This window comes from Microvirga sp. CF3016 (genome assembly GCF_036314085.1).
Lineage (GTDB): Bacteria > Pseudomonadota > Alphaproteobacteria > Rhizobiales > Beijerinckiaceae > Microvirga.
The window spans coordinates 57,672-288,357 of record NZ_JAYGGM010000007.1 but is presented as its reverse complement, the minus strand read 5'-3'; the positions used below and the strand labels follow the sequence as shown (position 1 = coordinate 288,357).

The 230,686-nt window shown below is 61.8% G+C and carries 204 protein-coding genes, 5 tRNA genes and 1 pseudogene (1 of these 210 running past the window's edge); 90 read left to right on the top strand and 120 right to left on the bottom strand.

Annotated features, from left to right (window positions below):
• Positions 1-61: 61 nt before the first annotated feature.
• The 4 genes from VB672_RS13065 to VB672_RS13050 all read right to left on the bottom strand — a co-directional run bounded on the left by VB672_RS13065 (position 62) and on the right by VB672_RS13050 (position 4,232).
• Positions 62-1,576: a tripartite tricarboxylate transporter permease gene (locus tag VB672_RS13065; RefSeq protein WP_329784622.1), complete on the bottom strand. Its 1,515-nt coding sequence runs from the start codon at positions 1,574-1,576 to the stop codon at positions 62-64.
• A 25-nt stretch (positions 1,577-1,601) separates the two neighbouring features.
• Complete coding sequence (locus VB672_RS13060; RefSeq protein WP_329784621.1) at positions 1,602-2,081, bottom strand: tripartite tricarboxylate transporter TctB family protein; 480 nt, start codon at positions 2,079-2,081, stop codon at positions 1,602-1,604.
• Positions 2,082-2,161: 80 nt separating this feature from the next.
• Positions 2,162-3,157, bottom strand: coding sequence for a Bug family tripartite tricarboxylate transporter substrate binding protein (locus tag VB672_RS13055; RefSeq protein WP_329784620.1), 996 nt, complete (start codon positions 3,155-3,157; stop codon positions 2,162-2,164).
• 58 nt (positions 3,158-3,215) lie between these two features.
• Entirely contained in the window at positions 3,216-4,232 is a 1,017-nt protein-coding gene (locus VB672_RS13050) for a 4-hydroxythreonine-4-phosphate dehydrogenase PdxA (protein WP_329784638.1), read from the bottom strand.
• Positions 4,233-4,449: 217 nt separating this feature from the next.
• On the opposite strand from VB672_RS13050, the gene VB672_RS13045 reads away from it, so the two are divergent.
• From VB672_RS13045 to VB672_RS13020, 6 genes are all read left to right on the top strand, one after another.
• Positions 4,450-5,139: a GntR family transcriptional regulator gene (locus VB672_RS13045; protein ID WP_329784619.1), complete on the top strand. Its 690-nt coding sequence runs from the start codon at positions 4,450-4,452 to the stop codon at positions 5,137-5,139.
• Between the two features lie 41 nt (positions 5,140-5,180).
• Complete coding sequence (gene otnC / locus VB672_RS13040; protein ID WP_329784618.1) at positions 5,181-5,900, top strand: 3-oxo-tetronate 4-phosphate decarboxylase; 720 nt, start codon at positions 5,181-5,183, stop codon at positions 5,898-5,900.
• Between the two features lie 4 nt (positions 5,901-5,904).
• A complete protein-coding gene (locus tag VB672_RS13035; RefSeq protein WP_329784617.1) occupies positions 5,905-6,714 on the top strand; it encodes a hydroxypyruvate isomerase family protein in 810 nt (269 codons plus the stop codon).
• On the top strand, positions 6,711-7,976 hold the full coding sequence (gene otnK, locus VB672_RS13030) for a 3-oxo-tetronate kinase (protein WP_329784616.1): 1,266 nt from the start codon (positions 6,711-6,713) through the stop codon (positions 7,974-7,976). The genes VB672_RS13035 and otnK overlap by 4 nt, the downstream gene beginning before the upstream one ends.
• Before the next feature lie 79 nt (positions 7,977-8,055).
• Positions 8,056-9,453 (top strand): NAD(P)H-dependent oxidoreductase, encoded by a 1,398-nt coding sequence (locus VB672_RS13025; protein ID WP_329784615.1) that lies wholly within the window; start codon positions 8,056-8,058, stop codon positions 9,451-9,453.
• Positions 9,454-9,476: 23 nt separating this feature from the next.
• Positions 9,477-10,469 carry a bile acid:sodium symporter family protein gene (locus tag VB672_RS13020; RefSeq protein WP_329784614.1) on the top strand — a complete coding sequence of 331 codons (993 nt, stop codon included), beginning with the start codon at positions 9,477-9,479 and terminating at the stop codon, positions 10,467-10,469.
• Positions 10,470-10,500: 31 nt separating this feature from the next.
• On the opposite strand, the gene VB672_RS13015 is transcribed toward VB672_RS13020, so the two are convergent.
• From VB672_RS13015 to VB672_RS12990, 6 genes are all read right to left on the bottom strand, one after another.
• A complete protein-coding gene (locus VB672_RS13015; RefSeq protein ID WP_329784613.1) occupies positions 10,501-11,364 on the bottom strand; it encodes a PCC domain-containing protein in 864 nt (287 codons plus the stop codon).
• Positions 11,365-11,385: 21 nt separating this feature from the next.
• The gene (locus VB672_RS13010) at positions 11,386-12,189 is read right to left on the bottom strand and encodes an SDR family NAD(P)-dependent oxidoreductase (protein WP_329784612.1); all 804 of its coding nucleotides are present in this window, start codon (positions 12,187-12,189) and stop codon (positions 11,386-11,388) included.
• A 7-nt stretch (positions 12,190-12,196) separates the two neighbouring features.
• Positions 12,197-12,997: an SDR family NAD(P)-dependent oxidoreductase gene (locus tag VB672_RS13005; protein ID WP_329784611.1), complete on the bottom strand. Its 801-nt coding sequence runs from the start codon at positions 12,995-12,997 to the stop codon at positions 12,197-12,199.
• Between the two features lie 46 nt (positions 12,998-13,043).
• Entirely contained in the window at positions 13,044-14,681 is a 1,638-nt protein-coding gene (locus tag VB672_RS13000) for an acyl-CoA synthetase (protein ID WP_329784610.1), read from the bottom strand.
• 102 nt (positions 14,682-14,783) lie between these two features.
• A complete protein-coding gene (locus VB672_RS12995) occupies positions 14,784-16,658 on the bottom strand; it encodes a TRAP transporter large permease (RefSeq protein ID WP_329784609.1) in 1,875 nt (624 codons plus the stop codon).
• Positions 16,659-16,770: 112 nt separating this feature from the next.
• On the bottom strand, positions 16,771-17,790 hold the full coding sequence (locus VB672_RS12990; RefSeq protein WP_329784608.1) for a TRAP transporter substrate-binding protein: 1,020 nt from the start codon (positions 17,788-17,790) through the stop codon (positions 16,771-16,773).
• A gap of 199 nt (positions 17,791-17,989) precedes the next feature.
• Here VB672_RS12990 and VB672_RS12985 point away from each other — a divergent pair, with 199 nt between their 5' ends.
• The 5 genes from VB672_RS12985 (at position 17,990) to VB672_RS12965 (ending at position 25,905) form a co-directional block, all read left to right on the top strand.
• Positions 17,990-18,856, top strand: coding sequence for an IclR family transcriptional regulator (locus VB672_RS12985; RefSeq protein ID WP_329784607.1), 867 nt, complete (start codon positions 17,990-17,992; stop codon positions 18,854-18,856).
• 1,103 nt (positions 18,857-19,959) lie between these two features.
• A complete protein-coding gene (locus VB672_RS12980) occupies positions 19,960-20,604 on the top strand; it encodes a 4'-phosphopantetheinyl transferase family protein (protein ID WP_329784606.1) in 645 nt (214 codons plus the stop codon).
• Between the two features lie 13 nt (positions 20,605-20,617).
• Entirely contained in the window at positions 20,618-21,676 is a 1,059-nt protein-coding gene (locus tag VB672_RS12975; protein WP_329784605.1) for a thioesterase domain-containing protein, read from the top strand.
• Positions 21,673-24,648: an amino acid adenylation domain-containing protein gene (locus VB672_RS12970; protein ID WP_329784604.1), complete on the top strand. Its 2,976-nt coding sequence runs from the start codon at positions 21,673-21,675 to the stop codon at positions 24,646-24,648. Before VB672_RS12975 ends, VB672_RS12970 begins: the two co-directional genes overlap by 4 nt.
• A gap of 87 nt (positions 24,649-24,735) precedes the next feature.
• Positions 24,736-25,905 carry an acyl-CoA dehydrogenase family protein gene (locus VB672_RS12965; RefSeq protein WP_329784603.1) on the top strand — a complete coding sequence of 390 codons (1,170 nt, stop codon included), beginning with the start codon at positions 24,736-24,738 and terminating at the stop codon, positions 25,903-25,905.
• 155 nt (positions 25,906-26,060) lie between these two features.
• On the opposite strand, the gene VB672_RS12960 is transcribed toward VB672_RS12965, so the two are convergent.
• The 4 genes from VB672_RS12960 to asnB all read right to left on the bottom strand — a co-directional run bounded on the left by VB672_RS12960 (position 26,061) and on the right by asnB (position 31,322).
• Positions 26,061-26,747 carry a class I SAM-dependent methyltransferase gene (locus VB672_RS12960; RefSeq protein WP_329784602.1) on the bottom strand — a complete coding sequence of 229 codons (687 nt, stop codon included), beginning with the start codon at positions 26,745-26,747 and terminating at the stop codon, positions 26,061-26,063.
• A gap of 122 nt (positions 26,748-26,869) precedes the next feature.
• Positions 26,870-28,147 (bottom strand): O-antigen ligase family protein, encoded by a 1,278-nt coding sequence (locus tag VB672_RS12955; protein WP_329784601.1) that lies wholly within the window; start codon positions 28,145-28,147, stop codon positions 26,870-26,872.
• A gap of 27 nt (positions 28,148-28,174) precedes the next feature.
• Positions 28,175-29,368, bottom strand: coding sequence for a glycosyltransferase (locus VB672_RS12950; RefSeq protein WP_329784600.1), 1,194 nt, complete (start codon positions 29,366-29,368; stop codon positions 28,175-28,177).
• The gene (asnB, locus tag VB672_RS12945) at positions 29,358-31,322 is read right to left on the bottom strand and encodes an asparagine synthase (glutamine-hydrolyzing) (protein WP_329784599.1); all 1,965 of its coding nucleotides are present in this window, start codon (positions 31,320-31,322) and stop codon (positions 29,358-29,360) included. Before asnB ends, VB672_RS12950 begins: the two co-directional genes overlap by 11 nt.
• Positions 31,323-31,842: 520 nt before the next feature.
• On the opposite strand from asnB, the gene VB672_RS12940 reads away from it, so the two are divergent.
• From VB672_RS12940 to VB672_RS12905, 8 genes are all read left to right on the top strand, one after another.
• Positions 31,843-32,862, top strand: a complete 1,020-nt coding sequence (locus VB672_RS12940) for a GNAT family protein (protein WP_329784598.1) — start codon at positions 31,843-31,845, stop codon at positions 32,860-32,862.
• Between the two features lie 708 nt (positions 32,863-33,570).
• Positions 33,571-34,287, top strand: a complete 717-nt coding sequence (locus tag VB672_RS12935; RefSeq protein WP_329784597.1) for a nucleotidyltransferase family protein — start codon at positions 33,571-33,573, stop codon at positions 34,285-34,287.
• A 49-nt stretch (positions 34,288-34,336) separates the two neighbouring features.
• Complete coding sequence (locus VB672_RS12930; RefSeq protein ID WP_329784596.1) at positions 34,337-35,524, top strand: DegT/DnrJ/EryC1/StrS family aminotransferase; 1,188 nt, start codon at positions 34,337-34,339, stop codon at positions 35,522-35,524.
• An 11-nt stretch (positions 35,525-35,535) separates the two neighbouring features.
• A complete protein-coding gene (locus tag VB672_RS12925) occupies positions 35,536-36,309 on the top strand; it encodes a sugar transferase (protein ID WP_329784595.1) in 774 nt (257 codons plus the stop codon).
• A complete protein-coding gene (locus tag VB672_RS12920; RefSeq protein WP_329784594.1) occupies positions 36,306-37,313 on the top strand; it encodes an SDR family NAD(P)-dependent oxidoreductase in 1,008 nt (335 codons plus the stop codon). Before VB672_RS12925 ends, VB672_RS12920 begins: the two co-directional genes overlap by 4 nt.
• A 298-nt stretch (positions 37,314-37,611) precedes the next feature.
• The gene (locus VB672_RS12915; RefSeq protein WP_329784593.1) at positions 37,612-38,928 is read left to right on the top strand and encodes a lipopolysaccharide biosynthesis protein; all 1,317 of its coding nucleotides are present in this window, start codon (positions 37,612-37,614) and stop codon (positions 38,926-38,928) included.
• A gap of 276 nt (positions 38,929-39,204) precedes the next feature.
• On the top strand, positions 39,205-40,290 hold the full coding sequence (locus VB672_RS12910; RefSeq protein ID WP_329784592.1) for a glycosyltransferase family 2 protein: 1,086 nt from the start codon (positions 39,205-39,207) through the stop codon (positions 40,288-40,290).
• A 112-nt stretch (positions 40,291-40,402) separates the two neighbouring features.
• Positions 40,403-41,203: a polysaccharide deacetylase family protein gene (locus VB672_RS12905; RefSeq protein WP_329784591.1), complete on the top strand. Its 801-nt coding sequence runs from the start codon at positions 40,403-40,405 to the stop codon at positions 41,201-41,203.
• A gap of 11 nt (positions 41,204-41,214) precedes the next feature.
• Here the strand turns inward: VB672_RS12905 and VB672_RS12900 are convergent, their stop codons facing one another.
• Together VB672_RS12900 and VB672_RS12895 are read right to left on the bottom strand one after the other, a co-directional pair.
• Positions 41,215-41,649: a hypothetical protein gene (locus VB672_RS12900; RefSeq protein ID WP_329784590.1), complete on the bottom strand. Its 435-nt coding sequence runs from the start codon at positions 41,647-41,649 to the stop codon at positions 41,215-41,217.
• 69 nt (positions 41,650-41,718) lie between these two features.
• Positions 41,719-42,918: a polysaccharide biosynthesis/export family protein gene (locus tag VB672_RS12895; RefSeq protein WP_329784589.1), complete on the bottom strand. Its 1,200-nt coding sequence runs from the start codon at positions 42,916-42,918 to the stop codon at positions 41,719-41,721.
• A gap of 599 nt (positions 42,919-43,517) precedes the next feature.
• Between VB672_RS12895 and VB672_RS12890 the strand changes: the two genes are divergently transcribed.
• Positions 43,518-44,429 (top strand): heparin lyase I family protein, encoded by a 912-nt coding sequence (locus VB672_RS12890; RefSeq protein WP_329784588.1) that lies wholly within the window; start codon positions 43,518-43,520, stop codon positions 44,427-44,429.
• A 315-nt stretch (positions 44,430-44,744) separates the two neighbouring features.
• Positions 44,745-46,004: a glycosyltransferase gene (locus VB672_RS12885; protein ID WP_329784587.1), complete on the top strand. Its 1,260-nt coding sequence runs from the start codon at positions 44,745-44,747 to the stop codon at positions 46,002-46,004.
• Between the two features lie 4 nt (positions 46,005-46,008).
• Here the strand turns inward: VB672_RS12885 and VB672_RS12880 are convergent, their stop codons facing one another.
• The gene (locus tag VB672_RS12880; RefSeq protein ID WP_329784586.1) at positions 46,009-47,091 is read right to left on the bottom strand and encodes an AraC family transcriptional regulator; all 1,083 of its coding nucleotides are present in this window, start codon (positions 47,089-47,091) and stop codon (positions 46,009-46,011) included.
• 842 nt (positions 47,092-47,933) lie between these two features.
• On the opposite strand from VB672_RS12880, the gene VB672_RS12875 reads away from it, so the two are divergent.
• On the top strand, positions 47,934-49,169 hold the full coding sequence (locus tag VB672_RS12875) for a heparin lyase I family protein (protein ID WP_329784585.1): 1,236 nt from the start codon (positions 47,934-47,936) through the stop codon (positions 49,167-49,169).
• A gap of 79 nt (positions 49,170-49,248) precedes the next feature.
• Here VB672_RS12875 and VB672_RS12870 read toward each other — a convergent pair whose 3' ends face one another.
• Positions 49,249-51,606, bottom strand: a complete 2,358-nt coding sequence (locus VB672_RS12870; protein WP_329784584.1) for a GumC family protein — start codon at positions 51,604-51,606, stop codon at positions 49,249-49,251.
• A 381-nt stretch (positions 51,607-51,987) separates the two neighbouring features.
• Positions 51,988-55,098 (bottom strand): tetratricopeptide repeat protein, encoded by a 3,111-nt coding sequence (locus tag VB672_RS12865; protein ID WP_329784583.1) that lies wholly within the window; start codon positions 55,096-55,098, stop codon positions 51,988-51,990.
• Positions 55,099-55,343: 245 nt separating this feature from the next.
• On the opposite strand from VB672_RS12865, the gene VB672_RS12860 reads away from it, so the two are divergent.
• Positions 55,344-57,194, top strand: a complete 1,851-nt coding sequence (locus VB672_RS12860) for a glycosyltransferase family 2 protein (protein WP_329784582.1) — start codon at positions 55,344-55,346, stop codon at positions 57,192-57,194.
• Positions 57,195-57,334: 140 nt separating this feature from the next.
• On the opposite strand, the gene VB672_RS12855 is transcribed toward VB672_RS12860, so the two are convergent.
• From VB672_RS12855 to VB672_RS12845, 3 genes are all read right to left on the bottom strand, one after another.
• Positions 57,335-58,174: an O-methyltransferase gene (locus VB672_RS12855; RefSeq protein WP_329784581.1), complete on the bottom strand. Its 840-nt coding sequence runs from the start codon at positions 58,172-58,174 to the stop codon at positions 57,335-57,337.
• 314 nt (positions 58,175-58,488) lie between these two features.
• On the bottom strand, positions 58,489-58,806 hold the full coding sequence (locus tag VB672_RS12850) for an STAS domain-containing protein (RefSeq protein ID WP_329784580.1): 318 nt from the start codon (positions 58,804-58,806) through the stop codon (positions 58,489-58,491).
• Positions 58,803-59,597, bottom strand: a complete 795-nt coding sequence (locus VB672_RS12845) for a PIG-L deacetylase family protein (protein WP_329784579.1) — start codon at positions 59,595-59,597, stop codon at positions 58,803-58,805. The genes VB672_RS12850 and VB672_RS12845 overlap by 4 nt, the downstream gene beginning before the upstream one ends.
• Before the next feature lie 342 nt (positions 59,598-59,939).
• Between VB672_RS12845 and VB672_RS12840 the strand changes: the two genes are divergently transcribed.
• Complete coding sequence (locus tag VB672_RS12840; RefSeq protein WP_329784578.1) at positions 59,940-60,410, top strand: hypothetical protein; 471 nt, start codon at positions 59,940-59,942, stop codon at positions 60,408-60,410.
• 3 nt (positions 60,411-60,413) lie between these two features.
• On the opposite strand, the gene VB672_RS12835 is transcribed toward VB672_RS12840, so the two are convergent.
• Genes VB672_RS12835 through VB672_RS12825 form a run of 3 tightly spaced genes read right to left on the bottom strand, consistent with a single transcriptional unit; the run spans position 60,414 to position 63,206 of the window.
• Positions 60,414-60,857, bottom strand: a complete 444-nt coding sequence (locus VB672_RS12835; protein ID WP_329784577.1) for an ATP-binding protein — start codon at positions 60,855-60,857, stop codon at positions 60,414-60,416.
• 32 nt (positions 60,858-60,889) lie between these two features.
• Entirely contained in the window at positions 60,890-61,225 is a 336-nt protein-coding gene (locus VB672_RS12830; protein ID WP_329784576.1) for an STAS domain-containing protein, read from the bottom strand.
• Positions 61,212-63,206, bottom strand: a complete 1,995-nt coding sequence (locus tag VB672_RS12825; RefSeq protein WP_329784575.1) for a PP2C family protein-serine/threonine phosphatase — start codon at positions 63,204-63,206, stop codon at positions 61,212-61,214. The genes VB672_RS12830 and VB672_RS12825 overlap by 14 nt, the downstream gene beginning before the upstream one ends.
• Positions 63,207-63,275: 69 nt before the next feature.
• On the opposite strand from VB672_RS12825, the gene VB672_RS12820 reads away from it, so the two are divergent.
• The 3 genes from VB672_RS12820 (at position 63,276) to rimO (ending at position 66,586) form a co-directional block, all read left to right on the top strand.
• Entirely contained in the window at positions 63,276-64,343 is a 1,068-nt protein-coding gene (locus VB672_RS12820) for an endo-1,4-beta-xylanase (protein WP_329784574.1), read from the top strand.
• A 141-nt stretch (positions 64,344-64,484) separates the two neighbouring features.
• The gene (locus VB672_RS12815; protein ID WP_329784573.1) at positions 64,485-64,991 is read left to right on the top strand and encodes a GAF domain-containing protein; all 507 of its coding nucleotides are present in this window, start codon (positions 64,485-64,487) and stop codon (positions 64,989-64,991) included.
• A 278-nt stretch (positions 64,992-65,269) separates the two neighbouring features.
• Positions 65,270-66,586: a 30S ribosomal protein S12 methylthiotransferase RimO gene (gene rimO / locus VB672_RS12810; protein ID WP_329784572.1), complete on the top strand. Its 1,317-nt coding sequence runs from the start codon at positions 65,270-65,272 to the stop codon at positions 66,584-66,586.
• A gap of 121 nt (positions 66,587-66,707) precedes the next feature.
• On the opposite strand, the gene VB672_RS12805 is transcribed toward rimO, so the two are convergent.
• The 5 genes from VB672_RS12805 to VB672_RS12785 all read right to left on the bottom strand — a co-directional run bounded on the left by VB672_RS12805 (position 66,708) and on the right by VB672_RS12785 (position 72,182).
• Positions 66,708-67,358 (bottom strand): nicotinamidase, encoded by a 651-nt coding sequence (locus tag VB672_RS12805; RefSeq protein ID WP_329784571.1) that lies wholly within the window; start codon positions 67,356-67,358, stop codon positions 66,708-66,710.
• Between the two features lie 107 nt (positions 67,359-67,465).
• Entirely contained in the window at positions 67,466-68,551 is a 1,086-nt protein-coding gene (locus VB672_RS12800) for a BMP family ABC transporter substrate-binding protein (RefSeq protein WP_329784570.1), read from the bottom strand.
• A 103-nt stretch (positions 68,552-68,654) separates the two neighbouring features.
• A complete protein-coding gene (locus VB672_RS12795; protein WP_329784569.1) occupies positions 68,655-69,572 on the bottom strand; it encodes an ABC transporter permease in 918 nt (305 codons plus the stop codon).
• Complete coding sequence (locus VB672_RS12790) at positions 69,569-70,645, bottom strand: ABC transporter permease (protein WP_329784568.1); 1,077 nt, start codon at positions 70,643-70,645, stop codon at positions 69,569-69,571. The genes VB672_RS12795 and VB672_RS12790 overlap by 4 nt, the downstream gene beginning before the upstream one ends.
• A complete protein-coding gene (locus tag VB672_RS12785) occupies positions 70,635-72,182 on the bottom strand; it encodes an ABC transporter ATP-binding protein (RefSeq protein ID WP_329784567.1) in 1,548 nt (515 codons plus the stop codon). The genes VB672_RS12790 and VB672_RS12785 overlap by 11 nt, the downstream gene beginning before the upstream one ends.
• Positions 72,183-72,376: 194 nt before the next feature.
• Here VB672_RS12785 and VB672_RS12780 point away from each other — a divergent pair, with 194 nt between their 5' ends.
• Positions 72,377-73,606, top strand: a complete 1,230-nt coding sequence (locus VB672_RS12780; protein WP_442932025.1) for a UbiH/UbiF family hydroxylase — start codon at positions 72,377-72,379, stop codon at positions 73,604-73,606.
• 131 nt (positions 73,607-73,737) lie between these two features.
• Here VB672_RS12780 and VB672_RS12775 read toward each other — a convergent pair whose 3' ends face one another.
• Positions 73,738-74,709, bottom strand: coding sequence for an AEC family transporter (locus VB672_RS12775; RefSeq protein ID WP_329784565.1), 972 nt, complete (start codon positions 74,707-74,709; stop codon positions 73,738-73,740).
• A 220-nt stretch (positions 74,710-74,929) separates the two neighbouring features.
• Here VB672_RS12775 and hspQ point away from each other — a divergent pair, with 220 nt between their 5' ends.
• Positions 74,930-75,259, top strand: coding sequence for a heat shock protein HspQ (hspQ, locus tag VB672_RS12770; protein WP_329784564.1), 330 nt, complete (start codon positions 74,930-74,932; stop codon positions 75,257-75,259).
• A 76-nt stretch (positions 75,260-75,335) separates the two neighbouring features.
• Here the strand turns inward: hspQ and VB672_RS12765 are convergent, their stop codons facing one another.
• Positions 75,336-76,148: an invasion associated locus B family protein gene (locus VB672_RS12765; RefSeq protein WP_329784563.1), complete on the bottom strand. Its 813-nt coding sequence runs from the start codon at positions 76,146-76,148 to the stop codon at positions 75,336-75,338.
• A gap of 218 nt (positions 76,149-76,366) precedes the next feature.
• Between VB672_RS12765 and VB672_RS12760 the strand changes: the two genes are divergently transcribed.
• Entirely contained in the window at positions 76,367-78,181 is a 1,815-nt protein-coding gene (locus VB672_RS12760) for an extracellular solute-binding protein (protein WP_329784562.1), read from the top strand.
• 129 nt (positions 78,182-78,310) lie between these two features.
• A complete protein-coding gene (locus VB672_RS12755) occupies positions 78,311-78,655 on the top strand; it encodes a hypothetical protein (protein ID WP_329784561.1) in 345 nt (114 codons plus the stop codon).
• Here the strand turns inward: VB672_RS12755 and VB672_RS12750 are convergent.
• The 3 genes from VB672_RS12750 to VB672_RS12740 all read right to left on the bottom strand — a co-directional run bounded on the left by VB672_RS12750 (position 78,652) and on the right by VB672_RS12740 (position 83,627).
• Entirely contained in the window at positions 78,652-79,530 is an 879-nt protein-coding gene (locus VB672_RS12750) for a serine hydrolase domain-containing protein (protein ID WP_329784560.1), read from the bottom strand. The two genes, VB672_RS12755 and VB672_RS12750, sit on opposite strands and share 4 nt — an antisense overlap.
• On the bottom strand, positions 79,527-83,048 hold the full coding sequence (mfd, locus tag VB672_RS12745) for a transcription-repair coupling factor (protein ID WP_329784559.1): 3,522 nt from the start codon (positions 83,046-83,048) through the stop codon (positions 79,527-79,529). The genes VB672_RS12750 and mfd overlap by 4 nt, the downstream gene beginning before the upstream one ends.
• Positions 83,049-83,330: 282 nt before the next feature.
• Complete coding sequence (locus tag VB672_RS12740; RefSeq protein WP_329784558.1) at positions 83,331-83,627, bottom strand: FAD assembly factor SdhE; 297 nt, start codon at positions 83,625-83,627, stop codon at positions 83,331-83,333.
• A gap of 219 nt (positions 83,628-83,846) precedes the next feature.
• Here VB672_RS12740 and recG point away from each other — a divergent pair, with 219 nt between their 5' ends.
• Positions 83,847-85,964: an ATP-dependent DNA helicase RecG gene (recG, locus tag VB672_RS12735; protein ID WP_329784557.1), complete on the top strand. Its 2,118-nt coding sequence runs from the start codon at positions 83,847-83,849 to the stop codon at positions 85,962-85,964.
• On the opposite strand, the gene VB672_RS12730 is transcribed toward recG, so the two are convergent.
• From VB672_RS12730 to glmU, 3 genes are all read right to left on the bottom strand, one after another.
• Positions 85,961-86,404, bottom strand: coding sequence for a GNAT family N-acetyltransferase (locus VB672_RS12730; RefSeq protein WP_329784556.1), 444 nt, complete (start codon positions 86,402-86,404; stop codon positions 85,961-85,963). The genes recG and VB672_RS12730 overlap by 4 nt on opposite strands.
• Positions 86,405-86,484: 80 nt before the next feature.
• A complete protein-coding gene (gene glmS / locus VB672_RS12725) occupies positions 86,485-88,311 on the bottom strand; it encodes a glutamine--fructose-6-phosphate transaminase (isomerizing) (RefSeq protein ID WP_329784555.1) in 1,827 nt (608 codons plus the stop codon).
• 109 nt (positions 88,312-88,420) lie between these two features.
• The gene (gene glmU, locus VB672_RS12720; RefSeq protein ID WP_329784554.1) at positions 88,421-89,797 is read right to left on the bottom strand and encodes a bifunctional UDP-N-acetylglucosamine diphosphorylase/glucosamine-1-phosphate N-acetyltransferase GlmU; all 1,377 of its coding nucleotides are present in this window, start codon (positions 89,795-89,797) and stop codon (positions 88,421-88,423) included.
• Between the two features lie 185 nt (positions 89,798-89,982).
• Between glmU and VB672_RS12715 the strand changes: the two genes are divergently transcribed.
• Together VB672_RS12715 and mdoH are read left to right on the top strand one after the other, a co-directional pair.
• The gene (locus VB672_RS12715) at positions 89,983-91,554 is read left to right on the top strand and encodes a glucan biosynthesis protein (RefSeq protein ID WP_329784553.1); all 1,572 of its coding nucleotides are present in this window, start codon (positions 89,983-89,985) and stop codon (positions 91,552-91,554) included.
• Positions 91,530-93,725 carry a glucans biosynthesis glucosyltransferase MdoH gene (gene mdoH / locus VB672_RS12710; RefSeq protein WP_329784552.1) on the top strand — a complete coding sequence of 732 codons (2,196 nt, stop codon included), beginning with the start codon at positions 91,530-91,532 and terminating at the stop codon, positions 93,723-93,725. Before VB672_RS12715 ends, mdoH begins: the two co-directional genes overlap by 25 nt.
• A gap of 18 nt (positions 93,726-93,743) precedes the next feature.
• Here mdoH and gcvA read toward each other — a convergent pair whose 3' ends face one another.
• Positions 93,744-94,679 (bottom strand): transcriptional regulator GcvA, encoded by a 936-nt coding sequence (gene gcvA / locus VB672_RS12705; protein WP_329784551.1) that lies wholly within the window; start codon positions 94,677-94,679, stop codon positions 93,744-93,746.
• Between the two features lie 333 nt (positions 94,680-95,012).
• Positions 95,013-96,656: a Na/Pi cotransporter family protein gene (locus VB672_RS12700; protein ID WP_329784550.1), complete on the bottom strand. Its 1,644-nt coding sequence runs from the start codon at positions 96,654-96,656 to the stop codon at positions 95,013-95,015.
• 418 nt (positions 96,657-97,074) lie between these two features.
• Here VB672_RS12700 and VB672_RS12695 point away from each other — a divergent pair, with 418 nt between their 5' ends.
• Positions 97,075-97,416, top strand: a complete 342-nt coding sequence (locus tag VB672_RS12695) for a hypothetical protein (protein ID WP_329784549.1) — start codon at positions 97,075-97,077, stop codon at positions 97,414-97,416.
• 94 nt (positions 97,417-97,510) lie between these two features.
• Here VB672_RS12695 and VB672_RS12690 read toward each other — a convergent pair whose 3' ends face one another.
• From VB672_RS12690 to purT, 4 genes are all read right to left on the bottom strand, one after another.
• Entirely contained in the window at positions 97,511-98,563 is a 1,053-nt protein-coding gene (locus tag VB672_RS12690; protein ID WP_329784548.1) for a histidine kinase dimerization/phosphoacceptor domain -containing protein, read from the bottom strand.
• On the bottom strand, positions 98,560-98,991 hold the full coding sequence (locus VB672_RS12685; RefSeq protein WP_329784547.1) for a response regulator: 432 nt from the start codon (positions 98,989-98,991) through the stop codon (positions 98,560-98,562). Before VB672_RS12685 ends, VB672_RS12690 begins: the two co-directional genes overlap by 4 nt.
• A complete protein-coding gene (locus tag VB672_RS12680) occupies positions 98,991-101,681 on the bottom strand; it encodes a PAS domain-containing protein (RefSeq protein WP_329784546.1) in 2,691 nt (896 codons plus the stop codon). Before VB672_RS12680 ends, VB672_RS12685 begins: the two co-directional genes overlap by 1 nt.
• A 171-nt stretch (positions 101,682-101,852) precedes the next feature.
• Complete coding sequence (gene purT, locus VB672_RS12675; RefSeq protein WP_329784545.1) at positions 101,853-103,025, bottom strand: formate-dependent phosphoribosylglycinamide formyltransferase; 1,173 nt, start codon at positions 103,023-103,025, stop codon at positions 101,853-101,855.
• A 390-nt stretch (positions 103,026-103,415) separates the two neighbouring features.
• Here purT and VB672_RS12670 point away from each other — a divergent pair, with 390 nt between their 5' ends.
• The 6 genes from VB672_RS12670 (at position 103,416) to VB672_RS12645 (ending at position 108,656) form a co-directional block, all read left to right on the top strand.
• Positions 103,416-103,721 carry a hypothetical protein gene (locus VB672_RS12670; protein WP_329784544.1) on the top strand — a complete coding sequence of 102 codons (306 nt, stop codon included), beginning with the start codon at positions 103,416-103,418 and terminating at the stop codon, positions 103,719-103,721.
• A gap of 85 nt (positions 103,722-103,806) precedes the next feature.
• Positions 103,807-104,721, top strand: coding sequence for a DMT family transporter (locus VB672_RS12665; RefSeq protein WP_329784543.1), 915 nt, complete (start codon positions 103,807-103,809; stop codon positions 104,719-104,721).
• Positions 104,722-104,838: 117 nt separating this feature from the next.
• Positions 104,839-105,930, top strand: a complete 1,092-nt coding sequence (locus tag VB672_RS12660) for a type III polyketide synthase (protein WP_329784542.1) — start codon at positions 104,839-104,841, stop codon at positions 105,928-105,930.
• 7 nt (positions 105,931-105,937) lie between these two features.
• Positions 105,938-106,651, top strand: a complete 714-nt coding sequence (locus VB672_RS12655) for a methyltransferase domain-containing protein (protein ID WP_329784541.1) — start codon at positions 105,938-105,940, stop codon at positions 106,649-106,651.
• A complete protein-coding gene (locus VB672_RS12650; RefSeq protein WP_329784540.1) occupies positions 106,648-107,802 on the top strand; it encodes an NAD(P)/FAD-dependent oxidoreductase in 1,155 nt (384 codons plus the stop codon). Before VB672_RS12655 ends, VB672_RS12650 begins: the two co-directional genes overlap by 4 nt.
• On the top strand, positions 107,799-108,656 hold the full coding sequence (locus VB672_RS12645) for an SAM-dependent methyltransferase (RefSeq protein ID WP_329784539.1): 858 nt from the start codon (positions 107,799-107,801) through the stop codon (positions 108,654-108,656). Before VB672_RS12650 ends, VB672_RS12645 begins: the two co-directional genes overlap by 4 nt.
• Positions 108,657-108,658: 2 nt before the next feature.
• On the opposite strand, the gene VB672_RS12640 is transcribed toward VB672_RS12645, so the two are convergent.
• On the bottom strand, positions 108,659-109,186 hold the full coding sequence (locus VB672_RS12640; protein WP_329784538.1) for an ankyrin repeat domain-containing protein: 528 nt from the start codon (positions 109,184-109,186) through the stop codon (positions 108,659-108,661).
• A 36-nt stretch (positions 109,187-109,222) separates the two neighbouring features.
• Positions 109,223-110,146 carry a nucleoside hydrolase gene (locus tag VB672_RS12635; RefSeq protein ID WP_329784537.1) on the bottom strand — a complete coding sequence of 308 codons (924 nt, stop codon included), beginning with the start codon at positions 110,144-110,146 and terminating at the stop codon, positions 109,223-109,225.
• Positions 110,147-110,229: 83 nt separating this feature from the next.
• On the opposite strand from VB672_RS12635, the gene VB672_RS12630 reads away from it, so the two are divergent.
• A complete protein-coding gene (locus VB672_RS12630; RefSeq protein WP_329784536.1) occupies positions 110,230-112,104 on the top strand; it encodes an adenine deaminase in 1,875 nt (624 codons plus the stop codon).
• A 3-nt stretch (positions 112,105-112,107) separates the two neighbouring features.
• On the opposite strand, the gene VB672_RS12625 is transcribed toward VB672_RS12630, so the two are convergent.
• The 6 genes from VB672_RS12625 to VB672_RS12600 form a co-directional block, all read right to left on the bottom strand.
• The gene (locus VB672_RS12625; protein ID WP_329784535.1) at positions 112,108-113,433 is read right to left on the bottom strand and encodes an amidohydrolase family protein; all 1,326 of its coding nucleotides are present in this window, start codon (positions 113,431-113,433) and stop codon (positions 112,108-112,110) included.
• A complete protein-coding gene (locus VB672_RS12620; RefSeq protein WP_329784534.1) occupies positions 113,433-114,500 on the bottom strand; it encodes an ABC transporter ATP-binding protein in 1,068 nt (355 codons plus the stop codon). The genes VB672_RS12625 and VB672_RS12620 overlap by 1 nt, the downstream gene beginning before the upstream one ends.
• Before the next feature lie 6 nt (positions 114,501-114,506).
• On the bottom strand, positions 114,507-115,298 hold the full coding sequence (locus VB672_RS12615) for an ABC transporter permease (protein ID WP_329784533.1): 792 nt from the start codon (positions 115,296-115,298) through the stop codon (positions 114,507-114,509).
• Positions 115,295-116,143: an ABC transporter permease gene (locus tag VB672_RS12610; RefSeq protein WP_329784532.1), complete on the bottom strand. Its 849-nt coding sequence runs from the start codon at positions 116,141-116,143 to the stop codon at positions 115,295-115,297. The genes VB672_RS12615 and VB672_RS12610 overlap by 4 nt, the downstream gene beginning before the upstream one ends.
• A 10-nt stretch (positions 116,144-116,153) precedes the next feature.
• Entirely contained in the window at positions 116,154-117,194 is a 1,041-nt protein-coding gene (locus VB672_RS12605) for an ABC transporter substrate-binding protein (RefSeq protein ID WP_442932018.1), read from the bottom strand.
• Positions 117,195-117,381: 187 nt separating this feature from the next.
• Complete coding sequence (locus VB672_RS12600) at positions 117,382-118,068, bottom strand: phosphoribosyltransferase (protein ID WP_329784530.1); 687 nt, start codon at positions 118,066-118,068, stop codon at positions 117,382-117,384.
• A gap of 96 nt (positions 118,069-118,164) precedes the next feature.
• Here VB672_RS12600 and VB672_RS12595 point away from each other — a divergent pair, with 96 nt between their 5' ends.
• Positions 118,165-119,334 carry a M20 aminoacylase family protein gene (locus VB672_RS12595; protein WP_329784529.1) on the top strand — a complete coding sequence of 390 codons (1,170 nt, stop codon included), beginning with the start codon at positions 118,165-118,167 and terminating at the stop codon, positions 119,332-119,334.
• Positions 119,335-119,337: 3 nt separating this feature from the next.
• On the opposite strand, the gene VB672_RS12590 is transcribed toward VB672_RS12595, so the two are convergent.
• Positions 119,338-121,776: a helicase-related protein gene (locus VB672_RS12590; protein ID WP_329784528.1), complete on the bottom strand. Its 2,439-nt coding sequence runs from the start codon at positions 121,774-121,776 to the stop codon at positions 119,338-119,340.
• A 284-nt stretch (positions 121,777-122,060) separates the two neighbouring features.
• Positions 122,061-124,127 carry a prolyl oligopeptidase family serine peptidase gene (locus VB672_RS12585; RefSeq protein WP_442932024.1) on the bottom strand — a complete coding sequence of 689 codons (2,067 nt, stop codon included), beginning with the start codon at positions 124,125-124,127 and terminating at the stop codon, positions 122,061-122,063.
• 128 nt (positions 124,128-124,255) lie between these two features.
• Here VB672_RS12585 and VB672_RS12580 point away from each other — a divergent pair, with 128 nt between their 5' ends.
• Positions 124,256-124,630, top strand: coding sequence for a hypothetical protein (locus tag VB672_RS12580; RefSeq protein ID WP_329784527.1), 375 nt, complete (start codon positions 124,256-124,258; stop codon positions 124,628-124,630).
• Positions 124,631-124,659: 29 nt separating this feature from the next.
• Here VB672_RS12580 and VB672_RS12575 read toward each other — a convergent pair whose 3' ends face one another.
• Together VB672_RS12575 and VB672_RS12570 are read right to left on the bottom strand one after the other, a co-directional pair.
• Entirely contained in the window at positions 124,660-127,806 is a 3,147-nt protein-coding gene (locus VB672_RS12575; RefSeq protein ID WP_329784636.1) for an efflux RND transporter permease subunit, read from the bottom strand.
• On the bottom strand, positions 127,806-129,014 hold the full coding sequence (locus VB672_RS12570; protein WP_329784526.1) for an efflux RND transporter periplasmic adaptor subunit: 1,209 nt from the start codon (positions 129,012-129,014) through the stop codon (positions 127,806-127,808). Before VB672_RS12570 ends, VB672_RS12575 begins: the two co-directional genes overlap by 1 nt.
• On the opposite strand from VB672_RS12570, the gene VB672_RS12565 reads away from it, so the two are divergent.
• Complete coding sequence (locus VB672_RS12565; protein ID WP_329784525.1) at positions 129,001-129,171, top strand: hypothetical protein; 171 nt, start codon at positions 129,001-129,003, stop codon at positions 129,169-129,171. The two genes, VB672_RS12570 and VB672_RS12565, sit on opposite strands and share 14 nt — an antisense overlap.
• Before the next feature lie 477 nt (positions 129,172-129,648).
• Positions 129,649-130,641 carry a phasin family protein gene (locus VB672_RS12560; protein ID WP_329784524.1) on the top strand — a complete coding sequence of 331 codons (993 nt, stop codon included), beginning with the start codon at positions 129,649-129,651 and terminating at the stop codon, positions 130,639-130,641.
• Positions 130,642-130,706: 65 nt separating this feature from the next.
• On the opposite strand, the gene VB672_RS12555 is transcribed toward VB672_RS12560, so the two are convergent.
• Complete coding sequence (locus tag VB672_RS12555) at positions 130,707-130,904, bottom strand: hypothetical protein (protein WP_329784523.1); 198 nt, start codon at positions 130,902-130,904, stop codon at positions 130,707-130,709.
• A 270-nt stretch (positions 130,905-131,174) separates the two neighbouring features.
• On the opposite strand from VB672_RS12555, the gene VB672_RS12550 reads away from it, so the two are divergent.
• Complete coding sequence (locus tag VB672_RS12550; protein WP_329784522.1) at positions 131,175-131,456, top strand: hypothetical protein; 282 nt, start codon at positions 131,175-131,177, stop codon at positions 131,454-131,456.
• Positions 131,457-131,691: 235 nt separating this feature from the next.
• On the opposite strand, the gene VB672_RS12545 is transcribed toward VB672_RS12550, so the two are convergent.
• Positions 131,692-133,545 carry a sigma-54-dependent Fis family transcriptional regulator gene (locus tag VB672_RS12545; protein ID WP_329784521.1) on the bottom strand — a complete coding sequence of 618 codons (1,854 nt, stop codon included), beginning with the start codon at positions 133,543-133,545 and terminating at the stop codon, positions 131,692-131,694.
• A 247-nt stretch (positions 133,546-133,792) separates the two neighbouring features.
• Here VB672_RS12545 and adh point away from each other — a divergent pair, with 247 nt between their 5' ends.
• The 4 genes from adh (at position 133,793) to VB672_RS12525 (ending at position 138,355) form a co-directional block, all read left to right on the top strand.
• Positions 133,793-135,310: an aldehyde dehydrogenase gene (adh, locus tag VB672_RS12540; protein ID WP_329784520.1), complete on the top strand. Its 1,518-nt coding sequence runs from the start codon at positions 133,793-133,795 to the stop codon at positions 135,308-135,310.
• Positions 135,311-135,370: 60 nt separating this feature from the next.
• Positions 135,371-135,766 carry a DUF779 domain-containing protein gene (locus tag VB672_RS12535; RefSeq protein WP_329784519.1) on the top strand — a complete coding sequence of 132 codons (396 nt, stop codon included), beginning with the start codon at positions 135,371-135,373 and terminating at the stop codon, positions 135,764-135,766.
• A gap of 567 nt (positions 135,767-136,333) precedes the next feature.
• A complete protein-coding gene (locus VB672_RS12530) occupies positions 136,334-137,314 on the top strand; it encodes an aldo/keto reductase (RefSeq protein ID WP_329784518.1) in 981 nt (326 codons plus the stop codon).
• A 759-nt stretch (positions 137,315-138,073) separates the two neighbouring features.
• The gene (locus tag VB672_RS12525) at positions 138,074-138,355 is read left to right on the top strand and encodes a CRISPR-associated protein Cas2 (RefSeq protein ID WP_329784517.1); all 282 of its coding nucleotides are present in this window, start codon (positions 138,074-138,076) and stop codon (positions 138,353-138,355) included.
• 160 nt (positions 138,356-138,515) lie between these two features.
• On the opposite strand, the gene VB672_RS12520 is transcribed toward VB672_RS12525, so the two are convergent.
• Positions 138,516-139,808 carry a hypothetical protein gene (locus VB672_RS12520; RefSeq protein ID WP_329784516.1) on the bottom strand — a complete coding sequence of 431 codons (1,293 nt, stop codon included), beginning with the start codon at positions 139,806-139,808 and terminating at the stop codon, positions 138,516-138,518.
• A 499-nt stretch (positions 139,809-140,307) separates the two neighbouring features.
• Between VB672_RS12520 and VB672_RS12515 the strand changes: the two genes are divergently transcribed.
• Both VB672_RS12515 and VB672_RS12510 read left to right on the top strand, forming a co-directional pair.
• Positions 140,308-140,643, top strand: coding sequence for a BrnT family toxin (locus VB672_RS12515; RefSeq protein ID WP_329784515.1), 336 nt, complete (start codon positions 140,308-140,310; stop codon positions 140,641-140,643).
• Positions 140,631-140,900 (top strand): BrnA antitoxin family protein, encoded by a 270-nt coding sequence (locus tag VB672_RS12510; RefSeq protein ID WP_329784514.1) that lies wholly within the window; start codon positions 140,631-140,633, stop codon positions 140,898-140,900. The genes VB672_RS12515 and VB672_RS12510 overlap by 13 nt, the downstream gene beginning before the upstream one ends.
• Positions 140,901-140,992: 92 nt before the next feature.
• Here the strand turns inward: VB672_RS12510 and VB672_RS12505 are convergent, their stop codons facing one another.
• Positions 140,993-141,613: a cell envelope integrity protein TolA gene (locus tag VB672_RS12505; RefSeq protein WP_329784513.1), complete on the bottom strand. Its 621-nt coding sequence runs from the start codon at positions 141,611-141,613 to the stop codon at positions 140,993-140,995.
• 454 nt (positions 141,614-142,067) lie between these two features.
• Here VB672_RS12505 and VB672_RS12500 point away from each other — a divergent pair, with 454 nt between their 5' ends.
• Complete coding sequence (locus tag VB672_RS12500) at positions 142,068-142,424, top strand: thermonuclease family protein (RefSeq protein WP_329784512.1); 357 nt, start codon at positions 142,068-142,070, stop codon at positions 142,422-142,424.
• A gap of 79 nt (positions 142,425-142,503) precedes the next feature.
• Here the strand turns inward: VB672_RS12500 and VB672_RS12495 are convergent, their stop codons facing one another.
• Positions 142,504-142,902, bottom strand: coding sequence for a helix-turn-helix domain-containing protein (locus VB672_RS12495; RefSeq protein WP_329784511.1), 399 nt, complete (start codon positions 142,900-142,902; stop codon positions 142,504-142,506).
• Between the two features lie 347 nt (positions 142,903-143,249).
• Between VB672_RS12495 and VB672_RS12490 the strand changes: the two genes are divergently transcribed.
• Positions 143,250-143,831: a hypothetical protein gene (locus VB672_RS12490; protein ID WP_329784510.1), complete on the top strand. Its 582-nt coding sequence runs from the start codon at positions 143,250-143,252 to the stop codon at positions 143,829-143,831.
• Between the two features lie 236 nt (positions 143,832-144,067).
• Here the strand turns inward: VB672_RS12490 and VB672_RS12485 are convergent, their stop codons facing one another.
• Complete coding sequence (locus VB672_RS12485; RefSeq protein ID WP_329784509.1) at positions 144,068-145,081, bottom strand: LysR family transcriptional regulator; 1,014 nt, start codon at positions 145,079-145,081, stop codon at positions 144,068-144,070.
• A 293-nt stretch (positions 145,082-145,374) separates the two neighbouring features.
• Between VB672_RS12485 and VB672_RS12480 the strand changes: the two genes are divergently transcribed.
• Genes VB672_RS12480 through VB672_RS12465 form a run of 4 tightly spaced genes read left to right on the top strand, consistent with a single transcriptional unit; the run spans position 145,375 to position 151,039 of the window.
• Positions 145,375-146,130, top strand: coding sequence for an ImuA family protein (locus tag VB672_RS12480; protein WP_329784508.1), 756 nt, complete (start codon positions 145,375-145,377; stop codon positions 146,128-146,130).
• The gene (locus tag VB672_RS12475) at positions 146,048-147,550 is read left to right on the top strand and encodes a Y-family DNA polymerase (RefSeq protein ID WP_329784507.1); all 1,503 of its coding nucleotides are present in this window, start codon (positions 146,048-146,050) and stop codon (positions 147,548-147,550) included. Before VB672_RS12480 ends, VB672_RS12475 begins: the two co-directional genes overlap by 83 nt.
• A 20-nt stretch (positions 147,551-147,570) precedes the next feature.
• The gene (locus VB672_RS12470; RefSeq protein WP_329784506.1) at positions 147,571-150,825 is read left to right on the top strand and encodes an error-prone DNA polymerase; all 3,255 of its coding nucleotides are present in this window, start codon (positions 147,571-147,573) and stop codon (positions 150,823-150,825) included.
• Between the two features lie 25 nt (positions 150,826-150,850).
• On the top strand, positions 150,851-151,039 hold the full coding sequence (locus VB672_RS12465) for a hypothetical protein (RefSeq protein ID WP_329784639.1): 189 nt from the start codon (positions 150,851-150,853) through the stop codon (positions 151,037-151,039).
• 33 nt (positions 151,040-151,072) lie between these two features.
• Here the strand turns inward: VB672_RS12465 and VB672_RS12460 are convergent.
• A pseudogene (locus VB672_RS12460) lies at positions 151,073-151,153 on the bottom strand (hypothetical protein); the annotation flags it as partial.
• A gap of 125 nt (positions 151,154-151,278) precedes the next feature.
• Here VB672_RS12460 and VB672_RS12455 point away from each other — a divergent pair.
• A complete protein-coding gene (locus tag VB672_RS12455; RefSeq protein WP_329784505.1) occupies positions 151,279-152,304 on the top strand; it encodes a hypothetical protein in 1,026 nt (341 codons plus the stop codon).
• Between the two features lie 618 nt (positions 152,305-152,922).
• Complete coding sequence (locus tag VB672_RS12450; protein ID WP_329784504.1) at positions 152,923-153,150, top strand: hypothetical protein; 228 nt, start codon at positions 152,923-152,925, stop codon at positions 153,148-153,150.
• A gap of 97 nt (positions 153,151-153,247) precedes the next feature.
• Here the strand turns inward: VB672_RS12450 and VB672_RS12445 are convergent, their stop codons facing one another.
• The 10 genes from VB672_RS12445 to VB672_RS12400 all read right to left on the bottom strand — a co-directional run bounded on the left by VB672_RS12445 (position 153,248) and on the right by VB672_RS12400 (position 162,616).
• Positions 153,248-153,832: a recombinase family protein gene (locus VB672_RS12445; protein WP_329784503.1), complete on the bottom strand. Its 585-nt coding sequence runs from the start codon at positions 153,830-153,832 to the stop codon at positions 153,248-153,250.
• 203 nt (positions 153,833-154,035) lie between these two features.
• Complete coding sequence (locus tag VB672_RS12440) at positions 154,036-154,263, bottom strand: hypothetical protein (protein WP_329784502.1); 228 nt, start codon at positions 154,261-154,263, stop codon at positions 154,036-154,038.
• Positions 154,264-154,274: 11 nt separating this feature from the next.
• A complete protein-coding gene (locus VB672_RS12435; protein WP_329784501.1) occupies positions 154,275-156,305 on the bottom strand; it encodes a phage tail tape measure protein in 2,031 nt (676 codons plus the stop codon).
• A 94-nt stretch (positions 156,306-156,399) separates the two neighbouring features.
• Positions 156,400-156,819, bottom strand: coding sequence for a hypothetical protein (locus VB672_RS12430; protein WP_329784500.1), 420 nt, complete (start codon positions 156,817-156,819; stop codon positions 156,400-156,402).
• 942 nt (positions 156,820-157,761) lie between these two features.
• Positions 157,762-159,969 (bottom strand): hypothetical protein, encoded by a 2,208-nt coding sequence (locus VB672_RS12425; RefSeq protein WP_329784499.1) that lies wholly within the window; start codon positions 159,967-159,969, stop codon positions 157,762-157,764.
• Entirely contained in the window at positions 159,962-160,273 is a 312-nt protein-coding gene (locus VB672_RS12420; protein WP_329784498.1) for a hypothetical protein, read from the bottom strand. The genes VB672_RS12425 and VB672_RS12420 overlap by 8 nt, the downstream gene beginning before the upstream one ends.
• On the bottom strand, positions 160,270-160,884 hold the full coding sequence (locus VB672_RS12415; protein ID WP_329784497.1) for a hypothetical protein: 615 nt from the start codon (positions 160,882-160,884) through the stop codon (positions 160,270-160,272). The genes VB672_RS12420 and VB672_RS12415 overlap by 4 nt, the downstream gene beginning before the upstream one ends.
• Positions 160,881-161,105: a helix-turn-helix transcriptional regulator gene (locus VB672_RS12410; protein WP_329784496.1), complete on the bottom strand. Its 225-nt coding sequence runs from the start codon at positions 161,103-161,105 to the stop codon at positions 160,881-160,883. Before VB672_RS12410 ends, VB672_RS12415 begins: the two co-directional genes overlap by 4 nt.
• A gap of 177 nt (positions 161,106-161,282) precedes the next feature.
• Positions 161,283-162,056, bottom strand: coding sequence for a hypothetical protein (locus VB672_RS12405; RefSeq protein WP_329784495.1), 774 nt, complete (start codon positions 162,054-162,056; stop codon positions 161,283-161,285).
• A gap of 296 nt (positions 162,057-162,352) precedes the next feature.
• Entirely contained in the window at positions 162,353-162,616 is a 264-nt protein-coding gene (locus tag VB672_RS12400) for a helix-turn-helix domain-containing protein (RefSeq protein WP_329784494.1), read from the bottom strand.
• Positions 162,617-162,689: 73 nt separating this feature from the next.
• On the opposite strand from VB672_RS12400, the gene VB672_RS12395 reads away from it, so the two are divergent.
• From VB672_RS12395 to VB672_RS12385, 3 genes are all read left to right on the top strand, one after another.
• The gene (locus VB672_RS12395) at positions 162,690-162,950 is read left to right on the top strand and encodes a hypothetical protein (RefSeq protein WP_329784493.1); all 261 of its coding nucleotides are present in this window, start codon (positions 162,690-162,692) and stop codon (positions 162,948-162,950) included.
• A 315-nt stretch (positions 162,951-163,265) separates the two neighbouring features.
• On the top strand, positions 163,266-163,529 hold the full coding sequence (locus VB672_RS12390; RefSeq protein ID WP_329784492.1) for a hypothetical protein: 264 nt from the start codon (positions 163,266-163,268) through the stop codon (positions 163,527-163,529).
• Positions 163,529-164,815: a hypothetical protein gene (locus tag VB672_RS12385; RefSeq protein WP_329784491.1), complete on the top strand. Its 1,287-nt coding sequence runs from the start codon at positions 163,529-163,531 to the stop codon at positions 164,813-164,815. Before VB672_RS12390 ends, VB672_RS12385 begins: the two co-directional genes overlap by 1 nt.
• A 57-nt stretch (positions 164,816-164,872) precedes the next feature.
• Here VB672_RS12385 and VB672_RS12380 read toward each other — a convergent pair.
• From VB672_RS12380 to VB672_RS12365, 4 genes are all read right to left on the bottom strand, one after another.
• Positions 164,873-164,949 (bottom strand) — tRNA-Arg (locus VB672_RS12380).
• A gap of 20 nt (positions 164,950-164,969) precedes the next feature.
• Positions 164,970-165,275, bottom strand: coding sequence for an ETC complex I subunit (locus VB672_RS12375; protein ID WP_329784490.1), 306 nt, complete (start codon positions 165,273-165,275; stop codon positions 164,970-164,972).
• 37 nt (positions 165,276-165,312) lie between these two features.
• A tRNA-Pro gene (locus VB672_RS12370) sits at positions 165,313-165,389 on the bottom strand.
• 186 nt (positions 165,390-165,575) lie between these two features.
• The gene (locus VB672_RS12365; protein ID WP_329784489.1) at positions 165,576-165,833 is read right to left on the bottom strand and encodes a DUF6894 family protein; all 258 of its coding nucleotides are present in this window, start codon (positions 165,831-165,833) and stop codon (positions 165,576-165,578) included.
• A gap of 223 nt (positions 165,834-166,056) precedes the next feature.
• Between VB672_RS12365 and VB672_RS12360 the strand changes: the two genes are divergently transcribed.
• From VB672_RS12360 to VB672_RS12355, 3 genes are all read left to right on the top strand, one after another.
• On the top strand, positions 166,057-167,238 hold the full coding sequence (locus VB672_RS12360) for a calcium-binding protein (protein ID WP_329784488.1): 1,182 nt from the start codon (positions 166,057-166,059) through the stop codon (positions 167,236-167,238).
• A gap of 388 nt (positions 167,239-167,626) precedes the next feature.
• Positions 167,627-167,887, top strand: a complete 261-nt coding sequence (locus VB672_RS22620) for a PilZ domain-containing protein (protein ID WP_442932016.1) — start codon at positions 167,627-167,629, stop codon at positions 167,885-167,887.
• Between the two features lie 231 nt (positions 167,888-168,118).
• Positions 168,119-169,003, top strand: coding sequence for a GGDEF domain-containing protein (locus tag VB672_RS12355; protein WP_329784487.1), 885 nt, complete (start codon positions 168,119-168,121; stop codon positions 169,001-169,003).
• Between the two features lie 12 nt (positions 169,004-169,015).
• Here VB672_RS12355 and VB672_RS12350 read toward each other — a convergent pair whose 3' ends face one another.
• The 4 genes from VB672_RS12350 to VB672_RS12335 all read right to left on the bottom strand — a co-directional run bounded on the left by VB672_RS12350 (position 169,016) and on the right by VB672_RS12335 (position 171,413).
• Positions 169,016-169,411, bottom strand: coding sequence for a hypothetical protein (locus VB672_RS12350; RefSeq protein ID WP_329784486.1), 396 nt, complete (start codon positions 169,409-169,411; stop codon positions 169,016-169,018).
• Positions 169,412-169,442: 31 nt separating this feature from the next.
• Positions 169,443-169,910, bottom strand: coding sequence for a DUF192 domain-containing protein (locus VB672_RS12345; protein ID WP_329784485.1), 468 nt, complete (start codon positions 169,908-169,910; stop codon positions 169,443-169,445).
• The gene (locus VB672_RS12340; protein ID WP_329784484.1) at positions 169,910-170,530 is read right to left on the bottom strand and encodes a cold-shock protein; all 621 of its coding nucleotides are present in this window, start codon (positions 170,528-170,530) and stop codon (positions 169,910-169,912) included. The genes VB672_RS12345 and VB672_RS12340 overlap by 1 nt, the downstream gene beginning before the upstream one ends.
• Before the next feature lie 127 nt (positions 170,531-170,657).
• Positions 170,658-171,413 carry an SIR2 family NAD-dependent protein deacylase gene (locus VB672_RS12335; RefSeq protein WP_329784483.1) on the bottom strand — a complete coding sequence of 252 codons (756 nt, stop codon included), beginning with the start codon at positions 171,411-171,413 and terminating at the stop codon, positions 170,658-170,660.
• A 44-nt stretch (positions 171,414-171,457) separates the two neighbouring features.
• On the opposite strand from VB672_RS12335, the gene VB672_RS12330 reads away from it, so the two are divergent.
• On the top strand, positions 171,458-172,432 hold the full coding sequence (locus VB672_RS12330) for a DUF1624 domain-containing protein (protein ID WP_329784482.1): 975 nt from the start codon (positions 171,458-171,460) through the stop codon (positions 172,430-172,432).
• Between the two features lie 135 nt (positions 172,433-172,567).
• Here VB672_RS12330 and speB read toward each other — a convergent pair whose 3' ends face one another.
• From speB to VB672_RS12315, 3 genes are all read right to left on the bottom strand, one after another.
• A complete protein-coding gene (speB, locus tag VB672_RS12325) occupies positions 172,568-173,608 on the bottom strand; it encodes an agmatinase (RefSeq protein WP_329784481.1) in 1,041 nt (346 codons plus the stop codon).
• Positions 173,609-173,627: 19 nt separating this feature from the next.
• Positions 173,628-174,827, bottom strand: a complete 1,200-nt coding sequence (rocD, locus tag VB672_RS12320; RefSeq protein ID WP_329784480.1) for an ornithine--oxo-acid transaminase — start codon at positions 174,825-174,827, stop codon at positions 173,628-173,630.
• Between the two features lie 101 nt (positions 174,828-174,928).
• Positions 174,929-175,444, bottom strand: coding sequence for an Lrp/AsnC family transcriptional regulator (locus VB672_RS12315; protein ID WP_329784479.1), 516 nt, complete (start codon positions 175,442-175,444; stop codon positions 174,929-174,931).
• Between the two features lie 316 nt (positions 175,445-175,760).
• Between VB672_RS12315 and VB672_RS12310 the strand changes: the two genes are divergently transcribed.
• From VB672_RS12310 to VB672_RS12300, 3 genes are all read left to right on the top strand, one after another.
• Positions 175,761-176,045: a hypothetical protein gene (locus VB672_RS12310; RefSeq protein WP_329784478.1), complete on the top strand. Its 285-nt coding sequence runs from the start codon at positions 175,761-175,763 to the stop codon at positions 176,043-176,045.
• Positions 176,046-176,123: 78 nt separating this feature from the next.
• Positions 176,124-176,750, top strand: a complete 627-nt coding sequence (locus VB672_RS12305; protein ID WP_329784477.1) for a 2-dehydro-3-deoxy-6-phosphogalactonate aldolase — start codon at positions 176,124-176,126, stop codon at positions 176,748-176,750.
• A gap of 86 nt (positions 176,751-176,836) precedes the next feature.
• Positions 176,837-177,091, top strand: a complete 255-nt coding sequence (locus VB672_RS12300) for a hypothetical protein (protein WP_329784476.1) — start codon at positions 176,837-176,839, stop codon at positions 177,089-177,091.
• Between the two features lie 60 nt (positions 177,092-177,151).
• On the opposite strand, the gene VB672_RS12295 is transcribed toward VB672_RS12300, so the two are convergent.
• Positions 177,152-177,385 (bottom strand): DUF6894 family protein, encoded by a 234-nt coding sequence (locus tag VB672_RS12295; protein WP_099508000.1) that lies wholly within the window; start codon positions 177,383-177,385, stop codon positions 177,152-177,154.
• Positions 177,386-177,601: 216 nt separating this feature from the next.
• Here VB672_RS12295 and VB672_RS12290 point away from each other — a divergent pair, with 216 nt between their 5' ends.
• A complete protein-coding gene (locus tag VB672_RS12290; RefSeq protein ID WP_329784475.1) occupies positions 177,602-177,904 on the top strand; it encodes a hypothetical protein in 303 nt (100 codons plus the stop codon).
• Positions 177,905-178,013: 109 nt separating this feature from the next.
• Here the strand turns inward: VB672_RS12290 and VB672_RS12285 are convergent.
• The 7 genes from VB672_RS12285 to VB672_RS12255 all read right to left on the bottom strand — a co-directional run bounded on the left by VB672_RS12285 (position 178,014) and on the right by VB672_RS12255 (position 184,791).
• A tRNA-Glu gene (locus VB672_RS12285) sits at positions 178,014-178,088 on the bottom strand.
• 81 nt (positions 178,089-178,169) lie between these two features.
• On the bottom strand, positions 178,170-179,981 hold the full coding sequence (gene recJ / locus VB672_RS12280) for a single-stranded-DNA-specific exonuclease RecJ (RefSeq protein WP_329784474.1): 1,812 nt from the start codon (positions 179,979-179,981) through the stop codon (positions 178,170-178,172).
• Between the two features lie 71 nt (positions 179,982-180,052).
• Entirely contained in the window at positions 180,053-180,496 is a 444-nt protein-coding gene (locus VB672_RS12275) for a GNAT family N-acetyltransferase (RefSeq protein ID WP_329784473.1), read from the bottom strand.
• A gap of 138 nt (positions 180,497-180,634) precedes the next feature.
• Entirely contained in the window at positions 180,635-181,633 is a 999-nt protein-coding gene (gene glpX / locus VB672_RS12270; RefSeq protein ID WP_329784472.1) for a class II fructose-bisphosphatase, read from the bottom strand.
• 57 nt (positions 181,634-181,690) lie between these two features.
• Positions 181,691-183,013, bottom strand: coding sequence for a homoserine dehydrogenase (locus VB672_RS12265; protein WP_329784471.1), 1,323 nt, complete (start codon positions 183,011-183,013; stop codon positions 181,691-181,693).
• Between the two features lie 103 nt (positions 183,014-183,116).
• Positions 183,117-184,337, bottom strand: a complete 1,221-nt coding sequence (locus VB672_RS12260; RefSeq protein ID WP_329784470.1) for an LL-diaminopimelate aminotransferase — start codon at positions 184,335-184,337, stop codon at positions 183,117-183,119.
• 43 nt (positions 184,338-184,380) lie between these two features.
• Entirely contained in the window at positions 184,381-184,791 is a 411-nt protein-coding gene (locus tag VB672_RS12255) for a hypothetical protein (protein WP_329784469.1), read from the bottom strand.
• 111 nt (positions 184,792-184,902) lie between these two features.
• Here VB672_RS12255 and phaC point away from each other — a divergent pair, with 111 nt between their 5' ends.
• Positions 184,903-186,702 carry a class I poly(R)-hydroxyalkanoic acid synthase gene (gene phaC, locus VB672_RS12250; protein ID WP_329784468.1) on the top strand — a complete coding sequence of 600 codons (1,800 nt, stop codon included), beginning with the start codon at positions 184,903-184,905 and terminating at the stop codon, positions 186,700-186,702.
• Positions 186,703-186,889: 187 nt separating this feature from the next.
• Here phaC and VB672_RS12245 read toward each other — a convergent pair whose 3' ends face one another.
• A complete protein-coding gene (locus VB672_RS12245) occupies positions 186,890-188,227 on the bottom strand; it encodes an OmpP1/FadL family transporter (protein ID WP_329784467.1) in 1,338 nt (445 codons plus the stop codon).
• A gap of 383 nt (positions 188,228-188,610) precedes the next feature.
• Here VB672_RS12245 and VB672_RS12240 point away from each other — a divergent pair, with 383 nt between their 5' ends.
• Positions 188,611-189,495, top strand: a complete 885-nt coding sequence (locus VB672_RS12240; RefSeq protein ID WP_329784466.1) for a fumarylacetoacetate hydrolase family protein — start codon at positions 188,611-188,613, stop codon at positions 189,493-189,495.
• Between the two features lie 31 nt (positions 189,496-189,526).
• On the opposite strand, the gene VB672_RS12235 is transcribed toward VB672_RS12240, so the two are convergent.
• The 4 genes from VB672_RS12235 to rplM all read right to left on the bottom strand — a co-directional run bounded on the left by VB672_RS12235 (position 189,527) and on the right by rplM (position 192,373).
• A complete protein-coding gene (locus tag VB672_RS12235; RefSeq protein ID WP_329784465.1) occupies positions 189,527-190,153 on the bottom strand; it encodes a nucleotidyltransferase domain-containing protein in 627 nt (208 codons plus the stop codon).
• A gap of 21 nt (positions 190,154-190,174) precedes the next feature.
• The gene (gene argC / locus VB672_RS12230) at positions 190,175-191,143 is read right to left on the bottom strand and encodes an N-acetyl-gamma-glutamyl-phosphate reductase (protein ID WP_329784464.1); all 969 of its coding nucleotides are present in this window, start codon (positions 191,141-191,143) and stop codon (positions 190,175-190,177) included.
• A 286-nt stretch (positions 191,144-191,429) separates the two neighbouring features.
• Entirely contained in the window at positions 191,430-191,906 is a 477-nt protein-coding gene (gene rpsI, locus VB672_RS12225; RefSeq protein WP_173947246.1) for a 30S ribosomal protein S9, read from the bottom strand.
• 2 nt (positions 191,907-191,908) lie between these two features.
• Complete coding sequence (gene rplM / locus VB672_RS12220; RefSeq protein ID WP_329784463.1) at positions 191,909-192,373, bottom strand: 50S ribosomal protein L13; 465 nt, start codon at positions 192,371-192,373, stop codon at positions 191,909-191,911.
• A gap of 284 nt (positions 192,374-192,657) precedes the next feature.
• Between rplM and VB672_RS12215 the strand changes: the two genes are divergently transcribed.
• On the top strand, positions 192,658-193,278 hold the full coding sequence (locus VB672_RS12215; RefSeq protein ID WP_329784462.1) for a glutathione S-transferase family protein: 621 nt from the start codon (positions 192,658-192,660) through the stop codon (positions 193,276-193,278).
• Positions 193,279-193,290: 12 nt separating this feature from the next.
• Here the strand turns inward: VB672_RS12215 and VB672_RS12210 are convergent, their stop codons facing one another.
• On the bottom strand, positions 193,291-193,728 hold the full coding sequence (locus VB672_RS12210; RefSeq protein WP_329784461.1) for a PaaI family thioesterase: 438 nt from the start codon (positions 193,726-193,728) through the stop codon (positions 193,291-193,293).
• Positions 193,729-193,777: 49 nt separating this feature from the next.
• Between VB672_RS12210 and VB672_RS12205 the strand changes: the two genes are divergently transcribed.
• Positions 193,778-194,302 (top strand): CoA-binding protein, encoded by a 525-nt coding sequence (locus VB672_RS12205; protein WP_329784460.1) that lies wholly within the window; start codon positions 193,778-193,780, stop codon positions 194,300-194,302.
• Positions 194,303-194,514: 212 nt separating this feature from the next.
• Here the strand turns inward: VB672_RS12205 and VB672_RS12200 are convergent, their stop codons facing one another.
• Positions 194,515-196,287, bottom strand: coding sequence for a hypothetical protein (locus VB672_RS12200; RefSeq protein WP_329784459.1), 1,773 nt, complete (start codon positions 196,285-196,287; stop codon positions 194,515-194,517).
• 1,152 nt (positions 196,288-197,439) lie between these two features.
• On the opposite strand from VB672_RS12200, the gene VB672_RS12195 reads away from it, so the two are divergent.
• On the top strand, positions 197,440-198,723 hold the full coding sequence (locus VB672_RS12195) for an O-acetylhomoserine aminocarboxypropyltransferase (protein ID WP_329784458.1): 1,284 nt from the start codon (positions 197,440-197,442) through the stop codon (positions 198,721-198,723).
• 194 nt (positions 198,724-198,917) lie between these two features.
• On the opposite strand, the gene VB672_RS12190 is transcribed toward VB672_RS12195, so the two are convergent.
• Positions 198,918-199,592 carry a ParA family protein gene (locus VB672_RS12190; RefSeq protein ID WP_329784457.1) on the bottom strand — a complete coding sequence of 225 codons (675 nt, stop codon included), beginning with the start codon at positions 199,590-199,592 and terminating at the stop codon, positions 198,918-198,920.
• 468 nt (positions 199,593-200,060) lie between these two features.
• Between VB672_RS12190 and VB672_RS12185 the strand changes: the two genes are divergently transcribed.
• Positions 200,061-200,468, top strand: coding sequence for a DUF1236 domain-containing protein (locus VB672_RS12185; protein WP_329784456.1), 408 nt, complete (start codon positions 200,061-200,063; stop codon positions 200,466-200,468).
• 49 nt (positions 200,469-200,517) lie between these two features.
• Here VB672_RS12185 and VB672_RS12180 read toward each other — a convergent pair whose 3' ends face one another.
• A complete protein-coding gene (locus VB672_RS12180) occupies positions 200,518-201,594 on the bottom strand; it encodes a COX15/CtaA family protein (protein WP_442932013.1) in 1,077 nt (358 codons plus the stop codon).
• 131 nt (positions 201,595-201,725) lie between these two features.
• On the opposite strand from VB672_RS12180, the gene VB672_RS12175 reads away from it, so the two are divergent.
• Entirely contained in the window at positions 201,726-201,935 is a 210-nt protein-coding gene (locus VB672_RS12175) for a DUF2842 domain-containing protein (RefSeq protein ID WP_329784455.1), read from the top strand.
• Here VB672_RS12175 and VB672_RS12170 read toward each other — a convergent pair.
• From VB672_RS12170 to VB672_RS12155, 4 genes are all read right to left on the bottom strand, one after another.
• Positions 201,932-202,126, bottom strand: coding sequence for a hypothetical protein (locus VB672_RS12170; RefSeq protein WP_329784454.1), 195 nt, complete (start codon positions 202,124-202,126; stop codon positions 201,932-201,934). The two genes, VB672_RS12175 and VB672_RS12170, sit on opposite strands and share 4 nt — an antisense overlap.
• Before the next feature lie 105 nt (positions 202,127-202,231).
• Positions 202,232-202,594 carry a hypothetical protein gene (locus VB672_RS12165; protein WP_329784453.1) on the bottom strand — a complete coding sequence of 121 codons (363 nt, stop codon included), beginning with the start codon at positions 202,592-202,594 and terminating at the stop codon, positions 202,232-202,234.
• A 180-nt stretch (positions 202,595-202,774) separates the two neighbouring features.
• Complete coding sequence (locus VB672_RS12160) at positions 202,775-203,818, bottom strand: response regulator (protein WP_329784452.1); 1,044 nt, start codon at positions 203,816-203,818, stop codon at positions 202,775-202,777.
• A gap of 13 nt (positions 203,819-203,831) precedes the next feature.
• Positions 203,832-205,976, bottom strand: coding sequence for a sensor histidine kinase (locus VB672_RS12155; protein WP_329784451.1), 2,145 nt, complete (start codon positions 205,974-205,976; stop codon positions 203,832-203,834).
• Between the two features lie 569 nt (positions 205,977-206,545).
• On the opposite strand from VB672_RS12155, the gene VB672_RS12150 reads away from it, so the two are divergent.
• Both VB672_RS12150 and VB672_RS12145 read left to right on the top strand, forming a co-directional pair.
• Positions 206,546-206,968: a BA14K family protein gene (locus VB672_RS12150; protein WP_329784450.1), complete on the top strand. Its 423-nt coding sequence runs from the start codon at positions 206,546-206,548 to the stop codon at positions 206,966-206,968.
• Between the two features lie 171 nt (positions 206,969-207,139).
• Positions 207,140-207,415: a hypothetical protein gene (locus tag VB672_RS12145; protein WP_329784449.1), complete on the top strand. Its 276-nt coding sequence runs from the start codon at positions 207,140-207,142 to the stop codon at positions 207,413-207,415.
• Between the two features lie 23 nt (positions 207,416-207,438).
• Here the strand turns inward: VB672_RS12145 and VB672_RS12140 are convergent, their stop codons facing one another.
• Both VB672_RS12140 and VB672_RS12135 read right to left on the bottom strand, forming a co-directional pair.
• Positions 207,439-208,425 carry a L,D-transpeptidase family protein gene (locus VB672_RS12140; protein ID WP_329784448.1) on the bottom strand — a complete coding sequence of 329 codons (987 nt, stop codon included), beginning with the start codon at positions 208,423-208,425 and terminating at the stop codon, positions 207,439-207,441.
• A 65-nt stretch (positions 208,426-208,490) separates the two neighbouring features.
• Entirely contained in the window at positions 208,491-209,261 is a 771-nt protein-coding gene (locus tag VB672_RS12135) for an extensin-like domain-containing protein (protein ID WP_329784447.1), read from the bottom strand.
• A 153-nt stretch (positions 209,262-209,414) separates the two neighbouring features.
• Here VB672_RS12135 and VB672_RS12130 point away from each other — a divergent pair, with 153 nt between their 5' ends.
• Together VB672_RS12130 and VB672_RS12125 are read left to right on the top strand one after the other, a co-directional pair.
• Positions 209,415-209,933 carry a hypothetical protein gene (locus VB672_RS12130; protein WP_329784446.1) on the top strand — a complete coding sequence of 173 codons (519 nt, stop codon included), beginning with the start codon at positions 209,415-209,417 and terminating at the stop codon, positions 209,931-209,933.
• Between the two features lie 186 nt (positions 209,934-210,119).
• Positions 210,120-212,396, top strand: a complete 2,277-nt coding sequence (locus VB672_RS12125; RefSeq protein ID WP_329784445.1) for a CDC48 family AAA ATPase — start codon at positions 210,120-210,122, stop codon at positions 212,394-212,396.
• Between the two features lie 124 nt (positions 212,397-212,520).
• On the opposite strand, the gene VB672_RS12120 is transcribed toward VB672_RS12125, so the two are convergent.
• The 9 genes from VB672_RS12120 to argE all read right to left on the bottom strand — a co-directional run bounded on the left by VB672_RS12120 (position 212,521) and on the right by argE (position 222,128).
• The gene (locus tag VB672_RS12120; protein WP_329784444.1) at positions 212,521-212,958 is read right to left on the bottom strand and encodes a hypothetical protein; all 438 of its coding nucleotides are present in this window, start codon (positions 212,956-212,958) and stop codon (positions 212,521-212,523) included.
• Between the two features lie 313 nt (positions 212,959-213,271).
• Positions 213,272-214,159, bottom strand: coding sequence for a DMT family transporter (locus VB672_RS12115; RefSeq protein WP_329784443.1), 888 nt, complete (start codon positions 214,157-214,159; stop codon positions 213,272-213,274).
• Positions 214,156-215,091 (bottom strand): bifunctional helix-turn-helix transcriptional regulator/GNAT family N-acetyltransferase, encoded by a 936-nt coding sequence (locus tag VB672_RS12110; protein ID WP_329784442.1) that lies wholly within the window; start codon positions 215,089-215,091, stop codon positions 214,156-214,158. The genes VB672_RS12115 and VB672_RS12110 overlap by 4 nt, the downstream gene beginning before the upstream one ends.
• 76 nt (positions 215,092-215,167) lie before the next feature.
• Positions 215,168-216,172 carry an ABC transporter ATP-binding protein gene (locus VB672_RS12105; RefSeq protein ID WP_329784441.1) on the bottom strand — a complete coding sequence of 335 codons (1,005 nt, stop codon included), beginning with the start codon at positions 216,170-216,172 and terminating at the stop codon, positions 215,168-215,170.
• Complete coding sequence (locus VB672_RS12100) at positions 216,169-217,161, bottom strand: ABC transporter ATP-binding protein (RefSeq protein ID WP_329784440.1); 993 nt, start codon at positions 217,159-217,161, stop codon at positions 216,169-216,171. Before VB672_RS12100 ends, VB672_RS12105 begins: the two co-directional genes overlap by 4 nt.
• 11 nt (positions 217,162-217,172) lie before the next feature.
• On the bottom strand, positions 217,173-218,129 hold the full coding sequence (locus VB672_RS12095; protein WP_329784439.1) for an ABC transporter permease: 957 nt from the start codon (positions 218,127-218,129) through the stop codon (positions 217,173-217,175).
• A gap of 10 nt (positions 218,130-218,139) precedes the next feature.
• Positions 218,140-219,120: an ABC transporter permease gene (locus VB672_RS12090; protein WP_329784438.1), complete on the bottom strand. Its 981-nt coding sequence runs from the start codon at positions 219,118-219,120 to the stop codon at positions 218,140-218,142.
• Between the two features lie 104 nt (positions 219,121-219,224).
• On the bottom strand, positions 219,225-220,775 hold the full coding sequence (locus VB672_RS12085; RefSeq protein WP_442932023.1) for an ABC transporter substrate-binding protein: 1,551 nt from the start codon (positions 220,773-220,775) through the stop codon (positions 219,225-219,227).
• A 198-nt stretch (positions 220,776-220,973) separates the two neighbouring features.
• Positions 220,974-222,128: an acetylornithine deacetylase gene (argE, locus tag VB672_RS12080; protein WP_329784436.1), complete on the bottom strand. Its 1,155-nt coding sequence runs from the start codon at positions 222,126-222,128 to the stop codon at positions 220,974-220,976.
• Positions 222,129-222,318: 190 nt separating this feature from the next.
• Between argE and VB672_RS12075 the strand changes: the two genes are divergently transcribed.
• From VB672_RS12075 to VB672_RS12045, 7 genes are all read left to right on the top strand, one after another.
• The gene (locus VB672_RS12075) at positions 222,319-223,284 is read left to right on the top strand and encodes a threonine ammonia-lyase (RefSeq protein ID WP_329784435.1); all 966 of its coding nucleotides are present in this window, start codon (positions 222,319-222,321) and stop codon (positions 223,282-223,284) included.
• Positions 223,285-223,318: 34 nt separating this feature from the next.
• The gene (locus VB672_RS12070; protein WP_329784434.1) at positions 223,319-223,975 is read left to right on the top strand and encodes a LysE family translocator; all 657 of its coding nucleotides are present in this window, start codon (positions 223,319-223,321) and stop codon (positions 223,973-223,975) included.
• Positions 223,976-224,091: 116 nt separating this feature from the next.
• Positions 224,092-224,445, top strand: coding sequence for a lysozyme inhibitor LprI family protein (locus tag VB672_RS12065; RefSeq protein WP_329784433.1), 354 nt, complete (start codon positions 224,092-224,094; stop codon positions 224,443-224,445).
• A gap of 297 nt (positions 224,446-224,742) precedes the next feature.
• Positions 224,743-224,955, top strand: coding sequence for a hypothetical protein (locus VB672_RS12060; protein ID WP_329784432.1), 213 nt, complete (start codon positions 224,743-224,745; stop codon positions 224,953-224,955).
• A gap of 148 nt (positions 224,956-225,103) precedes the next feature.
• Positions 225,104-225,181 (top strand) — tRNA-Pro (locus VB672_RS12055).
• Between the two features lie 215 nt (positions 225,182-225,396).
• Positions 225,397-226,023 carry a DUF4142 domain-containing protein gene (locus tag VB672_RS12050; RefSeq protein WP_329784431.1) on the top strand — a complete coding sequence of 209 codons (627 nt, stop codon included), beginning with the start codon at positions 225,397-225,399 and terminating at the stop codon, positions 226,021-226,023.
• A gap of 252 nt (positions 226,024-226,275) precedes the next feature.
• A complete protein-coding gene (locus tag VB672_RS12045) occupies positions 226,276-226,857 on the top strand; it encodes a DUF1003 domain-containing protein (protein ID WP_442932010.1) in 582 nt (193 codons plus the stop codon).
• A gap of 37 nt (positions 226,858-226,894) precedes the next feature.
• On the opposite strand, the gene VB672_RS12040 is transcribed toward VB672_RS12045, so the two are convergent.
• The 4 genes from VB672_RS12040 to clpX form a co-directional block, all read right to left on the bottom strand.
• A tRNA-Val gene (locus VB672_RS12040) sits at positions 226,895-226,970 on the bottom strand.
• An 83-nt stretch (positions 226,971-227,053) separates the two neighbouring features.
• Positions 227,054-227,332, bottom strand: a complete 279-nt coding sequence (locus tag VB672_RS12035) for an HU family DNA-binding protein (RefSeq protein ID WP_009490969.1) — start codon at positions 227,330-227,332, stop codon at positions 227,054-227,056.
• A 195-nt stretch (positions 227,333-227,527) separates the two neighbouring features.
• Positions 227,528-229,954 carry an endopeptidase La gene (gene lon, locus VB672_RS12030; RefSeq protein ID WP_329784430.1) on the bottom strand — a complete coding sequence of 809 codons (2,427 nt, stop codon included), beginning with the start codon at positions 229,952-229,954 and terminating at the stop codon, positions 227,528-227,530.
• Between the two features lie 231 nt (positions 229,955-230,185).
• Positions 230,186-230,686 carry the 3' portion of an ATP-dependent Clp protease ATP-binding subunit ClpX gene (gene clpX / locus VB672_RS12025; RefSeq protein WP_329784429.1) on the bottom strand. It continues 768 nt past the right edge of the window, so only the last 501 of its 1,269 coding nucleotides appear in the window; its start codon lies beyond the right edge, outside the window; the stop codon is at positions 230,186-230,188.

Genomic DNA, 230,686 nt, shown 5'->3' with positions numbered 1-230,686 from the left:
TGGAAACTCCTCCATGACGACCCGCTCTGGTGTCGAGCAGGCCTATTGAACATCATCAGGCTCAGGCAACTGCGGAAGACGCCTTGGGCTTCATCAGGCGACCGAGCATGGTGCTCAGGAGCGGTCCAAGGGCAAGCGCGATACCGATCAGCATGAGCGTCGCCACTAGCCCGTTCGACCAGAAGATCGACAGTGAGCCTCGCGACATGATCATGGACTGGCGGAAAGCGTCTTCCGCTTTGTCGCCGAGCACCATCGCCAGAACGAGCGGCGCGATCGGGTAATCCAGCTTCTTGAACAGATATCCCACCACGCCGAAGGCGAGCGCCAGCCAGAGGTCGAACGGACGGCCCGCAACCGTGTAGGCGCCGATGAAGCACACGACCACGATCACAGGGCCGATGATGGCGAAGGGGATCCGAAGGATCGAGGCGAAGAGCGGAATGGTGGCAAGCACCATGAGCACGGCCACGATGTTGCCGAGATACATGCTGGCGATCAGACCCCAGACGAAATCCGGCCGCTCGATGAACAGCATCGGTCCCGGATTGAGACCCCAGATCATCAGGCCACCCATCATGACGGCTGCGGTCGCAGAACCGGGAACGCCGAGGGCGAGCATGGGCAGGATAGCGCTGCTTCCGGCGGCGTGATCGGCCGTCTCAGGCGCCACGACGCCCTCCGGCTCGCCCTGACCGAATCCGCCCTTGCGGCGGGACAGGCGCTTGGCGAGACCATAGCTCATGAAGGAGGCCGCAGTGGGCCCGCCGGGCGTGATGCCCATCCAGCACCCGATGGCGCTGCTGCGCAGGAGCGTCACCCAGTAGCGCGGCAGGGTCGCGACCGTCTTGAGAACATCGCGTATCTTGACCCGCGCTCGGATGCCGTCGAAGCGCAGCCCCTCCTCCATAGTCAGCATGAGTTCGCCGATGCCGAAGAGGCCGATGACGGCGATGAGGAAGCTGATGCCGGACAAAAGCTCATTGAACCCGTAGGTGAGTCGCAGGCCTCCCGAGACCGTGTCCATGCCGACAGCCGCGAAAGCGAAGCCGAGGCCCATCGAGACGACAGTCTTGAACGGCGATGCGGCGCCAAGCCCGATGAAGCTGGCGAATGCCAGGAAATACACGGCGAAGTATTCCGGCGAGCTGAAACGAAGGGCGAACTTCGCCACCCAGCTCGACAGCACGGTGATCAGGATCACGCCCACCAGAGCGCCGAATCCAGCAGACAGGAAGGCCAGCGTCAGCGCCTGCGTCGCGTGTCCCTGCCGGGCCATGGGATATCCGTCGAACGTCGTTGCGACGGATGACGGCTCACCGGGGATGTTGAACAGAATCGAGGTGGTCGATCCGCCGAAGAGCGCTCCCCAATACATGCTGGTGAGCAGGATGATCGCCGCAACCGGATCCATGGTGAAGGTCAGCGGAAGCAGCAGGGAAACGCCGTTGGGGGCACCGAGGCCCGGCAGAACGCCGACGAGAATGCCCAAGAGAACGCCGACCATCATCAGCATGACGTGGTAGGTCGTCAGCGCGACGCCAAAACCATGAAGGAGTGATGCGAAATTTTCCACGACCTGTCTCCGTCAGGATTGGAGCTTAATAGAGGCCCAGAGCGGCTTCGAGCGGCCCCTTCAGGAGCGGAACCTGGAACGCGACTTCAAGAACGAAATAGAAGATTACGGCCGCGACAATGCCCGAAGCCATCGATATGACGAGGCGATACTTGCCCTGCGCCCACATAACGAATGCGAGATAAAGCGCGGTCGCCACGTAAAGGCCGAGAAGACGCGCCACCACCACGAAGGCGAGCATCGGCAGGAAGAACGATGCCACACGCTTGGCCTCTTCCTTGTGAAGGAAGATCGACTGCAATCCCTGTCGACCGACGGTCGCTTGGACCAGGACGCCAATGCTGGCTGCGATCACCAGAAGACCGATATAGAACGGAAATGCGCCCGGCTCAGGCCCGGCATCTCCCCATCCGATGCCGAACTCGAGAGCGCCAATCACCGCGGCAAGGCCTAGGCCTGCAGTGAGTGTCGCGGTCCCGATCTCAGCCGTGTAACGAGAAATCATGGCGTTCGTCCCGGTCTGATGATTCTTGCAATATTGAGGGCTGGCGGAGCTTTTCTCCGCCAGCCCTGAGGTTGTCACGATCAGCGGACGACCCAGCCTTCCTGCTCGAAGACCTTGCGGTTCTTGGCGTCATCCGAGGCGATGAAGGCCTTCAGATCCTGGCCAGCCAGGAACCGGTCGGTCTGAGATGTGCGCTCGATGTATTCCTTCCACTCGGGCGTCTCGCTCACCTTCTTGAGCACATCGGCGTAGAACGCCACGGCGTCGGGGGAAACTCCGCCCGGCAGCCATACGGTGCGCGGCATCTGGAACTGGTCGATCGGAATGCCCGCTTCCTTGCAGGTCGGAATGTCCGACCAGCCCATGGTGGCCGTCACCTTAACCCCACCCTGCAGGCGCGTCGGGCTGAACACGCAGAGCGGCGTGATCGCTCCGGCCTTCCACTGACCCGCATTCTCGTTCGGATTGTTGGTGTTCGAGTCGATGTGGCCGCCGGCAAGCTGCACACCGGCCGCGCCGCCGCCCTGGAACGGAACGTAGATGAACTTGGCGCCCGTTGCGTCCTGGATCAGGCTTGTAAGGGTCTGGTCCGTATCCTTGGACTGGCTACCGCCCATCTTGAACGTGTCAGGCTTCGCCTTGACTGCCTCGATGTAGCTCTTGGCGTCCTTGTAGGGAGCGTCGGCCTTGACCCAGAGCAGGAACTCGTCGAGGGCCATGGCTGCCACGGGAGTCAGCTCATCGGGCTTGTAGGCCAGTTTCGCGACGTACGGCAGAAGATAGGCGTTGTTCGTGCCGAAGGTGAGCTTGTGGCTGTCGCCGGCGGCGACCTTCGCGTAGATGAAGCCTTCCGCGCCGCTGCCGCCCCCCTTGTTGGTGACGACGATGGGCTGCTCCATCAGCTTGTGCTTCGAGACGATCGACTGCACGATGCGCGCGAAGTTGTCCGTGCCGCCGCCAGGGGCAGATGTCACAACGAACTCGACCGGCTTGGTTGGCTTCCAATCCGCCTGCGCCACGCCGCCGAATGTCATCGCGACGGCGGTAGCGACCAACCATGAAGTCTTCTTAAGCATCGTTCTTCCTCCCTGTGAGTATTGTCAACCGATGGCGTCGGTTCTTCGAACTGGCTGTTTAGGAGCTGGCGGCCGCCAATCTGGGCTGCTCGTCAGAGCGGCGGGCCCGCACCTCGGCGCCCATGCGGATACCAAGGGATAGCGCCTCGCGGCTGGCGCCGAGGTTCGCGATGCCGCGACCGGCGATTTCATAGGCCGTGCCATGGGCGGGCGTGCAGATCGGGAACTCGAAACCGCCGATCAACGTCACGCCGCGGTCGAAGCCCATCAGCTTCATCGCGATCTGACCCTGATCGTGGTACATGGTGAGAACCGCGTCGAAATCACCGTTCTTGGCACGCAGGAAGACTGTATCCGAGGGGAACGGTCCTTCCACGGTAAAGCCCCTGGACTGTGCCTGGCGGACGGCCGGCTCGATGATGTCGATTTCCTCGGTGCCGAAATTGCCGCCGTCGCCCGCATGCGGATTAAGGCCGGCGACTGCGATGCGTGGCGGATTGAAGCCTGCGGCGCGCATGCACTGATCGGCCAGCGTCAGCGACCGCAGGATCGATTTCTCGGAAATGGCCGAGGCCACCTGCGACAGCGGGATGTGCGATGTGACGCGCGCGTTCCAGGTCTGTCCCAGGACGTTGAACTCGCTCGCCGCCACCGATGTCTTGAGAACGTCGCGCACGAAGCGGATCTCGTCGTCGTAACCCTCATAGGCCAGGCGCATCGCCTTCTTGTTGAACGGCGTGAAGAACACGGCATCCGCGCGGCCCGCCTGGGCCAGCAGCAGGGCGCGCCGGAAATTCTCGGTCGCGAACAGGCCGCCCTCGAGCGTGGCCGTGGCAGGGACGACCTGATCGGGGCTGAGGTTCTTGAGATTGATGAAAACCGGGCGGGTCGGGCGATCCGGAATCGCGTCCTCGGACTCAACAAGCTCCACATCCACCCCAACACCAGCGACGTTGGCTCCCTGCTCCAGGATGCGAAGGTCGCCGAAGGTCACGAGGTCCGCGCCGGAGCGGAACTCATCGGATGCGATGAGTTTGGCAGCCAGTTCCGGGCTGATGCCTGCTGGATCGCCCATCGCAAACGCGACGGTCGGCTTTTCTGACGGGGTCGGCAACGATTGAGCGCTCACAGCAACCTCTTCTCCGGATAACGCAAGGACATTAGCAGCCACGTAGATCGTACACAAGTATGCTGCATACAGAATTTTGTTTGCGCAGACACAGGAAATGGCTGTATAGAATGATCAAGACCCGTCAGGATTTGTGAGACAACGGCAAAGGATGGAACGAGCCATGGCATCTGAGGGCGCTGCCCTGCTGGTTGACGATCTCGATTCGCGTGGTCCGATCGTCCGCCCCACTCTCCACGATGCCATCGTGGCGCGTGTGCGCGACATGATCATTGAGGGCGAACTCACTCCGGGCACCCGGCTTCATGAAGGCAACCTCGGTAAGATGCTCGGCGTTTCCCGCACACCCTTACGGGAAGCCCTCAAGTTTCTCGTGAGCGAGGGCTTGCTGGAACTGTCACCCGGACGAGGAGCGGTTGTCCGCCAGTTCAGTGCGAAGGATGTCCGCGATAGCCTGATCGTACTGGGCAATCTTGAGGGACTTGCAGGACGGCTGGCCTGTGAGCACGCCTCCGACGCCGAAATCCGGGAAGTTCGTCAGCTCCATGACCGCATGATGGACATGTATGAGAAGCGCGACCGCCTGCCGTATTTCAAGCTGAACCAGAGCATCCATTCGGCCATTCTCCGCCTCTCCAAGAACGAGGCCCTGGTCTCGGTTCACAGCGTTCTGCAGGCCCGTCTGAAGCGCATTCGCTACATCGGCAACGAGGGACCCGAAAAATGGGCCGGTGCCGTGGCCGATCACATTGAGATGATCGAAGCCCTAGAGGCGCGCGATGCCGATCGCCTGTCGAAGATCCTGACCGCCCATATGGAAAAAACCTGGGAGCGCGTCAGGAACGCGATCTGAAATCTGCTGCCATTTGGTTCCTTTTTCCCAAAGGCCTCGACATGAGCCATGAGAGCCGACTTCGTGAAGCGATCTGCCTTTTCGGGCGTTCCCTGTTCGAACGCGGCCTGACTGCCGGGTCTTCCGGCAACATCTCGGCTCGCTTGAGCGACGGGGGCTGGCTGACGACGCCGACGAACAGTTCCCTCGGGTTTCTCGATCCCGCTCGCTTGAGCAAGCTCGATGCCGAAGGCCTTCTCATCTCGGGCGATGCGCCGACGAAGGAATTGCCGCTCCACACAGCGTTGTATGCGACGCGCGGGGATGCGGGTGCGATCGTCCACCTGCATTCCACCCATTCCGTAGCGGTCTCGATGTTGCCGGATGTCGACCCGGCCAATGCTCTTCCGCCCATGACGGCTTATTACGTCATGCGGGTCGGGCGCACGGCTCTCGTTCCGTATTATCGGCCAGGGGACCCCGCCGTGGCGGACGCGATCCGTGGACTTGCAGGGCGATATAGCGCCGTTCTTCTGGCCAATCACGGCCCTGTGGTGGCTGGCAAGGATCTGGAAGCTGCCGTCTATGCCACCGAGGAACTGGAAGAGACTGCGAAGCTGCGCCTACTCCTCCATGGGCTCAACCCGCGCCTGCTGACTCGGGCGCAGGTTCGGGATCTCGTGACCCGTTTCCATCTGGACGAGGCGATCACAGAAGACGCGCCTGACAGCACTCGGGAATGCTGCTCGACACCTCATCACCCTTCACATAAGTGCGGATGAACCGATGCCCCCCTTCTCGGCCAATCTAGGCTTCTTGTTCACCGAGTTCTCTGAAATTGAACGGATCGAGGCTGCGGCCGCAGCAGGCTTCAGAGCCGTCGAGATGCACTGGCCTTATCAAGTGCCTGCCGCTGAGATGCGCAGCGCCCTAAGCCGCAGCCAGGTCACCATGCTGGGATTGAACACGCCGGTCGGGAACGCGGCAGCCGGCGATTTCGGGCTCGCAGCCTTGCCGGGACGCGAGGGCGAGTTCGAGCACGCCATAGGCCAAGCCGTTTCCTACGGACATGCCATCGGCGCAACGGCCGTTCACTGCATGTCCGGTCTGGTTTCGCCGCATGCCGCTTCAGCCGCCGAGCGCGCCTTCGTGGCGAACCTTAGGCTTGCCGCCGACATGGCCACTCAGGCCGGCATGACAGTCCTTATCGAGCCGATCAATCACAGGGACAGGCCGGGATATTTCCTTCACACCATAGAGCAGGCCGCATCGATCATCGACCAAGTCGGCCGCCGGAACGTGAAGATCATGTTCGACTGCTATCACACTCAGATCATGCAGGGAGATCTCACGCGGCGTCTCAAGGATCATCTCGATCTGATCGGTCATGTGCAGATTGCCGCCGTCCCGAGCCGTGCCGAGCCAGATGAAGGCGAGATCGACTACCGCTATATCTGCCGATCTCTCGACGGCCTGGGGTATGGCGGCTGGATCGGCGCCGAGTACAAGCCTCGCGGCCGCACGGAGGATGGCCTCGGCTGGCTTGCGGCCTGGTCAGAAGAGCGAACCTCGAACGCCAGTGGAGCGTCAGCATGAAGCTCGGATGCATCGCCGACGATTTGACCGGAGCGACCGACCTTGCCCTCATGCTGGCCCGCGAAGGGCTTCGGACCGTCCAGACGATCGGCGTGCCACGCGCGGATCTCGACCTGTCGGGCGCGGATGCCGTGGTTGTCGCGCTGAAATCCAGGACCATTCCAGCCCAGGATGCCGTCGATCAGTCCTTGACCGCAGCGGAGGCCCTGAAGAAAGCCGGGGCGCGGCATCTGTTCTTCAAGTATTGCTCCACCTTCGACTCCACCGACGAGGGCAATATCGGGCCGGTCACGGATGCCCTTCTGACCTTCACGGACAGCGCCTTCACCCTCGCCTGCCCGGCATTTCCGGCTAATGGGCGCACGGTCTACAAGGGCCACCTCTTCGTGAACGGCGTTCCGCTGCATGAAAGCAGCATGAAGGACCATCCGCTGACACCCATGCGCGATTCCAATCTCGTGCGGGTGCTGCAACGGCAGACGAAGCGCTCAATCGGGCTCGTTGCCTTTGAGGATGTAGAAGCAGGGCCGGAGGCCATTCGTTCCGCCTTCGACCGTGAAAAGGCAGCCGGGCATCAAATCGTGATCGTCGATGCGCTGAATGATGCGCATCTTCGCGCCATCGGCCTCGCGGCCGCCAACTTCCCTCTCATGACCGGTGGCTCAGGCGTCGCCATGGGATTGCCTGCGGCCTACCGGCAGGGCGATCCTTCGACCGTGCCCTCCCCATCGACGGGGTTCGATGCCCCCACCGGCCGCAGCATCATCCTGGCCGGATCGTGCTCAAGTGCAACGAGAGGTCAGGTCAAAGCAGCCATCGAGGCGGGAATGCCTGCTCTCCGGCTCGATGCCATGGAACTCGCCTCAGGAGCCATGACGGCGCAGACGGCTCTCGACTGGCTCAAGACGCAGCCTGCGAGCGGACCGGTCCTAATCTACTCCACGGCAGCCCCTGAGGAGGTTCAAGCGGTTCAAGGCAAGCTCGGTCGCATGAATGCGGGGGAGATCGTCGAGAAAACCCTTGCCGAGATTGCGAAAGCGCTGCCCGACCTGGGCTTCGCTCGCCTCATCGTGGCCGGCGGCGAGACCTCCGGGGCCGTCGTGAACGCCCTTGACGTCGATGCGCTTGCGATCGGGCCCGAGATCGACCCCGGCGTCCCGTGGACCCGATCGTTGGCGGGGATCGATCTCGCCCTTGCCCTTAAGTCAGGCAATTTCGGAACTCCCGACTTCTTCCTGAAGGCTTGGACCATGCTTCGGTAGGCCTGAGGCCCAAAAGAACGATCCATTTGGCGGCACAGTAACCGGTGGCGACCATCCACCGGATGGGGAGAGATGCGCGATGAACTATCACGATTACTACGCCAAGGCGGACCGCCCCGTGGAGACCTGCGTCGTCGGCACAGGCGGCTTCGGCCAGAGCTTTCTCGCCCAGGCCCAACGCGTCCCTTTGATAAATGCCCGGATTGCCGTCGATCTCACCGCCGAGGGCGCCGCATCGGGGCTGAAGTCGGCGGGCGTCGACCCTCGAAAAATCCAGGTGTGCGAGTCGGCCCGCGATGCCAGAACCGCGTGGGAGCGCGGCGACTATATCGCGACGAATGACCTCGCGCTCGTATCGGAGCTGCCCTTCGATGTGGTCGTCGAAGCGACCGGCCAGCCGCAAGCGGCCGCCCGCCACGCCCTGCTCGCGGTTGAAGCCGAGAAGCATCTTGCGCTTGTCACGAAGGAACTCGACTGCGTTGTCGGGCCCGGCCTCAAGGCTCTTGCCGCCGAACGTGGCCGCATCGTCACGACCGTAGACGGTGATCAGCCGAGCCTGCTTATCGGCCTCGCCACTTGGGCCGAAGTCATGGGCTTCCACATCATCATGGCCGGCAAGTCCAGCGAATACGACTTCGTCTTCGATCCCTCGTCCCGCCGCCTGACCAGCAGCGAGCGCTCCGCGGAGAACGTGGATCTGGAAGGCCATTGGTCTCTCGGCGAGCGGGACGTCGGCGAGATTCTGGGCGCCAGGGACAGGGCCATTGCCGGTTTCCCGCAGCGCGCCGTGCCGGATCTCTGCGAACTCATGGTCGTTGCCAACGCCACCGGACTGCAGCCCGACCGTTTCGATCTCCACGCGCCACTAGTGCGGATCAACGAGGTCCCGACCATCTTCTCCCAGCGGGACGATGGGGGCATCCTCTCGGGCGATCGTCGCCTTGATGTGTTCCACTGTCTGCGCAAGCCCGACGAGATCAGCTTCGCCGGCGGCGTCTTCGTGGTCATTCGCTGCGACGATCCGAAGAGCTGGGACATGCTGGCCCAGAAGGGGCATATCGTCAGCCGGACGGGTGCGAACGCCATGGTCTTCCTGCCGCGCCATCTACTCGGGCTCGAGGCCGCCACCAGCATTCTCGACGCCGCCATCCATCAGACCTCCGGCTACGGCTCGGACTACAAGCCGCGCTACGACCTGATTGCCGTAGCGACCGAGGACCTTCGGGCCGGCACGGTTCTTTCCATGGGCGGACATCATCATACCATTTCTGGGGTGACTGCCGAGTTCCGGCCTGCCGGGCCTCTCACGGCCACGTTGCCCGCCCCATTCTATCTTGCGGCCGATTGCCGGCTTGCGGCTCCGATCTCCAAGGGGCAGGAAATCCGAATGAGCGATCTCGAGCTGCCGACGACATCGGCGCTGATGAGGCTGCGTCGAGATCAGGATGCACGCTTCTTCGGGCATCGGTCCGAATGAGCCGCACCCGGAGCACGTGATCAATGGCCTTTCTCTCCCTTTTGCGCCCCGACCGATTCACCATCGCCCTCGTGGCGACGGCGATCCTGGCGACGGTTTTGCCTGCGACGGGTGGCGCAGCGCCCATCCTCAAGATGGTGATCGTCGGTTCAATCGCGCTCCTGTTCTTTCTTCAAGGAGCTCGGCTTTCAAGAAAGGCCATCATCCAAGGGGCAATCCACTGGCGTCTTCACCTTATGGTGTTCGCCGCAACCTTCATCCTGTTCCCGATCCTCGGGTTGCTCACCAAGACCTATCTGCAGTCGTATCTCGCGCCAGGGATTGCACTCGGCATACTCTACCTTTGCTTTCTCCCATCCACGATTCAATCTTCGATTACCTTCACGTCCATCGCTGGCGGGAATGTCGCGGCAGCGGTGTGCAGCGCATCGGCCTCAAATGTCCTAGGCGTCTTTCTCACGCCCCTCCTCATGGGGTTCTTCATGCAGACGCAGGGAGGGGTGTCGTTCGAGGCAATCGGCGAGATCGTGCTGCAGATCCTCGTCCCGTTCCTCTTGGGACATCTCATGCGCCCGTGGATCGGACAATGGGTGGAGAGACGCCGGATGCTCACAGGGATCGTGGATCGCGGCGCGATCCTTCTGATCGTCTACTACGCTTTCGGCGAAGCCGCCATAGAGGGCCTGTGGCATCAGCTGGAGCCGAGGGATATGATCCTCCTTGTTGTTCTCAGTTGCGTCCTCCTTGCTGTAGTTCTCTTCATCACGACTACGGCGAGCCGGCTGCTCGGGTTTTCAACCCGGGATGAGGTCGCCATCGTGTTCTGCGGCTCCAAGAAGAGCCTCGGCAGCGGCGTTCCGATCGCGAGCATTCTCTTTCCAGCCAGCATGATTGGGGCGATCATCCTGCCCCTGATGCTGTTTCATCAGATTCAGCTTCTGGTCTGCGCCGTCCTGGCAAGAGCCTATGCGGAACGGACAGGCCGAGAGCCGAAGTCCGCGGAGCCCGCCGGGTAGAGGCATCGATTAAGTCGAGCCGACGGGCGTATCAGGTCGATGTTGGCTCGATGACCAATTCGAAGGTGACACAGACCGGATTGTCGCCGCGCACGATCTCACCGTCGAAGATCCTGCCCTGCATGTCGACCACATCGATATCGAGACTTGCGCGCGGCAGGTCGCTGACGTTAGTCACCCTGCCCTTTCTAATGAGAACCTCGGTGGCATGAGATTCGACGCGGGTTCCATCGGTAAAGCGCACCTCGTTCAGGCTGCCGATTCCATAGACATGAGCGGTAATGATTCGGTGCTCTGCGCAGATGGCCTCGATGGCGAGGCTGATGTCCTCATTCGGCCGAACCCTCGCCAACAGGACATAAGGGCCTGAAGGTCTTTTCGTCTCTTCGGAGATCGATAGCGGCTCGAACAAGGTGAAGTTCGTCTCGGGATCGGGCAAAGCCTTGAACGCTGCGGTTCGCGATCCGATTCCCACGACGGTAATCGGTTCCGCGACGATCGAGTGCGGCCCGAGCATATGACCCATCCGGCGGCCTTCACGGGAGTTCCAGATCCCGTGGCAGTGAATGAACAGCCTGCCATCGCGCCAGCCGACGATCGCACAGGCGCGATCGATGTCGACGATGCCTGCGGGCACGAATGTTTCGCTGTACCAAGCCGCATGAAGAGCATCCGGTGAGGCCGCCGGCATGACAAACTCGAACGGCTCGCAGCGTCCGCCCTTGAATTCCACGAAACCGCCGACGCACCCGAACTCGGCGAACCCCTTCGCGATGGCTGCATCGACAGCCTGACCCGGCTCAAGGGTGAACTGCAACGGGATGACCTCACCGGCAACGACACTTGTACGCTCGGGAGAAATCGGACCCGGGTGCTGGATTATCCTAGATGCCATCATCAACCTCTGGGCAGATCGTCAGTGAAGTTCAGACACGGCGCAGCTTTGGCCGCCGTCCACCGGCAGGCATACACCGGTGATGAACCTGGCTTCGTCGGAGGCCAGGAAAACCGCCGCATTCGCGATGTCCCAGGCGGTGCCCATTGTCCCGAGCGGCACGGCCGCGCTGCGTGCGGCCACCATCTCCTCGACAGAGGCATACTGCCCGGAAATCTGCTTGTAGATCAGAGGCGTATCGATAAGCCCAGGCATGATGCAATTGGCCCGAATGCCCTGACGAGCATATTGCATAGCAATGGCGACGGTGGCCTGGTTGACCGCCGCCTTGGCGGCAGAATAGGCGAAGTAGGGATAACCGGTCCAGCGTATCGCCGCGAGTGACGATATGTTGACGATCGCCCCTCCGCCCTGGCGCAGCATGTACGGAATGACCGCCTTGGACGTCCGGTACACAGGCCCTATATTCAGGTCCAAGGCCGCAGTGAACTGTTCCTCGCTCAGTTCGACGGGCCCGCCCATATGGGTCATGCCGACATTGTTGTGAAGGATGTCGATCCTGCCGAATTCTGCAATCGTTCGCTCGACCGCATCGTTGATTGAGATCAACTCCGTGACGTCAGCGGACAATGCCACGGCGCTGCCCCCTTCCTTGCCGATGATGGCCGCGGTTTCCTCGGCTGCAGCCTGGACGAGATCGATGCAGGCGACCCTTGCTCCTTCCCGTGCATAGGCAACCGCCGCGGCCTTTCCGTTGCCCCAGCCAAGCCCGGAGGATCCGGCTCCGAACACGATGGCAACCTTGTCTTTGAGACGCGCCCCCATCTTGACCTCACCCCTGCCCGCTGTGGAGGGATGCTGATGGGTTCGGTGCGGGGTTGAGAATACCCGCGATCGAGAACCCACCATCGACGCAGATCGTCTGCCCGGTGATGTAGCTGGACTTTCGCGAATCCAGCAAGAAAACGGCTGTTCCGGCGATCTCGTCCGGCGATCCGTAGCGGCGCTGTGGCACCGTGATCATCCAGGCTGCACGCACATCCGGCGTATGGACCTCCTGAACCAAGGGGGTTTCGATCGGCCCGGGGGCGATGGCGTTCACGCGGATCCCAAAGGAAGCCAGTTCCACCGCCATGACTTTGGTCATGGTGATGACGGCGCCCTTCGAGGCGCCGTAGGCCACACGCCCCTTGTTGCCCATGACACCGGAGACGGACGCAATGTTGACGATGGAACCGCCTCCCCGCTCCCGCATCAGCTTCGCCGCATCGCGGGCCACTACGAAACTGCCGATCAAATTCACCTCCAGCATCTTCCGAAAGAGATCGACATCCGTGTCGAGGGCGGGCACATCCCGACCAATCCCAGCCGAATTGACGATTCCTGTGATCGGTCCAAACTCCGCCTCGCAGGTCGCGATGGTGCGGACGACGTCGTCCTCGTCGGCGACGTTCATCCGCTCGAAGCGCACCCGGTTGTTGGATGGTGAGAGGACTTCCCTGCAGCGATCAAGGTTCTTATGGTCGAGATCCGCCACGATAGCCCGCCAGCCTTCCGCGAGAATGGCTTCTACCACTGCTAGCCCTATACCGGAGGCTCCCCCGGTCACGAGCACAGTCTGCTGCTGAGCCATGGTTCTCTCTCCTCAGGCGCGACCCATCTGGGCCTGGTCCTTCATGTCAGGTCGCACCGCGAATCGGTTGGACCAGTGGCAGACAACCGCGCTTCTCGAGCTCCGACCGAATGTCCTTCTTGGTGATCTTGCCGTAGGCGGATCGCGGCAGGGCATCCCAGAAGAACACCTGCTTCGGGAGCTTGTAGCGGGCGACCTTGCCTTCCATCCAGGCCAGGAGTTCGCTCTCGCTCACATCCGCCTGCGGTCGCCGTACGCAGACGGCCACGCCCACCTCGCCCCATGTTCTGTCCGGCACTCCAAGGACGGCGACTTCGGCGATGGCAGGATGCGTGAGGATCTTCTCCTCGATCTCGCGCGGATAGACGTTCGAGCCGCCCGAGATATACATGTCGGAGGCACGGCCGGTAATGTAGAGATAGCCTTCCTCATCCACGTGCCCCAGATCGCCCGTTCGGAACCAGCCATCCCGGAATGCCTTCGCATTGGCCTCGGGGTTGTCGTAGTAGCCGGCGAATACAGCCGGTCCGCAGACACAGATCTCTCCTGTCTCGCCGGGGGCAAGCTCCCGTCCCAACTCGTCCTGAATCGAGACCTGCATGCCCGTCCGCTCGTAGCCGCAGGTTCCGATCTTTACATCAGGACCATCATCCGGTTCATGAAGGGCCGGCGGCAGCACGGTGATGTTTCCGGTCACCTCGCCCAGCCCGAAATACTGGACAAGCACCTTCCCGAGCTTCCTGAGCGCATGCTTCTGGTCCTCCCGGTACATGGGAGCACCAGCATAGATCACGTAGCGGAGGGATGAATGGTCGTACGCATCCACGGAAGGGTGCTCGGTCAGCAGCTTCACGATGGTGGGAACGGTGAAGAGATTCGTGATCCGCCACTGCTCCACGAGCCTCCAGGCCTCGTCGATGTCGAATCGCTCGCTCGAGAGCATCACGGTCTTGGCTCCCCGCGCCACTTGCGTGAGCTGGTGAACGCCGGCGCCGTGCGACAGCGGCGCGACCACGAGAGACGCGTCCTGATGCGTCGTCCCGGGCATCAGATCGCAGAGGTGGTTCGTCACCACGAAGGCCATCTGACCGTGGGTCAGGACGGCGGCTTTCGGGCGCCCGGTAGTGCCGGACGTGAAAAAGAACCAGCAGGGATCATCGTGCTCAACCGATGCCATTGGCGCGCTCACGCCCGAGTGCCGCGCGACGAGTGCATCATAATCCTCGCCAAACGCCGATTCTCCGATGGAAATCACGAAGCGAATTGCGGGAGCAGCCTCACGTACGACTGCTGCATGGTCCGAGAAGTCGCGATGGCATATCAGGGCCGAGGCGCCGCTCGACTGGGCGAGATAGGCAACCTCATCCGGGGTTTGACGAAAATTCGCCGGCACCCAGACGGCCCCGATCTGGAAGCAGGCAAACATGGACTCGAACATCTGGTTGCAGTTCTTGGACTGCACCAGCACGCGATTGCCCTTCCCTATTCCCTTTGCAGCCAATGCAGTTGCCATGGCATTGACACGCTGCTTAAGCTCTGCCCAGGTCCAAGTCGCCTCGCCCCAGACAAAACCGATTTCCCCGCCATGGCGCCGGGCCGCTTGGTGCAGGAAGTTGGCCAGGTTCATGACCCGTCGGGACACGGGAAGAACGCCCCCGGAGGACACCTGAATGGATGCAGTCATCTATGGTGTTTCCAAAGACAGATTGTGACAGGGTGTGCCATCGGGCGACTTTCCTTTTTGCCGAACGGCTTGAATGATCGCCTCGCGATGTTGAGGCTGTCATCAGAGGAAAGCCGTCGAAATCCACGGTACAGTGGCGATGATTACCAGACCGACGATGAGCGCCACGAGGTAGGGCCAGATTGCCCCGATGGCCTCGTCCGGCGAAACATTGCCGATCTTGCAGGCCAGATAGAAGCCGATGCCGATGGGTGGCGTCATCAGGCCGATGTTCATCGCCGTAACGATGACCATCGAATAGTGGATGTCGTTGATCCCGAGGCTCTTCGCGATGGGAAACATCAGCGGAGCCATCAGGACGATGGCGGGAAGCCCTTCGAGCACGCAGCCCAGAATCATGAAGACCACGATGGTCACGGCCATGAAGCCGATCCAGCCTCCAGGTAGGCCGGTCATAACAGACGCGAGACCCTGAGCGACCCCCGCCTGGGTGATCGCCCACGCCATGGCAAGAGCGGTGCCGAGGATCAGCAGGATCGACCCAGTGAGCGCCGCGGTCTCGACCAGCATCCCGTAGAGTTTGCGCCAGCCGATGCCCCCATAGAGAACAATACCCACGAACAGAGCGTAGATGACCGCGATGGTCGACACTTCGGTAGCGGTCGCGACACCTCCGGCGACGGTGCTGCGGATGAGGAACGGCAGGACCAGCGCAGGAGCCGCAACGAGAAGCGTGCGGCCGATCAGGGACGCCGGCGCGCGGCGAACACCCTCCATGCTCTCGTGGCGGCACTTCCACCGCGCTAAAATCGCCAGCACGGCAAGGAGAACCATGGCGACGACGAAGCCACTGGTGAAAAGACCCGCAATCGATACGCCCGCGACGGATCCCAGGACGATCAGGACGATGCTGGGCGGAACGGTGTCGGCCATGGCGGCACCGGTCGCGAGAAGCGCGATCATCTCACGCGGGCTGTGACCACGCCGCTTCATCTCGGGGAAGAGCGCCGGCGCGACGGTGGCCATGTCGGAGACCTTGGAGCCAGAGATGCCGGACACCACGAAGAGCGAGCCGAGCAGCACGTACGACATGCCCGCGCGCACATGGCCGAGGAGCGAGGCCAGAAAATCGACGATGGCCTTGCCCATCCCGGTCGCATCGAGAATGCACCCCAAGAGAACGAAGATCGGAACCGACAGAAGGATGATGCCGGACATGCCTTCGTCCATCCGCCCGATCATGACGAAGGTCGGAACCTGGGTGGCAAACGCCAGATAGCTCAATGTGCCGATGCCGAAGCAGAAGGCGATGGGCACCCCGGCGACTAGGCAGGCCGCCACGAACACAACCAGGAACAGCAGGATTTTGGCGTTGCCCATTCTCACAAAAGAAGGCGATAAGAACCAGAGCGCAGCGGCGACCCCAACGATCAGGAGAGCCGCGACGGCGAGGTCGCGCCATTCTGAGCCTTTCAGCGCATAGGCTGTCACGATGCCCAACATCGCGACCATGCCGAAGGGAATAGCCGCCACGCGGAAGGTGTTCGGGATGTTCAGCGCGGGGGACGTGATGTACCATTCCTCCAGCGCGTAATCGAAAGCCGGCACCATCAGGCAGAGAAGGAAGGTCGCGATCACCAGGAGAGCAAAGGCCTGCAGGAAGCCCTGAAGCCGTTCAGGCATCTTGTGCAGGAACAATGTCAGCCTGAGGTGCTCGTTGCGGTCGAGCGCGATGGCAGATCCCAGCATCGCGAGCCACAGAAAACAGATCGACGCAACTTCGTCGATCCATACGACGGAAAGCGAGAAGACATAGCGGGAGGTCACGCCCGCCAACAGAAGCGCGACGATGGCGACCAGCAGACCGGAGGCGACAATCTCCACAGGCTTCAGAAAGCGCGACCCTGAGCGAACCTCATCACTTTCCGCGATGATAAGAGGTTCCGATGCAGGAAGAGCCTGTGCGGAGGATGTCATGTCCAAACATTCCCTACGATTCTCCGGACGCCGCCCAACCGAGCTGGCTGTCCGTCACGGGAGCACCGGGTCTCTGCGCTACGCGCGGTGAGACCCGGCATCCAAGGTCCGATCAGGCCAAGGAGCCGACTGCCCGCTCAAGCAGAGCCCATGCCTCGTCGCCGTATTTGCCCTTCCATTCCGAGTAGAAGCCGGCCTTGCGCAACTTGTCGCGGAAGGGCCCCGGATCAGGCTGGTTGAAGATCATACCCTTTGCGGCGAGTTCCTGCTGAAGGGTTCCGTTCAGCTTGGCTACATCCTCACGCTCTTTTACGCCCGCAGCGTTGATGTGCTTGGCCACAATAGTACGCACATCCTCAGGCAGCCGCTCCCATGCGCGCCGGTTTGCCAGAAACCAGAACCCGTCCCACATATGGTTCGTCAAAGAGCAGTACTTCTGCACTTCGTTGAGCTTCGCCGTTGAGACGATGGCGAGCGGATTTTCCTGACCGTCAACGACCTTGGTCTGAAGAGCCGTATAGACCTCGTTGAAGTTGATCGATGTTGGCGCCGACTCGAACGCCTTGTACATCGACGTCCATAGCGGAGAGACCGGCACCCGGATCTTGAAGCCTTTCAAGTCGTCAGGCGTATTGATCGGCTTCGTGGAGGACGTCGTCTGCCGGAAACCATTGTCCCAGATTTTGTCCATGACCACTAGGTTCGCTTTGGCAATCTGCTGACGGACATAAGCTCCAAGGTCACCATCCATCGCCTTCCAGACCGTCGCATAGTCCGGGAAGGCGAAACCGATTCCATTGATGGATGCCGCCGGGACGAGGGTCGACAGGATCAGTCCTGAAAGCGTGAAGAATTCCACGCCGCCCGAGCGCACTTGGCTAAGGGTGTCAGTGTCGGATCCCAGCTGGCTGCTCGGGAAGATCTGAAGATCGAAGCGGCCATTCGTCTCCACCTTGATCGCCGCAGCCATCTCTCGCGCCCGTGCATTCATCGGATGGGAGTCAGGCAGGTTGTTTGCATATTTGTAGGTAAACTCGGCCTGCTGCGCCCGCGCGATGAACGGCGCCCCGACAAGGGCCCCGGCGAAAGCGGTCGAGCCTGCAGTGAGCAACCGACGGCGAGACAAGATCATGTAACCCTCCTGGTTGGAGTCCCATGGGATCTCCAGGCTTCCTCAAACCTTGGTCCATATGTCGGACCATACTTCTTTCTGACGCGCCACGTATCGGGCGTTTTCATTGGCCCTAAAGGAGGCACTCTGATACCCTACATTGTCAACGAAAAACTGCTCATCAAGAGAAAACCACAATCCAGTGTCATCAAAGGTCCATATGCTGGAACAGCACAAGACCCTGTCAGGCAAGATTGCTATCCAAGGTATCAGAAGTGCAGCCGCTAACGGAGCACAGGCGATCGACAGGGCTGCAACCCTGCTCCTGCTCGTCGGGCGAGCCGCATCTTCAGGTGCCCGCCTGTCCGATTTGGTCGAGCAATGCAATCTTCCGAAGCCGACCGTCCGGCGGATGCTTCTCGCCCTCGTGCGGGCAGGGCTGCTGGACCAGGATCTCGAGACGAGGCGCTACTATCTGGGCCCGGAGATCCACGTTCTCGGAGCCCTGGCGAGCACTCGTTTTGGCATCCACTCGATCTCGCTTCGGTCACTCGTGAAGTTAAGCCAGCAGACCGGTGACACTGCATTTCTTTCGGTGCCGCGGGACGTCTACTCCATCTGCGTGCATCGGGAAGAAGGTCCGTTTCCAATCCGGGTTCATGCCCTTCATGCGGGAGACCGTCACCCGCTTGGCGTGGGAGCAGGAGGCTTGGCTTTGCTCGCCGCTTTGCCTGACGAGGCAGTGGAGGAAGCGCTGGCTGCCAATGCCGACGTATTGGCAGAAAAGTATCCGCCCTTCTCTCCCTCGGTCCTGCGCAGTCTCGTTCAGGACACTCGAGCGAGGGGCTATGCTCTAAACCCCGGCATGCTTCTTTCGGATTCCTGGGCCATCGGCGTCCCGATCCGAGGCTCGGACGGCAAGCCGGTCGGCGCCCTATCCATTGCAGCAACCGAAAGTCGTTTGACTCCCGAGCGCCAACTTGAAATCGTCCCCCTTCTCAAGAAAGAAGCTTTTTGGATTGAGACTCGCTTGAACGAGGCTGACTCTGGCGAGAAACAGGTTCGCATTCGGCGAAACCAACCATGATGGAGTCCACCGTCTCTACTCCGGCATAATCATCGGAGCCCTCGGCGGCTGTGGAAGCCTATTCGAGCAGCACACGAGCGCCTATTGGAGCGCAACCGTCGGCCACTGGCACTGTGCGTTTCGTGGAGTTCGAGCCAAGCAGCCGAATATCCTATGGAGTCAAGTGTTTCTCATTATCGATTTTCGAGATCAGGACGATGCGGCTCTTGATTCCATAGAACCAAGCTTTTCGCGGGCGATGCAGCCATCGCACCGGATAGTGGTCTAACTCCAGAAGTTAAAGTCCGAGACCTTGACGCAGTCCGGTTCGGTCGCGATCGCAACGAGCACATATGAGGCGAATGCATCGGCTGCGCGCGAGACGGTGTCCGGACCGACCGCGGACCCAGCCTGAAGCGCGCCTGCACTCCTACCAGAACGACAGTTATGCCATGCGCTTTGGGCCTAAGCCGCAAAGCACAACGTTGCAGGAGTACAACCAACACAGATTGAAGTATGTTCAACTGCTCTGCAACTGAACACCCGAGGTACTCCGAAGAATGGAGATCGCCCGCTCCTAGACTCCTATCGATTCTTTACGATCCCCAGCAGCCTGCTCGTAGCCGTCATGATGACTGTTAGGTGAGGACCGTTAAGCCGGATAAACTTTCGCCAAACCGCTGTCCCAATGCAGTCGCCTAACTGTATTCCAAGCTTGAGTTGCATCTCAAACCGTGAGGGCTTTGCCCATTCACTGTGGTGTCCTTGTACCCTTGGCGAATGCGACGTTTAACTTCTCAGGCCTACCACGTTGAGCGAAAGACTCGATCACTTTGGCGAGGTATGATCGGCATGCTGATTTGAACTATTCAAAAGTTGGATAGTCAGAACTGCACCGATATTTGGCGGTATCAGACACTCAGCAAGCAATGCTGTATATGCTTTTATGTCTATTTCCCGACTTCCGACGTAGTCTTCCCATACACCCAAATATCCACCGCACGCCACTTGCTTCCGCACAACGTTGAATGTTTCATGAATTCACCCCGTGTGAACGGCAATCCCGTTCATTGGAGGGATCTGCACTTGCGCATGTTTGCGCCCCAAGCGATCGGGATCCACATATGACTCTGGCTGCTGACCTGAGGTCCGAGATCATCCCGGTCCTTGAGAATGACGGCTTGGAAATTCTGGCCTTCAGGCTCGATTCTGAGCCGGATCTCATGCAGGGCATCGACACTTGTTTGAGCGAAGACGAACGTCGGCGTGCTGAAGGTTTGGTGTGGGAACGTGACCGTCGCCGCTATGTCGTTACCCGAAGCCGGTTGCGTCATCTCCTCGCTTCGAGGCTAGGGATCCCGCCGTCCGACATCGAGCTGAAGTACGGTCCGCAAGGAAAGCCTCGACTCTCGCCCCGAATGTCTGTCCGCGATCTGCACTTCGGCGTATCGCGGTCTGACGATTTGGCTGTCATCGCTTTTTCACGCGCGGGGGAAGTCGGGATTGATATCGAAGCAGTTCGTCCCTTGGCCGAAGCCGACGATATCGCGTCGCTATGCTTTACAAAACCTGAGTACGAGTCCTATTGCGCCCTCGGACTGGAGAAGCGATTGGAAGGTTTCCTTCAGCGGTGGACCCGGTTGGAAGCCATCTCCAAAGCATTGGGGTGCGGCTTAGGGTGCTCGTTTCCTTCGGATGACAACGACTGGACGATTCATCCATTCGCACCGGAACCGGGATACATCGGGACTGTGGTCTTTCATAAGTGATTGGAGGGTCCCTATGAATACGGCTGCTATGAAAATACCGGACCTTCTGTCTGATCTCGCAGGCAAAGACATCAAAGTCTGGTTAGAGGGCAATCAACTGCGGTGCAGCGCACCTGCGGGCGCTCTGACGCCGGAGTTCCGCGATCAACTGCGCGACCGGAAGAGCGAGATCATCGGGTTTCTGAATATGGCTGCGGCAGCCACCCAGCAACAGCGGGCGATCGTGCCGCTCCAGCCCCGGGGGACACGCACGCCCATCTACGCCGTGCCCGGACACGCTGGAGCCGTCTTCTCGTTTTCCGATCTCTCGAAGCGCCTGGGCGAAGAGCAACCATTCTTCGCACTGGAGCCGCCCGGCCTTGACGGGCGGACTGAGCCTATGGAGCGCATCGAAGACATCGCCGAATATTTCGCCGAACAGATCCTGGAATATCAGCCGGTCGGCCCGTACGTTATCGCCGGCTACTGCTCCGGTGCCTCGACGGCATTCGAGTTGGCGAAGCTTCTCAGTCAGCGCGGAGCGGAGGTTCAGTGCTTGGCCCTCTTCGGTCCTGTTCACCCGAGTACGTATCAGACGTCCTCCCGACTGCTGTTCTTCGAATCCAAACGCCGAGCCGGCGCGGTTGTTCACCACATGCGGAAAGCGGCGGAGCAGCCTTCCTTAGAGGCAAGCCTTCGCTATGTCGGCGATCGTCTCGGGTATCTCGGCGGTCGTCTTCGCAATCGTAGCAATGGCCTGCGACCGCTCCTCGCCTATCTTGGTGCACGTGACGAGTCGGTCAAGGCTGATCCCGTACTGGTGCGCAGAGCCCGGCTTGCAGCCACGGCCACAAAGGCAGTGCGGCGGTACAATCCCACTCCATATTTGGGCCGTGTGTGCATTTTCCTTCCGAACAAGGCCTGGGTGCGATCCGGAGCTAGGCCGCTCCGATGGCTCGAGGCAGCGCCCCGGACTGAGGTCTATTACGGGCCGAAGAGCTGTTACGGCCCGCTTATGCTCCAGGAACCGGACGCGCCGGCCATTGCCGATCTGTACCGCCAGTCGGAGCGCGGAGTCGAGGAAACCCCATGAACCAGATCCTGCCTTCCATGTTGCAGAGCGTCACTCCTCCCCTCCTAAGCGACCATGATCGTCGAACGCTGGTCGTTGAGTACAACGCCACGGCCGCGCCCTATCCGTCGGACAGGACTATCGTCGATCTCTTTCGAGCACAGGTGGCGCGGGCCCCCGACACAGAAGCAATTCGCTTCGGCGACGAAAAGCTGACGTTCCGGGAGTTGAACGAGCGCTCGAACCAGATGGCCGCCCACCTAACCTCAACCGGTGTCGGGCCTGGACAGATCGTCGTCGTACTCATGGAACACTCCATCGAGGTTGTCGTCGCTATCCTTGGAATTCTGAAATCTGGCGCCGCCTACGTGCCGCTAGATGCAGCGACTCCGAAGGGGCGCCTTTCCACGATCCTGAAGGACATCGCTGAGGGAACCGGCGGAGTCGCCCCGGTCGCGATCACACAGGCGCACCTGCAATCTGCCTTTTCGCCCGACCTCGCAGAGGTCTTCGTACTCCACGCCGACTTCCGGTCCATTTCGTCCCACTCCGAAGCGGACCTTCCGTCTGCAGTCGCTTCGGACGGCACCGCCTACATCATCTTCACATCCGGTTCGACTGGCGTGCCCAAGGGCGTCATGATTAGTCACCGAAGCCTGGTGAACTACATCTGGTGGGCCTCCCAGGTCTACAGCCCCGGCGAACGCCTCGCTTGGCCCTTGTTTTCCTCGCTAGCTTTCGACTTGACCGTTACGACGCTCTTCACGCCTCTCGTCACGGGCGGCCGTATCGTTGTCTATTGCGGCGATCCCGGCGCGCAGGGCATGGTCGTGCTCAAAGTCATCGACGACAACGCCGTCGATATCGTGAAGCTGACACCAGCCCATCTTGCGATGATCCGCGATCGCGATTTGCGTGCCACGCGGATACGCAAGTTCATTGTGGGCGGCGAGGACTTCAAGACCGAACTGGCCCGGGACATAACGAAGGCCATTTCCCACCCGGTCGAGATCTACAACGAGTACGGACCCACCGAAGCCACAGTGGGCTGCATGATCCACCGGTTCGACATCGACCGGGATCTGTCCCCGTCGGTGCCGATCGGCACTCCAGCTGCCAATGCCGGGATCTACGTCCTCAACGATCTGCATCAGCCCGTTCCGCCCGGGAACATCGGTGAGATGTTCATCGCAGGAGACGGCCTCGCGCAAGGCTATTTCAATCGCTCCGACCTGACGAAGGAACGGTTCGTCACAACAACCGACCCTCGGAATGGCACTTCGATGCTGCGGCTGTACAAGACGGGCGACCTCGCCCGCTGGAATTCAGAAGGCCTCCTCGACTTTCTCGGCCGCGCCGATCACCAGGTGAAAGTCGGCGGTGCTCGTGTGGAACTGGGCGAAATCGAAGCCCGCCTCCTGAAGCACCCGGACATTCAGGAGTGCGCCGTCGCCGCCATCACCGCAATAGCCGCGAAGCCCGCGACGCAACTGCGTTATTGCGAGCGGTGCGGCCTCTCATCCGACCTGCCTGGCACGACGTACGACGAGGCCGGCGTCTGCAGCCTATGTCGGGCCTTCGACACCTATGTCGACAAGGCTCAAACCTATTTCAAAACACCGGACGACCTCCAGGCCCTTATTGCCGAGATGAAGGCCAACCGAAATGGACCCTATGACTGCATCGTGCTGCTGAGCGGCGGCAAGGATAGCAGCTTCATGTTGTGCAAGCTCGTTGCCATGGGCGTGAAACCGCTCACCTTCACTCTGGACAACGGCTTCATTTCCGAGGAGGCAAAGGCGAACATCAGGCGACTCGTGAACGGACTCGGCGTGGATCACCACTGGGGAAGCACGCCTTATATGAACGAGATCTTCGTGGATAGCTTGAAGCGGTTCGCGAATGTCTGCAACGGCTGCTTCAAGACGATTTACACTCTGGCCACGAACTTCGCCCGCGAGAAAGGGATCGGTTACATCGTGACCGGCCTGTCACGTGGCCAGTTCTTCGAAACTCGGCTGACGGAAGAAGTCTTCAAGCGGGACGACTACGATCCGGCCCGCTTAGATTCCCTCGTGACGGAAGCGCGCAAGGAGTACCATCGTCGCGAGGATGCGGTGTCGCGATATCTCGATGTGGATGTATTCCGCGGCGACTCCGTGTTCGAGGAGGTGAAGTTCATCGACTTTTACCGATATTGGAGCGTTCCGCTGGAGGATATGCTCGAATTCCTGAAGACGCAGGCGGGATGGAGTCGGCCTGCAGATACTGGGCGCTCGACGAACTGCCTCATCAACGATGTCGGCATTTACATACACAAGAAGCAGCGGGGATACCATAATTACGCCCTGCCCTACAGCTGGGACGTTCGACTTGGCCAGAAGACGCGCGACGAGGCCATCGACGAGCTGAACGATGAGCTCGACGTGACCCGCATCAAAGAGATCATGGCCAAGATCGGCTACATTGAACCGGCTGCGACCGACGATGGCATTGCCCGCCTCGTAGCCTACTATGTCTCTCAAAAAAGCGTGAGCGTCGCAGATCTGCGAACGCACCTCGCCGAAGTGTTGCCCGAATCAATGCTGCCGACGCACTTCATTCGCTTGGAACGGATGCCGCTCACGATTAACGGCAAAATCGACCGCGCCGCGCTTCCCGAGCCGACGGCAGAGAACATCCAGCCCACGCAGGAGTTCATCGCCCCGTCGACAGCAACGGAGAAGACTCTGGCTGCCCTGTGGTGCGATCTGCTGAAGATCGAGTCGATCGGTCGCAACGACAACTTCTTCAGCCTGGGGGGCCATTCACTCCTCGTGATGCGAGCGGTATCGCGTATACGGGAGGCCTTCGGCGTCGACATGCAGCTCCGTAATCTCTTCGAACGTCCGACAGTGGCGGGACTCGCAGAAGTGATCGACGGAATGCTCTGGATGGCCGAGACACGAACCGCCTCGACGTCTGAGGGACCTAGGGAGGAAATCGAGATTTAGCTCGCGGGGAGGTCTTCGAAGGGTGCCGTTCAGCCACTTGGGACGGACGGCATTATGCTGAACCGGTCAGTAAAGCGGGTGATGTGTATGGACAGAGCTGGGGGAATAACCCGGGGATCTGGACTGCCTTGGGCGACGGGAGAATACGAGCTTCTGCGCGATCAGGTGCGCCGGTTCGTGGAGAAGGAGATCAAGCCCCATGCGGACCGTTGGGAGGAGGAAGGATTCATCCCCCGACCCGTCCTGCGTCGGATGGGCGAACTCGGCTTCTTCGGCATTCGCTACCCTGTCGAATACGGGGGCTCCGGAATGGATGCAGTTGCGTCAACGGTGTTTGCCGAAGAACTCGGGCGCTCGACCTATGGCGGCGTTGCCATCGCGACGCTGGTGCATACCGATATGGCCTCCGTGCACGTCTTCCATGACGGAACCAAAGCGCAACGAGAACGCTGGATGCCAGGCATCGTCAGCGGCGAGGTGATTACGGCAGTCGCCATCACGGAACCGGATGCCGGCTCCGATGTAAAGGCTATCCGGACACGAGCCCGCCGAGACGGCGATTCCTACGTTCTTGATGGCGAAAAGCTCTATATCACGAACGGTGTCTATGCAGATCTCTATTGCGTCGCCGCCAAGACTGACCCATCGGCCGGAGGCCACGGGATCACCATGTTCCTCGTAGAGAAGGGAACGCCGGGTCTTAACGTCGCCCGGGCCCTCGACAAGCATGGCTGGCGTTCCTCCGATACCGCAGAGCTTGTCTTCGACAGCTGCCGCATCCCGGCCGAGAATGTCCTCGGCATGGAAGGCCAAGGCTTCTACTCGATCATGCGCAACTTTCAGAACGAGCGCCTCGTCCTCGCTGCCATGGCGATCGGAGCGGCTCAGGCGGCAATCGACATGACGCTTGCCTGGGTGCGAACCCGCAGAGCCTTTGGGGGTGTCCTGTGGGACATGCAGGCGATCCGCGAGCGCCTCGCCATGCTCGCCACGAAAGTGGAGGCAGGCCGCCAGTTCCTGTATGCCACCGCCTGGCGCATGGCGGCGGATGAGGACTGCATCCGCGAGGTTTCGATGGTAAAGGCCTTCTGCGGAGAGCTCGTCAATGAAGTCATGTATACTTGCGTGCAATTCCACGGCGCCATGGGCTTCATGCGCGAGAGCCCAATCGAGCGCATGGCGCGCGACGCTCGCGTTCTCTCGATCGGCGGCGGTGCGACCGAAGTCATGCTGGAGGTCGTCGCGTCGATTTCGTGAGTGAAATTGAGACAGCGAATGGCTGGCTCTACGACATCGTGGTTAGGACAATGCCGCGTCGAAGCTGACTTACTCGGCCTCCAACATCATCTCAGGTCTCCCAGGGACCAGTCCGCATTGGGACTGCTCTACCCAAGCAGCAGCCGTGGGTGACTTCACCTTTTGCTGAGAGTCCCGATATAGTGCGATCGAAGGACAGGCACTTTTTTGAACAATGGATAGAGCTGCTCCGTATGACGACCGAGCCTCTCGGCTATTGGAGGAAGGAGGGTCGTTGACCTGAGATTGAGAGTGAAGTCTGGAAAGAGCCGGCGAATGCGCGCCTTTGTCATGGCTTTCACATTAGGATTCTGAGGATTTGGATAACGAAGATCATACCAGATAATGGCGCCGTCCGGCTTGAGCAGTCGAGTGATGGTTCTGGCGATGTTGTCCGACATTGATTCGTCCAGAACAGAGGAAAAGACTGTAAAGGCTGAGATGAGATTGAAGGATTCATTGGGAAAGTTGAGCGCTTCCGCATTCGCCACTTCGAATGTAAATTCAGGATGTTTGTTACGTGCAGCAGCAATCCGATCAGCGACAAGATCGATCCCGAATAGATTATCGGCTTGAGCTCCCAACTCGGAAAATCGACTCAGGAGAGTTCCATTTCCACATCCTATGTCCAGGATCCTGGCTTCGGCGAGTGAGTGCCGGCGTTCCTGGTTGAGAATATTGCGCAGTTCTCGATAGCCTTCCGAGATCATATAATCTCGACCCGCATTCGGGCTATTCCACTTCCCGTGCTTCCTATAGTTTTCATAGGCTTGGCGTATTCGGTCAACCTCTGCATCACTCATTTTTCGCCTCGTCGTAGTTTAGGCGCAGCACTTTGAGATAATGGATCAGTTCGCGATACTGTTAGGTCGCCCCCAAAGCTCTTCGCTGCAGTAGCCGACTATGGACCCATAGAAGCGAACGCTCATGAGGTGCGCTCGCGGGCGGCCAATGTGGCAATGGCGAGTGTGATTGCGATGATCGAATCAGAAAACCGGAGCAGCAAAACGTCATGCGCGGACGACATCTGGATGATGAGAATCGTCGTAAATCCAAAGATGATCCCGCGATACTTTGAATTCCTCCCGGCAATCACAGGCCACGCCAAGAAGCACAGGAAAACCATAAAGGAAACAAGGCCGCTCTCTCCCAAGATCGTCAGAAAAGTGTTGTGGATGCCCAACCATCTGTTGGTTTCGAGGCCATTCAGGACTTTCCGAAGCCCGCCTTCCATGGCGTGAAATTCGCCCAATCCGGCGCCCCAGGGAAAAACATCCTTGATCTTGTGGAATCCGAACTCAATAAGAACTGTACGTCCCGTCGTCGTCCGCGCACTGACCTCACCTCCGGCCAGATTGAGCACATCCGCCAATCTCTCGCGCTGATCCCACGATAACCTAAATAGATCGTGTTCGTAGACGAACCATAGTGCGCCTCCTCCCATGGCGACCGCCACGGAGAACAGCAAGATGCTTCCCATCGATCGTCTCGTCAGCACGAACGCGGCCGTCAACACCAATCCTCCAAGCATAGCCGCTTTTGAGAATGTCATCACCAGCGCCAGGATGGCGATGCCGGATTGCACTACCTTCCAAACAAGGCTCCTTGCGGGAAGCACCACAATCAGAACAAGGCAGTATAAGGCAGCCGTGGCAGCTTGGTTCGGATTCTCGAACAGGCCCGATGCACGTTCTGCTTCTTCCATAGGTGCAGAGTATATGGCATCGGCGGCATTCACTGCCTGATACTGCTGCAGGGTGCTCGAGAATATTGTGCCGACACATGCTATAAGTGTGAGATATTTGAAAATGATCAGAACAGACAATACCTGTGGTTCATCAAGAGAGACAATCCAGAAATACAGCGCAGAGACCAGCAAAAATGTAGCGAAATAAAGCCGCACGTAAGATAGATCGATTGAAATTGTTTCAAATCGCGGCATCGAGCCCATTATGAGATATAGCGCTATGGTCGCTGCAAATAACAGGTAGATGAATGACAGATGCCGCAATCTAGCGTATTGGAGGGTCAAAATTATAGTCAAGGCGAGGACGAGCGGAGACAGCATCTCAGCCTCGCCCATGAACATTGCGGCGACAGCATTCAAATTCAGCCCAGTAAAGCACAACAATCCCAATCCGAATGGATTGAGTAGTAAGCTCGGCACGGAATGCGATCTGATTGTCTCTGTACCGGCCAGCACCTCCGCCTCCCCTATTTCAGCTTCTCATCATGGAAAAAAAGCTTTCACTCTGAGAAGGCGTCTTCGTAGCGCTTCTAGCATTCGCAACCGACTGCTTGAAGACATCCTGAATTTTGATGATCGTTGAGAGCTGATCTTTTCTAGCGCCATTTCATACTGTGTAACGATATGGCGCACGTCGAAGCTTCCGACGACTTCCGATGCAACCCGACATCGTCCCCCGTTTGTGAATTGATCGATTTCCTCGGCCAGAGCAGACGCGCTGTAATCCAGCGAGAGACGGCATTCCTGAATATCCTTCAATATATATTTCAAGCCTGCCACCGGTGTCGCAACCACAGGAGTGCCGCACGACAGAGCTTCTAGGACGACATTTGGGAATCCTTCGAAGCGTGACGACAGAAAAAATCCATCTGCCTGCGCAAAATAAGGATACGGATTTTGGATATACCCAAGCAACCTCACGCGATCCTGCAGCTTACGTTCTTCAATCAAGCGTCTGAGGGAGTGCCGTAAGGTGCCATCACCAAGAATGGTCAAAGTGACATTCTTGTTCTTTGAAAGGCCCACGGCTTCAATTGCAATATCAAAGCCTTTTTGATCCTCGAGGCGCCCGGCTGCCACAAAATTGAAGCAGCGGGAATCAAATCCCGTGTCAACAATCTGGTTAGCCCGTTTCCGAATGAGATTGAGGTCCAGCGGATTGTGTATCACGACTGCTCGCTCATCTCTCCAGTCGAGAGACTTACGGAAATCTTCTTCCATGGCATGGGACTGAAACACGAGAAGGTCGGCGCTGCAGACCGAAACCTTGTTAAGCAGTCGCCAAATGAACGGACGTTTTCGAGTTTGCAATTCGGCACTGAAGAGAATCGCCGGACGTGCGACAAAGGCGGTCCGTTTTGGCCAAAACAGCTTGGTACTTCCAAGCGCAACATTCATATAATCGATTGTCGAGAAGACCAGGTCCGGCTTTACCTCCCACAGAAGCCGTAAAGCACCCACGAGTCCGAACCGGAGACGCGAAGCTTTCAGGTCGTATATCCTGATATCCGATGGAAGATCGTCCGTGAGAGCAGCTCCTTTCTGATTGACGACCGCTAATGACACATCGAACCTGTCCCGCGACAGATTTCTCAGCAAAGTCAAGACGACCCGCTCAGCTCCTCCCGCAGCCAGGCTCGGAAGGAAAAACAGGGCACTGATCTTCTTAGCTGCCATAGCGTGCCTGCCATGCGCGAAACATCAATACACGCCACAGGTGGTCCGCGTAGTTCCATGTTCCGGATTGGTGGTCATCCCACATCCTCGTGATGTTCTCCTTGTTGAGAATGTCATCCTGAAGACTCTCCGAGAACAGTAGATCAGCCGCCCAAGTCTTCAACGGCCCTCTCAGCCATTCGCCAATCGGCACACCGAAGCCCATCTTGGGACGATCAACGATCGAACTCGGAACGTAGGAGTTCAGAATCTTGCGCAGGGGCCATTTCGTCTGACCGTGCCTAACTTTGTACGAAGACGGCAGAGAGAAGGCAAACTCGACGACCCTGTGGTCGAGCAAGGGTAGCCGGGTCTCAAGGCTTACCGCCATGGCAGCCCTATCTACCTTCGTGAGGATATCAGTTGGAAGATACGTCACGGTGTCCATCGCTGACACAAGTGAGAGCATGTCCCGCGCGCCAGAAACCGGGAAGTTCGAAGCTCCGATATCATATGCGGATGCTTCCTTTAACATTGAACTCCAATAGTCCGGGCGGAAGGAGAACGCCATGTAACGATGAGTCGGACTTCCCAGCGCAAACATCTCCGCTAGTGCCCCGAGACGGTTTGCGGCAGCCTTGGACGATCGGCCGACAGGAAGCGCTCGCAAGCGCATCATTGCGGAGGGCGAATTAAATGCGAACAGTAACGCGCCGAGAAGAGGCTTTCCCGGGATGCGCTCGATGGCTGCTGCGGTGCGCTGCCGTTTATAGCCGCAAAAGAGCTCGTCTCCTCCATCACCACTCAACGCGACTGTAACGTCCCGCCGGGTCAGCCGGGCAAGAGCTGCTGTGGGTATCTGAGAACTATCGCCAAAAGGCTCATCCCATATCTCAGCGAGATGAGGGACAACTGCGAGTGCTTCGGACGACGTGATCGTCATGTCTCGATGGTTCGTACCAAGGCACTGGGCAACAGCTTTGGCGTGATGAGCTTCGTTGAAGCCAGCCTCCTCGAAACCAATTGTATAGGTTTGGACCGTTTGGCTTGATACCGACTGCATGAGAGCGACAATGGTGCTGGAGTCGATACCTCCGGATAGAAAGGCACCCACGGGAACATCAGCAACCATTTGCATACGAACTGCCTGAACAAGGAGATGTCTGAGCTCCTCCACCGCATCATCGGGCGTTCCTCGAAAGACTTCGGTATTTAGCGCTGTTTGGAGGGACCAATAATACTCTGTCTTGATATCACTCGCAGAAAATGATCCTTTCATTTGCAACGTAAGCAACTGACCAGGCTCAAGCTTGAAGATTCCTTCATAGATCGAGTAAGGAGCCGGGATTGCTCTTTGGTAGAAATACTGCCACAGGGCAGTCGGGTTGATCGTCGGCGCGAAATCGGGAATTGCCTGTAAGGCTTTCAACTCAGACGCAAAGACAAACATTCCATTGACGTACCCATAATATAGCGGTTTCTCCCCGAGACGGTCACGAGCCAGTATCAGAGTACGATCCAGGCGATCCCATAGCGCGAATGCAAACATTCCGACACATCGGTCAAGAGCGCCGCGAACGCCCCATTTTTCAATAGCGGCCAGCAGAGTCTCCGTATCGGATCCACCCTTCCAGCATGCTTGCCGCATCAGAACATCGCTGCACTGATGAAGGACTGGACCTCCCGGCAAAGTCTCTTCCAAGGTTTTTCGTATGTCATTATGATTGTAAATTTCGCCGTTGAAGACGAGCACGTAGCGCCCGCTATGGGAAAACATCGGCTGGTGGCCAGCTGGCGACAAATCGATGACGCTGAGGCGGCGATGGCCCAGCGCGACTCCACCCGAGATATCTATCCACTGGCCATCATCATCCGGTCCCCTTGTAATTAAGGCTGTGGCCATTCGCTCCAGGAGTCGACCCGGCTCGCTTGGGCAATCCTGAGGTGAGAAAAGAAACCCTACGATGCCACACATGATCTTCCCTTAGGATGTCCCTAGACCCAAGGCGCATCATGAGCAGTTCGCGACTTGCCGAACCCCTATGCCGCCCAAACCTTCGACACACTATCATCATAGAGCTGGGGGAACGGCGGCTCATTCTAGCTAACCATTTTCCTGTTGAGGTACCTCCGTTGGACCAAGACCTACAGACGGATGCCAGTCTATCAACATCGTTCACACTGAGCCCTTACGCTCGACCGGCAGAGATGCCGAGCTTCATGCGCCGAGAGTTGATATAGATCCTGCAATCTGAGGGGCGTTCAAAGGCAGCCAACGGGCAGCTTCCTGTTTCGGCGCTAGCCTGACATTTCGACGAGCCCCGATGCGTCTGAGGCTCATGCCGCCTCATCAGCGGCAAGGGTCATTGGATGTAGACGCGGGAATTTGGTGTAGTTGCAGCTGACTGCAACTAGACCCAAACGGGAACTGCACGAATGATGAGCACATGCACCTATAAAGGGTATGGGAGCATCTTCATCTCCGACGGTATCCAATGAAATTCTCGAGAGTTCCTTACGACCTCGTTCCCTGGGAATGCCTCGACAGTTACGAGGATCGAACCTTCTCACAAAGAAAGGAATGGCTCGACTTCGTCTGCGAGACCCAAGGCGGGGAACCCGTCATTGCAAGACTTGAAGACGGTGGCTATACGCTTGGCTACTTTACAGGTGTCCTCATCAAAAGGATGGGCTTCACCATCCTGGGCAGTCCGTTTCCAGGCTGGACCACGCCCTATATGGGTTTCAATCTCTCTCCGGAAGTCTCACGGACCGCAGCCGTTTCAGCATTGATACCATTTGCCTTCCGCGACCTTAACTGTCACCACTTAGAGATCGCCGATCCGGCCCTAGCCAGTCACGATATGACCAAGCTTGGCTTTCAGATGCGAATGGGCCAGACATTTCGATCGGACCTGACCGTGTCTGAAGACGAGTTGTTCTCTCGCATGGATAGCGCATGCCGTCGCTGCATCCGGAAAGCATCCAAAAGTAACGTCACAGTGGAAGAAGCAGATTCCGAGGGGTTTGCACACGAGTATTACCAGCAATTGATCGACGTTTTTGCTAAGCAAAATCTGAGACCGACGTACCGGCGAGACAGAGTCGAGGCATTGATCAAACACTATCACTCGACAGGTAATCTCTTGCTTCTGCGAGCACGAAGTCCAGATGGACAATGCATCGCGACAGGCATCTACCCTGGCTTCAACAAAACTTCCTTCTTCTGGGGGAACGCCAGCTTTCGAGAGCAGCAACACTTGCGCCCCAACGAGGCTCTGCACTGGTACGCGATGAAATACTGGAAGACGCGTGGTATACAGTCCCATTTTTGGGGGAATGGTGGAGACTATAAGAGAAAGTATGGAGGTGAAGAGGTTCCGTTTATGGAGTTTCGCCTCTCCCGCGGAGCTGCCACGGCCATAGCCAGAGATACTGCTAAGGCCCTTTACTTTTATGGACGCAACGTGAGAAAACAGGTGTTGGCACTGACACGATCGTTCCTCACGACATAATGCGTCCAGGATAAATCGAGACTGATCTACACCAATTCCCCTCAACCGCGGGGCATCTTTTCACCGACACGTCAGTCTCGACCCGACACGCGTCAGAAGTGATAAATGCAACGTACTTCTTTCTATATTGGACACTCCGCCAGGCAGGCAGAATGTCGAACCACGCGGCTTATCAAATCTCACGTAATTTCCGCAACTAATCATATTTGACGTCAGTTGAAAGTCATGTTCCCAGTACCGGCGAGCTTCGGAATAACTAGAATTATTGATTTATAGTTGCATCGCGATCTAAATCTAAGCCTTGTAAGGCAACGTGATTTGGGCGCATTCTGATTGTTTTCTCAAAGTTGCAGTCTGTTTTCCTTGAACAGGCGACCAAGCATCCACTTTGCAACTTTCCGCGCATTCATCCCGCGGCCGTCTAATTATCTGAAAAATGCAGACCCGGGATACAACGTAAGAACAAGACCATCTCTAGGATTAACTCATAATATGGCCGGCACTCTGCTTTGCTCGTTCAACTTGCAATGCTATCGTTTGGCAAGCTTTTAGAGAATAAGCGCACTGAGACTGTACTGAAATATGCTCCTGAAACTTCAAGGTTTCAGAGGTTCATCCTCGCCATCTGGATTCGCGATGATCGCCCAAGCGCATGAAGCGGCTCATTCTGCCAAAAGCAACAACGTGGGCTTTAATTAGGAGGCGTGAATGAAGGCTGTCATTCAGTCGGGAGGAAGAGGAACGCGTCTGAGGCCGTATACATCTGTTCTGCCCAAGCCATTGATGCCCATTGGTGCGAAACCGGTCATCGAACTCCTTCTCAAATGGCTCAGACGAAACGGGATCGAGGACATTTATATCACGACAGGATACCTAGGACATCTTATCCGCAGCGTCTGTGGCGACGGCAAGCAATGGGGGATGAACATCACCTATACGCAAGAGACAGAACCACTCGGGACGATTGGTCCACTGACACTTCTGCGTGACCAGCTGGATTGCACGTTCCTCGTCCTGAACGGCGATGTGCTGACGGACCTGAGCCTCAATGCGTTCAGCTCATTCCACCGCAGTCACGGTCACCCTTTAACGATCGCCACTACGATCAGAACGACCAAAATGGATTTCGGCGTTGTTGATGATGTCGATGGTGTAGTTACGCGATTCCGTGAGAAGCCGACGCTTACTAATTGTGTCAGTATGGGTGCTTATTGCATGGAACCGGATGTCCTCCGTTATATTCCTTCCGGCATGCCCTTCGGTTTCGATGACCTGGTATTCTGCATGATGGAAAGGGGCGTGCCTGTCCACATCTACAAGCATCAAGGCCTATGGCTCGACATCGGACGTGTAGAAGATTTCCACAAAGCCCAGGAAATCGACTGGGATGAGCAAGTCCCATCGCTTGCGTCTATCGCGGTTTGAAGCCGAAGCATAACTTCGAACGCAACGGGATCGATAATCGGAGAGAATTATGCTTTCAGCCGCGCCTATCTCGAAGATCGAACACGATTCAGACCTGCCGGCGTCACTGACTGACGTCTCCTTCATCCCCGTAGCGGATCCGGTACTTGGTCACGATGAGAAAGCTGCTCTCTGCGAAGTGATAGACAGCGGCTGGATAACAATGGGCGAGCGAGTGCAACGCTTCGAACAAGATCTTGCAAGAGTACATTCTGTCGAGGACACCGTCGCAGTCAGCTCCTGTACCGCTGGCTTGCACCTCATTCTCCATGCGCTGGGCATCGGACCTGGTGACGAAGTCCTTGTACCCTCCTTGACATTCGTAGCCACCATCAACTGCATTCTATATGTCGGCGCCACGCCAGTGCTCGTTGATATTGAGTCCATCAGCAACCCATTGATGTCTCTCGACGACGCTGCGAGCAAGTGCACGAAGAATACGAAAGCAGTCATACTCGTCCACTATGCTGGCTACCTCGGCGAACTCTCTGCTTGGAAGGAGTTCGCAGACAAGAGAGGTCTTCTTCTCATCGAGGATGCTGCTCACGCGACGGGTCTCAAGGATGTCGGCACCTATGGAGTGGCTGCAGCTTTGAGCTTCTATGGCAATAAAAACATGACTACTGCTGAGGGAGGCGCCATCATCGCCTCCGATCAGGGTTTACGTGACAAGTTCCGAAAAATGCGGGGTCACGGCCTGACAAGCGGTACATTTCAGCGCCATTCTGGATCGAGCCCTGGATATGACATGATCATGCTCGGCTTCAACTACCGTATGGACGAGTTGAGGGCCGCTATAGGAATTGTCCAACTCAGACATCTTGAGGCATGGAACCGCAAGAGAGAAGATCTTACACGGGTATATCGATCACTGCTCGAACAACATGTTCCGGAGGTTGTTGTTCCTTTCAACGATAATTATGTATCTTCCTTCCATATCATGCCAGTTGTTCTGCCGGAGGGCGTCGACAGATCGCGCGTGATCAAGATGATGCGAGACTCAGGCATACAAACAACGATCCATTACCCTCCTGCGCATCTCTTTTCCTTCTATCGCGGACAACTGCCATCAGCCGAACTTCCAACGACAGAGGACTATGGCAAACGAGAGCTAACCATTCCGCTCTTTCCGCGTCTCGACCTCGTGCATCTGGAACGAATCACAGACGCGCTTGCGACATCAATTCGTTGCCAGTGAGGCTAAATAAAATGTTTAACCCGCGAGCAATCAGCCTCACATCAGACTTTCAACGGTTTATGTCCGAAGCATCCCGGCGAATTTTCGACATCGTGTTCTCCAGCATATGTCTCATTGTTCTATCCCCTGCCCTGCTTCTCATTGCGGTAGCGATCTGGCTTGAAGGTGGACGGCCAATCTTCTTCAAGCAGGCGCGCCTTGGAAGATATGGGAAGCCGTTCCATATGTATAAGTTTCGCAAATTTCACAAAGACTGCGGCACCAGCGGACCTCCACTCACATTACAGCAAGACCCGAGATTGACTAATGTTGGACGCTTCTTGGCATCATCGAAATTTGATGAATTGCCACAACTTTGGAATACTCTTCGGGGTGACATGTCCGTCATTGGTCCTCGCCCGGAGTCATTGGCCTTCGCAGACTGCTTCACAGGAACCTTCACGGAAGTACTCAACCATAAGCCTGGCATCCTTGGCCCAAGCCAAGTGGCCTTTCGAAACGAATGTTCTCTCTACCCTCGGGACTCTGATCCAAGCGAGTTCTATCGGGTCGAAATTTTCCCAGCCAAAGCCTCCATCGACCTTCAGTATTACTCTCAGCGAAGTCTCATCCAGGATATTCTATGGCTAGCATACGGGGTTCTCGCGGTTCTTAGGATTGGCCCACGGTTGCCGAAGGCGAAGATATTCAACGCAACTGACGAAACTCCACACGTCCTGATGTCTAGACCGACGATTCCCATGCCAATTCAAGGCCCAGCCACGACACGGGGTACGGAAGCGTGAGATACGAAGGCACAAAGGTACTTATCACCGGCGCTGACGGCTTCATCGGTTCACACCTGACAGAAGCTCTACTATCCCAATCAGCCCAAGTGACGGCATTAAGCCTCTACAACTCGTACGACAGCTACGGGTGGCTGGATGACATCCCAGATGAAGCACGATCGCGTGCGAAATTGGTACGTGGCGATCTGCGCGACTCAGCTTTCGTGCGCCGCATTGTCCGCGATCAGGAAGTGGTCTTCCATCTTGGAGCTCTGATAGCCATTCCCCAATCCTATGCGACGCCTCACTCATACGTCGAAACCAATATCATTGGAACTCTCAATGTCCTGGAGGCGGCGCGGGAGTTTGGCATCAAGCGAGTCGTACACACATCCACCAGCGAGGTATATGGTACGGCCGTCACAATGCCCATCAACGAGACTCACCCTCTGCAGGGCCAGTCTCCCTATTCGGCATCAAAGATCGGCGCTGACATGATGTCGGAGGCTTTTGCTCGTTCCTTTGATCTACCCGTTGCCATTCTTCGGCCGTTTAATACATTCGGGCCTCGACAAAGCGAGCGCGCCATAATCCCAACCATCATCCGTCAAGCCCTAGACCGGAGTTGTCTGGAAATACGGGTTGGCGATACGTCCCCCGTTCGCGACTTATCTTTCGTCGACGACACCGTTGCCGCGTTTCTGGCTTTAGGATCATCTTCGAAGATCGAATTCGGCAAAGCATACAATGCCGGAAGCGGAATGGCTGTTACTGTTTCCGATCTCATCAATATAATTGTGGAAGCGACAAACTGCAGTAAGCCCGTCGTTCAAGATCCTCAACGGCTCCGGCCCGCAAACTCTGAGGTACGCGCTCTGCTTGCCGATAGCACCCGTCTTTCTCAAGAGACTGGATGGCGCTCGCGCGTTCGCCTGTATGAAGGCCTAGAGCGAACAATAGGCTGGTGGCGCGATCGCATAGATCGTGGATTGGTTCGTCGTGATGCGGGCTTCAGTACGTAACCATCGCTTGGTTTCAACATGGCACGCTATTCTGCGAGCCATTCTTCAAGGCAGGCTCGTTACTGATGATGGAAGCGGCGGATCTATCAAGTGACGGTGGCGGATACTGCATTATGGAGGCGTCAAGATCACGGGTTCCCTGAACCTAAGTCCACGAGCCCGCACCAAACAATAAACGAATTGAGCGATCTACATGTGGCCCAGCAGCTCTCCTAGTGCAGACTTTTCTCATCCGGCGCAATCTGCCCAGGAAAGCGATCCATATGGCTCAAGTAACGTAAGCCGAACGTCACGAGGTATGTTTCTCCGCGTGTTCAAACGCTTTCACGAGCTAAGACGGCATCCATTTGTTCGCAGCGCAAGCGTGGCAGTGGGAGGAGCTGCTACAGCTCAATTCCTAACCATCGCGTTCTCCCCTCTGGTCACACGTCTTTATGGACCAGAAGCGTTCGGCGCAGTGGGTGTCTTCACGGCGGCCGTGCTCGTCGTCGGCTCCATTGCAGATCTTATGTACGGAGCCGCAATCGTTCTGCCTCGGTCTGAAACGGAAGCCCGGTCTCTCCTCAAGCTATCTGCAATCGTTTGCCTCGCGATATCATTCATATCTGTTCCTGCATTCGTTATCTTTCGAAGTGAGATAGCGGCCACCATCGGGTTTGATGCCTCGCCTGACCTGCTCTTGCTCGCTCCTCTTATGATCTTGCTTTCCGGCCTTTGTCAGCCGCTTCATCACTGGCTCTACAGGGAAGGCAAATTCAATGAAATTTCGCGCATCAATATCGTAGAAGCGTTGGCAAACAATATATCCAAGGTATCAATCGGACTTGTCTCAGCTACAGCGCCAGTACTCTTGGTTCTGGGCATTCTGTCGAAGTTTCTGCAGACTGTCCTACTATGGCAAAGGGCGCGCCCCTCTATAATGCGGACAGAAATTGCCGACTGCCTGACAGAAGGGACAACGGCCTCTGCTACATTACGATCGATGGCCTACCGGTACCGGGACTTTCCCCTCTTCCGCGCGCCTCAAAAATGGCTCCGAGACCTGGCTTACACGATTCCATCCCTAATGTTCGCGTCTCTGCTCGGCCCGGCGGCCGTCGGCTTCTACCTTCTTTCCACGCGCGTCATTCACCTTCCGAATACGGTCATAGCAGAGGCTGCGGGACCTGTTTTCCTGGCTCGGATTGCCAAAGCGAGTCATCAACGTCAGGATCTCCGTCCCATTTTGCTAAGAGGCAGCATGGCCCTTGCCGCTATAGGATTGCTTCCCTTCGGGTTGGTTGGCTTTGCAGGACCCTCGTTGTTTGGAGTTGTCTTCGGTGCGGATTGGGAGATCGCCGGAGAGTATGCGCGTTGGCTGACGCTGTCCTCATATTTCGCTTTTATCGCCGTCCCAACGCTGAGCGCCGTCCCCTTGATGGGACTTCAAGGCCAGCTTCTCGCCTATGAGGTGGGTACAACATTGATTCGAGCAGCGGCACTGGGATTTGGCGCTCTGTATCTCAAGAGTGATGTCGCCGCGATTGCCTTGTTCTCCATCGCAGGCGCCTGCGCAACGCTAGCGCAAATCGTCCTTTGCCTTGCATTGTGCAACAGTCGCGACCGCGTCGGATAATCCAGCATCAATCTGTGCAGACGCTCAGGAATTTGATTGCTCGACAGCGGCACAGCTCAGCACACACGATCTCACTCATACTTTGGAGCAATCCAATAGGGTCAAAGACAATGAGGCCCGATTGAGCTTACAATCGGATGGCACATCATCCGAGCGAAGTAGAAGCTTTGGCGCACCTTGTTCCATCACTCATCACTGTGCCGACTCAGATTCGAATAGCATCTGCCTATAACTTACGCAGCAGCATGTGACGCGCTTCAGAAATGAGAACAACCGATGAACTATGTAGATGGATACCTTGTCGGTCACTATCCGGACGAAAAGCGATCATCGTTAGATCGACCTTATGTCAGCGTCTTGATGCCGGTCCGGAACGAGTCGCGCTTCATCGCGGCAAGCCTTGAAGCAGTGCTTTCCCAGGATTATCCTCATAATCGAATGGAAGTTCTGATCGCCGACGGAATGTCGACTGATGACACACGAGAGATCATCTCTCGCGTCGCGGCGCTATATCCGGCAGTTTCGGTCCGAATTGTCGACAATCATGGCCGTATCGCGTCGAGCGGCCTTAATGCCGCCCTCCAGCAGGCCCGCGGCGATGTAATCATTCGCGTCGACGGCCACACCTTTCTGGATCCGGACCATGTCCAGCAATGCGTGGAGGTGCTTGAACGTTCGGGGGCGGACCATGTCGGAGGACGAATGGAGACTGTCAGTGAAGGACCATTCGGCGAGGCAGTATCTTGGGCCACCAGTACGAGTTTCGGAGTGGGTCACGGGCGCTTTCACTACTCTGACCATGAAGAATGGAGCGACACCGTTTCGATGGGCGCTTGGCCTCGACAGGTTTTTGAACGCATTGGCCTCTTCGATGAAGAGCAGGTCCGAAACCAGGATGACGAATTTAATTATCGACTTCTCGAGCAAGGTGGCAGGATCCTGTTGAGCCCAAGCATACGGTCAAAGTACTACAATCGTAGCACGCCCCGCTCGCTCTGGAGGCAATATTACCAGTACGGTTACTGGAAGGTCCGGGTGATGCAGAAGCATCCGTCGCAGATGCGACCCAGGCAATTTGCACCGCCGCTCCTTGCGGCATCTATATTGTTTTGCACCCTTTTGCTCCCGTTCTCCAGCGTTGCGGTCTGGGGAATCGGTCTGATTCTTGGCAGCTATGGCCTGGCGAACCTATGTGCATCCGTCCTAACAGCCCGACAGGCGGGCTGGCATCTCTTACCACGTCTTTCGCTTGCGTTCTCGGTCCTCCACCTCTCCTATGGCTTCGGCTTCCTGGTCGGGTTGGTGAAGTTTTGGAATCGCTGGCACGATCGGGGAGAATGGATCGTCCTCAGGCAAGGCTAGGTCCTCATCCGGAGGAGACGGAACCCTGTCTTACCAAGGTGTCGGGTGGGATCGCAAAGGATTGTTCGGGATGCATGCGGAAACGATGACAGAGTGGGAGGAGACAACCGTCATGCCGCGCGTGCTGACGTATCACGACGTGATCGAGGATCATCCTGATTCTAGCGGCTTTCCAGGTGGCGGCCCGGCATTGTACAAACTTTCGACTCATGAATTTGTGCGACATCTCAATGCGATCGCGGCCGGCTCAGCGTCCCCAATACTTCTTCCAGAACTCGGGCACGCCCAAGCAGACGATTCCAAGGCCTTGCTCATCACATTCGATGACGGTGGGGTGAGCGCAGCAAACATCATCGCCGATGCCCTCGAGAGAAATGGCTGGCGGGGTCATTTCTTCGTCACAACCGACTATATTGGCCGCACCGGATTCATGACGTCGTCGCAGATTCGCGACCTTGCTCATCGAGGGCATATCATCGGCACCCACTCCTGCAGCCATCCGCGCCGTATGTCCACATGCTCGCAGCAGACCCTCTTGGATGAATGGCAGAGAAGCAGAACGATTTTGTCTGAAATTTTAAGCACACAGGTAACAGCAGGTTCGGTTCCAGGCGGGTACTATTCCCAAAATATTGCGATTGCGGCTGCTGCGTCGGGACTGACGGACCTTTTCACCTCCGAGCCCACCACTCGTGTGACGATGGTGAACGGCCTGCGTGTGTACGGCCGATTTTCAGTCAATCGACGAACGCCGGCCTCCAAAGTGGCCGCGATAGTATCTGGGCGCCGGTTTACGATGTTGCGGGAAGCCGTCACGTGGGAACTGAAAAAGATCCTCAAGCGTGCCGGCGGAGAGACTTACCTGAAATTGCGCAAGCAGATTCTCGACCGTCAGCATAGGTACCTGTTATGACGTATCTGCTCTCAATTCAGCCACTGCGAGCGGTCACCCAGTTCCTCCAACGGACGCTTTGTTAGATCCTGTCTCTCGCCGGGGAAGCTCGGACCGGAGACCAGAAGTGAAATCGTGATCAGAATCGACAGAGCGACCGCAGCGCCCACTCCCAAGATACTTGCAGTTGCATCGACAACACTTGCAAATCTCCCGGGTGAGATAATCTGGCACAATTCAAGGATGCACGCATAGGCCATGAGCGAGACGGAAACGAGAACTCTCTTTCTTGGATATCCAAGCATGAAGAACATAGTAGTTCCGAAGTAGGCAATAAAATGCTCGAGCTGAGTAGGTGCTCCCGTTCGAACTTGAAGATCGCCAGGGATCAACGATAGGTAAGCCAGCAAAAAGATGCAAAACCATCCACATACACGCAGGCTGCTTCGTCCAAAGCCAGTCAGCAAGGAAAACTCCTCTCGATTTCGACGATTGTCGTAATATCAGCGATCGACGCCGCCCCTGCCTAGGATGGATCAGTCCGTTGCTCTGAAGATGTCGCGCGGAAGCATGATCTCTACGACATCCCCAGGCATCAGCTCTGTGTCGAATTCGGCATCAGAGCCTTCCCAAACGTTCCCATCCTTCCTGAAGACTTTGAGGCGAGGTTTGTCAGTCGAATTCTCCTGGATACGAGATTTCATCGTTCCGACGTGCAGGAGCTTGTCCCCTGCGGCCTGGATCCTGGTCCGTATTTCTGCAAGCCTGTTCTCAGCCTCCTCCCTCTCCCGTACCAGCCTCAAACGACGCTGGTCGCCAGCTCTCTGCAGTTGTCGTTTCTGCTCCTCTTCGCCTCTTTTTGCGATGGTGAGGTTCGCCTCCGTTTGGAGCAGTCTCTCCGACACGAAGGTTAGCGCCCTCTGCTCCTCGGATATCCGAGCGATGGAGGTCAGACCTTTCTCCAAATTCGATTTCAATCGCGCAACTTCGGTAGCCTGCTGCTGATAGCTTTGCAGCAATTCTTCACGCAATCGTCCAAGGGTTGCGATCTGCGACTGTGTCTGCTCGATGGATCGTCCAAGAGAGGCAACTTCCTTCTTGTAGTCGTCCAGCGCGATATCAAGCTGCTCCATCTGAGCCCGCTGCGCTTTCGTCAGGTCCTGCCTTCCGGAACTTGCGTCGGCTGCCCCCTTGCTCGGCGTTCCGTTCAGTTCTCCCGAGATTCGGGAGACGACCGCCTGCTGGCGAAGATACTCTGCCTGTAGAAGACGACCTTCCGTCTGCAAATCGACTTCCTGTATTGCTGGATCGATTCCGGACCGATAGCGCATGACATCCAGCCCTCCGGCAAGTGCGATCGCCTGCCGAACCGTCATCCTGGCCCTGTAGGGGAGCTCACCTGGCCTGGAGACATCTCCGTTCACATAGATGGGCCGGTGCTCGGCAATCGTGACGGTAATCTCCTCGGGATAGATGTAGACGGCCCGTTCGCTCCCGTCATTAGCCCTGCTGCGAACCGTCTTATTGGTCAGGTCGTTTCTCAGTTTAGTTTGGAGGTCGCTCAACGACAAACCAGCGACGTTCATCAATCCGATCAGAGGAAGAGATACCTGCCCCTCCATGTTGACCGTTGCTCTTTGCCGGAGTTCCGGCAAACCGACGACAGATAACTCGATGATGTCGCCGGGCGCCACGGCATAGGACGCCCAAGCTTCAGACGCGGCAAGCAGCATCATTGCTGGAACCGCTGCGATCAACCGGACACGCGATAGCAACCTGGAGCGAACTGACGGGTGAAGAAGTGGCATATGGTTTGCTCCGAGAAACCTCTTTGGTCATTCAGGTTCGAGAACTCCTCGTTTGCGAAGGATGCCCGCTCGAACCATCGGACAACATCCTCCTGCCGAACACCACATCCCCGACCGACGGGTGTCACCATAGCTGTTCCGAGCCTTGCCAGGCATTCGATTGCTTCGACACGATCGGCACCGTTCCCAGGATGGGAGACCACCATGTATAGAGGATAAGATCCTCGACCCATACTATACTGGGGCGGTAGTACTAAGTTGATGGGAGGGCAAATTCTTCTTGGAGCTCGGATTTATTATCAAGGATGCACATTCTCACCGACATCAGTCAGCTTCATCTAGCGGAAAGTATACCTCCCCCGTTTCGAGATGCATCATAGTCAAGTACAAGTTACTTGACTATGCCGCGATCGCCCTAAACCAATGTTTCTGCGGTGCGGCTATCGTGCATGACGGCTTGCTGACTTCTGACAGAGCGTGAAGAAGCGCACCGAAGCGAAATCAAAGCCTGTCGAGGGCAGCAGATCATGTTCAACCTATGGGTTCGAACATATAGGAGACCCAGGGGACTGATCAGAACCATGATGCGCACTGACAGAAGGCGGCTCGGGGCTGTCTTGATCTCTGCCGCGATGTTGACCTGCCTTTTCGGTCTCATCCTGATCCGGTATCAATCGCGCGCATTGGCGTCGATGGCGACGTCCAATCTCTCATTTCCGTTTTTACAATGGACGGCTTCCATTCTCGAGCACAAACTCATCGACTATCGCGGTACCGTCTACCGAATTGCCGCCTCCAGCTCGCACAACTTCCGGATTTTGGATAATGGCATCCTACGCTTCGAAGTCCGCCAAGGCGACCGATACAGGTCGGCATCCTGGACGGATTCGGTTGGAGTTGAGCGTTCGGAGATGGGCGAGACCTCCAACCATGCCCTGTCGGGAGAAGGCAGCCACTTCCACGCCACCTACAAGATGATGATCGAGCCCGGCGCCAAGAACACCGCCCAGTGGCTCGTCACCGGCCAGCTCTTCACCGGAGGCACCCCGCCCTTCGAGATCAAGTTCATGGGCAACGACAAGATGGCCGTGGTGATCAAGTACGGCACCTCGAGCTCGCCCGTCGAGAAGACCGTCTACCTCGACACCGCCGACATCCAGCGCGGCAAGTGGTACGACATGGAAATCGACGTCCAGCTCGACGCCAACGGCTCCAACGGCCACGCCTACGTCTGGCGCGACGGCACCAAGATCGCCAACTACACCGGCAAGATCGGCTACACCAACGCCACCCAGTCGCACTGGGAGATGGGCGCCTACCGCAAGTCGCCCTCCGGCGGCGAGAGCTTCGCCGTCAACTACAAAGACATCGATATCTCCTACGGCTCCGCCAGCCACAGCGACAGCCCGGACCCCAGCCCGACTGCCGGCAGCAGATAACTCTCCCGTCGAGTCAGCCTGACCACGCGGATCTTTGAGGAGTCTCAAGCACCTCAATCGGCACCAGCCGATTAAGACACATACCATCCAAATTACCCCGGATGTTCTACTGATAAGGCCTCGATCCCACCAACAAGGGGAATTCAATTATCAGAGCCCGCCTGCCATAATAGCATGAATGGAAGTTGCCTCGCATATTATGATGGCAAAATAAGACTGATGATCCTGGTCGTACATGTTCAATAATCGTATAAATTCTCTACTGATCAGGAACAACCTACAACTCGACAGTCGCCGTCAAAGAGGTCTTGAAACATGAAGCTTCTCTATGTGACAAGGGAGGCGCCTTATGGCGACAACGAGGGTTTCATTCTTCCGGAAATCGATAGTCACATTCAGGCAGGGTGGGATGTCGTCATATGCCCGCTCAACGGCCGCAGATTGGTACATCGCATAGAACAGGACGTTCTCGACCGCACATTGAACAGGCTCCTGATTAGTCCAAGCATATGCGCCGGCGCCCTCGCTCAGTTCGTCAGGACGCCCGGCCTGGCGCTTGATACCCTATGGACGTTGCTGACACGCAGCGGGATTGCCCTTTTGCCGCGCAACCTCGCAGCGTGGCCCAAAGGTCTGTGGCTGGGGCGCCAGGTTCGGCGTTTGAAAATTCAGCACGTTCATGCCCATTGGATCGCCGTTCCAGCAACAATGGGCTTCATCGCGGCTTCAGTCGCCGAGGTGCCGTTCAGCATCACCGCCCATCGGTATGATATCGCCCAGGGAAACCTCATCCCGACCAAGTTCGAAGCAGCATCGTTCATTCGCGCAATTGATGAGGGCGGGGCGTCGGAACTGGCGATGCAAGCCGGGAGCACCAAACGCCATGCGATGGTCTTGCGCATGGGAGTGAACATCCCGGAACAGGCTGCCCCCTCCCCGCTACAGGGAGAGTTCCGGGGTATCATTGGTGCGCGTCTCGCTGAGAAGAAGGGCTATGGATACCTTCTAGAAGCCGTAGGCCTTGCAAAGCAAAGGGGTCTCTTAGTCCATATCGATGCGTATGGGGATGGTCCCCTCGAGACCGAGCTTCGGCGCCAAGCGGACGAAATCGGAATCAACGATTTGATCACCTGGCATGGGTCGGTCGGACATGAAACCCTGCTCGAACGAATTCGGTCGGGGGACTACCACTTCGCGGTCCTTCCGAGCGTCACGGCGAAGGACGGGGACAAGGAAGGCATTCCGGTGTTCCTCATGGAGGCTATGGCGGCTGGCCTTCCCGTCGTCACGACGCCAAACGGCGGCATCAGAGAGCTTGTCGTGCCTGGCACCGGAATTCTCGTTGATGAACGGGACAGCGAGGCCATTACCTCGGCCATGATGCAACTCGCGCAGAGCCCTTCGGAAAGGCGAGCCATGGGTGAGTTGGCTCGAAAGAGGATCATCACGGACTTCTCCATCGAAGCGCGCATGAACGAGTTGCGTTCGCTTATCTCTGAATCGGTGTCCCCCGGCACAGTCTATCGGCCGGCGGCTCAAGGCACTTACCCGGAGATCCAAAGTATCAGCGATTGACGCCTTATTTTGACGTCGCCGCACTCTCCGAAAAGGAGCTTTCGCCCATCTGCTTGCGAACGGAGGTTGGCGAATGTCCCGTCCAGCGCTGGAATGCATGGGCGAACGAGCTCACTTCGGAGTATCCCAGCATCCAAGCGATCTGCGAGACGGATAGACTACTATTCTGCAGGTATCGATTGGCCAGGTCGGACCGAAGTTCTTCTAGGATCGTGCTGAAGGTCAGACCTTCCTCGGCGAGCCGCCGCGACAGCGTGCGAACGCTCATTCCTAAATCGCTCGCAATATTGTTGATGTTCATCGTCCCATGGGGCAATCGGGGCGTTATTGCATTCTCGACCCGGGTGCGAAGCGACTGAGGTCTGTGCTGCCGTCTGGAGACCGCTTCGTCGTAGTAATCGACGAGGAACCGATTCAAGTACGGATCGGCGGAAAGGAGAGACAGCTTTGCATCCTGCCCCTCGAAGGAAATGCTGTCCTTCGAAGCTCCGAACTCCACTGCGCATCCAAAGTAACGTTCCATTTCGGACACATCATCGTCCCTCCGGTGGAGGAAGCCGACATGAAAAGGGATGAGTTCACGCCCTGTGAAAAGACGGATCAAACGGAGGCCGGCCGTTATCCAGAACTCTATTTGGTGGCGGTCCAGGAGGCGTCGAACGCCGACATACTCGAACTCGATCGTAAAGGCGTTTGCCCCCCGGTGAAGCTGAACGCCCTCGTTGACCGTAGAACAATACCGGGCGGCACGATCAAATGCATCGCCAACAGTCTCGGACGATGCCATGACGTGGAAGATGGGGCCCGCTTCTCTCAGGTCGGAATCCTTGGCAAGATGGAAACCGAGCAAATCGTCTCCCAAAGCTTCCGCGGCGAGACGCAGGAACTCGATCTGGCTGCGGACGGGCACCCGGACATCCGGTTCGCTCAGGAAGTTTTCCGGCACGCCGGAATCTCTGAACACCGGTAGGACGTCGATTCCCGCCTGAACGACACGCTCGGCGGCGAGCCTGATCAATACCCCGGACGCAGTTGGGAGTTGAGTGCTGTCCTTTCGTGCCGCATGATGAATCGGACCCTCTGGCATTGGTTGGTCCTATGGCAGGCACAAATATTCTCTCTTTCGGCCGACACTGACAAGATAGGCCGTCGTAATATTGGCTCATCAAAATAAGTTAATCGGCCCGTTTATACTTATTTGCCAAGCATTGTTTGAAACAATGAACAGCTTCGTCGAAGCGTGAATACCGATAATCTTTTTTACCATCTGTTCGTACGCGAACAGTAGAGCCTCGTGGCCATAGTGGACGGATTTCCGTTGGATTATGAACGGAAAAGCGCCAGAGACAGAACTTTCCACGGCGATCCTGTCCAACAAGCATCGATGTCAGCCTCGCGCATCGTTTCCCTAAGGTCATTCCACAGATGCAATGGCTTGCCACAGCGTGGCGCACTAGGTGTCGATTGACGCAACGTAAGAACACCGAAAGAGGAACACCTTACGCTACGTGTCCCCAAGCAAGACACGACGCAGATTGTCAGTATCGGTTCTGACGAGGCGTGCACCGAATCTTTACGGCATTCCCGAACAATCCGAGGCGTCATGCCTTAGTGTCGACGGCGGTCCTCCACATCACTTGCAAAGTCATGCCAAGCTTTCGACAAAGTCTCGCTTCGAGTGGTGGGACTGGCACGATTTGGCAAAGAACTGTCATCATATCGCAAGACGGATAAACCAAGCTCTGTGTATTCGAAATACGTGCACTTGATAAAACATGAATAGTGCATACCCGCCTCATGTCTTCCCAGGCATTCTAGTACCTATATCAATTACTTGCCAGAAATACCGCCTGCATTACTGAGGTGGGCATAATATTTATACATCAAAAAAACCTCCCTATTCGGAGAGGTAACGTAGGGGTTTAACCAATGACTTATTTAGCCACAGCGTGGAAGCCCGATATCTATGAGAGCGACTCGTTCTCTCTGGATGGGTATAACTGGCGAGTTGCCGGCGACGAAGCCCATAGCTTCAAGTCGGACGGCACTAACTACCGTTTCGAGTTGCGTCAGGGCGATCGTTTCAGCGCCTCCTATTGGACGGATTCGGTTGGAGTTGAGCGTTCGGAGATGGGCGAGACCTCCAACCATGCCCTGTCGGGAGAAGGCAGCCACTTCCACGCCACCTACAAGATGATGATCGAGCCCGGCGCCAAGAACACCGCCCAGTGGCTCGTCACCGGCCAGCTCTTCACCGGAGGCACCCCGCCCTTCGAGATCAAGTTCATGGGCAACGACAAGATGGCCGTGGTGATCAAGTACGGCACCTCGAGCTCGCCCGTCGAGAAGACCGTCTACCTCGACACCGCCGACATCCAGCGCGGCAAGTGGTACGACATGGAAATCGACGTCCAGCTCGACGCCAACGGCTCCAACGGCCACGCCTACGTCTGGCGCGACGGCACCAAGATCGCCAACTACACCGGCAAGATCGGCTACACCAACGCCACCCAGTCGCACTGGGAGATGGGCGCCTACCGCAAGTCGCCCTCCGGCGGCGAGAGCTTCGCCGTCAACTACAAAGACATCGATATCTCCTACGGCTCCGCCAGCCACAGCGACAGCCCGGACCCCAGCCCGTCGCCGACTCCTACCCCCACTCCGACGCCCACGCCGACGCCTACCCCAACGCCGACGCCCACTCCGACCCCGACTCCGGGTACCGCAATCAACGGCAATGACAGCGCAAACACGCTGACCGGCACCTCGGCGAGCGAGACGATCAAGGGATATGGCGGCAACGATAAGCTGAACGGCAAGGGCGGCAACGATGTCCTGTCCGGCGGTTCGGGCCGTGATGTCTTCGTGTTCAACACCTCGCCTAAGAGCAATATCGACAAGATCACCGACTTCCTCCCTGGCACCGACAAGATCCATGTCGAGAACGGCGTTTTCTCCGGGGGCAACGTCAGCTGGGGCTCGCTCTCATCGTCCATGTTCAAGATTGGCACTAAGGCGACGGACTCGTCCGACCGCTTCATCTACAACAAGGACACCGGTAGCCTGTACTTCGACAAGGACGGGACAGGCTCCGCGGCGCAGGTCGAGTTCGCGAAGCTTGCCACGAACCTCAAGATGACGGCAGCCGACTTCAACATCCTCTAATTGCTCTGAGACTGAGCGGCCCTCGTCACCACGAGGGCCGCTTCATTTTGTTCCTGCTGAACGACGACGGCTCATAGCGTCAGAGATCGGCTGCAATGGCGAAATTCAGTGCCGTTGCCAGATTGCCAATTCTCGTGCGTTGAAGATTGAGCAGGGCGTCACGGACCTTCGCGGGTCGCGCTTGCGTCGAACGCGCAACCAACAACACTCCATCGACGTGCTGGGCGACCATGAGTGCATCAGCGGCTGTTTCGATCGATGCTGTGTCGATGATGACCAGATCGAACCGCTCTTCCAACTCCTTGACGATCCGCCCCAGTTGAGGTGACTGCAGAGGTTGGTCGGCGCTGGCGCTCCCAAGGTCCCCGCTCGTGATGACGAAGCACGAGGACTGAGGATCCATCTGAAGAAGAGACATCTTCAGGACTGCTGGCGATGAGAGAAGCATCGTGCTGACGCCCTCGTCATTGCTCAGCCCTATCTTTGAATGCAGGCTCGGGTTGCGCAGATCGCAGTCCAGCAGAACAACCTTGAGACCTGCCCGGGCAGCATCCCTGGCCAAGGAAAGCGCGAGGGTGGACCGGCCCTCCTGCCGTTGGGTGGAGGTCACGAGAAGCGACTTGAACCCTGCCCCCTGATTGAAGGTCAGCTGAAGCGATACGCGCAGCCTCCGGATCGCTTCAGAATAATTCGACAGGGGACGCGCGTAGATCAGGTTTTCAGGCTGCAGCGCTTTCGCTTTGGATCGTCTCGAATCTGGAATGACTCCGACGTTCGGGACCCGCGAGGCGGCCTCCAATTCGTCCACGAACTTGATATTTTGGGGGTAGTTGTCGCGGGCGTATCCAGCTCCGACGGCGATCCCCAAACCTGCGAGACAACCGATGACAAGCAGAAGCGACCGTGGCGGAAAGCTCCTGTTTGGTGGAATGCCGGCCTCGGCCACGACGTACACGCTCGGAGTGACCGTGCTGCGCTGTTGCGCCGCCGCCTTCAGCCGGCCGAGATAATCCTGGTAGAGCTGCCGCGTTGTTGCGGCCTCCTGTTGGAGACGGAAAAGCTGGACAGAATTGTCTGTCGACAGGTCGGACTTTTGCACGACCTGCCTCAGCTCCTGCCGAAGAGCGGAAGCCTGACTGTTACTGGCTTCCGACTGCCGCCGAAGGTTGTCGACGGACTTGCTGCTGAGGGACCGCAGTTGCGATCTCGTCAAGTCGAGACGTTGCGTCGATCCTGCGAGATCCGTTTCTCCTTCGCCGGGACGTTGAACCCTTTGTTCGAGAGCACGGCGCTGTTCGTCCAGCAGCACGATCTCAGGACTGCTGAGCAGCTTCCCCAAGGCTGCGTAGTTTTCCGACGCCAGGAGCCCGTCGGCCTCACGGAGCTTCGCCGCCTGTGAGCCGGCCTCCCGGCTGGCGGCGGCAATATCGGCCTGCAACCGGTCAATGCTCGTCCGGGCTGCGTCATCGCTGGATTGCGCCCCTTGCACCAGCGCGAAGGCCTTGATCTGGGATTCCGAGCGCCTCAATTCCTCGCCAAGTTCGGCGACGCGCCGCAAAAGTGCAGCTTCGGTATGTCCTGCTGCACCGAGCTTGGAGCTGATCTGCTCGGTAATGTAAGTGTCGGCATAGGCGTTTGCCAGGAAGGCAGCATCCTTGGGATCGTTGATCGTGATGTCCAAGGCGATCACATTCGTCAGGCCGCGCCTGCGAACATTCGTAATCTTCTGCAAGGCGACAGCCGCACGGACCACCGCCGGATCCTCGGTCTCGGCAGCATCCTTTGCCGGCACAGGTCCCGACTGGGAGCTTCCTTCAGCCTGCTTGGCGGGTGGATTGCCCGCCGGAAGAACCTTCGTGAAAAGTCCCGAGACGCCCGCCGTGGACGATGCTTGTTTGTCGACGAACCTCGGGTCCTCGGTCAGATTGAGCCGTTTCACGACCTGCTGGGCGACCTTCATCGACTGCATGACCTCGACTTCGCCGTCGACGTTGAGCGAATAGCCGGTGACCGCCGGTTCCGTAGGACGCCCGTCGCTCGCATCGACAGCCAGAAGCGTCGTCGCCGTGAACTGCGGCGGGAGGATCAGAACGATGCCCAGTGCCAGGAGCGATAGAAGTATGCTCAGAGAGGCAACCAGCCAAAACTGACGGCGAACGGCACCAAGCACCTTGCCGAGAATCTCGAGATTGCCTTTGGGTCTCTGTCCCTCGGAAGGACGTAGGTCTCCGCGAGACTGAAGATCCTGAAGACCCTGGCGCACGTCTTCCGGTTCCGGCTTATCGACGATCGGCTGCCATGTCTTGAATACGCTTTGACGGCCTCCCCCGACCACGGACGGCGTCTGATACAACTGACCTCCCGTGCCGGGCGCATGCCCTGCAGGGGATGCAGCGACGCCAAGATCAGGAGCGACACTCGTCTCTTGATATTTCATGCCAGTCGACCTGTCTGATCGTGAGCAGATACAAATGAGGAATTGCCTCTGACTGCTCGAAACCTTGGCCGATATGCGCGGCGACAAGTCACGACCGAGAGCTCTGAAGTATTGGTCCAGCAGAGTGACATCGAGAAGGGCTCTCGCGTTCAGAGGCAAGTCGCCCTACATTGCCCTATTGCTATGTCCGACGCCACAATCAGGATCGCACAACTCGGGGCTACAACGATTGTTCGAGCAACTGTCCTGGAGTACCCCGGAATTTCCCCAGGCTTCGACAGCCCACGCGACCCACAGATTGGATCGCTCCTGCTGGACGCGAGGGCCACAACGCCCCGGTTTAGAGCACCGAACGATCAATCCTCGAGGAATTGCACCGGCTTACCACCGCACCCGCAACTGGCCTCCGACGGACCAGCGGCTGAACGGCTCGTCGTCGTCTCCCGGATTGAAGTTCCCATCGTCCTCCGATGAGCGGGCGTAAGAGACGAGATAGCTCGCATAGAGGGCAAAGGATGCCTGCGGGGCGAAGTCGTAGTTCAGGCGCGCCGACGTATAGGAGACGAAGCCGCCCTCCCCGGGCTCGCTCCAGCCGTATCCTGCCGCCGCCTGGATGTCGAACCACCACTTGTCGGCCAGCGGGCCGTAGAACTGGAGAGTCCCCTCGAGCGACTGGTAGCGCTTCGGATTCCAGTATCCGTTATCGACGACCTTCTCGAACTCGAAGGCCGTGTAGCGGGCGCCAAGCCAGAAATAAGGATTGGCGGTGAACCGTCTTGCGGCTTCCACCTGCCCCCAGAAACGCTCGTTGCCGTCCGAGTAATGGCTATAGATAGCCTGTCCGCTGAAGCGGGTAGCGTTGTCGGGCGTGACGTCGATCGAGACGCCGAAGTCGTTCGCCAGGATGTCGTTCACGATCGAACGCGTGTTCTCGTCTGCATAGCGCCGCCCCAGATCCAGATCGAACCGCAGGAGATCGGACGGGATCAGACTGAGCGTCGTCTCGTGAGTGAACGTGATGTCATTGTCATCGTCGGGATCTGGACGATCCCGGCCATCTTCCTCCTCCAGGTTCAGGAAGAAGGACGACTTGAACTCGAGATAGTCGTTGAACCGATGGCGGCCGGAAAGGCCCAGACTGTACATGTCGACGCTTGGGAAGTCCCCGCCCCGGTAGCGCATGAAACGGGTCTGCGGCGCGAATTTGGTTAGGCCGGCGTTGAAGGTCAGCTCGTGCGATGCCTGCAGGGACCAGATCGCCAGATCGTCCGAGCGGCGCGCATACCACGATTCGATCTGCGTCAAAGGACGCCGCTCCCGATAGAGCTGCTCGAGAAGGCGCTGCGCGCCTTCATCGCTGGGCTTCTCAGCGAGCACTGCTCTCGCATACACCTCTGACAGATCAGGGCGGCCCATTTCGTTCCGGGCCTGCGCGGCAATGAACAAGGTCGCTGGGTTGCGGTCGCCGCTCGCCAGGAGAGGCTCCAAGCGGGCGAGCGCCGCCCGCGGAAGGCCCATGGACCGCTCGGCGGTCGCTGCGCCGCGGATAGCTTCGACGTTGTCCGGCTGCAGCGTGAGGACGACCTCGAAATCGACCAGTGCGGTCTGGTGGCGGGTAATGTCGTTGAGCGCATTGCCGCGCCCGATCAGCGCTTCGACATCACGTGGGTCGGACGCGATGATGTCGCTGAAAACGGGAATGGCGAGCTTCTGCTGGCTGCTCCAGGCGAGAGCGCGGGCAAGCCCGAGCTGCGCATCGCGCCTGTCCTTTGCGGTGAGATCGGGACGCTGCAGGATCTCCTGAAAGAGCGGGATGGCGCGCAGGGGCTGGCCTGCGTAGAGCACTTGCTCGGCATATTCCCGCAGCAGCTCCCGGCGGCGGCTTGGCATCACGGTCAGAGCACGCTCGAACAGGTTGACCGCCTCGGCATTGCGCGCTTGGCCCGCAGCTTGGCGAGCTGCTCCGAGGAGGGCATCGGAGAACGCTTTGCGAGCCTCCTCATCGCGCGGGTTCTCGCGGACGATGCTCTGCCAAGCGGAGATCGCCTCGCGGAACTGGCTGCTCCAGAGCAGTGCAAAGGCCAGGCCCCGGCGGACCCGTCGACGTTCAGCCTCCGGACGCTGCCCGTCGCGCAGGGCTTCTCGGTACAATGGCACCGCTCGTGCGGGATCGCCGGAATAGGCGATCTGGTCAGCGTATTCCGGTAGCAGCTCCTGACGACGCTGCGGCGCCGTCTCGATGGCCTGCCCGAAGAACGTGGCGGCATCCGCATTTCGGGTCCTCTGGGCCGATTGGCGGGCTGCCCCGACGAATGCATCCGAGAGCGCCTTGCGCGCCTCCGTGTCGTGCCGGTTCGATCTCAAGATCTCGTCCCAGGCATCGATGGCCTGCTGGAACTGGCTGCTCCACAGCAGGGCGAAAGCCAGGGACCGGTTCACCTGCTGGCGCTCGGCCGGCGGCAGATCCCGACGCGCCAAGACCTCCCGGTAGACGGGAACCGCCCTGCTAGGTTCGCCGGAATAGGCGAGCTGGTCGGCATATTCCCGCACGATCTGGCCGCGCTTCGACGGATCGAGCGAAATTGCGCGCTCGAAGAGCGATGCAGCCTCCTTGTTCGCCCCACGGCCTGCTGCCTCGCGAGCAGACGCGATGGCCGCATCGGCCGGAGAGGCAGGCGACACCGGAGCAGGTGAAGGCGCGGGTGCGGGAGCAGCCTGGGACGCTTGAGGGGCCGGTGCAGGGGTGCGCGCGACACCGGCGCGGGCATCGGCCAAGCCCTGGCGGATCTGCGCATCGTCGGGCGCTTCTCGGAGCGCTTCCTCGAGTGAACCGACGGCGGTCGGGAACTGGCCGCTCCAGAGCAACGCGAAGGCCAGGCCGCGCCTCAGGCGTTGCTGCTGATCCGCCGGACGGCTGCCATCCCGCAACGCCTCCTGGTAGAGGGGAACGGCCTGAGCCGGCTGGCCGGCATAGGCCGTCTGATCGGCCAATTCCGGCAGCAGCTCCTGGCGCCGCTGCGGCGCCGTCTCGATGGCTCGTGCGAAGAGCGGGAGGGCGTTGGCATTTTCATTGCGCTCCGCAGCCTGCCGCGCGGCGCCGACGAGAGCGTCGGAGAGAGCCTTTCGGGCTTCATCGCTGTTGGGGTCGGTGCGCAGGCGCGCCTCCCAGGCGGCGACCGCTTCCTGAAACCGGCTCCCCCACAACTGGGAGAAAGCCAGTCCGCGTTCGGCGCGGTCCCGGGTGTCGACATCGAGGCCGCTGTCGGCCAGAAGTTCGCGGTAGAGCGGCACGGCCTCCGCGGGACGGCCAGAATAGGAGACCTGATCCGCATATTCGAGCAGCAGCTCGCGACGACGCTCAGGGGCAAGAGTGATGGCCTGCTCGAAGAGGCGCGCGGCCTCCCGGTTGTCGTTCGTCGAAGCGGCCTGCCGGGCCTGCTCCACCACTTCATCAGCCGACTGAGCCCAAACCGGCGACGGGCTCAAGCTCATCCCGCACAGGATCAGCAGGCTTGCGAAACACAGATGGAGGGCAAGCCGGCATTGAAACATTGTCTCGGGATCTCGAATCGGGAACTAACGTCGGGAGGATCAATATCTGGAATTTGGCCTTATAGCAGGTAAAGATTGCCTTTCGTGGGGTCGCACCACCTGCATGGGTTCCTTTCCTAGAAGATAGCCTAGTTTCCTCCTTCGGCCAGAGATTTTGCCTCCATCTTTCTTCGGAGATGTCGTTCTTGTCCCGTCCCGCCTCCCGATTCCAGACTCAGACGCCCTGGACGCCGCTGCCCTATTCGCCGCTCCATGAAACCATATGGCAGTTCCTCTGCACCGCGAGCCTGGTGTTCGGAGCGTGGTACCTGGGATGGCGCTGGCTCAAGTCGATCAACTACGATGCCCTGTGGTTCTCGATCCCGCTCCTGATTGCGGAGACGGGTTCGTTCATCGGACTTGTCTTCTTCACGGTGAATCTCTGGTCGGCGAAGTCGCCGGTTCGAGGACCGCTTCCCGTGACGGCGCGCGACTGCTCGGACGATCCCGACATGCCGGACCGCCCAGTCTCGGTCGACGTCTTCGTTGCGACCTATAGCGAGGATCCGGAGCTGGTTCGCGTCGGGCTGCAGCAGTCGAAGAAACTGACCTATCCTCATCCCATCAACCTGCAGATCCATGTGTTGGACGACGGCAAGCGTCCCGCCATGGAAGCCGTTGCGCGGGAGGAAGGGGTGAACTACATCACCCGTTCCGACAATGTGGGCTTCAAGGCCGGCAACCTGCGCAATGCCATGTCGGCAACATCGGGCGATTTTATCCTCATCTGCGATGCGGACATGCACCCCTTCCCGACCTTTCTGGAGGAGACTCTCGGCTACTTCCGAGACCCCAAGGTCGCCTGGGTCCAGACGCCCCATTGGTTCTACGACATTCCCCCGGGCGTTCCTCTGCCCGCGGTTCTCGAGCGGCGCCTCGGGGCCTTCGGTCGCGGCATCGGACGTGCTTTCGAGCGGATCTTCGGCGCGGTCCAGATCGGGGAGGATCCGTTCGCAAACGACCCGCAGCTCTTCTTCGACGTCATCCAGCGCCGCCGCAACTGGGCCAATGCGAGCTTCTGCTGCGGCGCCGGCTCGATTCATCGCCGCGAGGCCGTCATGGAGGCGGCGCTGCGCCAATGGTCGGATCAGGTGGCGGCAGCGGCGGGCCGCAACGAGAAGGCCGCGCGCCAGCTCACCGGCGAAGCCGCCATCATGGATTCGATCAGCGACGCCATGCGCTGGCAGAGCGCCCTAGAGGAAGAGTTCCAGCCGTACAAGTTCCACGTCTCTGAGGACATCTACACCTCCATCGTGCTGCACAGCGACAGGGAGCGCGGATGGAAATCCGTTCTGCATCCGGTCGTCCAGTCCAAGATGCTCTCCCCCAACGATCTTCTCAGCTGGACCATCCAGCGCTTCAAATATGCGGGCGGCACCCTGGACATCCTGGCTCACGACAATCCGCTCTTCCGCCGCGGCCTGACGCTTCCCCAGAAGCTCATGTACGGTTCGACCTTCTATTCGTACCTGTCGCCGATCTGGAATGTGATCTTCCTGGTCTCGCCCATCGTCTTTCTCTTCTCGGGCATCGCTCCGGTCTCAGGCTATTCGCTTGACTTCTTCCTGCACATCGCGCCCTTCCTGCTCCTCAACGAGCTGTCGCAGCTCGTGGCCATGTGGGGCAATTCGAATGCCAAGGGGCGCGCCTGGTATCTTGCCATGTTCCCGCTCAACCTTCAGGCGCTCTGGGCGGTCGTGAGAGGCCAGAAGATCTCGTTCCCGGTAACGCCGAAAGATCGCCAGGTGGGAACCTATGGCCGCCTCGTCCGGTGGCAAATCGGGCTGGTGATCGTCACCCTGTCGGGCCTCGCCTGGGGCTGGTTCTCATACGGCACGGCGCGCGAGGGCTACACCCTCGGGGCGATGATCGCCAACACGCTCTGGGGGCTCAGCAATGCCCTGTCCATGCTGCCAGTGATCCGCGCGGCCTATTGGGAGCCGGACCCCGAGCATGAGGCGGCCATCGCCGAGGGTGCGTTGCCGAAAGGCATCTGATCGCTCCAGGTGAGGCGGAGAGGATTAGAGCGTCGGACCTTTACGTAAACGCGCTATTGGCGATTTCGAGACGACTCCACGATTGCCGAGATACGGAACTTATCGGATCCGACTTCTCGTCCGATGCTCTAGTGCGAGCCTCAACCTGTCTTCAACACCAGGGCTAAAGTCGTCGTGTTGCTCCCCGGCTGCGTTTGCCACGGCAATGTGCCCAAGGGCAAAACCTGAATCGCCGGATCTTCTCTCTGAGCGCGTTCGACAGCCCGGAACGGTCCGCCGATGGCGTAACCGTCCGAACGAATTGGCTTTCCGCCGGGATAAAAATCGTGGAGGAGAATGATACCGTCTTTTTGAAGCAGCGGCAGTGCCAGGCTGAGCTCCTCGTAGATGGCCCATGCATCATGGTCGCCATCGAGGAAGATCAAATCATAACGCTCATCCGTCTCTCTCATAAAGTCCTGGCTCGCTCCCACATGAAACTGCACATGCTCCGATAAACCGAGAGCCTTCGCGCATTCGGCTGGCGGCGTGCTGAGGCCTACGTCTTTCCAGGCGCCCTGCTTGGGATGGTTGACATCGAAGATGTCGACCGTCGTCAGACGCCGATTCCCGTGGAGGCGTTGCAGGGCAGCAGCCATGTAGATCGCCGATGTTCCGATGTAGGTTCCGATTTCAAGCACATTTTGTGGCCGCAGCGACATGACGAGAGAATAAATGGCGCGTCGATCCCCGGGATTGACCCCCATGGTCAGTTCTCCCGCGCGATAGAGCTGCGAGATGGCCTGATGATCATCCTCCCACGCCTTGGCAATCTCCGGGTCGGAGAAGCCATGGGAGATATCCACGGACGAAAACCTGCGCAAATTCCTGGTATCGAAGGCCCTGACAGGGATCTTCTGCAGTCGGATCTTGCCTCTCAGTTCGAAATACTGGTTCGTGACCGACGTCGGAAGAACGGTCTTGACTGCTTCCTTCAACATCACTTACGCCCCCGAACCCACAGATCTACAAAAGGAATTCATCCGGACGGTGTGGTCTCGGCTGGGCAGGACATTAATGCTGCATTCTTGAGCCGGAGCCCCACGCTCGACTGTTGCGCGAACAGGTCGGAGAGATGGAGCGGGTGGGACGGTGCTGCCCCGCCGCCGAGCGAGGTGGCACCTCGTCGTCGCCTGCTTCACCCGCGATAAATGCAGTGTAGCCGCAGGCCGCTGCTGCGATAAACGACCTTCAGGGGTAGCTCGATCGGAAGAGACACACTTGGCGGGCTGCCCTCGCCGAAGACCATGACGGACTAGATGGTCTCGAGGATCGTGAACACCCGATCCAAGGTCGTGAGACGCAGGAGCTTGCGCACCTGCGGACCGGGCGCGGCGAGGCGCAGATCCCCTTCCACCCGACGCGCGGCCTTCAGGCCCGACACCAGAGCTCCGAGGCCCGTGCTGTCGATGAACGGCACTTCGGCCAAGTCGACGACGAACTGCGTCTTTCCTTCCGCGATCGCTCCCGTCAGGCGGGCGAGGAGGCCAGGCGCCGCAGCGGCATCCAGGCGTCCCTGGAGGCGCATGAGAGTTACGGACTGCTCCAAGTGTTCGACGTCGAAGACCATCATTCAGAACCATGCGGGCGAACGGGCCAGAACCGCTCGGCCGGCCCCAGTGCACCGCCGGTCTTTAGCGCAAACTCCGTAACGGTGCCTCTGAAATCTGTCGTGAATCGGAAAATGACGGGCACCTGGGACTTATAGCAAGCTATCGATTCGAGGCGGGTTTCGAGCGCATCGCCGACCGGAACGAGCAGAGGCTCGCCCACCGCGCTACCCAGCGCCGTGAGCCGGGCGGCGACCCCGGCCGGCGTATGGATGGCATAGGGGCAGTCCTCATAGGCGTAGACGTGAGCTCCCTGCGACGCGAGATGTCGACCGGCCTCGAAAACGAGCTGGTGGTCGACATGGGATCCGACGCCCAACGGAACGAAGACACGCATTCCCTCGCGCCATTCCGGCAACTGGCGGATCTCCTCCGCCAAATGCGCCGCAAGCTCCAGTTCCTCGACCATGAGAGTGCCGAACAGCTCGGGATCGGACTTGTAGCGATCGCCGCGATAGATCGCATCCGGCAGGCCGAGCCAACGCACGGGAGCGCCGAGCGCACGGGCTGCGTCGGCATCCTCGGCCCGCCTGACGGCCAGCACCTGCTCCGCATCCGTCACCTTCCAGCGCTCGTGCTTCCACGCGGCGAACGGGCCGACCATCTCGTCCACCAGTTCACCGGCGAAGACAGTCACCATGCGCGGCTCATGCCCGCGCTCGGCCAGAAGGGCGACAGTCCCGCCGCAGGACAGAGGGACATCATCGTAATGCGGCTGGATGAAAAGCGCGGGTCCGGACATCAAACTGTTCATGGATCTCTGCTTTTCCTACCTGACCCCAAGAGAATCGGGCCGTGCCCTTCGTTGCCACATGAGCCTTGCGGAAGCCGAAGCTCTGCTGCGAATCATTCCGATCGATTTAAGCCGGTCTAGAGGTTCGGCCACTGGGATCCAACCGTCATGATAGGGATTTGGTCAGTTTCCATACGATGCAACGTTCTACTTTGTTCCATGCATTCCATCGCCCTCCACACCGACCTCCGGTCTTTCTCTTGTCACGAGCGACGTGACGCTTTTAATCTCCCTACCTCTTCCTAGCTATGCGGATAGCAGGCAGTTTCAGTAATGCGTCTCAAGCTTACCGGAGGCTCAACGGTGACTTTCAGGGAAGGCCTCCTCAAGGCCCGAGGGCAGCTTACCTTCATCGCCGCGTTGGCGATCTCGACAGGAATCATCATCTACCTCGAAGCCCTGGATACCGAGGCCCATATCCAAGGCCGGGTCGCCACGGAATTGTCGCGCCAGCGGAATGCTCCGGCAACCGTCTCTCCGGCGATCGAGGCAACAGTGCGAGCCAATCTCCAGCGCTCGGAGGAGGCCTATTCGGGCGATCCCGGCAGCCCTGCGAACCGAGCGGCCCTGCTCGCCTCTCTCTCGTCGGCCGTGCAGCTCGGCATCCTCAAGTCTGAGGATGGTTTGGCGAGAGCACAGAGGATCCTGGCCGACATGGAGCGCCAGCGCGGCGAGCCCAGCCCGGTCGTCGATGCCGCACTCGGGACGGCTGCGGTCGCGTTCCCATCGCTTCAGGAGCGGATCGCGAGCCTGAATTCCGCGCCCAGGAGCTGATGCTCACGAGGCGGGACGTTCGATCCGCTTGACCATCCTCAGGCGGTTCTCGGATTCGTTCGACAGATACTCGACCTCATCCATGTTCATGCGGATGAGCGCCAAGCCCATGCCGCCTTCCGGAATCTGCGCCAGATCGGCCTCGTCGAAATTGAAGGGGTCATCGGAAGGCTGCTCCAGCACATCAGGCGCCATCGGCGGTGCATGGTCGATGACGTCGATGACGATCTGTTCGGTCTGGAGCCCGACGGCGACTTGGACGTCCTTGCCCTTTTCCCCGTGATAGCCGTGCTTGATCACGTTGTTGATGGCCTCGACCAGACTGAGCTCCACGGCATCCAGCTCGTCGGCGGTCAGAAAATCCTCGCACAGGGCCCGAACGGCGCGCGAGAGGAGAGAGACCTTGTCCAGGTCGCTGTCGATGGAAAGGCTGATGGAGGAAACCATCGTGTTTCTTTCTGCTCCTGTACTGCGACGGGTCAGGCGGAAAGCTGATCGACGGCGGAATCCACATTCGGATGAAGGGTGAAGACCTTATCCATGCGGGTCAGCGTGAAGAGCCGACTGACGGCGCCTGTCGCACCTGCGACGGCAAGACTTCCTCTCGGCCCGAGGCGCTTGAGGCAGGACACGAGCGCGCCGAGGCCCGAACTGTCGATGAAGTCGACCCCGCTGAGATCGAGGACGATCTGACTCTGCCCGGCGTCGATGCACTTGGCGATCTCGTCCTTGAAGAGCGGTGCCTTGCTCGCATCGATCCGTTTTTCCGCAACCCGGACGACAAGGACATTCTTACGGACATCAGTGGACAGCATTGGCAGGGATCCTTTCAGGCAAGCGCTCCAGCATGAGAACGCTCAAGTCGTCGTCCAGGGTTTCAGAGCCGCGCCAATTCCGCACCGCGACGTCGAGCCTGTCGAGGAGCGCGGGACTGGCATCCATGGCATTCTCACGGACGATACGGCGCAGGCGGGCTTCCGAAAACTGCTCACCGGCCTGGTCTTCGGCTTCGATCAGACCGTCCGAGTAGATCAGAAGCCGGTCACCCGGCCCGAAATCGAAATCGAGCCTCTCATAAGAGGCGGCCGGGATCATGCCGACAGGGAAGCCGCCCTCGCCGATCATGTCCACAAGGCCGCCGGATCGGATCAGCACCGGCGGCGGGTGACCGGCCTGCACGATGCTGGCCTGCCGGGATCGCGGATTGATTTCACCGAGAATCATCGTGAAGTATGGAAGATCCTCGGGCCAGCCATCGTTGATCTCCGCAGCAATCTCTTCGAGGCGCATCCCTTGCGTCCGCGTCAGGATCGCTTGGGACAAGGTGTGGTGGCATGCGACGGAAACGAGGGCCGCGGCTGCCCCGTGGCCGGCCACGTCCACCTGGAAGAACCCGATCGCGCCATCGTTGCGCCGAAGCACGTTGTAGGTATCGCCGGCGATGAGGCTCGAGGGACGGTAAAGCCCCTGGTAGCTCACATCGCCCATGACCGAGGACCGAGGCAGCATGGCGCCCTGGATCACGGCGGCGGCCTCGAGATCCTTGCGGAGCTGCCGGTAGGCATCTCTCAGGCGCGCGTGCAGGACCTGCTTCTCGTTCTGTGCTCGCTCGCGCTGGATCGCATTGGCTTTGAAGACCCGTAGGGCGTCGTTCATCTCTCCGATCTCGTCAGCCCGCGCCAGACGCGGGAGCGGCGTCGACAGATCGTTGTCGGCGAGCCTCAGCATGGTTTGGCTCAGCGCCTCGAGAGGCTGGACGACGCGCCTGCGGACCACGAGGGCGCTGCCGATCACCGCCCCGACGCCGAGGAGCAGCAGCCCGGACCATTGCAGGACGGAATTGCGGGCCCGGTGAAGCTCCGCCTGGAGCCGCTCTCGGGAGCTGCGGAGCAGCTCCTGTTGCACGAGGGCGATGCCACGCAGGGAGCGGTCCGCTATGTCGTACCACTGGGTTGGAGTGAGCCCGGGCGGCACCTTGCTCAAGAGGGCGTTCAGCAGGGATTGCTGGAGCGGTGCGAAGGTCGAAGTGTAATCCTCGTGGGCGGAGGAGATCGCCGCCTTCACGGATGGGCTCAGCGGAGTCGCCAGCTGCCCGTCGATCAGCTCCCAGGCTAGACCGGCTCGTCCGGCATTGCGGCTGATGGCGTCGAAGTCCAGCCCTCCGGCCTCCTTCGCGTTCATCAATGCGCGGGTCATGAGAGCCTGGTTGCGTGCGATGCTCTCGCTCAGGATGCCGGCCTGGGTCCTTAGGCTCGCCTCCGCCCGCAGGGTCGGCTCCAGCGGCCGTTCACGCTGGAGCAGGGTGAGGCGCGAGGACTGCAGCTCCTCGAGGAGACGCGTGGCCTCCTGGAACCAACGTGGAGCGAATTCCCCGCCTCGCTGGGGCTGATCGGGCGTGAAATAGGCATCGGCCTGCTCCCGAAGGGCCCCGATGTCTTTCCGGATCCTCGTCAGAACGTCCAAGCCCGCCTCGGTGCTGCTCAGGAAGTTCGCGGTCGCCCGAAGCTCTTGTTCCGAGGCGTTCAGGAACCCGTCGACACGACGACGGATCTCCGCCAGGCTCCCAGCCTTGCCGCCTTGGCCGTTCGAGTCGAGCAGCGCGACATAGGTTCGGCTTCGCTCGTTGGCGAGGGCATCCGTCCCGAGCAGAAGCTGCTCGCGAACGGCATTCGAAGCCGCCAGCCGCTGCGCGGTCTGGTACTCCAAAAGCTCGTTCCGGATCTGAATCCAAACCGCAATCAGCAGCGCGATACCCAGAAACGCCGTCAGTATCATGAGGGTGTGGCGGATCTTCATGTGGGGATCTGCAGTCGCTCTGATCGGTTTAAACAGCTATAAACGATATTATTCGCGGAATAGGAATCTATGGCACAGCATGGACCTGACGAGGACGGCTTGTCGAGCGTTGCCGTTCGGCGAGGCCTGCTTTGCGGCACCGCTCTTTGCACCTCTGACCTGTCCTTGCAACCGCTTCACCATGCAATTCTCCAAGATTGCAACCTCGTCACGGCCGAATACGAGATGAAATGGGATGCGATTCAGAGCCGCCCTCACATCCCCGACTATTCGGCTGCGGACAAGCTTGTCGCCTTCGCGACGGATAACGCCCTCGCCTTCCACGGCCATACTCTCTGGTGGCACGAAGCCATTCCGGAGGTCTATCGCGAGGGTTCGGACGCCGATTTCGCCGAGGCGGCCCTGCAGCATCTGGACATGACCGTCACCCGCTATACGGGCCGGTTGACCTCCTGGGACGTGATCAACGAGGCCCTTGAACCCGCTCATGGACGCGAGGATGGCCTGCGCCGCTCCCGGTTTCTCGACGCCCTGGGACCCGATTATATCGCGACGGCATTCAGCCGGGCGGCCGTTCTCGATCCGACCGCAGTCCTGGTCCTCAACGAGATGGGCCTGGAATACGATCTGCCGGAGGCCGAAACGAAGCGGCGCATGATGCTGTCCCTTCTCGAACGGGAGCTCGCCCGAGGCACGCCCATCGCCTGCCTGGGGATTCAGTCCCACCTGACAGCTCTGGAGCAGCCCCGCGAGCACCCCCGATTGCGTGCATTCCTGCGCGAGATCGGGCGGATGGGCTTGAACGTGATGATCACGGAAATGGACGTGTCGGACCATCTTTGTCCCCGGGACCAGAGACGTCGCGACGCCATCGTGGCCGACACCTACCGGGCCTATCTCGACCTCGTGCTGGACGAGAGCAGTATTCTAGCCGTCAGCACCTGGGGCTTCACCGACGGCTCCACCTGGCTCAACTCCTTCAGGCCCAGGGCCGACGGCGCTCCCCAGAGACCGCTTCTTCTCGACCGGGCCCTTCGGAGAAAGCCTGCCTGGCACGCGGTCAGGAAAGCCCTCCTCCGCGTCAACCATGCCGCCGGACCGGCGCAGCCGGATCCCGGGGCCGAACCATCCCATTAACCCAGACATGTTATTGCGTGGTCGAGGGCTTACCTCCACGGCGAACCCGGCTTATGCAGGATTGCCATTGAGTATGAGCTCAATCAGTTCAAGCTTTGCAGAGCTGCACCTGGCGCAGCAGTTTGCGTAGAAAGATGAGTCATGTCGTTCCCGACCGGTCCCCATGAGGAAGAGCGCCTGCAGGCTCTCCTGGAAACCGGCGCCCTCGAATCCAAGCCCGATCCGGCCCTGGACAAGATCTGCGAGGAGGTCCGCGCCAATTTCGACGTGCCGATGTGCACCATCACCCTGCTCGACCGGGCTCGGCAGCTCATCAGGGCAGCCGAGGGCCTGGAGACCGGGGAAACGTCGCGGGACGTAGCCTTCTGCAACTACACGATTCTGAGCGACGAGGTGTTCGTGGTCGAGGACGCCTTGGCCGACGAGCGATTCCGGAACAATCCTTTCGTTGCCGGCGCCCCCCACATCCGGTCCTATGCCGGCGCTCCCCTGATCTTCCTCAAGGACATCCGGCTCGGGGCTCTCTGCCTGCTCGATACCAAGCCTCGTACCTTCTCGCGCGGAGACAAGGCCGAGCTTCAGCTCTTTGCCGACAGGGTGGTCCGGGAGATCGCCAAGCAGGAGCTCGAACGGGCCGCGCATCCATAGTCCAGCCCGCGTCAATGCCGGATGTTGTAAAGGCAGACCCGGTGCTGTAAAGGCACACGCGCGTCTTAAGTCGCGCGTTCCTTTCGCCTGGAGCGCCTGCGCGAGGCGCTGGATCGATCCAGGCAACAAGATTTGAGCAGGTTCGAGCGCGGTGCCGCAGGATCTACCGAGTCTTCCTGCCCTCGATCGACAGGTTTCTCCGCCATGAATCGCATCGATGCGGTCTCGGTCGGACGCCTCAGGGATGTCAGTTTCGATTTGATAGGTGGATGTGGCGGATGAATGCTCCCGCGCCGAAAGTCTCGTTCGTGTCCCTGGGCTGCCCGAAGGCCCTGGTCGATTCCGAGCGCATCATCACCCAGCTCCGCGCTCAAGGGTATCAGCTGACCAAGGAGCATGACGGGGCCGATGTGGTGATCGTCAACACCTGCGGCTTCCTCGATAGCGCCAAGGCCGAGTCCCTGGAGGCCATCGGCGAGGCCATGGCCGAGAACGGCAAGGTCATCGTGACCGGCTGCATGGGCGCCGAGCCGGAGCAGATCCGCGACCAGTTCCCCAATGTCCTGGCGATCACCGGCCCTCAGGCCTACGAATCCGTGGTCTCGGCGGTGCATCAGGCCGTGCCGCCGGCCCATGATCCCTTCGTCGACCTCGTCCCGCCCCAGGGCGTGAAGCTGACCCCGCGCCACTACGCCTACCTGAAGATCTCCGAGGGCTGCAACAACCGCTGCTCCTTCTGCATCATCCCGAAGCTGCGCGGCGATCTCGTCAGCCGTCCCATCGCCGACGTGCTGCGCGAGGCCGAAAAGCTCGCCCGCGCCGGCGTCAAGGAACTGCTGGTGATCTCGCAGGACACCAGCGCCTACGGCCTCGACATCAAGTACCAGCCGAGCCTGTGGAAGGACCGCGAGGTCCGCACCCGCTTCTTCGAGCTCGCCAAGGAGCTCGGCGAGCTCGGCATGTGGGTGCGCATGCACTACGTCTATCCCTACCCGCATGTGGACGAGGTCATCCCCCTGATGGCCGAGGGCAAGATCCTTCCCTATCTGGACATCCCCTTCCAGCACGCCTCGCCGCGGGTCCTGAAATCCATGCGCCGCCCCGGCAACCAGGAGAAGACCCTGGAGCGCATCCACAAATGGCGCGAGATCTGCCCGGACCTGGCCATCCGCTCGACCTTCATCGTCGGCTTCCCCGGCGAGACCGAGGAAGACGTGGACTTCCTCATGCAGTGGCTGAAGGACGCCAAGATCGACCGCGCCGGCTGCTTCCAGTACGAGCCCGTCAAAGGCGCGCCCGCCAACGACATCGAAGGGGCTGTGCCCCCGGAGGTGAAGGAGGAGCGCTGGCACCGCTTCATGCAGACCCAGCAGAAGGTCAGCGCCAGGATCCTCAAGAGCAAGGTCGGCAAGACTCTGCCAGTCATCATCGACGAGCAAGGTGCGACAGTCGCCACCGGCCGCACCAAGTACGACGCTCCCGAGATCGACGGCGTCGTCTACGTGGCCTCGCGCCAGGCGCTCAAGCCCGGCGAGATCGTAAATGTACAGATCGAGAGCTCGGACGAGTACGACCTGCACGGGACGGCGGTCTAAGTTCACCTCTTGCACATTTCTTCGTCATCACCGGCCTTGTGCCGGTGATCCCGATGCGGAGAGGCGTCATGGTGTCATCCCCGGCGGTCTTACGGACCGCCGGGGATGACACCCGGAGAGTTCAAGCACCCACGATCCATTCACTCATGATCGTCCGAACACCCGCCGCCTCAAGATCCCGCCGCGCCTTCTCGAGCGATCCGTTCGTGTCGATGGCGCGCGACGCGTCCTCGATCAGGCACGTCTCGAACCCGGCCTCGGCCGCATCGAGGGCCGTCCAGGCGACGCAGAAATCCAAGGCGAGCCCGGCGCAGAAGATTCTGCGAAATCCGCGCTCCTTCAGGTAGCCCGCCAGCCCCGTCGAGGTCCGCCGGTCCGCCTCCTTGAAGCCGGAATAGCTGTCGATCCCCGCATTGTAGCCTTTGCGGATCACGAGCTGGGCATGGGGAATGTCGAGATCGCGAGAAATCTCGGCGCCGGGTGTGCCCTGGATGCAATGGTCGGGCCAGAGCACCTGCTGCCCGTAATGCAGCTCGGTCGTCTCGAAGGGCTGCCTGGCGGGATGGCTGGAGGCGAAGGAAGCATGGCCTTCCGGGTGCCAGTCCTGGGTCAGCACCACATGGCGGAACGCCTTGGCGAGGCGGTTGATGGGCGCGATCACCGCATCGCCGTCCGGTACCGCGAGCGCGCCGCCCGGCAGGAAGTCGACTTGCACGTCCACGACGATCAGAACGTCGCTGTCACCCGTCTCGATGGTCGCCCGTTCGGCCATTCCTCATCCTCTGCCATTCCGACGATGAATATAGAATTTCCAACGAAAAGGGCAGCCGGTCGCCCGGCTGCCCTTTGCATTCTAAGCCTGCGCGGGCTTACTTGGGCTTACTTGGGGATCCGGTCCTCGATGCCCTTCACGTAGAAGTTCATGCCGAGAACCTGCGCGTCCGAGAGAGCGCCCTGGCCCTTGCACTCGATCTCCTTGCCGTCCTGGCCGACGACCGGGCACTTGAAGGGGTTGAGCTGGCCGGACCTGATGGTGGCCTCGGTGTCCTGAGCGAGCTTCTTCACGTCGTCGGGCATGTTCTTGTAGGGCGTCATTACGACCATGTTGGACGCCAGCCCACCCCAGGTGTCCTCGGACTTCCAGGTGCCGTCGAGAACCGCCTTGGTGCGCGCCACGTAGTAGTCTGACCAGTTGTCCACGATGGCGGTGAGCTGCGCCTTCGGGGCGAAGCGCTCCATGTCGGAGGCTTGGCCGAAGCCGAACTTGCCGCGCGCCTCGGCGGCCTGGATCGGCGCCGGGCTGTCCGTGTGCTGGGCCAGCATGTCGACACCCTGGTCGAGCAGCGCCTTGGCGGCGTCGCCTTCCTTGGCCGGATCGTACCAGGTGTTGGCGAACACGATCTTGATCTTGACGTTCGGGTTCACCGACTGCGCGCCGAGATAGAAGGCATTGATGCCCGCGATCACTTCCGGGATCGGGAAGGCGCCCACATAGCCGATGGTGTTCGACTTGGTCATCTTGCCGGCGATCTGGCCGATGATGTAGCGGCCCTCGTGGAACTTCGCCGCATAGGTCGACAGGTTCGGATTGCGCTTGAAGCCGGTAGCGTGCTCGAACTTGATGTTCGGGTACTTCTTGGCGACCTTCAGGGTCGGCTCCATGAAGCCGAACGAGGTGGTGAAGATCAGGTCGTGGCCGGTGCGGGCGAGCTGCTCGATGGCGCGCTCGGAATCGGCCTCCGGCACGCTCTCCACGAAGGTGGTGGTCACCTTGCCCGGGAAGGCCTTCTCGATGGCTTGGCGGCCTTGGTCGTGCTGGTAGCTCCAGCCGTGGTCGCCGACCGGTCCCACATAGATGAAGCCGACCTTGATCTTGTCCTTCGGCTGGGCGACGGCGCCGGTTGCAGCCAGAGAGGCTACGACCGCGGCACCCGCCAAGGTTCCGAAGACTTTACCTGAAAACATGCTCGTTCCCTCGAGTTTTGGGTTCAAATATTCCGTCGCAGGTCTGAAGGCTTCTGGCAAGAATTCCCCGGCCTGCACTTTGGTCAGATTAACACCAGAATGCTCACCGGTCAGGCACGAACGGGGTGCCGAGCGACCCGGGGGCGCCGATGGCCCGACCATGACGCAGGGACAGGAGCAGCAGGGCGACGATCGTCGCGAGATACGGCACCGCCGAGAGCAGCTGGGACGGCACGCCGAACTGGGCCGCCTGGGCGTGGAGCTGCAGCACGGTCGCGGCGCCGAAGATGTAGGCGCCGACCAGCACCCAGCCAGGCCGCCAGGCCGCGAAGACCACGAGCGCCAGGGCGATCCAGCCGCGCCCCGCCGTCATGCCGGGCGACCAGAACCGGGTGTAGACGAGGGCAAGATAAGCCCCGGCTAATCCAGCGCAGGCGCCGCCGAACAGGATGGCCCAGAAGCGCACCCGCCGGACCGGCAGACCCAGCCCGTTGGCCGAGGTGTGGTTCTCGCCGATGGAGCGCAGGGTCAGGCCGGAGCGGGTGCGGGCGAGGTAGAGCGCCACCAGGATGGTGAGAGCGACCGACACGTAGACGAAGAGGTCCTGTTCGAACAACAGGCGGCCGATCACCGGAATGTCGCTCAAGATCGGAATATCGATCGGCGCGACGGGATCGCGCCGCGCGCCCACGAAGGGTGCGCCGATCAGGCCCGACAGGCCGAGGCCGAAGATCGTCAGCGCCAGGCCCGAGCCGACCTGGTTCGCGGCAAAGCCGAGCACCACGAGGGCGAACAGGGCGGCCATCAGGGCGCCGGCCAACATGCCGGCGACGACGCCCAGCAGCGTCGAGTCGAAAGTAACGGCGGCGGCGAAACTGCAGGCCGCACCCATCGCCATCATGCCCTCGACGCCGAGATTGAGCACACCGGAGCGCTCCGTCACCAGTTCGCCGAGGGCGGCGATCAGGAGCGGCGTGGACGCGGTCACGATGGTGAGCAGAATGGCCTCGAAAATGGTCACTTGCCCCCTCCCCGGTTCACGAAACGAATGCGGTAGCTCACCAGCGCGTCGGCTGCCAGAACGCAGAGCAGCAGGATGCCCTGGAAGGCCTGCGTGAGGTCGAGCGGCAGCTTCAGCATGATCTGCGCGCTCTCTCCGCCGATGAAGGTGAGCGCGACGACGAGGGCCGCAATCAGGATGCCGATGGGGTTGAGCCTGCCCAAGAAGGCCACGGTGATGGCCGTAAAGCCGTAGCCGGGCGAGATCGAGGGCTGGAGCTGCCCGATCTGGCCCGAGACCTCGGAAATGCCGGCGAGCCCAGCCAAACCACCCGAGATGGCGAAGACCGCCATGGTGGTGGCCTTCGAGCTGAAGCCCGCGAACCGCGCGGCGCGCGGCGCGTCGCCGGTCAGCTTGAGTCGATAGCCGAACAGCGTCCGCCCGAGGATCACGGCCGTGACGAGAACGGCCACGAGGGCGAACACGGCTCCAAAATGGACGCGCCCGCCCTCCAGGATCGGATGGAGCGTCGCCGACGGGTCGAAGGTCACCGATTGCGGGAAGTTGAAGCCCTGAGGATCGCGCCATGGGCCACGCACCAGGTAGTCGAGGATCAGCTGCGCGACATAGACCAGCATGAGGCTGGTCAGAATCTCGTTGACGCCGAACCGGGTCTTCAGGAAAGCCGGGATCAGCCCGTAGAGCGCGCCGCCGATGATGCCGAGGATCAGCATGAGCGGCAGCACCCAGGCTCCGGCCTCCGTGCCGTGGGTCCGAAGCGCGAGCCAGCTCCCCAGGACGGCGCCGATCACGTATTGGCCCTCCGCGCCGATGTTCCAGAGATTGGCGCGGAAGCAATAGGACAACCCGATGGCGATCAGCGCCAGCGGCGTCGCCTTGACGAGAAGCTCCTGCAGCGACCAGGGATCGCTCAGGGGCTGGAGCACGTAAACGTCGAAGGCCGCGATGGGCGAGCGCCCCATGAGCCAGATGACGAAGCCGGCGATCAGGAAGGCCGTGATGAAGGCCGCGACCGGCGCGAGCGCCCGCATGACCGGCGACACGGTGGGACGGGGCGTCAGCTCAAACCGCATGGACGCCTCCCTGGGCCTGGGCGACGCCGAGCATTTCGAGGCCGATCGCCTCCCTGGTCCATTCGCCGACCGGTTTGAGCGGGCTCAACTGGCCCTGATGGATGACGGCCATCCGGTCCGCCACCTCGAACAGCTCGTCGAGATCCTGGCTGACCACGACCACGGCACTGCCCGCGCGGGCGAGATCGACGAGGGCCTGGCGGATGAGCCGCGCCGCGCCCGCGTCGACGCCCCAGGTCGGCTGGTCGACGATGATGAGCTTGGGCTTGCGGATGATCTCGCGGCCGATCACGAATTTCTGCAGGTTGCCGCCGGAGAGCTTGCGCGCCTGCGGATCGCCCTCGGGGGTGCGCACGTCGAAGCTCTGGACGATGGAACGGGCCAGCCGCCTGGCGGCATCGACCAGGATGAAACCGGAGCGGCTCACTTCCGCGGCCGCATGGGAGATGAGGGTGTTCTCGCTCAGGCGATGGCTCGGCGCGGCCGCATGGCCCAGGCGCTCCTCCGGCACGAAGGCGGCGCCCAGGCGGCGCCTCGCATCGATGCCGAGGGTTCCCGACGGCTTCCCGGCAATGACGATCGCCTCCGCCCGCTCGGCCAGACGCTCGCCCGAGAGCGCGGCGAACAATTCGCTCTGCCCGTTGCCGGCGACGCCGGCGATGCCCACCACCTCGCCGGCCCTGGCCACCAGATCGATGTCGCGCAGGGCCTGCCCGTGGAGACCCCCCGGCGGCATGGATAGCCGCGAGACCTTGAGCACCTCACCCTGGACCTGATGCGGCGCGTCAGTCCGGACTTCGCCCACCTCGTTGCCGACCATGAGAGCGGCGATCTCGCGAGCGCTTCTTGCCCGCGGATCGATGGTGGCAACCACGCGTCCGGCCCGCAGGATCGTGGCTCGCCGGCAGAGGCGGCGCACCTCCTCCAACTTGTGGGAAATGTAGAGAATGGAGCAGCCCTCGGCCGAGAGCCGGTCCAGGGTGGTGAAGAGGTGATCGGCCTCCTGTGGCGTGAGAACCGAGGTCGGCTCGTCGAGGATGAGCAGCCGCGGATTCTGCAGCAGGCAGCGCACGATCTCGATCCGCTGCCGCTCGCCGGCCGACAGGGTCCAGACCGCCCGGTCCGCATCCAGCGCCAGACCGTAGGTCCGGCTGATCTCGCTTAAGCGGCTGCGGACCGTCGACAGGCTCCACTCGTGCGACAGGGCGACGGCGATGTTCTCGGCGACCGTCAGTTCGTCGAACAGGGAGAAGTGCTGGAACACCATGCCGAGGCCGAGATTGCGCGCCTCGACCGGAGAGCCGATCGAAACGGGACGACCCTCCCATCGGATTTCGCCCGCGCTCGGCTCGATGACTCCGTAGAGGATCTTGACCAAGGTCGACTTGCCCGCGCCGTTCTCCCCCAGAAGCGCGTGGATCTCGCCCGGCTCGATGGAAAGGTCGATCCCATCATTGGCGAGAAGGTCGCCGTAGCGCTTGCTGATCCCTTGAAGTTCGACGAGGGGCGGCCCCGAGGATGATACGTCTGGCTTCACACAAGCGACTCTGATTTCGAGGGTTACTGCCGGGTAGGAATACGCACAGGGATGACGGCCCGTACGGCTCTTGGCAAGAACTCTTGGCAAGAGCCGTACGGGTGCGTACTTCCGTTATAAACGATCATAGGGAAGCGGCGCGCCGGTCGGCAATGCCGAAACCGTGGTTTGTTGTGAGTCCGCGAACCGTCCCGATGGAGTGGTGGGAGAGCCCCGTGACCGAGAACACCTATGACATTGCCGTCGTCGGCGCCGGAGCCGTGGGCTTGAGCGCTGCGCTCGCGTTCGCCCGGGACGGCTACAGGACCGTTCTCGTCGGTGGCCTCGACGTGCGGCGCGACGGCCGAACGGTCGCCCTGCTCAACGGCTCGGTCCGGTTTCTGGAAGCGCTCGGCGTGTGGCCCGCGGTTGCGTCCGTTGCGGCGCCGCTCGAGACCATGCGTATCGTCGACGACACGGGCAGCCTGTTCCGCCCGCCGCCGGCCTCCTTCCGGGCGGGCGAGATCGGCCTGGACGCCTTCGGCTGGAACGTCGAGAACGTGGCCCTGGTCGAGACGCTCGCTGCGGCCGCCCAGACTGCCGAAGGCCTGACCCTCGTGCCGGAATTCGCCACCGGCTTTGCCACGGACGAGACAGGAGCCGCCCTTACCCTTGCGGACGGCAGCACGATCCCGGCCGGCCTCGTGGTCGCGGCCGACGGACGGAACTCGAAGCTGCGCCAGATCGCCGGGATCGGCACACAGACTTGGTCCTACCCGCAATCGGCCGTGACGGTGATCCTGGCCCACGACCGGGAGCACCGGGAGACCTCGACCGAGTTCCACACACGCCACGGGCCGTTCACCCTGGTGCCCCTGCCCGGCCGCCGCTCAAGCCTCGTCTGGGTCACGAGCAAGGCTGAGGCGGAACGCCTGTCGACCCTCGACGACGCGGCCCTGGCGCTGGCCGTCGAGCGTCAGGCGCAGTCGCATCTCGGCGCCATGCGGGTCGACGGGCCGCGCGGGCTCGTGCCCATGAGCGGCCTGTCGGTGAATCGTTACTGGTCGCGCCACCTCGCGCTTGTCGGGGAGGCCGCGCACGTGTTCCCGCCCATCGGCGCCCAGGGCCTCAACCTCGGCTTCCGCGATGTCGCATCGCTGCGGGACGCGGTCATCGACGGCCACGACGAGGGCCATGCGCCCGGATCGGACGAGACCCTGACCCGCTACCAGCGCGGCCGGGATCTCGACGTCCGCCTCCGCACCGCCGCCGTGGACGGTCTCAACCGGACGCTGCTGACCGGCATGATCCCGACCGACTTCCTGCGCGGTGCCGGGCTCCTGGCCTTGAGCAACATCGGCCCCCTGCGCCGGATCGTCATGCGCGAAGGTGTGCTCCCGCGCATGGGCGTGCCGCGGCTGATGCAAGGGACGTCGCCGACTTGAACGCCTCGGGCCTTCGCTCTGTCATGGCCGGGCTTGTCCCGGCCATCTCGATCGGAAGAGCGTTGTGCTTCAATCCATCGGGATCACCGGCACAAGGTCGGTGATGACGTGGTTGGTGCTGCGCCCGCGATCTATGGAAACAGATCGTACGGCAAAGCCCCCGTCTTCGTCGTGAGATAGAGGATCCCCGTCAGCGTGACCATCGACACCAGCGTACCGACGAGGACGCAGGCGGAGGCGCGCTCCACGCCCACGTTGTACTGGGTCGAGATGACGAAGATGTTCAGGGCCGGCGGCAGGGCCGCCATGATTATGGCCGCATAGGTCCAGGCCGGGCCGAAATCGCCGACGGCCGAGAGCACCACCCAGACCAGGAGCGGGTGCAGGATCAGCTTGATGAACACGAGCGCCGGCACCTCCTCGGGCATCTTGCGCATGGGCCGCAGGGCCACGGTGACGCCGAGGATGAACAGGGCGCAGGGCGCGGCTGCCCCCGAGAGCCAGGTGACGATCTGCTCGGCGGGCCCCGGCAGCTCGAGGTGCAGGTAGCTCGCCGCGATGCCGACCGCCGTCGCGACATTGAACGGGTGGGTCACCACCCGCCAGACGATCCGCCGGATCGTCGCCGGCAGGCTGAGCTTGTCGAGCCCGGCCATGGACATCAGCAGCGGCACCACGGAGAACAGGAACAGGTTATCGAAGACGAAGATCAGGACCACGGGGGCGCTGGCCGAGGCGCCGATCGCCGCAAGGATCAGCGGCGGGCCCATATAGCCGATGTTGGAGTACGACCCGGCGACGCCCTGCATGACCGATTGCGGCAGATCCCGGGTGTAGCGCCAGCCTGTCGCGAAGGAGAGCATGAAGGCGCAGGCGGTCGAGACCGTGGTGGCAGCGATGAACGGCCAATTGGCCAGCTCGTCCAGGGGCTTGTCGGCGATGAGCCGATAGAACAGGCAGGGCAGCGCCACGTAGATGAGAAAGAACTGCATCCAGGCGAGCCCGGCCTCCGGCTGCTTCACCACCCTGCCGCAGAAGAAGCCGAGCCCGATGAGGCCGAAGAACGGGGCAAGGAGATTGAACAGCCCGATCAGGTCGGACATCGGCGGCTCCGAAGGGATGGCAGGTGGAAGCGAGGGCGGGCGTGACGTGAGCGTTCCTTCTGGCAAGGTTCCAACCTTGCGACAATCCCGCCTTTCGGAAGGCCCACCCTCCGCGAATGCAAGGCTCCGTCCCGGGCGGTTTTGCTCTCTCGATTGTGACGGGGGGCAGATTTGGAGAATCCGGCCGAGATCTCTATATGGAGATCAAGGAGTTAAGACCATGAAAGCGAGTTCAGCAAAATTCGCGATCGGCCAAGTGGTTCGACACCGGGTCTTCGATTTCAGGGGGCTCATCTTCGACGTCGACCCGGAATTCGACAACACCGAGGAATGGTGGCTGTCGATCCCCGAGGAGGTCCGGCCCCGCAAGGACCAGCCCTTCTACCACCTCTTCGCCGAGAACGCGGAAACCGAGTACATCGCCTACGTGTCCGAGCAGAACCTTCTGCCCGACCATTCCGACGAACCCTTGCGCAATCCGATGATCGCCGAGATGTTCACCTTGGAGAAGAACGGCAGCTACAAGGCGAAGCCGATCCTGGCCAACTGAGATCCTTCTCGGCAGGTCAAAAGAAAACGCCGGGCTGAGGAGCCCGGCGTTTCTGTTTGGTCGATTGTCGCGAGCCTTACGGCTTGGGAGCAGCCTGAGCGTTCGGGGCCGCAGCACCCGGAGCAGCCGCGCCCGGAGCGGCAGCGCCGCCCTGGCTCTGGAGCATGCGCTGGCGCATCTCTTCGCTCTTCTTCTGCAGCTCTTCCTGGAGCTTCTTCTGCTGCTCTTCGAGCACCTTCGGGTCGATCGGAGGACCGTCGAAGGCCTTACCGAAGCCGGCGGCCGGAACCGCGAAGGTGATCTCGCGGCCCATCTGGTTCTGGACGCTGACGTTCAGGTTGTTGCCCTTCTTGATGGCGGCGATGAAGTCGTCCTTCACCTGGGCCTCGGCGAAGCAGCCGTTGGGCAGGCACATGACATAGCGGCCCGGGGTGGCCTGGCCCTGGTCGACGGCGAAGCGCAGGCCGGGCTGCAGGAGCAGGCCGAGCGGCATCACGAAGCGGACGACCTTCTGCGGCTGCTGGCCCTTCACGTCATAGACCGCGAGAGCGAGAACCGGCTGGCCCTGATCCGACACGAAGTCGCGGGTGGTGTAGCAGATCTCGGTGTTGGTGTTCTGGTCCTTGCCGCAGACCTTGGTCCATTCCGGCTGGGACGGCTCGGCCTTCACCTGCACGACGGTCGGGCCGGCGTTCTGCTGCGCCTGTCCGCCCTGGGCGGGCTGCTGCTGGGCGGGCTGCTGGGCCGGTGCAGCGGGACGGGCCGGCTGGGCTGCGGGCCGCTGGGCCGGGGCGGTCTGAGCCAGAACGGGTGCGCTCACCAGAAGGGCCAGGGCGGTTGCCAGGCCACGGGTCCCCCCAAGGCTCGCGAAGCGTGTCGCGAATGACATGTGTGTGATCCTCTTCAATCGAAAGGTCGGCTTTCGAATAGGCCGTTTATCCGGCGTGTTCTTAACCTTCAATGACGGGGTCCCAATCCCTGCCGAATGTGGCGAGGACAAGACGTGTGGCGCTCCTTTAACCTTTCGTGTGGTAGGTTTCCAGTCACCTGAGGTAAATTTCTGTACAACATTGCTCAGGTTCAGTGCCGTCTCGCACCGGGAGCGCCATGGGCCGCTGGCTTATACGGAATCTGCTGCTTTCCGCTGTCTTTCTCGTGTCCGTCCTGGGGCTCTCCGCCGTCTCCCGAGCGGAGATGCTGCGGCATGGGATCGCGATGCACGGGGAGCCTGCGCTCAAGCCGGGTTTCGAGCACCTGCCCTATGCCAATCCCCAGGCACCCAAGGGCGGACGAATCACGCTCGCCCTCCAGGGCACCTTCGACAGCCTCAATCCCCTGATCGTCCTCGGCGTCGCACCCGACGTGGTGCCGCGCTACGTGCTCCAGAGCCTGATGATGCGCTCGACGGACGAGCCCTTCACGATCTACGGCCTTCTCGCCCGCTCGGTCGAGACGCCCGAGGATCGGAGCTCCATCACGTTCAACCTCGACCCGCGCGCCCGCTTTTCCGACGGCCATCCGCTGACCGCCGAAGACGTGCGCTTCTCGTTCGAGGCGCTGCGGAAGCACGGCAAACCGTTCCACCGCTCGAGCTTCGGTCAGGTGAAGGCGGTCGAGATCCTGGATCCGCACCGGATCCGCTTCGACCTGTCCGGCTCCAACGACCGGGAGCTGCCGCTCCTCCTCGGTATGTCCATGCCGATCTTCCCGGCCCATGCCACCGATATGGCAACGTTCGACAGGACATCCCTCACCCCGCCGATCGGCTCAGGCCCCTATGCGCTCACCGAGGTCAGGCCCGGCGAGCGCGTCGTGCTGACCCGCCGCAAGGATTACTGGGGCGAGGACCTGCCCGTGACACGCGGGCTCTATAATTTCGATGAGATCCGCTACGATTTCTATCGCGATGCCAACAGCTTGTTCGAAGCCTTTAAGGCGGGGCTTTACGATTTCCGCATCGAGGGCGATCCGGGCCAATGGGCCACGGGCTACGACATTCCCGCCGTCCGGGACGGGCGCATCCGCCGCGAGACCCTGACCACCCGTCTGCCCAAGGGCATGAACGGCTTCGTCTTCAACACCCGAAAAGCCCTGTTCGGAGATGTCCGAGTGCGGGAGGCGTTGAGCTACCTGTTCGATTTCGACTGGGTGAACCGCAACCTCTATTTCGGCCAGCTCACCCGTTCCAACAGCTACTTCTCCGGCTCCGACCTCGCCTCCACGGGCCGGCCGGCGGACGCGCGGGAGCGAGCCCTCCTGGCTGCGTTTCCGGGCGCTGTTCGCGAGGACGTGCTCGAAGGCCGCTGGGAGCCGCCCTCCGGCGACGGATCCGGCCGGGACCGGGACATGGCCCGGCGCGCGCTTGCGCTCCTGTCGGAGGCCGGCTGGGAACTCGAGAACGACGTCCTGCGGAAGAAGGGCACGGGCGAGGCCTTCGCCTTCGAGATGCTGGTCAATTCCCGCTCGCAAGAGCGGCTTGCTCTCAACTTCGCGCAGTCGCTCGGCCGCATCGGCGTTCGGGCCCGGGTGCGCCTCGTCGACGACGTGCAGTACTGGCGGCGCCTCGCAAGGTTCGATTTCGACATGGTCCAGTGGCTCTGGGCGGGAACGCCCTCCCCGGGCAACGAGCAACGCAACCGCTGGGGTTCGGCGGCGGCCGGGCGGAGCGGTTCCCACAACCACGCCGGGGTCGCCTCGCCTGCGGTCGACCGCCTCATCGACGCTCTCCTGGAGGCCAGGAGCCGGGAGGATTTCATCTCCGCCGTGCGGGCCCTCGACCGGACTCTCCTGTCAGGCTTCTATGTTGTTCCGCTGTTTTACCTGAAGGATCAATGGCTTGCCTACAGGAGCGATCTCAAGCGGCCGGACCGGACGCCGCTCATGGGGGTCAATATCGACACCTGGTGGCGCCAGCCGCACTAGCCCCAATTGGGCGTGCATACCTCCTATTGTTGAGCTTCCATTCATGTAGATGATGAAACTAATGCTCTGCTTCGACGTTAGGTGAGCACCTCCTGTTCCATCCGTCGCGTCCAACCGCAGGGTATCGTAATGAACGCAATGCCGAAGGTCCTCGTCGTCGACAACGGCGACCGTGCTCCCGACAGTGCCCTGTCGGCGGAGCTGGCCGGCATGGGATATGCGAGCGTGACGACTCCGTTCGAGGCTGCGGACGACGTCCTGGCCCTGATCCCGAGCCCGGCCGCCGTGGTGCTGCAGATGCCCCGTCAGGCCGACTGGGCCGAACGGCGGCGCTTCCTGGAACTCGCCAGCCGCCTGCGCAAAAACTTGGCCGCGAGCGGAACGCCCGTCATCGTCACCGGCGGCGTCAGCGGAGCCGCCACCATGCTCCAGAGCCAGCTCAAACTGCACGCCGTCGCGGCGCCGGACCTCTAACCCCTCAGCAGCGCGAACGCTCCTTCCTCGGTCGGGGTCTGGTCTTCGCTCGTCACGAAGTAAGCCGCCGTCCGGTCCGAACCCTCATTCAGATCCCAGTAAACAGCTATCGTGCTTCCCGGCCCTCCTCCCGTATGGCCGGCCACCCTCAAGCCGCCCCTGGTTTCTCCGGTCATGAGGCCCAGCCCGTAGCCGGGGACCGCCCAGGGCCGTCCGCGGATTGGGCCCGGCAGCACGAATGGTGTCAGCATAACTCGTCGCAATGCGGGTGGCAGCAGATCGCCCGTCATCAGCCGGTCGAGCAGCAGCGCAGCGTCCTCGACGCTCCCCACCAGCAACCCGTGGTAGACCCAGCCCGGGTGATATCCCTGGGCGCTGCCCATAGCGACCAAATCGAGATCCTCCCTGGCCCGCGCGAGACGGGCGCTGTCGATGCCGAGCGGCCGCAGTACGAGGCGCTTTAAGGCCGCATCGAGGTCTTCGCCGGTCAGGGCCTCGATCACCTGCCCGACAACCAGATAGCCGATGTTGGAGTATTCCCATCCCGCGCCGACGGGATAGCGGAGACGATCCCCATCGAGCCGCTCGATAAGCGTGGATACCGGCCAGGGATCATCACCCCGCTCGACCGCCTCGTGATAGGCCAGAAGCAGGCCATAGTTCGCCAAGCCCGATCGGTGCTGCAGCAGATGACGCAAGCTGTAGGGTCTTGTGCGGACCGGCGCGTCCAAGCCGATGAGACCGTCCCGGACGAGCGCCAGCGCCGCGGCCGCCAGAACCGTCTTCGTGAAACTCCACCAAGGCGCGACGAGGCGAGCGTCATGGGCCTTCGCCACAGACCCGTCCTCGATCAGGGCCCAGGCTCGGACCGTCATGCCGCCTTCTTTTCCGCAATACGTACGAGGCTGCGCAGGATCGTGGTCGCGGCCTTGATGCGCTCGTCCGGGGTCTCGGTATCGCGGACGAACACGATCTTCATGTCGGGCCGCACCTTGGCGAAGGAGGCTTGCTCCGTGACATAGGAGATGAGGCCGGTCGGATTGGCGAAGGAATTGTCGCGGAACGAGATGATGATGCCCTTCGGGCCGCCGTCCACCTTCTCCACGTTGGCGCGGCGGCAGAGCACCTTGATGGCCATGATCTTGAGGAGCTGGTCGACCTCCGACGGCACCGGACCGAAGCGGTCCACCAGTTCCGCCCGGAAGGCGTCGATCTCCTGGTCGGTCTCGAAGGTCGAAAGGCGTCTGTAGAGGCCGAGCCGTAGCTGCAGGTCCGCGATGTAGCCCTCGGGGATCATCACCGGCGCGCCGACCGCGATGGTGGGCGACCACTGGTCCTCCGCCGGCTCCTCGATGCCGGCCTTGAGCTGCGCCACCGCCTCCTCCAGCATCTGCTGGTAGAGCTCGTAGCCCACTTCCTTGATGTGGCCGGACTGCTCCTCGCCGAGCAGGTTGCCCGCGCCACGGATGTCGAGGTCGTGCGAGGCGAGCTGGAAGCCGGCGCCCAGGGTGTCGAGGGTTTGGAGCACCTTCAGGCGCCGCTCGGCCTGAACCGTCAGGGACTTGTTGGCCGGCACCGAGAACAGGGCGTAGGCGCGGGTCTTGGACCGCCCGACGCGGCCGCGCAGCTGATAGAGCTGCGACAGGCCGAACATGTCCGCCCGGTGGACGATGAGCGTGTTGGCGGTCGGGATGTCGAGGCCCGATTCCACGATGGTGGTGGAGAGCAGGATGTCGTACTTGCCCTCGTAGAAGGCCGTCATCACGTCCTCCAGCTGGCCCGCGGCCATCTGGCCGTGCGCCACGGCCACCTTCGCCTCCGGCACCTCCTTGTCGAGGAAGGCCTTCACCTCTCCGAGATCGTCGAGGCGCGGCACCACGTAGAACGCCTGCCCGCCCCGGTAGCGCTCGCGCAGGAGCGCCTCGCGGATGAGCAGCGGATCGAAGGGCGTGATGAAGGTGCGCACTGCGAGGCGGTCCACCGGCGGCGTGGTGATCAGCGACAATTCACGCACGCCGGTCAGCGCCAGCTGCAGGGTACGCGGGATCGGCGTGGCAGACAGGGTCAGCACGTGCACTTCGGCGCGCAGCTCCTTCAGGCGCTCCTTGTGGGACACGCCGAAATGCTGCTCCTCGTCGACGATGATGAGGCCGAGATCCTTGAACTTGATCGTCTTGCCCAGGACCGCATGGGTGCCGATCACGATGTCGACGGACCCGTCGGCGAGCCCCTCCTTGGTCTTCTTCATCTCGGCCGCCGGCACGAAGCGCGAGGCCTGGCCTATGTTGAGCGGCAGTCCGCGGAAGCGGTCGCAGAAGGTCTTGTAATGCTGACGCGAGAGCAGCGTCGTCGGCACCACCACGGCCACCTGCTTGCCGCCCATGGCGGCCACGAAGGCGGCGCGCAGGGCGACCTCGGTCTTGCCGAAGCCCACGTCGCCGCAGACGAGGCGGTCCATCGGGCGGCCGGAGGCCATGTCGTCCAGCACCGCCTCGATGGCGTTGAGCTGGTCCTCGGTCTCGTCATAGGGGAAGCGGGAAGCGAACTCGTCGTAGAGCCCTTCCGGCGGGGTCAGGCGCGGGGCTTCCTTGAGGATGCGGGCCGCCGCGATCTTCATGAGCGCGCCCGCCATCTCGCGGATTCGCTGCTTCATGCGGGCCTTGCGGGCCTGCCAAGCTCCGCCGCCGAGCTTGTCGAGCTGGACTTCCGTCTCCTCCGACCCGTAGCGGGTCAGAAGCTCGATGTTCTCCACCGGCAGGAACAGGCGGTCGCCGCCGGCGTAATGCAGCTCCAGACAGTCATGCGGCGCGCCTGCCGCCTCGATGGTCTTCAGCCCTTCGAAGCGACCGATGCCGTGATCCACGTGGACCACGAGATCGCCCGGCGTGAGCGCCGCGACCTCGGTGAGGAAGTCCTGCGGGCGCTTCGACTTGCGCTTCTGGCGCACGAGGCGGTCGCCGAGGACGTCCTGCTCGCTGATGACGGCGAGGTCCGCCGTCTCGAAGCCGGATTCCAGCGGCCAGATGCCGACCGGGATCTCGTTGCGGGGATAGGCCATCGCGTCCGAAAAGCGGGCGATGGGCCTAGTCTGGCGCAGGTCGTGGTCCTGCAGCACGTGGCAGAGGCGCTCGCGCGAGCCCTCCGTCCAGGCGCCGAGCATGACGCGTTTCTTGGCGGCCTGCAGGTCCCGGATGTGACGGATCACCGCCTCGAACACGTTCGCGTTATCGTCCGCGCGCTCGGCGATGAAGTTGCGCCCCTGGCGGGCCTCGCAGTCGATCACGAGACGTCCGGCCGATTCCGGCACCGCGAAGGGCGTGAGCCGCGCGAGCGGCAGTTTGGCCGTATGCTCGGACCATTCCTCGGGCTTGAAATAGAGCGCGTCCGGCGGCAGCGGTCGATAGGGCGCAACGCCGGGCTGGTTCTGCCCCATGCCCTCGCGGCGGGCGTCGTAATAGTCCTTCACCTGGGCGAGGCGCTCGGCCGCGGCATCGTCGGCCAGCGCATCGAACACCACCGGAATGCCCGGCAGGTAGTCGAACAGCGTGTCGAGATGGTCGTGGAACAGGGGCATCCAGTGCTCCAGGCCGGGATAGCGCCGCCCCTCGCTGATCGCCTCATAGAGCCGGTCGTCGCGGGTGGGCGCGCCGAAGGCCGCCACGTAGGCCTGCCGGAAGCGCCGGATGCTCTCGGTGGTGAGCTGCACCTCGCTCATGGGCACGAGGTCGAGGGAGCGCAGGGTCCCGACCGTGCGCTGGGTCTCCGGATCGAAGGCGCGGATCGATTCCAGGGCATCGCCGAAGAAGTCGAGGCGCACGGGATTAGGAAGCCCCGCCGGGAAGAGATCGATGATGCCGCCGCGGACCGCATATTCGCCCGTGTCGCGCACGGTGCCGGTGCGCAGGAAGCCGTTGCTTTCCAGCCAGTTGATCAGCTGCGTGGTGTCGACCACGTTGCCCGGCGCCGCCGAGAAGGTCTCGGCCGCGATGCGCGCCTTGGGCGGCACGCGCTGGACCAGGGCGTTCACCGTGGTCGAGAGGATGCGCGGCTTGTCCTCCGAGGTCTTGGACCGCGCGAGCCGCGCGAGCGTCGTCATGCGCTGCGCCGTGATCGCCGCATTGGGCGAGACCCGGTCATAGGGCTGACAGTCCCAGGCCGGGAAGGTCAGGATCTCGATCTCGGGCGCGATGAACGCGAGGCCGTTGGCGAAGTTCTGCTGCCGCTGCCCGTCCCGAGCCACATGGACCAGGACCGCCGGCCCCTCCACCTGCCCCGACAGGCCGCGCGCGAGATCGGCGACGGCCAGCGCGTCGAAACCATCCGGCACGCTGGACAGCGTCAGGCTTTGGCCCTTCTTCAGGGCGTCGAGGGCACGGGTCAGGGCTGGCTTCATGACGAGGTATCGGGTCAGAGATCAGGAAGAACGCGGGGTGGTCGGCGCGGTTCGTTGAATTGAAGGAGCGATGTGGTTTAGTCCGATGCCAGGGCTCCTGTCATCCCTGCTCAGGCGCTTTGGTCCCGTCTCTTACGGAGACTTCCGGATCACGTCATCACCGGCCTTGTGCCGGTGATCCCGATTATCTGAAGTGGGGCGCTCTTCCGATCGGGATGGCCGGGACAGGACCGGCCATGACGAAAGATGTCTCACCCAATCAGACCATCCCGACCCTCGGTTTCAATTGTGAATCGGTGCCGTATGCGTATGGAACGCCTTCAGCCGCCGGAACAGGGGCGTGTCGTAGTTCGAGGGCGTCTCGGTCTCGCCTGTGATCCAGCCGAGGAGATCGCGGTCCGTGACCTCGATCAGGCGTTCGAACTCGTTCAGGTCCTCCTCGGACAGCTCTCCGATCTCGGCGTCCGCGAAGCGGCCCATGATCAGGTCCATCTCCCGCATGCCCCGGTGCCAGGAGCGGTACAGGATCTGCCTGCGGCGGGTGTCGAGGCCGGCGCTGCTGCGTGTGGTTCCGCTCATGGCATTGCTCCGATGGGTCAAAAATAACGTCGCCTCAGGGCGGCTTAGCGCATCGTGCGGAAAAGTGGGTCCGGTTTTCGCTGACGCGGACCTCCGGTTCCGCACTCAACGATGCGCCGCTTGAGGGATTGAGCATCGGGCCCAAAAGTGCCTTCCACTTTTGGGTCCGATGCTCTAGCCGCTATATAACCATCTCCCTTCCCGTTGCCACCCATTTGCATGTCACTGCGTCCGTCCATTCTCGATCCGCTCTTCGCCCCGGCCAACACTCTGCCCGGCGTCGGGCCGAAGATCGCCCCCCTGCTCGACCGCCTTCTCGGCGAACCGGGCAAGCCCACGCGCGTCATGGATCTCCTGTTCCACGTGCCGACGAGCGGCATCTCCCGCGAGATGAAAGGATCGGTCGCGGACGCGCCCATCGGGGAACCGGTGACGCTCTCGGTCACCGTCGTGGCCCATCGCCCGCCGCCGTCCGGCCGCCGGGCGCCGTACCGGATCCTGGTCGAGGACGAGACCGGGGACGTGACGCTGATCTTCTTCAACGGCCAGAAGGCCCGCCTGGAAAAGATCCTTCCCGTGGGCGAGCGCCGCTACGTCTCGGGCAAGATCGAGCTCTGGGACGGACGGCGCCAGATGGTCCATCCGGACCGGATCCTGGACGAGAAGAGCATCGAGAGCCTGCCCGCCGTCGAGGCCGTCTATGGCCTGACCGAAGGGCTCTCGTCCCGTATGGTGGGCAAGTTCATCGGGGCAGCCCTCGAAAAAATTCCCGGGCTGCCGGAATGGCAGGACGCCGCGTGGCTCGACCGCAACGCCCTGCCCGATTTCCGGCAGGCGCTGCAGATCCTCCACAGGCCGGACAGCGCGTCGCAACTCTCCGAGGAGGCGCTCGCCAAATCCGCTCCGCGCCGACGCCTCGCCTATGATGAGCTGCTCGCCTCCCAGCTCGCCCTGGCGCTGGTGCGAAGCCGCATGCGGCGGCTGCCGGGGCGCGTCAACGCGGGTGACGGGCATCTGGTCGAGCGGTTGAAGGCCGCCCTGCCCTTCGGGCTCACCAGGTCCCAGGCGCAGGCCATCGAGGACATCCGGCACGATCTCGTGTCGGACAAGAAGATGCTGCGCCTGCTCCAGGGCGACGTGGGCTCGGGCAAGACGGTGGTCGGCCTGCTCACCATGGCGAGCGCCATCGAGGCGGGCCGCCAGGCCGCCATGATGGCGCCCACCGAAATCCTCGCCCGCCAGCATTACGAGCGCTTGGCCCCCATGGCCGAGCAGGCGGGGCTCACCATCGCGCTGCTCACCGGACGCGAGAAGGGCGTCGCGCGCAGGAATATCCTCGCCGGTCTCGCCGACGGCAGCATCCAGATCGCGGTGGGCACCCATGCCCTGTTCCAGGAAGGCGTCGCATTCCAGGATCTTGGCGTCGCTGTGGTGGACGAGCAGCACCGGTTCGGCGTGCACCAGCGTCTGGCGCTCGGCTCCAAGGGCGAGGCCGTCGACATCCTCGTCATGACGGCCACCCCGATCCCGCGCACCCTGGCGCTGACCTATTTCGGCGACATGGACGTGTCCGTGCTCAGCGAAAAGCCGGCCGGCCGCAAGCCGATCGCCACGAAGCTCATCGCCATGGACCGGCTCGACGAAGTCGTCGGCGGCATCGGGCGCGCCATCGCCAACGGCGACCAGGTCTACTGGGTCTGCCCGCTGGTGGGCGAATCCGAATCCATCGACCTCGCCGCCGCCGAGGAGCGTTTCGAGATGCTCAAGGGCTTCTTCGGCGACCGGGTCGGCCTCGTTCACGGCAAGATGGCCGGCCGGGACAAGGACGCCGCCATGGAGCGTTTCTCCGGGGGCGAGACCAAGATCCTCGTGTCCACCACGGTGATCGAGGTTGGCGTCGACGTGCCGAACGCCACGATCATGGTGATCGAGCATGCGGAGCGCTTCGGCCTTGCCCAGCTCCACCAGCTGCGCGGCCGGATCGGCCGCGGCTCGAAATCCTCGACCTGCCTGCTGGTCTACAAGGGTCCGCTCGGCCAGGTCGCCCAGGCCCGGCTCGAGATGATGCGTCAGACCGAGGACGGCTTCCGCATCGCCGAGGAGGATCTGCGCCTGCGCGGCGAAGGCGAGGTCCTGGGCACCCGCCAGTCCGGTACGCCCGGCTTCAAGCTCGCCCGCCTGGAGGTGGACGGCGATCTCCTCGGTGCCGCCCGGGACGATGCCCGCCTGATCGTCGACCGCGACCCCGACCTCGTCAGCCAGCGGGGCGCCGCCTTAAGGGTGCTGCTCTACCTGTTTGAGCGGGATTCGGCGATCCGGCTGCTGAGGGCCGGCTAGCCGAGGCGCAGCGCCATGATGCAGCGCCGGGCCGGATCGTGTCCGTACTCCGCGTCCCGTCGCAGCGTCTCCCGGTGGCCCGGACCTGCCGCATCGGCATCGATCTCGACGAATCCGAACCGGGCATAAAACGGCCCGTTCCACGGCACGTCGCGATAGGTCATCAGCGTGATGGCATCGGATCCCAAGCGTCTGCCATGCTCGATGGCGGCTTCCACCAATCGGCTGCCAATTCCTTGCCGGTGGTGGGACGCGGCAACGGACACCTCGGCGATGTAGAAATGTCCGTCCAGCTCATGCGCGGCGAGGAATCCGACCGGCTCGTCCCGTTCATCCACGCCGACCCACAGGGTTCCGGCCCGACACAGGCTTTCCAGGACGGCGGGATCCATGGTGCCGCCGCCGTCGGCCAGCCATGCCAGACCCACGCTCCTGAACACGGATGCCGCCGAACGCTCGACAGCACCGAGCTTGTCAATATCCGTCGACCGAGCGAGACGGATCGAAGGCCCGATCCGGCTCACTCCACCGTCACGGACTTGGCGAGATTGCGCGGCTGGTCCACGTCTTTGCCCATGAACACGGCCGTGTGGTAGGCCAGCAGCTGGATCGGAACGGCATTGACGATCGGCGCCACGATCGGGTGCACGGAGGGCATCACGATGGTCGCCATGGTGTCGAGGCCGGCCTCGAGGGCGCCGCGCTCGTCCGTGATGAGGATGATGCGGCCGCCGCGGGCCGCCACTTCCTGCATGTTGGAGACGGTCTTCTCGAAGATGCTGTCGTGAGGCGCGATCACGATGACGGGCATCGTCTCGTCGATGAGTGCGATGGGACCGTGCTTGAGCTCGCCCGCCGCATAGCCTTCCGCATGGATGTAGGAGATTTCCTTGAGCTTCAGGGCCCCTTCCATGGCGAGCGGATAGGACGTGCCGCGTCCGAGATAGAGCACGTCCTTCGCCTTGGAGAGGTCACGGGCCAGGATCTCGATCTGGTGCTCCCGCTTCATCGCCTCGGTCATCTGACCAGGAACGGCGATGAGGGCATTCACCAGCTCCTTCTCCTCGTCCACGCTGAGCGTGCCGCGAGCCCGGCCCGCCGCAATGGCGAGCGTCAACAGCACGGTGAGCTGGCAGGTGAAGGCTTTGGTCGAGGCGACACCCACCTCCACCCCGGCGAGCGTCTGGGCGATCACGTCGCTCTCGCGGGCCATGGTGGAGGTCGGCACGTTCACCACGGAAAGCGTATGCTGCTTCTCGGCGGTGGCGTAGCGAAGCGATGCAAGGGTGTCCGCCGTCTCGCCCGATTGGGACACGAAGAGCGCCAGGCCGCCGGGCTCCAAGGGCGCTTCCCGATAGCGGAACTCGGAGGCCACATCGATCTCGACCGGGATGCGCGCGAGGCGCTCGAACCAATATTTCGAGATCAGTCCGGCCAGATAGGCCGTTCCGCAGGCCGAGATGGAGACGCGTTTCAGCTCCTTGAAGCTGAACGGCAATTCAACAGGCAGTTCAACCCGTTCAGAGGCGAAGTTCACATAATGGGCGAGCGTACGGCCGACAACCTCCGCCTGTTCGTGGATCTCCTTGGCCATAAAGTGGCGGTAATTGCCCTTGTCGGCCAGGAAGGAGCCCACCGGGATCTTGTGTCGGACCCGCTGCACCGGCTTGCCGCTCTCGTCGCGGATGTCGGCTCCCCGACGGGTCAGGATCGCCCAGTCGCCATCGTCGAGATAAGCGACCTCGTCGGTGAACGGGGCCAGCGCCAGCGCGTCGGATCCGAGATACATCTCGCCGTCGCCGTAGCCGATGGCGAGAGGCGCCCCGTGACGGGCGCCGATCAGAAGGTCGTCCTCGCCCGAGAACAGGAAGCCGAGGGCGAAGGCGCCGCGCAGCCGCGGAAGGGTCACGGCGACGGCCTCGATGGGTAGGCGACCCTGGCGGATCTCGTAGGTGACGAGCTGGGCCACCACCTCGGTATCCGTCTCGGTCTCGAACCGGATGCCCTTCGCCTCGAGCCCGGTTTTCAGCTCACGGAAGTTCTCGATGATGCCGTTGTGGACGACTGCGAGCTTGTCGGTCGCATGCGGATGCGCGTTGGTCTCGTTCGGCTTGCCGTGGGTCGCCCAGCGGGTGTGGCCGATGCCGATGACGCCGGACAGGGGAGCCTGCGACAGCTTGGTTTCCAGGTTGCGCAGCTTGCCCTCGGCCCGCCGGCGATCGAGCCGCCCCTCCTCCAGGGTTGCGACGCCCGCCGAATCATAGCCCCGGTACTCGAGCCGTTTGAGGGCCTCCACGATCTGTGGCGCTACAGGGGTTTTACCGACGATTCCGACGATCCCGCACATTCTCTGAAACTCTCTCAATCCATCCGATCAGCGCTACGCTTCCGGTCCTCTTACAAAGGCCCGGCCCGGCAGCGGAATCAACTTGCGTAACCTATTGTGACAAAGGCACTTATTTTTTCTTGGCAGCCAGGGCTTTTTCCCGGAACTCGATCGCCCAGCCCTCCTTCACGATCTGACGCCCGCGGCCAAGACCCAAGGAATCATCAGGGATATCGTCCGTAATAACCGAGCCGGAACCCACGAACGCGCCTTTGCCGATGGTAATGGGAGCTACGAGGGAGGAATTCGAGCCGATGAAAGCCCCGGCACCGATTTCCGTCCGGTACTTGCCGAAACCATCGTAATTGCAGGTGATTGTGCCTGCGCCGATGTTCGCATCGGGCCCGATGCGGGCGTCGCCGAGATAGGACAGGTGGCTCACCTTGGCGCCGGCCCCGAGATCCGTGTTCTTGATCTCGACGAAATTGCCGACCTTGGCCTTAGGCCCGATCGAGGCACCGGGGCGCAGGCGCGCGAAGGGGCCGACCGCCGCCCCGGATGCAATCCGGGCCCCCTCAAGGTGACTGAAGCTGTGGACGACGGCTCCCTCCTCGACGACGACGCCGGGGCCGAAGACCACATGGGGTTCCACCACCACATCCTGGCCGAGCCGGGTGTCGTAGCTGAAGAAAACCGTCTCAGGCGCGATGAGGGTCACACCCGAGGCCATGGCTTCCTGGCGCAGCCGGTCCTGGATCATGCGCTCGGCGGCTGATAGCTGGGCCCGGTCGTTGACCCCGTGCACCTCCTCCTCGGGCACGATGGCGATGGCCACCCGGTACCCGAGGCCATGGGCGATCTCGACGATGTCCGTCAGGTAGTACTCACCCTTGGCGTTGTCGTTCTTGACCCGGTCGAGCAACGCCAGCGCGAGGTCGCCGCGGATGGCCATGAGGCCGCCGTTGCAGAGTGTGATCTCCCGCTCGGCATCGGTGGCATCCTTGTGCTCGCGGATGGCCAGAAGCTCGTCGCCCGCCGTGATGAAGCGGCCATAGCCTGTGGGATCCTTTGCCTCGAAGCCCATGGCGACCACGCCGGCCCCTCGGGCCAGCGGGGCGCGAAGTTTGGCAAAGGTCTCAGCTAGGACGAGCGGCGTATCGCCGAAGGCGATGATCACATCGTCGACCTTCTGGTCAAGAGCGTCCCGGGCGCTCAGGACCGCATGGGCGGTGCCGAGCCGGTCTCGCTGAACGAAGGTCCGCGCTTCCGGGAAACTCTTCTGCACCTCCCTCGCCACATCCTCTCGGTCCGGTCCGATGACCACCGCGACGCTGGTGGCACCGGCGTCCGTAAGGGTCGAGAGCACATGTCCGATCATGGAACGGTTGGCGACCTGATGCAGGACCTTAGGCTTCCCGGATTTCATCCGAGTGCCCTCGCCGGCCGCAAGCACGATGGCAAGGCAGCTCCGCGAAGGGGACGTGTTGAGCGAGTCGATCGAAGTCATATAGTTTCAATCCGGTGGCACTTGGCCGTCCAGCTAAATCAGAAGGGGTATTTTCGGCAATCATTTCATGAGCAATGCGGCGCTTTCCGCCGCTGGCCTCGTTTACTTCATGCTCACGATTGACGATATGTATTGGGCATTCCAACTGTTTGGCTGAATAGCCTCGTTCACACAAGAGTATCGCTGTGCCGGTTTCGCCAAGGGGCCCGTCCCCCTTCCACCCTCGCCGGCGCGACATGCTGGCCTATATCGGCGCCTCCGTCGCCGGGCTCGCATACGCGTCGGCCGTTCGAGCCCAAACACCCCAAGCGACGATTTCGGCCAGGATGGGCGACAATCAGCGATTCGACCCGATGGTTGTGGTCGACATTGCGCGCCAACTCTCCAAGAGACCATATGCGGCAGCCCCCAACGACTTGCCGGATGTGTTCGCCAACCTGAATCAGGATCAGTATTCCGCGATTCGATATACCCAGCCGGCCATCTGGAGCACGGAAGCCCGGGGCATCGCCGTGGAGCCGCTCCACCGAGGCTTCGTCTTCAGAGACGCGGTCGATCTGTTCGCCGTGGAGGACGGGGCTGTCCGGCGGATCGGCTTCAGCCCTTCCCAGTTCGACTACGGCCGCATCAACGTGCCGAACAATGTACCGGACATCGGCTATTCCGGCTTCAAGCTCATCGCGCAGCTCGGAAACGGCAAGCCGTTCGACTTCGCCTTTGTCCAAGGGGGCACGTTCTTCCGCGCAATCGCCCGTGGTCAGACTTACGGTGCCATCGCGAGGGCTTTGACCTTGCGGCCGGCCGAAGCGCGTGGCGAGGAGTTCCCCGTCTTCCGGGCTTTCTGGCTCGAACGGCCAGCCGTGGGCAGCAACGCCATCACCGTACATGGCGTGCTCGATTCGGAATCGACCACCGGCGCGGTGCGCATGACATTCCGTCCGGGCGATATGACCATCGTCGATGTGGAGACGACCCTCTTCCCACGCGTCAACCTGGAGCACGTGGGCTTGGGCGGCATCGCGTCCACTTACCTCTATGGACCGAACGATCTTCTGAACTCGGACGACATCAGGCCGGCGGTCTACGAGTCCTCCGGACTTCAGATGCTGAACGGCTCGGGGGAATGGCTGTGGCGTCCGCTGCACAATCCCGAAACGCTCCAGATTTCGGCCTTCGTCGACAATTCTCCGCGCGGATTCGGCCTTCTGCAGCGGGAACGTTCCTATGAAACGTTTCAGGATGACGACCAGCGCTTCGAGCGTCGTCCGAGCCTCTGGATCGAGCCGCTCGGGGATTGGGGCCAGGGCAGTGTGCAACTGCTCGAAATCCCGACCGACGCCGAGATCAACGACAACATCCTCACCTATTGGCGCCCGAAGGCCCCCATGACGGCCGGATCGGAGGTTGCCGTTGCGTACCGGCAGTATTGGGGCTGGAACTCGCCCGAACGTCCACCGCTCGCGATCGTATCGGCCACGCGCTCCGGCCGTGGCAGCGGAGCACGGCGGCGGCGGTTCACGGTTGACTTTTCCGGGGATGTTTTGGGTGACAATTTGCCGGCGGACCTTAAATCGGTTCTAACCGTTGGCCCCGGGACGTTCCAGAACCTCAAACTTTTGCCATATCCGGAACGAAAGACGGTACGTGTTGCGTTCGAGCTTGACCCGGGCAACGAAAACGCGTGTGAGATGCGCCTGATCCTTGAAGCAGGCGGGAAACCGATTAGCGAGACATGGCTTTATCGTTGGACACCGTAAGTCCCGACTCAAACCCGAATGTGGCTGCCCTGGAGCGGCCTGCAGCCGCTATGCCCCCCGAAAAGCATCTCGACATGCCGACGCAGTCGCTCCGGCACTGGTCGGCAGCTGATGAGCGCAAGCCCCTCCTCCAGCATCCCAAGCTGGGGACATGGCTCGCCCGCCTGTTCGTCTTTGGAGGCGGGCTGCTGCTGACGGCATACGGCACCTACGAGATGTATCAGGTCGTGTCGGTGAGCCGCACAACGGCGCTCCAGTGGGTGCTCGTTGCGCTGTTCACAGTGAACTTCTCCTGGATCGCGATCGCCTTCACAAGTGCCCTCCTGGGGTTCTTCGCCCTGCTGCGCCGCCCCGGGCACCGAGGACCGCTGCCGCCTTCGCTGCAGCAGCGCACCGCCATCGTCATGCCGGTCTATAACGAGCAGACGGACCGCACCTTCGCGGCCCTGGAAGCGATCTATGAATCCGTTCATGCGACGGGCCTTGGCGACCATTTCGACTACTTCATCCTCTCCGACACCACGAACCCGGATGCCTGGATCGCCGAGGAGCGCGCCTTCCTGGCCCTGAGAGAGCGCCTGGGTCCAGGAGCGCGCTTCTATTATCGCCACCGGCAGAAGAACCATCACCGCAAGGCCGGCAACATCGCCGACTTCGTGTCCCGCTGGGGTGGCCATTACGAGCACATGCTCGTGCTCGATGCCGACAGCCTCATGACCGGCGAGTGCATCGTGCGCTTGGCCGCGGCCATGGAAGCCGATCCCGATGCCGGCATCATTCAATCGCTCCCGCTGATCATCAACCGCAACACGCTCTTCGCCCGCGTTCAGCAATATGCCGCCCGGGTCACCGGACCGGTCATCGCCATGGGCCTCGCGGTCTGGATGGGACGCGACGGAAATTACTGGGGCCACAATGCGATCATCCGCACCAAGGCCTTTGCCGCACACGGCGGTTTGCCGGACCTGAAGGGCAAACCGCCCTTCGGCGGACATATCCTGAGTCACGATTTCGTCGAGGCGGCGCTGCTGCGCCGCGCCGGCTGGTCGGTCTACATGCTGGCCGACCTTCAGGGCTCCTACGAGGAGAGCCCGCCCTCCCTCATCGACCTGTCGGCGCGTGACAGGCGCTGGTGCCAGGGCAATCTCCAGCACATGCGGGTTATCACGGCCAAAGGCCTCAAGCTGCCGACACGGCAACACTTTGCCACCGGGATCATGTCCTATCTGGCCTCGCCGTTCTGGCTGTTCCAGCTGATCGTCGGTATCGCCCTGGTCCTGCAGACCACCTACATCCGCCCGGAATATTTCGCCCGCGACTTCCGGCTTTATCCGATCTGGCCCCGGTTCGACCCTGAGCGAGCCCTGGCGCTCTTCGCGCTGACCATGGGCATCCTGCTGGCACCGAAGGTCTTCGGTCTTCTGCTGATGCTCATTCGCGGCGACGACCGGCGCGCCTCGGGAGGGAGCATCCGGCTGATCATCTCGTCCACGATCGAGATCATCCTGTCGGCGCTGCTGGCTCCGATTCTGATGCTCATCCAATCGGGTTCGGTCTTCCAGATCCTGCTCGGGCGCGACACCGGCTGGCAGCCGCAGCGTCGCGACGACGGCTCTATCCCGTTCAAGGACATCGTCCGTCGCCATCGGGCTCATACGGTTCTCGGGGCGTTGGCCGGCCTCTCGGCCTTCATGATCGCCACATCCCTGTTCTTGTGGATGTCTCCCACGATCATCGGTCTGCTGCTGGCCATCCCCCTTTCCTGGCTCAGTGGCCAGCTCGGAGCCGGTCTTGCACTCAAGAGGCTTGGGCTCCTGCGAACCCCTGAGGAATATCAGCCGCCAGCGATCGCCACCCGCGCCAACGAGCTGCAGGCGCGCAACGCCACCTTGGGGTTCGACGATACCGACAGCATCCGGGCCATCTATGCGGATGCGAACCTGAGGGAGCGCCATATCGAGATGCTTCCGCCCGCCCCGCCCCGCAAACGCGGCGTCATCGAGACGGAGCGGGCTTTGGCCGAGGCCAAGCTCGTCGACGCCGAGACCATCGAGGATGCGGTCAGCTGGCTCCACAACAAGGAACGCATGGTCGTTCTCCACGACCGGGCGCTCATCGACATGCTCGTGCACCTGAAGGCCAAGCCGCCTGAGGCTCAGGCTGCCGAGTGAGACCAATCGGGACCGGCTTCAGGTCCCGGTTTTCGTGTGCATTACGGGAGCCGTTCTCTCGCTGTCGCCGGCCACTTCGCTCAACACCCAATCCCGGAAGGCTTCGATCTTGGCGGAGCGCCGGCGGGTTTTCGGATAGACCAGCCAATAGCTCCGATCCGTGGTCGCCAGCAGATCGAAAGGCTTTACGAGCCGCCCTGACGCAAGGTCGTCGGGAAAGAAGAAAGGATTGATGAGCGCCACTCCCTGACCGGCGATGGCCGCCATGCCTTCGAACTGCTGCACTCCGAGCGAATTGTCCGGACGCCGCGAAAGGTCGACATTCTTCACACCGGCTGCCGCGAACCAATCCTGCCACCACGGATCACTCGGCGAGATGAGCGGGAGCTTGAGAATGTCGAGAGGCTCCCGCAGCTCGACGCCCCGGAGCAGCTCCGGGCTGCACACGGGCACGAATTGGTTGGGGAACAGAACATGTGCCTCGAGCCCGGGCCAGTCTCCCGTACCGCTCCTGATTCCGATGTCGAATTCGCTTTGGGCGAATTCGACGATCTCGGTCGAGACGGAAATCTGAACCGCAATGTTGGGGTGGAGCTGTCGAAAGCGCCCCAAGCGCGGAACGAGCCAATTGGAGGCAAAAGTCGAGAGCGTGGTGATCGAGAGGACCGTCTGGACCATTTCCTCCACGCCCGCGAAGGCATTCCGCAACGCCTCGAAAGCCTCCGTTACGGCCGGAGCGAGCTGTCGCCCCTTGGCTGTCAGGGTTACCTGGCGGGGCAAGCGGATGAACAGCGGCGCCCCGACCTTATCCTCCAGGATCTTGATCTGATAGCTCACGGCAGCCTGCGTCATGCCGAGTTCCTCGGCGGCGCGGGTAAAGCTCTGATGGCGAGCCGCCGCCTCGAACACTCGGACGGCGCTCATTGGGGGAAGTTTCGACGGCGGTTTCGTCATGACGATCCATAAGGCTGCCTTATGTCAGCCCATTGGCATTTGCTTTGTCAAGCTCCCCCGTGAGGCGCATCCTCTCTCTCATCACCGAGGGCGCTGAAGCCCAGGCAATCAACCACGGTAGCTGTCATGAGATATGAGGATGCCCGCCGCCTCCGCGGCGTCGAGAGCGCTTGGCTGCATGTGAAACTCTGGTTCCGGCCGATTCTTCCGAGAAGGGGACCGGCCGTGTCGGATTTGAGCCGGCTCTCCGATCATGAGAGACGCGATATCGGCCTCCCCGAGCCGATCCGTTACATGGATTGGCGCGCCTTGAGGGACGAAAGGTAGCCCAAGTCAGGGCGTCAAGCGGCTCGGCTTCAACTCACCGCTCTGTTCGAGGAGCGAATGCCCGGTCGAGGCGATATGCGCCTCGATCCGCTTGAGGTCCCGCACGATATCCAGCTGAATGGCGCTCGTATCGCCTGCCGTCCTGCCCGACCGAAGCTGTTCGAGATGCTTCTGGGCCACCGCACGCTCCAGGTCCCTAAACCGCTCCTTCTCAGCCACGAGCCGGCGGGCTGAACCGAGATCCTGGAACATGAGTACGGAGGCGGCAAGCTGCAGATGCTCCAGCAGCTTTGCGTGCATGCTGGTGATGTCGTCCAGGCTGTCCTTCGGCAGGCGCAGATGGTTCTTGATGCGCTTGGCGGCGAGCTCCATCAGGTTCTTGTCGATGATGTCGCCCACATGTTCCAGATTGATGGCGAAGGCGAGAATGTCGGAGAGACGCTTCGCCTCCGCCTCGCTCAGAGCCTCGTGGTTGATCGAGCTCAGATAGCGGCGAATCGCACTGAACAACCTGTCGAGCACATCGTCGGTGCGGCTCACTTGGTCGACACGGCCGATATCGTCCTCGCGGAAGAGATCCTGGGAGCTCCGCAACATGGCCTCCACCGTGTCGACCATGCGCAGGACCTCGCGGGCCGCGTTGGAGAGAGCAACAGACGGCGTGTCGAGAGCATCCTTGTCGAGATATTGCGGAGTGCCCGGATCGGACGCCCGGAGCTTTTCAGGGAAGATCCGGACCAGCAGCGTCGCGATCCATGGCAACGGCAGGATGAAGACAGCAGCCACCACCACGTTGAAGATCGTGTGAAAATTCGCCGCGAGCCGTGTCGGGTTCGGATCGATCATCGTCATGGCCGAGAGGATCGGCTCGATCAGGGGAAGAACAATGGCGCAGCCGACGACCCGCGTCGCCAAGTTGCCGACAGGCACGCGGATCTTGGCGGGATCGCCTCCCATGGCTTCCAGAAAGGGATTGAGGGCGCTGCCCAGATTGGCCCCAAGCACCATCACCAGGGCGGCAGGAGGACCTATCACGCCAGCCGAGGCGAGGGACATGATCAGGAGCATCGCTGCGACGCTGGAATGGGCGATCCAGGCAAAGAACGCCGAAAGGAGCACCAGGATCAGCGGGTCGGACGCGATGGACGCGAGCAGATCCTTGAGAACCGTCGAGCCTTCGATGAGATGGTTCGTCTCGCTCAGGAGGTGGAGCGACAGCAGCATGAGGCCCAAACCGATGGCCACACGTCCAAGATCCTTGACACGGCTCGTCCTGCCGCGTCGGAAAGCCACGAAGCCACCGAAGATCAGAACCGGAAAGATCAGGGACACGTCGAACGAGAGCACCTGCACGATGAGCGTCGTGCCCACGTTCGCGCCGAGCATCACCGCCAGGGCCGGAACGATGTCAACCGCCCCGCCCGCGGTGAAGGATGACACCATCAAGGCTGTCGCCGTACTGCTTTGCAGGACCGTCGTCACGCCGACGCCGGCGAGGAACGCTTGCAGCCGTGTCCGCAACGCCATCCCGAGAATCCAGCGAAGATCGCTGCCGAAAGCCCGCTGAACCCCGCTGTTGACCATGTTGATGCCCCACAGAAGCAGGGCAATCTCACCGAAGAGGTGGATCAAGACGGCGGTTGCAGACATTCAGCCCTCTGGGTTCAAGAAGCGCGGCACGATCCTTTTACTTACCCACCAACGGAGACAATCGCAATAAGGTTGCCGGCTAATAATGAGCATGTGCCGGAAGGATCAGCGGAAAATCGGCTCGAAGCCTTCCGCCAGGAGATGGAGCAGGCGGCAGGGCGAACCTCCGCTCCTGGCCCCTCCGGCATCCTTCCAGACGAGCTCACTTGCTCAATGGGGCTCACGCGGAACAACCAAAAGCGGCCCAAGCTTAGCCGATACCAATTTGGCTACTCCCAACGCATGCCCCTATCCCCTTAAGGTCGTCTGCTCTTTTCATCGTATAATCGGTACGCATGGATGTGTCCTAAAGCTAAGTTCCAAGGCGGTTCGGGCGTTGATTGACAGTATCTCTCTGATCGGTGTGCGAGGGCGTGAGATGGGTTTGGACGATCCATTTCCAATCGAGAAATGCTCCGGACGCGTCCGGGGAGCGATCCTGGCGGAATTTCAAGGAAGGTGCCCCACCATCCGCGAAGTGGCCAGCATCTCAGATGCCCAGTGGCTGACCGTCCCCAATATCGGTCCCACCACATTGGAGGAGTTGCGCAGCATGACGCAATCCGCTCCGAATGGAGAGCCGCGCCCCAATTCGACGGGAATGCCGGACGGAGAGCTGCTCTCCCGCCTCAACCGGCTTCAACGTGAGCTGAACATCATTGTCGGCGAGATAAAGGCACGCTTCAGTGCCGGAGCGTCAAAGAAAAATCAGGCGCGGTAGGTCTAAATCCTGAACACAGGAAAGATCGCAACCGATACGATGCTGATGTGAGACGCCTGCTATCGATCTGATATGGACCTTCGTGATCGAAAGCTCAGATCGCGAAGGACAGGATCGCCCGGGTCCCTGCGTGATCCTGATCGAACTCGATCGCCGATTGCAGGTTCGATGCCATGGCCTTTACGATCTTCGTGCCTAGGCCGCTCCCCTGGACCACTCCGGTGCCCTTCCATCCGATCCCGTCATCCTCGACGACAAGCTCCGCATGTCCGCCCGAAGACGACAGGGCGACACGGATCTCCCCCGTCACTCCGGCTGGATAGGCATACTTGAAAGCGTTCGTGACGAGTTCCGTTACAATCACCCCAAGTGACACCGCTTTGTCGGTCGGTACCGAGGTCGGCTCTGCCATCAGGGTAATCGTATGTTCGCGCCCGGCTGCTTGCATGGCGCCCTCGAGTTCCTCGACCAGTCCCTGCAGATAGGTATCCATCTCGACGAAACGGACGTCGTTCGATGTGTAAAGTCGCCGATGAATCTGCGAGATGGCGGTGATGCGGCTTTGCGTTTCCGTCAGCGTGTCCCTCGCGATCGTATCGCTGCTGAGCGCCCGCTGTTGCATAGCGACCAGGGACGCAACCAGTTGCAGACTGTTCGCGACGCGATGGTTGACCTCCCGGAGGAGCATCTCTGCCCGCTCCCGCGCCTCCCGCATTTCCCTCTCAGCCACTTCCTTCTCTTGGCGGAGCCTTTCGGCGGCCAGCGCCTGCTCGGCAGCGGTCCGGAGGAGATCGAGGAAAACCCCGCCGACGTCCTTGATGACGTAATCGGCCGCTCCCGCCTTCAGGGCGGCAACCGCAATCCTGCCCTCGTCGGCTCCAGTCACGTAGACGACAGGGGGAGGATTCGCCATGGTCTGGATTTCGGAGAGAACCTCGAGGCCTACTTTACCAGGCATGAAGTGATCGAGCGCGATCACATCGAAGCGCTCGGCGGAAAGCTGGTTCAGTCCCTCATCGCCGCTAAGGGCATGTTTGACCTGGAAGCCGTGGCGCGAGAGTGTCCGCTCGACGAGGCGTCCGAGGCCGTGATCGTCATCGATATACAGGAGCCGGATCGGTGGGGTTTCGGCGGCGCCCGCGCTCATAGACTGTCGGGCACCTGAATGACCGAGAGGAACAGCCCAAGCTGGCGGATCGCCTGCGAGAAGGACTCGTACTCCACCGGCTTCGTGATGTAGACATTGGCACCGAGGTCGTAACAGCGCTGCACTTCGCGCTGATCGTCCGTGGTCGTAAGCACCACCACCGGAGCACGTTTCAGCTTCTCGTCTCTCTTCAGCCTGGCGAGGATGTCAGCCCCGTTCATGTCCGGCAGATTGAGATCGAGCAGCACCAGGAACGGACCGGCATTGCGCACCTCATCGCTGAACAGGTGCTCCAGAGCAGCGGTCCCGCTGGAGAAGGTACGAAGCTCATTGCAGACGCCCGCCCGACGGATGTTCTTCTCGATCAGTCGGGCATGGCCCTCATCGTCCTCGACCATGATGATGGTGACGGGATTTTGGTGGGGCATCAGGCGGCTTCCGAATTCATACTGATATATCTTGGCAGGGCCACGGTGAAGGTCGAGCCCTCCCCGAGCCGTGACGATACGGAAATCGTGCCGCCGAGCCTTCGCACGAGAGCACGCACATGTGCAAGCCCAATCCCCTCGCCTTGCTGGTCCTGAGTCCCAGAGCGTCGGAACAGGTCGAAGATCCTCTCGAAGTCCTTGGAATCGATACCACGCCCGTTATCCTCGATTTCGAAAAGGACGCTAGCTCCCAGATCACGTCCACGGACCATTATCCGTCCTGCGCGGGTCGGGTGAAGGTATTTCACAGCGTTATCGATGAGATTTCCGAAGATCTGCTCGATGGCAAGGCGGTCGCTGGTGACATTGGGAAGGGGCTCGATGAGCAATTCCGCGCCGCGTTCGTGCAACTGATGTGCGACGCTGCCGCGCTGGGCCTCAAGCAGTTGGACCATATCGATAGGCTCGGGCGCCAGAACGCGCCTTCCCTCCCGGGACAGCTTCAGGATCGCGCCGATCAGCTTGTCCATCTTCACGGTCGAGGACCGGATAAAGCCGATGGCCTCCGGCAGGTCGGATTCAATGGCCGCTCGAGTCTCGGCGTCGATCAGGCTGGGATCGGCTTGCCGGACCTTCCGGTAGAACCTCTCGATCTCGCTCTGCGCACCTTCCAGTTCACTCGTGAAGCCCATGACGTTGACCAGCGGTGCCCGAAGGTCGTGGCTTACGATATAGGCAAAACGCTGAATCTCTTCGTTGGCCTGATCGAGTTCTGCCACACGCTCCGCCAGGATGGACGCCAGCCGGCGTGTCTCCTCTTCCGTGCGGAGCGCACGCTCTCGGCTCTCCCGGAGCGCATCCTGGGCCTGCTTGAAATCATGGATGTCGGTGCAAGTCCCAAACCAGCGTTTGATCCTGCCCTCCTCGTCGCGAACCGGCTGCGCCCGCCCGAGCACCCAGCGGTACTCGCCGGAGCGATGCCGCAGCCGATATTCGATGTGGTACGGATCGCCCGTTTCAAGGCAACGGCGCCAGACGCCCCAGGCGCGCTCCTGGTCGTCCGGATGGAACATGCCGTTCCATGCCTCGCCATCGGTCGAACCGTTCGGGACGCCCGTATACTCGTACCAGCGTTGATTGTAGTAATCGTGGAAGCCATCCGGTCGGGTGGCCCAGATCATCTGATCGATCGAGTTGGCGATGGCGCGGAAGCGCTCCTCGCTTTCCCTCAACGCAATCTCGACCCGGCGCCTTTCCTCCAGCTCGCGCTGTGCCGACTGGAACAGCCGGGCATTGTCGATCGCGACCGCCGCCTGACCGGCGATACCGGTCAGCAAAACTTCGTGCTCCTGCCGAAACACGCCGGTTTCAGCATGACCGAAGAACAATCCGCCGAGCACCTCGCCTGAACGGGAGGTCACCGGCACCGCCAGATAGCTGCGAACCGGCAGATGGCCCTCTGGCATGCCTATATGGGGTCTGTTGAGCCCGTAGCGCGGGTCCTGAAGGATATCGTCGGAGCGTATGATCCCGTCACCCTGGAACGTCGGCTGGAACACCGCCGTCGCCCTGGGCATCGGAAAATCGGCGAATGCCTCCCGCTCCACACCGGATAGAGCATAGAGCATGTAGCTCTCACCATTTTCGTCCAGGACATTGTAGAAGAAGGCCCCAAACTGGGCGCCCGTCAGCGCGACGCCAGCATCTGTGACGATCTGGACGACACGATCCAAGTCGAGCTCAGCGGCAATCGATGCTCCGGTCTGGTTGAGGATGGCTAAGTTTCGGGTCTCGGATCTGAGAGCCTCTTCGGCCTGGCGAGCCTCTGTAACGTCATGTCCTTGCACGAAGATCCCGGAAACCTGTCCATCGGGATCGAAGACCGGCTGATAGACGAAGTCGAGGAAACGCTCCTCCGGAACATCCCCGGCGTTCTGTTTCAGGAGAATGCGAATGCTCCGGCCTACGAAAGGCTGGCCGCTGCGATAGACACGGTCGAGGAGATCGAGGAATCCCTGCCCCACGACCTCGGGAAGAGCCTCACGCACGGGCTTGCCGACGATGTTATCGCGGCCGATCAGCTGGAGATAGGCCGAGTTCGCCATGGTGAAGACGTGATCCGGTCCGCTAAGGGCTGCCATGAAGCCAGGCGCCTGCTGGAACAACCCCCGCAGGTGCTGCCGTTCCTCGCTCAGGACTTGGTTGGCCTCCTGCACGGCCTGAGCGCGGCGGAACATGTCCGTCTCGATCAGTGCGGACGGACCGGACGAGAGAACGGTACTCTTTGCCAAATTCCGCAGCCGGTGAAGCTCGGTCACGTCGACCGTGTGCTGGAGGATGAAGGCCAGTTCGCCTCTATCGTTGAAGAGTGGCGTATGGGTCGCGCTCCAGTAGCGTTCCTCGAAGCCCTGGCCGTTCGGCAGCGGGATGGCATATTCGATGAGAGGAAGATAATCCGCAGCCTTCTCGCGAATGACCTTGTCGAGCGATCCTCGCAACTGTCGGTGGCTTATGGAATCCGGATCGCTCGGAAACGCCTCGAACATGTTGCGCCCGATCAGATCGTCCCGCTCGCGCATGGTGACCTGGAGATAGGCGTCGTTCATTCCGACGATCGTGAGCGAGAGGTCCAGCAGCACGTAGGGGTTGGGAGAGGCACTGAACAGAGCTTCGAAATTGATTGTCTTCAATCGCAATGCTGGTCAGTCGCCAGCCCCCTCGTTGATCACTGACAGAGCTGGTCGGTATGTAGGCGGCTCCCGCCCAAGTAACATAGGGCCAAGATATCTACCCAGTAAGTGTGACCGATGCGACACTTATGGGCCGGACTATCGGCATGACAGGCTTGATCGAGCGCCCGCTCAGCCCTCGTATTTGATCTGGATCCGAGCAGCCGCCTGCCGGGCCCGCTCGCGCGCTTCCTCCACCGTAGAGCCGGAGGCGAGGGCGACGCCCATGCGACGGTGCTTGCGGGTTGTCGGCTTGCCGAAGATGCGTACCTCCACGTCCGCGTCGGTCGAGCCCATGGCGAGAGCCTCCCGCAATCCTTCGATCGTGAACCGCTCGGCCTCCCGGTCGGCCAGGATCACGGCCGATGCCGTAGGGCCATTGAGCCGGATCTGCGGAATCGGTAATCCCAGAACGGCGCGGGCATGAAGATCGAACTCCGACAGATTCTGGGAAAGAAGTGTCACAAGCCCCGTGTCATGCGGCCGGGGCGAGAGCTCGGAGAAGATCACCTCGTCACGGGTCACGAAGAACTCGACGCCGAAGATCCCGTATCCGCCGAGATCGTCGACGACCCTCCGGGCCATCTCCTTGGCATCTTCAAGGAGCTTCCCGGTCATCAGAGTCGGCTGCCAGGATTCCTGGTAGTCGCCCCGCTCCTGCCGGTGACCGATGGGTTCGCAGAAGGAGACGCCCTCGCGGGTTCGGATGGTCAGGAGGGTGATCTCGTAATCGAAGGCGATGAACTCCTCGACGATCACCTTCTTCCGGTCCCCGCGCATGTTCGCCACGGCATCGTTCCAGGCCTGCTCCAGTTGATCGGCCGTGCGTACGGTGCTCTGCCCCTTGCCGGAGGAGGACATGACGGGCTTGATCACGCAGGGCAGGCCCGTGTGCTCGGCACCCGCCCTGACCTCGTCCAGGCTTTCCGCATAGCGGTACTTGGATGTGCGCAGGCCGAGCTCGGTCGCGGCAAGCTCCCGGATTCGGTCCCGGTTCATGGTCAGCGAGGCGGCCCGGGCGGAAGGCACCACGGTAAATCCCTTGTCCTCGAAATCCTGCAGCACCTCCGTGCGGATCGCCTCGATCTCCGGGACGATGAAATCGGGCCGGTGCTTCTCGATTGCAGCCTCAAGGGCATCCGCGTCGAGCATGGGGAAGACTTCGGCCTCGTCCGCCACCTGCATGGCCGGAGCGTTCGCGTAGCTGTCGCAGGCCACCACATAGCAGCCATACCGCTTGGTCGAAATCACGAACTCCTTGCCGAGCTCGCCCGACCCGAGGAGGAGAATCTTGGCTGTGAACACGGAAATGCCTTTCGTTCATGGCTAGGGCCGCGGCGCAGGGCAGCGACGTGCGGGATCTGATCCGCCCGCCATCCGGTAAAGCCCCAGCGCTCCAGGTCGTCAATGGCCGACTGAAGCAACCGGGTCGCGTCCCGGCTGTTTCAGGGCGATCCCAGATCGACTTTATTCACATTGGATAGGGTTGTGCCGGGTGTCTTCCCCTCGAAACGGCACAAAAGGCCGCGCTTTTGGCATTTTGACGCCATGCCATGGATCAAGATCGTCCGAGTGGCGTTCAACAGCAGCGACAGGAGCTGGCCCCGCTTGCGCTGCATGCAGCCCTGCCGTCTCAATCGCGCATTACGCAATCAGAAGTCCGATGGGTTAAGGGGTCTTCGCAGGAGAAGCCCGATGTTAGCAAAGAAGAAATCACCCGAGAACCGGCAAAGGCGCGTCACCCGGGTCGAGCCGCCGGTCCTCGAGGAAGCGATCGCCGCAGCACAGGGCCTGACGGATGATATCGACAGCCAAGTCGAGATCGCCGCGCAGCTCATGGGAATGCCGGAGAATGAAGTGCGCCCCGTCGTTCTGAAAACGGCCGCTCAACCTCGCCGCCCCGAGCGCCTGGCCGAGCGGATGATCATGCCTGAGCGCAGCGACGGGCCCAAGGTGGTGGTCGTGGAGCGCAAGCGCCCTCGCCTCGCCATGCCGAGATAACTTCTCTATCATCCCGCCCGAACGCGCCGCACGACGGCCGCTTCCTCCGCATCCCACTGCCGCCGTCTCGCGGGATCGTCCGAATATGGTCAAAGGTATTCTTCTCGCTTTTCTTGCCTTTGCCGTCTTCGCCTGGGGCGATGCCGTCGTGAAGGAGATCGGGCATGGCCTCGATCCGTTCGAGGTCACCTTCTTCGGATATCTCATCCCCCTTCTCCTCTCACCCGTCTTCATGAAGCCCGGCGACAGCCCTGTCGATCTGGTGCGATGGAACAGGCCCTGGCTCATGGGACTTCGGGTTTTCCTGATCGCCGCCACGACGCCGTTCAGCGTCATGGCCTTCCGGAGCCTGCCCTTCGCGGAGGCTTTCGCCCTTCTGTTCCTCATGCCCAGCCTTGTGACGGTGCTCTCCATCTTCATTCTCAAGGAACATGTCAGATGGCGCCGCGGCCTTGCCGTCTGCGCGGCGTTCATCGGCGTGCTGATCATCGTGCGCCCGGGATTCAGGGAATTCCTGCCGGGGCACGTGGCGGCGCTCGCCACGGCACTGTGCGCGGCAGGCGGCGTCATCACGGGCAGGATGATCGGCCATACGGAGAAGCGGTTCACCCTGATCGGAACCGTCTTCCTGGCTACGACCGTTCTCGCAGGCATCCTGATGATCCCGGGCTTCACCTGGCCGACGACACACCAATGGATCCTGCTGCTCGCCTTTGCCGCAACGGCCTTCGTCGCGCAGGCGCTGTTCATCGTCGCGACTCTGTATGCTCCGGCCGACCGGCTCGGGGCGGCCCAATACAGCCAGATCTTATGGGCTCTGGCCATCGGCGCGCTGTTCTTCGACGAATGGCCCGACACCCTGGCCCTGGTCGGCATCTTCATCGTCGTGGCGGCAGGCCTGTTCATCTTCGCCCGCGAGCAGACCCTCAAGCGAGGGCGACCTGAGACCGAGGCCCCGGCCGGGTCTGCTCAGACCGAAGCCGCATCCATGACCCACTAAGGCCCTCCGGGTGCGACTTCTGCGCCAGCCTTCGTTTCCTCATCGCCGGGCTGCCCTATCTTCGCCTCTATAGGGCTCTGAGCGCTCGATGTCCGGGCCAGGGCCGAGGTTGACAGGGTGGTTTCCTTGGCAGGCGCGTATATCAACCGGATCGGCACCGCCGTCCCGCAGCACGACATCCATCAGACTTTCATCGGCTTCGTCGACCAGTTTCTGCCCGAGCGGAAGGACAAGCTGATCTTCCGGCGGATGGTCCAGCGCTCCGGGATCGAACATCGCTACTCGACACTGACGCCAAGCGAGAACCTTGAGGCTGCGGCCGACCAGGACGGCTTTTTCAGGCCGGGCCAGTTCGCCGGAACGGGCACCCGCATGCAGCGCTTCGAGACCCATGCCGTCGACCTCGCCCAGCAGGCTATCGAGGCTCTCGACCTGAACGAGGACCTTGCCGCCATCACTCATATGGTCGTGGCTTCCTGCACCGGGTTCACTGCTCCCGGACTCGATCAGCAGATCATGGAGCGGCTAGGGCTCAACCCGTCTCTCGAACGGACCATGGTCGGGTTCATGGGCTGCGCCGCTGCCGTGAACGCCCTGAAGGTGGCCCACCATATCGTGAGATCCGAGCCGGATGCCAGGGTTTTGGTGGTCAACCTGGAGCTGTGCACGCTCCACCTCCAGGAGACGTCAGACCTCGAGGTCATTCTCAGCGCCTTGCTCTTCGGCGACGGCTGCGCGGCGAGCCTCGTCTCGGCGGAGCCGAAAGGCATCGCACTCAAGGATTTCCGGGTCGCGACGATTCCGGATACCCGTGATCTCATTACCTGGCGGATCGGCGATTCCGGGTTCGAGATGAGCCTGTCCGGAGAGGTTCCCCAGCAGATTACGAAAGCACTTCGCCACGAGGCGACCCGCAACGACGACGGCGGCATTCTGCGCGGCCAGCACAAGAACGATTTCGACCTTTGGGCGGTGCATGCGGGAGGGCGAACGATCCTCGATGCGGTCGAGCAGGGTCTCGATCTGGGACCGGACGCGTTGCAGTGGTCGCGCGGCGTGCTGCGGGACTTCGGCAACATGTCCTCGGCCACCTTGATGTTCGTGCTGGGCCGGATGATACAGGATGCGCCGCCGACCACGAACGGCTTCGGCATGGCATTCGGTCCGGGGCTGGTGGCCGAGACTTTCCGCTTCTCCCTTGCCGAATGAGACCGTCATGGGCCGGAGTTTCGCCGAGCGCAGCCCAGAGACGGAATGGATGGACACCGAGTCCGTTAGCCTGGACGACTACCGCGCCTGCCTGAAGGATCTGGCCGCCGTCAATGTCGTGACCATGACCCACGGGCCGGTCCTAAAATGGCTCGACCGCGCCACCCGGCACCTCGATCCGAACGAGCGCGTCACCATCCTGGATGTCGGCTATGGCTACGGCGACCTGCTGCGCCGAATCCATACCTGGAGCCGCCGCCGGAACCGGCTCATCGACCTGATCGGCGTCGATCTCAATCCCATGAGCGAGCCGATCGCTCGTGCCGCGACGCCTTCGGGTGTCTCCATCGAATACAGAACCGGTAACGTCTTCGACTTCCAGCCTGAACGCCCCGTCGACTTCATCCTCTGCTCGCAGACGACGCATCATATGTCGAATGAGGAACTGGCCGGCTTCGTCCGCTGGATGGAGCGAGTTGCCGCGCGTGGCTGGTTCATCGCGGATCTCCACCGTCATCCGATCCCGTTCCACTTCTTCCGCATCCTGTCCTGGGCGGCGGGATGGCATCGCTTCGTCCGGCATGACGGACCGATCTCGATCGCCCGCAGCTTCCGCCGAAAGGATTGGGAGGCCATCCTGGCCGCAGCCGGCCTGGAACCCGGAACAGCCCGAATCCGCTGGTATCCGTCCTTTCGGCTCTGCGTGAGCCGATTGAAATGATCAGTGGACGCAAAGAGGAGATCGTGATCGTCGGCGGCGGTCTCGCCGGCACGTCCGCGGCCTGCATCCTGGCAGAAGCCGGACGTTCCGTCCTTCTGATCGAGCGCGATGCGGAGCCCCGGCACAAGGTCTGCGGCGAGTTTCTGAGCATCGAGGCTCAAACCTATCTGACTCGTCTCGGCATCGACCTCGAGGGCCTCGGGGCAAGCCGCATCTCGCGTCTGCGTCTCATTCGGAAACGTAAGCTGACCGAAGTCGCCCTGCCCTTCGCCGCCAGAGGATTGTCCCGCAGGACCTTGGACGAGGCTCTGCTGGACCAAGCCCGGATTCGAGGTGCCCGGATCATCAGAGGACAGGCTGTGCGGTCCATCTCTGCGGACCCGTCGCAAGTCCACGCCGAAATTGCGGCGGGGGATCCAATCTCTGCGGATGCGGTCTTCCTGGCCACCGGAAAGCATGACGTCAGAGGAATGAAGCGGGCGTCAGCCGGCACCATGGACGATCTCATCGGCTTTAAAGTGCATTATCGTTTGGCGATGAGACAGCAGCAGGCGCTCGAAGGCCTTGTCGAGGTCATTCTGTTCTCCGGCGGCTACGCCGGGCTTCAGATGGTCGAACACGGAATCGCCAATCTCTGCCTCGTCGTTTCTCGCACGTGTTTCGACCAGGTCGGCAAAAGCTGGGACGCGCTTCTCGATCATATTGCCAGCGAGTGCCCTCATCTGGCGGAACGTCTGCAGGGCGCGCAATCTCTCTTCGAGCGTCCGCTGGCCATCTTCCAGATTCCCTACGGCTTCCTCCACGAACCGGACTCCAGCGAACAGCAGGGGCTGTTCCGCTTGGGCGATCAGGTGGGCGTCATCCCCTCCTTCACCGGCGACGGCATGTCGATTGCCCTGCACAGTGGATGCCTGGCCGCCTCGATGTATCTTGCGCACGGCCGGACGAGCTCGATCTTCCATCATCGGATACGATCCGACATCCAACGGTCGATCCGTCTGGCATCGATCCTGAACCGTGCCGTGCGGCATGCGGCGGGCCAGCAGGCGGTCTTTCATTTCTGCCGAACTTGGCCGGCTGCCATGCAGCATGTCACCACCCTGACCCGCGTGCACGAGGCATCCGTGCACCGGGCGCTCGTTGCATCATGATCCTTCCCAGGGAGCCCCAATCATCCGCCGCAGTGGCGGAACACTACGACGACCTCGATCCCTTCTATCGCGAGATCTGGGGCGAGCACGTCCATCATGGTCTCTGGACGACGGGCCACGAAACGCCCGACCAGGCAGTCGAGGCTCTGATTGCCCACCTTGCCGACACATTGGCCCTCGCACCCGGGCAACGGATCTGCGACATCGGCTGCGGTTATGGTGCAACCGCCGAATGGCTTACCGGACATTACGGTGTTTACGTCACCGGCGTCACCCTCTCGTCGGCGCAACTTCGGCAGGCGGAGAGGCGCGCCGCCGGATCCTCCCTTCTCAACTTCATGCTCCAAGACTGGCTCACGAACACGTTCGAGGACGGCGCATTCGACCATGTGATCGCCATCGAAAGTTCCGAGCACATGCCCGACAAGCAGCGGTTCTTCGATGAAGCGTATCGCACCATGCGGCCGGGCGGGCGGCTTGCCCTCTGCGCCTGGCTCGCCCGTGACCAGGTCCGTCCATGGGAGGAGCGCCATCTTCTGGAGCCGATCTGTCGCGAGGGCCGCCTCCCCGGAATGGGCACCGAGTCGGATTATCGCACATGGGCCGAAAGATCCGGCTTCATCGTCGACGGCTTCGAAGATCTCAGCCGGAACGTCAGGCGCACTTGGTCTCTCTGCGCCGGCCGGGTCGCGAAAAAGCTCCTGACCCACTCGCACTACCGACACTACCTGCTCGACGCGCGCTCCAGCAACCGCGTCTTCGCCCTGAGCCTCCCACGCATCTGGCTTGCCTATGTCACGGGATCGATGCGCTACGGGTTCCTGACGGCTCAAAAGCCATTAGGCCCCGTCTGACATCAAGTCTGCCCCGTCGCCTTGGCAAGTTTTTCCGCGGCATCCGATGCCCCCATGGCGCCGGCGAGCGCCTCGGCGGTGAGCCCGCCCGCATCGCGCGCCTGGAGATCCGCCCCTCGCGAGAGAAGGGTATCGACGATCTCGGTTCGGTTGAACATGGCAGCGATCATGAGTGGGGTCTTGCCGCCTTCGCTGCGGCCGTTGGCATCCGCTCCCCCGTCCAGCAGGCATTGGATCGTGGCCATGTCGCCTTTGAAGGCAGCACCGGCGAGCGGCGTCTGCCCCCGATCGTTGGCGAGCTCCGGATCGGCACCATGGGCGAGCAAGACACGCACGGTATCCACATGACCATGGTAGCTCGCCAGCATCAGCAACGAGTCACCCTTTTCGTTGCGCAGGTTCGGCGGCAACCCCATGCGCAACAAGTCCTCGAGGTCTTGGGCCTGCCCTGCCCTGGCATGCTGGAAAACACGCTGGGCGAAGGCGATGGTCTCCTCGTCCAGTTCCGGCTTGGGCGGTTCATTCTGCATCTTCATCTCCGAAGCGCTGTTGTACCAGGTCACGCCTCAGACAGCGGTCAATTTCCTGGCGAGGAGCTCGAGAGCGGCTGGGCCGTCGACGCCCAGGGCGACCTGAACCGATGTCCCGCTCTCTTCGATCGTCAACGCTCCCGCCTCCTCTGCGGGTCCTGTGTTGACGCTCAGGCGCAGGTCCTTGAGGCGGAAGAGCTCCGGCGCCAGGGCGAAGAGCATCACGCATGGGTCATGGAGCGGGCGGCTCTCCTGATGTGTCTTCGTTTCGAAATAGGATTCGACGAGATCGGCCACCATGGACGCGAGAGGCTTTGCGGGTGCCCGCAGCGCCTCCGCGAAATCCCGCGTGGCGCGCACCCGCCGGGTCACGTCCAGCGGCACGAGCACGAGGGACAGACCCGAGGACACGACGACATCTGCCGCTTCAGGATCGGCCCACAGGTTGAACTCCGAGCGCGGACCCACATTCCCCGCCTCGCGGATCACGCCGCCCATGGCGATGATCCGGCCGATGCGCCGGGCAGCGTCCGGCCTGTCAAGAATGAGTTTGGCGATGTTCGTCAGCGGTCCGAGAGCGAATATGTCCACTGTTCCGGCGGGCTCATGGAGCAGGAGATCCGCCAGCCACTGGACGGCGGTCCTGCTTTCCGGCTGCCGTGAGGGTTCGGGCAGATTGACGCCGCCGATGCCGTCCTCGCCATGCAAGTTCAGCGGCTCGGGTCCCGGCCGGGAAAGCGGTGCGGCAGCGCCCCGGAAGACCGGAATGCCCTCCTGGCCCGCGAAGGCGAGCAATCGGCCCGCATTGCGCGTCGTGGTTTCGATGCCGATGTTCCCCGCGACCGTTGTCATGCCCGCAATGGAGAACTCGGGCGAGGCAAGCGCAAGGAGGATGCCGACGGCATCGTCGATGCCTGGGTCCGTGTCGATGACGGTCAGCCGGGGTTTTGCGTCGGGCATGATGGGGCTAGAAACCTTGCTGTGAGTCCGTTCGGCCGCTTATCCGATACCGGACGGGATTTGACCATAGCCACAGGTGCTCCGTGACCCCTTCAGCCTCGCTTCCCGACGACCTCCTGGTGAATGCCGCGGACGAGGTGACGATCCGCCAAGACCTCGTTCTGGTTGCCTTGGGTAAACGGCCCGCGGACATGCTGCTGCGGGTCGGGCGCCTGCTTGACGTTCATACGCGCACTTGGTTGGAGGATCAGGAGATTGCCATCCGAGGCCGGCGCATTGCCTGGACCGGACCGGCGGGCACCTTCCCTGGAACGGCCGGAGCGCGGGTGGATCGGGGCGATCTTGCCGCGGTTCCCGGATTCGGCGAGGTGCACAAGCACATCGAAAGTTCGCACCTGACGCCGGAATACGAGGCGGCGCTTGTTCTGCCGCGCGGCAATACCTGGACCTGCGAGGCGAGCCACGAATTCTCGAATGTGGATGGTCCGCACAATCTCGAATTCTGGCTCACCGCCCGGCGGCACGGCTCGCCCGTGAAGATCTTCCCGCTGCCGGGATCGGCCGTGCCGCCGACAGCTTATGAATGGGGCGGCGGATATTACGGCTACGATGAGCAGGCGGGTTTCCTGAAACAAACCCTCATGGTCGCCGGCCTGGACGAGGTCATGGACTGGCCTGCCGTGTGGAACCCGGAGAATCCGTCGCACAAGCGCCTATGGGGCATGATCCAGGCGACGTTCGAGCAGCGCGGCGTGGTGGAAGGCCATGGGGCAGGCCTGCGCGATCTTAACTCCATCAATGCCTTTGCCGCCGCAGGTCTGGCCTCCGATCACGAGGGCTGGACGGCCGAGGAGGTGTGGGACAAGCTTCGGCACGGCATCTTCGTCGAGATCAGGCCGCACTCGATGCCGGAGATCATCCAGGGTCTCCTCCAGCGCGGTCTTTCCGACTGGTCGCAGGTCGCTTTCGCTACCGATGACCGCAGCGCATCGGACACCCTGCGCATGGGCGCGACGGACCACAATGTCCGCCTCGCCGTTCAGTCAGGCCTTAGTCCTGAAATCGCGATCCAGTGCGTGACCATCAACCCGGCCCGCCACATGCGGCTGACGCCCTGGGTCGGCAGCATCGCGCCGGGACGCTTTGCCGACGTCGTACTGCTGGACGATGTGGAGAGACTGTCCATCGTCGAGGTTTGGGCGGACGGAGCGCCCGTGTCGAAGGAAACAGACTATCTCGGGTTCCTGCCCTCGATCGACTGGCCGGTCTGGGCCTCGAAGACGGTCAACATCCAGCGCCGGATCGAGCCGAAGGATTTCGCCATCGCGGCCGCACCTGGGCGCACGACGATGCAAGCCGCGCTGTTGCGCCCGTTCCATTGGCACGACGACTTCATCACCATGGATCTTCCGGTGGAGAACGGCGAGGTCCAGCGCGATCCGGCCCGGAATGTCACGAAATTTGCCATCGTCGACCGCTTTTCGGGCGAGGGCCTGATCTCCCGCATGTTCTGGCTCGGCTGCGGCCCTAAGACCCCCGATACGGCGGTGGGCTGCACGGTTGCCCATGATAAGCACAATCTCTGGATTGTCGGATCGTCCGACGAAGCCATGGCGATGGTGGCCAATCGCGTGACGGAGATCGGCGGCGGCTGGGTTCTTGTCAGCGGCGGCAGGATACTGGCCGAGGTGCGCTACGAGATCGGCGGACTGATGACCCAGCGCCCGGCGGAAGCGCTCGATGCCGATATGCAGCGGCTTTACGCGGCAGCGGAGAAGATCGAGTGGCTCTATGAGCCCACCTTCTCTCCGCGCTGGTATCCTGGATTTCCGGAGCGCCTTCAGTTCGCGACCCTCACCTGTGCGCCCTGGCGCTGGGTTCTCGTCGCGCCTTGCGAGGCCGCTCCGCAGGGCTTCGTCAATGTGGCGACCGGGCAGACGCACCCGGTCGTCTGGTAAAGATCAGCCGGCAGCGTCGATCCGGGTCATCTCGGCCTTGAAGGCCGCTGCGATCTGGCCTGCGTCGCGCAGGACCTTCTTGCGCTCCAGGCTCTCTACATTGCGGCCGCGCATGATCCAGCGGCCGCCGACCATCACGTCCTGAACGTCGGCCGGCATGGCGGAGAACACCAGCATGGCATAGATGTCATAGACCGGCTGCATGCGCGGCGCCGATAGGTCGATGCGAATGAGATCCGCCTGCTTGCCGGGCTCCAGCGAGCCGATACGGCTGTCGAGGCCGAGCACCTGCGCGCCTTCCAGGGTCGCCATGCGGATCACCTGGGCGGCCGGCATGGGTTTGCGGCTGTGACCGAGCAACTTCTGGAACATCGAGACCGGACCGAACTGGCTGAACAGGTCGAGGGTGTTGCCACTCATCGGCCCGTCGGTGGCGATGCCGACCTTGATGCCGGCCGCGCGCATGGCCTCTATGGGCGCAATGCCGCGCCCCGCCTTCGCGTTCGAGCGGGCGTTATGAGCCACGCGCACATCTGCTTTGGCCATGCGCTCGATCTCGAAGGGGTCGATGTGCAGGCAGTGGGCCGCGATCAGTCCGGGCACCAGAAGCCCCGCCTTCTCGACAACCGCGACGGGCCGAAGGCCATGGTTCTTGCGGCACCATTCCATTTCGCTGCCCATCTCGGCGAGATGGAGCTGCACCGGGACGCGGGGATGGTCCTCGGCCCAGCGGGCAACGCGTGCCATGACCTCGATATCGGTCGAATAAGGGGCGTGAGGCGCAATCGACGGAACGATCCGATCATGGCCGGAGAACTCGGCGACCAATTCCTCGACGAGTGCGAAACCCTCGTCGACGGTCTTGTGATCCGGAGGATCGAAGGTCGCGAGCGTCTGGCCCACGACCCCGCGCAACCCCGCCTGATCGAGCGCGCGCCCCACTTCGGTCTCATAATAATACATGTCGGCGATGGTGGTGACGCCAGCCTCGATGGACTCGAGCGCGCCGAGAAGCGTGCCGACGCGCACCATCTCGGGCGTCACGAACTTGCGCTCCATGGGCAGCACATAGCGAAAAAGTCGGTCGTCGACATCTTCGCCGAGACCGCGGAATAGGGTCATCGCAAGATGGGCGTGAGGATTGACCATGCCGGGCATGACCACGTCGCCCTCGGCATCGACGATCTCGGCGACTTCGATCTGTGGCGGCTCGCCGGACCCGAGCGCCGTGATCGTGCTGTCCTCGACGTGGACCCACCCCCGCTCAATAACGCTCATGGTGTCGTCGATGGGAAGCAGGCAGGCGTTCCTGATGAGGATCGACGCCATCACTCGTCTCCCTCGGTGCCGAGGATGGTGCATTGCTCCGGAACAGGCACAAGCTTTACTTGGGTGGCTGCTTCTAGCGGCGTCGTCAGGCTGCCGTTGGCGACGAGTTGTCCGGCCGCCGTCTCGCAATGATATTGGTAGGCGCGGCCGAGATAGGTCCGCAGGCCAAGGCGCGCCGGAAGTCCTTCGGCAGCCGCGTCTGTCGACACCAGCAACCCATCCGGTCGCGTGGCGAGCAGGAAGGTGTCGGGGATCGCACCGAACAAATTTTGCGACAGGCGCAACTGCATTCCTGATGTTTGCGCCGTTACGACATCGCCGTCACGTCCGACCACCTGGAACGGAATGATGTTCTCGAAACCGACGAAACGGGCTACGAAAGTGTTGGCTGGGCGGCGGTAGAGCACCTCCGGCCGGTCGAACTGCATGAGTCGCCCGGCATTCATGATCGCAACCCGATCGGAGATCGAGAACGCCTCCTCCTGATCATGCGTGACATAGACCGAGGTGGTGCCGTTGGCTCGCTGCAGCTGCCGGATCTCGACGCGCATGTCGACTCTGAGCTTTGCATCGAGATTGGACAACGGCTCGTCGAACATCAGCAGCGGCGGCTCGATGACGAGCGCCCGAGCCAGGGCCACGCGCTGCTTCTGGCCACCCGAGAGAGCGCCGGGCGCCCGGTCGGCAAGGGCAGAGAGCCCCACACGATCCAGCATCGCCATGGCTCGCTTGCGGCGATCGGCTGGGGCAATGCCCCGCTGCTTGAGGCCGAAGGCGACGTTGTCGAGAACCGACAGGTGCGGGAACAGGGCGTAATTCTGGAAGACGAGCCCGATGTCGCGCTTGTGGGTGGGAAGCCGCGTCAGATCCCGCCCGCCGAGCGAGATCGATCCGCTGGTCGGAGACAGGAAGCCGGCGATCAGGCGCAAGGTCGTAGTTTTGCCGCAGCCGCTGGCGCCGAGAAGAGACACGAGTTCGCCGGCCTGGACCGAGAGCGAGAGGTCTTCGAGAACCTTGGTCGTCCCGTAATGGGCGGAGACCGTGTTGATGTCGAGGGGTTGTGTCACGGAAAGCTACTTCGCAAGAAAGGTAAGACCGAGGGTCCGCTCCACGATGGCCATCACGGCCACGGTGAGGAACATCAGAAGGACGGACACGGAAGCGACAGTCGGGTCGAAGAACTGCTCCACATGGGCCAGGATCTGGATCGGCAGGGTGCTGATGCCCGGCCCCGTCAGGAAGAGCGAGACCGACACGTCGTTGAGCGAGGTGATGAAGGCGAGAATGAAGGCCGCGATCACCCCTGCCCGCACATTCGGCAGAACGATGGTGAAGAAGGTCTTCACCGGCGCGCTGCCCAAACTGATCGCCGCCTCCTCGATCGAGAAGTCGAAGGATGCGAGGCTCGCGCTGATCACCCTCACCACGTAGGGCAGGACGATCAGCGTATGTCCGACGAGAAGCGCCAGGAAGATCGGCGCGCCGGTTCCGACCGTCAGCGACTTCAGCAGAGCGAAGCCGAACACGATCTCAGGCACAAGGATCGGAAGCACGAACAAGGTCCCGAGCCATTTGGGCAGCTCGACCCTGAAGCGGTTGAGCGCATAGGCGGCCGGAATGCCGATCAGGAGCGCGATGAACGTTGCCAGAAAGGCGATCTGCAGGCTCGTGACGATCGTTCGCCGGAAGGCGCTGATTTCGAAGATGTTCTCGAACCAACGAAGGGATAGACCTTGCGGCGGAAAAGTCAGGTAGGTGGTGTCGCTCACGGCCGCGCCGACGACGATGACGAGCGGCACCATCAGGAAAAGATAGACCAATGCCGCGACGAGGATGAGCATGGGATGAGGTCTGTCAGACATCACGTAGCCATGGGGTTGATGCGGCGGGCGATGGTGCTCATCGCAAGCACGATGGAAATTGTGATCACCGTCATGATGGTGGCGATGGTCGAGGCGCCGACCCAGTCGAAGGACACCATGGCGCGCTGCTGCAGGAGCGTGGCGAGGACCGTCTGCCGCTCTCCGCCCAGGAGCTGCGGCGTGGCGTAAGCCGTGAAGCTGCCGGTGAAAACCAGCACGGCGCCGACGATCAGGCCGGGAACGGCCAAGGGGAGGAGCACCTGCCAGAACGTCGCCATGGGCGAGGCACCGAGCGACGAGGAGGCCTGCAGCACATCCTTGGGGATGTTCTCCAGCACGCCGACCAGGGACAACACCATCAGCGGCACGAAAAGATAGACCATGCCGGTGATGACGGCGCCCTGCGTGTAGAGCATCTCGAGCGGTTCGTCGACGATGCCGAACCCGAGCAGGGTTTGGTTCAGGATGCCGTTGCGGCCCAGGATGATGAGCCAGGCAAAGGCCCGGACCACGACGCCGGTCAGGAGCGGGAAGACGGCCGCAACGATGAGCAGGCTCTTCAGCTTCCCCGGCGCGCGAGACACCACGTAGGCGGTCATGAAGCCGAAGATCAGGGAGATGATCGTCGTGAAGGCGGAAATCTGAAGCGTCCGAAACAGGACGGTCGTACGAAAGCCGCTGTTGAAATAGGAGATGTAGGGAGCAAAGACGCCACGCGGATCCATGAAGGTGCCGGCCATCACGGCCCCGATGGGCACGATCAGGAACCCGATTACCGCGAGCGTGGCGGGCGCCGTCAGCGCCCACCCGGTTGCGCCGCTGCGGCGCCAGAATCGTCTTGATGTCATGATGGCAGAGTTACTTCCCGAAGACCTCGCTCCAGGCGTCGAGCCAATCGCTCTTGGCCGCATTGAGTTTCTCGTAGTCGAGGCGCTTGAGCGACGAGATCATCTTCGGGCCATAGGTCCAGCGGGCGGCTTCCTCGGGCTTTAGCTGCACAGAGGTGGCAACCGGAGCATCGACGCCCCGCTCGGCCAGCGTCTGCTGGATTTTCGGATCGAGGATGAAGTTGATGAACTGGTGCGCCAGCTCGGGGTTGGCCGCGCCCTTGGCGATGTTGACCGTGTTGAGGGTGGCGTAGTCGCCCTCCTTAAGCTCGGCCCAGCGTACGGTCGGCACGGCCGCCTGGATCTGAGCCAGGGTGAAGTCCTGCGCCATGGCGACCGAGATCTCGCCTGTCGAGAACAGGTTCACGAGTTCGGACCCAGTGTTATAGTTCTTCACCACGTTGGGCTTGAGCTGCTCGAGGGCCTTGAAGGCCGCGCTCTCGTCCTTGTAGGGATCGACCCCGGCCTTGCTGGCGGCAACCAGGACCGTCATCGGCCCGGCCGTGGTGGTGATGCCCGGCAGGGAGACGCGGCGCTTGAGATCGTCGCGCCACAGGTCGTTCCAGGAGGTGATCGGAGCCGACACCTTGGCGCTGTCATAGATGATGCCGACACGGCCGATGGTATAGGCCGGGCCGAACTTGCCCTGAGGCTCCTTGGCGAGATCGTAGATGCCGTTGATGTTCGGGATCTTCGAGCGGTCGACCGGCTGGAACAGGCCTTCCTGGATGCCGATCTGGGAATAGCTGTCGGTGAGATACACCACATCCACGCCGCCGCCGCCGCGGATCTTGATCTTGTTCAGGCGGTCGGCGTTGTTGCCCGTCTCGAAAACCAGATCGCAGCCGCACTGGGCGCGGAAGGGCTTGAGAATGATCTCTTCCAGCTTGTCGCCGTTGAAACCCCACCAGGAGATCGTCAGCGTCTTGTCCTGCGCCATCGCCGGAGCGGTTGCCAGCGCCATCAGAACAAGAGCCATGCCCGTGACCGGTTTCTGCCAACGCCCTATCATCTCAGGATCTCCCGGGTTCTCATGTTTCACAGCCAAGATTCGGGGGCCGATACCCTTCACGAGGGCGAAATCTGCCCTCCAGGGACCACGCATTAACACAACCATAGCCTCGGGGAAGCCCTACCCGGCGAGGTCTCTGCCTACCTTACAGGCAATCTGCGCAAAAAACCCGCAAAACCGGGACAGGTTATTCAGGAGCCCAGCCACCCGTCGAAGTGCGCTTGAGGCGCGGGGTTCGCAGCACTCCCAGGACTCGATCCAACGCATGAGGATACACGTTTGAAACCGGCTCCTGCCAGGCATCCGTCTGCAGCATCGCCGCCCCGATGGCGACGGGCCGGGTCCCGCAGGCCTCCAGCAGCTTCAGGGCCGCCACGATGGAGCGCCCGCTGCTGATCACGTCGTCGACGAGCAGAACGCGACGGTTCTCGATCAGCGGTAGCATGCGCGGATCGACATAGAGGCGCTTCACTTGCTCCGGGCTGGTGATGGAGCTCATCGGAACGGAGAGGTCCTCGCGGTACCAGAACTTGCGCGAGGTCCCAAGCGGCACGTAGCGGCTGTGCCCCAGCTTCTTGGCCGTGCCGCTGGCCAGGGTAAGCCCCAAGGTCGGCAACCCAACGACCACCTCCGGCTCGAAGGGCCGAACCTTCTCGGCAAGGCTGGCGCACAGGGCATCTTCAACGGCAAACCCGGCCTGGTTGATAATCAGGGATGCGAGAGCGTGCTCCCCATCCGGCAGTTCCCGGATCGGCAGGCGGAGCTGACGGCCATCCTCGAACTCGGCTGGGAAGAACCCGCGATGCCCCTCCGCCGGCAGCCGCTCGAAGCTCCGAGGCGGATGGATTTCCTGCCAAAAATCGTGAGGCTGCATCTATGGTCTCTGCCCTTGAGTTACACAGGATGATTGTGGCCTGTCCCTTGCCGGGTTATCGAACGATTCCGGCCGCAAATCCAGGACGACATCCCGATGCCCCAAAAGGACCTCATCCAGGCGGACCTCCCGTTCCTGCGCAACCTCCGCCATGACCTCCATGCCCATCCGGAGCTGGGGTTCGAGGAGGAGCGGACGAGCGGGATCGTGGCCACCCTGCTGGAAGAGGTGCGCCTTCGCGTGCATCGCGGTTTGGGAAAGACAGGCGTGGTCGGCACCCTGCAGGTCGGCGACGGCACACGCACTATCGGCCTGCGCGCCGACATGGACGCCCTGGCCATGCCCGAGCAGGCGGAGCGGCCCTATAAGTCGAAATTCCACGGAAAGATGCATGCCTGCGGCCATGACGGCCATACGACCCTGCTGCTCGGAGCCGCTCGCCATCTGGCGAAAACCCGCAACTTCTCAGGCACGGTGTATTTCATCTTCCAGCCGGCGGAGGAAGGCCGGGGCGGCGCGAAGAAGATGGTCGAAGATGGGCTTTTCGAACTCTTTCCCTGCGATGCGGTCTATGGCCTGCACAACATGCCGGGTCTGAGCACCGACGAAATGGCCGTCACCCCAGGTCCGCAGCTTGCCTCGTCGGATACATGGCTCGTGACCTTCAAGGGTGTGGGCACTCACGGGGCCAAGCCGCATCTCGGCAAGGATCCGATCACGGCGAGCGGCCACTTCCTCTCCGCTCTGCAAACCATCGTCGGCCGCGTGGTCAATCCGCTGCAGCCCGCCGTGGTGAGCGCCTGTTCGATTCAGGCCGGAGATCCACGGGCGCTCAACGTCATCCCGGATGTGGTGGAGATCGGCGGCACCGCGCGAGCCTACTCGGCCGAGGTGCGCGATCAGCTTGAGGCGGAAATCGAGCGGCTGGCGCGTGGCGTCGCCGCCATGTTCGGTATCGAGGTGCGGTACGAGTTCCGCCGCCGCATTCCGCCAGTCGTCAACCATGCGGACGCAACGGCCCGTGCGCTCAAGGCGGCGCGGGCTGTGTGCGGCTCCAAAGTCGTGACGGATTTCGAGCCGTCGACGGCAGGGGACGATTTCGCTTTCTTCGGCGAGGCCGCGCCGGGCGCCTATGTGTGGCTCGGCAACGGGCCTGCCGTCGACGGAGCGCTGCACCACAACACCGCGTATGACTTCAACGACGATGCCATTCCCACCGGCGTCGCCTTCTGGGTCGCGCTCGTGGAGCAGGAACTCGCGCCGTGAGGATCAGCGCCCTCTGACGCGATAGGGTTCTGCTTCGCCCGCTGCAGCCTCAGCCCGGTCGCGACGCCTGTTCTTCTGGCGTTGCGGTTTCGTGTTCCTGCTGCCTCGAGACTTCTCGTCCGGTCTGCGGCGGTGGGAAACGGAGGTAGCAACCAGCTTTTCCTCGATCTTCGCATTGAGGCTCGCGCGCAGATCAACGACCGCCTCCACGTCCTCGAAGACTTCCGAATAGCGTTGAGCCAGCCAGAGCCAGGTCGTGGCGATCTTTACCCGGGCTTCCAGCTTCAGAAGATCGGTGTTCACGCCGAACTCAGGCGCATGGACTCGGCCATGCAGAGCGTGCTGCCGTGCCCAGTCGAGGAGGAGTTCGACGGCCAGCTGCTCACGTCCGTCGACCGGCGCCATGGAGTAGGACAGACGGTCGAGGATCGGCATGTCCACGGTGTCGAGAAGCGTCGCCAGTTCGATCATCTCGTCCATGTCGGCCATGCGCAGGTCCGGATGACCGGCGACGAGCGTGTCGTACAGATGGCGGAGGACACGGCCGAGCCGATCGGTCTGCAAGACCTCGCTTGCCGACAGCACCGTCTCCTGGTTCGGACGCACGAAGGCCTTGCCACGCAGTTTGGCGGCGTCGCCATTCAGTGCGTTGCGGATGACGGTCTCGACCTGGGCATAGGCACCCGACTCGGACAGCGCCGTCACGAGGCCTTCGTCATGGTGGCCGAAGCGCCCTGCCCGACCGGCGATCTGCTTGATCTCCATGGCGCTGAGCTGTCGCTCGCGCACGCCGTCGAACTTGCGCAGGGTCGAGAACACGACCCTCCTGAGCGGCCCGATATTCAAGCCCATCCCGATTGCGTCCGTCGCGACGAGAATGTCCGCCTCGCCGTTGCGGAAGCGCGCGGCCTCGGCCCGGCGGACTTCCGGTCCAAGAGCACCATAGACGGTTGCCACCGTGCGCCCGGCCGCGACCAGACGCGTGCGCAGGTCGTGCACGTCGCGGCGAGTGAAGGCCACGACGGCATCGCCTCGCATCAGCTTGTTGAGATTGGCCGGCACGCCCTCCACGCGCAGCTTGCCCTTGCGCTTCAGAATCTTCACCTCCAGCGGCTCGCCGGTCATGGCGAGCAGATGCTCAACGAGGGGAATGGCCTCCGGCGCCCCGGTCAGCACCACGAGTTTCGCAGGAGCTCCGACCATCGCTTGCGTCCAGGCCCAGCCGCGGCTCGGGTCGCCGAGCATCTGGACCTCGTCGATTACGCAAACGTCGACGACGCGGTGCAGGTCCAGGGTTTCGATCGTACGGGCGATATGGGTCGCGCCGTCCGACAGCACGCGCTCCTCGCCCGTCACCATGCCGGCCGCGAGGCCATCCTCGCTCATGCGCTCGAAGTGTTCCAGCGCGAGAAGCCGCAGGGGCGAGAGGATCTCGGCCGTCTCGGCCTCACGCGCGAGCTTCAGAGCCTCGTAGGTCTTGCCGGAATTGGTCGGCCCGGCAAGAAACAGGAAGCGACGATTTAGGGAGCGTGCGACAGGAAAGATCGCCGCATAGCTTTCGTACCCGGAGGCCTCGCGGATCTGCGCCTCGCGCAGATGCCGCAGCCGCCGGGCGGCAGCCTTTGAGCGATAATCGTCGAGTTTCTGCCGGAGCTTGCGTCCGGCACCCGCTGGCCCGCCCTTGTCGGAGGCATGGATTCTGTCGAGCTTTTCGAGAGCCAATTGGATCCCGCCGAGGATGGCCTGGCGCTCATCCGCATCCTCGTAGGCATCGAGATAGGTCTCGAGCTCGTCGCGCCAGCTCGCCAGCTCCTGCTCGCAGGCCGCAACGGTTGCATCGCGCAGCTCGACGAGGCTCGCCTCAAGCACTTCGGAGGCAGCCGCAAGCTCGGCGCGCTCCACGCGCGCCGGTGCAAGCGCGACCGCGGCAACCTCCAGCGGTTCGCCAAAGGCGTATTCGATGGCGATATCGACGGGAGCGCTGTCCGGCAGGATCTGCATCGGCCTGCTGAACACGGCCCGATAGCCCGCAAAGACCCGCTCCGGCTTCCAACGGCCTCTTTCGATCCTGCGGATATCTTCGGCGATATAGATCCCGGTGTTCTTCCGAACGGTCGCGAGGATGCTCTGCCGACGCCGATGGGCAGCATCGTCCATCGGCTGGAAGGTGTCCTCATCACGGGCGGTTCCTTGCATTGGTCCCTTGCGCTCAGGCGCCTCGCCCCCTTGCGCGCGCCAGACAGGAACCTCGGCCGCCAGGGCCGCGACGACCTCCGGGTCGAACATCGGCGCCTCGAAGCTTCGTCCGCGCTTCTGAAAGGTTCGGCGCTCGGCCACTGGGATCAGCCCAGCCTCGATCCAGCGCTCGCATTCGGCCATGCTGGCGAGCAGGATTCCGGGCAGGTGATTGAGGCTGACGAGTTGTTTCGACTTCTTGGACATTCAGACTTTCACGTGCCGGAGCAGCCTCTTGCCACCCAGGCTCTGTTCATGAGCACCTGCTCGGAGTTCCGACTTCATGCCGAGATTAACACCGGAGAGGCGCAGATGTTTTGCAGGGGAAATGCTCAGCGCGGCCAGGATCAGCCCAAAATCTTGGGAAGCATGACTTAAGTCCTTGAACGCTCGAATCTTTCTCCCCCTATGTGATGCTGGCAGTGTGCAATATCAAGGGATGCGCCGGCTAGCATCGACGCCCCACCGCGCTGTTTTTCCCCAGGCGAGTTTCAGACCCCGCCTTCTCCGGTGAGCGTCTTCCTGAGGAAGGACAACCCAAGGGCGGTCAAAAACGCTGCCTGCTTTTTGTTGGCCGCGCCATGGCCGCCGTCATCGGGCTCGTAGAAAAGTACCGGCTGCTTCATGGCTTCGAGCTTGGCGGCCATCTTGCGGGCGTGGCCCGGATGAACCCGGTCATCGCGCCGCGATGTGACCAGCAGCACCGGCGGGTAGTCCCGGCCCTCCTGTAGGTTCTGATAGGCTGAGAAGCCCGCCATATAGGCCCAGTCCTCGGGCTTGTCGGGGTCTCCGTATTCGGCCACCCAGCTCGGGCCCGCCAGAAGGCGCGTATAGCGCTGCATGTCGAGGAGCGGCACGGTGCACCAGATCGCCCCGAAAAGCTCGGGGTAGCGGGTCAGCATGTTGCCGACGAGCAGGCCCCCATTCGAACCGCCATAGGCCGCAAGCTGCTTTTCCGTGGTGACGCCGCGCCTGGCGAGATCCTGGGCGATGGCGGCAAAATCGTCGTGGGACAGGCGCTTGCCTTCGCGCATGCCGGCCTTGTGCCAAGCGGCTCCGAACTCGCCGCCGCCGCGGATGTTGGCGACCACCCAGACATGGCCGCGCTCCAGCCAGGTCTTGCCGATCCCACCGAGATAGCCCGGCGTCATGGAGACCGAGAATCCACCATAGCCGTAGAGCACGGCAGGACGGGGATCTTGCTGCTCCCTCGGCCCGATCTGGTAGTAGGGAATGCGCTCGCCATCGACGGAGACGGCCTCGTGCCGGGTCACCTCCAGGCCCGAAGCGTCGAATGCGGGCGGGGATTCCTTGAGCACCTCGATCCGCAGGTCCTCGGTCACGAGGGCCAGCTTCGTCGGTTCGATGAAACTGGAGATCGACAGGAGAAACTCGTCTGTGCGCTCGAATATGCTTGCATCGAGCGACATGGCGTGGACGGCCGCGTTCTCCGGAAGTCCTTCCAATCTCTCCAGCCGCCATGGCGTTCCGGGTGTCGCGAGCCAGATCTGGCTCGCCAGATTGTCGAGCACCGTGAGCACGAGGCGAGATTTCGTCGCCCAGAACCCGGCGAGCACCCGGCGCGGTCCGGGCTCGAACAGCACTTCGAAAGTCCGGTCACCGGCCATAAAGCGGGAGAAGCTGATCGCGAGGAGAGAATCGGCCGCATAGGTCTGTTCCGGCAGTTCCCAGTCGCTCTTGAGCTTCACCGCCATCCAGTCCTGCTCGATGCCGAAACGGGCATCGAGAGGCAAGTCGATGCGCAGGGGATCGCCTTGCTCCTGCGCGAGATAGCTGATCCCCTCCTCGAAAGTGATCTGCCGCCGGTAGAAGATCCGCTCGTAGCCTGGTTCGAGGTCGACCGATGCCGAGATGTAGATGTCGTTGTACTCGCCCTGAAAGAGCACGGGAGACTCGTGAAAGTCCGAGCCTCGTTGCCAAAGCCGGACTGTTCTCGGATATCCAGACGCGGTCGCGGCATTCCCGCCGAGCGTCGTGGAAACCAGCAATTGGTCCTTGTCGAGCCACGCCGCACCGCCCTTGGCCTCGGGAAGGGCGAAGCCGTTCTCGACGAAACGCTTCTCGACGAGGTCGAACTCCCGGATCTCGACCGCATCAGCTCCGCCGCGGGACAGGCTGACCAGTCCGTAGCGCTGCTCCGGCTGGAGCGTGCCGCAGCCCTTCCAGACCCAGTCCTCGCCTTCCTCCCGCGCCAGCGCGTCTATGTCGAGTATCGTCTCCCAGGAGGGTTGCGGTGTCCGGTAGCTCTCGATCGACGTACGCCGCCACAGGCCGCGCACATGGTTTACATCCTGCCAGAAATTGTAGAGGAGACCGCGCCTTCGGGTGATGAAGGGAATGTTGTCAGGACGTGTGGAGATTTCGTAGAGCGCCTGCTGATCGGTTTCGAAAGCAGGATCGCACAGGGCGGCCGCGGTGATCTCGTTGTGGGCGCGTACCCAGGCGAGCGCCTCCTGTCCCTCCACATCCTCCAGCCAGAGATAGGGATCGGGTTGCTCCTGCTTCCGTTCGGCCATGATCGTGGTTTCCGTCTTCAGGTTGATGATGTGGGGCGGGCGAGAATCGGTCTGAAGGATTATTGGTCAGCGCGAGCCTTGGGCAACACTTTGCCCAGAACCGAACGGATCACCATCCGTTGACGATCATCGCACTTGAAGGGGCCGATATGGATCCATTTGTATCCGCACTCGAAGACCTTGCCGATGCCCTTATGGCCGGAGAAGATCCGGAGCAGGTCCTTCCTGAAATTGCCGGAGAGCACGACCTCCCGGTGCAAGCCCTGCGCAACAGGGCCGTGCGGGCGCTGGGCCCGCTTGAAACCTATCGTCAACGTCAGGCCGAGTTGAAGAAGGAGCGGGAGCAGACCGCGAGGCGCCGCGACCCGGTCTTTGCGGGCGCCTCCTTCCTGGCCGCGGTCGCGAGCCTCAACCCGAAGCTCTCTGCCGAGGACCGGCAAGCCGAGATCGGGCGTCTCGCCGAGGAATACGATGTCGACCCTGCCGTCCATAAGGAGGCTATCGAGCGGCTGCGCAGGCGCTGACGAACCATCGCCTCGCCATCGATCGGGATCTAGACCTCCTTCGCAGGCGCGGATTCGGGGATCACCGGTGCGGAGGCTGGATCTGCCGACTTCTGCTCCCGCGTCACCAGACGGAAGAACAGCGGCACGAAGAGAATGGCCAGGAAGGTCGCGGCAAGCATCCCGCCGATGACGCCCGTGCCGACCGAGTGACGGCTCGCCGAGCCTGCGCCTGTCGATATCGCGAGCGGCACGACGCCCAGGATGAAGGCGAGCGACGTCATCACGATGGGCCGGAATCGAAGGCGGGCTGCATCGAGCGCCGCGTCGTAGACGGTCTCCCCTGCCCTGTACCGATCGGCCGCGAATTCGACGATCAGGATCGCATTCTTGGCCGCCAAGCCGATGAGGGTGACGAGCCCGACCTGGAAATAGATGTCGTTCTCGATCCCACGAAGCCAGATGGCGAGGATGGCGCCGAAGACGGCGAAGGGCACCGCCGTGATGACGGCGAACGGAAGAGACCAGCGCTCGTATTGCGCGGCGAGGATGAGGAAGACCATGACGAGACCCAAGAGGAACCCCTGCGATCCGGTGCCGGCCGATTGCAGTTCCTGATAGGCGGATCCCGTCCAGCCGATCGAGTAGTCGGACGACAGGGTTTGAGCGACGACCTGGTTCATGGCGGCGATGGCCTGCCCGGATGAATATCCAGGCGCCGGGTTGCCCTGGATCTTCGCAGCAGGGAAGACATTGAACCGGTCCACCACGTCGGGTCCGACGATGCGGGCCGTGGTGAGAAGCACGTTCAGGGGGACCATGGTGCCGTTATCGGAGCGGACGAACACATGCCGCAGGTCGTTGGGAGACTGCCGGAACTCGGCCTCCGACGAGAGGCTGACCCGGTAGGTGCGCCCAAACAGGCTGAAATCATTGACGTAGAGACTCCCGAACGTGCTCTGCATCGTGTCGAAAATGGCCGAGATGGGTACCCCGAGCGCCTTCGCCTTATCGCGATCGACATCAATGCGGTATTGCGGCACGCCGGTGTTGAAGGTGGTGGATACCCCGATCACCTCCGGCCGCTGGCGGGCCGCCTGAATGACCCTCTGCGCCGCCTCGGCGAGATTGTCGAGGCTGCCCCCGGACCGATCCTGCAGATAGAATTCGAAGCCGCCGGTCGTGCTCAGTCCCTGGATCGGCGGCGGATTGAAACCAATGGCCACACCATCGCGAAAGTTGGCATTGAGCGCCGCGAAGGCCGGGGCAAGGTTGCGCGCATCGAGTCGTGGATCGGTGCGTTCCGACCAGTCCTTGAGGGACACGAAGGAGACGCCGGCATTCGTCTTCTGGGCGCCGGACAGGAGATCGAAGCCCGCCAACGTCACCACATCGGCGACCGCCGGATTCTGCATGACGCCTTCCGTCACCTTGGTCGTGACCGCGAGGGTGCGGTCAAGAGAGGCGGCCGGCGGCAGCGCGGTCACGACGAAAACCGACCCCAGATCCTCCGCCGGCACGAGACCGCCCGGAACCCGCTCGAACAGCCACCAGGTGGCACCGAGCATGACGCCGATGAACAGCAGAGCGGCCAATGCGTGCCGCAGGAAGAAGGCCGTACCGGCCGTGAACGTCCGGGTCACCCAATCGAAGCCGCGGTTGAAGACACGGAACGGCAGCCACGGCTCCTGGTGCCCCTCCTTGAGGAGGAGCGCGCACAGGGCGGGCGTGAGCGTCAGCGCGACAATACCGGAGATCACCACCGACACCGCGATCGTGACGGCAAACTGTCGGTAGAGCTCGCCGGCGAGGCCGCCGAGAAAGGATACGGGAATGAACACGGCGCAGAGCACGAGCACCACGGCGATCACCGGCCCGCTCACCTCCTGCATGGCCTGGATGGCCGCGTCGCGCGCAGGCTTGCGCTCCGTCGTCATGATGCGTTCGACGTTCTCCAGCACGATGATCGCGTCGTCCACCACGATGCCGATGGCAAGGATCATGCCGAACAGGGTGAGAAGGTTGATCGAGAAGCCGAGCAGATACATGCCCCCGAACGTGCCGATGATGGACACCGGAACGGCGAGGAGCGGGATCAGGGTCGCGCGCCAGTTCTGCAGGAAGAGGAAAACCACGAGCACGACCAGCACGATCGCCTCGACGAAGGTTCGCACCACCTCCTCGATGGAGACCTCGATGAACGTGGTCGTGTCGAAGGGCACGTCGTAACGCAGCCCGTCCGGGAATCGCTGCGCCAGCCGGTCCATGGTGGCGGCAACGGCATTCGAGACCTCCAAAGCATTGGCATCGGGCTGGAGATAGATGCCGATGGGCACCGTGGGAGCGCCATTGAGGGTGGCGACCGTCGAATAGTTCTGCGACCCGAGCTCGACCCGCGCCACATCCCTCAGGCGAAGGGCCCCGCCGTTTTCGTCCGAACGCAGGATGATCTGCTCGAACTCGCGGGGATCGGCGAAGCGTCCCTGTGTCGTGACGGAATAGGTGAAAGCCTGCTGCCCAGGACTTGGCTCCTCGGCAAAGCGTCCCGCGGCGAACTGGGCGTTCTGATCTCGGATGGCGGCGGCGATGTCGCCTGGCGTCAGGTTGTACTGAGCCACCTTGTCGGGCTTGAGCCAGATCCGCATGGAGTAATCGGAGGCCCCGAAGAGCGACGCATCTCCGACGCCCGGCGTGCGCCGCAGCTCGTCGATGATGTTCACCAGCGCATAGTTGGAAATGTAGATCGTGTCGTAACGCCGGTCCGGCGACGACAAAGCTACGATCTGCAGGATCGAGGAAGACCGCTTGTTCACCGTCACGCCCTGGCGCCGCACTTCCTCGGGCAGAACGGCGGTTGCACGCTGGACCCGGTTGTTCACGTTGATCGTCGCCTGATCGGCGTCCGTGCCGGTGCGGAAGAAGACCGACAGGCTCATCGTCCCGGAACCGGTCGACGTCGATTGCATGTAGATCATGTCCTCGACGCCGTTGACCTGCTGCTCCAGGGGAGCCGCAACGGTTTCTGCGATGGTCTGAGCGCTGGCGCCCGGATAGGTCGCGGAGACCACGACCTGCGGCGGAACGATCTCGGGATATTGCGCGACCGGCAGGATTCTCATCGCCAGCAGGCCAACGAGCACGATGACGATCGACAGGACCGAGGCAAAGATCGGCCTGTCGATGAAGAACTTGGAGATCATGGCCGCGCTCCGGGGTGCTGTTCACCGGGGGAGCCGGTCGTCTGCGCATTCTGAGGGTCGATCGGTACCGGCCTGACGGGCTGGCCGGGACGGACCCGGATGACGCCATCGACGACGATCCGCTCGCCCCCTTTCAAGCCGCCCTGGACGACCCATCCTTCTGCAACTTCGGGCCCCAATCGGATCGGCACAGCCTGTGCGACGTCGTTCTCTCCGACGACATAGACCGAGGGACCCTGAGGGCCTTGGCTCACAGCCTGACGAGGCACGACGATCGCATCGGGAAGCGTGATGCCGGTCAAGCGCACGCGAACGAACTGGCCGGGCAGCAACGCGCCGTCGGGATTCGGGAAGATCGCCCGCGCTTGGATCGTACCGGTTTGCGGATCGACCCGCTGAGCGGCCGTATCGATCCTGCCCGGTTGAGGATAGCCGGCTCCCTGCCCGAATTGCAGTTCGACGTTCAGATCCCTCTCCGAGATGGGCTTCTCCCGTCGCTCGTTGAGAGCACGGAAGGCCCGGTTCTCCTCGTCCGTGTAGGAGAAATTCACATAGGCCGGATCGAGTTGGGAAATGGTGGTGAGCAGCGTCTGCTGCGCTTGGATCAGGGCACCGACCGGCGGTGACTCCAACGCGGTGATTCCGGTGGCCGGCGCCGTCACGGTCGTGTAGCTCAGGTTCAGCCTGGCATTCTGAACCTCGGCCTCTGCGAGCTGGACGCCGGCCCTGGCCTGATCTCGCTGAGATCGGGCCTCCTCGAGCTGCACATCAGAGGAGACGCCGCGCCGGGCGAGCGGCTCGACCCGGTTGAAGTTCTCCTCCGCTTGACGGAATGCTGCCTCGGCCTGCTGCAGTTGCGCCTCCGCGCGGCTCAGAGCCACCTCGTAGGTCGCTGGGTCGATGCGGAAGAGCACCTGGCCCAGCGTGACCCGCGCTCCCTCGTCGAACTCGCGCTTGAGCAGGAGGCCGCCGACCCGTGGGCGCACCTCGACATCCCGAAACCCCGCAACGCGGCCGGCATATTCCACCGGATAAGGCACCTCGGCCGGCTGGGCGACGACAATGCCGACCTGAGGCGGAGGCTGCGCAGGAGCACCCGAAGCCTGGGTCTGGACAGGCGCATCGGGCGAGCGGTTCATATAGACGTAAACACCTGCGGCCAGGGCCAGGCCAACCAGGACGATAAGAAGGATGCGCCTGACCAATGTGCCCTCCGGACTTCGTGAGGAGCTGCCCTCGTGGAGGACCGACTTCGACCTCGTCGTCAAGGGTGAGCGGCAGACGGCAGGTCTCCAGCTCCTCTGCATGAACATCCTGGTCCTGCTGGAGTTCCGCGGCGGATCACGGCTCGAAAGCGACTGAGTTACCGCACCTGCGGCACTTTAACCTTTGTTAACAAAATCTTTCCTTATGTCGGGTTCCTGACAGACGAACAGCCGCGCTCGGGTATGATCCGCTCCAAACACAAAACGAAGAATTTGCAGGGGGCACAATCATGGCCATCCGTACGCTGCCCACTTCTTTCGAGAAGGCGGTGGGCTGCGCCGGACCGTGGAGTGCTTGATGAAAAGCAAGAAGCAGAAGCTTTTTTCCTCCGAACCTCGGCGCACAGCAAAGCTCGAGCGCGAACTCAAAGCGATAGAAGCGCAAATTTCATTCCTAGAGAAAGACACCCGTCTGGATCTCGCCACACAGGACCATTTCGTTCTGTGGAGACGGCCGAACCTTTTTGCTCCCTGGCCATTAGGCCTCCAGCACTAGGCAAGATCTCACCACCAAGCATCAGAGCACCTGCGTTCAGCGCAGTATCACGTCTCATCCAAACATTGAGAGCGAATCATGACCACGCGAAAACTGACTCAGGCGCCCCCCGACAAGGCGCGAGATCTCTTTGAAAAACTTCTTGCGACCTCCGACAGCGCCGTCAAAACCCGTGAACGTCTGTTCGCGGACCTCCAGGAGGAGTTGAAGCTGCTGGCCTCCCTCCAGGAGCAGCATCTCCTGCCGGTTCTTCGCCGTCATGGGATGGACGACCTTGTTCGGCAGGCCCTCGACGACCATGAGGAAACCACCGCGCTTCTGGCGGATCTGGAAAGCATGCCAAAGAGCAATGGCGAGTTCCTCGCCAAGGTGGCCGAGCTGCGAAGGGTGTTCCAGCAGCATATTCGCGACGACAGGAAGGAGCTTCTGCCAGCCGTGCTCAAGGTTCTGAGCGACGATGAAGCCGAAGCGGTCGCAGAAAAAGTAGAGGACGACGTGGCAGCATTCGACGAAACGAAGCGGTCCGAGGCGCGCCGCGCCCGCGAACCGGTCGACATGGTCCAGCGCGTCAATGACGATCTCAGCGAAACCGTCCGGACTGGGACGGAGAGCGCCCAGACCATCGTCCAGTCGATGCAACAGGCGGTGGAAAACAGCTTCGGATTATTTTCTGAAATGGCTCGCCGCTCGACGGGTCGAGCGATGGACATGTTTGCCCGCCCCGGTGGAGACGCTCGTAGCCTCGCTGAACAGGCTTCGGATGGGGTCAGGAGCGCGACCCAGCCCAACGCCGTGCTGGCACGAGGTCTGCAGGATGTCTCACGGGAATGGTTCGAACTGAGTCAGAAGCGCCTGCAGACAAATCTAGACGGGCTGAACGCCCTCGCTCGCTGCCGTTCGATGAACGACTTCGTGGCAGTCCAAAGCTCTCTCATCCGGGACAATTTGGAGCAGACTGTCGACAACAGCAGACGCATGGCGGAACTCACGATGCAACTGGCGGATGAAGCCACGCGAAGTGCAACGGCCGAGGTGAAGCAGTTCGCACAACGCGTGAACCGGGCCGCTTGATCCTGACAAGACATGAGGCCCCTGGCGGCAAGCCAGGGGCCTCCATCACGACTGATGAGCGGCAGTCATTGCTGCTTTTCGGGGCGATCCAGTGCGATCGTCCAGCGGCGCGGCCAGAAAGCCACGACCGCAACGATGAAGGTGAGAAGAAGAAGTGCCACCATCATCTGGGCGACTCCGAAGATCGGAGCGTCCTTGGCGACGAACCAGCTCGTGACGACACCCGCTGCGAGCATCAATATCCGGACGGTCCAGCTGATCAAGTGTGCCTCCCTGATGTCGACCGGTGTTCGATGCCTCTCCAGATTAGCTGTCGAACTCGTCGGTCATCATAGTAGAGATCTCACCGCATGACCTGATCGGGATCAATGCATGAGCGGCCACGTCGAGGTCATCATACGCCAGGGTGCAGGCGAAACAGAATTCGGAAACTCTACAGCGCCAAGCTGCCCCATCCTGAACATAGTGATAAGTTTAACCTAAGTTAATCGCTCGAAGAAGCACACCGTGTGAGAACAACGTCGGAGGAAGCCATGGCGACTGATGTCGAGCGTTCCCATCTCCATAAGAGTTCGAGCCGGGGGAATTGCTACTCTCCGGATCTTCTTCCCCTGCTCCAAACGGTTCTTTCCGATCTCGCCGACATCGATCTCGCCCATGAGAAAAGGCTCGATGCCATCAAGCACAGCTCGGCCGATGACGAATGCAAGAGCCAGATGATTACGAGACTGTGGCACGAGCACCGGGAACGGCGGGCTCCCTACATTCAGGAACTCATCGCACTCAAGGAACGGATCGAGGCGTCATTCGACTGAGGACGCGATCGCTCCTCACCGGGAAGCGCCTGCCTCTACCGGGCGAGCACTCTGCTCATCGACCGCAGAAGCCGCTCCCACCACGTGGACCCGCATGGTTTCAACGGAGCCGCGGATTTTCGTGAGCGCGTCGACGACGCTGGTCGATACGCTGCGACCGGCCTCAGTGCTGCAGGTCTGATACAGCCGATGTCGTGAGGACTGGCCTGCCCTGACGGGACAAGTCCTCGACGCGTCAGAGCTGCATGCGTCGATAAAGTGTGCTGCGGCTGACGCCGAGCTGGCGCGCCGCAAGGGAGACATTGCCCTTGGCGGCATGCAGCGCATCCTGCATGGCCGTGGCCGTAATCGCTTCCAAAGTCGGCTGTAATTTTACCCGAGGCGGTGAAGCCTTCTCGGCGATCTCCCTGCCGACGGAACGGATGTCCGGCGGCAGCGCATCGATGGCGAGCGTATCCCCCGGTTCACAGAGCGCCAGCATGGCTCGCAGGCAGCCGACGAGCTGGCGGAAATTGCCAGGCCAATCATAGTTTATGAGCTGCTCACGGCACTCCGGCGTCAGGGCGACGCGCTGAGCCCTTGCACCAAGGGAACCCCACAACTTGTCGACCAGATCTGCGCGGTCGGGGCGGAGACGAAGCGGCGACAGTTCGATCGTATATTGCGCGATCCGGAAATAGAGATCCGATCGGAATGAGCCGGCCTCGACGAGCTCCCACAGGTTCCGGTTGGTGGCGCAGATCAGCATGAAGTCGACAGGGATCGCCCTTCCACCACCGAGCGGGACAACTTCCCGCTCCTGCAAGGCGCGCAGGAGCTTCGTCTGCAGGGTGAGCGGCATGTCACCGATCTCGTCGAGGAACAGGACACCCCCGTCCGCCTCGCGGAGGGTGCCCTTCGATCCGCCAGGCCGCGCTCCCGTGAAGGCTCCGGCCTGATAGCCGAAAAGCTCGGCCTCCATCAGCGTTTCAGGCAGGGCCGCGCAATTGACCGCGACCAGCGGCTTGCCGGAGCGCCGGCTTCGCGCGTGGACGGCGCGGGCGAAGACTTCCTTTCCGGTTCCCGTTTCGCCCCGGATCAGAACAGGCACCGCTGCATCGAGCAACCGGACGGCGCGTGCCAAGGCCTGTGTGGTCTCAAGGTCGAAGATCTGAACCGGGGCGGACAACGGCACGGACCGTGTCACGTGCTTGACGGGTGCGGGAGCTTTCCCGAATCGGTCGAGGCGCCCCACGAGGGTCGTTCCGTTCTCCCGCCTGAGGCTGCCATTGTCGGCCAGTGCGGCCATCCGATCACGGAACAGCTCGGACCATGAGGCCTTGCCGATCGCATCGACCTGCCGGCCAATGAGCGCCAAGCCATGCCGGTTGGCCGCCTTGAGTTGCCCATCCTCAAACACCAGGATCCCTTCCCGGGCAGTCCCGAGCATGGCCGGGTCCACATGGAGCCGCACCACATCCGCGCCGCCGAAATCCTGCTCGAAAAGCCGGTGCTCGATCTGCTCGGCAGCCAGGGTCACGAGGCCAAGCGCATGCGCATGGTGGGTCTCGGCCGGACCGGAGAGGTCCAGGACGCCCAGCACGTTGCCCTGCGGACCCATGATCGGGATCGCCGAGCAGCTCAGGATGCGGTTACACTCGAGATAATGCTCCGCGCCTCGCACTTCGATGGGGCATCCCTCGGCAAGGGACGTTCCAATCGCGTTGGTGCCCACCACCTGCTCGCTCCAGGGGACTCCCGGCCGCAAGGCGACCCGGGCGGCCCGCTGGGCAAAGTCGAGGCTCCCGATGGTATCGAGGATTAGACCGGACGCATTGGTAAGGATGACGATGCTGTCAGTGGCTTGCGCATCCGCATAGAGCGCTTCGACCTCGGGCCGACAGAGGCGCTTGAAAGTCTCCGCTTCTTCTGCCGTGAGCGCAAATTCATAATCCGTCAGCGGCTCCGGGAGTGAGTTGGCCCTGCCCTCGAGGCCAAGGGCCTGACAGCGAGCCCAGGACCGAAGAATTGATTGCGGAATCAATCCGCTGGGAACGGCCTTCTGTGAGAAGAAATGCTGGCGGGCATGCTGGATCCGATCCGGCGTCAATTGGCGTCCTCCCATCCCGGTGTCGCAAATTGCAACAGGTGCTGCAGATGCGTTTCTTTCCGCGACAGGATCCATGATAGGCAAAGCTGAGGCAAAAAGAAGTCATCGAAAGAACGAGAGGCCAAGCCGCAGCACGTCCCTTCCCGCTCAAGAACTTACCGCAACGCAAAACCGATTACCGCCGTACAGGCGAGCAGGTTGGCACGGAAATTGCTCGAACCGGCTTGTTCATCCAGGGAGGAAGCCAATGAACAAGCCAGAATTTCTCAGCGCCTCGCATGCACCGTTCAAGGACCGATACGGCAACTTCATCGGCGGGCAATGGGTCGAACCGGTCAACAGCCGGTATTTCGAGAACACCTCGCCTATCACCGGCAAAGTTGTCTGCGAGGTGGCCCGCTCGGACAAGGACGACATCGAGAAGGCGCTCGACGCAGCGCATGACGCAAGAGAAGCCTGGGGCAAGACTGCTCCGGCCGAACGGTCGCGGATCCTCAACGAGATCGCGAACCGGATGGAGGCGAATCTCGACACCCTCGCCCTGGCCGAGACCTGGGACAACGGCAAGCCGATCCGCGAGACGAAAGCTGCCGACATTCCTCTCGCAATCGATCACTTCCGGTATTTCGCTGCCTGCATCCGGGCTCAGGAGGGCTCGGTCGCCGAGATCGATCACGATACGGTTGCCTACCACTTCCACGAGCCGCTCGGGGTCGTCGGGCAGATCATTCCCTGGAATTTCCCGATCCTGATGGCGGCATGGAAGCTCGCACCCGCTCTCGCCGCCGGCAACTGCGTCGTCCTCAAGCCGGCGGAGCAGACACCGGCTTCAATTTTGGTCTGGGCCGAACTGGTCGGGGACCTGCTGCCGCCGGGCGTGCTCAATATCGTCAACGGCTACGGACTTGAGGCCGGCAAGCCGCTCGCGTCCAGCTCGCGCATCGCCAAGATCGCCTTCACCGGCGAGACGACAACCGGCCGCCTGATCATGCAATATGCGAGCCAGAACCTGATCCCGGTGACGCTCGAACTCGGCGGCAAGTCGCCCAACATCTTTTTCAACGACGTGACGGCCGAGGACGACGATTACCTGGACAAGGCCATCGAAGGCTTCGTGATGTTCGCCCTCAACCAGGGCGAGGTCTGCACCTGCCCGAGCCGGGCGCTGATCCAGGAATCGATCTACGACCGCTTCATGGAAAAGGCCCTCAAGCGGGTCGAGGCCATCGAGCAGGGAAGCCCGCTCGACCCGTCGACCATGATCGGCGCGCAGGCCTCGAGCGAGCAGCTAGAGAAGATCCTCAGCTACATCGATATCGGCAAGCAGGAGGGCGCCGAGGTGCTGACGGGCGGCGAGCGCAACATCCTGCCGGGCGAATTGGCCGGCGGCTATTATGTGAAGCCCACCGTGTTCCGCGGCCACAACCGTATGCGGGTCTTCCAGGAGGAGATCTTCGGCCCGGTCGTCTCCGTCACGACATTCAAGGATGAGGAGGATGCGCTGACGATCGCCAACGACACCCTGTATGGCCTCGGCGCCGGCGTCTGGACCCGCAACGGCAACCGCGCCTATCGCTTCGGCCGCGCGATCCAGGCGGGTCGCGTCTGGACGAACTGCTACCACGCCTATCCGGCCCATGCGGCCTTCGGCGGCTACAAGCAGTCCGGCATCGGCCGCGAGACGCACAAGATGATGCTCGACCACTACCAGCAGACCAAGAACCTGCTGGTCAGCTACAGCAGCAAGGCCCTCGGCTTCTTCTGAGCGCCTTTGAACCGGAGCGCGGCGGACTGCGCTCCGGTTTACGCATCATGGGGAGGAGCCATGACCACCGATATATTGCGCGTGACGGCGACGCCTGCCGCGCTCGACCTGATCGCAACCTTGCAGGGAGAGTACGGGCCGGTTCTGTTCCACCAATCCGGCGGCTGCTGTGACGGATCTTCGCCCATGTGCTACCCGCAGGGCGACTACATCGTCGGGGACGAGGACGTGCTTCTCGGGACCATCGGCGGGGCGCCGTTCTATATGAGCCCGTCGCAATACGAATACTGGAAACATACCCAGCTGATCATCGACGTGGTGCCGGGCAAGGGCGGCATGTTCTCTCTCGAGAACGGCCGCGGCATCCGCTTCCTGACCCGCTCTCGCCTGTTCACGGACGAGGAGATGGCAATCCTCAACCTCGCAGGGACGTCGGCCCGAGCTCGGCGCTCTTGAAGCGTCAGACGGTCTTCAGCCAATTACCTGCTCTGAGGCTGTGTCCGAAGCCTGCACTGATATCCGACGAAACACTGCGGGTTATCAGCCGTTGGCACCCATGCCGGCTCGATCGATTCCCCCAGCGCGCAGGAGTTCGTGCCGCTCACATATCTGTCATATATGTAGGTCCCCGTGCTTAATACGACCGAGCCCTGAGCCGCGACGATACCCGCGGCACGAGCGCAGCTCATGCTTGTGCTCACGGGCCTGTTTTGGGACCACGCTTCGGTGACCATCAGCAGCAGGGGAAGTATAGCAGCCAGCTTCAGCATCGAACCAACCCATATATGACGGGAGAACTGGAAGCTTGGGGTTACTGGCGACCGGGTCAAGGAACCTGTCATTCACAGGATCGTCATCTCCCGCTCACGGTCGACCAAGCCCGACACCGGGGCTGAAACGGGCGGTATAATCAAGGTACCGGATCCTGTCTGAATCTTGAAACTGGATCCTGTCAGACCAGTTCATGTCGAGCCAACCGGTCTGTCACGACCATTTCGTCCCTTCAAAATCGGAGATCGTCCAATGCAGCAGCGTCAGCTTGGTCAGTTGCAGGTGTCAGCTCTGGGTCTCGGTTGCATGGGCATGTCCGAGTTCTATGGCAGCGGCGACGAGGCCGAGTCCATCGCTACGATCCATCGCGCCATCGACCTTGGAGTGACCTTTCTCGATACCGCGGACATGTATGGCGTCGGCCGCAATGAGGAGCTGGTCGGTCGTGCCGTCGCGGATCGGCGAGACAAGGTGGTGCTTGCCACCAAGTTCGGCAACGTGCGGGGTCCGAACGGGGAGCGCCTCGGCATCAGCGGCAAGCCCGACTACGTGCGCCAAGCCTGCGAGGCGAGCTTGAAGCGTCTGAATATCGAGACGATCGATCTCTACTACCAGCATCGGGTCGATCCCGAGACGCCGATCGAGGACACCGTCGGGGCCATGGCCGATCTCGTGCGTGAAGGCAAGGTCCGCTATCTCGGCCTGTCGGAGGCCGGTCCTCAAACCATCCGGCGCGCTCATGCGGTTCATCCCATCACCGCGTTGCAGACCGAGTACTCACTCTGGAGTCGCGATCCCGAAGACGAGATCCTGCCGACCGTGCGCGAGCTCGGCATCGGCTTCGTACCCTATTCGCCGCTAGGCCGCGGTTTTCTCACCGGGCAGATCAAGAGCGTGGACGATCTCGCGGCCGATGATTTCCGCCGGAACTCGCCGCGGTTCCAAGGCCAGAACTTCCAGAAGAACCTCGACCTCGTGCGGGAGATCGAGGCCATGGCCAGGGAGAAGGGCTGCGCCCCCTCTCAGCTCGCATTGGCCTGGGTGCTGGCGCAGGGCGACGACATCGTGCCGATCCCCGGCACCAAGCGCCGCCGCTATCTCGAGGAGAATGTCGGCGCGCTGGACGTAAGGCTCACCACGGAAGACTTGGCACGCATCGACCGCATCGTCCCACCGGGTGCCGCAGCCGGCACTCGCTATCCGGAACCGGGAATGAAGATGGTGGGGCTCTGAAGCGAGGTCGTCATTGCTGCTCGACTTAGGCAGGACCCGCCACGCGAACGATCGTACTTCGGTACGCTTCGGAGCAGCGGGACCGGAATCGGGTGTCTCGCCCAAACGACTGCACACCGTCGTCGGTATGGCGCGAGCCTCCAAGCTAAGTTCTTGAGAAAATTGGCGACTCCGGTAGGGCTCGAACCTACGACCTGCCGCTTAGAAGTCTATTGGCTCCTCAATAGTTTCAAAGTTCATTCAGACATCCATGAGATTCTGCCCTATTGATTCAATTGATTTTTCTACCTTTGTCTGAACGACAAGGTCGCCCGCGGGGGCGGGATTCCGATGTCCGATAGGGTACTCGGAAGGTCACTCCTTGATTGATGCGCCGGCACAACATCTCGTCCCTTCCACCGCGTCTCTGAGCCGACGAAGCTTGGCCATTGCAGAGTTCCGAAACGGAATCTCGGAGGAGTCTCTGTGGCTTAGCGAGTTTTCCACATTCCTAACACTGTTCACACTATATATAGTTGGAACCGCGAGACGCGACACAAGTTCTTGACGTACGATTCACCATAAGAGTACCCATTGTGGCGCCTCTTCGAAACGAAAACGGCCCGGAGGTTCCAGCTCCGGGCCGTTGGATCGAGGCGGGGCCTGCATCATAGGAAACGTGCAGGCCGCGTGGTGACCTCGGCGGGGAATTTGTTTCCCACCGAGCCTCCCCTGTCAAGCTGCTTTCCTTGGACGAATGGTGACCTAGGAGAAGCCTACATGGCTGTCTACGTGATGTCTTATGATCTTGTGAATGAAGCTGAGGGAACTTACGACTATCGGCCCTTGTGGAGCGAGTTGAAGCGCTTAGGCGCGCATCGGACCCAGTATTCGACATGGCTCGTTGACCTCGACAATACGCCTCAAGAGATTGTTGAGCACTTTCAGCAGTACGTCGACAACAATGACCGGTTGATGGTGACGAAATTGACCAAAGAGTACTGGTACGACAACGCGATTGGCGGCACCAAAGCATGGCTCGCGGCGCGCACCGTCAGCTAAATCAGAAGCGCCTCCGCAGGGGTTACTTGCCGCTGCGGAGACCCCTCGTTTTCAATGCTAGAGTAAGGCCGGTCGCTCGGGGCGCTATCTGTGATCCGCGCCCACATAGCGCGACGTTCGTCACTTTGGGCCATCATTGAGAGGTCTATTGCGCAGATATCTATTCCTCTGCGGCTGGCTCTGGCTTCGGCACCCGAATGGTTTTTCCTGAGGGAACCTTGGCAATGGTTTTTTCAGCTAGTTCCTTTACCTGTCCGGCGAAACTCGGTGCCGTCCTAAGCGCCTGCTTTACTACATCAGAATTGGCTAGCTCATGCCAGGGACTGCCGTGGCTCTCTGTCTCCACTAGGCGAAGCGGAAGCTCATCAAGTCTGGTTAGAGCTGAGGCGAGGAGCCGGGCTTCCATTTCTCTATCAACCCGAGCAGCTTCACGGCGGAAGCCCTCGTATGCCCGAGCTATCGACGCCTTGAAGGCATAGTCTTCCGAAAGCCGGAATCGCTGACCGATCTGCTTTGTAGACAGCCAAGCGAACCAGATCGGCGCACCGATCGACAGTAGAGATAAAATTACATTAGGAACGACCACAGACGACGGCTGATTTGGGTCCTTAAACAATTCAACCAAAGCCTCGAGGCGCCCGGCTCCGAAAACGCTGCCTGCAAAGAGAGCACCGACAAGTCCGACGACCCATATCCACATTGATATTGAAAGAGCCGATGATCTCTCCGTGAAGGCAGCCGCTAATCCTACGCTTGTCGCAGCCGAGTAGGCAGTTTCACAGCGCTGAAGCACCGCTTCTGCTTCCTCCGCGCTTTTATTTAGTTGCGCGTCGATGTTATCGGCGTGTTCCCGAATCCCTTGTAGACGCACTTGGTCCTTCGTGGCGTTCTCCACAAGCTCAGCAACCTTATGCCGAGCCTCTGCTAGTGACTCCAAATCTGCTGGAAGCTGATCAGCCGCGTTATAGGCGTGCTCGATCCGTTCGACCATCGCTGCAAGCGTCTCTGTGCGAGGCTGCAATCCGTTGATCCGCGCCTCCAAGCCACGAACTTGGGTTGTCACCTTACGAAGCCTGACCGCTACTTCTCTTGCCTCGTCCGGCTTCAAAACAGGTGTAAGCGCCTTTCGAAGTCCATTCAGCGTAAAAATATAGGCAGGCACTGCCGCTGAGGCACTTCCCCAGATGTTTGGAATTGTCTGTTGCTGGAGGTGTTGTAAGCGACGGATGTAGTCGTTCAGATGGGCTTCGTGTTCCCCTACCTCATCGCCGCCTTCTTCATCGATTCGATCAATTAGTGATTGTGCCTCGTCAATCAACTCCGAGCGAGTGAGACCCGGGAAACCCCAATTGTTATGGACATTTCCAAGTGGTTCGTCGTTCGGCACTGTGGACTGCAATTGTGCGACCACTTTCTCCAGATGCTGTCTAATATTTGTAAGCGACTTATGCATCCCCCAACCTCTCTACCCACACATATGCGGCGAACGACCAGAGTCATCGAATGTGACGTAGCTGGTTGACCCAGGTTCGAGCCAATTTGGGCAATGATGATTGAGTAGTTGTCAGAGCGGAACAGCCTAGAAGCGCAATTTCAGCTCTCTACACAGCAAATTAGAAGTTGAACGTCAGAGGCACACCACTGACAACCTGCTGAGGTGGCGCTCCCTAGAGGATCACAGCCAGAGGCCACGGTCGATGCCAGTCGGCTTGAGAAGGGAGCGGCCGCCAACTGGGGCGATGTTTGAGACATGAATGGCCTGCGCGAGCGGCTGCAGGAAATCAGCGACAAGCTGCACCACGGAGGGGAATATGCCCTCTGAGGGGTCGCATGAAGGTCGCACCATCTCGCTTTGTACGCATTCGTTCCTAGCCGGATTCCAGACGCAGTAAGGCGTTGGCCGCGCTTAACGCCAATGCGGAAGTCACTGACTCACAATCAGTGACCTCCACATGAACATTAAGCGCATTTTTGTAGCACGAAAACAGTTGGCGCGGCTGAATTTACGTACTACAAAAATACTCTTGAAGATCGATTTCGACATCACCAAGAGCCTTCGGAACGCCGTTAAGCGCGGCCTTCCCTTCGACCTCGTTGAAGGCTTCGACTGGAACACGGCCCTGGTGGTCGAGGATCTTCGCAACGACTATCTGGAGCGCCGCTTCCAGGCTCTGGGCCTGATCGACGATAGGCTCTACATGGTCGTATTCACCCCCATCGAAGGCGGTGTGAGGGTTATTTCCCTTAGGGCCGCCAGCCGAAAGGAGCGCAGCCGATGGCCAAAATAAAGCCGAACCCCTCCCTCGTTTCGAAGGACAACCCGGAATGGACGGACGAGGACTTCGCCCGCGCGAAGCCGCTGGCTGAGGTGCTGCCCGAGTTGGCGGCCGTGGCCAAGAAGGTCGGCCGCCCGAAGAGCGAGAATCCGAAGGTGCCGGTGTCGCTTCGTCTCGATCCAGATGTGCTCGAGGCCTACAAGAAGACCGGCCAGGGCTGGCAGGTGCGGATCAACGAGGTGCTCCGCGCTGGCATGCCGAAATTGTGAGTGTAACCCTTTTCTGGGGCTTGATGACTACACTACGGCTCCGGCTCACCGGCCGGAGCTTCTAGGTTCGGAAGGACTGAGTAGGGCCTGGGTTAATCGACACCTAAAACCGTGAAGGCCCGGACCACAAACAAGGCGCCAGCGATAAAGCATACCAGCGCTCCAATAGCTGTCGCCAAGGCTGCCCAAAAGGAAAGGGTTATATTGCGATCTGTGTTGATGGGAGCAGGATCCCAAGGAAGTGAGTTCATGAGCAGGTAGAGATCACCGGCTTGCATGTGCGACTCGTAAATCCAACTCCAGTTTAGATAAGAAATCGCAGAAGTGACTGCGCTGCAAACGAGACCTAAAATGAAGCATAGAAATGCCGGATATAGGTGTTTTGCTAGACTGATCGCAACTAGCATAGCATTGACATCACCTTTTCCAAAAATAGCCCCAATGAATGTCATTAGAGCTAAGATAGACCCCCCGTTCAAAAGGAACGTAACCCTGACATATGACTGACCGTATTCCTTTGAAGCCTCTTTGGCTCCCACTCTTTCATCGTGAATTTGTTTAGCAAAGGTCTCATGCGCAAGCTTCTGCTGCTCAGTATATTGCCTCCTTCTTTCCTCCCTTATCTTTACATCTTCCTCCGGCGTCTTCGCAGTGAACAAATCAACTATTCGACGCTGCTGCTCGGCCTCTCTTTGGCTATTCTCTTTGCTCAATTTGCCCCCCTCTTATTTGATTGAAGGCTAGCTGATTTCCTTTGTGCTTCAACTCACTATTCATGTATTTCTGCTATACTGCCTGTCATGGCCTTTTTTTGCGCGAAACCACCGCCATTTCCCGAGCTCACTAGCGAACCTGTCAGCCTTGGTCCGAGGAGTGGTGGATCGAGACGGAGGCCCGGGCGGTCCTGAAATGTTGAAGGAGTAAAGAGATATCCTCTTCAAATGCCGGAAGGATGAAAACAGGAAGACCACTGACCGCGGCCTCATAGATTCTGTGGCCCGAAGGCGGATAAAGCGATCATGGAGACGATGCGGAGGCTGCGGGAAGCGCAGGCGCAGAGGAAGGCTAAGGCGGTGAGTGGACGCCTGACCCACGAGCAGCTTCACTTCCGAAACCAATAACCGGGAGGCTAGACGGCTTAGGGCCGATTACTGGCATTTCGCTCTCATGTCAGCCGTCCTGGCGCTGGCCATCTTCCTCAGCTGCTTCGCCATGCTCCCTGTCCGAGCCGAAACCATAGAAGACTGTCACATCGTCATCACCGACGGGGATAGCATCGACATCTACGGAGAACGCATCCGGATCCTGAATATTGACGCACCGGAAAGCTTCCGGTCGAGGTGCGAGGCGGAACTGAAGCTCGCCCTGCGGACGAAGGAGCGGCTTGCCAATCTTCTACGCTCGGGGCCGGTCGAAATCCGCCGGGAGGCACAGGATCGCTACCGACGCACTCTGGCGATCCTGTCAGTGCGAGAGGGAGATGTCGGCCAGATCCTGGTTCGGGAGAAGCTCGCCCTCCCCTGACAGGACGAACGCGAAGCCAAGGAGCGCCGGCTGAAAGCTTGGTGCGGACCCAGCGCGAGGCTAAGCTCAATCCTGGAGCCTACGATCTGACAGCCTGTTTGGCCTCTAGAACGGCCTCAACCAGTCTCACAATGCTCCGTTGAATGTTGCTGTCCTCAACACTGGCGAACAGCTCGATGAGCTTGGCACCGTGTGGAGTGCTCGCGACCATGTCGAGAGCGTTGTCATTGGCGTTCGTCAAAGCCGTGCACTCCAGCAGACCGTGGAAGAAATACGTTACATCGACGCCTAGGATCATTCCGATTTCATGGAGGCGGCCGGCGCCGATCCGGTTTATTCCCTTTTCGTACTTCTGGATCTGCTGGAACGTCAGCCCGAGAGCTCCTGCCAGCTTCTCCTGGCTCATTCCTAACGCGATGCGCCTCAAACGGATGCGCTTGCCGATGTGACGGTCGGCTTCATTCGGTAATTTCTGCATTTGCCCCTTAGCCCTGCACGAACTCAGTGCAGGACGCTCGGACGGGATGGGGCGGAGAATGACAGAAGACGGCCGACATCAGCAGTCAGTCTCTCCCGGTCCTCTCGAGGCATGGTGGCGATGCATTCAGCCACATAGGCCTGAATCTGCCCCCAGTCATCGCCATAACGTTGCACTGCCTCCTCGCATAACTCAGCCAGGGTTGCAGTCCCACGACTATCGTGTTGGGTCATCGCCCACTCCTGTTCAACACTGATGTAGAACCGTCATACATCTTAGCATCTTCAGAATTTCCGGCCCCTCGTGCTCATTACTTGCACTTCGCAAGCAAATCACAGGCCTCCTTCATGGATCAGGAAACCTCCCGCGTCCGCCGTCAAGACAATCTTGTCCGGGTCGAGGTCGTCACAACAGCCGAGCAGCTCCTTCATGCGCATGCGATCCGAGCGATCTGCTTCATGGAAGAGAACGGCGTCTCGGCTCGTCAGACCTACGACGGGAACGACTACCAGGCGACCCACATCATCGTGTACGCCGGCGAAGAGCCGATCGGAACAGCCCGGATCCGGTGGTTCAAGGATTTCGCCAAGATGGAGCGCACGAGCTTTCGCAAGGCCTGGCGCGACCCGCGGGTGATCAAGCGGAGTGCTGAGTTCATTTTCGATCACATCAGCCGCAAGGGTTATGACTGCGTGATCACCCATGCCAAGCCTCCCTATGCCCGCCTGTGGCAACGGATGCTCGGGTTTAAGCCGGCTCCAGGCAAAGTCCCTCTCTATTTCGAGGGGCATGACGAGCCCTATGTCGAACTCGTCAAGCATCTGACCCCTCCCGACAATGCCATTACGCCCGCCTCCGATGCCGCTGTGCTTTTCCGCATCGAAGGATATTGGGACGTCCACTCCGAGTTCGAGGCGATTGAGTCATGACCTTCAATGCATCCTCCGCCCTCTCGGATCTGAAGAACGCTGACGCAGGCGCCATCATGGATTACTTTCAGTCCTACCTTCAGCAGGTGGTGAGCCTGCACGCGGCCATGTTCCAGAAGCTGCTGTTCGAAGCTGAGGGTGTGCCGCTCGAGTTGGCCGAGCTGTTCGAGGATGTCGGCAACACCTATCTCGGTCTCTCGGAAAGCATTAGCCGGCATCATCTTCAGCGCCGGCTCTCACAGGTTGAAGAGCAGCTTAATGCCGGTGTCGAACCGGCTTTGCGGCGGGTCCAAGCGCAGTCTCGGCGCAAACCACGGGTTCGCCGGTCCAAACATCTCGCACAGCCAGTCAAAGACTAAGCGAACAGGTCGGGCGTTCAGCCGCTCGGTCAGGACGAGGGCGTACATCGGGACCGAGATGGTCACATCGAGTTCCAGCGGAACCGCATTCGGCTCCAGGATTGTGTAGCTGCCGAGGAGCCCGATCCCGAGACCGGCTTTGACGAGCATGCCATAGGCCATCGAGTTGTCGCAGAAATGAGCGACCTGACCTTGCGAAACGACGCCGTTCCAGGTCGCCCACAATCCTGTTCTGGCCGAGTAGAACTCGGACTGCAGGAAGAGGTGCTGTGCCAAGTTCAGCCGCGTCGGGATCCCGTACTGCTGGATATAGGACTTTGCCACGATCGGGATGAAATGCAGGTATCCCAGCTTCTGCATGGAGATGTCTGCAGCTTCGATGGGATTGAAGCCGATCATCATGTCCGTTTGATTGTCGCGCAGGCTCACAACATTGGCGGGACTCTTGAGGTGAAGCTGAATTTTTGGGTGTTCGGCCGCGAAGGCGGAGGCGCCAGGGGCGACGAAGAAGGTGTTAAGACCATCGGTGATGCTGACCCGGACGATGCCCTCGGCATCCTTATTTTCGGACCTGAGGTCGTTGGTGAGCGCGAAGAGCGAGTGGTCGAGGGTTGTTAGAGCCTGCGCCAAAGCCTGCCCCTTGGGCGTCAGCTTGACCCCATGCTGGGTGGGAACGAAGAGCTGTGAGCCCATCAGGTCCTGAAGCCGCTTGACCTGACGGCTGACGGTCGGCTGACTGGTGTTGAGGATCTCCGCGGCCCGGTTGAAGGATTTGGCTTTCGCCACGGCCAAGAAGACCCGCAGCTCGCCCCAGAACTGACCGCTCAGGATGTTCTCATTGTCCAATGGAGAGCGGACGAGGTTGCGCTGGTCAGGGTCGAAGGGCCTCATACTCGTTAGCATCCAACCGGTAGTTATAAATTAACGTTGCACAACTGATGAGACACTACAATGGTCAGGAATATAAGCTTGCCGGTAACCGCGGATTGTCCTGCAGAAAAGGCGGCTTTTTGAATGTTTAGAAGGTCCGCTACTTAGTAGCGTGCAGTTTCGGTGGGTATCAACAAGGTAAACGCAACACTCTTCTCCTCGCAATTCACAGATACTTTTGCGTGTATTTGACTCATTCCATGACGAGAACATAATAGGAACATCCTCAACACGAAACTGATTTGGCGCGGGACATGCATGATGCCGGGCAACAGGACAGGCTTGCCGCTTTGCGGCACCGGATCGCCCGGCTCGAAGGTGGCTCTCAGAGGATCAAGCCTCTGCCTTTCGGCCTTCGCGCGATCGACACCCATCTGCCAGGCGGCGGCCTCGCCCGAGGTGCGTTGCACGAGATGATCGAGGCAGGACTCGCCTCCGAGTTTGCCGGCTGCACAACCCTGTTCACAGCTGGGATCGCAGCCCGTCTCAAGGGGCCTGTGCTCTGGTGCCTGACCCGACGGGATCTGTTCGCCCCAGGCCTCCTGCGTGCCGGTCTGCACCCAGACCGCGTCATCTATGCCGAAGCCGAGCGGGAGCGGGAGATCCTGCCGCTCATCGAGGAGGGCCTGCGCGAGAAGGGACTGGCTGCCGTGGTCGGTGAGGTCACGCGCATGAGCCTGATCGCATCGCGCCGTCTACAACTGGCAGCTGAAGCGACTGGTGTAACCGCTCTCGTCATCCGGCGCTGGTGGACATTGGCCGAAAAGGATCTGGTCCAGCTCCCGACTGCCGCCGTCACGCGCTGGCGCATCGCTCCTGCCCTGTCCGAACTCATGCCGGCCCCAGGTCTTGGACGGGAACGCTGGCAGGTCGAACTCCTGCGCTGTCGTGGCGCCGAACCCCGTACCTGGATTCTGGAGGCCTGCGATGCGAAGGGTCGTCTCGCTCTACCTGCCGACCTGGCCGACCGATCGGATCAGGCGGCGGACCGGCGAGCCGCCGCGTCATGAGCCGCTTGTGACCGTGCACACCGTCGGGTCGCGCCGCATCGTCCGCGCGGCTTGTGCGGCGGCACAGGAGGCGGGTCTGCACGTCGGCATGGCACTCGCACAAGCACAGGCGCTCGTTCCCAATCTGCATGTGGTCGATGCCACGCCGGATGAGGACGAGGCCTCGTTGAGGGACCTGGCCCGCTGGGCCATCGGCTATTCGCCCGTGGTGGCGCCCGATCCGCCCGACGGTCTCTGGATCGACATTGCCGGCGTGGCGCATCTCTTCGGCAGCGAGGAAGAACTGCTCGCAGACCTGACCAGCCGCCTCATGCGACAGGGCATTGCAGCCAAAGCGGCCGTCGCCGATGCTCCGGGAGCGGCTTGGGCAGTGGCGCGCTATGGAGCCGGTGGCGTGGTGCCGACGGGCCGCACGGTGGACGCCGTAGCGACCCTGTCGATCCGCGCTTTGCGCATTGCTGCCGACAAGCTGAGCGCCCTGCACCGGCTCGGCATCGAACGGGTCGGTCAGTTGGCCGCTATGCCGCGAGCGCCGCTGGTGCGGCGCTTCGGGAGAGACGTGGCGCTGCGGCTTGATCAGGCTCTCGGTCATGCGTTTGAGCCCATCACACCGTTGATTCCGAAGGAAGCGCCGACGGCATCGTGTGCCTTCGCAGAGCCGATCGGGCGGATTGAGGATCTCAAAGCCGTTGTGCTGCGCTTAGCCGGAGATCTGTGCCGTCAACTGGAACGGCGCGGAGAAGGCGCCCGCCGTCTTGACCTCCTGTTCCAGCGCGTCGATCAGAAAAGTGCTTGTCTGCGGGTCGGCACAGCCAGGGTCAACCGGGACCCGGCTCATCTCGCCAAGCTCTTCGACGAGCGCCTGCAGACAATCGATCCTGGCTTCGGGATCGAGGAGATTGCCCTTGTCGCGAGCAAAGTCGAGCCGTTGACGGAAACGCAAGTTCAGGCACGTGGACTTGGCGACCAGGAGGCCAGCGAAGCCGACATGGGTCAGCTCGTCGATCGTCTCGCGGCGCGCATCGGGATGAGGAAGGTCTATCGTCTTGCACCTGTCCAAAGCCTCGTGCCGGAGCGCATGGCGCGCCGAATCCCGGCACTCGCGCCGCCGACAGGATCGGTCTGGCCGGAGAACCTGCCACGGCCGACGCGCTTGCTCGATCCCCCAGAGCTTGTTGTGGCCACCGCCCTGCTCCCGGACCATCCTCCCCGCTTCTTCGTCTGGCGCAGGATTCGCCACACCGTCGGAAAGGCCGACGGGCCGGAACGCATCACGCCGGAATGGTGGAACGGCAACAAGGGTTCGGCCGCTCGGGATTACTACCGCGTCGAGACCGAGCAAGGCGGCCGCTTCTGGATCTTTCGCGATGCGCCCACTGCCGAGGGCGGGCGCTGGTGGATGCATGGCTTCTTCGCATGATCAGACATCCTGTTTAAGCGATGTACGCGGAACTCCAGGTCACGACGCATTTCTCATTCCTGCGCGGCGCCTCAAGCCCGCAGGAGCTGTTCGAGCAGGCGAAACTTCTCGGCATTACGGCGCTCGGCGTCACCGACCGCAACTCGCTCGCCGGCATCGTGCGTGCTTATGAGGCCTCGCGGGACACGGGCATCCGCCTCGTCGTGGGCTGCCGGCTCGATCTCACCGACGGTACGTCCCTTCTGGTCTACCCGACGGATCGCGCCGCCTATTCCCGCCTCTGCCGGATGCTCAGCCTGGGCAAGAGCCGCGGCGGCAAGGGCCGGTGTCATCTCACCTGGGACGATGTGGGAGCCTGGAACGAAGGCCTTTTGGCCGTTCTGCTGGGCGACCACGCCGACGGCACCCTCACGGCAAACCTCACCCGTCTTAAAAGCACCTTCGGCAATCGCGCCTATATGGCACTCATCCGACGCTTTGCACCGAATGAGCACCTGCGTTTGCATGCCATCGAACAGGCGGCACAGGCAGCCGGAGTGCCGACGATCGCCATGGGCGATGTGCTCTACCATAACCCGGACCGCCGCCGCTTGCAGGACGTCGTCTCCTGCATCCGGGAAGGCTGCACCATAGACGAGGCCGGCTACCGGCTCGAACGGCATGCCGACCGCTACCTCAAGGATCCGGGCGAGATGGAGCGCCTGTTCGAGCGCCATGCCGAAGCATTCCGGCGTGTGCGTCAGGTGCTTGAGCGCTGCACCTTCTCGCTCGACGAGCTGCGTTACCAATACCCATCCGAGACGGAACCTGGCGAGACGGCGCAGGAGAAGCTGGAGCGGCTGACCTGGGAAGGTGCAAGGAAGCGTTACCCGAACGGCATTCCCGATGTGGTCGCCGCCACCTGCCGTCATGAGCTGCGCCTGATCGAAGAGCTGGGTTACGCCCCCTACTTCCTCACGGTGCATGCCATCGTGTCGTTCGCCAAGTCGCGCGGCATCCTGTGCCAAGGGCGCGGCTCGGCGGCGAATTCCGCCGTGTGCTTCGTCCTCGGCATCACCGCGATCAACCCCACCGAGCACGACCTGCTGTTCGAACGCTTCGTGTCCCAGGAGCGGCGCGAGCCGCCGGACATCGACGTCGATTTCGAGCATGAGCGCCGCGAGGAGGTGATCCAGTGGATCTATGACACCTACGGCCGGCATCGGGCGGCCCTGACGGCGGTCGTCTCCTGCTACCGCGCCCGGGGTGCCGTACGAGAAGTCGGGAAGGCGCTTGGCGTGCCCGAGGATGTGACGGCAGGATTGGCCGGTCTCGTCTGGGGTTGGGGCAATGATGGCGTGTCGGACAAGGAAGCCAAGGAACTCAACCTCAACCTGGACGATCCGCGCCTGCGCATGACCCTGGAGCTTGCCGGCGAGCTCATTGGCGCGCCGCGTCACCTCTCGCAGCATCCGGGTGGCTTCGTGCTGACCGAGGCACGCCTCGATGATCTCGTCCCCATCGAGCCAGCCGCCATGGAGAACCGCCAGGTCATCGAGTGGGACAAGAACGACATCGACACCCTGAAGTTCATGAAGGTCGACGTGCTGGGCCTCGGCATGCTCGGCTGCATGCGCCGCGCCTTCGATCTCCTGCGCGAACACAAAGGTAAAGACTACGACATGGCTACCATCCCGGGCGAGGACCAGGCGACTTATGCCATGATTCAGCGGGCCGACACGGTGGGCACCTTCCAGATCGAGAGCCGGGCTCAGATGGCCATGCTGCCGAGGATGAGGCCTAAGACCTTCTATGACATCGTCATCCAGGTCGCCATCGTCCGCCCTGGGCCGATCCAGGGCGATATGGTGCACCCCTATTTGCGCCGGCGAGAGGGCCGGGAGGCACCGGAATATCCCCGCCCTGAGCTGAAGCGGGTTCTGGAGAAGACACTCGGCGTGCCGCTTTTCCAGGAGCAAGCCATGCGGGTTGCCATCGAATGCGCCGGCTTCACACCCTCCGAGGCGGATCAGCTCCGGCGCGCCATGGCGACCTTCAAGTTCACGGCTGGCGTCTCAAAGTTCCGGGACAAACTGATCCAAGGCATGACCGCCCGAGGGTACGACGCCGCCTTCGCCGAGCGCACCTTCAAGCAGCTCGAGGGGTTCGGCTCCTACGGTTTCCCGGAGAGCCATGCGGCGAGCTTCGCCAAGATCGCCTATGCCTCGTCCTGGCTGAAATGCCACCATCCGGACGTGTTCTGTTGTGCCATCCTGAACTCCCAGCCTATGGGCTTCTATTCCCCGGCTCAGCTGGTGCGGGACGCTCAGGCCCATGGCATCGAGGTACGCCCCGTCGACATCAACCATTCCCGCTGGGACTGCACCCTGGAGCAGACCCGGAACCCGCGTCGGTTCGCCGTCCGCCTCGGCCTCAGGATGGTGCATGGTCTGGCCAATGCGGATGCCGCCATGATTCCGATCGTCCGTATCGAGAAGCCGTTTGCGTCCATTGAGGATCTCTGGAGGCGTGCCGGTCTTCCGGTAACAGCTCTTAGCCGCCTGGCCGAGGCCGACGCCTTCGGGTCGCTCGGCATCAAGCGCCGTGACGCCCTATGGACCATCGAAGGATTGTCGGACGAGGTGCTGCCGCTGTTTGCCGCCGCAGACGAGCGCGAGCGCACGATCCAGCCTGAGGTGATCGAGCCCAAGGTCGACCTCATCCCTATGACCGAAGGCCGCGAGGTCGTGGAGGACTATCTCTCCAAGGGACTGACGCTGCGCCGGCATCCTGTCTCCTTCCTTCGGCCGGAACTGACCGAACGGCGCATCGCTTCCTGCGAGGATCTGCAGCGTGCCCGGGACGGTCAGCGGATTACAGTGGCGGGCCTCGTCTTGGTGCGCCAGAAGCCGGGTTCCGCCAAGGGCGTGACCTTCATGACCATCGAGGACGAGACCGACGTTGCCAACCTCGTGATCTGGTCGACGGTGTTCGAGACGCACCGGCGGCTGATCCTGTCATCCGGCATGATCGGCTGCCGCGGAAGGCTCCAGCGCGAAGGAGGTGTCACTCACCTCATTGCCGAGCACTTCATTGACCTGTCCGACCTCTTGCGCTCCGTGGCGGATCGTGACGGCGAGCTGCGTCTCAGAAGAGGCCGCGGGGACGAAAGTAAGATTGGTGTCCGCGATATTCTTAGAGGCGACTCACTCGGGAACCCGTCTCAGCCCGACATCTGCCGACATGATCAGGACAGCGTACTCGAGATCAAAGTTGCTACGCGAGACTTTAGGTAAGAGGCAGATCACTGATTATCTCGTCATGATCACAGAAGATGACTTAAAGCAACTAAAAGATGGAATAGCCTTGGATAACGTAGAAACTAATCATTTAATCCCGTCTTTTTCTCAGCCGAACGCCTGCCCCCTCCCCATTCTGCTCAATGAAAAGAACTCCCGCCTGCTCAAAGGCTTGCTGCATGACATGAATGGTCGCGCGTTGTGGAGATGACTTCTCGTTCTCAAAATTCCGAACCGTCACCACGCTCACTGCTGATGCACGAGCTAGATCATCTTGGTTCCATTTGAGGAGGCCACGAGCGGCCCGGGATTGAGCAGGAGTCATATTGCTAGCTTATGATTACTGTCGGAAAACGTAAATACTGTCGGAAACCGAGTTGACACAAGGTTTATTTCTGAAAAGTTAAACTCTGTCGTTTTTAGAAAACATGGGAGTAGTACGCCATGCTCATGAATCGTGGACAAGAAGGCTTTTCTCATCGTGCGGCGCTCAAGGATCTCGCGGACGCCCTGCCAGACGCATCCGGAGCCGATGCCGATCTCATTGCCCTTTGCCGTCAGTATCTCGGCTTGTACGTGGAGCGGGATCGGTTCTGGGCTGAGATAGGCGACCCAGCCGATCTCCGATACCACGAAACCTACCCCTCCAATCCGCCCGAAGAGATCTTCGTCAAAGGAGGCGACTATACGCTCCTGCCAATCCACCCTACCAATAGCCCTTGGAAGGGGCGGTTGTGGTATGGGGATGACATCGAGCGACTTCGCCAGCCGATCATGCAGATGGTTCTCAGCCCCCGTCATGGAGCCGGAAGAATACCGGACGCTAGGGCCAACGCCCGTGCCAAGGCCATTGTCGAAGCTTGGGACTGCTGGACAGCCGCAAGAGAGGAGGCTCGGGTGCAATCGGGCCTCGCGGACGCTGAGGAGCAGGACTCCATTCTCTTCCACCAGCTAGAGGCGCTCTTCGACAGGATCGCAACCTCACACGCGACAACGCTTGCGGGCTGCTTGGCGAAGGCGCTCTGCGCCCAATGCGCCAGCGCCCATCCCGAAAGTCTTGAGACGGAGCTATCGGAACGCCTCCACACGGAGGAGGGATCGCCCGCAGCACTCTCGCTCTCGATAGCGCGCGATCTCGTAGCGTCCGCTCCCGGCATCGTGCCCGTCCCAAACTCCGGAGCCGATGCCGAGTTGATCCGCCTCGGCAAAGAGTTCGATGCCCTCATAGCCCAGCTTGACGATCCTGCGACTGAGGACGAGCTGTATGACGAGGTCGAAAAGGTGCAATTCGCCATGCACCGCATTCCCGCCAAGACCCTCGCGGGCCTGGCTGTCAAGGCGCATGTCATCCAGACCGAGCGCCTCGTTGCAAGCCCTGATCCTGGCCAGCCGCTTCTCACCAACATCGTGGCCCATCTCGTTGCCGACGTGCTTCGCCTTGCTGGACAATCCAAGAGCAGCGGCAAAGCACTGTAGCGCTACAGTGCTAGAGCGCTAAGGCATTATAACCTGAATACCCTTTCTGCTGTCCGATAACCTCCTGCTATCGGACAGCAGACGCGTGAGCGCATCTGCTAGCGTAAGGAGAGCCGCCCCGGCCACCCGATATCTCGCAGCATAAGAGCGATGGCTTGGCCTCATCCGCCTTTCACATGAAAGCTTTTGACAGGCTTTAACAGGCAGGAGCGGAGTGCCGGCGATCCTCGTATCATCATCGCCGTCGCCACCGGTGCAATTCCGAGAGCAGCAGGGTGAGCGACCGCACCAGGCCGGTGAGTACGCCAAGCCCGGCAATGAGCGTGACTATGGAAGATTGATCCATGTGTGGCCTCGCAGGTGAAGGGGGCGCCGACACGGCTCGCCCTCCTGGCAGGAGGAGCGCCGCGCGGGCTGGGATTGATCCATCATGATAGAGAGCCGCACCGGCCATTAAGCGCGAGGCTGTTTTGATCGCCCCTATAAATTCTTCGAGAAGGCGACCAAAACAGACTGGTTTCTCTCCGAGCCGCCCTGAGTTACAGCGCTAGGAGCCGCTCCCTATATCAGCCAGTTCGGCAAGCAAGCACAGCGATCCCGTGTAGGGGAGAATAAGCCATGTCGCATTCCAAGCGTCCGGTACAAGAAATCAGCGACGAGGAAGAAGCCGCGATCCAAGCACAAATCGCGGAAGATCCTGACAACCCCGAATGGTCGAAGGAGGATTATGCAAGAGCAAGACCAGCACATGAACTCTTGCCATCAGAAGTCTACGCCTCCCGAACCAAAGGCGAGGCCTCTGCTACTGCCCAGAATGATATCGGTCCGGACGATACATCAGCGTGATAGGCAAAGCCGGGAGCGGTGAAGCCGTAATCTTGAATGGATACTTCGCAAACCTAAGACTCTCAGCAAGAACACAGCGAAATCTCCTGCCGCTCGATTAAGGAGCGACCAGAGCAGGCTTGCTCCCGTTCAAGCCGCCCTCTTCCAACGCCCGGTAGACAGACGCACGGTGAATGCCGAGGCGCTTGGCGATGGCCGAGGGCCCCAGCTTCTCCTCCTGGTGCAGCCGGCGCACCTCGACGGGATCGATAGAGGGCTTACGACCGCGATAGACTCCGTTCGCCTTCGCCTTGGCGATGCCCTCGAGCTGGCGCTCCCGGCGCAGGTTCGTCTCGAACTCGGCAAAGACCCCCAGCATGTCGAGGAAGGCTTTGCCCGCCGCCGTGCTCATGTCGATCGGTTGCTCGGTCGCCTTGAGGAAAGCACCCTTTGCCTTCAATTCGCGCACAATGTCTTGGAGGTCTGCGATGGAGCGGGCCAGGCGGTCGATGCGGGTAACCATGATGGTGTCACCGGCCCTGATGAAGTCCAGCAGGATGCGAAGCTGGTTGCGGCCTTCGCGAGTTGTGCCGGAGCCCTTCTCCGACATGACCCTCTCGCAGCCGGCGCGATGGAGCGCCTCTTCCTGGAGCGTCAGGTCCTGGTCCGATGTGCTGACCCGTGCGTAACCGAAAACTGCCATCGTCGCCTCTGCTATGTCGCATTTAGCTCTAGATCAATCGCAACATATTGTCGCAAATATGTCATTTCAACCCTATTGCGACGTATTTAGAGGGAGTGGCTTACTGTTGCGCTAGGGACTACCCGTTTGCGACACGAGAGGCAGGGCCGAGCAGCGCAGCCCGTACCAGTATGGGGGCGGGGCCCTGTCGGTCCAGCCTCCCTTCAATGGGCTATCCCGGTCATGCGCATCGCGGAGGCCCGATCCTTAAGCTCGGGCGCAACCATCTCGCCTGTGATCCGCCCGGCGATCACCTCGGCCACATAGGAGTGAGGATCTCCTGAGAGATATTCCAGGTAAGCGGAAATCCGCTCACTGGCGAGCCTCAGCCCTTCGGCTATTCCCTCTTCGCGGGCTTGAGCCAAAGCGGCCCTGTCCCTCTCCTGTGCCATCGCTGCCCTCCCTATGAATGTTCCCAATCGGCAAAGGAGCCATCTCTGCGCGAATTAAAGCGCCGCCCGAACGAGCTTTCGACATTCACGCTTGCGGCCTGCATGCCAGGACCGACCTTTGCCAACTCCGCATTAAGTGCCCTCACATCAGCCAGGACAGCCCGGATCGCAGAGCCGTCGATGTTGACAGCAACAGGCGAGCCAAGTCCCTGGATCGCCTGCCCGGCCTCGGTCGCCGCTCCCTGGACGGCTGAAACCTGAGAGGTATCCACCTTCTGCGATAAGCCGTTGAGATGCCCTTCGATCAAGCGGAAGAGACCATCAACTCGACTCGCAACCGCTTCGTTGTTTGCAGGCCCTTTCCCCTCTCGCGCCAACTCGTTGTTCAAGATCGTCCGGACCTGATCCTCCAGGTTGGCGCGGAGCGTTCCCTGCTCCAACCTGGATGGCGGCAGGCCGAGGCTCTTGTTGTTCTGCTGGCTGGCAACGTAATTGCCAATCAGCTTCTCGATCCTCGTCTCGGCCGTCATCTGCTGGCGGATGGATTCGCCGGCTGTAATGCCGCCCGCCGCCTTCGCACGGGCGCGGATGTCTTCAATCATGGTGGGCACGCTGACCTGAGTAACGTACTGCTCACCGGAGCTAACGGCCCCCCCCGACTTTCGCGCCCTCTGCGCTCTCTGGCCTTCTGCCCAGAGATTCATGAACCGGCGCGTTGTTTCCGCCGCAGGATCGAACGGAGCCCCATTGCCTTGGCGCGAGCGATTGCCGCCACTGCCAGGCGCGGGGCGATTGCGGCGATCCGTGTCCGGGCCGGAAGCCGGGTTCATACCGGGTCGCACCACAGGCATTTCCTGCGCCTGTGGAATGGCCGTTCCATCCATCTGCTCCCGGATGCTTTGCAGCACACCCAAGACGGCAGGCTCCATCTTCTTGCCGATCCTGATCTGCAGAGCGTCCCAAGACTCGCTGATCCGGTCGAGTTCGGCTCGCACTCCCTGCGTCACCGCGCCAAAATCTTTCATCACTGCACCGGGAGCGTTCTGGTGCATCTCGGCCTGCAACTTCTGCCATTCGCCACGGAACGTCAGCAGAGCCCGCATGCCTGTCGCGAACTGCGCGTCGGTGAAAAGCTGAGGCAGCTTCGACAGGTCGCCGCTAAGCGCCTTCGCGGTCAGCTCCTCGAACACCTCGAGCAAATTGCGGCCATTCTTTCTGGCGTCCTTCATCTCCTTGCGAAGGTTGATTCCGAACTTGCCGAATTTCTTGGCCGTCTCCTCGCTCTCCATCTTCTGAAAGATGTTGCTCATGGAGGTAGCGGCCTCCTCCGTCGTGCCAGTGCCTTTGCGGACAATTTGCAGCATGGCGATCATCTGCTCCAGCCCTTCGGTCCCCTTAAGGCCGATGGCTGCGGCCGCCGGCGCAAGCGAGGGCAGATACCGTGCCATGTCCTTCAACTCGAAGCGGCCGGCCTTGCCACCCGCCACCATGATGTCGAAGGCCGATTGCATGTCCTTTCCCGCAATCTTGAAATTCATGCTGACGCTATCGGCCGTCTTCGCGATGTCTTCCACCTCGGAGCCGGAGGCCTGCGCCGTACGGGCAATCGCTCCGATCATCCCCATGCTATCACCCAGGGATCGCCCGCCCGCCACCAGGGCCTCCAGACCACTGGTCACATTATCGAGCGGGTGCGCCGTCTCAACAGCCAGTTTCTGGAGCGCGATGGTTGCCTGATCCATCTCGGACGCTGAGGCTCCGGCCGTCAGACGCAAGCGCGTCATGCGCCGATCCAGATCCGCCGTCTTGGTCACGGTGCTGCTGATGGCCCGGCCGAAAGCATAAGCCCCAGCAGCCGCGCCGCCGAACGCGAGAGCAGCGCGCCCCACACCTGCACCCATGGCGCTTGTGCTGGGGCCCACTCCCCCCTTGGCATTCTTCGCCGCGCGGTCAAGATCCCGGATGGATCGCGAGGCCTTCCGGGCTGGGCCCGATACCTCGTCTTTCAAACGAACGGCGAGAGTGCTTACCTTGTTGGCCATGATGGCAACTCCTACAGATCGAGAACCAAGGCCTGTTCATACCAGGCGAGGAGGTCGAGCCATTCGAGGGCCCGAAGATCATTGAAGCTCTGGTTCAGTCTGCTTGCGACGACGGTGACATAGCGTCGCCAATGAACGGGCTTTGCGCGAGAACCCGTTGCAAGCGGCGGGGCAAAAAACTTTGCATGACCTCGAAAAGGCGCGTGTCATCGTCGTCATCCAACCCTTTGAAGACTTCTGGCGGAACAGGATCGCCGCCAGACAAGGTCACCATGTAGGCGGTGATGCTGGTCTCGCTGTCTGTCGCAAGTGCATGGATGAATGCCTCCACTTGCGCCACCGTCATCCGGTGGACTTCCAGAGTCGTGATAACCCGCTCCCCGTACCGGAGATGATGATCGAGAGCGAAAACCTCGGTGCGTGGCTTGTTGCCAGCGAAGGTGAGCGGGATGACACCCGCAGCAGGAGCTTCGGCCGATTCGTCCTCAATGAGGAGCATGGAGTTTTGGTGCATGGGTATTCCTCTTCGGATGATTACAAGATGGCGGATAGGCGCTCGACAGGCTGAAATTTCGGCGCGGCGATAGATCCATCATCAGCCAGAGGAAGCGCGCAGACCATGACGGTTCAGCGGCTCAATTCCGCATCCCATGCGTCATGTTGCGATGAAGAGCACCGCTCTGCTTTGCCGGGCATCGCGCCGATGGACGGCACCTGGACGCCTCATGGACGGCAAACTGGACGGCTTTGAACAGGGCTGAACTCCTTAAGCAGCAACAGTTTTCGCGAGCGGCTGTACGGCTTGGACAGCTTTTCGGCCCTACTGTCTAATTATGCATGTTGTTTGTTGGTCTCTTTTCCTCCCCCCGCACCCCCGGCCATCCCGACCCGCACGTGTCCACGGGTGTCTCTCGCGCGCGCTCAATCTCCTCTTCTATTCATTAAATAGAATAAGAGCCGTCCAAGCTGTACAAGCCGTCCAATATCAAGGAATGTAATGGTTTGAGCGAAGGGGCCGAGGTGTCCACAACTGTCCAGAGCTGTCCATCAAAGCCTTGCAACGGGTGCATATCTTCCCCTCGGTCCAGAGACCGCTCATGCGAGATCACAACCGCAAAGCGCAGCCTCGGCCGCCGCTCTCAGTGCACGCTTTCGTGCATCGTGTGCGTGCCGAACGCGTGCAACACGCGTGCTTAGGAGTCAAATGCGTGTACCGCCTGCAAGGTAACCTACTGCTGAAACCCCAGGAGCTATTTGCCCGTAGAAGAGGGAATCCCGGGATACGGTCCCTAAATAGGGGGGTGGGGTCCCCGGTTGGGGGCGAGGAAGGCATCAGCAGCCCGCCCCACTTAAACCCTCTCCTGAACCGGATCATTTCCGCCCCCGGATGAGGGTTAGGACAGTGGCGGACATCCTGGTTACAGGGGAGCAGAGGGGTGCGGGGAGCGAGGAGAATTCAGCGGGACAGATGGGTGAGAATGATTTGACGATTGCCTGAGTGCTTGCGCTCGAAGTGGAATCCCTTTGACCGCAGGAGAGGGGCAATGCGTTCCAACTGATTGCCGAGCTGCTGAGGCAGTTTGGGCCAGGCGTAAGAGCGCTGCTGCGTTTCAGAGGCCCGCTGGTTCAAGGCATCGAGCAATTCGGTTGCTGTGCCCCTCCAGCCATACTCACCGCATGACGGCTCGCAGAGCATGGCATGGATCGCCACCGCGACCGGGTTCGCCTCGAAGGCCGAGTCAGCGACATCCTGGATGTTGCCGCTATAGGTTCGAAGGAACGTGCCATCCTCCCAGCCAAGGCCCGGCTCAGCCGCCGTGACCCATTTGGCGAAATCAGCAAGCCGGGGGATGCGCTCCAGACGAACGGTGCCAACCCGCCTCACCGCGGCCGACAGCCCATCGCATAAGGCCCCCAACACCCGAGGAGCAACCTCTGCCCATGCTTCCCAGAAATCATCTTCCGTCTGCCGCTCATCCTCGGCAATCGCCCTGAGCCTGATGCTGACAGCCCGCTGCGCCAAGTCCGGCCGGTCCGTTAGCATGGGGATACCATTGAGAATGATCGGCCGAGCGCCCGAGAAGATGATCTCCTCGGTATCGGTATGCAGCTTGCGGGTAGAGGAGCCACCACCCGTGGCAAGGCGGCAGAGCGCATCTGACAATTCGGAATCGACCTTCGACAGATTGTCCATGGCGATGACGTGCCCATTGCTTGCCCAGACGATCAGGTCACGCTCATCCTTCGGAGCCGAGCGGATCGGCGCGGCGTTCGGATCGACCAACGAGCGCAGCAACCGGCTGAACGTTGACTTACCCGAGCCCTGCTCACCATTCACCACGAGGATTGGATACGGGCCTTTGCTGCGAAGAGCAGCCATCAACCATCCAACAACCAGGATGAAATCGTCATCATTGGCGACGTTGACGAAGCGCCGGAGCTCGTTAATGTCATAGCCCGCTTCCGGCAGCGGAAGGGGCCACAGCGCCTTGGAGCGAACGAAGGGTCCATCATGTTCCTGACGCACGCTCCAACCATCCGACCGGATCTCGATAGCGGACCAGTCCTTTGTTCCCAGGTCGAGATAGAGCCTGCCGTCTTCCGTATGGCCGACGCGCAGCCATGGCTTGCGCTCCGGCCCTCTGTTGATCGCCTTGGCCTCGAGTACGCGTAGCGTATCCTCAACCGCCTGATTGCCGGGCACCAAGCCCAACTCATCATAGGCCCGGCCACATAGCCATTGCTTGAAGGCAGAGGAGCGGATCGGCCATGTCTCCCGATGGTCGCCAACCGGAAAGGTGCATAGCGCCTCTCTGTCAGGCCCATGCCAGAGATCGCAATCCGCCGTCAGGCCGATGAGTTTCTCGCTCTGTGTGGGGCGCCGCTCCCGTGGAGTCGAGCGGCGCTTGCGCGTTCCCCCTGCCTTACGGCCCTCGGAAGCGGCCACAGGAGCCGCCGCATCGTTTTCTGGAGTGTTCCCCTGCCCGGCCGGCCTCGCAGCCGCCAGGAGCCCGCGCACGCGTTCCTCGTCCCATCCCTCGTCCAAGGCGTCGGCCGCATCCCATCCGGGCTCCACGCCCTCCGGTGGGCTGACGATGGCAACGGACGCCGCCCCGGCCTCCAGGGCAAGCCGCGCAACCGTCCCGGCATAGGCCAGGCCCACCGCGTCGGCATCAGGCCAGATGATGACGGCGCGCCCCTTGAGCGGACTCCAATCGGCCTTGGCCGCGCTCTTCGATCCGTTCGGACTGGTAACGACCACACAGCCCGGCACCAGCTTCCTGGCGGCATCGGCCGACTTCTCGCCCTCCGCGACCACAACAAGCGCATGCGGCCGGGCTTGGAGCAGATCAAGGCCATAGAGAGGCCGAGGGTTCGTCCAGCTTTCCCAACGCCATGCGAGAGGCCCACCTGCCGAGGGTCTGAACAGCACCAGCGGCCGGAACTGCTTTTCCCCATCGGTCTGGTTGAAACGATGGACATAGCCGATGATCTGTCCATCGCCGTTCAAATAGGTCCAGGAGGCAGCCGGCTGTCCGAGCTTGGGATGGATCTGAGGCGGTGAAGGCGCATCGGGCGGCACCGGGACGACGGCCACCAAGTCCGGTTTGTCCTGTTTCGGGCGGCCGGCACCGGAGAGCGGGGCGAAAGGATCATCACTCATACAGAGCGACCCCCAGCATGTCCGCCACGTTGCGGGCGGCTTCGGCCTGGTTCAGGCTGAAGATGAAGGCTGCGAGCGCGATGAGGTCCCCGCCCCTGTCCCCCGATGAGAAGTCGCCCCATTTGCCGGTGCGGACGTTCACCTTGAAGGAGCCGAGGCTGCGATCCGCCCGGCGCGGGTTGCGAGCGACCCATTCGGCCCCTTCGCGACGGCCGTCCGGAAGCCATCGTTTCACGATGCTTTCGGCATTGGAGAGAGCCGAGGCGGCAATGCGCTGATAGGCGATGCGGCGATGGTCCTTCATGAGCGCCGCCCCGCATTGGAGGGAGCCCCGCGAGCAACCCACGCGTCAACCGCCCTCTGGACATCCAGAACGGCCGTCGCATCGAGCCGGGCACCTGTCGCAGTCTCGATCAGCCGAACAGCCACCACGCCCTCGGAGATGCCGTTGAGCGCTGCTCCCAAAGTCAGCAGGTTGTCGCCCTCGGATTCGGGATGGAATTTCTCAGGGCGTCCGAGATTCCAGCGCCTGCCCCACACGACAACCCGCCTTTTGCCATGGGCCAGGTTCTTGACCATCGTCGATCCCGGGCGAGTTTGTCCGATCAGGATCGAGCCGACCAGCGAGAGCAACCGCGCGGCATCGGCATTCAACCTGGCACGCAGTGGCTGCCGCTTGGCCAGAGGAGCGGAAGGAATCGCAGCCTCGGCCCGATCCGCAGCTCCGGTCACGTCAAGGTCATAGCCCGTTGTCTGGAAAGGGGAGCCTGTGCGGTCATAGCAATGCGGCGCACGATTGCCGGCACCCATGCCATGATAGTGCAGATCCTCGCACCAGGGACACCAAGCGGCATGACTGTGAGTGCCATCGGGCTCATCGATGCGAACAGTCGAGACTTTCGGGACAGTTCTCATTGCTCCACCTCCCGGCTCGTCGTCTGCTGGGTTGAGTTAGCCCCCATCCACGCGACCAGATCGCGCTGACGATAGCGAACGCTGCGCCCGGCCTTGACGAAGATCGGACCAGTGCCGCGCACGCGCCATGCCTGGAGCGTGCGGGTGGAAATGGAGAGAAGGTGGGCGACTTGCGCTTCGGTCAAAAGCGCGTCGGGATGCGGACTAATTTCGGAGTTCATCTATCTCACTCACGCTCGATTGCGATGAGCGGGAGTGTCGAGCGATGAACTCACTTATAGAACGACAGTAAAGCGCCCCTATCTCACCCCTAAAGCCTCATGTACTTTCGCAGAGAAAGCCGATGGCTCTAACCGTCATACATTACGTTTATGCCCTCTCAGAGAGCAGGACAAACATCATGCGTTGTCATCATCGAATTGCTGCCGTACTGCAGGCGATGGCCTCCAGCCGAGGCTCTCGATAAAAGCCTTCCCCTTTTTGCCGGCCTTGGCATATGACAGCGCCAGAAGACGTAGAGCGATCTCACTACCGTTCTGGGCTTGCTCATATGCCTCTCGTACATCGCGCTCCCAGGCGTTGGCTGATCGCCCCCATCGGGCCTTCATATCGTCCAGCGTGATGTAGCTGGTGCCTGGAGGATCTGGAGCCTTCTCAAGCCGATCAAACCGATCCCATTCAGGCCGCGCTTCGACATTCTCAATTGCGGTGCGGATCTGGCTTTCCCAGGCATCTCTCTCCCCTCCCAAGCTGATGAAAGCTTGCTCGACAAAGCGAATGAATATGGTCGAGGAGGAGGATGGCTCTTTTCCCGTGAGAAGGTGCCAGAGATATCCAAGATGGGTCGCGAACGCGATTCCCCAGACATCACCGTTACGGTTGGGAGGCGCGATACGTTCTTTGCGCGAGAGGGCAAACGTATGAACGAGGTCCAGACCGTCCGCTGCCTTTTCTATGTCTCGGAAAGCAGCAGACGATGGACCAAGTACCTGATTGATGGCTTGATCGTCAGGACGTTCGGAATAAGGCCCAGGTAAAGGTGCCAGTGTCCAATTGTTATGATCTTTGGCAAAGGCCCGCAGGTCACGAGACAGCCGTGCGGCGCGCTCCGCCATGTCTTTTAGGCGAGGAGCTGTCTGGGTTCGGTCCCGAATAATATCCTCGACCGCCATGCTCGCCTGATAGACAGCGTGCAATGTGTATAGCCTCGCGGTGTAGTAGGGGCATGACACTCCAAGCCCCTGCAGTTCTTGCTGTGAACGCATCGCAGGCGCTCGCGTGCGCCGGATAAGTTTCGTAACCTCCTCATCGAGAGAAATAGGTCTTGATGGCTGTTGCCAGTCCTCCCAGGTCTGAGCAGGGAGCGCGCGCTCTGGGGACGGCGATTCCGGGAATAGAAGCGCAGCGACAAGAGCAGCGTCCTTGCCATGATGAAATTTGGTTGGATCGCGAGCCATATGGATATGCTCTATTCGGCAACCGAAACCACAAGCCGCACGCCCGGCCCTGAGGCCGTGCCCGTCTTTGCTTCTAAGAATTCAACCCCTCCAGCCTCAAGGGCCTTCCGGACATCTACCAGGGTCCGAGCATAAGGCGTGCGCTTGCTCGCCTCGAAATCAGCCAGTGTTGATGCCGCAACGCCGCAACGCTCGGAGAGTGTTTCTCTAGACCATCCGATAAGGGCGCGCGCTGCGCGGCATTGAGCCGGATCTAAGTATATTTTATCTGACATGGGATATTTTATCTTGACTTATTACCTACATAGGATAATTTAACCGACATAGGATGAAACGCAAGAGGAAGTCATGGCTCTCCGCCGCTCAACCAACTGGTCAAGCGCGATGCGGGATCTCCGCAATGATCGCCAGCAGCGGGCTTCCATCAGCTTCGTCTGCGCCGATGGTTCCTTCGCCCTCTCGGCCATCATGCGCGAGGCCGTGCGGCGCGCTCGCCAGCTTGTTGGCTCCCGCCTCCCGTGGGCCCGTCGCATGGCTATCACCCTCAAGGGGGTCTGGACTATCGCAATGCGCGCTGCTGCACAGGCTCACGGCCTCCTCGCTGCCTAATCCCACGCTCCCGCTGTCGCAACGCTATCGAGCTATAGGACGATAGCGCTAACGCCGACATAGTTTGTGCCATCTATCCTTCGAGTATGGGGCAAGGCAAAGCGCCGCTCTTCATCGCAGCATGACGCATAGAATGCAGAATTGAGCTGCTTAACCGTCATGGTTTGCGCGCTTCCTTTGGCTGATGGTGGATCTGTCGCAGGGCTCAACATTCAGCCCAGCGAATGGAGATCCGCCTTGCCATGCCGACACACTCGACGAAATTCCCCATAAATCTCTTCGCAAAGCAATAGCCTGACTATGTCCCGCGGCGCCTTGCCAGCACGATTCCCTCCGCATGGCGCCTGGCCCGGCGTCATGCGCGCGGACGTGACGGCCGCCTTTTTCGACTGCGCCAATACCGGCGAACTCAAACGCGCCATCACCCGGGGCGAGGCCCCGCCCCCGTCTGACCTACGGGGTATCGGCCGGGACAAAGAGCCGGTCTGGACATTGGAACAATGTCGCGCTTTCATCACGCGACGCTTCGGGTCCGGCGAACGGCAGGCCTCGAAGGAGGATGTCTCGGACCTGATCTGATGCCCAAGCCAACGCGTTCGCGCCCCCGCTACACCGTCCGGATCCGGCTCGCATCGGGGGAAAACGGCTGGTACTTCCAGGTCCCATCCTGGGCCAAAAAGGCGGGTTGCCCCTTGAGAAGCCAGGCGCTCGGCACTGAAGTGGATGCCGCCTGGGACCATGCTGAGCATGTGCTCCTGCCCCAGTTCGATTCCTGGCGGACCGGCGGCATGTCGGACTTTGTGCCCCAGCGAGCGGCGTCCGGCACCTTCGACTGGCTGGTGACGATCTATAAGACCAGCACCAGATGGGCCGAGATCTCGAGAAAGATGCGCCGCACCCACGAGCTCGGCTTCGACATGGTCGGCAATTTCACGCTGAAAGACGGCAGGCGGCTCGGCGCGCTCCAACTCGAAGCCATCACGACGAAGGTCATCGACAAGCTCTATGAGGCTCTCGCCTATGTGGATGAACCGGTCCTCGACAAGGACGGCCGGCCGATCGTCGATGCCAGGGGGAACCCGGTGACCGAGCGGCGCGAGAGACGCACCACCGTCAACCATGCCATGAAGACCTGCCGGCGGGCCTGGAACGTGGCGCTGCGGGCAGAGCCCGATATCATCCCGCACCGGAATCCGTTCTCGAAGATGGGTCTGGTCAACAAGTCCAAGCCGACGCCGACGGCGACCTTCGAGGAACTGCTCGCCTTCGTCAAAGCGTGCGACGAGAACGGCCGCACCTCGCTCGGCACGGCCGCCCTGATCTCTTGGGAATGGCTGCAGCGGGTCGAGCACGTGTTCACAGCCCTCGAAGTGGCGCATTATCGCCCGAAGGATCGCCCCGACAACGTGCTGGTGGTGCATCCGAAGACCGGCGAAGAGGTGTGGCTGCCGTTGTTCGACGAGGCAGGCGCTGCGCTTTATCCGGAGTTGATGGAGCGGCTCGACACAATCCGGCGCAGCCGAATCTCTGGTCTGGTGATGATGCGCGACTGGATCGACGAGACCGCCGGCATTCCTGTTCCCTGGGTCACAGCCTCAGGCGACCTATCCTACATGACCCACGAGGCGAAGCGGATGATCCGCTTGGCCGGCCTGCGCGATGAGCTCAGCCTGACCTCATTCCGACATGGCGGCATGACAGAGATGGGCGACGCGGACTTGACCGATTCCCAGATGCGCGCGATCTCGCGCCACAAGTCGGCGAAGATACTGCCGACCTACGTTAAGCGGACCCAAAAACAGATCATCGAAGCAACGAAAAAGCGGCGCTCCGTGAGAACAAATTCGGACAATTTGTCTGAATGACTGCCGCCGCCTTGTCTGAATGAGATCCGCTCAGTCCAGCTAAGTTATTGATAAGATTGGCGACTCCGGTAGGGCTCGAACCTACGACCTGCCGCTTAGAAGGCGGCTGCTCTATCCAGCTGAGCTACGGAGCCATCCGGCCGAGGGCCCTGCCCTAGTGGGTCCAGGGGCCGACGCGGTTGAACTTGAAGTTGTCGGAATAGGAAATCGTCCGCCGCTTGACCTCGTGAGGCTCCTCGACCCGGTAGGCGATGCCCTCGCGCTCCGCATAGGCCATGGCCTCTTCCTTGGTGTCGAACCACAGGCGGAGCTGCTGGCGGGTATCGCCCGAGCTCGTCCAACCCATCAGGGGCTCGATCTCACGGGGCTTGTCCTGCTCGAAAACGAGAAGCCATTGCTTGGTCCGGGCCATTCCGGACTGCGTTGCGGACTTGGCGGGCTTGTAGATCCGTGCAGGCATTGGTTTTGGACTCTCTCCAAGACTCAACCGGTGAAGATGGTCGGGGCGGCAGGATTTGAACCCGCGACCCTCTGCTCCCAAAGCAGATGCGCTACCAGACTGCGCTACACCCCGTTATCCTCAACAGATTGGTTTCTCTAACGTTCTGGGAACTGAAGCGCAAGGGCTCCGGTTCCGAAATGGAACCGTCGGGACTGGAAGCTCTCGGGAACGTCCGGTGGACGTTCCGAATCCATTCCATTCCGGTCTCGCGACCCGGGGTCGGATGGGCCGACGTGACCGGCATCGTGCCATGAGACCTCAAGATGGCAGATTGTCGTCGAGAGTTCCTTCCTCGACGACCAACGAGAGGGCAAGCCGCATCACCGTCTGACCGGCCTCATCACGGATGTTAACGACGAAGGAGCGAAAATTTTCATTCGGCAGGGCGTCTCTCGCCATGTCAGGAAGGGCCTTCTGAGCCTCCAGCTTGGCCGCCTCGACATCCTGCAGATCGAGGCCGTTCTCATCGGGGACATACTCCTCCCCATCGAATGTGTCGAAGAAGAAGCGGGGCATCAGCACTCCAGATCAGCAGGACTATGGCTATCAACCAGGGAGTGCAGTCTTTGTTCACGCGCTCAAATCTTCCTAACATCCTGACATGACACGTTATTTACTTTCGCAATTGGTGCTCTACGAAGTCTTATCCGGCATGGAACGGCAGAGGCTCCAGCAAAGTTGATGATTTTGCCATCCCTCGGGACGGCGTCAGCATCTCCGAGTTGGTTAAGGAGTTACCATGCCCACCGTCATCGCCATTGAAGCCAAGCCCGTCGAATTCGAAGACTTCGACAGCGGCTTTCTTCATCTCTATCTCGTCAAGACCGAGACCGACGAGCAAGGTCGTGTGATATCCGAAAAGGTCATCCGCGGCTCCCTCGTGAACGATGACGACCTTGGGACGATTGCCGGTGAGAACCTCGCGACATCCCCGGACCGGCGAGGATCGGACACGCCCGAGGAGCGACATCGTACGGTTCTGGATCTCGGCGGCAGGGATGCCAACGATGTCTGGCAGGTCATGGTCCAGCATGCTGCAAACATCGACAAGGCCGATCTGCGCTATAGCCTCGATATCTTCAGAGAGCTTCCCGGATATGATCTGAACAGTAATTCGGTCGTCGCATCGGTGCTTCATTCCGTCGGGTTGGACTGGACCAAAAGCCTCCCCGTCGGCGTCAGCCGATCCGAAGCCCCTCTCTACGGCCAGCTCCAGCACATGAATGTCGACGACGCTTTCTTTGGATCCGTGAACAACGACCGGATCTTGGGGGGTGTTGGGAACGACCGGCTTTACGGCCGAGATGGGAATGATCGCCTTTATGGGGAAGACGGTAGTGACCGTCTCTATGGCGAAATCGGAATCGACACCCTCTATGGGGGCGATGGCAATGACAGTCTAGCAGGCAAAGCTGGCGACGACCGCCTCTATGGTGACGGTGGCGATGACCGTCTCTATGGCAGTTCAGGGAACGATGTTCTGAGCGGCGGCAGTGGCAATGACCGCTTGTATGGCAGCTCCGGAGACGATGTTCTGAGCGGTGGAAGCGGCAACGACCGACTCTACGGTGAGGCGGGCGCGGATAATCTTCGCAGCGGCTCAGGCAAGGATGCTTTCGTCTATAACGCAATGCCGACAGACCCGGCAGAGGTGGACACGGTCCGAGACTTCTCCGTTGCCAATGACACCTTCTGGCTGAACAACAGGGTTTTCACAGGTCTAGGAAATGAAGGTCAGTTGAAGTCCTCGGCGTTCTGGACCGGAACACAGGCTCATGACGCAACCGACCGGATCATCTACGACCGCGGCAACGGCGTGCTCTACTATGATCAGGATGGCACAGGCACGACCGAGCAGGTCGTGGTGGCGAAGCTGTCCACAGGGCTGAGAATGACCAACCTGGACGTGCTGATCATATAACCGCGCCCGAGGAGAACCGAGCCGCCAGAGGGAGCACGGGCGCCTGCGCCTGTTGCGGGCCCGGTTCGCGCTCCCCCTCTATGATCGTCCCATGGCCGGCGGCCATGGCTGCAGCACCTATCCCGATGGTTCCTTCTTCCGAGGTGTTCCATACCTCCCATGACCATGGACGGGGTCCTTCCCTCCGTCAACGATCAGGCCATAATCCCAACTCCGATCCAGGTTTGCCCCTACGGATCGAACCTAAGCGCCAACCCTCGGGAGGCGCTTCTTTTTTGACCTACGGGTCCGGCAGAACCGCCGCACATGAGCCCAACAGTTCCATGACCATCCTCACGCCAGCTTCGCCTTATAGAAGAGCCCCTTCCTCAGATGCAGGATCGCAAGCATGAGCCATCGGATACCCGAGCGTCGATCAAGTCCGCGCCATCTCACCCATCTGGAAGGATGGATTGCAGGGTACGCCGCTCAGGAACCGATCGGATGCACGGTGTGGGACCTTTCGGAGGTCGGCGTGCGTCTCGTCGTGACCCCACCCGCCGATGTTCCCTTGGAATTCGAACTTCAGATTCCGTCTGAGGATGCGAAAGCAAAGGTCAAGCTGGTCTGGACAACCGGGGTGCATTACGGGGCCCGATTTACGGACTAGCGAATCGCACAGCCTCGAAGGACCAAGTCAGCGATAGGCCGGGCCATGCTCGTGAAATGGTGAGTCCGCTCGTTGAGAGAGCATGCTCTAGGCCCGACGGCCCGATGGGCGATCCACAAAAAGCTTGTCATGTCTGTAGGGCAATCTTCCCAATCCAGCATGAATCGGGCAAAGGACCGTGTTCCGTTACGGAGCGATCACGTCCGACCATCGTGAACGGGATGAGCAGCCATGAGAATCTACCGTCTCTTCAACAAGCTGAAGCGGCCACGCAGCTATGCGGGCCGGGTCCTGCTGATCTGTTTCGTCGGCACTCACATTCCCCTCATCACTTTCGCGATCTGGGCCGTGATCAAAAATCCGGCATTCGGCTGGGAGAGCTGGGCGGATCTTCTCGTGCTGCTCCTCGCGACCCTCGCCGGCACGGCAATCACCTTCTTCCTCGTCCACGGCATGCTGGAGCCTGTGCGCGTGGTCTTCCAGGCACTCGGCGACTATCGACAGAACAAGCAACTACCCGCCCTGCCCCGCAACCTGTCCGATGAAGCCGGCATGATGCTCGATCAGGTCCAGGAGACTCTTGAGGAACTGGATCTGACGCTGAACAACCTGGCGAGGGCCGCAGAGACGGACCCCTTGACCGAAATCGGCAATCGGCGCTGGCTCGTCAGTCGTGCCGAGGAGCAGATCGCCCGCGCGCAAAGGATGCAAACCCCACTTTGCGCCGTTCTCTTCGACCTGGACCGTTTCAAAGCCATCAATGACCGCTATGGTCATGCGAAAGGCGATGCGGTTCTGGTCGGCGTGGCACGGTTCGTGAAAGGCGAATTGCGGACGTCCCATCTCTTCGCCCGCACTGGCGGGGAGGAGTTCTGCATCATATTGCCCAAGACTTCGCTGAACGAGGCGGTCGCGCTTGCGACAAGGATCCAGAAGGGTCTGTCCAGCCAATCGATCGCCCGGCTCGATCCGGGCGTGGTGACGGCAAGCTTCGGCGTCGTCGAGCGGGAATCGGATGAGAAGGATCTCTCGAGCCTGCTGCGGCGGGCGGACGACCTGCTCTACCAGGCGAAGAACGACGGGCGCAATCAGGTGGCGACGTCGACGCTCGCGTAGGCGCCGGAGCTGTCAGGACCCGTTGACGGTGCAGTGTTGATCGCCCGATGTCACGTCGTCCGTGACAGCCCAATGGATGATCTTCTCGTTCTCGTCGATCTCCAGGATCATCTCGAGAACCTTCAACTCGGCATAGACGCCGAAGAACCCGTACCGGCGTCCTCCCCAGGAGGGAATGCTGAAGCGGTCGATTTCATGGGTCATGGCCCGGCATTGGGCCAGAAGCACGTGAAGCGCCTCGACCGAATACTTCACCTGCAGGGCTGGGGAGAGGAGACCATGGAGGGCCCGAGCGTCCTCGGTATTGTAGGCGCGAAGCAGCTCCTGAGAGACGTTCATCAGAGCGTGCGGGCCCACCTCCGCCATCACGGACATCGGGAGAAAAGCCGCAACCAAGGAAGCGGCCATCGATCCTGATTTCCTGAACATCCAGGTTGGATCACCGCTTGAAGATCGGATGCTCCACCCGGTCGCCCGGCTTGATCCCGAGCCTGGCCGCCGTGCCGGCATTCAGCTCCAGGACCGAGAGAACCGGCTCGCCGGACGGGATGGTGCGGGTCGAGAGCGGTTCCGTGTTGGCTGCGATCCGGGCAATCGTTCCGTCGGCGCGGATGAAGAGCATGTCGAGGGGCAGATAGGTGTTCTGCATCCACATGGACACGGGCTCGACCCGGCCGAAATCGAACAGCATGCCCTGGTCGGCCGGCATCGACCGGCGGAACATCAGCCCCTGCGCGCGGTCCGCATCGTTGCGGGCGACCTCGACCCTGAAGGTCTGGCGCTGCCCGCCCTGGGTGGCGATGGACAGGCTCTCCAACGCCTGCGCATAGGCTGCGCCGGCGAACAGGACGAGAAAGACCAAGGCCGAGTACGCCGGCCGGATACGCAGCAGCACGGGGAGGCTCATCAATGGGAGTGCGGCAGGGCCATGTCGGCCAGACGGACCTCGGCGGCCATGAGACCCTTCGAGCCGTCGCCGAAGCGGACGAAAACGCGCTCGCCCGGCTTCAGCTCGGCAATGCCATAGCGGCGCAGGGTTTCCATATGGACGAAGATGTCCGGCTTGCCTTCCCCTTGCGTCAGGAAGCCGAAGCCGCGCAGGCGGTTGAACCACTTCACCACCGCCGGCTCCAGCCCGCTGGTCGGCACCACCTGAACATGGGTCCTGGGCAGCGGCAGCTCGGAGGGATGCAGCGCCGTCGATTCGTCGAGCGAGAGGATACGGAAAGCCTGGAGGCCGCGCGGACGCTGAACCGCCTCGACGACGATGCGAGCGCCTTCGTTCGCAGCCTGATAGCCGTCCCGGCGCAGGCAGGTCACATGGAGCAGGACATCGGGCATGCCGTTGTCGGGAACGATGAAGCCGAATCCCTTGGCGACGTCGAACCACTTGATACGGCCGCTGACCTGGACGAGCTCAAGAGCGCTCTCCTCCGGGGTCGGCTGAGCGACCTCGCGGCGGCCCTGATTTAATGCGGAACTCTCCTCGCGGAGACTGAAAGAATTGGAGCCGTAATCGCCAGTCATGAAATTACCCGAACTCGAATCATGAACCCGATTCTTAATAAGAGGATAACATCGTCCTGAATCAGGGGAAGCCAGAAACGCGCTTCAAAGGGCGATGAAATTTTCGGCACCCTGCATGTTCTTGAAGTTACGACACAAATACTGAAAAGACGGAGCCTATCTCCGCATGGATCACCAGATCGGCAGCCTCATCCAGCGGCGTCGGCTCCCGATTGACGATCACGAGCCGCGCCCCGTTTTCCTTGGCGAAGGCCGGAAAGGCCGCCGCCGGATAGACGACCAGGGACGAGCCTGCGACAAGAAACAAGTCGCATGACGCCGTCAGCTTCTGGGCCCGGCGCATGGGCGCCTCCGGCATGGACTGTCCGAACGAAATGGTTGCCGCTTTGAGGATTCCGCCACAGATCCGGCAATCGGGCGGATCGCCGTCCAGATCGAAACATTGCCTCACCCAGTCAAGCTCGTGCCGGCTGCCGCAGGCCAGGCATTTGGCAAAGGTGCCGTTGCCGTGCAGCTCGATGACCTGGTCCTCGGGAAGGCCCGATTCCTGATGGAGCCCATCGATGTTCTGGGTGATGACTGCCGGCATGCGCCCGGACGCGACCAGGGACGCGAAGGCATGGTGCCCCACGTTCGGACGGGCACCCTTATAGAGATCGTCCATCGCGAATTTCCGGCGCCACGCCTCGCGGCGCGCCTCCGGGCTCTGCACGAAGAGATCGAAAGGGATCGGCTTGTGGCGCATCCAGGGACTGCCCGGAGAGCGGAAGTCGGGGATGCCGCTCTCGGTCGAGATCCCGGCTCCCGTGAAGCCCGCAACCACACGGGCGTCTTGAATCATGTCCTGTAATGTGGCGAGTGACGCGGCAAGGCTCTCGGTCATGCCACTCACATAAGGCTGACGGGCCGGGAGGGAATGCTTCACCCATGAGACAAGCAGAGTCGACCGCCATCGCCTTCCAAGCCCGGGCCGCCGCATCCCAGCGCTGGGACGCCATCGACGTCGCCCGCGGCATCGCGATCGCCGCCATGATCGTCTATCATTTCAGCTGGGACCTGAGCTTTCTGCAGCTGATCGGGACGAACATCCTGCAGGTGCCGGCTTGGCGCTGGTTTGCGCGCGGGATCGCCGGCTCATTCCTGATGCTCGCGGGGTTCGGACTGGCGCTGGCCCATGCCCAGGGCTTCCGGCGAGCGCCCTTCCTGAAACGCCTGTTGAAGGTCGGCGGCGCGGCCTTGGCCGTGACCCTGGTGACGTACTTCGCCTTTCCGGAAAGCTATATCTTCTTCGGCATCCTGCACTGCATCGCCGTCTCAAGCGTGCTCGCCCTGCCGTTTTTGCGCCTGCATCCCGCTCTGACCCTCGCGGTGGCGGCGTTCTGCCTGATCGCGTCCTTGCTTTTGACGAGCCCGGCCCTCGATGCGCCCTGGCTCGACTGGCTCGGTCTCGGCGCCTCCGATCCGGTCACCAACGATTATGTGCCGATCTTCCCCTGGTTCGGGCTCGTGCTGATCGGGGTGGCGGCCGGGAAGCTGCTGCTGGCCCGGCAGGAGACCCTCGGCCTGGCGCGCTGGCGTGCCGAAAACCCGCTCTTTAAGACATTGGTATGGGCCGGGCGCAAGAGCCTGCCCATCTACCTGACCCACCAGATCGTCCTGCTAGGGATCCTCTACGGCGTCGCGCAGATCGTGGGCCCGAACCCGACTCCAGCTTGCCGGCAGATCTGCCTGATGCAGAACGGCAATCCGGCCCTGTGCCCCTCGGTCTGTTCCTGCATCCTGCAGCAAGTTCCGGAACGGGACCTCTGGCAAAGGCTCCTCGCCAACAAGGCTGCCGGCGAGGACAACACGCGGATCTCACGCGCGGCGCAGCAATGCATGCGCCAGAACCCTCCGTCGTAGATCGATCTCCACGTCATGGCCGGGCCTGTCCCGGCCATCCCGATCCTGTGAGACTCAGCGCTTCATGCAATCGGGATCCCGGCACCAGGCCGGTGATGACGGGGAGGTTTGGCGGAGCCGTTTCAGGTGCATCGTCTAAACCACGTTCAGCCGAGCCTCCTTCGCGGCGCGCTCCGCCCTCGCCTCGGCGAGAAGGCACAGGAGTTCGAACGCGATCGACGCGCCCACGAGGGCGGTACCGCCGGACTGATCGAGGGGCGGCGAGACCTCGACCATGTCGGCGCCCACGAGGTTCAGGTGCCGGAAGCCCCTCACGAGCTGCAACGCCTCGCGGCTCGTGAAGCCACCGATCTCCGGGGTGCCCGTGCCCGGCGCGAAGGCCGGATCGATGGAGTCGATGTCGAAGGTGAAATAGGTCGGCTCGAGGCCGACCACCCGGCGGGCTTCGGCGATCGTAGAGGGGATGCCCCTCTCCGCCACCTCTTCCATGTCGATGATGCGGATGCCCTGGTCGAGGGCCCATTGGCGGTCGTCGGCGGAGTACATGTGTCCGCGGATCCCGATCTGCACCATGCGTTTCGGATCGAGCACGCCGTCCTCGATGGCCCGTCGGAATGGCGTGCCGTGCGTGAGCTTCTGACCACCGAAGAAGGTGTCGCCCGTGTCGCTGTGGGCGTCCACATGGATCATGCCCACAGGACCGCTCTTCGCCGCGAGAGCGCGCAGGATCGGATACGAGACGATGTGGTCGCCCCCGATGGAGAGCGGCGTCACGCCGCCCTGGTAGAGATAGGACACCTCGGCCTCGATGCGGCGCAGCGTATCCTGCACGTCGATGGGGTTGACCGGCACGTCGCCCACGTCCGCGCAGGCACAGAGATCGTAGGGCGCGACCAGCGTTCCGTAATTGACCAGGCGCATGAGCGACGATGCCTCGCGCACCTGACGCGGCCCAAGGCGGGTTCCGGGACGGTTCGTGGTCGCCCCGTCGAAGGGAATGCCCAGAATGGCGATGTCGATTTCGCCCGGGGCCTGGGTCGGCGCGAGGTAGGGCAGCCGCATGAAGGTCGAGATGCCGGCAAAACGCGGCACCACCATCCCGGACAGGGGCTGATAGGCCTCCAGGCGCTGCTCGCGGGTTGCGGGCTCCTGCTTCATCTTCAGGTTCTGTGCCATCGATCGTCGTCCCTGTGCATCAATGAATGGCGCGGGCGAAAACCCGCTCGATCCGTTCCATCCCCCAGTCGATCTCGTCGCGGGTGATGGTGAGAGGCGGCGCGAAGCGCAGCACGGTGCCGTGGGTGTCCTTCGAGAGGACGCCGTTTTCGAGCAGCGCATCGCAGACCGCACGCGCCGAGACCACGTTGGCATCCACCTCGACGCCGACCCATAGGCCGCGGCCGCGCACGTCCTTCACGATGTTGCTGCGCATGGCGCGCAGACGGTCCTGGAGATAGCCGCCCATTTCCGCGCTGCGCTCGACGAGATGCTCCTCCTCGATCACCGAGAGCGCCTCCAGGCCGATCCTGGCCGCCAAGGCATTGCCCCCGAAGGTCGAGCCGTGGGAGCCGGGATTGAAGACGCTCATGACATCGTGCGTGCCGACGAAGGCCGAGACCGGATAAACACCGCCGCCCAGGGCCTTCCCCAGGATCAGCCCGTCTGGCCTGATCCCCTCGTGCTGATGGGCGAACCACCGGCCCGTGCGTCCGAGACCCGACTGAACCTCGTCAAGAATGAGGAGAATGTCGTGCCGGTCGCAGAGGGCGCGCAGGTCCCTCAGGTAGCCCTCCGGCGGCACCACGATGCCCGCCTCGCCCTGGATCGGCTCGATCAGGATGGCGCAGGTCTTGTCCGAGACTGCCCGCTCGACCGCACCGGCGTCCCCGAACGGCACAAGCTTGAAGCCTCCGGCGAAGGGACCGAAGCCCTCCCGATACGACTCGTCCGACGAGAAGCCGACGATGGTTGTCGTGCGTCCGTGGAAATTGTTGTTGGCGACGATGATCTCCGCCTGGTCCCGGGCGATCTTCTTCCTGGCATAGCCCCAGCGCCGGGCGGCCTTAATGGCGGTTTCGACGGCTTCCGCGCCCGTGTTCATCGGCAGCGCCATATCGAGACCCGTGACCTGGACGAGGCGCTCCAGGAAAGGCCCGAGAAGCTCCGTGTGATAGGCGCGGCTGGTGACGGCGAGCTTCGCGGCCTGCTCCATCATGGCCTTCAGGATGCGCGGATGACCATGGCCGAGGCTGACCGCCGAATAGGCGCTCATCATGTCGAGATAGCGCTTGCCTTCCGTGTCGGTGGCCCAGACGCCCTTCGCCTCTCTCAGAACGACAGGCAGGGGATCGTAATTGGCAGCAGTGACCGATCGTTCGAGAGCGATGAAATCCATGGAAGTCCTCCATGGACAAGCTTACGGGCTTTGCCGCTCCGGTTGAGGCTGAAATCCCGCCTGACGGCAGCCGATTCGGTCGTGCGACACGGCACCCGAACTCAGTCCCGGTTGTCGGCCACCGGATAGCCCTCGAAATCCTTCAGGGTTTTCAGGACGAAGGTCGTGTGAATCCGCCCGATTCCGAATCCTGGATCGGCCAAGTAGGCCTCGGTCAAGGCCTCGTAGGCGGCAAGGGTCGGAGCCACGATCCGGGCGATATAATCGTATTCCCCGTTCACGACCTGCAGCTCGACGACAGCAGGATTGGCTGTCAGAGCGCGCTCCAGCCTCTGGCGGGTGCCGGTCGAAGGATCGCGCATGCTGATCCCGGCGAGCGCGATGATGTCATGGCCGAGAGCGGCAGGCTCGATCAGCGCCGTGTAGCCACGGATCACACCCTTCTGTTCCAGGCGCCTGACCCGTTCGAGACAGGGGCGCGCCGAAAGCCCGACCCGCTCGGACAGGGCCTGGTAGGTGATGCGTCCGTTGTCGCGGAGGGCATCGAGGATCAGGAGGTCGATCCTGTCGAGAGAGGGTTTGACGCTGCGGCTCAGCAGCTTCGAGGGCGGCTTCATGATTCAGCTCGAACGGGTCCCATGGGAAACTGCAATGGGTCCGGTGACGGGTTGTCAGGTCTCTATCCTACGAGGCATGAGCCTTGCAATTCCACATAAGGGCTGAGGCAGGTGCCCATGGCACCGCCCCGGCGAAGTGTCGGAGAACCGGAAAGGAGACGAAAAAATACGTCAAAGCATACGAAAACTTAATGACATTTCGTTACATTTGCGTATGCTAACCCAACGTCGCTTTGCACAGTTTTATATCATTTCATTGTTGAACTAGTGCCGTCCATGGATATGACTCTACGTCATCTATAAGGGGGCAGAATCAGTGAACTTCCTGTCGGAGGCGGATGTTGGCCAGCATATCGTCGCGCTTTGCCGGTCGCTCAGCGAAGGTCGCGAGACTCCGATCATCCTGGACATGTCCCTGACGCACTGTCTCGCCTTCGACTCCATGAAGCTCATGCAGTTCTTCGCCGGCGTCGAGGCGCTGTATCCGGGGGTCGCTCTCGAAGACTGGTTCATCGAGCACAGCACGGACGGTCGGGACACCCTGGGCAACGCGGTTTCCTATCTGATGCAATATCTTGCACCCCAAGCCGCGAGAGGTTGAAACCGGCTCCCATCTTTGCCAACTAGTAGCGGCCTTCGAGGGGCACTCCCGTCCCGCGACGGGACTGGAGGTGCTGTTGTGCTGCGGGATTATCTGACCGACCTTCCTCTGATCGCCATTCTGCGCGGGCTCAAGCCGGACAGCGCCGAAGCCGTCGGCGCAGCTCTGGTTGAGGCGGGCTTTCGTATCATCGAGGTTCCGCTGAACTCGCCGGAGCCGTTCCGCAGCATCGAGATCCTGTCGAAGACGATGCCGGCCAACGTGCTTGTCGGCGCCGGAACCGTCCTCGATCCGGATCAGGTGGTCGGCGTCCACGATGTGGGCGGCAAGCTGATCGTTATGCCGCATGCGGATTTGGACGTGATCCGGGCTGCCAAGAAAGCCCGCCTCGTCTGCACCCCCGGCGTGGCGACCCCGACGGAGGCTTTTGCCGCCCTGAAGGCAGGGGCCGATGCGATCAAGATCTTCCCGGCCGAAGCCATTCCTCCCGCTGTCGTGAAAGCCTGGCGGGCGGTCCTGCCGAAGGACGCGCTCGTCCTGCCGGTCGGCGGCATCAAGCCGGACAACATGAAACCCTATGTGGATGCCGGCGCCAACGGTTTCGGGCTCGGCTCCGCCCTCTTCACGCCCGCCATGTCGGTCGAGGAGATCGCCGGCAGCGCGCGCGACTTCGCCAGAGCTTGGCGGGATCTCAAGGCTGCCTGAGCCAGCGATCACTCGGAACGACCTGAGCAGGAACCCGCGGGAGCGAAAGCCGTTCTCAGGAGGAATGCTTGTTCATGGAGTTCACGATGAAGAAAACGGTACTGCTTCTTGCGGCTTCGCTTCTCAGCACGGCCGCCTTCGCCCAGGACACCACCACGACCATCAAGAAGGAAGAGGGAATCCTGGGCAGCCAGACGACCATCGAGCGCAAGACCGAGCCGAGCACGACGTCTTCGACCTCGGTCACGACGAGCACGGGAACGGTGGGCTGCACGACCGAGACCAAGCAGAAGACGGACGAGTTCGGCGATACGACCACTCAGAAGAAGACCGAGTGCTGATCAAGCTTGCACGATCATCGAGCAGGGCCCGGCATCACGCCGGGCCTTTCCGCTGCGCATTCAGCGGCGTCGGCCGCCTTGCCCGCCGCGAAAGAACGGAACGGTCAGGAGCCGCCGACCGGTCTCGTCGGTGATTTCCAGCTCGATATTGCCCGCGTCCGCCAGTTCGTCCCGAAGCTCCTCGACCGTGGCCAAGGCCTCGGCCCGGGCCGCTTCCAGGTCGGGAAGCTCGATTCCCTCCTCGTCTTCATCGACGTCGTAGCCGTCACGGATGTTGAAGAAATAACGCGGCATGGAGATTCAGCTTCGATAGATGTTTGGCGGAAAAAACGCCCGTGCAGGCGACAGGTTCAATCCGGCGCCTGCCCTTCTCCTATACACGCATTTTCCTGAAAGCAGGAACACCGGCAAATCCAGGGGCGGCCGTTTCCGGCGATGGAGCTTTTTCCAGGCAGTGTGCGTTGATTGGCACGCCAAGGGCAATCGCGGGTCAACCGTTAGGGATATGTCATGATCCGTAACCCTGCCGTTCCCTTCGCCGTCCTCGGCGCGACAGTCGCGCTCGGACTCGCGCCGGCCAGCGCTCAGACCTCCTGCGGCCCGCGCGAACAGCTCGTGAAGCTGCTGGCCGATCAGTACAAGGAAGATCCGGTCGGCATGGGTCTCGCCCAGCCTGGACAGGTGCTCGAAGTCTTTGCCTCCTCGAACGGATCCTGGACCATGGTGATGACCATGCCGGACGGCAAGGCGTGCATGATCGCGGCCGGCGACAATTGGGAAATGGTGACCAAGATCAAAGGCAACCCGATCTAGTCGCAGCCGGCGCGGAACTCCGAACAGAGCGAGGATCCCTCGAACCTCCGAGTGCATCGACGCGGTATTTGCCACGTCAAAGAAAGCCAGATTTTTCGGGATGCAGGAGTGGCGCGCCCTAGGGGAGTCGAACCCCTCTTTCCTGCGTGAAAGGCAGATGTCCTAACCGATAGACGAAGGGCGCGCAGTCCTTCAGGGGCGGTGCCCGCCGAAGTGGGCGAACCTATAGATGGGTTCGTGACGCATCGCAAGCGCCAGATTTGAATTATTCCGGCCGCGCCGCATCCATGATGCGGACCTCGACCTTCTCGTTGCCGCCCCAGCGATCGATGGAGAGCGTTCCCGCCACATGGAGCATGTTTCCGGTGGCTTGAGACAGGACGTTACCGAGCGGCTGACCGGCGGCCCGAAAGGCGATTCCGCCGATGACGCTGCCGTCGCCGCCGCGAAGCTTCACGCGCATGTGCCCGCCGCTGCCAACCTCGCGCGCCTCGACGAGCCGGTGCTGCGGGAAGACGAAGACCGGCTCCGGTTGGCCCTGGCCGAACGGTCCGGCCCGCTCCAGGGCCGTCACGACGGCGGGCTGCGCGCCGGCAGCCGTGAGCGTCGCGTCGATAGCGAAATTGTCGCGAAGTCGCATGGTGCTCACCGGCTCGGTGAGCTTCTCGGTGACGAAGCCGAGGAAGCGTTCGAGATCGACGGCTTGGATCGTCACGCCGGCCGCCATGGTGTGGCCGCCACCTTTGATGGCGATCCCCACGTCCACGGCCGCCCGTACCGCATGCCCGAGATCGACTCCGGGCACGGAACGGCCCGAGCCGGTCGCGGTTCCGTCCGGATTGAGCGTGAAGGCGAAGGCCGGGCGACGGAACCGCTCCTTGGTGCGGGCGGAGATCAGGCCGACCACGCCCGGGTGCCACTCTGGCGAAGCGGTCACGAGAACCGGCAGGTCCGGCATGCGCTCCAGCGCCATCATCGCCTGCGCCTCGGCTTCCGCGACCGCCACGACCTCGATGGCCTGGCGCTCGCGGTTGAGCCGGTCGAGCTCGGCGGCGAGCTGCCCCGCCTGTACCGGGTCCTCGGTCAGCAGGAGGCGCGACCCCAGGGCCGCATCGCCGATGCGGCCGCCCGCATTGATGCGCGGGCCCACGAGATAGCCGAGATGCCAGCTTTCCGGCACGCCGGCGAGCCCGGCCGTGTCGAGGAGCGCCGCCAGACCCGCCCGGCGGCGGCTCTTCATGATGGCGAGGCCCTGGCGTACGAACGCCCGGTTGAGGCCGACGAGCGGCACCACGTCGGCGACGGTCGCCAGCGCCACGAGGTCGAGGCTGCCCATCAGGTCCGGCTCCGGGCGCCCCTGGAAGAAGCCGCGGGTCCGCAGGGTCCGGTTGAGGGCGACGAGGAACAGGAACACCACCCCGGCGGCACAGAGATGGCCGAGGCCCGAGAGATCGTCCTGCCGGTTCGGGTTCACGATGGCGAGCGCCTCCGGCAACTGCTCCGGCGCCTGGTGGTGGTCGAGAACGATGGGATCGAGCCCGAGGCGTCTGGCCTCGGCCAGGGGTTCGATGCTCGCGGTGCCGCAATCGACCGTGACCAGGACGTCGGCGCCCTGCTCCTTCAGCGCCCGGATGGCATCGACGTTCGGGCCGTACCCTTCGGTGATCCGGTCGGGGATATGGATGGCGTAATCCAGGCCGCAGGCGCGCAGATACTCGGCGAGAAGCGCCGCGCTGCAGGCTCCGTCCACGTCGTAATCCCCGAAGATCGCCACCTTCTCGTTGCGCTGCACCGCATCGGCCAGCCGGGAGGCCGCCGGCTCCATGTCGGTGAGTTTATGCGGATCCGGCATGAGGTCGCGCAGGCGCGGGTTCAGGAAACCCTCGGTCTCGTGAAGCCCGACTCCACGCCCGGCCAGGACGCGGGACAGCACGTCCGGAAGGCCGTGCGTCTGGGCGATGGCGAGCGCGACCGTTCCCTGGGCGGCGTCGCAGCGCTCGACCCAGGTGCGCCCGAGGGCGGAGTTGGTGACGCCGAGAAAGGGCTTCGGCAGGTGGAGAGGAGATGATTCGGTCACAGCGGGAGTCTTATCCGCGAATTGTGGTCAAAGCATCCTGCGTCAATGATCGCACCTTCCCGTCCCTGCGGTCAGCCCAGCAGGTGACGATACTGAATGAACCCGCTGCGGGCGGCCACCCTGTCGTAGAGGGCCTGCGCCGTCGTGTTGGTTTCGTGGGTCAGCCAGTAGACCCGACTCGCGCCGTCGGCCCTCGCCGTCTCGTACACCGCCTCGATCAGGGCGCGCGCCACGCCCCGGCCCCTCGCCTCCTCGGCCGTGAACAGGTCCTGCAGATAGCAGTAATCGCCGATGGTCCAGGTGGAACGGTGATAGAGGTAATGGACGATGCCGACGATCCGGCCGTCGAGAACGGCCGCCAGGCCATGCACGGGCTCCGCCGGATCGAGGAACCGACGCCATGTGGTGTCCGTCACCTCAGGCAGCAGGGACGACTTGTAGAACGTCAGGTAACCCTGCCAGAGAGGTTCCCAGGCGGTTCGGTCGCCGGCGCTGAAGGGGCGGATCTCGATCATCGCATTTTCCTTGCACATTCTACCGTCATGCCCGGCCTTGGGCCGGGTATCCACGTCTTCTTCGCCCACCTGGAACGTGGATGGCCGGGACGAGCCCGGCCATGACGCATGATACATGAGGCCCTTGCTCGGAACGACCTAGTCCAGGTGGAACTTCGACAGCTCGCGGTGCTCGCCGTAAATGCGGCGCACGGTGCCCGTTGCGGAGCGGTAGACCACCGTCTCGGTGGTGATCACGTCCTTGCCGAAATGGACGCCCTTCAGCAGACCTCCATCGGTGACGCCGGTCGCCGCCACGATCACGTCGCCGCGGGCGAGATCCGTCACGTCGTACTTCCTGTTGGGGTCGGTCACGCCCATCTGCAGGGCGCGCGAGCGCTTCTCCTCGGTATCGAGGATCAGGCGACCCTGCATCTGGCCGCCGATGCAGCGCAACGCACCGGCCGCCAGAACGCCCTCGGGCGCGGCGCCAATGCCGAGATAGATGTCGATGCCGGTTTCCGCAGGCTTCGTCGTGAAGATCACGCCCGCCACGTCGCCGTCCGAGATCAGGCGGATGCCCGCGCCGGTCTTGCGGATCGCCGCGATGAGATCCGCATGGCGTGGGCGGTCGAGGACGAGGGCGGTGAGCTCGTTCACCTTCACGCCCTTCGCCTTGGCGAGGCTGTGCAGGTTCTCTTCGGGCGAAGCATCGAGATCGACGACGCCGGCCGGATAGCCGGGACCGACTGCGATCTTGTGCATATAGACGTCGGGAGCCGCCAGCAGGGTTCCGGCCTCGGCCATGGCCATGACGGCGATGGAGCCCGGCATGTCCTTGGCGCAGAGCGTGGTGCCCTCCAGGGGATCGACCGCGATGTCGACCTTCGGGCCCTGCTTGTTGCCGACCTTCTCGCCGATGAAGAGCATGGGCGCCTCGTCGCGCTCGCCCTCGCCGATCACGACCGTGCCGTCGATGGGAAGCTTGTTCAGCTCACGACGCATGGCGTCCACGGCGGCCTGGTCGGCGGCCTTTTCATTGCCGCGGCCGCGCAGCCTGGCGGAGGCCACCGCCGCGCGCTCGGTGACGCGGACGAGCTCCAGGGTCAGGATGCGCTCGATGATTTGGCCCGGTTGGACGGTAATGCCTTGCGACATGGACGTGTCGTCTCCCTCTTGTGGTCGTCTGGAGCCTCAAAGAGGCTTGGTCGTGGGTTACTCGCGTTCGATGCGGATGACTTGGGGCGGCTCGGCGATAAGACCATCCCCCGAGATCTTTTCCAGGGCCGAGCGGATGGAGGCCTCGGTGGCCGCATAGGTAATGAGCACCAGCGAGACCGGCGCTCCCGAGCGCCCGTGCGGGTCCTTGGTCGCGGCAATCTCGGAGCGCTTCTGCAGGATGCTCTCCAGCGAGATGTCGGCCTCGGCCATGCGGGTCGCCACGCCGGCGGCAACGCCCGGTCGGTCATGGACCGTGAGGCGAACGTAATAGCCGCCCTCGTGCCGCTGCATGGGGGCTCGCGGCGCCTTCTCCAGCCGGCCTACAGGGGAACCGAAGAGCGGCTGCACGGTGCCGGTGGCCACATCGGCAATGTCGGCCACGACGGCCGACGCCGTGGCATCGCCTCCGGCTCCGGGTCCGATCAGCGTCAGCTCCCTGACGGCATCCGCGTCGATGGTGACCGCATTCGTCACGCCCATCACCTGGGCGATGGAGGAGGTCCGGGGCACCATGGTGGGGTGCACGCGCTGCTCGATCCCGGTCTTGGTGCGCTCGGCGACGCCCAGGAGCTTGATGCGGAAGCCCAGCTCCCTGGCCATGGCGAGGTCGAGGGGCGTGATCGAGGAGATGCCTTCCACGTAGATCGCATCGGCGTCGATCTCGGTTCCGAAGGCAAGGCTGGTCAGGATGGCGAGCTTGTGGGCCGTGTCGAACCCCTCGACATCGAAGGTCGGATCGGATTCCGCATAGCCGAGGCGCTGGGCGTCCTTCAGGCATTCCGCGAAGGTCAGGCCCTCCAGCTCCATGCGCGAGAGGATGTAGTTGCAGGTGCCGTTGAGGATGCCGTAGAGGCGCGAGACCCGGTTGGCCGGCAGCGCCTCGCGCAGGGTCTTGATGATCGGAATGCCGCCCGCGACGGAAGCCTCGAAGGCCAGGGAGACGCCCTTCTCCTCCGCGAGCTTCGCAAGCTCGAGCCCGTGCTTGGCGAGCAGCGCCTTGTTGGCCGTGACCACGTGCTTGCCGAGCCCAAGGGCCGTGCGCACCGTGTCGAGAGCTGCTCCGTCCGCACCGCCGACCAACTCGACCACGCAGTCCACATCGGCGGAGCGGGCGAGGTCCGTCGGGCTGTCGAACCAGGTGAAGCGGGAGAGATCGAATCCCCGGTCCTTCGCCTTGTCGCGGGCCGAAATGGCCACGATCTCAACCGGCCGCCCACCCCGCTGGGCGACAGCCTCGTTCTGGCGGTCGAGAATGCGAATGACCGATGCGCCGACGGTGCCGAGGCCGGCGATGCCGACCCGAAAAGGACGTGTCACGAACAACAGCTCCTTGAAAATCTCGGGCTGCTTTTACGACCGCCAAGGTGTCCTGTCCATGCGGACGCGAAATTCCGCCGGGGCTGCTGCTTCTCGCCTGAGGTCAGCCCCGGCGGACCATGGGCACCACATTGTGGAGGGTCTGGTCGGCATTGTCGAAGAACCTGCGGATGTTGCGGGCAGCTTGGCGGATGCGCTGCTCGTTCTCCACAAGGGCGATTCGGACATAGTCGTCGCCGTGCTCGCCGAAGCCGATGCCGGGAGCCACCGCCACGTCGGCCTTCTCCACCAGGAGCTTCGAGAACTCGAGGCTGCCCATGGCCCGGAACTTCTCCGGAATCTGAACCCAGGCGAACATGGAGGCGGTGGGCACCGGAACGTTCCAGCCCGCCTTGGCGAAGGAATCCACCATCACGTCGCGGCGGCGCTTGTAGGTGGCGCGCATCTCGCGGATGCAATCGTCCGGTCCGTTAAGGGCCGCGGTGGCGGCCACCTGAACCGGCGTGAAGGCCCCGTAATCGAGATAGGACTTCACCCGGGCGAGAGCGGCCAGCAGACGCTCGTTGCCGACCGCGAAACCAATGCGCCAGCCGGCCATGGAGAAGGTCTTGGACATGGAGGTGAATTCCACCGCCACGTCGATGGCGCCCGGTACCTGCAGGATCGAGGGCGGCGGATTCGATTCGTCGAAATAGACCTCCGAGTAAGCCAGGTCCGACAGCAGGATCAGCTCGTGCTTCTTCGCGAAGGCCACGAGATCCCGGTAGAAGTCGAGGGACGCCACATAGGCGGTCGGATTCGACGGATAGCAGACGACGAGCGCCACGGGCTTCGGAATCGAGTGGGCGACGGCGCGCTCGGCCGCCACGAAGAAATCAGGGGTCGGCTCGGCCGGCACCGAGCGGATGACCCCGCCCGCCATCAGGAAGCCGAAGGCGTGGATCGGGTAGCTCGGATTCGGCACCAGGATCACGTCGCCCGGCTCGGTGATGGCCTGGGCCATGTTGGCGAAGCCTTCCTTGGAGCCCAAGGTCGCCACCACCTGCGTGTCGGGATTGAGCTTCACGCCGAAGCGGCGCTCGTAATAGCCGGCCTGGGCGCGGCGCAGGCCGCCGATGCCCTTGGAGGCCGAATAGCGGTCGGTGCGCGGCTTGCCGACGGTCTCGACGAGCTTGTCGATGACGTGCTGGGGGGCCTGAAGGTCCGGATTGCCCATCCCGAGGTCGATGATGTCCGCTCCGTTGGCCCGGGCCGCGGCCTTGATGCGGTTGACCTGCTCGAAGACGTAAGGCGGGAGGCGCTTAATCCGGTAAAAATCAGGCATAGGTCTCGTCCTCGGGCGGAATCACGGGATTCCGGTATAGGTTCTAAGGCGTCCGCTTGGAATTCGTCTTCTGACGCGTCTGCTGCGACGTGTTGGCCGGAATCTTGATCGGCTCAGGGGGCGGCGTCTTGCCGAGTTCGGCTGCCGCGGCGCCGGCAGCCTCGTTCCGGGACCGCAGGGCCTCGAGCTCCGCCTCGGCTGCCTTGATCTCCTCGGCCGTGCGCGCAGGCGTCGGGCGTTCCGGAGCAGGCGTTGCGATCGGCATGTAGTCGAGGTTGGTCGGCCGCGAACGGGCCACGAAATCGGGCGTCGCGGCTGTTTGCGGACCGGCTCCGACGGCGGTCGCCACATCCCGTACCGGATTGAAGCTGCCGTTGCAGCCGGCAAGGCCGACGGCCACCATCGCCAGAGAAACAGCCGAGACGCGGCGGATCGAATGATGCTTCGTACGCATTGTGATACCTAAGACCTGCAACATGGCTCTGGCATATCCGACAGCTCGAACGTTAAGATGTCGGAAATGCGGCTTGCGAGCAATGCTGCTGCGATAGAGGGAGATCGCCTTATGGACAAGCCATACGGTGAGGAGAACACCCAAGCCCGTGTTCCGGACTTCGAGGAACTCTCCCACAACATGGCCCGCCTCATCGAGGGAGCCGGCAAGGCCGCTGCCACATACCTCAAACCCATCCAGGAGGGCCAGCCTCCGGTTTCAAGCGACGCGCAGGAGGCAGTCAAGTCCCTCGGCCGGGTTGCCGAGGCCTGGATGAGCGATCCGCAAAAGAGCTTCGAGGCTCAGTCCCGCCTCGGCACGCAGTTCCTGTCGCTCTGGGCTTCGACCCTGAAACGTGCGCAAGGCGAACCTGTCGAGCCGGTGGCGGAGCCGGAGCCCAAGGACAATCGCTTCAAGGACCCGGAATGGTCCGAGAACCCGATTTTCGACTTCCTGAAGCAGGCCTATCTCATCTCCTCCCGCTGGGCCGAGGATCTCGTGGAGAATGCGGAAGGCCTCGACGAGCGCACCCGCCACAAGGCTCATTTCTACCTCAAGCAGATCTCCAGCGCGCTCTCGCCGTCGAACTTCCTCCTGACCAACCCGGAGCTCATCCGCGAGACCCTGCGCGAGAACGGCGCCAATCTCGTGCGCGGCATGGCCATGCTGGCGGAGGATATCGAGGCGGGCGGCGGCGAGCTGAAGATCCGGCAGTCGGACACGAGCCGGTTCAAGGTCGGCGAGAACATCGCCACCACGCCGGGCAAGGTGATCTTCCGCAACGATCTCATCGAGTTGATCCAGTACGCTCCGACCACCGAGAAAGTTCTCAAGCGGCCTCTGCTGATCGTGCCGCCCTGGATCAACAAGTTCTACATCCTCGATCTCAACCCGGAGAAGAGCTTCATCCGGTGGGCCGTATCGCAGGGCCTGACGGTCTTCTGCATCTCCTGGGTCAATCCGGCGGAGCAGCATGCCGAGAAGGGCTTCGAGCACTACATGAAGGACGGCATCTTCGCCGCGCTGGATGCCATCGAGCAGGCGACTGGCGAGAAGAAGGTGACGGCGATCGGCTATTGCGTCGGCGGGACGCTGCTCGCCACCACCCTCGCCTATATGGCGGCCAAGCGGGACAAGCGGATCGACAGCGCCACCTTCTTCACCGCGCAGGTGGACTTCACCCATGCGGGCGACCTGAAGGTCTTCGCCGGCGAGGAGGAGGTGCGCAGCCTTGAGGCGGCTATGAAGAAGCGCGGCTATCTCGAAGGCTCGCGCATGGCCAATGCGTTCAACATGCTGCGGCCCAACGATCTGATCTGGCCCTACGTGGTCAACGTCTACATGAAGGGCCAGTCTCCCTTCCCGTTCGACCTGCTCTACTGGAATGCCGATTCGACCCGCATGCCGGCCGCCAACCACGCGTTCTACCTGCGCAACTGCTATCTCGAGAACAAGCTCGCCAAGGGCGAGATGGAGCTTGCCGGCGTGAAGCTGGACCTGAAGAAGGTGAAGGTGCCGATCTTCAATCTGGCCACGAAGGAGGACCACATCGCCCCTGCCCGCTCCGTATTCGTCGGCTCGAAGGCCTTCGGCGGCCCGGTCGATTACGTGCTGGCCGGCTCCGGCCATATCGCCGGCGTCGTCAATTCGCCCAGCAAGGCGAAATACCAATTCTGGACCGGTGGTCCCGTCGAGGGGGAACTGGAAGACTGGATGAAGCAGGCGACCGAGACGGCGGGCTCCTGGTGGCCCTACTGGTTCGAATGGATCAAGGCCCAGGCGCCCCGGATGGTGCCGGCCCGGGAGCCCGGAGGCGGAAAGCTGGAGCCGCTCTGCGATGCGCCGGGCACCTACGTTCTGGCGAAATCCTGAACTTCGTGGATAATGCACTCCTTCGTCATCACCGGCCTTGTGCCCGTGATCCCGATTGCCTGAGGCGCCGCGCTTTTCCGCCTCGGGATGGCCGGTACGGAGCCGGCCACGATGTTCGAGGAATGAGCTCGCTCAAAAAGAAAGGCCGGCGGAACAGCCGGCCTTCTTGTCATCGGTGCAGGAAAGCTCAGTACTTGCGGACGAGCGGAACGGCCGGGATCGCAACCTTCGGGTCGTCCCAACGGTAGCGAACCGCTGCGGAGATGATGTCCACGTCCGAGTCCACGTCGGCCACGAAAGGCAAACCAGCGCTGGGGAAGTCCTGCTGCCCCGGGACGATGCGGATCTCCGTCTCCTTGGTGAAGATGTGGGTATAGGCCACGTCGAAGGACAGCTTGTCGTTCCACTGGTAGCTGGCACCAATCGAAGCCCAGATGCGGTCGTTGTCGGGCAGACGGGTGGAGCGGATCTCTGTGTCGATCGGCGATTCCTCGTAGGCCACACCGGCGCGCAGGATCCACTGATTGTTCAGCCTGTAGTCCACGCCGAGGGAGTAGAAGAATCCGTCGTCGTAGTTGAGCGGAATGTCCGTGACGGCAGTGCCGCCAGGGCCGATCACGAGAGGCGTCTTGAGAACGCTCCAGTTCGTCCACTCGAAGCCGGCATGAACCGTGATCGCCGGGGTGATCACCTGCGAGAGGCCGACCGTGAGCTGATCGGGGGTCTTCAGCTTCGCGGTGATCGGGATCCGGGCGAAGGGGCCGATGGAGCCGAAGGGGGCCGACAGGTTACCTTCGAGCTCGTGCTCGACCTGCGAGCGATAACCGACACCGATGGTCGTGCCGGCGAACGGCGTGATCGTCACACCGGCCGTGAAGCCGAAGCCGATGTCGTCGCCGTCGAGGATCGCGCTCGGCGCGCCAGGCAGCGTCGCCGATGCTCGCGGAGCGCCGGGGAACGGCACCGCCCGCTTCAGGGTGATGTCGAAGTACTGCAGGGACGGGCCGACGGCGAAGGAGAACCAGTCGTTCACCTTCACGCCGATGACCGGATTGACGTTGAGCGAGAAGATCTTGGACGAGCGCGAATAGACCTGGCCGGACCAGTTCTGGCGCGGGTCCGTGACGAGTCCGTAGGGCGAGCTGGTCGAGAGACCGACCCAGAACATGTCGTTGATCTGATAGGAGCTGTAGCTCGCCGGAACGATGGCGTCCTGGCCGATGTCGCCCGAGCCGCCGAAAGCGAAGGTGGGAACGGACGGGAGCGGGTTGATGTCGACCCGCGGAATGATCAGCGAGGCATGCCACTCGCTCTGCCAGCCGGGCATCATCGTGATGACGGCCGGGTTCCAGAACATGGAGGACAGGTAGCCCGAGCCCGATGCAGCGCCGGCGAAGGAGTAGCCCTGGGCCGTGGCGCTCTGCTCACGGAGAGCGAAGGCTCCGGCCTGGGCGCCGCCCTGGGCGGCGATGAGAGCCGCGAGGGACACCGCAGCCAGCGACAAAGAACGAGAGAGACGACCCATGGAGTTTTCCTGCCCTTGGTATTTCTTGTACGGGAGAATCCCGTCGTGAGGGCAATGTGCCAATGCTTAAATTTGGCCGCAATCCTTTCCTGAGCTTCAGGCCGTGTCTTAAATTTTTATAAAATCGGCCCGGCCTTACTTATCTGTACTTCCGCTTACTTTGGCTAATTTGAATAAAGTGAAAGTAGGTTCGAATGGTTTATATGTAAACGGATGTATAGTCGGCTTTCATCTTGAAATCGGCTACCTCGGACGGATGAGTGGAAATTCCATACTTTGTCCGCGCTCGTGGCAAAACAGCAACATATTTGCGGTGAGAACGTGCATTGTAGCGCGGCGCATTCGCGCCGATTATGCCGATGCCTTAACGAGAGGAGCGCTTGATGAAGCTGGTACGATTTGGGGACGCGGGACGGGAGAAGCCGGGGCTGATCGATTCGAGCGGGCAGATTCGTGACCTCTCGGGGCTCGTGCCCGACATCGCCGGGGCGGCCCTGTCGTCGGAGACCCTGGACCGCATCCGCAAGACGGATCCCGGCACCCTGCCCGTCGCCCCGTCGGGCCAGCGCCTGGGCGCCTGCGTCGGTCAGGTGCGCAACTTCATCGCCATCGGGCTGAACTACGCCGATCATGCCGCCGAGACGGGAGCTGCCATTCCGGCGGAACCGATCGTCTTCAACAAGGCCCCGTCCTGCATCGTCGGCCCCAACGACGACGTGATCATCCCGCGCGGATCCCAGAAGACCGACTGGGAGGTGGAGCTCGCCATCGTGATCGGCGAGCGGGCCTCCTATATCGGGGCGAACGAGGCCTATGATTTCGTGGCCGGCTACTGCGTCTGCAACGACGTGTCCGAGCGCGAGTACCAGCTGGAGCGCGGCGGCACCTGGACCAAGGGCAAGGGCTGCCCGACCTTCGGCCCCCTCGGCCCCTGGCTCGTCACCAAGGACGAGATCGCCGACGTGCAGAACCTCTCCATGTGGCTCGACGTGAACGGCGAGCGCGTGCAGAACGGCTCGACCAAGACCATGATCTTCAACGTGGCGCAGATCGTCTCCTACCTGTCGCATTTCATGATCTTGGAGCCCGGCGACGTGATCACCACCGGCACCCCGCCGGGCGTGGGCATGGGCATGAAGCCGCAGCGCTTCCTGAAAGCCGGCGACGTGGTGACCCTCGGCATCGAAGGCCTCGGCGAGCAGCGCCAGCGCTTCGTCGCCTTCGAGGAGAACGGGGTCGACACCAGCAAGAGCTGGAAGGGGCATTAGTCCCGTGGTCGGTAAGTGCTCGCTCGAGCACTTACCGTTCTTCGGAATTGGCACAAAGCGCCATCAGCCACGGATTGTTCTCGCCGTATGCGGTCAGGATGGCGGTTCGCAGCCACTCCCTCTGCCGATCATTCAGGTGTGGAAGCGCAGCGGCAAAGTCGGCTTCATCTTTCAAGCGGGGCGCTTTGGCCTTGTAGAAGAGCTGAACCTCGGCCGCCAAATACCAGACCCCCGCCCCGTCGAACACACCGAGCTCAGAGAGGGGCCTCGTTACCGATCGATGGCGCCTCGAATGCCATAGCCCGTCCGAGCTCTCGTCCAGCATGATCTGCAACCGCCAGGCGCCGGTCGGCTCACAGCGGCACCAAACGTCCGTAACGTCTGCGGGCAAGACTTCGCCATCATGCCACGGGCGAAGAGCCCCTGGTGGATCGGCCGCCCAACAATCCCATCCTGCGAGAATATTCTGAACCTGCAGCTGATCTCGCCGCAGGACGAGAACGTCAATATCGGCATGCGGCCTGATCGTATGCCCCACCGCATGCTCGATGGCATACCCTCCTGCGATCCACCAAGGGATCGTCGCGTCGGCAAATAGAGCAGCCACCTCACTAGGAGACAATGGCTGCCACAGATGCTGGCCCGACGCCTCGGTCATCGAATGCCGGCTGAATCGAGTTCAAATCAGCCCCAGCATGAGCTGGATGTTCTGCACCGCCGCGCCGGACGCGCCCTTGCCGAGATTGTCCAGGCGCGCCACCAGGACCGCGTGATTGTAGCTGTCGTGCTTGAAGACGAAGAGCTCGAGCCGGTCCGTGTCGTTGAGGGCTTCCGGCTCGATCCGCTCGATCTTCTTGCCGTCCCGGATCGTCGGCACGACGCTGACGAGACCGCTGCCCGGATAGTGCTCCAGCAGCGCCGCCTCGAGGTCCGCCGCTTTCGGCCTGCCGGGCAGCAGGTCGAGGTGCAGCGGCACGCTCACCAGCATGCCCTGCCGGAAATTGCCCACCGACGGAATGAAGATCGGCCGCCGGGTCAGACCGGTATATTTCTGCAGCTCGGGCACGTGCTTGTGCTCGAAGCCGAGGCCGTAGAGCTCGAAGGCCGGGGCCGTGCCGGCCTCGTAGGCCTCGATCATCGAGCGCCCACCACCGCTGTAACCGCTCACCGCGTTCACGCTGATCGGGTAATCGGCCGGGATCAGGCCCGCATCGACCAGGGGCCGGATGACCGCGATGGCGCCGGTCGGATAGCAGCCGGGATTGGCCACCCGGTCGGCCCGGGCAACCGCTGCCCGCTGCGCGGGGTCGAGTTCGGCAAAGCCATAGGCCCAGCCCGGGGCGACCCGGTGCGCCGTGCTCGCATCGAGAATGCGCGGCTTGCGACCGCTCAAGCCGTCCACGAGACCCACCGTCTCCCGCGCAGCATCGTCGTGCAGGCAGAGCACCACGAGATCGACCTCGGCCAGGATCTCGCGCTTCGCCGCCGGATCCTTGCGCCGCTCCGGGTCGATGCTCCGGATCGCAACGCCGGGAACGTCCTTCAGCCGCTCGCGGATGCCGAGCCCGGTCGTGCCGGCCTCGCCGTCGATGAAGACGGTCTTGGTGCCCTGCGAGAGATCCACCGAATTCTGGGTCATGGTTGTCATGGTCGATGCACCTGTGGCCGCCGATGAGGCTAAAAGCCGATAAGGCCGATTGGGTTCAGGAGAAACAAAAAAGCCGCGCATCGGCGCGGCTTGCGGTCGGGCTCAGGCAGCCGTCATCGCACGCGCGCCGGGGCGGCGGTCATTCGGCGTCGGATGCTGCAGAAGCTTGGGTTCATGGGGGCTTTTATGGGGTCGACGGCTTGGCGTGTCAACAATCCTGGCCGTCAAGACATACAAAAAGGGCGACCCGAGGGCCGCCCTTTCCAAAAACTTGCCTGAAGAGGCCTTAGCGCTTCGAGAACTGGAAGCTGCGGCGGGCCTTCTTCTTGCCGTACTTCTTACGCTCGACGACGCGCGGATCACGGGTCAGGAAGCCTTCCTTCTTGAGCGGACCGCGAAGCTCCGGCTCGTAGTAGGTCAGCGCCTTGGCGAGGCCGTGACGGACCGCGCCGGCCTGGCCGGAGAGACCGCCGCCGTCAACGTTGACGGTGATGTCGTACTGGCCTTCGCGCTGGGCGATCTGGAGCGGCTGAGCGAGGATCATGCGCAGCACGGGACGGGCGAAGTAGACCTCGGCCGTGCGGCCGTTGATCACGATCTTGCCGGAACCGGGCTTGATCCACACGCGAGCGACCGCGTCCTTGCGCTTGCCGGTGGCATATGCGCGGCCGAGCGAGTCGAGCTTCTGGACGTGCTTCGGAGCTTCCGGAGCGGCGGCCTGGGCATTGGTGCCGAGATCGGCGAGAGACTGGAGGGTCGCCATGATTATGCTCTCACGTTCTTGCTGTTGAGGGCGCCAACATCCAGCGTTTCCGGCTGCTGAGCGGTATGCGGATGCTCAGTGCCCTTGTAGACGCGCAGGTTGCCCATGATCTGACGGAAGAGCGGGCCGCGGGGGAGCATGCGCTCCACAGCCTTCTCGACCACGCGCTCAGGGAAGCGGCCGTCGAGAATGAACTTTGCGGTGCGCTCCTTGATGCCGCCCGGATAACCGGTGTGATGGTAATACACCTTCTGCTCGCGCTTGCGGCCGGTGAACACCACCTTGTCGGCGTTGATGACGATGACGTTGTCGCCGCAGTCGACGTGGGGCGTGTAGTTCGCCTTGTGCTTGCCACGCAAACGCATGGCAACGACCGAAGCGAGACGGCCCACAACGAGGCCCTTCGCGTCGATCACAACCCACTTCTTCTCGACCTCGGCGGGCTTCAGCGAAGTTGTAGTCTTCATTGCGCTGTATCCCGTTGGAGCTGTTTGGCTCCGGTTCTGAAAAACGACAAACCGCCGCGAGATGCGGCGGCGAGTGAGGGCTGTTTAGTGATATTGCGCGCACAAGTCAACAGCATTTGCGGCTGAATGGGCCTAATAAAACCCTTATAAAACAAAAGGTAGAAGCCACAAGGTACACTAATACCACATGAGAGGTATTTAATTACCACACGGCGTTTGAGGTCCCAATCAACAACCGTTATGCTTGCGCAATGGCATCCTTTTTGCCGTCCGAGAGGGGCCCTATGACCGACGAACTGATCTTCTTCACCAATCCCATGTCCCGCGGCCGCATCGCTCGCTGGATGCTGGAGGAAACGGGCTGTGCCTATCGCACCGAAATTCTCGCCTTCGGCCCGGACATGAAGTCGCCCGGCTATCTGGCCGTCAATCCCATGGGGAAGGTGCCGGCCATCCTTCACAAGGGGAAGATCGTCACCGAGGCGGCCGCGGTCTGCGCCTATCTGGCCGATGTCTTTCCGGAAGCCGGCCTCGCCCCGCCGCCGCAGGATCGGGCCGCCTACTACCGCTGGATGTTCTTCGCCGCGGGCCCGGTGGAGGCGGCCCTGAGCAACAAGGCCTTCGGCTTCGAGGTTCCGGAAGAGCGCCAGCGGACCATCGGCTACGGCAGCATCGAGACCGTCGTCGACGCCCTGGACTATGCGGTCAGCCAATTCGAGTACATCGCAGGCGACCGCTTCACGGCGGCGGATGTCTATGTCGGGTCCCAGATCGGCTGGGGCATGATGTTCGGCACCCTGGAGAAACGCCCGGCCTTCGAGGCCTATTGGCAGCGCATCAGCTCACGCCCCGCGGCCGTTCGCGCGCGGGAGATCGACGACGCGCTCGTGCCTCCGAAGGCTTGAACGAGACGGAGTTCAACGGCGATCCGGGATCGAATAGGTCCCGGTCGCATGGCAGACCACGTCGGGACTGCCCTCGGAAGTGATCGACACCTCCCCGACCGCGAGCCGCTTGCCGAGCTTGAGCAGGCGGCAATCCGCGAGCAGATCGCGCGGCTCCGGCTTACGCAGGAAGTTGAAGTTGAGGCTGGTGGTGACGGCAAGCGCCACGGGACCGATATGGGCGAGGATTGCCGCGTAGAGGGCGACATCCGCGAGCCCCATCATGGACGGACCCGAGATGGTGCCCCCGGGCCGCAGGTGGCGCTCGTGATAGGTCATGCGCATCCGAGCGGAGAGCGGGCCGATCTCGTCCACGAAATAGGTCCGTCCTCCCGCGTGCATCTGCGGGAATTCCCTATCGAGGAAAGCTGTCAGGTCGTCCTTGGTCATGATTGGGTGATGCGAAGCCATGCGTCGAATGCTCATTGAACTGCCCTGCCCTATCCCATACGTTCCCGTCATGGATCACAGCAATTACCCGAACGATTACATCCGCGGCATTCTCAACAGCGTGAAGACCATCGCGCTGGTCGGCGCCTCGTCGAATCCGGCCCGCCCAAGCTGGATCGTCACCAAGTACCTGCTGGAGCGCGGCTACGACGTGATCCCGATCAATCCCGGCCTGGCCGGCGGCGAACTCCTCGGCAAGACCGTCTACGCCTCCCTCAAGGACGTGCCCGTCCCCATCGACATGGTCGAGATCTTCCGCAACTCGGAAGCGGCCGGCCCGATCACCGACGAGGCGCTCTCCCTCGACCCGCTGCCCAAGGTCCTGTGGATGCAGCTCTCGGTGCGCAACGACGAGGCGGCCGCCAAGGCCGAGGCCAAGGGCCTGAAGGTCGTGATGGACCGGTGTCCCAAGATCGAATTCGGCCGGCTCTCCGGCGAGATTTCCTGGCAGGGGGTGAACTCGCGCATGCTGAGCTCCAAGAAGCCGGTCCTGTCCGGCAAGGGCTTCCAGAAGCTCAGCCTCAACCGGCCTTGACGGGTTCCGTCCGCGCGACGTTTCATGGGCCCGTCCCGACCGGACCAACTCATGTGATGGCCGTCCCCGGACGTGATCCGGGGATCAGTCCCGGCCATCCCGCTTGTGTGAAGCGCCGCGCTCTTCGCATCGGGATCACCGGCCCGGTCCCCGGATCAAGTCCGGGGAGGTGATGACGGGGAGTGAGTTGAATACAGCCCGAGCAGGCTGCCTCAGATGACGAAGAAGTCGGTGTTCTTGAGGGCGAGCTTGGTCGACAGGGTGGCGATCTGGATCGCTTCCGCCCCCCCGGTGCCATCCTTGTCGTAGAGGAGCGCGCCGGTGTTCTTGTTGTAGACGATCCGGTCGTTCGCATCGTGCGCCGCCGATTTCGTGCCGGCATGGAACGCGCTCTTCGTGAGAATGCCCACCTTGCTGATCTTCGAGAACACGCTCTTGGCCAAGTGGATCGTGTCGTCGGCCACGTTGAAGTCGCTGATCGTGTCGAGCTCGCTGGCCTTGTGCTGCTTGTTGGTGCGGGCCAACCGGGTGTCGAACACGAAGATGTCCTGGTCCGCCCCGCCCGTGAGCACGTCGCGCCCGGCGCCGCCGGCGATCCGGTCGTTGCCGCCCAGGCCGCTGAGCGCGTCGCGCCCGGCCGCCCCGGAGATCAGGTCGTTGCCGTTCTCGCCCGTGAGGCTGTCCGCCCCGGCGGTGCCCGACAGCGTCAGGCCGGTGGTCTCGATCACGTTGGTGACGCCGACCGCGACGGTCTGGCTGGTGGCGAGCCCGTAGGCGTCGGTGGCCGTGAGGGTGAGGCTGTAGCTGGCGCGGGTCTCGAAATCGAGCGCCTTGAGCAGCACCAGGGCGTTGCCCACGAGCCCGAAGGTGCCGGTGGGATCGACGAGCGTGTAGGTGAGCGCGTCGCCCTCCGCGTCGCGGGCCGCCACGGTGGCGATCGGCGTGCCGGTGAGCGCGTTCTCGGCAAAGGCGGTCTGCGTCAGGCCGACGCTGTCGGGCTTGGTGTTGTAGAGGATCTCGGTGGTGTCCCTGAACTTCAGGAAGCGGACGTTGGTCAGGGTGTCGGTGTCGAGCGTGGGGTCTGATTTGGCCGCGACCGTCGTCACGCCATTGACGGTGGAGACGTCGTATTGGGAGCGGTTGCTGCTGAAGATCACGGTATCGTTGCCGCCGCCGCCGTCGATCGTGTCGTTGCCGATCGCACCGTCGAACGTCTCCGCTCCGGCGCCGCCATAGGCGCGGTCGTTGCCCCGATCGAGAAAGATGGTCCCGGTGATCGTTCCGCCCCGGCCGTCGTAGAGATCGCCTACAGAATAGGGGCCGGGTCCTTGACTACCAAAATTGATTGCGCCCCTGATATGACCCGTGTTGATGACGGTGTCCCCGATGGTCGTTGTATGACTGGTGGGAGCAAAGTTGATGGCGTTCACTTCTCCCACAATGGAGCCGGAATTGACGATCATGCGTGGATTAATTGCATGAGAAAGGACAATGCCGGTTTGTCCCTGGATTGCCCCGATATTGGTGATCGTCACCGAACCATGCACTTCGATACCCGCTCCGGTGGTGCCCCGAATCGAGCCGCCGTTGACGAGTGCATCCCCCGTCAACCTGTTACCGTCGCCGAACTTGACCCCCGTTCCCCCTGAAATCGAACCGTAGTTCCGCAGGAAGCCTGCTTGAGCGCTTTCGCCCAATCCAAAAATATAGGCGCCGAAGGCTTGGCCCGACACGGACGCGCCGCTGGCGATTTGGATGTAGGACCCAAGTCCGACATGGAGGCCGGTTCCCATCTGGCTCATGACCTGCGAGCCGGACAGGAGCGTAATATAATTACTTGTCCCACCGGAGCGGATGCCGTCGGCTCCAGCGCCGCTGGCCGAGAGGACGATCCCCGGATTGAGAAGGACATTGTCACCGGTGACCAGCGACAGGGCATGCTGGCCGGTGGTGGAGATGCTTTGGGTAGGGACGTAATTGGTCATCGGCTCTCAGGCTCCTGCAACAATACTTCGTTTTCATTACTGGCCCTGAAGACATGTAGCAACGTTTCATATTGGCAATAGTGACGCAGGGGCATGCCCGCGACGGCGAAGGGACATTCCCTGGTGGCACGGGTGCGCAGGCCAGGCGCCCGGACGCTCCTCCGGGGCGCGGCCGCACATCCGGCCAAGCACCGGCTCTCCCGCCTGGGAGCCAGCACTGCCCGTCAGGATCCCGGCGTTAGGGCGCGCCGTCATCCCTGTCCCCGGACGTGATCGGGGATCCGTATCGGCGATCCACTTCTTCAAGGAGCACCGCCCTCATCCTGAGGAGGCTGCGCAGCGGCCGTCTCGAAGGATGAGGGCGCTGGAGCCTCCTGCGAGACGCAGACGGACGTCTGCTCCTCAGGATGAGGCAGGAGGGTGTTGGACACGGGCCTACCGGTCCCGACACCCTCGCCGTCATGGCCGGCCTTGTGCCGGCCATCCCGATTGTTTGTAGCGCGGCGCTTTTCCGATCGGGATCACCGGGACGAGCCCGGTGATGACGTGGGAGAGGTTGTGAGGACCTGGCCAGGCCTGTGAGCGCGTGATGTTATGTTCTCACTTTGTTCTTGACACTGTGTTGCACATGGGCTAGAGACTTGCCCCAGATCTGCTCCTGCGAGGGGCGCGCTCGAGGCGTCGCAGCGTGGGAGCAGGCACGGTCCTGTGGGGTGGTCTCGCACGCCGCCCCGACAGGAGGCCCAGGATGCCCGGCGGGTGGTCGGGACCGGTCGCAGGCCCCCATTGCACGAGACGGACCACGCCTGCGGCGGTCGACTGAGCCTGCCGCTCCTGTCCGCCTAAAAGAACCGTGCGCGAGGTGCCGTCCGGCTCTTCCATCTTCCATAGCAATCGAGCCGGGCTGCCCACTCGCGCCACCCTCGATCATCTTTCGGCTCGGAGCCTCACGGCTCCGGGCCTGAGGGTGCTGGCTCTTTGACATCACACAGCAGCGTCCTGCCACCCACCACGTCATGGCCGGGCCTGCCCCGGCCATCCACGTCTTGCGGGCCAGCAAGAGGCAGCCAGGCTGCCGAACACGCACCTTGACGGAAGAACATATCGTTCTTTAAATAGAACGCCGTCATCTCCTAGAGGAACGCCCCGACCATGACCGACCGTCTGCCAGGCTTCAACACACTCGCCATCCACGCCGGAGCGGCTCCCGATGCTGCGACCGGGGCCCGCGCGACACCGATCTACCAGACCACGTCCTTCGTCTTCGACGACGTGGACCACGCGGCCTCGCTCTTCGGCCTGCAGGCCTTCGGCAATATCTATTCCCGCATCGGCAACCCGACCTGCTCCGTGCTCGAGGAACGCATCGCGGCCCTGGAAGGCGGCACGGCGGGGCTCGCCGTCGCCTCGGGTCACGCGGCGCAGTTCCTGGTCTTCCACACGTTGCTTCAGCCCGGCGACGAGTTCGTCGCGGCCAAGAAGCTCTATGGCGGCTCGATCAACCAGTTCAACCACGCCTACAAGAACTTCGGCTGGAACGTGGTCTGGGCCGATTCGGACGATCCGTCCTCCTTCGAGGCGGCCGTCACCCCGAAGACCAAGGCGATCTTCGTCGAATCCATCGCCAATCCGGGCGGCGTGATCGTCGACCTCCAGGCCATCGCGGCCATCGCCAAGAAGCACCGCATCCCGTTCATCGTCGACAATACGATGGCGACGCCCTACCTGATCCGCCCCTTCGAGCACGGCGCGGACATCATCGTCCACTCGGCCACGAAATTCCTCGGCGGCCATGGCAACTCGATCGGCGGCCTCATCGTGGACGGCGGCTCGTTCAACTTTGCGGGCGACGACCGCTATCCCATGCTGTCCAAGCCGCGCCCGGAATATGCCGGCATGGTGCTGGGCGAGACCTTCGGCAATTTCGGCTTCGCCATCGCCTGCCGGGTGCTCGGTCTGCGCGACCTGGGACCGGCGCTCTCGCCCTTCAACGCCTTCCTGATCCTCAACGGCATCGAGACCCTGCCGCTGCGCATGCAGCGCCACTCGGACAATGCCCTGGCGGTTGCCGAGCATCTTCAGGGCCACGGCAAGATCTCCTGGGTCAGCTATCCGGGCCTGCGCTCGGACCGCTATCATAACCTCGCCAAGCAGTACTGCCCCAAGGGCGCCGGGGCGGTGTTCACCTTCGGCCTCAAGGGCGGCTACGAGGCCGGCGTGAAGCTGGTCTCGAACCTCAAGCTGTTCTCGCACCTGGCCAATATCGGCGACACCCGCTCCCTGGTGATCCACCCGGCCTCCACCACACACCGCCAGCTCACCGACGAGCAGAAGACGCAGGCCGGAGCGGGCCCGGAGGTGGTGCGCCTCTCCATCGGCCTCGAAGACACGCAGGACCTGATCGACGACCTCAACCAGGCTCTCGACGCCGCGTAAGCTATACCTTCCGCTTCGCGTTCTCAGCCCGTCATGGCCGGCCCTGTGCCGGCCATCCCGACCCCATGAGGCGCTGCGCTTCTCCAATCGAGATCACCGGCACAAGGCCGGTGATGACGTCGAGAGTTGCCGCCAAAGACGTAACAAAAGGGCGGCCCGAGAGCCGCCCTTTTCGATGGGATGGACCTCGACACTTACGCAGCGCGAGACGTGCCGGCCTTCTTGTAGGTGTTGTGGATAGCGTTGAGCGAACGCTCGAGCGCCGTCCAGAGGCGACCGATCTCCTCGGCCCCTTGCGAATTCGCATCGAATTCGCGAGCGCCCTCACCGGTTGCGAGGGAGAGCGTCAGCTCGGGGCGATGGGTGATCTGGCCGGCCCAGACCGGAACCTGGAGTGCATTCAAGGCGCCGCGCGCATCGGCCACCACGTGGGCCTCGGCGTCTCCGTGCTTGGCCGGAGCGGCATTGATGACCGCAGCGTATGGCTTGCGGTGCTCGCGGGCGATGGCGACCGTGTCCTGCAGGGCGGCGATGTCGAACAGGCTCGCCCGGGTGGGAATGATCACGAGGGTGGCCTGCTTGATCGCCTCGGCGACGATCGAAGACTTGTTCGGAGGCGTGTCCACGAGAACCCACTCATAGCCTTCGCGCTTCGCTTCCCTGATGGCGTCGGCGATGTTGCGCACATTGTGCTTGAGCCCCAGGTATTCCTGATCGCGGATCTTGTGCCAGAGGGACAGGGAGCCCTGCGGATCGTTGTCGATCAGCAATGTTCGGCGTGAAGGGTTGGCGATATAACTCGCGAGGTGAGCAGCTAGCGTGCTCTTACCCGAGCCGCCTTTCCGCGAAGCAAAGACCAGCACATTCATGCCTGACTCCTCATAAGCCTGTTCCGACAGCCCTGCCTTTAGGGGTTAAGCCTATCTTAATATTGTTCACCTGTAGCAGAGCAAGTACTGATTTCCTAATTCCTGCCGTATTCCCACTGCGATTTTTCCCGCTCGGTGCCTTCGATTGCTCGGTTTCAGGCCTTCGTCCGGCAGCGGGTTCGGCTTGCCGGGATTCGTGAAGGCGTTGGAAACCCTCGTGCAGAGCGTGAAAACGCTCGCGCGGAAACCCGTTGTTCGGGAATTGACGCGAGCAGCCTGCCCCGAGCGCCCCAAGATGGTCTGCGACGCACTCTTCGAGGATCAGGCTGCCGTTCCAAGCTTCGCAGTGGGCTCATTACCCTGAGAAGGGCGACCAGGATTCCTATTCTGAAACAGGTTTTCAGCGGCGGAACCACCGTTCCGCTTGGCCGTTAAGCTCCAGACTTCACAAGTCTTAGGAGCTGACAAATGTCCAAGAAAATCTTGTTTGCAGGCGCTGTTCTCGCCTCCCTGGTCCCTGCGGCCGCCTTTGCTCAATCGGGCGGCGCTGCAGCCGGCGCGACCACTGGTGCTGTGGGCGGCGCCATCGTTGGCGGGCCTGTCGGAGCAGTCGTCGGCGGCGTGACTGGCGCGATCGTGGGCGGTCTCGCCGATCAGCAGCAGCCGCAGTTCCGCCAGTACGTGGTGACCCAGGGCGTTCCGTCCTATCGCTATACGGAAGAGGTTCGCGTCGGCACAACCCTCCCGGCTTCCGGCGTGCAGTATTATGAGGTTCCGGCCGAGTACGGCGTGAGCAATTATCGCTACACGGTGGTGAACGACACCCCGGTTCTGGTCGAGCCCGGCACCCGCCGCATCGTCCAGGTCATCCGCTAAATCTCAGCGGACAATGAGCTTCGGGGCGGCCCTAGCGGCCGCCCTTTTGTTATGCCCAGGTCGTGCTCACGCGGGCATGGACGACCGCCATGGCGAGCACGGCCATGGCGAAGACCTGGTGGGCCAGTCCGGCCCATAGGGGCACCGCGAGCAGCAGGGTCACGATCCCGAGGGCCATCTGGGCCAGCACCAGACCGGCCATGCTGGTCGCCCGGCCGGCTGTCTTCGACCTTGGGGCCCGGCGCCGCAGGGTCCAGGCATGCCACACGGCAAAGGCCACGATGGCATAGGCGACGATACGGTGATTGAATTGAACGAGAAGGACGTTGTCGACGAAGTTCTCGATCCAGGGCTTGACCACGAACAGGGCCGAGGCGGGCGGGATGAAGACCCCATCCATGAGCGGCCAGGTATTGTAGGTCAGCCCGGCCTTTGATCCGGCCACAAGACCGCCCAAGGCGATCTGGAACAGGATCAGTCCGACCAGAATGCGGGGCGCATACCCTGCCAGAGCCTCTTCTTCGACCGCGCCGGAGCGGTCCTTCAGCCCTGATGCGACCCAGACGAGGCAGGCCAGGATAATGCTGGCGACCGTCAGGTGCAGGGCGAGCTTGATGGGAGCCACGGCGGTCATGCCCGGCTCGAGACCGGATGCCACCATGATCCAGCCGATGGCGCCTTGAAGCCCCCCCAGGGCGCCGATGCCGAGAAGGGTCAAAGCCAGCCGGCCCTTGATGATCCCCCGCGCCCAGAACCAGACCAGCGGCAGGAAGAAGACGAGACCGATCAGGCGGCCGAGCTGCCTGTGTCCCCACTCCCAGGCATAGATGAACTTGAACTCGGACAGGGTCATGCCCTTGTTGACGAGCTCATATTGCGAAATCTGCCGGTACTTCTCGAACTCCGCCATCCAGGCCTGCTCGGTCAGCGGCGGAATGGCGCCGGTCACGGGCTTCCATTCCGTGATCGAGAGACCGGAGCCGGTCAGGCGCGTGGCGCCGCCCACCGCGACCATCAGGACGACCAGGGCCGCAAGGCAATAGATCCAGGCGCGAACGGCGGACAGGGATCGGCTCTGGGGCATGCGCGCCAAAGGCACGCCCTCGGCGGAGGCTGCGACAGCCATGCTCACTCTCATCGTCGATTAGGGCTTGAACCCAGGATACGGACGTCACATAGAGGCTATGCCTCCGAGAGGCAATTCATGCCGGTGACGCACCGTCACGACCCGACGTTGACGCTTTGAGGATTTCGGCCATGGGCATTCGCTTGCGCAAGCTGATCGGCACAGTGGTGATGCTGACCTTCATCCTCTTCTATGCGCTGTTCGCGATGGCGGTCGCCGAAGGCCGGATCACGCAGGCGCCGAAGCTTCTTCAGACCGTTGCCTATATCGTGCTCGGCCTAATCTGGATCGTTCCGCTCATGCCGCTCGTTCGCTGGATGGCGAAGCCGGACAAGTCCTAAGCCCCGCCTATTCCCTCGATGATCGTGCCCGTGCCGCCGCAGATCGGGCACGGCGTGACGCCGATGCGGCCGCTGCCCTTGCATTCGGGGCAGACATTTTCACCCGCTCCCGGCGTTCCCGGCTCGGCCTGGTCACCGGGATTGAGCTTCGTCTGATCGGAAGCGGCCTGATCTTTCGGTGTGCTGGTCATGGCTAAGCTCGCATGAGAGTTCATGCGATCAACGCGGCAGCCGAATCGAGGTTTCTGCGGCGGGCAAAGAAAAGGCCCGCCGGAAGCGGGCCCTCTGAAGATTTCTTAGCGGCACACCCGGCGGCTGCGGTGCTCCCAACCCCAGCCCGGAACCCATTCCCGGTAGCGCTCGGTGAAGCAGCGCTCCACATAGACCTCGCGAACCGGGCGCTCGTAATAGACCGGCGCAGCCTCTTCGACATAGACCGGCGGGGGAGGCGGCGGGGGAGCGCGATAGACGACCGGAGGCTGCGGCTGGGCCACGGCCGCACCGACGGCGGCGCCGACGGCAAGACCTCCCAGGGCCCCGAGAGCCACGGCGGCGCCGGGCGACAGGCGATCACGCGCTGCAGCCGGTTGGGCGGCAGCCAGGCCGGTGACCAGCGCCAGAGCCGCGGCCGTACCGGAGACAAGACGGAAGATCTTCATGATCATCACCTACGACAGGAGGGAGGCCACCTGCCTTCCTCTTCATGTCATGAGATATACTGTTCAAAACCTCTCTGAAAGCTGAACAGATTGTGGCAAAGCTTCGGCTTCGGCCAAACTTACCGGAATGGTGAGCAAGCCGTTAAGGCCATCGCGCACGCCGGACAGTTCGGGCAATGATCATGCGCCGGCGCTGCGCAGCGGCACCGAGAGCAGCACGCGGACGAGGTCCGCCTGACGGTTGGTGTCGGTCTTCCGGAACAGATTCTTCAGGTGGAAGACGACAGTCGTCTGGGCGACTTCAAGCTCTTCGGCGATTTGATCGAGGCGCTTGCCATCGATCAGCATGAGGGCCACCCGGGTTTCGGACGGCGTCAAGTTGTAGAGCCGGACAAGCGTGTCGCCCGAGACCTTGGCCCGCTGCTCCGTGTCGATCACGAGCAGGACGACGGCCTCCGGCCGCTCCTCCGCGGAGAAACGCTGTCCCGGGATGAGGACGAGGTAAGGCCGCCCGCCCGAGATCCGCGGAAACGACACGATCTCATCCAGAGCCTCCTCCTCGAAAGCCTTCTCGATGGCCGAATGGAGCTTGCTGTTTTGCTTCGCCACCGAACCCTTCAGGATGCCCTGCGCGACGCTCAGGCCATCGCCCTCCGCCAGAATCCGTTGCGCTTCCTTGTTCATCACACGAACGGCACCGGTTTCGTCGACGATCACCACGCCGACCAGAAAACGATCGAAGGCGAAGGTGGCCTTGTAGAGGGCGTCCACCGTTCGTCCCTTTGCGGATTTCAGGATCTCTTGCCAGGATTCTTCCGCCCGGTGAACGGCGCTCGTCTGGACGCGGACGACCTGATCGAGACGGGCGGAAATGGTCGCCAGCAGAATCTCGTAATCGATCGGCTTGACGAGATAATCGTCCGCTCCCGCCTGCTTGCCGCTGAGAACGTCGTTCCGTTCCGCCAGGGCTGTCAGGAAGATGAAGGGAATATCCGACATGGTGCCCTGCTCTCGCAGGGCCTTGAGCACATCGTAGCCGCCAAGGCCCGGCATGGTGATATCGCAGAGGACGAGGTCGGGACGGTGCCTTTGGAGGAGGCTCAGCGCCTCGCTGCCGTTGGCAGCCTGGAGCACACGATAATTGGCGGCCTCCAGCTCTTCGGCGATGTCGCCTCTCAGGTCGTCCTCGTCTTCAACGCAAAGAATTGTTTTTTGATCGTTCATTGGAGTCCATCACTCATGCAGCCTGTTGCGTCTGATCGGCATTGGCTATGGGCAGATCGAAGGTAAACAGAGATCCCGCCGCTTCATAGCTCTCAACCTGAATGTCGCCACCATGCAAGTGCATGATCCTCTGGGCGAAATTCAACCCGATACCCGTTCCGGCAATGCCCGAAGCCGTGCGGGCCCGGTAGAAGCGATCGAAGATCTTCGGCAATTCATCGGCCGGAATGCCGATGCCCCAATCACGGACGGAGCAGAACGCGCGAGATCCATCCATCCAGATCTTGATCTCGACAAGCGGCGTATCGCCCGAATACTTGATGGCATTCGACAGAAGATTGACGACCACCTGCTCGATGAGCATGCCATCGCAATAGACCCTGACAGGGACCTCCGGAACGTCGAAGCGGATCTCGGCCTGTGAGCTGACCTCGCGCTGCCGCTCGCAAATGTCCATGACGAGATCGACCAGATTGTAGGAGGCCGGATTGACCTCGATCGTTCCTGCGTCGAGTTTGGCCGCATTCAGCACGCTCTCCACGAGACGCGTCAATCGGGTTCCGGCATTTCGGATCTTCTGGATGCGCGTGACGAGCTCGTCCTGCGTCAGATCCGACCCTCGGCGAAGAATGCGCTGAGCGCTGGAATCCAGAATGGCGAGCGGCGTCCGGAACTGGTGAGACACCATGGATACGAAGTTCCGGTAAGCATTCGAGGTTTCACGCTCGCGCTCGAGAGCCGATTCAAGAGCCTTCGCAACCTGCTTGTACCCTGAAATATCCGTCAGACGCACGAAGATGGTCGCCCCATCGGCTTTCGTAAGGGAAAGGCGAGCCCACGTATCCTTCTTCATCAGAAGATCGAGTTCGATCTCCTCGAAGGGAGATTGCGCATTCACGAGCCGCATATCGGCGCCCTCGCACATGGCGAAACACCGCAGAAAACTGCTGAGGTTCATCTCATCCTGGCACCACAGCGATACCGGAGCGGCAGCCCAGATCTGCTCGTTGGCGAAGAGGAGCTTTCCTGTCCAGTCGAAGGCCGCAAATCCGTCCGATGCTGATTTGATCGCCGCGATCAGGCGGCGCTCGGCTTGGCGCAGGGCTGCCGTCCGCTGAAGCACCTTGATCTCGAGATCGAAGTTCTGGCGCTCCGCCTGCTTGCGTGCCAGCCATTGCTCGGTCACGTCGCGCATGAAGGCGATGCCCAGCTTGCGCTCGGCCATGGAGACAGGAAAGCAGTTGATCTCCAGGCATCGCTCCTGCCCGTCGGGTGAGGATGCCTCGTGCTGGAAGACCGAGCTTATTCCGTCAGTGGCCCGGACGAGCGACCCGAGCACCTCCTCCTGGGCGAAGATCGGATCGACATCCTGCATATGCTGTCCGACGGCTCGGTCCGGCTTTATGTTCAGCAGGTCTTCCATGCCCGGGTTCCAGAGCAGGCATCGAAGCTGGGCATCGAACATGACGATGCCTTGATCGCTGATGTTGTTGATGACCAGATCGGAGAGCTCCTGCTCCTGCTTGAGAAGCTGCTTCGCCTGAGTCGTCTCCTGCGCACCTTTGAACAGACGGATCACCAGGAACGCCGCGCTGACGGCTATGCCCACGATATAAGCGAAGCTCTCGAAGACGTAGCGTAGATACAGCGAGCGCTTCTCCGCAGTCTCTTCATGGCTGAGCAGCATCGCCCGGTTTGCAATATTCCTCAGCTGGTAGGCAAGATCGTGAACCTGCTCCCTCAGCCTCGTTGCAGTCTGCGCATCAATTGGATTTTCAAGAAGCGGTTCGGCATCGTTGAGCTGCCGGTAAAATTCTTTGAGGCTCTCGAAGGCCCCGACTTTGACGATCAGCTGTTTCTGAGCGCCCTCGAGAAGAACCGACAGTCGGCTGATCAGGATCGCCACGCGAAAGCTGGGCGTCTGTTCCGGACTGGTAAAGACCTCTCCCATCCCAGCTCGGGCCAAAGTCTCAGCCGTGATCGACGCCTCAAACTGAGTCTGGGAAACCTCCCACAAATTGCTGTAGCTGTCTCCGGTTCGCGTATCGTGCTCCACATCGAGCAGCCGCCACACCGTGAAAGTGAGAGAAATTGCGAGTACCCCGATCGCTGCGAGCGTGACCAGAGAAGCCTTGTAATTCCTCAGCTTGAGCTTCATGGCAGCACAATCTGCAGCTGGTCGGGTTTCCAATCGATGTTTCCCGAAACCGTCAGCAAGACCGCTTCCTGGGCACGAGGCAATGGCTCAGCGGCACGGGAAGGCGCCGGACCTCCGAGAAGGATCATCCCAGACAGGAGAAACGCAAGGCGCAGCATAAACCCCAATCCCGGAGAGATTATAATAAAACACAGGCATCATTGGCGATTTGTTGCGAAAAATCCAGTGCCGTGTGTGAGAAAGCGCCGCCGTCTCTCCTTGAGGCATTCCTCCGGGCAATAAGCAAATTCATCTGGACTAATCTCTGTGTTTCTGAGGCATGGCCTTTTACACAATATTGACCCTGAACTATAAGCAGTCACACTCGGCACCAACAACCGGCCAATGAATTACTCAACGCACCTTGCCAGCTTCATCTCACGACTGATCCGAAACTACATGGTTTACTGGGATGATCAGCTTAACAACATGGGCGAGATCGGGATTGTGCGAGCTTGGCCGGTGGCGCTATATTTCCGCCCGACTATCAGCAGGCCCTCTGCCGGAGTTTCGCAACCAAGGAGTTTGATATGCGCAAATTCGTAATGGCCGTGGTCGGTGCCGCAGTGCTCATGTCGGCAGTGCCCGCCACCGCCACCCCGCTCCAGACCCGTCCCCTGCCCCAGATCGACCAGGCATACCCGAATGAGAGCTATGCTCAGTATTACCGCCGCGGGTACCGCCCTTACTACCGCCCGTACTACCGTGACCGGTATTACTATCGTCGCGACAACGGCGCGGCCGTGGCCGCCGGCGTCGCCGGCCTCGCGGCGGGCGCGCTGATCGCCGGCGCTATCGCCAACCAGGCCCAGGCGCAGCCCGCCGCCCCTCCGCCTCCCGGCACGGTCGACCCGCAGCTTGCCGCTTACTGCGCCCGCAAGTACCGCTCCTACGATCCGGCGACGGGAACCTTCCTGGCGACGAACGGGATGCGGTACGTCTGCACTTACTGATACGACCTCCGACACGCCATCGTCCCGAACCCTGCCGCGACCTGCGGCAGGGTTTTTGCTTTGCAACCCTGGGATGAGCGCAAAGCCTTTACCTCGTCGGCCTGCGCGTTAGATCAGAAAGGGCGATCCCCTCCCGAACCGACACTTTCCAGAAAGGCTAAGACCAGCTCAATGGCTCAAGACCCTGACCGCAACGGTACCGTCGTTCCACCCACCGAGGCAGCCCTCCTGACCTCTGGCAACATGACTGAACTCGAGCTGGTTCTCCCGGATCTGGGCGATGAGGATCTGCCCGAGATCGCCGTCTTTCTCGTGGCCTGCGCCATGCGCTTCCACAGCGATCCGGACTTCGTCCAGGAACAGCTCGAATGGCTCGTCAAGGCCCATGACGCGGAGGTCGACGAGGGTATGAGGCCCGATCAGCTGAACTCCGCCAACGACGACTGATCGGGCCGGATCGGCTCACCCTATTAGTCGATGAATTCGACGGGAGTTCCCTTCTCGACCATCTTCGACAGTTCCTCCACATCCCAGTTCGTGAGCCTCACGCAGCCCTGGGAATAGGCCTTGCCGACCTTCTCGGGCTCGGGCGTTCCATGGATGCCGAAGGACTCGATGGAGAGGTCGATCCAGGTACTTCCGACCGGGTTGTTCGGGCCCGGCTTGATCTCGAACTTCTCCTTGGCCTTCACGCCCTTGAACGCGTAATCCGGGTTATAGGTATAGTTCGGGTTCGGAGCCACGGCGCGCACCCTGTGCGATCCGCTGGGTGCGGGCTTTTCCTCGCTGCCGATCGAGGCCGGGTAGACCGCGACCACGGTGCCGCCCTTGTCCAGGACGCGCAGGACATGTTGGCTTTTGACGATCTCGATCTTATCGGCCTTCTCCGGTTTCTCCGGCGCGGACTGCGCATCGACGTTGGCCACGACGATGGATGTCCCCGGCTTGTCGAACGCCTTACCGGGATTCAGCGCCTTGAGCAGATCCACATCCATATGGAACTTCTCGGCCAGAAGCTCGTCCGGACCGGAATAGCCGAGCCGATCGAGACGGGCTTGATCTTCCAACTTGTCCGGGACCGTGACGAAGGGGCCTTTCACGTCGACGTCCTGGATCGTGTACTCGACCAGAGCCGGCTCGGATGACGCTTCCTTGAGTTTTGCCCAGAACTCCTCGTCGAGGGTGCCGTCCGGTTTGAGACCGCGCTCCTTTTCAAAGGCCTTGATGGCGTTCCGCAAATTCTCGCCATTGTGCCCATCGATAACGCCAGGCGAGAACCGAGCCCGGTCGAGCAGGACCTGCGTTTTGACGAGCGCCGGATCGATCTCCTTCCCCTTGCCCGCCTCGGCCGTCCATTCGGCCTTGTTCACGGTTTCGAGGTTCAGGTCCTGAGGCGCGGCCAGGACGGGGGTCGCAAGTCCCATGACTCCAACAGCAACATACGCAACGACTTTCATGAAAAGGCTCCACCGGCATCATCGTGGACAGACAAAGCCCTGGCTGCGTCCCTGTTCCCACGGGTCTACTGGCAAATACGGTAATCGCCCTTGCGCTCCCTCAGATCGAGATGGAGATGATCGCCATGGGCCGCATCCGAGCCCGGTCCGAGCACCGTGTTGAAGATGGGACAGGCTGCCTTGCGGATCGCTTCCTGGAAGGCTGCTTCGGAGGAACCTTCCGTATGGCTGCCAATCGTGAGCGGAGACCGCTTGGCGAATTCAAATCCCATGATGTCGAGACCGTTTCCGAAGGCGTGCTCGCTCAATTTCTGACCGTTGCGCTGGTCACGGCACTGGTAGGAGGTGCCGATGAGAAGTTTCGTCGGAGCGCTCTGGAACTGGCGCTCAGCCTCGGGCGCGACCACCTCGCTCATCCAGCGCGAGATGCTCTCGGCCACCGGGCAGTTCATCAGCGAGGACGGCACGATCGTGACGCCGTTCGGAAGTGCCGAGACGAGAACCGGGTTGTCGACAGCGCAAAGGTTCTCCCTCACCGGTGGGCGGCTCTCGAAGCGGAGCCCAAGCTGCGTGATGCGTTGGAGACAAGCATCCTTGGCGTCGCGGTCGAGATCGGCCTTCTGATCGAGAGGTGTCTCGATGGGCGGCACCTCTTCCGCCCGCTGTTCCGGCTCTGACGCCGTCGAACGATCCGGCCTCGGCGGGGGCAGCGGCTCAGTCGAGTGCTGCGGCGCCAAATCGTGCGGCCTGGGCGGAGGCAGCGGCGGTGCTGGATCCTGAGCCCAGGCGGCCGACGCAAGCATCATCGTCCCGGTGATGCCCCCCAGCTGTGCCATCAAGCGGCGTCGAGGACCCATGCTGCCTCCCGTTTCCGAGTTCGTTACTATCTATAATCCTCATGCGCCAAGGTTCAGTTCCATCTCAGTCTTCTGGGCGCCTTGCACTCATGCCCGGACGCTCCAAAATCGATGGATCAGAGGAGAGCCGGCATGAGTACTTTTCCGGTGGCGGGTTTGGGTTCCGACAGAAGCTTGTCGCTGGTCTCGGCAATGGCCGAGCACGAGAGCTCCTGCACCAAGCGTGTCGCAGAGCTGGTGGAACGTGTGGCAAAGCTTCGAGCCGAGCTTCAGGAGGCCGAAGCGGCATTGGAGTTCGAGAAGACCCGCATCCCGGTTCCTGGCGATTTCGTCCGTTGCCCCCTGACGCGCTTCTTCGGACGCGTCACCAAGGTTACGCCGCGTGGGAACGGCAGACCCTGGATCGAGATCGTTCCTTATCTCGGCCCCAATCTTCCCGGCCACTCTTCCATGGATCTGTTCGACAGCTGGGAGCTGATCGATCCACCCTCGGAGGCCTCGAATGCGGGCGCCAGTGGACTCGCAAAACTTCCCACCATCGCGCCTTTCATGCCGGCGAGCCGAGCCCTGATCGAGGCGCCTTCCGGCGAGGACGAGATGGAGGCGTCGCTCAGGCAGCTCTGGGCGCCGACGAACCGGATCTCGTCCTAGGCCTCACCGTCCAGTTCGTCACCTGCAACATTTCCGGGCATGTGGCGTTGGCCCTGCGGTTTCCCTGCCTGCCGTTTGCCGCAGCCTGCGAAGCCTCGAACGCGTGGCACTCGGGAAGCCTGAACCTTCAAGTCCCTCTCTCACCTGCCACCGCATCACAAGCGCTCGAACGACAGGAAGACAGCAATGGCAGAGGATGGGCAGAGTGTACGCCTCCAGGTCGCAAACGCGCGGCCCGACGATTCAGGCCGTGGGATCGCACGCATGAGCCGGCAGGCTCTGGCCGAGATCGGCGTTCAGGAAGGCCAGGCCATCGAGATCGTCGGCAAGCGCCATACCACCGCCATCGCCGTCACGCCCTACCCTGAAGACGAGGGCCTGAACATCGTTCGCCTCGACGGTCTGCAGCGCGTCAATGCCGGCGTGGGCAGCGGCGATCATGTGGAGGTGAAGCGCGCGGAGGTCCGCCCGGCAACGCGCGTCGTGCTGGCTCCGGCGCAGAAGGGACTGCGCCTGCAGGGCTCCGGAGACGCCCTGAAGCGGACGTTCTATCAGCGTCCTCTGACGGCCGGCGACGTGATCTCCACCTCGGTCTATTCGCAGCGGACGGCGGATCCACGGCTGCCGGAAGAGATGCGCGGCCTCCTCAACATTCCGGCCTATGGCCTGCAGGAAATTCGCCTTGTGGTGGTCGCGACCCAGCCGCGCGGCATCGTGCACGTGACGGCCGAGACAGAGATCGAGCTGCGCCCGCAATTCGAGGAACCGCGCGAAGCCCGCCGGGCCGACGTGACCTACGACGATATCGGCGGCCTCGGCAGCACGGTCGATCAGGTCCGCGAGATGGTGGAGCTGCCCCTGCGCCATCCCGAGCTCTTCCAGCGCCTCGGCATCGATCCGCCGAAGGGCGTTCTGCTCTACGGCCCTCCTGGCACCGGCAAGACCCGGCTTGCGCGCGCCGTCGCCAACGAGACGGAGGCGCAGTTCTTCCACATCGCCGGACCCGAGATCATGGGCCGCCACTACGGCGAATCCGAACAGCGCCTGCGCCAGGTCTTCCAGGAGGCGCAGCAGAACGCGCCTGCCATCATCTTCATCGACGAGATCGACAGCATCGCGCCCAAGCGCGAGGAGGTCACGGGTGAGGTGGAGCGGCGGATCGTAGCGCAGCTGCTTACCCTCATGGACGGCCTGGAGCCGCGTCAGAACATCGTGGTGATCGGCGCGACGAACCGGCGCGAAGCGATCGACGAAGCCCTGCGCCGTCCCGGCCGCTTCGACCGGGAGATCGTCATCGGCGTCCCGGACGAGCCGGGGCGCCGGGAGATCCTCGGGATCCATACGCGCGGCATGCCCCTGGCCGAGGACGTGAATCTCGACGAGGTCGCCCGAACCACCTACGGCTTCGTCGGCGCCGATCTCGCGGCCCTCTCCCGCGAGGCGGCGATGGATTCCCTGCGGCGCATCCTGCCGGGCATCAATCTCAGGGACGGGATTCCCTCTAACGTGCTCGAAAGCCTGCAGGTCACAAGGCAGGATTTCATCAATGCCATGAAGCGCGTTCAGCCCTCGGCCCTGCGCGAGATCATGATCCAGGTGCCCAACGTGACCTGGGATGACATCGGCGGCGTCGAAGAGGCGCGCACGCGGCTGCGCGACGGGGTGGAACTGCCGCTCAAGAGCCCGGAATCCTTCCGACGCCTCGGCATACGCCCGGCCAAAGGCTTCCTGCTGTTCGGCCCTCCCGGTACCGGAAAGACCCTCTTGGCGAAGGCGGTCGCCCGCGAAGCCCAGGCCAACTTCGTGGCGACGAAGTCGTCCGACCTCCTCTCGAAATGGTATGGGGAATCCGAGCAGCAGGTGTCGCGGCTCTTCGCCCGCGCCCGCCAAGTCGCTCCGACGGTGATCTTCATCGACGAGATCGACTCCCTCGCGCCCGTCCGTGGCGGAGGCCTGGGCGAGCCTGCGGTCACCGAGCGCGTCGTCAACACGATCCTGGCGGAAATGGACGGTCTCGAGGAATTGCAGGGCGTCGTGGTCATGGCGGCGACCAATCGACCGAATCTGATCGACCCAGCCCTGCTCCGGCCCGGCCGTTTCGACGAGCTGATCTACGTGCCGGTTCCCGACGCTCAGGGACGCCGCCACATCCTCAGCATCCACACTAAGGACATGCCGCTCGGCCGTGATGTGGATCTGGACATAATCGCCGAACGGACAAGCCGCTTCACCGGCGCGGATCTGGAGGACCTGACCCGCCGGGCCGGCCTCCTGGCCCTGAGGGAGTCCCTGCAGGCCGAGCATGTGACCATGGCGCATTTCGAGCAGGCCCTGCGGGAAACCCGCCCCTCCGTCACGCCAGAGATGGAGCGGGAATACGAGGCCATCGTAGGTACCCTGAAGCAGCAAGGTCCGCAGCGCCAGCCCATTGGCTTCCTGCCCATAAGGCAGGCCGCGGAATAACTTTTCTGATCACGACGAGTGAAGCCCCATGGCATCGCAAGATGCCATGGGGTTTTTGATTCGACGTCGTACAAACAGAAGCGCGGGTCAGACGACCCGCGCTTTGCTCTCGAGGGAAGAGAACTTACTGACCGCAATCGACCGGAATGCGCGTGTCCCGGGTATTCGGATCCAACACCGTCCGGCACGGCACGCCATTAATCCAGCGAATTTCATGCGGAGCCGCATAGGGATCGACCGAGCCGACCGGAACGGGAGCACCCATCATCGGCGGAACAGGAGCCGGCGCGATGCTGCCAGTCGTCACGACGTCACTGGCCATCGGCGGTACGACACCGCTGACCTGACCGGCGCACGCGACCGGGATGCGCGTGTCACGGGTGTTTGGATCCAGAACCGTCCGGCACGGCACGCCATTGATCCAGCGAATTTCATGCGGAGCCGCGTCCGGGAAGAGAGAGCCGGGCGTTCCGGATATCGCCGGAGAAGATTGCGCCAACGCGGCACCCATGCCGCCAAGAACCATGAACCCAGCGCCAGCGAAGATCGCGAGCTTTCTCATAGATTTCTCCTATGCTTTCCTTGAACATGGCCGACCGCCACGTGTGACAGAGGCTAAACGCATTCGGTGCCAATGGTTTCCAAGCGTAATTCAAGCGCACAGAGTTGTGATGGCCACAGTCTTTAAAAGCCAAGCTTGATAACTGCCAAGTCTGAAAGCGAACCGTTTCCTGGCTTTTCGACGCATCTACTCTGGGGCCGTGAGCCGCCAAGCCAGATAGACTGTAATAATTCTAATTTCTTGCGACGCCAACACCGTCCTGTGCTGCGATCTCGCTTAACCCGATCGCGAGGCCGGAGCTCGAGCGGGTCAATCACTCGAGGGCCGGCGTTGTCCTGGTAACAAGCCATAGTCCGGCGACCACACCAACGAGACCGAGCAGGACGCCGGATGTGAAGGGTTCTCTGAAAATCCAGACACCGAGAAGAGCTGCCGTAATGGGGCTCAATGAGAGGAACACCGTCACCTTGGTCGGAGACGCATGCTTCAGCGCCCAGAGCCAAAGAACATAACCGATCCCGCTCGATAGGCCGATGAACAGAACGGCCAGCCATCCCGCGGTATCAAGGTGCAGACCTCCTGTGAAAAGCCCCTCCGCGCCCGCCGGCGCGCCAAGGAAGAGCACCGATGCCAGCATGGCCCAGGCGCCGATCGGCAAGGTCGGGTAGCGGGAGAGATAGGGCCGATACAAAACTGAACATACAGCACCGCATAGCGCAGCGGCGAGCACCAGAAGCGCGCCCAGCCATTCGCCGTCCGCATTCCGAGTGATCAGCCGCTCACCCAAGGCCACTCCGACACCAACGATTGTCAAAACGACTCCGGCGGCTTTCGTTCGGGTCAAGAGCTCACGCCCGAGGCTGGCCGCAATGATCATGGTCATCATCGGAAAGGTGGCGAACAGGAGCGCCGCGCGGGTAGACGAGATGAACTGAAGCCCGAGATTGAGGAGCGCGATGAGAACGCCGAACTGCACGATGCCGAGAACCATCACGACGAGAAGGTCACGCGCGGCAAACCTTACGCGGGCGCTCATGAATACCGGCGGCACAAGGCAGAGAACCGCGATGGCATAGCGCAGGAAAGCCAGCGACGCGGGGCCGATTTCATGAACCACGAGGCGCGTGGCCACCATGGCGGCGCCGACCTGCACACCCGTCGCCGCGGCGGCCGTCAGGGCAAGCGCTTCGAGGCGCTTCACAGATCGAGATTCCAGGTCTGGCCAATGAGATCCTTCCCGAAGGAATGGTGCGCCTCCTCTTTCACCAATCGGAATCCCTCCGCTTCGTAGATGCGGCGCGCTGCCGCGAGCACGTCGTTGGTCCAGAGGGTCAGGGTTTTGTACCCCTTGGCTCTGGCGAAGCCGATGCATTCATCGACCAACCTGCGCCCGAGGCCGAGCCCTCTGGCGGAAGGCTCCACATAAAGCAGCCGGAGCTTCGCGACCTCGTCCGAATGCCGCACGAGGAAGACGCTCCCGAGAATCTCGCCATCCCGCTCGGCGATCCAGCAGCGCTCCCATTTTGGGTCGAAGTTCCTGACGAAGACCGCGGCGATCTCTGCCACCAGTGCTTCGAAAGTTTGGTCCCAGCCGTATTCCTGCGCATAAAGAAGCCCCTGCCGATGGGCGATCCAGCCGATGTCTCCCGTCTGGTGAGAGCGCAAAATGTAAGGGTTGGAGTTCGGAGCACCTCCTACGAGACGCTCGACCGTGGCCATGGCCTGGACGAGGTGCTCCCGCTCGCTGGCGGAGAGGTCCGAGAGCATCGTGGCCACCTGCGCGGCCGAAGCTTGGTTCAGCGGCTTGAATGCCTCGAGGCCCCGGTCAGTCAGCGAAAGGAGAAGCTGACGCCTATCGCCCTTGGATGGAATGCGCTGGATCAGACCCTGAGAGTCGAATCTTTTCAGAAGTCGGCTGAGATAACCGGCATCGAGTCCGAGTTCCCGTCCTAGATCGGCTGCCGTCAAGGGGCCGCGATGGGCCAGTTCGTAGAGCACCCGCGCCTCGGTGAGTGAAAACGCGCTCTCCAGCAGCCCTTCGTTCAGGAGGCCGATATGGCGGGTATAGAAGCGGTTGAAGCTGCGGACCTTCTCGATCTGCTCATCCGTCGGCAGTTTTGGCATGTGGGACATGGCCGCCTCCCTGCCGGACAGCGTCCCGCATATCGTTGACTGAGTCAACTATTTCCAGGGAGGCAGCTTTGCCGCCTCAGGCCGCCACATCGATAGTCAGACGTCCCTCATGGATGGCATGGCAGGCCACGCCTCCCAGAAGCGGCGGGATCTCAGCCCGGCATCGGTCATTGGCAAAGGGGCAGCGTGGGTTGAAGGTACAGCCGGAAGGCGGGTTGATCGGGTTCGGGATCTCGCCGCTCACGGGAATGCGCTGACGGCCCGTCATGCCCACGTCCGGCACCGCATCGAGGAGCATGCGGGTATAGGGATGCTTCGGGTGAGCGAAGAGCTCGCGCCCGTTGGAGATCTCGACGATTCGGCCGAGATACATCACGCCGATGCGGTTCGCCATGTGCCGCACCACGGCGAGGTTGTGGCTGATGAACAGGTAGGTGAGCCCGAGCCGATCCTGCAGGTCGCGCATGAGGTTCAGGATCTGCGCCTGGACGGAGACGTCCAGCGCCGAGGTCGGCTCGTCGCAGACGATGAATTCCGCGTTCGAGGCGAGCGCGCGGGCGATGGCGACGCGCTGGCGCTGGCCGCCGGAGAATTCGTGCGGGTACTTCCGGCCGTCTGCCGGATGAAGGCCGACCAGCGACAGGAGTTCGCCGACCCTCGCGGTGATATCCTTCTCCTTCTCGATCAGCCGGAAGGCCCTGATCGGCTCGGCGACGATGCGGTCGACCTGCCAGCGCGGATTGAGGCTGGCATACGGATCCTGGAAGATCATCTGGATCCGCCGCCGCAGGCGTTGGCGCTCGGCAGCAGCAGCCCTGGTCGTCATCGAGACGCCGGCGATCGCCACCTCGCCGCTCGTAGGCTGCAGAAGGCCCACAACCATCCGTGCCACCGTCGACTTGCCCGAGCCCGACTCGCCGACGAGCGCGAACGTCTCGCCCTTGGCAATGGCGAAGGAGACGCCGTCGACTGCTTTCAGGTACTGCTTCTCGTCCCCCTCCAGGACCCGGTTCAGCCAGGGCTTGGAAACGTCGAACACGCGGCGCAGGTCTTTGACTTCGACGTAAGAGTGCTCGGTCACGCGACGGCCTCCGACCGGACGGAAGATTGATCGTAGAGATGGCAGGCGACGCGATGCTCGCTGTGCTGGATGGGCTCCGGCCGCTCGACCCGGCAGCGGTCGAACACGTAGGGACAGCGCGGATTGAACGCGCAGCCGGGCGGAATCGCCGAGAGGCGCGGCATGGAGCCCGGGATCTGGACGAGGCGCTCCGTATCGCTCTCGAGTGACGGGATCGCGCCCATCAAGCCCTTGGCATAGGGATGAAGCGGGTTCTGCACCACCTCGCGCACGGGCCCGATCTCGGCGATGCGGCCGGCATACATGACGGCGACCCGATCCGCCGTTTCGGCGATCACGCCCATATCGTGCGTGACCAGCATGATGGCGGTGCCGTGCTCGCGTCCGAGGCGCTTCAGCAACGCGATGATCTGCGCCTGCACCGACACGTCGAGAGCGGTGGTCGGCTCGTCCGCGATGATGAGTTCCGGCTCGGCGCACAGAGCGAGCGCAATCACCACGCGCTGGCGCATGCCGCCGGAGAACTCGTGCGGGTAGCTGTCGATCCGCCTGTCCGGCGCCGGAATGCCGACCTCGGCCAACAGATCGATGGCACGCTTCCTCGCCGCCGAGGCGGACAGGTTGGTGTGGGTGCGGATGGTCTCGACCAGCTGCTCACTCACACGATAGAGCGGGTTGAGGCTGGTGAGCGGATCCTGGAAGATCATACCGATACGCTTGCCGCGCACCTTCCGCATCTCCTCGGGCGGCAGGTTATCGATGCGCATGCCCGACAGCAGGATCTCGCCCCCGGCGATCCGCCCCGGCGGGTCGATCAAGCCAATGACGGCGGAGCCCGTCACCGACTTGCCGGCGCCGGATTCACCGACGACGCCGAGCACCTCACCCTTGCCGATATCGAAAGAGATGCCGTCGATCGCTTTCAGGATGCCTCGGCGGGTGACGAATTCGACGTGCAGATCACGGACGGAGAGGACGGGTTGAGACATGAGCGATCCTCTCATCGCAGCTTCGGATTGAGCGCATCGCGCAACCAGTCGCCCAAAAGATTGATGGCGAGGACGAGGAGCGCCAGGGAGAAGCCGGGGAACGCCACGATCCACCACTCGCCCGAGAACAGGTAATTGTTGCCGATGCGGATCAGGGTGCCGAGCGACGGCATGGTTTCCGGCATGCCGGTGCCGAGGAAGGACAGGGTCGCTTCCGTGATGATCGCAAGGGCGAGGTTGATGGTGGCAATGACGAGCACCGGGCCGAGCACGTTCGGCAGGACGTGCCGGACCATGATCACCGGCGCCGGCAGGCCGATGAGCCGCGCGGCGGCGATGTAATCCTTGTTCTTCTCGACCATCACCGAGCCGCGCACCGTGCGGGCGTACTGCACCCAGAAGCTCAGGCCGATGGAGAAGACTAGCACGGATAATGTCGTCACCCCGTCGAGTTGGCCGCCGAGCACCGACTTGACCACCCCGTCCACGAGCAGCGCGATCAGGATCGCCGGGAATGTGAGCTGCACGTCGGCGATGCGCATGATGACGGCATCCGTCGTGCCGCCCACATAGCCGGCGATGAGGCCGAGCGCGATGCCGAGCGTCGCTGAGAAGGCGACGCCGAGGAAGCCGACGGCAAGGGAGATCCGCAGGCCATAGAGAATGGCCGAGAAGATGTCGCGGCCCTGTTCGTCCGTTCCGAGCAGGAAGGGCGCCTGACCGTCCGCCTCCCAGAGCGGCGGCAGCCGGCTGTTCAGGAGATCGAGCTGGGCCGGGTCGAAGGGATCCTGCGGCGCCACGAAGCCCGCGAGGACCGCAGCCGCCATGAACAGGAGCGTCAGGAAGGCCGCCGCCATCGTCAGCTTGGAACGCTTGAAGCTCGACCAGACATCGCTGTCGAGAAAGCGGCCGGCCCAGGTGGTCGGCTGCGCCTGAGGCGTGGGCACGGCTTGTATTGCGTCTGCCATCTCTGCCTCCTCAGGCCGGCTGCCGGATCGTCGTCCGCAGGCGAGGGTCGACGATGGTGTAGAGGATGTCGACGGCGAGGTTGATCGCCACGAAGATCAGCGCCACCAGCATCAAGTAGGCCGCCATGATCGGGATGTCGACGTTCTGCACGGCCTGGACGAACAGGAGACCCATGCCGGGCCATTGGAACACGGTCTCCGTGATGATCGCAAAGGCGATCACCGAGCCGAACTGCAAGCCCACGATGGTGATGACCGGCACGAGGGTGTTCTTCAGGGCATGGCCGAAATGGACGGCCCGGGTGGTGAGCCCCCTCGCCCGCGCGAACTTGATGTAATCGGTGCGCAGCACCTCCAACATCTCGGCCCGGACGATGCGCATGATCAGCGTCATCTGGAACAGCCCGAGGGTGATGGACGGCATGATCAGCGCCTTCAGGCCCGACAGGGTGAGAAACCCGGTCGTCCACCAGCCGAGGCGGACGGTGTCGCCCCGCCCGTAGGACGGCAGCCAACCGAGGGTGACGGAAAAGAGATAGATCAGCAGGATGCCGATCAGGAATGTCGGGAGCGAGATGCCGATGAGCGAGATGGTCTGAAAAACCTTGGCCAGGAAGCTGTCGCGTTTGAGGCCCGAATAGACACCCATGAGCACGCCGAAACCTGTGGCGAAGAGCGTGGCGCACAAGGCCAGCTCGAGGGTTGCCGGCATGCGCTCGGTCAGCAGGTCCGCCACAGGCTGCCGGAACTGATAGGAAACTCCGAAATCTCCCTGGGCAGCCTTGGCGAGATAGCGCACGAACTGCAATGGCACAGGGTCGTCGAGACCGAGGGAGCGACGAACCTGCTCCCGCTCCGCGGCTGGTGTATCCAGCGATACGATCTGGTTTACCGGATCGCCTGCAAAGCGGAACATAGCGAACGAAATGATCCCGACGGCGAAAAGTACACCGATTGCCTGAAGGGCACGTCGGATGATGAAAGCGAACATTTACAATCTCTTGATCGCGTCGGCTCCGGCGAATACGTCACCTGAGACTTCTCAATGAATTGTCCCGGGCGGGATGCCGCCCGGGACGAGCGATCAGACGTGCCTTACTCTTTCGTCGCCCAGTACAGCAGCACCGAGTTGTCGGCGCGCTGGCTGAGCTTCACCTTGTTGGAGACGCCCCAAGCCAGCGCCTGCTGGTGCAGCGGGATATAGCCGTACTCGTCGAAGGTGATCTGGAAGGCCTGCTTGATCATCTGGTCGCGCTTTTCCTTGTTGCTTTCGACCAAGATCTTGTCGGTCAACTCGTCATGCTGCTTGTTGCAGAAATTGCCGAGGTTCGACTCGCCGCGGGACGATTGCGGATTGTCGCGGCAGCCTTCGATGTCGTGCAGCACGTTGTGGCTGTCGAAGGTACCCGGCGTCCATCCGAGCAGATAGAACGAGGTGTTGTAGTTGCCGGACTTCAGCACCTTTCCGAAATACTGAGCCTTCGGCTGGGCCATCAGGTTCACCTTGACGCCGGCGCGAGCCAGCATGCTGACGACGGCCTGACAGATCGCTTCGTCGTTGACATAGCGATCGTTCGGGCAGTCCATGCCGACTTCGAATCCGTTCGGATAACCCGCATCCGCGAGCAGCTTCTTGGCACCCTCGAGATCATATTTCGGGCGCACGAAATCCTTCGAGTGCACGAAGAGTTCCGGCGCGATCATGAGAGCCGATGGAGCCGACATGCCGCGCATGACGCGGGACTTGATCGTCTCGATGTCGATGGCCTTGTAGAACGCCTCGCGGACGCGCTTGTCCTTGAATGGGTTCTTGCCCTTCACATTCGAGAACAACAGCTCGTCGCGGGTCTGATCCATGCCGAGGAAGATCGTGCGCAGCTCGGGACCCGACTGGACCTTCGCGTTCGCGCTGCTGTTGACGCGCTGGATATCCTGCAGCGGAACCGGCTCGATCACGTCCACTTCGCCGGAAAGCAAAGCCGCAACGCGGGTGGCGTCGGAGCCGATCGGTGTGAACACGATCTCGTCGAGATTGTGCTCGGCCTTGTCCCACCATTCCTTGTTGGCCTTGAAGACTGTCTTCACACCCGGCTGGTGACTTTCGATCTTGAACGGACCCGTGCCGTTGGCGTTGAGCGAGGCATAGCTCGGGGTAGTCGCGGCCGCCGGTGTCGGCGAGGCTGCATTGTTCGCCTCGGCCCATTCCTTGTCCAGAATATACCAGGTGTCCCACTGGGAGTTCAGGATCGGGTTCGGCGACTTCAGCTTCACGTCGATGGTATGATCGTCGACCTTCACCCACTCGGAGTTGGTCGGCACGCGGGTCTGGAAGTTGGAGCCCTGCGCCCGCACCCGGTTTGCTGAGAAGATCACGTCATCGGCGGTGAAGGGATTGCCGTTGTGGAACTTTACGTTCTTGCGCAGGAAGAAACGCCAGGTCAGGCCATCTTCGCTGATTTCCCATCGCTCCGCGAGGCTGGGCTGGATGGCCAGATCCCTGCCGCGCCGCGTCAATCCTTCATAGACATGGCCAAGATGAGCGTTGGTCGTCGTCTCGTTCACTGTATAGGGATCGAGCGACTTCAGGTCGCCCTGGTTGGCATAGCGCAGGGTTACGGCCATTGCCGGGACGGCGACGCCGACCATGAGAGTCGCAACGGCTGCGACGAGAAACTTCGAACGGATCGTCATTTTCTGTCCTTCTCCTCTGGAGCCCCGCGTCTTTGCGCGGTGTTCTTCTTGTCGGAAGCTCGACTTTTGTCGTCGCTCCTTTCGCAAGGGAATGAAGTTAGGCAGGAAAGTGGCTGATGGTCTAGCCCTGACTTGGGCCATCTTGCTCAGCATTTAGGCACAGAGATCCTCGATCAGACGGCACAGCACGGCCTCACCGGCCTGGAACTCGCTGACCTCGATGTACTCGTCCGGCTGGTGGGCCTGCGCGATGTCGCCGGGGCCGCAGACCACCGTCGACCAGCCGACCCGCTGGAACAGACCCGCCTCGGTGCCGTAGGACACCACATGGGTGCCGTTGTCTCCGGTCAGGCGACGCATCAGACGTTCGGCCGCCCCGTCCTCTTCGGGCTTGAGGCCCGGCACTTCGGCAACGAGTTCGACGGCAACACCAGTCTCCGGGGCTATGGCCTTCATCCGGGGCTCGACCACGTCGCGGATATAGGCTTCGTAGCGGGCCAGATAGTCCATGGGACTTTCCGTCGGGATCGCCCGGATGTCGCTGTAGAACCAGGCCGAGGACGAGACAACGTTGGCGGCATTGCCGCCGGCCATCATGCCGCAATGCAGCGTGGTATAGGGAGGCTCGAACGGATCCCCTGGGTCCGTCTGGCGACGGTTCTCCTCCATCACGTCCTCATGCCAGGCGATCAGGCGCGCGGCGGTCATCACGGCGCTCACGCCTTGGTCGATCCGGCTGGAATGCACGGCGTATCCCGTGACCTCGGTGCGCAGCTGCACGGATGCCTTGTGCCCCGTCACCACTGCATGGCGTGTCGGCTCGCCGACGATGACGGCGGACGGCGCCGGGATGGAGCCGGCCATCGCCTGCACCATGGACGGCGCCCCGCGGCAGGCGATCTCCTCGTCGTAGGACAAAGCGATGTGAACAGGCCGCTTGAGGGGCGCGCGCACCATCTCGGGCACCAGCGCCAGAACGAGAGCATCGAAGCCCTTCATGTCGGTCGCGCCACGGCCGTACAGGCGGCCATTTTTCTCCGTGAGCGTCCAGGGATCGGTTGACCAGTTCTGCCCTTCGACCGGCACCACGTCCGTATGGCCGGACAGGACGATCCCGCCCTCCACCCTGGGCCCTATGGTGGCGTAGAGATTGGCCTTGTCGCCTTCCGGACTCATGACGAGATGGCTTTCGACACCATGGCTGTTCAGCCAGTCCCGACAGAACCCGATGATGTCGAGATTGCTGCTGGTCGAAACGCTCGGGAAGGCAATCAGACGCGCGAGCATTTCGCGGGGGGACATGGACATCGTGCACAGCTCCGTGAGTGAGCCGTAAGCTTCCGCTCCCTTCGAACCCGTGGTCAAGCTGCATTTGTTGCCGGCTATGCCGTCAACGCCCGTTGACGAAGCAATGACGTCCCTCCCATCATCCCGTCGCCCGCCGTGACTCGACACGCGGTTCACGCCTCCGACACCGCCCTGCCCCACGGATCTGCACATGACCGCTTTTGACGTAGCCCTATCCGACATCGAAGCGGCCCGTGACCGGATCGCCGGACGTGTCAGACGCACGCCCGCCTATGAGAGCGCCGACGTTTCGGCCCGCCTTGGCCGGCGCACCGCCTTGAAGATGGAAGCGCTGCAGCTTGCCGGCTCCTTCAAGGTCAGAGGCGTCTTCAACAAGGTGCTCACGTTGAGCGACGAGGAGCGCCGGCGCGGCCTCGTCACGGTATCGGGCGGTAACCACGCAATCGCCGTCGCCAGGGTTGCGGGAACGCTCGGTCTCGACGCCCTCGTCCTGATGCCGAAGACGGCGGCCCAGTTCAACATCGACCTGACCACGAAGTTCGGCGCCCGCGTGGAGCTTTGCGACGATGCCGCAGAAGCCTTCGCCAAGGCCGAGGACTACCAGCGCCGGGGCCGATTGTTCGTCCATCCCTATGACGATCCTGCGATCATCGCAGGCCACGGCACGCTGGGCCTCGAATTCCTGGACGACATCCCCGACCTGACCCACGTGTTCGTCTCGATCGGCGGCGGCGGCTTCATGTCCGGCGTTGCGGCGGCCCTGAAAGCGAAGCGGCCATCGCTCATTATCTACGGCGTCGAACCGACCGGTGCGCCGACCATGACAGAGGCCCTCAAGGCCAGTGAGCCGGTGACGATTCGCCCGACCTCCATCTCCCGGACCCTGGCGGCGCCCTTCGCCACTCGCCGGACCATGGCGGCCGCCAAGCTCTTCCTGAAGGAGATTCTGCTTGTGGAAGATCAGCCCGTCATCGCCGATGTGAGCTGGCTGCTCCAGACGGAGAAGCTGCTCTGCGAGCCTGCGGCGGCCTGCGTTCTGACCGTGGCCGAGACCGTTGCTCCGTCCCTGTCGGATGACAGCGTCATCGGCCTCGTGCTGTGCGGCTCCAACCTGTCCCTGGACGATCTCGATGCGTGGCGCCGGCAGTCCGTCTAAAATGAAGCCTCCAGGGTGCCCAAGAGGCTAGGACATGCCGGATCTGCCGACCTTTCTCACGTTCTATGCCGCGGTACTGGCCTTGCAGCTCGCCCCTGGCCCCGACATGGTTCTTCTTCTGAGCCGCGGCGTGGGACAGGGCCGGCGCATCGCCGTCCTGACGGCCGTCGGCATGACCCTGCTGGCCGGTCTCGTCCAGCTTCCGCTCCTGGCTCTTGGCGTGACATCCCTGATCCAGGCGTCGCCGCTGGCCTTCGAACTGCTTCGCTGGGTGGGCGCGGCCTATCTCGTTTGGCTCGGGACCAAGCTTCTGATCGGTTCGTTCGGTCCACATAGCCTCGTGCGCACGGCCCCGAAGCCCGTATCGGACCTCGCAGCCCTGCGCCAGGGGATGATCAACAATCTCACCAACCCGAAGGCCATGGTCTTCATGCTGGCCTTCCTCCCCCAGTTCGTCGATCCCAGCAAGGATTGGCCGATCACGGCACAGCTTCTGTTTTTCGGGGGCGTGCAGAAGGTTTCAGGGTTCTTCATCCTCGGAGCCGTGGCGGTCGGGACCGGGACGATCGGCGAATGGCTGTCCCGTCGGCCGGGCCTGATCGCCTGGCAGGAGCGCTGTGCCGGTCTCATCATGGTGGGCCTCGGCCTGCGTCTCGCCTTGTCGGGCGACGCTTCGGCCATCCGCCGGTGACCGGTGCCCGCTTCATCCTTCGTTAAGCTCAATCCGAAAAGCCTCGGCCGTACTTGGAGCCTCCTCGGGCGCGAATCGTTCTCCCCGAAGCTTGAGTTCATTCAAGGATCGATTCCATGACAGGAAAAGCCCTCTGCACCGTCGCTCTCGGCGGCCTCCTGACGATGCCGTGGCAGCCCGTCCAAGCCGCCAGCTTCGATTGCGCCAAGGCTCAGACCAAGGACGAGAAAGCAATCTGCGCGGACCGGGCGCTGAACGATCTGGATGTCGAAATGGCCGTGCTCTACACGCAGCTCAAGCCTCTTCTCGGCATGGGCGCCCGCGGCGACATGGAAGACACGCAGGTGGCCTGGCTCAAGCGGCGCGAAGCCTGTGGGGAGGACCGGACCTGCCTGAACAACGCCTATGAGGATCGCCTGAAGCAGCTGCGGGACGGTTTCGAGGCCCTTGCGAAGCGCGGGCCCTTCTGAGAACCGTCCATAAAAAACCCCGCGCAAGGGCGGGGCTGTGCAAAGACACGAAGTGAAGCAGCCGCCATGAAGCCGGCTGCCGAGAGCGCTGTGGCACTTGGGGGCGCCGTGGGACGCTCTCACGGGAATTTGTATCCCGGCTTGGCACAGGCACCTACTCTTCTTCCCGCGAATGGTTAAGCATTCATTCCGGTCGGATTCGGATCCGCAGCTGACGTGTTTTCGCGCACACCCCGTTCACCGTGAAAATGCCACCTTGGCCGTGCTTCCCTTACGATAACCACATGGAGTCGAAACATGCGCGCCATTCTCGCACTGCTTTGCCTCTTCTCAGGCCTGCCGGACGACACATCAGGTGAAGGCTTTGATACGGCCCAGGAAAAGACCGAGACGTACCGGGTGCTCCTTTCGGAACTCGCGTCCACAGCAACGCCGGACAGCAAGGCCGCGACCGATCTGCCCGATGGCCTGAAGCAGGCCATCGAAGCCTGGACCGGCCCTCAGTCGTAAAGGTCGATGCAGCTTGCCCGATTCCGCCTTTCAACTCTTGGGTTCTTCCCTCCCCGATGACCTCAAGGTGGCCTTTCTACCCCGCGCCCCATTTCAGGGGTTGCGCGAGTGCCCGTTAAAAGTTAGAGGAACCAAGCCTTTCGGCAGTCGGAGCGTAGCGCAGCCCGGTTAGCGCACTAGTCTGGGGGACTAGGGGTCGTGGGTTCAAATCCCGCCGCTCCGACCATTCTTTTCCTTGAATCTCGAAGCCTGTTCGAACCGGCCCCAGCGCCGGTTTCCTGCAGCTTGGATTCTGGCAAATTCCCCTCTCGTTCACACCGCTCAGTTACGGTCCAGCTGAAACAAAGCAGCAGTGATCGCGTTCGGCCCCTAACGGCGGCCCAGAGTCGAGCGCTTCTCCAGCGTGTCGCGGCCGAGCCGGGATTTCTGCAGGAGATGAAGATGGATCGTCGTGCCCTACTCGGCGGCCTTGCCGCCGCGCTCGTTGTCGCCCCAGCCCTGGCCCAGACCGGCGGCTCCTCCCCGGCCATGCCTTCGGGCTCCCCAGGGACCATGCCGATGAACCAATCGGGCGGGCAGATGAGCCAAGCCGATATGCAGCACATGCAGCAGACCATGCAGCTTGGGATGGTGGCCCTGGAATCGAGCCGCATCGCCATGAACAAGGTGCGCAACGAGGATCTGAAGCGCTTCGCGAATTTCGAGGTTCAGGAGCAGACCACCCTCTCCGAAGTGCTCCGCTCGATGATGGAACCAGCCGCGACCGCCACAACCGGTTCGACCGGCGGCCAATCCAATCAATCCAGCACAAGCATGCCGCCCATGCAGATGGACTCGTCGACACGCGACATGATGCAGAAGATGCAGAACCAGCAGGCCGGCGCTGAATTCGACAAGATGTACCTGCAGGCCCAGCTTCAGGGCCATCGCGACCTGCTCCAGGTTCAGGAGCGCTATCTTCAGTCGAACCCGCAGAACCGCGAGCACATGAACGTCGCCAAGATGGCCCGTGGACACATCCGCGAGCATATCGCCATGCTCGAAGAGATGCAGAAAACCATGCGGTAGGAGCCATTCGGACCGAAGGCTTTCGAAAGAAAAAACCCGCTCCAGCATCGGTTGGAGCGGGTGAAGTCTCAGGAGCAATCCTTGGAGGGATGCTTCCAAACCCAAACCGGCTCCGAATGTTTCACCGGTTGGGGTGCGACGTTCGAACCCATGTTGGAGTTTCGTTGGGAATGCGCCCGACAAGAGCCTGAACTTCTTCGACGCACGGGCCGTTCTTATCGAGCCTCAGAGGATTGAGCGAAGGACGGCACCGTGACGGAAAGCAGGTCGGAGTACAGGGCGGAGCAACGGCGGGACAGTCCGAGCACTCCTCCCATTGAGCCCAATGTTCTGGCCTCGGTCCTTGAGCGCAACATCGACGCCCTACGCGAGAAGCGACAAGAGGAGGAACGAAAGGCCGGACTGCAGGAGCGTATTGCGGAGGTCATCACCCGCTTTACCGGCAGCATGGCCTTTGTCTATGTCCACTTGGTGCTGGTGGCGGGCTGGGTCGCGGCCAACATCGGGCTCATTCCTGGTGTTCCGGCCTTCGATCCCACCTTCGTCATCCTCGCGACCTTCGCCTCAGTTGAGGCGATCTTCCTCTCCACCTTCGTGCTGATCAGCCAGAACCGCGCCGCCGAGGAGGCGGATCGCCGCTCGGAGCTCGACCTTCAAACCAACCTGCTCTCAGAGCACGAGATCACCCGTCTCCTGACCCTGACACGCGCGATTGCCCAGCACCTCGGTATCCAGGAGGCTCAGGACCCGACCCTCCAAGAATTGGAGCGGCACGTCGCGCCAGAGAAAGTGCTCGACAGGTTGACCGAAGACGAAGAAAGCCCATCAGCCTAAGAGGCTGGACGCGATGGAGGCTGATTGTCGGAGGGGATGGTGGGCGGTGAGGGACTCGAACCCCCGACCTGCGGTGTGTAAAACCGAAGCTCTACCAACTGAGCTAACCGCCCGACCGGCTTGACATAAAAAGAGAAGGCCGACAACGCAAGCGCTGTCGGCCTTCTTTCGCAAGCAAGCACCGCTGAAAAAGCGATTACTTCGCGTTGACGGCATCCTTCAGGCCCGCGCCGGCGCGGAACTTCGGGGTCTTGGAAGCGGGAACCTTGACCTTCTCGCCGGTGCGTGGATTGCGCGCCTCTCCGGCAGCGCGGTTGGTCACAACGAACGTGCCAAAACCGACGATCTTGACCTCGTCGCCCTTCTTCAGTGCGCCGGTGATCGCCTCGATGGCGGCGTCGATCGCGTCACCAGCCTGGCCACGCGAAAGGCCCACCTTGTCGGCGACGGCCGCAACGAGCTCGCCTTTATTCATAGTCATATCCTCCAGTGATCACGGCGGTCGCAAAGGAAATGGTCCACCGTTTCAGGGACCACTCGTTTGGCGCAAAGCTTGTCCGTAAGCAAGCCCCGAAGTGGCTGAAATAAGCCGTTTTTTGGCCCTTTTCATCAAAAAAGAAGCCCCTGGACCGGAGTCCAGGGGCTTCTGTCGTTACGTCAAGCACTCAGTTTAGTGAGCGATCACTCCGGCCGAATCGTCCTCGACGCTTGGCTTGTGACCTTTGAGCTCGGCAGCCTCATCCCATTCGATCCGCTCCGGCACCCGCACGAGGGCGTGCTGGAGAACCTGATCCATCATGGAGACCGGCACGATTTCCAGGCCGTTCTTCACGCTGGCCGGGATGTCGGCCAGATCCTTGGCGTTCTCCTCGGGGATGAGAACCTTCTTCATGCCGCCTCGCAGGGCCGCCAGGAGCTTCTCCTTCAGGCCCCCGATGGGCAGCACCCTGCCCCGCAGCGTCACCTCGCCCGTCATGGCGATGTCGCGGCGCACCGGGATCCCGGTGATGACAGACACGATGGCGGTCGCCATGGCGATGCCGGCCGACGGGCCGTCCTTGGGCGTCGCGCCTTCCGGCACGTGCACGTGGATGTCCCGGCGATCGAACAGGGGCGGCTCGACGCCGAAATCGAGAGCGCGGGAGCGGACATAGGACGCCGCAGCCGAGATCGACTCCTTCATGACGTCGCGGAGGTTACCCGTGACAGTCATCTTGCCCTTGCCCGGCATCATGATGCCTTCGATGGTGAGCAACTCGCCGCCGACCTCGGTCCAAGCCAGACCCGTGACCGCACCGACCATGTCCTCCGTCTCGGCCTCGCCGTAGCGGTAGCGCGGCGGTCCGAGGAACTCGGGCAGGTTGTCGGTCGTGACCTCGACCGTCTTGACCTTGGAGATCAGGATCTCCTTCACGGCCTTGCGGACCAGGTTGGCGATCTCGCGCTCCAGGTTTCGCACGCCCGCCTCGCGGGTGTAGCGGCGGATCAGCATGAGCAGGGCCTCATCGCCGATCTTCCACTCCTTCTGGGCCAAGCCGTGCTTCTGCATGGCCGAGGGGATCAGGTGGGTGCGGGCGATCTCGGCCTTCTCCTCCTCGGTGTAACCCGCGATGCGGATCACTTCCATACGATCGAGAAGCGGAGCCGGGATGTTGAGCGTGTTGGCCGTCGTCACGAACATCACGTTGGAGAGGTCGTAATCGACTTCCAGGTAATGGTCGTTGAAGGTCGAGTTCTGCTCAGGGTCGAGAACCTCGAGCAGGGCCGCCGACGGGTCGCCGCGGAAGTCCATGCCCATCTTGTCGATCTCGTCGAGCAGGATGAGCGGGTTGGACGTCTTGGCCTTGCGCATCGACTGGATGATCTTGCCGGGCATCGAGCCGATATAGGTCCGGCGGTGGCCGCGAATCTCCGACTCGTCACGGACGCCGCCGAGCGACATGCGCACGAACTCGCGCCCCGTGGCCTTGGCGATCGACTTGCCGAGCGAGGTCTTACCCACGCCGGGAGGGCCGACGAGGCAGAGGATCGGGCCCGTGAGCTTGTTGGCGCGCTGCTGCACGGCCAGGTACTCGACGATGCGTTCCTTGACCTTGTCGAGACCGTAATGATCCGCATCGAGCAGATCCTGGGCGGCCTTCAGGTCCTTCTTCATCTTCGAGCGGCGGTTCCACGGGATGCCGAGCAGCCAGTCGAGATAGTTGCGCACGACGGTCGCTTCCGCCGACATGGGCGACATCTGGCGGAGCTTCTTGAGCTCGCCCATCGCTTTCTCGCGGGCTTCCTTCGTGAACTTGGTCTTCTCGATCTTCTCCTCGAGCTCGGCCAGCTCGTCGCGACCTTCGTCGTCGCCGAGCTCCTTCTGAATCGCCTTCATCTGCTCGTTGAGGTAGTACTCGCGCTGCGTCTTCTCCATCTGACGCTTCACGCGGGTCCGGATCCGCTTCTCGACCTGGAGAACCGAGATTTCGCTCTCCATCATGCCGAGCACCTTCTCCAGGCGCTGGGCAACGGTCGCAGTCTCGAGGATCGCCTGCTTGTCGGCGATCTTGATGGCCAAGTGCGAAGCGATCGTGTCGGCGAGCTTTGCGGGCTCGTCGATCTGGGTCACGGCGGTCACGACCTCCGGCGACACCTTCTTGTTGAGCTTCACGTAGTTCTCGAACTCGGACACCACGGAGCGGGCGAGCGCCTCGGCCTCGACCTGGTCGCCGAGCGAGTCCGGAAGCGCCTCCGCTTCGGCCTCGTAGAATTCATCCGTTCGGGTATAAGCCTTCACCTGGGCACGGCTCGCGCCTTCGACCAGCACCTTCACGGTGCCGTCGGGCAGCTTCAGCAGTTGCAGGACGTTGGCCAGGGTGCCGACCTTGTAGATCGCATCCGTTGACGGATCGTCATCCGTCGCATCGATCTGGGTGGCCAGAAGAATGTGACGGTCCCCCTTGACCACTTCCTCAAGCGCGCGGATCGACTTTTCACGGCCGACGAAGAGCGGCACGATCATGTGTGGAAAGACAACAATGTCGCGCAGAGGCAGAACCGCATAGGTTCCGGTCGAGCCTGGGACGACAGGCTGACGTGGCTTCGATTGTGTCATGAGACGGTATCCTTTTGACTGCGTCCGGAAGTCCCCTCGGATGAGCTGGATCTCGGACGAATAACCGGAATGCTCAGGCTTTTTTTATGGGCTGCATCCGGTACCCCGGGCTCTCCCTCGGACAATGAGCGGACAGCGCCGGCGCAAGAGATGATGTGGCGTTGCGGAGCCCCTGTTTCAAGAAGATTGCCCGCAACGCTTCTGTTCATGGAACGCCCCCCGGGCAGCCCCTCAAGCGCTGGCGCTTGCGGCCTGATCGTTGCGCTCGCCATGGATGAAGAGCGGCTTGGCCTTGCCTTCCACAACCTCGGGACCGATCACCACCTGCTCGACGGAATCCAGACCCGGCAGGTCGTACATGGTCTCCAACAGGATGCCCTCCATGATGGAGCGCAGGCCGCGGGCACCCGTCTTCCGCTCGATCGCCTTCTTGGCGATGATGGTCAGGGCCTCGTCCTGGAACGTGAGCTGCACGTTCTCCATCTCGAAGAGGCGCTGATACTGCTTCACCAGAGCATTCTTCGGCTCCTGCAGAATGGTCTTCAAGGCGTCCACATCGAGGTCTTCCAGCGTTGCCAGGACCGGCAGACGGCCGACGAATTCGGGGATAAGGCCGAACTTCAGCAGATCCTCCGGCTCCACTTCGCGGAAGATCTCGCCCGTGCGGCGATCATCAGGCGAGCTGACCGAAGCAGCGAAGCCGATGGAGGTTCCCTTGCCGCGACCCGCGAT

Excerpts from the sequence above, each read along its gene's own strand:
- VB672_RS12500 (WP_329784512.1), top strand. The coding sequence starts at position 142,068 with ATGTCAGCCGTCCTGGCGCTGGCCATCTTCCTCAGCTGCTTCGCCATG.
- VB672_RS12415 (WP_329784497.1), bottom strand. The coding sequence starts at position 160,884 with ATGAGAACTGTCCCGAAAGTCTCGACTGTTCGCATCGATGAGCCCGAT.
- VB672_RS12780 (WP_442932025.1), top strand. The coding sequence starts at position 72,377 with ATGGAGTGGTGGGAGAGCCCCGTGACCGAGAACACCTATGACATTGCC.
- VB672_RS12155 (WP_329784451.1), bottom strand. The coding sequence starts at position 205,976 with ATGAAGCTCAAGCTGAGGAATTACAAGGCTTCTCTGGTCACGCTCGCA.
- VB672_RS13000 (WP_329784610.1), bottom strand. The coding sequence starts at position 14,681 with ATGACTGCATCCATTCAGGTGTCCTCCGGGGGCGTTCTTCCCGTGTCC.
- VB672_RS12995 (WP_329784609.1), bottom strand. The coding sequence starts at position 16,658 with ATGACATCCTCCGCACAGGCTCTTCCTGCATCGGAACCTCTTATCATC.
- VB672_RS12610 (WP_329784532.1), bottom strand. The coding sequence starts at position 116,143 with ATGACATCAAGACGATTCTGGCGCCGCAGCGGCGCAACCGGGTGGGCG.
- VB672_RS12070 (WP_329784434.1), top strand. The coding sequence starts at position 223,319 with ATGCCGGATCTGCCGACCTTTCTCACGTTCTATGCCGCGGTACTGGCC.
- asnB (WP_329784599.1), bottom strand. The coding sequence starts at position 31,322 with ATGTGTGGCATCGTAGGGTTTCTTTTCTCACCTCAGGATTGCCCAAGC.
- VB672_RS12750 (WP_329784560.1), bottom strand. The coding sequence starts at position 79,530 with ATGACGGTCCGAGCCTGGGCCCTGATCGAGGACGGGTCTGTGGCGAAG.
- VB672_RS12450 (WP_329784504.1), top strand. The coding sequence starts at position 152,923 with ATGTCGCATTCCAAGCGTCCGGTACAAGAAATCAGCGACGAGGAAGAA.
- VB672_RS12835 (WP_329784577.1), bottom strand. The coding sequence starts at position 60,857 with ATGGTTTCCTCCATCAGCCTTTCCATCGACAGCGACCTGGACAAGGTC.
- VB672_RS12240 (WP_329784466.1), top strand. The coding sequence starts at position 188,611 with ATGAAGCTGGTACGATTTGGGGACGCGGGACGGGAGAAGCCGGGGCTG.
- VB672_RS12645 (WP_329784539.1), top strand. The coding sequence starts at position 107,799 with ATGATCCTTCCCAGGGAGCCCCAATCATCCGCCGCAGTGGCGGAACAC.
- VB672_RS12385 (WP_329784491.1), top strand. The coding sequence starts at position 163,529 with ATGCCCAAGCCAACGCGTTCGCGCCCCCGCTACACCGTCCGGATCCGG.
- VB672_RS13050 (WP_329784638.1), bottom strand. The coding sequence starts at position 4,232 with ATGGGCGATCCAGCAGGCATCAGCCCGGAACTGGCTGCCAAACTCATC.
- VB672_RS12215 (WP_329784462.1), top strand. The coding sequence starts at position 192,658 with ATGACCGACGAACTGATCTTCTTCACCAATCCCATGTCCCGCGGCCGC.
- VB672_RS12960 (WP_329784602.1), bottom strand. The coding sequence starts at position 26,747 with ATGAGTGATGCAGAGGTTGACCGAATACGCCAAGCCTATGAAAACTAT.
- VB672_RS12135 (WP_329784447.1), bottom strand. The coding sequence starts at position 209,261 with ATGGCACAGCTGGGGGGCATCACCGGGACGATGATGCTTGCGTCGGCC.
- VB672_RS12065 (WP_329784433.1), top strand. The coding sequence starts at position 224,092 with ATGACAGGAAAAGCCCTCTGCACCGTCGCTCTCGGCGGCCTCCTGACG.
- VB672_RS12510 (WP_329784514.1), top strand. The coding sequence starts at position 140,631 with ATGGCCAAAATAAAGCCGAACCCCTCCCTCGTTTCGAAGGACAACCCG.
- VB672_RS12360 (WP_329784488.1), top strand. The coding sequence starts at position 166,057 with ATGCCCACCGTCATCGCCATTGAAGCCAAGCCCGTCGAATTCGAAGAC.
- VB672_RS12790 (WP_329784568.1), bottom strand. The coding sequence starts at position 70,645 with ATGCGGTTTGAGCTGACGCCCCGTCCCACCGTGTCGCCGGTCATGCGG.
- VB672_RS12890 (WP_329784588.1), top strand. The coding sequence starts at position 43,518 with ATGTTCAACCTATGGGTTCGAACATATAGGAGACCCAGGGGACTGATC.
- VB672_RS12670 (WP_329784544.1), top strand. The coding sequence starts at position 103,416 with ATGTTAGCAAAGAAGAAATCACCCGAGAACCGGCAAAGGCGCGTCACC.
- VB672_RS12805 (WP_329784571.1), bottom strand. The coding sequence starts at position 67,358 with ATGGCCGAACGGGCGACCATCGAGACGGGTGACAGCGACGTTCTGATC.
- gcvA (WP_329784551.1), bottom strand. The coding sequence starts at position 94,679 with ATGACGAAACCGCCGTCGAAACTTCCCCCAATGAGCGCCGTCCGAGTG.
- VB672_RS12935 (WP_329784597.1), top strand. The coding sequence starts at position 33,571 with ATGAAGGCTGTCATTCAGTCGGGAGGAAGAGGAACGCGTCTGAGGCCG.
- VB672_RS12565 (WP_329784525.1), top strand. The coding sequence starts at position 129,001 with ATGCGCCTGACCAATGTGCCCTCCGGACTTCGTGAGGAGCTGCCCTCG.
- VB672_RS12205 (WP_329784460.1), top strand. The coding sequence starts at position 193,778 with ATGGATCACAGCAATTACCCGAACGATTACATCCGCGGCATTCTCAAC.
- VB672_RS12150 (WP_329784450.1), top strand. The coding sequence starts at position 206,546 with ATGCGCAAATTCGTAATGGCCGTGGTCGGTGCCGCAGTGCTCATGTCG.
- VB672_RS12915 (WP_329784593.1), top strand. The coding sequence starts at position 37,612 with ATGTTTCTCCGCGTGTTCAAACGCTTTCACGAGCTAAGACGGCATCCA.
- VB672_RS12580 (WP_329784527.1), top strand. The coding sequence starts at position 124,256 with ATGGATCCATTTGTATCCGCACTCGAAGACCTTGCCGATGCCCTTATG.
- VB672_RS13060 (WP_329784621.1), bottom strand. The coding sequence starts at position 2,081 with ATGATTTCTCGTTACACGGCTGAGATCGGGACCGCGACACTCACTGCA.
- VB672_RS12870 (WP_329784584.1), bottom strand. The coding sequence starts at position 51,606 with ATGAAATATCAAGAGACGAGTGTCGCTCCTGATCTTGGCGTCGCTGCA.
- VB672_RS12260 (WP_329784470.1), bottom strand. The coding sequence starts at position 184,337 with ATGCCTGATTTTTACCGGATTAAGCGCCTCCCGCCTTACGTCTTCGAG.
- VB672_RS12700 (WP_329784550.1), bottom strand. The coding sequence starts at position 96,656 with ATGTCTGCAACCGCCGTCTTGATCCACCTCTTCGGTGAGATTGCCCTG.
- mdoH (WP_329784552.1), top strand. The coding sequence starts at position 91,530 with ATGGCTTTATCGTTGGACACCGTAAGTCCCGACTCAAACCCGAATGTG.
- VB672_RS12190 (WP_329784457.1), bottom strand. The coding sequence starts at position 199,592 with ATGAATGTGCTGGTCTTTGCTTCGCGGAAAGGCGGCTCGGGTAAGAGC.
- VB672_RS12550 (WP_329784522.1), top strand. The coding sequence starts at position 131,175 with ATGGCGACTGATGTCGAGCGTTCCCATCTCCATAAGAGTTCGAGCCGG.
- VB672_RS12690 (WP_329784548.1), bottom strand. The coding sequence starts at position 98,563 with ATGAGCGCGGGCGCCGCCGAAACCCCACCGATCCGGCTCCTGTATATC.
- VB672_RS12875 (WP_329784585.1), top strand. The coding sequence starts at position 47,934 with ATGACTTATTTAGCCACAGCGTGGAAGCCCGATATCTATGAGAGCGAC.
- VB672_RS12345 (WP_329784485.1), bottom strand. The coding sequence starts at position 169,910 with ATGAGCCTCCCCGTGCTGCTGCGTATCCGGCCGGCGTACTCGGCCTTG.
- VB672_RS12940 (WP_329784598.1), top strand. The coding sequence starts at position 31,843 with ATGAAATTCTCGAGAGTTCCTTACGACCTCGTTCCCTGGGAATGCCTC.
- VB672_RS12165 (WP_329784453.1), bottom strand. The coding sequence starts at position 202,594 with ATGAAGATCTTCCGTCTTGTCTCCGGTACGGCCGCGGCTCTGGCGCTG.
- VB672_RS12120 (WP_329784444.1), bottom strand. The coding sequence starts at position 212,958 with ATGAGAAAGCTCGCGATCTTCGCTGGCGCTGGGTTCATGGTTCTTGGC.
- VB672_RS12180 (WP_442932013.1), bottom strand. The coding sequence starts at position 201,594 with ATGGCTGTCGCAGCCTCCGCCGAGGGCGTGCCTTTGGCGCGCATGCCC.
- VB672_RS12695 (WP_329784549.1), top strand. The coding sequence starts at position 97,075 with ATGGGTTTGGACGATCCATTTCCAATCGAGAAATGCTCCGGACGCGTC.
- VB672_RS12420 (WP_329784498.1), bottom strand. The coding sequence starts at position 160,273 with ATGAAGGACCATCGCCGCATCGCCTATCAGCGCATTGCCGCCTCGGCT.
- VB672_RS12160 (WP_329784452.1), bottom strand. The coding sequence starts at position 203,818 with ATGAACGATCAAAAAACAATTCTTTGCGTTGAAGACGAGGACGACCTG.
- VB672_RS13015 (WP_329784613.1), bottom strand. The coding sequence starts at position 11,364 with ATGGCATCTAGGATAATCCAGCACCCGGGTCCGATTTCTCCCGAGCGT.
- VB672_RS12815 (WP_329784573.1), top strand. The coding sequence starts at position 64,485 with ATGTCGTTCCCGACCGGTCCCCATGAGGAAGAGCGCCTGCAGGCTCTC.
- glmS (WP_329784555.1), bottom strand. The coding sequence starts at position 88,311 with ATGTGCGGGATCGTCGGAATCGTCGGTAAAACCCCTGTAGCGCCACAG.
- argC (WP_329784464.1), bottom strand. The coding sequence starts at position 191,143 with ATGACAACCATGACCCAGAATTCGGTGGATCTCTCGCAGGGCACCAAG.
- otnC (WP_329784618.1), top strand. The coding sequence starts at position 5,181 with ATGAGCCATGAGAGCCGACTTCGTGAAGCGATCTGCCTTTTCGGGCGT.
- VB672_RS12295 (WP_099508000.1), bottom strand. The coding sequence starts at position 177,385 with ATGCCGCGTTATTTCTTCAACATCCGTGACGGCTACGACGTCGATGAA.
- VB672_RS12465 (WP_329784639.1), top strand. The coding sequence starts at position 150,851 with ATGATCACAGAAGATGACTTAAAGCAACTAAAAGATGGAATAGCCTTG.
- VB672_RS13025 (WP_329784615.1), top strand. The coding sequence starts at position 8,056 with ATGAACTATCACGATTACTACGCCAAGGCGGACCGCCCCGTGGAGACC.
- VB672_RS12665 (WP_329784543.1), top strand. The coding sequence starts at position 103,807 with ATGGTCAAAGGTATTCTTCTCGCTTTTCTTGCCTTTGCCGTCTTCGCC.
- glpX (WP_329784472.1), bottom strand. The coding sequence starts at position 181,633 with ATGTCGCAAGGCATTACCGTCCAACCGGGCCAAATCATCGAGCGCATC.
- VB672_RS12600 (WP_329784530.1), bottom strand. The coding sequence starts at position 118,068 with ATGCAGCCTCACGATTTTTGGCAGGAAATCCATCCGCCTCGGAGCTTC.
- VB672_RS12910 (WP_329784592.1), top strand. The coding sequence starts at position 39,205 with ATGAACTATGTAGATGGATACCTTGTCGGTCACTATCCGGACGAAAAG.
- VB672_RS22620 (WP_442932016.1), top strand. The coding sequence starts at position 167,627 with ATGAGCCATCGGATACCCGAGCGTCGATCAAGTCCGCGCCATCTCACC.
- phaC (WP_329784468.1), top strand. The coding sequence starts at position 184,903 with ATGGACAAGCCATACGGTGAGGAGAACACCCAAGCCCGTGTTCCGGAC.
- VB672_RS12885 (WP_329784587.1), top strand. The coding sequence starts at position 44,745 with ATGAAGCTTCTCTATGTGACAAGGGAGGCGCCTTATGGCGACAACGAG.
- VB672_RS12430 (WP_329784500.1), bottom strand. The coding sequence starts at position 156,819 with ATGCACCAAAACTCCATGCTCCTCATTGAGGACGAATCGGCCGAAGCT.
- adh (WP_329784520.1), top strand. The coding sequence starts at position 133,793 with ATGAACAAGCCAGAATTTCTCAGCGCCTCGCATGCACCGTTCAAGGAC.
- VB672_RS12455 (WP_329784505.1), top strand. The coding sequence starts at position 151,279 with ATGAATCGTGGACAAGAAGGCTTTTCTCATCGTGCGGCGCTCAAGGAT.
- VB672_RS12970 (WP_329784604.1), top strand. The coding sequence starts at position 21,673 with ATGAACCAGATCCTGCCTTCCATGTTGCAGAGCGTCACTCCTCCCCTC.
- VB672_RS12655 (WP_329784541.1), top strand. The coding sequence starts at position 105,938 with ATGGGCCGGAGTTTCGCCGAGCGCAGCCCAGAGACGGAATGGATGGAC.
- VB672_RS12470 (WP_329784506.1), top strand. The coding sequence starts at position 147,571 with ATGTACGCGGAACTCCAGGTCACGACGCATTTCTCATTCCTGCGCGGC.
- VB672_RS12335 (WP_329784483.1), bottom strand. The coding sequence starts at position 171,413 with ATGACCGAGAGCCTTGCCGCGTCACTCGCCACATTACAGGACATGATT.
- VB672_RS12830 (WP_329784576.1), bottom strand. The coding sequence starts at position 61,225 with ATGCTGTCCACTGATGTCCGTAAGAATGTCCTTGTCGTCCGGGTTGCG.
- VB672_RS12185 (WP_329784456.1), top strand. The coding sequence starts at position 200,061 with ATGTCCAAGAAAATCTTGTTTGCAGGCGCTGTTCTCGCCTCCCTGGTC.
- VB672_RS12210 (WP_329784461.1), bottom strand. The coding sequence starts at position 193,728 with ATGGCTTCGCATCACCCAATCATGACCAAGGACGACCTGACAGCTTTC.
- glmU (WP_329784554.1), bottom strand. The coding sequence starts at position 89,797 with ATGACTTCGATCGACTCGCTCAACACGTCCCCTTCGCGGAGCTGCCTT.
- VB672_RS12125 (WP_329784445.1), top strand. The coding sequence starts at position 210,120 with ATGGCAGAGGATGGGCAGAGTGTACGCCTCCAGGTCGCAAACGCGCGG.
- VB672_RS12775 (WP_329784565.1), bottom strand. The coding sequence starts at position 74,709 with ATGTCCGACCTGATCGGGCTGTTCAATCTCCTTGCCCCGTTCTTCGGC.
- VB672_RS12235 (WP_329784465.1), bottom strand. The coding sequence starts at position 190,153 with ATGACCGAGGCGTCGGGCCAGCATCTGTGGCAGCCATTGTCTCCTAGT.
- VB672_RS12490 (WP_329784510.1), top strand. The coding sequence starts at position 143,250 with ATGGATCAGGAAACCTCCCGCGTCCGCCGTCAAGACAATCTTGTCCGG.
- rocD (WP_329784480.1), bottom strand. The coding sequence starts at position 174,827 with ATGGATTTCATCGCTCTCGAACGATCGGTCACTGCTGCCAATTACGAT.
- VB672_RS12640 (WP_329784538.1), bottom strand. The coding sequence starts at position 109,186 with ATGCAGAATGAACCGCCCAAGCCGGAACTGGACGAGGAGACCATCGCC.
- speB (WP_329784481.1), bottom strand. The coding sequence starts at position 173,608 with ATGGCACAGAACCTGAAGATGAAGCAGGAGCCCGCAACCCGCGAGCAG.
- VB672_RS12355 (WP_329784487.1), top strand. The coding sequence starts at position 168,119 with ATGAGAATCTACCGTCTCTTCAACAAGCTGAAGCGGCCACGCAGCTAT.
- VB672_RS12865 (WP_329784583.1), bottom strand. The coding sequence starts at position 55,098 with ATGAGCTTGAGCCCGTCGCCGGTTTGGGCTCAGTCGGCTGATGAAGTG.
- VB672_RS12365 (WP_329784489.1), bottom strand. The coding sequence starts at position 165,833 with ATGCCCCGCTTCTTCTTCGACACATTCGATGGGGAGGAGTATGTCCCC.
- VB672_RS12445 (WP_329784503.1), bottom strand. The coding sequence starts at position 153,832 with ATGGCAGTTTTCGGTTACGCACGGGTCAGCACATCGGACCAGGACCTG.
- VB672_RS12950 (WP_329784600.1), bottom strand. The coding sequence starts at position 29,368 with ATGGCAGCTAAGAAGATCAGTGCCCTGTTTTTCCTTCCGAGCCTGGCT.
- VB672_RS12480 (WP_329784508.1), top strand. The coding sequence starts at position 145,375 with ATGCATGATGCCGGGCAACAGGACAGGCTTGCCGCTTTGCGGCACCGG.
- VB672_RS12050 (WP_329784431.1), top strand. The coding sequence starts at position 225,397 with ATGGATCGTCGTGCCCTACTCGGCGGCCTTGCCGCCGCGCTCGTTGTC.
- VB672_RS12495 (WP_329784511.1), bottom strand. The coding sequence starts at position 142,902 with ATGCAGAAATTACCGAATGAAGCCGACCGTCACATCGGCAAGCGCATC.
- VB672_RS12525 (WP_329784517.1), top strand. The coding sequence starts at position 138,074 with ATGGCTGTCTACGTGATGTCTTATGATCTTGTGAATGAAGCTGAGGGA.
- rplM (WP_329784463.1), bottom strand. The coding sequence starts at position 192,373 with ATGAAGACTACAACTTCGCTGAAGCCCGCCGAGGTCGAGAAGAAGTGG.
- VB672_RS12765 (WP_329784563.1), bottom strand. The coding sequence starts at position 76,148 with ATGTCATTCGCGACACGCTTCGCGAGCCTTGGGGGGACCCGTGGCCTG.
- VB672_RS12275 (WP_329784473.1), bottom strand. The coding sequence starts at position 180,496 with ATGATCGAGATCCGCCCCTTCAGCGCCGGCGACCGAACCGCCTGGGAA.
- VB672_RS12855 (WP_329784581.1), bottom strand. The coding sequence starts at position 58,174 with ATGTTGAAGGAAGCAGTCAAGACCGTTCTTCCGACGTCGGTCACGAAC.
- VB672_RS12395 (WP_329784493.1), top strand. The coding sequence starts at position 162,690 with ATGGCTCTCCGCCGCTCAACCAACTGGTCAAGCGCGATGCGGGATCTC.
- hspQ (WP_329784564.1), top strand. The coding sequence starts at position 74,930 with ATGAAAGCGAGTTCAGCAAAATTCGCGATCGGCCAAGTGGTTCGACAC.
- recG (WP_329784557.1), top strand. The coding sequence starts at position 83,847 with ATGTCACTGCGTCCGTCCATTCTCGATCCGCTCTTCGCCCCGGCCAAC.
- VB672_RS13020 (WP_329784614.1), top strand. The coding sequence starts at position 9,477 with ATGGCCTTTCTCTCCCTTTTGCGCCCCGACCGATTCACCATCGCCCTC.
- VB672_RS12850 (WP_329784580.1), bottom strand. The coding sequence starts at position 58,806 with ATGATGGTCTTCGACGTCGAACACTTGGAGCAGTCCGTAACTCTCATG.
- argE (WP_329784436.1), bottom strand. The coding sequence starts at position 222,128 with ATGTCCATGTCCCCCCGCGAAATGCTCGCGCGTCTGATTGCCTTCCCG.
- VB672_RS12075 (WP_329784435.1), top strand. The coding sequence starts at position 222,319 with ATGACCGCTTTTGACGTAGCCCTATCCGACATCGAAGCGGCCCGTGAC.
- VB672_RS12425 (WP_329784499.1), bottom strand. The coding sequence starts at position 159,969 with ATGAGTGATGATCCTTTCGCCCCGCTCTCCGGTGCCGGCCGCCCGAAA.
- VB672_RS12990 (WP_329784608.1), bottom strand. The coding sequence starts at position 17,790 with ATGATCTTGTCTCGCCGTCGGTTGCTCACTGCAGGCTCGACCGCTTTC.
- VB672_RS12100 (WP_329784440.1), bottom strand. The coding sequence starts at position 217,161 with ATGTCTCAACCCGTCCTCTCCGTCCGTGATCTGCACGTCGAATTCGTC.
- VB672_RS12405 (WP_329784495.1), bottom strand. The coding sequence starts at position 162,056 with ATGGCGGTCGAGGATATTATTCGGGACCGAACCCAGACAGCTCCTCGC.
- VB672_RS12625 (WP_329784535.1), bottom strand. The coding sequence starts at position 113,433 with ATGGCGTCGATCCTCATCAGGAACGCCTGCCTGCTTCCCATCGACGAC.
- VB672_RS12140 (WP_329784448.1), bottom strand. The coding sequence starts at position 208,425 with ATGAAAGTCGTTGCGTATGTTGCTGTTGGAGTCATGGGACTTGCGACC.
- VB672_RS12175 (WP_329784455.1), top strand. The coding sequence starts at position 201,726 with ATGGGCATTCGCTTGCGCAAGCTGATCGGCACAGTGGTGATGCTGACC.
- VB672_RS12825 (WP_329784575.1), bottom strand. The coding sequence starts at position 63,206 with ATGAAGATCCGCCACACCCTCATGATACTGACGGCGTTTCTGGGTATC.
- VB672_RS12095 (WP_329784439.1), bottom strand. The coding sequence starts at position 218,129 with ATGGCAGACGCAATACAAGCCGTGCCCACGCCTCAGGCGCAGCCGACC.
- VB672_RS12980 (WP_329784606.1), top strand. The coding sequence starts at position 19,960 with ATGACTCTGGCTGCTGACCTGAGGTCCGAGATCATCCCGGTCCTTGAG.
- VB672_RS12130 (WP_329784446.1), top strand. The coding sequence starts at position 209,415 with ATGAGTACTTTTCCGGTGGCGGGTTTGGGTTCCGACAGAAGCTTGTCG.
- mfd (WP_329784559.1), bottom strand. The coding sequence starts at position 83,048 with ATGAAGCCAGCCCTGACCCGTGCCCTCGACGCCCTGAAGAAGGGCCAA.
- VB672_RS12895 (WP_329784589.1), bottom strand. The coding sequence starts at position 42,918 with ATGATGCTGCTTGCCGCGTCTGAAGCTTGGGCGTCCTATGCCGTGGCG.
- VB672_RS12595 (WP_329784529.1), top strand. The coding sequence starts at position 118,165 with ATGCCCCAAAAGGACCTCATCCAGGCGGACCTCCCGTTCCTGCGCAAC.
- VB672_RS12315 (WP_329784479.1), bottom strand. The coding sequence starts at position 175,444 with ATGAAGCCGCCCTCGAAGCTGCTGAGCCGCAGCGTCAAACCCTCTCTC.
- VB672_RS12535 (WP_329784519.1), top strand. The coding sequence starts at position 135,371 with ATGACCACCGATATATTGCGCGTGACGGCGACGCCTGCCGCGCTCGAC.
- VB672_RS12195 (WP_329784458.1), top strand. The coding sequence starts at position 197,440 with ATGACCGACCGTCTGCCAGGCTTCAACACACTCGCCATCCACGCCGGA.
- VB672_RS12485 (WP_329784509.1), bottom strand. The coding sequence starts at position 145,081 with ATGAGGCCCTTCGACCCTGACCAGCGCAACCTCGTCCGCTCTCCATTG.
- VB672_RS12685 (WP_329784547.1), bottom strand. The coding sequence starts at position 98,991 with ATGCCCCACCAAAATCCCGTCACCATCATCATGGTCGAGGACGATGAG.
- rpsI (WP_173947246.1), bottom strand. The coding sequence starts at position 191,906 with ATGGCGACCCTCCAGTCTCTCGCCGATCTCGGCACCAATGCCCAGGCC.
- VB672_RS13045 (WP_329784619.1), top strand. The coding sequence starts at position 4,450 with ATGGCATCTGAGGGCGCTGCCCTGCTGGTTGACGATCTCGATTCGCGT.
- otnK (WP_329784616.1), top strand. The coding sequence starts at position 6,711 with ATGAAGCTCGGATGCATCGCCGACGATTTGACCGGAGCGACCGACCTT.
- VB672_RS12515 (WP_329784515.1), top strand. The coding sequence starts at position 140,308 with ATGAACATTAAGCGCATTTTTGTAGCACGAAAACAGTTGGCGCGGCTG.
- VB672_RS12330 (WP_329784482.1), top strand. The coding sequence starts at position 171,458 with ATGAGACAAGCAGAGTCGACCGCCATCGCCTTCCAAGCCCGGGCCGCC.
- VB672_RS12435 (WP_329784501.1), bottom strand. The coding sequence starts at position 156,305 with ATGGCCAACAAGGTAAGCACTCTCGCCGTTCGTTTGAAAGACGAGGTA.
- VB672_RS12350 (WP_329784486.1), bottom strand. The coding sequence starts at position 169,411 with ATGGCCGCTTCCTTGGTTGCGGCTTTTCTCCCGATGTCCGTGATGGCG.
- VB672_RS12035 (WP_009490969.1), bottom strand. The coding sequence starts at position 227,332 with ATGAATAAAGGCGAGCTCGTTGCGGCCGTCGCCGACAAGGTGGGCCTT.
- VB672_RS12820 (WP_329784574.1), top strand. The coding sequence starts at position 63,276 with ATGGCACAGCATGGACCTGACGAGGACGGCTTGTCGAGCGTTGCCGTT.
- VB672_RS12755 (WP_329784561.1), top strand. The coding sequence starts at position 78,311 with ATGAACGCAATGCCGAAGGTCCTCGTCGTCGACAACGGCGACCGTGCT.
- VB672_RS12800 (WP_329784570.1), bottom strand. The coding sequence starts at position 68,551 with ATGTTTTCAGGTAAAGTCTTCGGAACCTTGGCGGGTGCCGCGGTCGTA.
- VB672_RS12740 (WP_329784558.1), bottom strand. The coding sequence starts at position 83,627 with ATGAGCGGAACCACACGCAGCAGCGCCGGCCTCGACACCCGCCGCAGG.
- VB672_RS12635 (WP_329784537.1), bottom strand. The coding sequence starts at position 110,146 with ATGCCCGACGCAAAACCCCGGCTGACCGTCATCGACACGGACCCAGGC.
- VB672_RS12200 (WP_329784459.1), bottom strand. The coding sequence starts at position 196,287 with ATGACCAATTACGTCCCTACCCAAAGCATCTCCACCACCGGCCAGCAT.
- VB672_RS12375 (WP_329784490.1), bottom strand. The coding sequence starts at position 165,275 with ATGCCTGCACGGATCTACAAGCCCGCCAAGTCCGCAACGCAGTCCGGA.
- VB672_RS13055 (WP_329784620.1), bottom strand. The coding sequence starts at position 3,157 with ATGCTTAAGAAGACTTCATGGTTGGTCGCTACCGCCGTCGCGATGACA.
- VB672_RS12110 (WP_329784442.1), bottom strand. The coding sequence starts at position 215,091 with ATGTCCCACATGCCAAAACTGCCGACGGATGAGCAGATCGAGAAGGTC.
- VB672_RS12530 (WP_329784518.1), top strand. The coding sequence starts at position 136,334 with ATGCAGCAGCGTCAGCTTGGTCAGTTGCAGGTGTCAGCTCTGGGTCTC.
- VB672_RS12760 (WP_329784562.1), top strand. The coding sequence starts at position 76,367 with ATGGGCCGCTGGCTTATACGGAATCTGCTGCTTTCCGCTGTCTTTCTC.
- VB672_RS13035 (WP_329784617.1), top strand. The coding sequence starts at position 5,905 with ATGCCCCCCTTCTCGGCCAATCTAGGCTTCTTGTTCACCGAGTTCTCT.
- VB672_RS12605 (WP_442932018.1), bottom strand. The coding sequence starts at position 117,194 with ATGATAGGGCGTTGGCAGAAACCGGTCACGGGCATGGCTCTTGTTCTG.
- VB672_RS12475 (WP_329784507.1), top strand. The coding sequence starts at position 146,048 with ATGCGAAGGGTCGTCTCGCTCTACCTGCCGACCTGGCCGACCGATCGG.
- rimO (WP_329784572.1), top strand. The coding sequence starts at position 65,270 with ATGAATGCTCCCGCGCCGAAAGTCTCGTTCGTGTCCCTGGGCTGCCCG.
- lon (WP_329784430.1), bottom strand. The coding sequence starts at position 229,954 with ATGACACAATCGAAGCCACGTCAGCCTGTCGTCCCAGGCTCGACCGGA.
- VB672_RS12410 (WP_329784496.1), bottom strand. The coding sequence starts at position 161,105 with ATGAACTCCGAAATTAGTCCGCATCCCGACGCGCTTTTGACCGAAGCG.
- VB672_RS12520 (WP_329784516.1), bottom strand. The coding sequence starts at position 139,808 with ATGCATAAGTCGCTTACAAATATTAGACAGCATCTGGAGAAAGTGGTC.
- VB672_RS12560 (WP_329784524.1), top strand. The coding sequence starts at position 129,649 with ATGACCACGCGAAAACTGACTCAGGCGCCCCCCGACAAGGCGCGAGAT.
- VB672_RS12400 (WP_329784494.1), bottom strand. The coding sequence starts at position 162,616 with ATGTCAGATAAAATATACTTAGATCCGGCTCAATGCCGCGCAGCGCGC.
- VB672_RS12060 (WP_329784432.1), top strand. The coding sequence starts at position 224,743 with ATGCGCGCCATTCTCGCACTGCTTTGCCTCTTCTCAGGCCTGCCGGAC.
- VB672_RS12930 (WP_329784596.1), top strand. The coding sequence starts at position 34,337 with ATGCTTTCAGCCGCGCCTATCTCGAAGATCGAACACGATTCAGACCTG.
- VB672_RS12965 (WP_329784603.1), top strand. The coding sequence starts at position 24,736 with ATGGACAGAGCTGGGGGAATAACCCGGGGATCTGGACTGCCTTGGGCG.
- VB672_RS12845 (WP_329784579.1), bottom strand. The coding sequence starts at position 59,597 with ATGAACAGTTTGATGTCCGGACCCGCGCTTTTCATCCAGCCGCATTAC.
- VB672_RS12085 (WP_442932023.1), bottom strand. The coding sequence starts at position 220,775 with ATGGTCGGCGTCGCCGTCCCGGCAATGGCCGTAACCCTGCGCTATGCC.
- VB672_RS12340 (WP_329784484.1), bottom strand. The coding sequence starts at position 170,530 with ATGACTGGCGATTACGGCTCCAATTCTTTCAGTCTCCGCGAGGAGAGT.
- VB672_RS12290 (WP_329784475.1), top strand. The coding sequence starts at position 177,602 with ATGATCCGTAACCCTGCCGTTCCCTTCGCCGTCCTCGGCGCGACAGTC.
- VB672_RS12650 (WP_329784540.1), top strand. The coding sequence starts at position 106,648 with ATGATCAGTGGACGCAAAGAGGAGATCGTGATCGTCGGCGGCGGTCTC.
- VB672_RS12145 (WP_329784449.1), top strand. The coding sequence starts at position 207,140 with ATGGCTCAAGACCCTGACCGCAACGGTACCGTCGTTCCACCCACCGAG.
- VB672_RS12905 (WP_329784591.1), top strand. The coding sequence starts at position 40,403 with ATGCCGCGCGTGCTGACGTATCACGACGTGATCGAGGATCATCCTGAT.
- VB672_RS12975 (WP_329784605.1), top strand. The coding sequence starts at position 20,618 with ATGAATACGGCTGCTATGAAAATACCGGACCTTCTGTCTGATCTCGCA.
- VB672_RS12245 (WP_329784467.1), bottom strand. The coding sequence starts at position 188,227 with ATGGGTCGTCTCTCTCGTTCTTTGTCGCTGGCTGCGGTGTCCCTCGCG.
- VB672_RS12880 (WP_329784586.1), bottom strand. The coding sequence starts at position 47,091 with ATGCCAGAGGGTCCGATTCATCATGCGGCACGAAAGGACAGCACTCAA.
- VB672_RS12590 (WP_329784528.1), bottom strand. The coding sequence starts at position 121,776 with ATGTCCAAGAAGTCGAAACAACTCGTCAGCCTCAATCACCTGCCCGGA.
- VB672_RS13005 (WP_329784611.1), bottom strand. The coding sequence starts at position 12,997 with ATGGCTCAGCAGCAGACTGTGCTCGTGACCGGGGGAGCCTCCGGTATA.
- VB672_RS12440 (WP_329784502.1), bottom strand. The coding sequence starts at position 154,263 with ATGGCACAGGAGAGGGACAGGGCCGCTTTGGCTCAAGCCCGCGAAGAG.
- VB672_RS13010 (WP_329784612.1), bottom strand. The coding sequence starts at position 12,189 with ATGGGGGCGCGTCTCAAAGACAAGGTTGCCATCGTGTTCGGAGCCGGA.
- VB672_RS12255 (WP_329784469.1), bottom strand. The coding sequence starts at position 184,791 with ATGCGTACGAAGCATCATTCGATCCGCCGCGTCTCGGCTGTTTCTCTG.
- VB672_RS12170 (WP_329784454.1), bottom strand. The coding sequence starts at position 202,126 with ATGACCAGCACACCGAAAGATCAGGCCGCTTCCGATCAGACGAAGCTC.
- VB672_RS12985 (WP_329784607.1), top strand. The coding sequence starts at position 17,990 with ATGCTGGAACAGCACAAGACCCTGTCAGGCAAGATTGCTATCCAAGGT.
- VB672_RS12925 (WP_329784595.1), top strand. The coding sequence starts at position 35,536 with ATGTTTAACCCGCGAGCAATCAGCCTCACATCAGACTTTCAACGGTTT.
- VB672_RS12300 (WP_329784476.1), top strand. The coding sequence starts at position 176,837 with ATGAAGAAAACGGTACTGCTTCTTGCGGCTTCGCTTCTCAGCACGGCC.
- VB672_RS12090 (WP_329784438.1), bottom strand. The coding sequence starts at position 219,120 with ATGTTCGCTTTCATCATCCGACGTGCCCTTCAGGCAATCGGTGTACTT.